We start from the raw sequence: 225,014 nt of genomic DNA, 5'->3' as shown, positions 1-225,014 counted from the left end.
CTGCTTGAAGCGATCGATATCGACAAGGCAGATCGATAGCGAACGGCCACGCGCGGCGGCGCGGTTGAACAGCGTCTTCAGATGATTGTCGAGATAACGGCGGTTCTGCAGGCCCGTGAGGCCGTCGGTGACGGCAAGCTCGATGGTTTCGCGCACACTGGAGCGCAGACGGTCGTTGTAGCGCTTGCGCTTGATCTGCGTCAGCGTGCGCGCCACCAGCTCGTTCGGATCGATAGGGCGAACGATATAGTCGTTCACACCGAGATCGAGCGCCCGCACGATCAGATCTTCATCGCCCAGATCAGTGACCAGTAGCAGCGGGATAAACCGGGTACGTTCCAGCGAGCGCAGCTGCGAGCAGAGGCGAAGCGGATCATATTCATCGGAATTGCCGTTGACGATGACCAGATCGATCGGATTCTCGGCGGCTTCGAACAAAGCTGCCTGCGGATCGGACATGGCGGTCACGTCACCGATCGGCTTCAACGCCTTGATGATGCGTTCCTGCGAGCTGGCGCGGCTATCGACCAGCAGGATCTGCCCCGCCTCCTCACGCCCCTCGCCCTTCAACATGTCTTCCATGCCGATCGTGCGCGCCGTTTCGGAGCGGATGCGCAATTCGTCGCTGAGCGTCTTCAGGCGCACGAGGCTTTTCACGCGCGAAATCAGCTGCAGGTCGTTGACCGGCTTGGTCAGAAAATCATCAGCCCCGGCCTTGAGGCCACGCACGCGGTCGGAAGGCTGGTCGAGTGCCGTCACCATGACCACAGGAATATGGGAGGTGCGCGGGTTTGCCTTCAGGCGCTCGCACACTTCAAAACCGCTCATGCCGGGCATCATGATGTCGAGCAGAATGAGATCGACATTGGTGCTGTCGACAATGGAAAGCGCCTTCGGGCCATCCTCGGCTGTCAAAACGTCGAAATATTCCGCCAGAAGCCGTGCTTCCAGCAACTTCACGTTTGCAGGGATATCGTCGACAACAAGGATGCGCGCCGTCATGGCCAGTTTTCCCGAACTTTAGGCGTCGCCCAGATAAGTCTTGATGGTTTCAATGAATTTTGGAACCGAGATAGGCTTCGATACATAGGCCTCGCAGCCGCCTTGTCGAATCCGTTCCTCATCACCCTTCATGGCAAAAGCCGTGACGGCAATGACCGGGATGACGTGCAGCTCGTCGTCTTCCTTCAGCCACTTGGTCACTTCCAGACCGGAGACTTCCGGCAACTGGATATCCATGAGAATGAGGTCCGGGCGATGTTTGCGGGCCAGATCAAGCGCTTCCATGCCATTGCGAGTCTGGATAGTCGCATAGCCGGAAGCCTCGATGAGGTCGCGAAAGAGCTTCATGTTCAGCTCATTGTCTTCGACGATCATGACCTGCTTGACCATTTATGAACGATCCTCATTGCGCACGGAAACTTGGCCGGGAACGGCCGGTTCCGGCCTTGTAACGACATCGCGAAGATATAAGTTCACCCCACGACCGATTCCAAAAACTCTTGTTCGTTTCAGTCTAGAGTAATTTGTTTGAAGAAAAGGTAACTTACGAGCATGCAAGGACCGCTTGAGCCGCGACAGAAAGACAAAGCGGCAGCCGTCGACCCGGAAGAAACCGCTGTCACCCTGCTGGGCTGGCTTGCGAGCGAGCCGGATATGATGAGCCGCTTCCTGGCGCTTTCCGGCATACAGGCGCCACAACTGCGTCAGGCGATCAACGATCCGGGCTTTCTCGCCGGCATGCTGGATTTCGTCATGGCGCATGAGCCATCGCTGATGGCCTTTTGCGAAACCACAAATACTAGACCGGAAAGCGTGGTCGCCGCTTGGCATCACTATTCCGGCCCGGTGATGGATTGAGACGGACGTGACATGACGACGGCGGCAGATAGCATTCTCGACATCACGCATGTTTGCGTCACCGACCGCCCGCTGGTGGTCTGCGATGTCGATGACGTCGTCCTGCATTTCACGGACCCGTTCGTCGATTTCCTGAGCGCCGAAGGCTACGAGTTTCTGCCGCGCTCCTTCAAGCTGACCGGAAACATCCTCGCCCGCGAGAGCGGTCTGGAGATCGATGCGGCCGAGGTGAAACGGCTGATCCACGCCTTCTTCGAGGCGCAGGAAACCTGGCAGCTGCCGTTCGAAGACGTTGCCCGGACGCTGGAGGCACTTTCCGCCGATGCCGACGTGGTGTTCCTGACCGCCATGCCGCCCTGTTATAGCGAACAGCGGCGCCGCCTTCTCGACAGGCTCGGCCTTGCTTTTCCGATGATCGCCAGCGAAGAACCCAAGGGGCCGATCATGCGGCGCCTGAATGCCGAGCGAATTCTGCCCACCACCTTCATAGACGACATGGCCTACAATCTGCATTCCGTGCGCGAGCATATGCCGGACAGCCTGCTCATTCAGTTGATGCCGGACACGCCACTGCGCCTGATGGCGCCGAAACCGCAGGACGATATCGTTCGCGCCCGCGACTGGCGGCATGCCGAAGAACTGATCCGAGGCCATTGGCAACCGCGCTGAAGCGCGCCTTGCTTGCCTCAAAAATCCGGTCTGGAAGTTGTGCATGCCCACGCCCTTCCTGCTTGAGAGTTGCGATCTTACGGCCTAATGTGAATTTGTTCAACATTTGTTCCGAAGATGGCAGCCGAGCACGATACCACAGAGAAACCCGGGTCATTTTGTAGAGACTGCCTGACGGAACAGCCGGAGGGCCGTACCCGCTGTCGTGCCTGCGGTAGTCCTCGCCTGTTGCGACACAAGGAACTCTATGGCCTGACGCTGGCCCATATCGATTGCGACGCCTTTTACGCCAGTATCGAAAAACGCGACGACCCCAGCCTTGCCGACAAGCCGGTGATTATCGGCGGCGGCAAGCGCGGCGTCGTATCCACCGCCTGTTACATTGCCCGTATCAGCGGCGTGCGCTCCGCCATGCCGATGTTCAAGGCGCTTGAAGCCTGCCCGGATGCAGTGGTGATCAGGCCCAATATGGAAAAATACGTGACCGTCGGCCGGCAGATGCGATCGATGATGCAGGACCTGACGCCGCTGGTGCAGCCGCTCTCCATCGATGAGGCCTTTCTCGAACTGGCCGGCACCGAACGGCTGCACCGCGACCCGCCGGCCCGCACGCTTGCCCGCTTCGCCAAACGGGTGGAAAGCGAACTTGGCATTTCCATTTCGGTCGGGCTTTCCTACTGCAAGTTTCTCGCCAAGGTCGCTTCCGACCTGCAGAAACCGCGCGGCTTTTCGGTGATCGGCAAGGCCGAGGCATTGAGTTTCCTGGCGCCCCGCCCCGTCACCACGATCTGGGGTGTCGGCAAGGCATTCAATGCCTCGCTGGAGGCCGACGGCATACGCACCATCGGGCAATTGCAGGCGATGGCGGAGGGTGACCTGATGCGCCGTTATGGCGTAATGGGGCAGCGGCTTTTTCGGCTGTCGCGCGGCATCGACGACCGTACCGTGCATCTCAACGAGGCAGCCAAAAGCGTTTCGGCGGAGACCACCTTTTTCGATGACATTTCCAGCCATGACCAACTGGTGCCGATCCTGCGCGAACTCTCGGAAAAGGTCTCTACCCGGCTGAAGAAACACGACATTGCCGGGCATACGGTTGTGCTGAAAATGAAGACGTCGGACTTCAAGAGCCGCACACGCAATCGCCGTCTGGAAGACCCGACCCAGCTGGCCGACCGGATCTTTCGCACCGGCCTGCAATTGTTGGAGCGGGAGACGGACGGCACAAAGTTTCGCCTGCTCGGCATCGGCGTGACCGACCTCGAAGGCTCCTCCCGCGCTGACCCGCCTGACCTCGTGGACCAGCAGGCAACCCGGCGGGCGCAGGCGGAAGCGGCCATCGACAAGCTGCGCGACAAATTTGGCAAGAGCGCGGTCGAGACCGGCTACACGTTCGGCGGAAAAGACCGCAAACGCTGAACCTGTCACGCTTGCCGTCACTGCAATGTGAGACATTCGTGTTGCGAAACGACAATTCTGCGCGCGCCGGTCAAACCTTTATTAAGCATGTGACGATAGACTGTGAGCCTGTATTGCGTATGAGGTTTCCATGTACCGGCTTGCGGCCTTCGGCCTTGCATTGATGTCCACCTGCGTCATGGCCGGCACTGCCGCCGCCGAAAACGCCCGGACCCTGCAGATCATCGTTTCCAAGGACAAGCAGTCACTGGCTGTCTATGATGGCGACACGGTGGTTTCGACCTCGAAGGTCTCCACCGGCAAGGAAGGCCATGACACGCCGACGGGGATCTTTTCGATCCTCGACAAGAAAAAATACCACGAGTCCAACATCTATTCGAATGCGCCGATGCCGTGGATGCAACGCCTGACATGGTCCGGCATCGCGCTGCACGAATCCAGCAGCGTGCCGAATTACCCGGCCTCGCATGGCTGCGTGCGCCTGCCGGCCGCCTTTGCGCAATCGCTATACGGCCAGACCGAGCGTGGCGTGCATGTGATCATTACCGATGCGCAGGTGACGCCCGTCATGCTGCATGACGCAAAACTGTTTGCGCCGAAAAAGCCGGTGCCCGCAAACCTTATGTCCGACGTGCCGTTGCGCGCCGACAATTTTTCCCGCACGACCAAGCAGCTGGAAGTGGCCATGAACATGGCGCCCGCCGCACCCGCTTTTGCCGCGCCGAAAAAGGCGCATGTAGAAACCCCGGAAGCCGCCCCGTTGCGTATCCTGATCACCCGCCGCGGCGAACGCGAGCAGGTGGCCGACGTGCAGGCCATGCTGAACGACCTTGGTTTCGATGCCGGTTCGCATGACGGTTTTGTCGGGCCGATGACCCGCTCTGCCGTCGAGGGTTTCAAGCGCTGGAAAGGCGTGGAGCAGAAGGGTTTTCTGACCGACGCGTTTCTGACGGCGCTCTATGAGACCAGCGGCAAGCCAAAAGCGCCGGTCGGGCAGCTGATGATCCGCCAGGGTTTCAAGCCGATCCTCTCGGTTCCGGTCGGCATCAAGGATCCGGAAACGGCGCTTGGCACACATCTCTTCACCGCCACTGCCTTCGACCGAGAAGAAGGCACCGCCGGCTGGCAGGCGCTGACGCTGCCGAACCGGCTGCCGGAAGCGATGATGAAGCGACTGGGCATCACCAATAGCGATGCCGCGTTCACCTCGACCGAAACGGCGGCACAGCAGGCGTTCGACCGCATCGAGATTTCCACCGAGTTGCGCGACCGGATCGAGACCATGCTGACCAGCGGAAGCTCGATCACCATCAACGATCAGGGCATCGGCCAGGACACCGGCGACGGCACCGACTTCATCACCATCACGCGTTCTTCACCGGAGCGGATCGAGGCGCAGACGGTATCGTCCAAGCCACGGACTGAAAAGCCGGCGCGAAAAGTGCGGGCCATTCCGTTGGGCGTGGGGCTTTACTAAGACCCACTTTTCCACATTCCCAATCATGCAGAGGGGTCGGCCAGCCGGCCCCTTTTTGCTTATACCAGTTCCACATCCAGCACGCCGGGTGCTGCCCTCAGTGCCGCTGCGACTTCCGGTGACAGGCGGTAGCGGTCGTTGAGCGAGACTTCGATCTCGCGGCGGCCATCATCCTTGATGACGACGAAGGAGACCTGGCCATCGCCACGGCCGTTCAGGTGCTTGGCGACGATCTTCATCGGGCTGGCATCGCGCACAAAGATGCGCAGCGCCTTCTGCATGCGCACCGATTGTTCTTCCAGCGACTGGACATTCTGGATGCGCAACCCGATGCCTTCCGGGCGCTCGTCCGCCTGCACGATGATGACCAGCGATTTTCCGGGCTCCAGCATGTCGCGATATTGCGCCAAGGCTTCGGAAAACAGGATGGCTTCGTAACCGCCCGATGAGTCGGAGAAGGTGACGATGCCCATCTTGTTGCCGGTGCGGGTTTTTCGCTCCTGGCGGCCGGTGACGGTGCCGGCAAGGCGTCCGGCGCTGGCGCCCTTTTTCACCGCAGCGGAGAAATCGGCAAAGGTCTGCACGCGCAGTTTCGCCAGTGTTTCCTTGTAGCTGTCGAGCGGGTGGGCAGACAGATAGAAGCCGAGGACCTGATATTCCTTCATCAGCTTTTCCGACGGCGTCCACGGATCGAAGACCGGCATGGTGATCTTTTCCGGTCCACCGCCGCTGCCGCCGCCAGATCCAAAAATATCGAACTGGCCGCTGGTCTTGTTTTCGGCGGCGCGCTGCGCGTAACCGATGATACGGTCCATGCCCGTCACCAGCGCCGCACGGTCGATGCCGAAACAATCGAAGGCACCGGCAAAGATCAGGCTTTCCAGCACACGCCGGTTGACCTGTTTCGGATCGATGCGCAGGCAGAAATCCTCGAGACTTTCGAACGGCTTGTCGCCGCGCACTTCAACGATGTGCTCAACCGCGCCTTCGCCGACGCCCTTGATGGCAGCGAGCGAATAATAAATGCGCATGTCGCCGGTTTCGAACATGCGGAACGAGGTCTGCACCGAGGGCGCCAGAACCTTGATGCCAAGACGTCCGGCGTCCTGACGGAAATCGTTGAGCTTTTCCGTATTGGCCATATCATAGGTCATCGACGCGGCGAGGAATTCGACCGGGTAATGCGCCTTCATATAGGCTGTCTGGTAGGACACGATGGCGTAGGCGGCGGCGTGTGACTTGTTGAAGCCGTAGTTGGCGAATTTCGCCAGAAGTTCAAAGATGTTCTTGGCCTGCGGCTTCGACACGCCGTTCTTGATGGCGCCATCGACAAAGCGTTCGCTCTGCTGGTCCATCTCCGCCTTGATCTTCTTACCCATGGCGCGGCGCAGAAGGTCTGCTTCGCCGAGCGAATATCCCGACAGGACCTGGGCGATCTGCATCACCTGCTCCTGGTAGACGATAACGCCCTGCGTTTCCTTGAGCAGATAATCGATCGACGGGTGGACTGACTCGATCTCTTCCTCACCATGCTTGCGGGCATTGTAGGTCGGAATGTTCTCCATCGGACCCGGACGATAGAGCGCCACGAGCGCGATAATGTCCTCGATACAGTCGGGTTTCATACCGAGCAGCGCCTTGCGCATGCCCGCACTTTCCACCTGGAACACGCCGACCGTTTCGCCGCGCGACAGCATTTCATAGGTCAGCGTGTCATCGAGCGGAATGGTGGCAAGATCGACATGAATGTCGCGCTTGCGGCAGAAATCCACCGCGGTTTTCAGAACGGTCAGCGTTTTCAGGCCAAGAAAGTCGAATTTGACGAGGCCGGCCTGTTCCACCCATTTCATGTTGAACTGGGTGACCGGCATGTCGGAGCGCGGATCGCGATACATCGGCACGAGTTTCGACAGTGGACGGTCGCCGATGACGATACCGGCGGCATGGGTCGAGGCGTGGCGGTAAAGGCCTTCGATCTTCTGGGCGATATCGAGCAGGCGTGCGACAACCGGTTCCTTGTCGATCTCTTCCTGAAATTTCGGCTCCTCCTCGATGGCCTTGGAGAGCGGTGTCGGATTGGCCGGATTGTTGGGCACCAGCTTGCAGATCTTGTCGACCTGACCATAGGGCATTTCGAGAACGCGGCCGACGTCGCGCAACGCCGCGCGGGCCTGCAGCGAACCGAAGGTGATGATCTGCGCCACCTGCTCACGCCCGTATTTGCGCTGCACATAACGGATCACCTCTTCGCGGCGATCCTGGCAGAAGTCGATATCGAAGTCGGGCATCGACACGCGGTCGGGATTGAGAAAACGTTCGAACAGCAGCGAAAAACGCAAAGGGTCGACGTCGGTAATAGTGAGCGCATAAGCGACCAGCGAGCCGGCACCCGAACCACGGCCGGGACCGACCGGAATGTTCTGATCCTTGGCCCATTTGATAAAGTCGGCAACGATGAGGAAGTAGCCGGGGAACTTCATCTTCTCGATGACGCTCAGCTCGAAATCCAGCCGCTCGTGATAATCCTTTTCTGTGTAACCGGCCGTCATGCCGAGCAGCTTGATGCGGTTTTCCAGTCCTTCTACGGCCTGGCGACGCAGTTCCGCCGCTTCCTTGCGCTCGTCCTCTTCCGGATGATCACTGACGCCGGTGAAGCGCGGCAGGATCGGGTTACGGGTTTTCAAAATATACGAGCAGCGTCGCGCGATCTCGACGGTATTGGCAAGCGCCTCGGGAATATCGGCAAACAGCTTTGCCATTTCCGCGCGGCTCTTGAGATAATGATCCGGCGTCAGGCGAAAGCGGGTGTCGTCGGAAACGATGGCACCATGGGCGACAGCCATCAGCGCATCATGGGCATCGTAATCATCCCGCGTGGGGAAAAAGGCCTCATTGGTGGCGACCATCGGGATTTCGTGGTCATAAGCAAGCGCGATCATCGATTTTTCGTGACGGCGATCGTAACGACCATGGCGCTGCAGCTCGATATAAAGCCGATCGCCAAAAATCTGTTTCAGCCGCAGCAATCGGGCAATCGCCTGCGGGCGGTGGCCTTCGTTGAGCGCCATATCGACCGGGCCGGTGCTGGCACCGGTCAGCGCGATCAGTCCCTCGGCGCCCATTTCCTCCAGCCAGGACTGGCGGATGTGGATGGCGCCGCCATCACCGCCGAGATAGGCGCGGCTGACGAGGTCAACGAGGTTCTCATACCCAGCTTGCGTGGCGGCAAGCAGCACGATGGCCGGCAGCTTCTGCAGACCGTTGCCGCGCTTTTCGTCGCCGGCATCCTCCATGTCGATCGACATCTGACAGCCGATGATCGGCTGCAAACCGTCACCCGACGCCTTCTGGGCGAATTCGAGCGCGACGAAGAGGTTGTTGGTATCGGTAATGGCAATGGCCGGCTGGCTGTCCGACACGGCCTTGCCCAGCACCTTTTTCAGCGGCAGCGCGCCTTCCAGCAGCGAATAGGCCGAATGGACGCGCAAGTGCACGAATTGCGGCGTGCTGGCGCCCTGCCCGTTCGTTGCCGCTGTCACGTTTGTCTGGTCTGCCATAGTCGCGCCGATACCCAATTCATGAATCGGTGCATTGTCCGGCTTAGGCGTGTGAGAGTCCAGTTTCTATTCCGGATCCTACCGTCTTTCACAGGCCTGACGTTCACTTTCGACGGTTTGGCCGTGTAAGGCCCCGGGCAGATCCCGAGGCGGTTTTCGATGGACGGCCACGCCTATTACGCCAGCTGTCCAAAAGGTCTGCTCACATGGCCATCATCAGCAATGACAGGCTGGCCAGAAAGGTCGCGATCGATGCGAATGCGGCAATATCACGAAGAAGGTCGGTCATTCGTTGTCTCCCGTGTTCGTTATGTTTCTATTTTGTTCTTATTTCGTACTCCGAGTCAATAAGAGAACAAACAGTGAATGAAGATTCTTTTCGATTGACGTTTTCCCACTGCTCTTTCGCCAATGCGAAGGCGTTGAGTCGTTTGAGGAATTCCAGGCCGAGCTTGCCTTCGGAATTTTTCGATTTTTCTCTTTTCCCGGCATCGTTCCAGGTCATTCACGGTTCAGCCATGCCAGATTGCCTCAACATATGCCCGGCGCGCCGTAACACCTGCTGTTCGCCTTGAACCCGCCACCGAAACACGGTTAGTCACGCCATCCGCCAACGAGAGCCAAACCATGACCGTTCCGCGCCAATGGCTTCTTGCCGCCGCTTCACTGCTTTTTGTTGCCGCCCCTGCTGCCGCAACGGAAGAACCATGCGAACGGCAGGAGTTTGATGGCGCCCGCTACATCGTCTGCTCCGTTAAGGCGAAAGACGCGCGGCTGAAACTGTTCTGGCAGAAGGCTGATGGTTCACCCCATCGCTGGTTCGGTACGCTGGCAGATGGCCTGAAAACGCAAGGCAAGGCGCTGGTGTTTGCCATGAATGCCGGCATGTATGGCACCGACTATGCGCCGATGGGGCTTTATATCGAGGACGGGAAAGAGCTGCGGCCGGCCGATCTGAAAAAGATGGCGGGGCCGCAATCGAAAATTCCGAATTTCTACAAGCAGCCGAACGGGATCTTCTATTTCGGCGCGGACGGTGCCGGCATCCTGACCACCGAGCGGTTTCTGAAGGCGCGGCCGCAGGCAGGGTTTGCCACACAATCCGGGCCGATGCTGGTGACGGACGACACGATGAACCCGATCTTCATCAACGGATCGAGCGACCGCACACGGCGCAGCGGCGTCGGCGTGTGTGATGGTGGCGACATGCGGTTCGTCATCAGCGAGGACGACGTCAACTTTTATGATTTTGCAAAACTGTTCCAGAAACATCTCGCCTGCCCGGATGCGCTGTTTCTCGATGGCGGACAGGGGGCGGGATTTTTCAACCCCGCCCTGAAGCGTGCCGACTGGTCATGGCATGGCGGTTACGGGCCGATGATCGGTCTTATCGAGTGATCAGGCCGGTTTCAGCGTGATCACCGTCAATTCCGACGGCACGCCGAGGCGCAGCGCAAAACCGATCCACAAGGCCGTGCCGTTATTGACGTAAAGCTGCATGCCATCGACATCGTAGAGGCCGGACACAAAACCGTTGTTGAAACGGGCAACCAGACGGTCGAAGCCGACGATCATGGCGCCATGGGTGTGGCCGGAGAGCTGCAGATCGGCACCGGCGGCGGCGGAAACACGGGCATTGCGCGGCTGGTGATCGAGCAGGATGACGGGAGCACCATCAGGAGCGCCGGCAAGGGCTTTAGTAACATCCGGGCCTTCGAGGTCGAAACGGGTGGCGTTGACATCGTTGACGCCGGCAATCGTCAGCTTTGCATCACCGCGCGAAAGCACGACATGGCCGTTGGAAATGGTTGTCAGGCCAAGCTGCTGATATTTCGCCATCCAGCCGTCATGGCCAAAATGATATTCGTGATTGCCGGGGATGGTGAAGACGCCGTCCTTTGCGCGCAGTTTGGCGAGCGGCGCGATATCCTTTTCGCGGGCCTGCAGCGTGCCGTCGATGAGATCGCCGGTCAGCACGATGAGATCGGCATTCTGGGCGTTGGCGAGCGCCACGGTCTGTTCCGCCCATGGGGCTTCGAACAGACGGCTGAGATGCAGATCGGTCAGCTGGATCATGCGATAGCCATCGAATTCCGGCGGCAGGTTTTTGATGCGGATTTCCATTTCCTTGACCGGCGGCACCCGGATGGCCTGGCTGACGGCGAAGGCTGCGGTGGAAAGCGCGATGACGCCGACGGCATAACGCAGGAAGGCCGGCACCCGGATAGAGCGGCGGCGGATGGCGGCGGTGACCAGCGAGATGAGATCGACGGCCAGCTGCAGGATGGCGAGAAAAAGGATGGAGCCGGCCAGCCAGTTGACGGCAATCATCATCACACGCGGCACTTCCGGCGAGAACATCGTGCCAAACACGAGCAGCGTGATCAGGCTGTGCTGGAAAACCACCATCAGGGTGATGGCGATCAGCGCCTTTAGCCATTTCGGCCAGGGCATGGGCCAGAGAAAACGCGTGACGACGTAAAGGCAGAGCAGAGCTTTGAACAGATGAAACACGGGGAATGGCACTCGCAGGGCGGGATCGGATGCCCTACTTCGGTGAGTTGCCTTGTGATCTCAAGGGGATGACGTGATTTTGATTGTGGGCGGGCTCATCCGGCCGCATTCAGCACACGCGACGAGCCTTCCCTCCGCGTTGATGGAGGGAAGGCCGGATGGCGGGCAAGGCCGTTGGCAGGCGCCCTGCCCGCCGTTACCCGATCAATGCGTGGCGCCGGAGCCGCCAGCTGCGACGATGACAAACGGCTTGCCTTCCACGTCGATGGTGCGGACTTCCTTCAGCGTCTTTCGGTCAATGATACGCACAGTCGAATTGCGTGGATCGGTGACGGCGATGTGATCGCCGGCAACGGCCAGACGCGGGCGCGGATCGCGCCAGTGACCATCCTTGCTATAGGGTTCGGTGACAGTTTCGGACAGTTTGATCTTTGCATCGATCGTGTCGATCAGGTGCAGTTTTCCGTCCTCGGTCAGCACATAGGCATTACGCGGTTCAGCCGGATCGAGCGCAAAATCGACGCGACGGGTGGGCAGATCAACGAGGCGATAGGGCATTTCGGTATCATCGGGATCGATCAGCGCCACCTTGTCCTCCCCGTAATTGCCGAGGAAGAACTGCATGGACGTGCCGCCCAGGAGGGTCGAAACCTTGCCCTTTGGCAGCTTGTCGCCATAGGCGATCAGGTCCAGCTTGGGGGCTTCGTCGCCATTCGGACGGACGACGAGCACACCTTCCGTGCAACCGAAGGCAACGAGACGGGCAGATGTGGCTTCACCATGCAGGTCCGAGCAGGTGGCGATATCCCCCACCTGCTTGCCGTTGCGATCGAGCACGCGCAGGCCGCGGCGCGGCGGCAACTCGCCTTCCTTCACCGTCACATCGGTCTTCGGCACCGAGGTGAGCAGGTAACTTCCCATCGGCACGGCGACGCCGTGATGGGCGAGCGTGGTTTCGAAACCGCGAATTGCGGGTTTGCCGTCAATCAGGGCGTCTTCGGACAGGAGGTCGAAACGGTTGTCGCGATCGTAGAAGACGGCAATGTCATCGCCATGGGTCACGACGTGGCCGGGCTTCTTGCCGGTGATCGTTGTCGCCAGCAATCTGGGATCGGAGAGTTCGATATCGCGGTGATCGCCGTGGTCGGAGAGAGCGACGCCGGTATCGATGGCCTGCACGAGATTTTCGTCGCCCTGGATGGCGAACAGGGTGCGGCCGCTTTCCGACAGCGACAGGGCATTAAATCCCTTGGTGTCGAAACGGCCAATCTCCTTGCCCGAGGCAAGATCGATGGCGCGCACGACCGGTAATGTGTGATCGGCAACAAAAAGCCGCCAGCTTTCCGCATGTTCTTCTTCGGCAAACGAACTCTGCGGCACGAGAAAAGTGGATGCAAGCGCGGAGGCGGCGAGCGCGAGGCCGTAACCGGTGCGGGACATGAGGTCTCCTGTAATAATGTAACGCATGTACCGTTATGAAGTTACGTTCGGGTTGTCCAGCCTGTTTTGCGCATCCACATCGCGAATGCGACATTCCTCGTGGGGGTGTGGAAAAGGTGCAGTGGAGCGCGACGCTAGCCCGATCAGTATGCGTGGGCCGAATTGTGACTGGTCATTCATCACCTATCCGCATGATCGGATTGGGTAAAACTACCCGAATGCCATACCGGATACGGTATCTGGATATGCCGCCCCATAAAAATCGACGGGATGGGCGAAAAAACGACAAAGTCTCCCTTGCCCGGAAGTCGTTTTGCGAAAGATCATGTCTCGACTGATTTGAAAAAGAACAATTTTAACGGGCATTAAAAAAAAGGGGGACAGGTGATGGGAGACACCTATTCGTTCAACAACAAACCGCAATATGGCTATTTTACCTGGGACATCGCCCGGGACGAAATCTGGGGCGACGCCACGTTTGCCGCCAATATCGGCATTGACGCCGAGACGGTAAACAATGGTTTTTCGGTGTTGCGCTACATGGAACTGGTGCATCCGGACGACCGCGAGCAGGTGGCAACGGCGACCCGAACGGCAGTGCTGACAGGCAATCCCTATATGGTCATCAACCGGATCTGCCGCGGCGACGATATCGTCACCATCCGCAATCGAGGCACGTGTTTTCGCTACCGCGACGGCCTGCCGAGCATGGCAACCGGCATGCTGGAAGTGCTGGCTGTGGAAAGGCTTCGCCCACCCGCCGCAAACGAACAGCCTTGTGAGGACAATCGGCGGGCATCGGCAGGCGGTGGCAACAGGGTCTGGGTCGAGTTTCTCGAGCCACAGAACTGAAATTTCATTTTCCGGAGGACACCTTCCGGTATGCTTCATCCAGCGCAGCCCGTCGGGCATTCGGCGGCAGAACACCAATCTGCAGCCGCTGTCCGGCTGACAATGGCAGATGCTCCAGCAGCCAGCGCGCCAAGGCGTCGTCGTTATCAGAGGCGCGCAGTTTCAGCGCCTCGTAGGATGCGATGCCGCCAAGACGTTTTGCCAGCGGACCGCCCTCCTCCAGATCGGTGACGAGCTTTTCACGCAAAACTGCCTGTTCGATGGTGACGGGCGTATCGGCTGTCGGGTTCAGAGGCGCGATGCGAACCAGCGGCAAGGCATCTGCCGGCACCGGTTTCGGGCGACGGCGGAAAAAGCCGGTCGTGCCGAGCGGTCCGCGTTTGCCGTTTTTCACCTGCCCTTCGATGGCGACGATCTTGACCGCTTGCCCGACACGAAAACCGTATTCCTGCGGTTCGTCCGGGGCGCCGCCGTAACTGCGGCAATCGACGACAACCGCCGGTGCGCCGGGTACGAGTTCAGCGGCAGCGATATAGGGCTGATCGAAGACGTCTGCATCGCCATCCTCATCGGCAACGACCGCAGTTCCGATCGGCGCTTCACCCTTCGTTTCGAACGTCTGGCCGGTCCATGCGACATTTTTCGAGACGAAGGCGGGATAGAGAGGCTGGTAATCGACGGCAGCGGGTGTACGCCCGGTTCCTGAAGACAGCCTGTCGGTGGCCACGAAATCGGTCAGGCATTCGAGGTCCGGCGGGCGGCGGGCCGGTTCGATGACACGGCCATCGCGGGGCTGAAACTGCACGACATAGTTGGGCAGCTTGTCGAAATCCTCGTCATGGGCGCCCGGTTCCTTGTCCCATTCGATCGCCGTGACGGTGACGGCGTAATCGCCATTCTCGACCTCGATCCAGTAATCCTCGTTATCCGATGTCTTGGCCATCTGTTCGAGGCCGGGCAATGCGTCCGAATTGTCGAGAAAAACGCGGCCGTGTCGCACGGTGTAGGCAAAGGTCCAACTTGGGCCGGCATATTTTTGCTCGCGTTCGGTGACGGCGCCATTGGTCAGCCGAACGGCAAAACCGCCATCGCTACCGGTGCACCAGGCGACCAGACGGCCGGCGGCACTCTCAGCCGGATAGATGAAGGGTTCGCTATACCAGGCGATCGGCCACTCGGCGGCATGTGCCAGATCGTCGGGATGGAAAATGACGATATGCGCGACATCGGTCGGCATCATCAGTTTTTTGGAAAATTCGGTCATGTCGTCCGCTGCAAGTCATTGGTCCCGCGCAGGGAAATAGGCAGTGGCGGACGAATGGGAAGTCTGGCTGAACGGATTGGGGGATTATACCCACAGGGTGGCGGCCCGGACATGCCGGGCCGTTGGCGTTTGCATTCAATACCTTACAGCGCGTTCCTGCGAATAACCTCGCTCAGCCAGTGATACGACGCTTTCGGAATACGCTGCAATGTCGGGTAATCGACGTAAACGAGGCCAAAGCGTTTGGAAAAACCCCTGCCCCATTCGAAATTGTCCATCAGCGACCAGGCGAAATACCCTCTCACATCGTGGCCCTCTTCCAGCGCGTCGAGCAGGACGTTGAGGTAGCCTTCAAAGTAGGCGATGCGGTCCTTGTCGATGACCTTGCGGTCGGGGCCGAGAGCGTCGGGATAGGACGCACCGTTTTCGGTGATGTAGATCGTGGGCTTGTTGTAACGCTCGCTGGTGTCGCGGATCTGTTCGAGAAACGCCTGCGGATCGACCACCCAGTTGACATCGGTGAGCGGGCCCATGCCGGTTGGCGGGGCGGTTTCGGCGATGCCGAACGTGGTGTTCTTGTTGGGGCCGACAAAGACCGGATTGTAATGGTTGAGGCCAAAGAAATCCATTTTCTGGCTGATATCGGCCATGTCGTCGCCGAGGATCAGTGGCTCCATTTCCTTGGCGATCGGCTCCGGATAGGTGCCGAGCCAGAGCGGATCGACCAGGGCGCGGCGCCACAGGCAATCGCCGAGAATACGGGCTTCCTCATGGGCGGCATCGTCATAATGCGGGCGCACCGGGCCGAGCGAGACGATGTTGCCGACCTGCGCATCCGGCGCTTCAGCGCGCACGGCTTTCACCGAATAACCATGGGCAAGGTTGAGCGTGTGGATGGCCTTGAGGCTGTCCTCGTAGGACTGTTTTCCCGGCGCGTGGCGGCCGACATTATAGGCCACCCACGGAATGACGTTGGGTTCGTTGATCGGCGCGAAACGTTTGACGCGGTCGCCAAAATGGCGGGCGATGGTGGCGGCGTAATCGGCAAAAATCTTCGGTGTTTCGCGGGAGCGCCAGCCGCCCTTTTCCTCCACCGCCACCGGCATGTCCCAGTGATGCAGGCAGATCCACGGCTCGATGCCTTCATGCAGCAGAAGGTCGATGACGCGATCGTAAAAATCCAGCCCGCGCTGGTTCACCTGACCCGAGCCTTCCGGGAAGATGCGCGGCCATGCGGTCGACAGGCGGTAGGCGCCGACGCCCAGCCCGCTCATCAGGCCGATATCCTCCGGGTAACGATGGTAATGATCGCAGGCGATGTCGGCGGTTTCGCCATTGGTGGTGCGGCCGGGCGTGTGGGCATAAACGTCCCAGACGCTCTGGCCGCGGCCATCCTTGTTGACGGCGCCTTCGGTCTGGAAGGCAGAGGCGGCGACGCCCCAGAGAAAGTCCTTGGGAAATGAACGCGTCATGACGGATGCTCGTTATCGATGAATGAGATTTTGGGCATGCCCCGCGAGAGGCGCGGGACATGCGGGATGTCAGGAAGTGGCGGCGGGATCAGTTGGCCGTGCTGACATTCCAGAAGAACGGCCAGGGCGACGGCTGAAAGTCCTTCAGCGTCTTCTTTTTCGAGCCGAGCGCGTTGAAATCGCCGACCTTGTAGACCGGGGCTTCCTCGTAAAAGGTCTTCTGGATTTCAGCCCAGAGAACTTTACGCTTTTCCTGATCCGGCTCGGCGATGAAGGGTTCGACGGCAGCGGTCTTGGCAGGCGTTGCCCACCAGCCGGGATAGCTGTCGGACATCCAGCCGTTGAGGATCGGCTCCGGCGGGAACGGGCCGTGGGTGATAAAAATGTCCCACAGCTTTGGATCGGCGCGGCGGGTGGTGAGTGTCGCCCAGTCGAACACACCGAGTTCCACCTTGAAGCCGGCGGCCTTCAGATATTCAGCTGCGACCTGCGCCATCTTGTAATGGAATTCGTACTGGCGGCTCGTCAGGATGCGGATCGGCTTTTCGCCGTCATATCCGGCTTCCTTGGCCATGGAGGCTGCGGTTTCGGGATCACCATTGCCGTAACGCTCGATGCCCTCCTGCGTGTGCCAGACATACCCTTCCGGATAAAGCGCGCCATTGACGGCAAAAAATTCCGGATTGCCGAAGGCGGCAAGCAGCATGTCTTCCGGGTTGAGCGCCGCCTGTATGGCGTGGCGCATTTCCTTTGTCGCCAGCACGCCTTCCTTGGTGTTCATGACGAAAACCGGTGCACCATAGGGTTTCAGCACCACCGGTTCCGAAGCATCCGAGGCTTTCAGGCGGTCGAATGTTTCAGGCGCCAGCGAGTCGGCATAATCGAACTGGCCGGAGATCGCGCCTTCGAGTCGTGTATTGGCATCCGGCACCGGCACGAAACGGATTTCATCGAGGATCGCCTTGCGGGCGCCGCCAAAACCGTTGGCCACTTCCGAACGCGGCTGATAGCCATCGAAACGGGTGAGCTGCAGATACTGGTCGGCCTTGCGCTCCTTCAGGAGATACGGGCCAGTGCCGATGAACTTTGTCAGCGGGTCTTCGGCAAGGTTCGCCTTCGGCATGATGACGGCGGCCGAATTGTTGAAAGCGAGCAACGACAGCAGCGGCGCATAAGGCTTGCTCAGCACGATCTGCACGGCATCGTCACCCTTGGCGGTGATCGAGGTGAAGTATGGCGCAATCTGTTTGCCGCGCGAGGCGATCTTCACCCAGCGCTCGACCGAGGCGACCACATCTGCGGATGTCATGGTCGAACCGTCGTGGAACTTGATGCCCTTGCGAAGGGTGATGTCATAGGTCTTGCCGTCGGCGGACACGGTCGGCATCGCTTCGGCGAGAAGCGGCACGACATTCCATTCGGCATCGAAGGTGAACAGCGTTTCAAAGATGTGCTGCGTGGTCATGCCGACAACGTCGGCCGTGGAGGCCATCGGGTCGAGCGTCGGCGGCTCGCCGATCGTGGCGACATTAACGACGCCGGCTGCAAAACTCTGATTTGGGATGGCGGATAAGAGCAGGAAAGGCGCTGCGAACAAGGCGTGTCTGAGCATGGAGTTCCCTTTTTCGATAAACCACAATTATGGAATATGCATTCTTATTATGGATATAGTGTCGGGCATGATTTTGTTTGTCAAACGCGAATTGCGCTTTTCGCAATCATGGAAGGTACGGCGGCGGAGCGAGATAACGTCGGCTTGAACGCCGGGAAGCGGTCCGGATGTCGGGTACGGTTGCGTAGGAAGCCGCATCGAATTATGCCTAATATATCAAATGACACAGCGGCAGCACGGCTTCCGGGAGACATGCACGATGACGGCCACGAGAATTCTCGAACAGACGCCCGCCATGACGCTGCAGCGGGAAGCCGACCGGCTGGCGGCGCTGCAGGAACTCGACCTGCTCGACAGTCCGCGCGACGAAGGTTTTGACCGCATCGTGCGGCTGATCCAGCAGATCTTTGATGTCGAGATCGGCATCGTTTCGCTGATCGATGCGCACCGGCAATGGTACAAGGCCTGCGATGGCCTTTCCTTCGGTGAAATTCCCCGCGATGCCAGTTTCTGCCGGTATGTGGTGGCAGCCGAGGAAGCGATCATCGTGCCGGACGCGACGCTCGACGAACGGTTTGCCGACCACCCTGCCGTGACCGGTGATCTGCATGTGCGTTTTTACGCCGGCATCCCGATGAAGACAAAAGCCGGCCATGTGATCGGCACACTTTGCGCGGTCGGCAAACGCCCGCGGGCTTTTGGCATTCGCGAAACCGGCATCATGCAGGAACTGGCGGGCGTGGTGATGGAACGCATCGAGCTTCTGCAGACCGCTTCCACCGACAGCCTGACCGAGGCGCTGACACGCCGCGCTTTCAAGACCGAGGCCGATCAGATGGTGACGCTGGCGCAGCGCCACGCGCATGCGCTGTCCTGCATCGTGCTCGATATCGACCATTTCAAATCGATCAACGACACCTATGGCCATGCGGCAGGCGACATTGTGCTGAAGGCGGTCTCGGCCACCTGCAAACATACGCTGCGGGCTACCGACCTGTTCGGCCGGTTCGGCGGCGAGGAGTTTGTCGTCGTGCTGCCCTATGTGGATATGGACGGCGCCATGGCGACGGCGGAACGGCTGCGCAAGGCACTCGAAGGCCTGACGGTCGATATCGGCGACAAGACGATTTCGGTGACGGCGAGCTTTGGTGTCGCTTCGCGCTCGCTGACCGGCAAGGATATCGAAACCCTGCTAGCACAGGCGGATGCCGCCATGTACCGCGCCAAGCAGGAAGGCCGCAACCAGTGCCGCTCATGGAGCGCATTGCAGAAAGATGCCGTCACGGGGGGCGAACGCAAGCGCGTGCTGCGCACCGGCTTCATCCTGTTCGACGATCGCAGAAACCTCGTCAACTGCTCGGTGAAATCGCTGGGATCGGACAGCGCCGGGCTTGTTGTTTCTGATGCCAGCGACTTGCCGGAAGAGTTTCTGCTACAGATCCCGGCTGACGGCATCGAGACCACCTGCCGGGTGATTGCCCATGACGGGCATAATCTGGAAGTGGTGTTTCAATAGGATGCATGATTATGCACGCCCGTCACAAATCGTGAAACATCACGACAATTGACCCACAACATCATGCACGTTAATGCATGATTATGAACACTTCACTTTCCATCTCCCGTCGCGACATCATCGAAGCCAGGCTTGCGCAGGGGCAGGAAATCGTCGCCTCTGCCGTGGCGATCGAATTCGATATTTCCGAGGATGCGGTGCGTCGTGATCTGCGCGCACTGGCAGCCGAGGGCAAATGCCGGCGGGTTTATGGTGGCGCCTTGCCGCTCGTCACGCCATCACGGCCGATTGCCGAGCGGATCGGCAAGGCATCGGAACGCAAGACTGCATTGGCGCGTGTCGCGGCTGGTATGGTGGCGGCAGGAGAATTGCTGTTTCTCGATTGCGGCAGCACCAATCTCGCCATGGCTGCGCTTTTGCCGGGCGATCAGAAACTGACGGTCGCGACCAATTCCATCGATATCGCCTCAGCCATCATGGCGCGTGGCGATATTCCGCTGATTTTGATCGGCGGTCTGGTCGATCCCGTCATCGGCGGTAGTGTCGATGCTTCCGCGATATCAAAGCTGGACGAGCTGAACATCGACCGCTGTTTTGTTGGCGCCTGTGCGGTGTCCGCCGAAACGGGCATGAGTGTGCAGGAACATGCAGACGCGATCTTCAAGCGTAAACTGATGACACGCAGCGCCATCAATATCGTGCTAGCGACATCGGAAAAATTTCGCGAACGCGCGCCGCACCGTATCGGAGCTTCCCAAAACATCGACTGGCTGATCGTCGAGGACGATCTGGCCGCTGACACACGACACGCGCTGGCTGACGCCGGTTATGCGCTGCTGGCACCCGGCCAGAGCGCAGCCTGATCCTTCTTGCAGGAAAGAAAAACTCGATGAACGCACAGGGACATATCATGCCGACCGCTGACCGCCCCGCGACCCGGCTTGCCACCCGCCTCTCCTTTCTGGTTGCCGGTTTCGGCATTGCCTGCTGGGCACCGCTGGTGCCGTTCGCCAAGGCGCGGCTGGGCGTCGATGACGGCGTGCTGGGCATGCTGCTGCTCTGCCTCGGGCTCGGCTCTGTGCTTGCCATGCTGGCGACCGGCGTGCTTTCGGCCAAATACGGCGCAAAGCCGATCATTCTCGCCAGCGGTTTTGGCATCGCCCTGACGCTGCCCCTCCTGACGCTTGCCGGTACACCGTTGACGCTGGGCATCGCGCTTGCCCTTTTCGGTGCTTCGCTCGGCACGCTGGACGTGGCGATGAACATCCATGCAATCGAGGTGGAAAAGGATGCGCCCAAACCGCTGATGTCAGGTTTTCACGCACAATACAGCATTGGTGGTTTTGCCGGTGCGATGATCGTGACGCTGCTGTTTTCCGCCAATGTCGGACCGCTTCTCACCACGCTGGTCTGCTCGGGCATGATGCTGGTGGCAATGGCCTTCACCTGGCCGCGCCTGCTGGCGACGGTGCAGGCAGAGGACGGGCCACTGTTCGTTATGCCGCGCGGCATTGTCGTGCTGCTGGCAGCGCTTGCCGCCATCACCTTTCTGGTCGAAGGCGCGGTGCTGGACTGGAGCGCGCTGCTGCTGACCTCCGAAGGCCGGGTCGAGGCGAGCCAGGGTGGTCTTGGCTACATGCTGTTTGCCATCGCCATGACGGTTGGCCGCCTGTGCGGCGATGCGATCACCGCCAGACTGGGTGACCGGCCGACGCTGTTCTGGGGCGGCATCGTGGCGATTGCCGGTTTTGCCGTGCTGCTCGCCGCTCCCGGCACCGTGCTGGCGATGAGCGGTTTTCTGCTGATCGGCCTTGGTGCATCGAATATCGTGCCCGTCCTGTTTCGCCGTGCCGGATCGCAGACGGTGATGCCATCAGGCCTTGCCGTCGCAGCGATTACCACGACCGGTTATGCCGGCGTGCTGGTCGGCCCGGCCGGCGTCGGTTTTGTCGCCAAACACACCGGCCTGCCGATCTCCTTCTGGCTGCTGGCAGGCCTTCTCCTCCTCGTGCCGCTCTGTGCCGGCATCGTGACCCGGAAGGCCAGCTGATGCGGATCGCCCATACGGCACTGTGGACGCGTGACATCGAAACGGCTGCCGATTTCTGGCGGCGTTATTTTGGCGCGACAATCGGCGAGGAATATCACAGCAAAAACCGACCGGGTTTTGTCTCGCGGTTCGTGACGCTGCCGGAGGGTGGCGGCCAGATCGAACTGATGACCGGGCCTTGGCTACCGGCCGACACCCATGCCGAGCGGATCGGTTGGGACCATATCGCCATCTCGCTCGGGTGCGGCGAGGCCGTGGACGCGTTGGCGGAAAAATGCCGGGCGGATGGCTGCCTGAAATCCGGCCCGCGCTGGACCGGCGACGGATTTTACGAAGCGGTGATCCTGATGCCGGACGGCACGCCTGTGGAGATTACGGCTTAAGAGAAAACTTCAGGAATCGAGGCGAAGCGTCTACATTCATTGTAATTTCGAAAACAATGGTGCTGCCGATTGGCGAGGCTTCAATCCGCAAGCACCGCTTTCGGCAACAGCGTAAAAAGCCTTGAGTAGCGGATGGTGAATGGCTCCCGCCTATTCAGCACCTTGCAACTCATTCAGCCGCGCGCTGATCTCGCACATCAGGCCAGTGCTGTTGTAGGCAAGGACCACGTCACCGGATCCGGTCAGGCCGGCGCTGATCAGTCGCGATCCAAAGCCGTTGCGCTCGGGTTTGACGACCACCGGCCCCTTTGTTTCCCGCCAGGTCATGCGCAGGGTTTCGTCGGAGCCTTTGCCCTCGACGCGCCATGTGAGGTCGACGCCGCCACCGCCGACAGACAGGGAGCCATGTTTGAGCGCATTGGTGGTCAGTTCGTGCAGAAGCAGCGCAACGTTCAGGGATGCTTTCGAGCCTATCCCGACATCCGGGCCATCGAGACGGATGCGCCCTGCCACGCCCGCGCCATTGACCGCTGCCGCCGCAACATCTCCGAGCAGCGCCGCCTTCCAGCTCGATTGCAGCAGGATGTCATGTGCAGAGCTGAGTGCCATCAAACGCTGTTGCAGCGTCTGAACCCGTCCAAGATCGCTCGATCCCCTCAAGGTGTGGGAGGCAATGGCCGTCACCATGGCGAACAGGTTCTTGACGCGATGACCGAGTTCTGCGGCCAGAAGCGTCTGCAGTTCCTGCGTCTCACGCAGCGCTGCGACACTCGCCTCAAGCTCCTTCTCGCGTTCGCGCAACGCCTCTTCGGCAATGGTGCGCTCCAGCAGGTCGGCGGCCTGGCGGGCAAGGATGTCCAGCAGGCGCAGGTCGCGGTCTGACGGCTGATGCGGCTCGCTCCAGTGGGTCGAGATCATGCCCAGCAGGGTTCCATCGCGCGACAGGAGCGGCGTCGTCTGGGCCGAGCGGATGCCGGCCCTGCGGAAGGCCAGCAAATCGGGCGTGCCGGCAATCTCTGTCCATGCTTCGAAATCGGCGATGATCGCACGGCGGCCGAATTTCAGCGCTTGCGTGCAACTGCTCAGGGCAGTCGGCAAGACCCACTGCCAGACCGCCTTGTCCTGCGGGGCCAGACCGCGCGACACCAGAAGGTGGAGACCATTTCCCGAACCGTCATCGGACTTGCGCAGAAGCTGCATCGTGCCGAACTGCGACCGGGTGATCGATATGGCGGCATCGACGATCTTGCCATAAAGCGCAGCGAGGTCCTGCTCTCCGATCAGATCCATGCTGATGGCGTGCAACAGCTCTATATCCGAGGCTTCATCCGTCGGCTTGCCGGCCTGCTGACCGCTGGAGACGATGCGAAGATTGGTCATTGAAGAGCCCCCGCTTATTGCTTGAGCCGCATAATCGACAATCGTCGCGATGGGTTCAAGATCACAAATGACCGGCCCTAACGCGCATGTCGCAAAACAGTTCCCGCGAAAATATCATTGGCGGAATTTCACGTGCCTCTAACGGGATTGGAGACGCAAAAGGCCCCGGCCGAAAAGATCGACCGGGACCTGTTTCTGATCGAACAAGGGGGATTATCGATCAGAATTCCGTCCAGTTGGACTGTGCTGCGGCCGCACCGCCGCCACCGAAGGCGCTGGCGACCTTGCGGCCCAGAGCCTTGACAGGCGAGACGACCGGCTGGCTTTGCGCTGTTGCCACTTTCAACTCGGGCCCGGCTGCGCCGTTGCCGAGATTGAACTGGCGGATCAGGCCGTTCAGGGCATCAGCTTCACGCGCAAGGCCATGGCTGGCGGCGGTGGATTCTTCCACCATGGCGGCGTTCTGCTGGGTGCCCTGATCGATGCTGTTGACGGCCTTGTTGATCTCCTGGATGCCGACCGACTGTTCGCGGGCCGCCTCGACGATGGCCGTGACGTTCTGGTTGATCTGGTTGACCTCGCCGACCATGGTTTCCAGCGACTTGCCGGTTTCGCCGACCAGTTCGACGCCGTTCTGCACATGCTCGTTGGAGGTGGTGATCAGCGCCTTGATTTCCTTGGCGGCCGTGGCGGAGCGCTGGGCAAGTTCGCGGACTTCCTGAGCGACGACCGCAAAACCCTTGCCGGCTTCCCCTGCCCGCGCCGCTTCCACACCGGCATTCAGCGCCAGAAGATTGGTCTGGAAGGCGATCTCGTCGATAACGCCGATGATGTTGGAGATTTCTCCGGACGAATGCTCGATCTGCTGCATGGCGATGACCGCATCGCGAACGATCTGGCCAGCCTTTTCGGCACCGATCCGGGTGCGGGAGACCAGCGTGCCGGCTTCTTCGGCGCGGATGGTGGAGTCCTTCATCGTCGTGGCGATCTCTTCAAGCGCTGCGGCGGTTTCCTCGACGGAAGCGGCCTGCTGTTCGGTGCGTTTGGCAAGGTCGTCAGCGGCAGAGCGGATCTCGTTGGCACCACCTTCGATAGCGTGGGCGTTCGACTTCACGGTCTGCAAGGCCTGCTGCAGCTTGGTCAGCGATTCGTTGAAGTTGAGACGCAGGCCATCGAGATGGGACACGAAAGGTCTTGAGATTCGATAGGCGACATCGCCGTCCGACAGACGCTTGAGACCTTCTGCCAACGCATCGACGGCGTGCTGGATATCACCGGCGTCACGCGCCTTTTGGGCGTCGCGTTCCTGCCGCTCGGTCTCGCTCATGTTGCGTTCCGCCTCGGCGGCGCGTTCGATGCCGACCTTGGCGATCGCGTTTTCCTTGAACACTTCGACGGCGTCCGCCATGTGGCCGATCTCGTCGGCCCGGCCGCGGCCGGGAACATCGACGGACGTGTCATTGCCGGCAAGACGGCGCATGGTTTCGGTCAACAGGGCGATGGGATTGGCGATGGAGCGGGCGACGAACCACATGCCGCCGATACCGGCTGCGGCGATCAACAGCGCCACCAGCATCTGCAGCTGCATGTCATTGCCGTTGCGGGCCGACAGGCTGCCGTCGAGCGCGATGCCTTCCGACATGGCGACATTGCGCGGCACATCGACCACGACCGACCATGGCGTGGTGGTGCGGCCGATGGTGATGGGGGCGAAGGCGGTAAAACTATCGGCATCCAGCGTGACTTCGCTTCTGGCTCCACGAATGATCGACAGCGCCGCATCACGGCTGGCATCACCCTGGGCATATTGGCGACCGATGGTTTCCGGGCTGGAGCTGGAAGCGACGATCAGGCCCTTGTAGCTGACGATCTCGACATTGGCCTTGCCGCCATAGATCGACGATTTCACCTGTTCGGCCAGTTTCTGCACGAAGGTCAGATCGAAATCAGCGCCGGCCACGCCCTTGAACTTTCCGTCGATGGTGATCGGCACCGACATGGTGGCCAGAAACACCTGCTTGCCCTGCACGACATAGGGAAGCGGATCGAGAATGCTTTCGCCGTTGCCCGACTGCGGGCCGATATACCAGCCGCCCTTCATGACACCGTTGGGGTGCAGATCGTGGCTGTCGAACTCGACCAGTTGCTGCAGGGCGATCTTGCCCGCGGCATCACGCGTCCAGTACGGCAGAAAACGGCCATTGGCATCGGAGGCGAACTGCTTGTTGTTGCGGAATTCGGCATCGCGGCCATCGAGGCCGTTCGGCTCCCAGGCGCTGTAGGTGCCGTTAAAGCGCGGATTGCCCTCCAGCACGTTGAGCAGCATGTCGTTCAGCTGCGCGCGGCGGTATTCGACCGGGGTCGCGGTTGGCCCCGAAGAGGCGGCGACTTCGAAAGCGCGGGCAAGGTTGCGGGCGGAATCCATGGCGCTATCAAGCGACGAACGGATCGTGCCGGCCTGCGTCGAGGCCAGCGTCGCCAGGCTTTCCTTGGTGTTCTGCACCAGAAGATCGTTGACCTTCTCGCCGACAAATACTTGCGTATTGCTGGCAGAAACCATGCTGTAGCCGACCAGTGAGCCGGTGGCAGCGATGACGCAGAAGCCCGAAAGCAGTGCGATTTTCATCTGTATGGAACGGAATTGCATGTGTTCCTCTTGGGATCTGGATGTCAGTCGATAGCGGCTGGCGTGGTTGGCGATGTCGAAATTTTTGGTGTCAGATGCCCTGCCCCAACCGCGTCATGCGGTTGTGGCTGCGGCGAACCCGGCCTCGAGGGCGGTCGGTGGAAACGATGCTTGGGAGGATCGTAAGAGGAGAAAGATCGGCGCGACGTGCTTCGCGCCGATCTTCCCGCGTCGGAGCGCGCCGTTACTGCAGCGTCTTAGGGGTCAGTGCAGTCAAAACGCGCTCCATTGATTCAGATCTATGAACCGCCAGCGCCCTTCATGAGGCCAGGTTCTTTACAGTCACATTTCATCCGCGACGCCCAAGAGCTAGAATTAAATGCTGAATAGAATATTAATCAAAAAATCATCGAAATGACAATCAATCGTATTTAATGTAAAAATGAAATTACTACTCGAATTATACTTTCTCAATCATCGATACGCATCACACTCACAGAACACCTACTCAGAGACGAAAATCGAAAACGGTGTGTCGCAGGTTTGAGACACTCTTACACGCAGGCTGAGCGGAACCTGATCACGGTACAATCGGCATGTCGCGCATCTACGCGCGCATCAGGGCGCGCAACGCGAATAAAAAAAATTGCGATTTGAAAAATAAATATGACAGTCACAGCACTGCTGACCGCCTCAGCGTGCCTGAGGCACATCGAGAGACCATCTTTCGTCATTTGAAACGCGATTCGTCGTCTGCCGCAGCGGTCAGAAATCGACGATCTTGCCGCCTTCCAGCGTCACGCGCCGGTCCATGCGGGCCGCGAGATCATGGTTATGGGTGGCGATCATGGCGGCAAGGCCAGACTGGCGCACCAGCGCCTGCAACGCATCGAACACGTAGGATGCGGTTTCCGGATCGAGATTGCCGGTCGGCTCGTCGGCCAGAAGCAGAAGCGGTGCGTTGGCGACGGCGCGGGCGATTGCCACGCGCTGCTGCTCGCCGCCCGACAGTTCGGCCGGGCGGTGTTCGGCGCGGTGGCCGATGCGCATGTAGTCAAGCAGCGCTGCGGCGCGTTCCTTGGCTTCCTTGTGCGGAAGGCCGGCGATCAGCTGCGGCATCATGATGTTTTCGAGCGCGGTGAATTCCGGCAGGAGATGGTGGAACTGGTAGACGAAACCGATATCGCCACGGCGGATGGCCGTGCGGCGATCGTCGGACAGGCCACCGCAGGCCTCGCCATCGATATGGATCTCACCCTCATCCGGGTGCTCGAGCAGGCCGGCAAGATGCAGAAGCGTCGATTTTCCGGTGCCCGAGGGGGCGACGAGCGCGACGATTTCGCCTGACTTCAGCGAAAAATCGGCGCCCTTGAGGATGGACAGCACGGTATCGCCCTGGCCGTAATGCCGGCCGACACCCGTGAGCTTCAGAATGGTTTTGGTTGCCATGGAGGTGTGCGTTCCTATTCGTAGCGCAGCGCCTGCACGGGATCGAGCCTTGAGGCCCGCCATGCCGGGAATATGGTTGCGATGAAGGACAGCGTCAGCGCCATGATGACCACGGTCGAGGTTTCACTGAATGTCATTTCGGCGGGCAGTTCGCTGAGGAAATAAAGTTCCGGATTGAACAGCACCGTGCCGGAGAGCCACGAGAAGAAGCTGCGGATCGATTCGATATTGAGACAGACGACAACGCCGAGAAGAACACCGGCCGCCGTGCCGACGAAACCGATGGCAGCACCGGTCATGAAGAAGATGCGCATGATGGCACCGGAACTGGCGCCCATGGTGCGCAGGATGGCGATGTCCGATCCCTTGTCCTTCACCAGCATGATCAGGCCGGAGATGATGTTGAGCGCGGCGACGAGCACGATCAGCGTCAGGATCATGAACATCACGTTGCGCTCCACCTGCAGGGCGGAGAAGAAAGTCTGGTTGCGCTGGCGCCAGTCGGTGAGAAAGATCTGGCGATCGCCGGCGGCCATTTCGATCAGTGGCCGCATGCCATCCACCGCATCCGGGTGTTCGATGAACAGCTCGATCGACTGGACGATGCCATCGGCATTAAAATAGGCCTGCGCTTCTTCAAGCGGCATGTAGACGATCGAGGCATCGTATTCCGACATGCCGATCTCGAACGTGCCGGAAATCGGATAGGATTTTACGCGCGGGCTGACGCCCATCGGTGTGACGTCGCCTTCCGGCGCGACAAGCGTGATGCGATCGCCGGCAGACAGACCGAGCGAGGACGCGAGGCGCGAACCGATCAGGACGCCATCGCCCGAGGCAAAACCGACCATATCGCCTGACTTGATGTTGCCGGAGACTTCCTTCAGCTTTTCAAGGTCTTCGGCGCGCACGCCGCGCACCAGAGCCCCGGAACCGCCGCCGGTATTGCCCTGCGCCAGCGTCTGGCCTTCGACCAGCGGCAGCGCCATGGTGACGCCGGGGACGGCTGCAAATTTGGTGGTTAGATCGGCATAATCATTGAGCGGGCGATCGACCGGCTGCACGATGATATGGCCATTGATGCCGAGGATGCGCGAGATCAGTTCGGTACGAAAGCCGTTCATGACGGCCATGACGATGATCAGCGTGGCAACGCCCAGCATGATGCCAACGAAGGAAAAACCGGCGATGACGGAGATGAAGGCTTCCTTGCGCCGCGAGCGCAGGTAACGCCAGGCGACCATGCGCTCGAACCCGGAGAACGGACCGGCCGAGGGTGCTCCCTGCCGCGTGCCATCACCTTCGCTCACGACCTTCGCCATGTGTTCTCCTCGGTCACCGCGCATGGGCGGTCAGTTTTGTCTGGCGTTCGGGCGACCTCACGAGAGATCGCCCGAACGGTATTCAGTGTCAGGCCTTGGCGGTCAGGCGGTTCAGCGCCGCTTCCACCGTCATGGTTTCGCGCGCACCCGTCTTACGGTCCTTGACCTCGACTTCGCCGGTCGCGGCAGAACGCGGACCAACAATCAGCTGCACCGGCACGCCAATCAGATCGGCGGTGGCGAACTTGGTGCCGGCGCGATCATCGGTGTCGTCGTAGAGCACGTCCGAACCGGCATTTGTGAGGCCGGTATAGAGGCTGTCGCAGACGCGGTCACACGCTTCGTCGCCGGCCTTCATGGTGATGACCATGGCATCGAACGGCGCGACCGAAGCCGGCCAGATGATTCCGTTCTCGTCATGCGAGGCTTCGATGATGGCGGGAACAAGGCGTGTCGGGCCGATGCCGTAGGATCCCATGTGGACAAGGTGTTCCTTGCCGTCCGGTCCCTGCACCTTGGCGCCCATCGGCTCGGAATATTTGGTGCCGAAATAGAAGATGTGGCCGACTTCGATACCGCGCGCCGAGAGACGATCGCCTTCCGGAACGGCGGCGAAAGCGGCTTCGTCGTGCATTTCCGAGGTGGCTGCGTAAACCGAGGTCCACTTGTCGAAGATCGCCTGCATGCCGGCAACATCGTCGAAATCGATATCGGCGGCCGGGATGTCGAAATTGGTGAAAGCGCGGTGCGAGAACACTTCAGATTCGCCGGTTTCGGCCAGGATGATGAATTCGTGGCTGTGATTGCCGCCGATCGGGCCGGTATCGGCGCGCATCGGAATGGCGCGCAGGCCGAGGCGATCAAACGTGCGCAGATAGGCCGCGAACATCTTGTTGTAGGAATGGATCGCGCCTTCCTTGGTGAGGTCGAAGGAATAGGCATCCTTCATCAGGAATTCGCGCGAACGCATGGTGCCGAAACGCGGACGCATCTCGTCACGGAATTTCAGCTGGATATGGTAGAGGTTGAGCGGCAGGTTCTTGTAGGACTTCACCGACGAACGGAAGATATCGGTGACCATTTCCTCGTTGGTCGGGCCATACAGCATCGCGCGGTCCTGACGGTCCGTGATGCGCAGCATCTCCTTGCCGTAGTCCTCGTAACGACCGCTTTCCTGCCATAGTTCGGACGACTGCAGGGTCGGCATCAGAAGCTCGATGGCGCCGGCGCGGTTCTGCTCTTCACGGACGATCTTGTTGACCTTGTCCATGACGCGCTTGCCGAGCGGCAGCCAGGAATAGATGCCCTGGCTCTGCTGGCGAACCATGCCCGACCGCAGCATCAGGCGGTGGGAGACGATTTCCGCTTCCTTGGGATTTTCCTTCAGAATGGGCAAAAAATAGCGGGACAGACGCATCGCGGTTTCCGATTTACGGGCCGGCTCCTCAAATGGAATCGACCGTTAGTGGCTGATATTGCGTGCGTTCATACCCGGTTCGGCCGCACATGAAAACCCGGTTGGGAGCCGGGTTGAAAACATGTGAGCGAATGCCCAAACCATCAACTTTTGCAACAATTGATACGTGCATCATTTCGAAGCAGCACCGCCAGAGGTAGGCAAAACGTGGTTTTTTGAGGGACAAGGGGTGCGACATTTTTGTTCACAGGATTTTTTTACCCGTGTGTAGCAAAAATGCAAAAAATTGGGGTGACAAGATGTCTCACGTGAGCTAGTTTCAGCTCACAAAACGGGCAAGGAGATTAAATTCTTGCCTATTTCGCGGTCAAAGTCTTGGGAGGATTTAGATCTTAGGCGCGCTTCGTTCGCAGCCCCGGCAACGGAAAGATCACGCGAAACTCAGAAAACAAGGCTTCATCGCCTTGTTTTTTTTTGCCTTTTAATCAGCATACGCATCTCCGACTGACCGGCTTATGCCTGCAAAAGGTTACGGGAAGATGACAGTTGGCAGCCGGAACTTTCTCCTTATCCGCGCGCCGCCCACTCCCGCGCCAGAACCGCATAGATATATTCGTCGCCCCATTCGCCCTTGAAGCGATCGTTTTCGACGAGATGCGCCTCACGACGCAGGCCGAGGCGCTCAACGATGCCGACCGAGCTTGAGTTGCGGCTATCGAGACGGGCAAAAATGCGGTGAAATCCAAAAATTTCGAAGCCTGCGGAGATCATGGCCGACACGGCTTCAGTGGCGTAACCCTTGCCGGCGTAATCGGGATGGAAAACGTAACCGACCTCGGCCTGAAGTGCGGCCTTGCTGGCGAGCTTCAGCATGACATCGCCAATCAAGGCGCCATCTTCCGCCCGGGTGACGGCAAGGCGAAAATCGTCGCCGTCGTTTTCGAATGGAGCATCCAGCAGTCTTGCGAACTTTTCCTCCAGCGCACTGCCGACTGACGGCGTGGCATAGAGATAGCGATAGACATCCTCGCGGCTACGATAGGCAGCGTAGGAGGCAAAATCATCGGGTGAAAATTTGCGAAGGATGAGACGTTGCGTGGTGATGGATGCAGGCAGGGTCAGGGCGTTCATTGTCATTCCGTATGCGTTTTGGTGCCACCCCAAGTTCATCCGAAATCCGGCAAAATCACCGGCAGCGAGCTAACGCTGATGCCGAAAAAATGGGAGACCACCATCCAGCCGCCGTGGATGATTGCGGCTATCAGGGTGGTAAGGACAACGACACGCAGGCCACGGAATTTCGCCGGGGCGCTGGCCACCGTGCCGAGCACCACTTCGCCCTCTTCCTGCTGGCTGCGCATGCCGATCGGCAGCACGATAAACAGGGTCAGCCACCAGATGACGAAATAGACCGCGAATGTGGACAGCAAGGGCATGCGTCATTCCTTGTGCGTTCAGCCATCTCAATGATGGCTGCCTCGACAGACTATACCGGCAATGGCGGCAAGCTCAATTGCAGCAATGTGTGAGAGGTGTGGCAGCATGATTCCGGCAAAGCAGCCAACCAGCTGATTTTATGGCACTATACCTGTTCCAGTTCGGTGAGCGTGCCGGAAAAATCCTTCGGGTGCAGGAAAAGAACCGGCTTGCCATGCGCACCGATTTTCGGTGCACCATCGCCGAGCACGCGCAGGCCAAGTGCCTCCGCCGTGTCGCGGGCGGCAAGGATATCGGGCACCTCGTAACAGATATGGTGCATGCCGCCCGCCGGGTTCTTTGCGAGGAAAGCCGTGATAGGTGAATTTTCGCCGAGTGGTTCGAGCAGTTCGACCTTGGTGTTTTCGAGGTCCACGAACACGACCGTCACGCCGTGTTCCGGCAGAGGCTGCGGATCGGAAACGGTGGCGCCGAGATTTTTGTAAGGCATCGCGGCGGCCGTCAGATTGGGCACGGCGATGGCGATGTGATTGATACGGCCGAGCATTCGACACCTCCCGAGCAGAGACTTACCCCTCACTTGCGATTTCCAACACTTAGCCTTCGGCTAAAATGTTGAAATCGTTTTCTCTCCCACAAGGGGAGAGATAGGGCCGCAGCATCCTTGCCTCTCCCCCTGCGGGAGAAGATACAAAATCATGGTCTTAGCCCATGGGCTAAGTCATAGTTTTGGTTGGTGAGGGGCAAAATCCTGCCCCTGCATGATCTCGTTACCGAACAACGCTGACCGTCGTGGCGGCCATCTGTGCGTCGGTTTCCTTGGTGATGGTCGCAACGAACACAATCGCCAACAGCGCCACGCAGATGACGGCGGCGCCCAGGAAATTTCCAGGTCTCATTAAAATGTCTCCGAATCGTCCCAGCCGATTGCAGAGCTAACACATGAAAATGGCGCGGAGCTTTCACGTCTCCACGCCATCAGATCACACAAACGTCAATTGGCGGCCAGGTGTGGCCGTTCGGACTCAGAGGCGGGTGACGAAGACCGTGACGATCGGCTTCTTGCCCCAACCGTTATTGGCGGCGGAACGGACAGCGCGACGCACGGATTCACGCAGCATGTCGAGATCCTTGCGGCGGGCGCGCGGAATGCTTTCGATGGCACCGAGAACCGAATCGTACAGCGTGTCTTCCATGCTCTCGCCCTCGTCATCGACTTCCGGCAGGCCGAACAGCACGATATCCGGGTCGGCCAGAAAATCGTAGCGGCTGTCGAGCAGCACGTTGACGGCGACATGGCCGACGAAGGACAGCTTGCGGCGATCGCCGATGCCGATTTCCTCGAAATCGCCGATCAGCTTGCCGTCCTTGTAGATACGACCGAACGGAACATCCGCGATGACTTCGGCCGGACCCGGTGCGAGACGCAGCACGTTGCCGTTGCGCACGCGCGGCACGGTCTTGATGCCGGCGCCAAGCGCCAGATCACGCTGCGCCGTCAGGTGGGCGGCTTCGCCATGGACCGGCACGAGGATTTCGGGACGGGTCCACTCGTACATCTTCAGCAGTTCGTTGCGGCGCGGATGGCCGGAGACATGAACGAGTGCCTGCGTGTCGGTAACGATGTTGACGCCCTGTTCGATCAGGCCGTTCATGATTTCGAGAATGGCTTTTTCGTTGCCGGGAATGGTGCGCGAGGAAAACACCACCGTATCGCCCGAGGCCAGCGCCACATTGCGCATCTCGTCACGCGACAGTTTTGCCAAAGCTGCACGCGGCTCGCCCTGGCTGCCGGTGAGGATGACCACGACCTTGTCGCGCGGGATGTAACCGAATTCGTCTTCGGCGATGAATGGCTTGATGTCGTCCATGATGCCGATATCGCGGGCGACGGAAACAACGCGCTTCAGCGACGAGCCGAGCAGCAGCACTTCGCGGCCGGCGGCCTGGGCTGCAAGCGCGATCGAGCGGATGCGGCCGACATTCGACGAGAAGGTGGTGACGGCGACGCGGCCCTCGGCCGCCTCGATGACCTTCTGCAGGCCACCCGAGACTTCTTCTTCTGAAGGCGAGACACCGTCGCGCATGGCGTTGGTCGAATCACACATGACGGCCAGAACGCCCTCGTCGCCGATGGCGCGAAAACGCTCTTCGTCGGTGAGTGGACCAAGCGACGGATTGTGGTCGATCTTCCAGTCACCCGTGTGGATGACATTGCCGAGCGGTGTGCGGATGACCAGCGACATCGGCTCGGGAATGGAATGGTTGACGCCGACGGCTTCCACTTCGAAAGGGCCGACCGTGATGCGGTCGCCGGCCTTGAAGATGGTGATCGGGATTTCGGCGCGGCTGCCTTCGTAAGCGCGCTTGGCATCGAGCATGCCGGCCGTGAACGGCGAGGCATAAACCGGCACGTTGAGGCCGGGCCAGATATCGTTCAGCGCGCCATAATGGTCTTCATGCGCGTGGGTGATGAAGATGCCCTTGAGGTTCTTCTTCTTGTCCGCAAGAAAACGCACATCGGGCAGGACGAGGTCCACGCCCGGCAGGTCGGGCCCCGGAAAGGTCACGCCGCAATCGACCATGATCCACTGGCGGGTTGCCTCGGGGCCATAACCGTAGAGCGCGAGGTTCATGCCGATCTCGCCTACGCCGCCCAGCGGCAAAAATACCAGTTCGTCCTTGGAGGCCATCTTGTCTCGTTTCTGATTCATGCAAAAAATACGTCGCCGGCGGCAATGGGCATAAGTTCGGTGCCCGTGTCCAGCATCAGCAAGCCTTTATCATCAATTCCGGCAAAGCGCCCGGAAATCGAACGATCCGGCAGATTGACCGTAATCTTCTCGCCGATACCGCAAGCGACAGAGCGCCATTGGGCCGTGACCTCGGCAATGCCGCGGCCTTCGTTCCATGATTCCAGAACCCAGGCCATCTCCTTGTAAAGATGCGCAAAAAGCTCTTCCGGAGAGGCGGTGCAGCCATAGTCTTCAAGCGATGTCACACCATATGGTGCACTATCGGGCTTGTGGCGGATATTGATACCGATGCCGATAACGAGAGCGCGTTTTCCGGTCGGCAACATCTCGGCTTCGAGCAATATGCCGCAGGTTTTCTTGCGTTCTATCAAAATGTCGTTCGGCCATTTGACCTCGACCGGCGGTGTGCCGGGCGGCATGACGGTAGCGATGGCGTTGCGCACGGCAAGCGCCACGGCCAAGGGAAGCGAGGCGGTGCGTTCGATCGGCGCGGGGTCGATCAACAGGAGCGTGGCGTAAAGATTGCCGGTCTCGGATGTCCAGGCACGCCCACGACGACCACGCCCGGCGTTTTGGCGCCGGGCGGTGATCCAGATCAGGCCCTGGTCGCCTGCCCTCGCAAGCGCGAGGGCATCTGTGTTTGTGGAGCCGACTTCATCCAGCGCCTGATGCCTGAAGGCTTCGAGCGGGAAGCGGCGTCTGTTTTCCGTCATCTTAGAAGAATGACTTTGCTGCCGCAGACGCTGCCGTGCCGACCGGGCCGCCGAAAAGCACATAAGCCGTGACGAACAGACCGGAGAAACCGAAGACCAGTTTCAGAATGCCCGAGGTGCGGGCAAACTCGCCGGTCGGCTGATCGAACCACATCAGCTTGACGACGCGCAGGTAATAATAGGCGCCGACAACCGAGGAAAGCACGCCGATAACGGCCAGCCCATAAAGCTGGGCTTCGATGGCTGCGAGGAAAACAAAGTACTTGGCGAAGAAGCCGGCGAGCGGCGGAATGCCGGCAAGCGAGAACATCAGCGCAGTCAGCACCAGCGCCATGAACGGACGCGTGGAGAACAGGCCGGCCAGATCGTCAACGGCTTCGACGGCAGTGCCATCGGTGCGGCGCATCGACATGATGCAGGCGAAAGTGCCGAGCGTCATGACCATGTAGATCAGCATGTAGAGCGCGACAGAGGAAACGCCGGTTTCAGACCCTGCGGCCAGACCCACGAGCGCATAACCCATGTGACCGATCGAGGAGTAAGCCATCAGGCGCTTGATGTTCTTCTGGCCGATGGCCGCGAACGAACCGAGCAGCATGGAGGCAATCGCGATGAAGACGATGACCTGACGCCAGTCGGCAACAACCGGGATGAAGGCATCCGAGACGATGCGCACCAGGATGGCCATAGCGGCGACCTTGGGGCCGGAGGCGAAGAAGGCGGTGACCGGGGTCGGTGCACCTTCGTAAACGTCCGGCGTCCACATGTGGAACGGCACGGCCGAGATCTTGAACGCCAGACCAGCAAGAACGAAGACCAGACCGAACACGAGACCAAGCGAACGGGTTTCCTGGCTCAGCACCTGGGCGATCTGTTCAAAGCCGGTATTGCCGGTGAAGCCGTAGACCAGCGACATGCCGTAAAGCAGCATGCCGGAGGAGAGCGCACCGAGAACAAAATATTTCAGGCCGGCTTCCGTGGAGCGGATGCTGTCACGGTTGAAGGCGGCGACGACGTATAGCGACAGCGACATCAGCTCGAGGCCGAGATAAAGCGCGATCAGGTCGTTGGCCGAAATCAGCAGCATCATGCCGAGCGTGGCGAGCAGGACGAGAACCGGGAATTCCGGCTTGTCGATCTGGTCCGACTTGGCATTGGCATAGGTCATCAGCAGCGCGACGATCGAGCCGAACAGCGCGGTCGCCTTCATGAAGCGGGCAAAACCGTCCATCATGAATGCGCCGTTATAGGCCTCGCCCTGCGGCGCGACGAAGATGATCATGATCAGAGCCACGATCATGACGGCGATGGTGAGGCCGGTTACCAGCGGCGACGAGCGGTCGCCACTGAAAACGCCGATCATCAGGAGCGCCAGCGCACCGATCGCCAGAAGCACTTCCGGCGACGAGATCTTCAGGCTGGCAAGGAGTAGTTCAGCGGTCATATCATTCCGTCCCGTCTCAGTGCGTTACTGCGAGCGCAAGTTTTTGCGCTGCCTGCAGGGCTGCCGAGTAATTGTTGACCAGCGCATCAATCGAAGCGGCAGTCGCATCGAATACAGGCGCCGGGTAGAAGCCGAAGAAGATGGTGAGCGCGATCAGCGGGTAGAGAAGGATCTTCTCACGCGTCGACAGGTCCAGCAACTGCTTGAGATTTTCCTTTTCCAGCGCACCGAACAGAACCCGGCGATAGAGCCACAGGGCGTAGCAGGCCGACAGGATCACGCCGGTTGCCGCAAACAGCGCCACCCAGGTGTTGACGCGGAAGACGCCGATGATGGTCAGGAATTCGCCGATGAAGCCCGACGTGCCCGGCAGGCCGACGTTTGCCATCGTGAAGATCATCATCGCCACGGCATACTTTGGCATGTTGTTGACGAGGCCACCGTAAGCGGAAATCTCGCGGGTGTGAAGGCGGTCATAAACGACGCCGACGCAGAGGAAGAGCGCGCCAGACACGATGCCGTGCGACAGCATCTGGAACACGGCACCCTGCACGCCCTGCGTATTGGCGGCGAAGATACCCATGGTCACGTAGCCCATGTGGGCAACCGACGAGTACGCGATCAGCTTCTTGATGTCGTCCTGCATCATCGCAACCAGCGAGGTGTAGATGATGGCAATGACAGACAGCGCAAACACCATCGGCGCAAAGTAGTCCGAAGCCAGCGGGAACATCTGCAGGAGGATACGGATCATGCCGTAACCGCCGAGCTTCAGCATGACGCCGGCCAGGATGACCGAACCTGCGGTCGGGGCCTGAACGTGCGCATCCGGAAGCCAGGTATGAACCGGCCACATCGGCATCTTGACGGCGAAGGCGGCAAAGCAGGCGAGGAAGAGCCATGTCTGCATGCCGGCCGGAAAACCGTGCTTCAGGAGTTCTACGATATCGGTGGTGCCGGCGTTCCAGTACATGGCCATGATGGCGAGCATCATCAGAACCGAGCCGAGCAGCGTGTAGAGGAAGAGCTTGTAGGATGCGTAAACGCGATCCTTGCCGCCCCAGACACCGATGATGATGAACATCGGGATCAGCGTCGCTTCGAAGAACACGTAGAAGAGCACGATATCGAGCGAGACGAACACGCCGGTCATCGCCACCTGCAGAAGCAGGAAGGAGATCATGTATTCCTTGATGCGCTTCTCGATCGATTCCCAGCTTGCCAGCACGCAGAAGGGCATGAGGAACGTGGTGAGAATGACGAACAGCATGGAAATGCCGTCGACGCCGAGATGGTAGGAAATGCCAGTGCCGAGCCACTCATGCTTTTCGACCATCTGGAAGCTGGCGCTCGAATTGTCGAAGCCGATCCAGATGAACAAGGACACGATGAAGGTGAAGACGGTGGTCGCCAGCGAAATGTAGAGCACATTGCGGCGGCCGTTCGCGCCCTCTTGTCCCGTAAGGAGCAGGAGCACCACGCCGACCAGCGGCAGGAAGGTGACCGTTGAAAGAATTGGCCAATCGGTCATCAGAAGGAACTCCCGAGCATCATCCAGGTGACGAGGGCGGCGATGCCGATCAGCATCGCGAACGCGTAGTGATAAAGGTAACCGGACTGCAGACGCACGACATTACGCGTAACGTCGACAACACGGGCGGCGATGCCGTTCGGGCCGTAGGCGTCGATGACGGCGACGTCACCCTTCTTCCACAGGAAGCGGCCGAGCGCCTTTGCCGAACGGACGAACAGGAAGTCGTAGAGTTCGTCAAAGTACCACTTGTTGAGCAGGAACTGGTAGAGGCCCTGCTGCGAGGCGGCCAGACGCTTCGGGGTTTCCGGCGACTTGATGTAGAAATACCAGGCGGTGACAAAACCGATGATCATGGCAAGGAACGGTGCCAGAGCGACGAGAGCCGGCACGTGGTGGAATTCGTGCAGCAGTTCGTTGTGCTCGGAGGTGAACAGGGCGCCCTTCCAGAACACGTCATATTCGTGGCCGTAGAAGAATTCCTTGAAGACCACGCCGGCCACAACCGCGCCGATGGCGAGGATGTAGAGCGGCACCAGCATGACCTGCGGGCTTTCATGCACGTGGTGCATGACCTCGTGGCTCGCACGCGGCTTGCCGAAGAAGGTGAGGAAGATCAGGCGCCACGAATAGAAGCTCGTGAACATCGCCGCGATCACCAGAAGCGTGAAGGCAAAGCCGGAGGCCGGCGAATGCGATGCGTAGGTCGCTTCGATGATGAAGTCCTTGGAGAAGAAGCCGGCAAAACCGACCGGCGTGAACGGAATGCCGACGCCGGTAATGGCAAGCGTGCCGATCAGCATCATCGCGAAGGTGACTTTGATATGCGGGCGCAGGCCGCCCATGTGACGCATGTCCTGTTCGCCATCGACGGCATGGATGACCGAGCCGGCGCAAAGGAACAGGAGCGCCTTGAAGAAGGCGTGCGTGAAGAGGTGGAAGACGGCCGCGCCATAAGCGCCGACGCCGAGCGCCACGAACATGTAACCGAGCTGCGAGCAGGTCGAGTATGCGATGACGCGCTTGATGTCGTTCTGCACGAGGCCGACGGTGGCCGCGAAGAAGGCGGTGATCGCACCGATGATGGTGACGACCAGCAGCGCATCCGGCGACAGTTCAAAGATGGGCGACATGCGGGCGACAAGGAAGACGCCGGCGGTGACCATGGTTGCTGCGTGAATGAGGGCCGAAACCGGGGTCGGGCCTTCCATGGCGTCCGGCAGCCAGGTGTGCAGCAGGAACTGCGCCGACTTACCCATCGCGCCCATGAAGAGCAGAAGGCAGGTGACGGTGATGGCCGTGCTCTTGGTCAGCTCCATGCCGAAGAAGTTGGCGACGATCGCGTTGGCGTCGGCGGCACCTTCATGCGGCATATAGGTGGCGGCAGCGGCAAAGATGGTTTCGAAGTTGATCGAACCGAACAGCACGAAAACGCCGCCGATGCCGAGGATGAAACCGAAGTCACCGACGCGGTTGACGATGAATGCCTTCATGGCGGCAGCCGATGCGGACGGCTTCTTGAACCAGAAGCCGATCAGCAGGTACGAAGCCAGACCCACGCCTTCCCAGCCGAAGAACATCTGCAGCAGGTTGTCGGCGGTGATGAGCATCAGCATCGCGAAGGTGAAGAGCGACAGGTACGCGAAGAAACGCGGACGATGCTCATCGTGATGCATGTAGCCGATGGAATAGAGATGAACGAGCGTCGACACGGTGTTGACGACGACGAACATAATCGCGCTCAGCGTGTCGATACGGAAGGTCCATTCGACATCGATGCTGCCGGACTGGATCCAGCGCATGACGACGGCCTTGACGACCTCACCCTCGGAATGACCGAGCGCGATATCGAAGAAGACGATCCACGACAGGATTGCCGCAACGATCATCAGGCCGGTGGTGACGTATTCCGATGCCTTGGCGCCGATCTGGCGGCCAAAGAGGCCGGCGATCAGGAAGCCGATCAGGGGAAGAAAGACGATTGCCTTGTAGATCATGACCCGATCAGCCCTTCATCATATTGACGTCTTCGACCGCGATGGAGCCGCGGTTGCGGTAGAAGACAACGAGAATTGCAAGACCGATCGCCGCTTCCGCTGCAGCAACCGTGAGAATGAAGAGCGCGAAGACCTGGCCGGCGATGTCGTTGAGGAACGACGAGAAGGCCACCATGTTGAGGTTTACCGACAGCAGGATCAGTTCGACCGACATCAGGATGATGATGACGTTCTTGCGGTTCAGGAAGATTCCGAACACGCCGATCGTGAAGAGAATGGCGCTGACCGTCAGGTAATGGGAAAGTCCGATTTCCATAATTTCAATCCTTGTCCCGCTCTCAGAGGCCCTGGCCCGACTTGACCTTGACGATCTCGACGCCGGTTTCCGGCGTGCGAGCAACCTGGCGGGCGATATTCTGCCGCTTGATGTTCTGGCGATGGCGCAGCGTCAACACGATCGCGCCGATCATGGCGACGAGAAGGATGAGGCCGGCCACTTCGAAGAAGTAGACGTAGTGGGTATAGAGCACGTCGCCGAGTGCGGCCGTGTTCTGGCGTTCGGCGATATCAGGCATAGGCATGGCGACCGATTTTGCCGCCTGCGGCGACAGCGTCGAGCCACCGACTACGAGGATCAGTTCGGCGGCGACCACGAGGCCGACCAGTGCACCGATCGGCGCGTATTGCAGCACACCCTGACGGAACTCGGCGAAATCGATGTCGAGCATCATGACGACGAAGAGGAAGAGAACCGCGACCGCGCCGATATAAACGACCAGAAGCAGCATCGCCAGGAACTCGGCTCCCGTCAGCAGGAAAAGACCCGCCGAGTTGAAGAACACGAGGATCAGGAACAGCACCGAGTGGACCGGGTTTCTGGCCGACACGACCATGACCGCCGACGCCACCGCGACAAAGGCGAAAAGATAAAAGAATATAGCGTGCAGACCCATGTTGGTGCCTTCTCGTCTTCCCCGGCAAGACCTTTGGGTAAAGGCCCCTCCCCGTCGGAACCTGGCGGCCGATGCCGTCCAGACGTTTTTTCATCATCGTTCCCGCCGCCTTGCGGCCGCGGGACATTTCAGTCCGTATCCTTCAAAGCCTTCAGGCCTTATCAGCGATAAGGCGCATCCAGCTGAAGGTTGCGGGCGATTTCACGTTCCCAGCGATCGCCATTGGCGAGCAGCTTGGCCTTGTCGAAATACAGTTCTTCACGCGTCTCGGTGGAGAACTCGAAGTTCGGGCCTTCAACGATGGCATCGACCGGGCATGCTTCCTGGCAGAAACCGCAATAAATGCACTTCACCATGTCGATGTCGTAACGCACCGTGCGGCGGGTGCCATCGTTGCGGCGCGGGCCGGCTTCGATGGTGATCGCCTGAGCAGGACAGATGGCTTCACACAGCTTGCAGGCGATGCAACGCTCTTCACCGTTGGGATAACGGCGCAGCGCATGTTCGCCACGGAAGCGCGGAGAGACCGGGCCCTTTTCGAACGGGTAGTTGATCGTCGCCTTCTGACGGAACCACAGATATTTGAACGTCAGCGCAAAAGCGGCGACGAATTCCTTCAGGAACAGCGAACCGACGGCTTGGGAAAGAGCGGCCATCTTTATTCTCCAATAGAACCGAGCGAGGGGTGAGCCATCATCAGCCAGCCCATCCCGTCAGCTTCAGTACGAATGCAACAATCACCAGCATGCCGAGCGAGAGCGGAAGGAAGACCTTCCAGCCGAGACGCATCAACTGGTCATAGCGGTAGCGCGGCACGATGGCCTTGGCCATGGCGAAGCCGAAGAAGACCATGCAGACCTTGATCAGGAACCAGATGATGCCCGGAACCCAGTTGATCAGCCAGAAGTCGAACGGCGGCAACCAGCCTCCGAGGAAGAGGATCGTGGTCAGCGCGCAGATGAGCATGATGGCAGCATATTCGCTGAGCATCAGCATCATGTACGGGGCAGACGAATACTCGACCATGTAACCGGCGACGAGTTCCGATTCCGCTTCCGGAAGGTCGAATGGCGGACGGTTGGTTTCAGCCAGACCCGAGATGAAGAAGATCACGAACATCGGGAACAGCGACAGCCAGTGCCAGTCGAGGAACGAGTTCGGCAGGCCGATCATCGTGCCGAGGCCGGTCTTCTGCGCGTAGACGATATCCTGCAGGTTCAGCGAACCGACGCAGAGCAGAACGGTGACGATGACGATACCGATCGAGACTTCGTAGGACACCATCTGCGCCGCCGAGCGGAGCGCGCCGAGGAACGGGTATTTCGAGTTCGACGCCCAGCCGGCCATGATGACGCCGTAGACTTCGAGCGAGGAGATCGCAAAAATGTAGAGGATGCCGACATTGATGTTGGCGACAGCCCAGCCATCGTTGAGCGGGATGACCGCCCAGGTGGCGAGCGCCAGAACCACCGAGACCAGCGGCGCAAGCAGGAAGACCACCTTGTTGGCGCCAGCCGGAATGATCGGCTCCTTCAGGATGAACTTGAGCAAGTCGGCAAACGACTGGAACAGGCCGAACGGACCAACGACGTTGGGGCCGCGACGCAGCTGAACGTTCGCCCAGACCTTACGGTCGGCGAGCAGGATGAAGGCGATGAAGACCAGCAGGCAGACCAGCGTCAGCAGGGAATGCCCCACCATGATGAGGGCCGGCCAGATATAGGTCGAGAAGATAGAATCCATTGTCCTGCCCTTACTCCGCTGCAACCTGGAAGTTGTTGCGGGCCAATGCCGAGCATTCTGCCATGACGGCGGAAGCGCGGGCGATTGGGTTCGTCAAATAGAAGTCCTTGACCGACGACACGAAGGCCGCCTTGTCGGCGCGACCGCCAGCCTGCGAAAGCTTGGCTACCTGTTCGCCGGTGCCGGCTGCCACTTCGTCGATTTCGGCGAAATGCGGGAATTCGGCATAAAGCTTGGCACGCAGCGCAGACAGGCTGTCGAACGGCAGCTTGTGGCCGAGAACGTCGGACAGCGCACGCAGGATCGCCCAGTCTTCGCGGGCTTCGCCCGGTGCGAAGCCCGCGCGGTTGCCCATCTGGACGCGGCCTTCGAGGTTGACCCAGGTGCCCGACTTTTCGGTATAGGTCGCGGCCGGCAGGATGACGTCGGCGGCATGTGCGCCGGCATCGCCGTGGCTGCCGATATAGACGGTAAACTTTGCGCCCTTGGTTGCGAAGGCGAGTTCGTCAGCGCCGAGAAGGAAAAGAACGTCCATCGACTTCAGCATTTCGGCTGCGTTGACGCCGTTCTTGCCCGGCACGAAGCCGAGATCGAGGCCGCCGACGCGCGAGGCTGCGGTGTGGAGAACGCCAAAACCGTTCCAGTCTTCGGTGATAGCACCAACTGATGCGGCGAGACGGGCAGCGAGCGCCAGAATGGCCTGACCGTCAGCGCGGGCAACGGCACCGGGGCCAACGATGATCATCGGGTTCTTGGCGGCGGTCAGCTTGTCGATGAAGGCGTTGCCGTTTTCGACGAGGTCGGTCAGCGTGTCCGGGCCGGCACCGAGATATTCGTAATCCCAACGCATTTCGCCGGCTTCGCCGATCAGGCCGATCGGGAAATTGCCGCGACGGAAACGCTTGCGGATGCGGGCGTTGAGGACGGCGGCTTCAAAGCGCGGGTTGGAACCCACGATCAACAAAGCGTCAGCCTTTTCAATGCCTTCGATCGTCGGGTTAAAAATATAGCTTGCGCGGCCGAGAGACGGGTCGAAGGCCGAACCGTCCTGGCGACAATCGATGTTTTCCGAACCGAGCGAGGAAATCAGCGCCTTCAGCGCGTACATTTCCTCAACCGAGGCGATGTCGCCGGCGATGGCGCCGATCTTGTTGGCGGCAGCGCCAGAGACCGCCGTCTTGATGGCGGCAAAGGCTTCACCCCAGGAGGCTGCCTGCAGGCGACCGTCGCGGCGCACGTAAGGACGGTCGAGACGCTGGGTCTTCAGGCCATCCCAGATGAAGCGGGTCTTGTCCGAAATCCACTCTTCGTTCACGGCTTCGTTGACACGCGGCATGATGCGCATGACTTCGCGGCCACGGGTATCGACGCGGATGGCCGAACCGACTGCATCCATCACGTCGATGGATTCGGTCTTGTTCAGCTCCCACGGACGGGCGGTGAAGGCGAACGGACGCGAGGTGAGCGCGCCGACCGGGCAGAGGTCAACAACGTTGCCCTGCAGCTCCGAGGTCATTGCCTGCTCGAGATAGGTGGTGATCTCGGCGTCTTCGCCACGGCCGATCAGGCCAAGCTCGGAAATGCCGCCGACTTCGGTGGTGAAGCGGACGCAGCGCGTGCAGTGAATGCAGCGGTTCATCACGGTCTTGACCAGCGGGCCGATATACTTGTCTTCGACGGCGCGCTTGTTTTCGGTATAGCGCGAACTGTCGATACCAAACGCCATGGCCTGGTCCTGCAGGTCGCATTCACCGCCCTGGTCGCAGATCGGGCAATCCAGCGGGTGGTTGATCAGCAGGAATTCCATCACGCCTTCGCGGGCCTTCTTGACCATCGGCGTGTTGGTGAAGACTTCCGGAAGCTCGCCGTTCGGGCCGCCGCGGATATCGCGCACGCCCATGGCGCAGGAGGCTGCCGGCTTCGGCGGGCCACCCTTTACCTCGACCAGACACATACGGCAGTTGCCGGCGACAGACAGACGTTCGTGGAAACAGAAACGCGGCACTTCGGCACCCGCCTCCTCGCATGCCTGCAGCAGCGTGAAGTGGTCCGGAACCTCGATTTCCTTGCCGTCAACCTTGAGCTTCGTCATCGTTACGTCCTGTTTTTCCGTCCGCCGGTCTTGCGGGCCGCAGCCTTAACCGGTGGCAATTCCTGTGCTGTACCCGACGTCAGAGCCTTGGCCTGGCCCACCCAGTCGTCGCGCGTCACGCGGCCATCAAGGCCAAGTTCCGCATCGACACGGGCAGCCTGCTCGGTGCTCCATCCGGCGATCTCGGAAAGGGTTTTGATGCCCAGACCGTTCAGCTTCGTCTCGATCTTGGGCCCGAGACCCGAGATCCGTTTCAAATCGTCTTGTGCCTCGGCCGGTGCAGCCTTGGCGGCTTTCGCCTTCGGCGCAGGCGCTGCCTTCGCTTCCGGCTTGTCCGCCTCGGTGGCTTCCGGCTCGCGGGCCATGTCTTCCAGCGTGCGGTGCAGCCGCTGGCTGGCTTCCATGGTGTTCTGCATCATGCCGAACATCGCGGTCGCGAACTGTGTCTGCAATTCGATGCCGATCTGCGTCATCGCCGCCATGGCGGCCGCCGGATTGGCCATCATCGGGTTCAGCGTTAGCGAAGCCGGATCGAAGCCGGGCCACGACGAGCCAAACGCCGGCTTTGCCGTCGGTGCCCCCTGCCCTTCATGCTTCTCCTCCGGCGACGTCATCACCTTACTCCGCAGCTTCCAGCACGGCGCCTTCCGACGTCGAGCGGTAGGTGTATTGATCGATGCGTGCTTCGATTTCCGGACGGAAATGGCGGATAAGGCCCTGAACCGGCCAGGCAGCAGCGTCGCCGAGCGCACAGATCGTATGCCCTTCGATCTGCTTGGTCACCTGGAACAGCATGTCGATTTCGCGCTTCTGGGCGTTGCCCTTGACCATGCGTTCGAGCACGCGCCACATCCAGCCGGTGCCTTCACGGCACGGCGTGCACTGGCCGCAGCTTTCGTGCTTGAAGAAGGCCGAGATGCGGGCAATCGCCCTGATCACGTCGGTGGACTTGTCCATGACGATGGCGCCGGCGGTGCCGAACGACGAACCGACGGCACGAAGGCCATCAAAGTCCATCTGGCAATCGATGATGTCCTTGGCCGGAACGATCGGGCAGGATGCGCCGCCGGGGATGACCGCCAGAAGGTTGTCCCAGCCGCCGCGGATACCGCCGGCATGCTTGTCCACCAGTTCGCGGAAGGTGATGCCCATTTCTTCTTCGACGGTGCACGGCTTGTTGACGTGACCGGAGATCATGAACAGCTTTGTACCGACATTGTTGGGACGGCCGAGCGACGAGAACCAGGTGGCGCCACGACGCAGGATGGTCGGGGCAACGGCGATCGATTCGACGTTGTTGACCGTGGTCGGGCAGCCGTAAAGGCCCATGTTGGCAGGGAACGGAGGCTTGAGGCGCGGCTGGCCCTTCTTGCCTTCAAGGCTTTCGAGCAGCGCCGTCTCTTCGCCGCAGATATAGGCACCGGCGCCGTGATGGACGTAGATGTCGAAATCCCAGCCGTTCTTGTTGTTCTTGCCGAGGAGGCCGGCGTCATAGCACTCGTCGATCGCGGCCTGCAGGGCTTCACGCTCGCGCATGTATTCGCCGCGAACATAGATGTAGGCGGTATGGGCACCCATGGCGCAACCGGCGATCACGCAGCCCTCGATCAGCGTATGCGGATCGTTGCGCATGATTTCGCGGTCCTTGCAGGTACCGGGCTCGGATTCGTCGGCGTTGACGACGAGGTAATGCGGACGGCCATCGGATTCCTTCGGCATGAAGGACCATTTCAGGCCAGTCGGGAAGCCGGCGCCACCACGACCACGAAGACCGGAGGCCTTCATCTCGTTGATGATCCAGTCACGACCGTTGTCGAGGATCTGCTTGGTGCCATCCCAGTGGCCACGGCTCATTGCGCCTTTCAGGGACTTGTCCTTGAGGCCGTAGATGTTCGTGAAGATACGATCCTGATCTTTAAGCATGATCACGCCTCCCCTTCAGGCTTGGCTTTGCGCGTGCGCTTTGGCTTGTCTTCACCGGCAACGGCGCCTTCGGCTGCCGGAGCACCTTCAGCCTTGCTACCACGCTTGGCAGCCGGCTTGGTCGAGGTCGTTGTCGTTGTCGACTCGCCCTTTTCGGCTTCCTTGGCGTTTGCAGCAGAGGCGGCCGGCGCAGTGACCGGCGTCTTCAGCGACTTGTCGGTTTCCGGCGCGGTATCCTTCGGATGACCGGCGTCGGCCGGCGGCACGGACACAGCCTCGGCGGCGGGTTCCGGCTTCGGATCGAGATTGGTGCGAACCGGCTTGATATCGTCGAGCAGCGTCAGCGCGCCGCCGATGGGTGCCGACAGGTGACGGCCGTTCTGCGGGCCGACAGGAACATCTGCGCCCTTGCCGGCTTCGAATTCGTCGATGATCTGTTCGAGGCGCTCCGGCGTCAGGTCCTCATAGGCATCCTTGAAGATGATGACCATGGGAGCGTTGACGCAGGCGCCCTGACACTCGACCTCTTCCCAGGACAGCGTGCCCTCGGCATTGGTATGGAAGGGATCGTGATGGATCTTGTGCTGACAGACCTTGATCAGCTCGTCGGAGCCGCGCAGCATGCAGGGCGTGGTGCCACAGACCTGGATATGGGCGCGGGTGCCGACCGGCTTAAGCTGGAACTGGGTGTAGAAGGTCGCCACTTCCAGCACGCGGATATACGGCATGGTCAGCTTTTCGGCGACATATTCGATCGTCGCCTTGGTAACCCAGCCGTCCTGTTCCTGCGCACGCATCAACAGCGGGATAACCGCCGACTGCTGGCGCCCCTCGGGATACTTGGCAATGGTCGCGGCTTCAAAAGCGGTGTTTTCCGCGTTGAAGGCGAAGGTTGCAGGCTGAAACTGGTCTTCGGCTAGTCGACGAACAGACATTCTACATCACGTCCTATTCAGAATATTGCAATCATGATCGGGAGGGAGCGCATCAGCGATCCACCTCCCCGAACACGATATCGAGCGAACCCAGGATTGCCGTGACGTCGGCCAGCTGGTGGCCTGTCGACAAGTAATCCATGGCCTGCAGATGCGCGAAACCGGGGGCGCGCAGCTTGCAGCGGTATGGCTTGTTGGAACCGTCGGCGACGAGGTAGACGCCGAACTCACCCTTCGGCGCTTCGACGGCGGCATAAACTTCGCCGGCCGGCACGTGGAAACCTTCGGTGTAAAGCTTGAAGTGGTGGATGAGCGCTTCCATCGAACGCTTCATCTCGCCGCGCTTGGGCGGAACCACCTTGCCGTCCGTTGCCGAGATCGGGCCGGTCTTGGCATCACCCAGCAGGCGGGCAACGCACTGCTTCATGATCTTTACCGATTCGCGCATCTCGGCCATGCGGACGAGGTAGCGGTCGAAACAGTCACCGTTCTTGCCGATCGGGATATCGAAATCGAGTTCGGCGTAACATTCGTAAGGCTGCGACTTGCGCAGGTCCCAGGCAGCGCCGGAGCCGCGAATCATCACACCCGACATGCTCCAGTTCCACGCCTCTTCCAGCGAGATCACGCCGATATCGACGTTACGCTGCTTGAAGATACGGTTGCCGGTGAGCAGGCCTTCGATATCGTCGAGAACCTTGATGAACGGGTCACACCACGCGCCGATATCTTCCACCAGCTGCTGCGGCAGGTCCTGATGGACGCCACCGGGGCGGAAATAGGCTGCGTGCATACGGGCGCCACAGGCGCGCTCGTAAAAGATCATCAGCTTTTCGCGCTCTTCGAACCCCCAGACCGGCGGGGTCATGGCGCCGACGTCCATGGCCTGGGTCGTGACGTTCATGATGTGCGAGAGGATACGGCCGATTTCCGAATAGAGAACACGGATCAGCTGGCCGCGGATCGGCACCTGCAGACCGAGCAGCTTTTCGATGGCCAGACAGTAGGCATGCTCCTGGTTCATCGGCGCGACATAGTCGAGACGATCCAGGTAAGGCAGCGCCTGCAGATAGGTCTTGGTTTCCATCAGCTTTTCGGTGCCGCGATGCAGCAGGCCGATATGCGGATCGACGCGTTCCACGATTTCGCCATCAAGCTCCAGCACAAGACGCAGAACGCCGTGCGCGGAAGGATGCTCCGGGCCAAAGTTGATCGTGAAATTGCGGACGTTATGTTCAGTCATTGTGCGCGCTCCACGCCGTCAGGCGAATGGCGAATTGCGAGCGGAGCCGGAAGGCCCCTACCCGTTTTTTACTGCTGTGCCTTCTCGTCACCCGGCAGCACGTAATCTGTGCCTTCCCATGGCGACGTGAAGTCGAAATTGCGGAACTCCTGGCGAAGCTCGACGGGTTCGTAGACGACGCGCTTGAGCTGGTCGTCGTAACGAACTTCCACGAAACCGGTGACCGGAAAATCCTTGCGCAGCGGATGGCCTTCGAAACCGTAATCGGTGACGAGGCGCCGCATGTCCGGGTGACCGGAGAACGGCACGCCATAAAGATCCCAGATCTCGCGCTCGAACCAGTCGGCGCCCTTGTAGACACCGGTGACCGAGGGAACCGAAACATCTTCGGCGACCGACAGCTTTACACGCAGGCGAACATTCCGCTTCGGCGACAGCAGGTGATAGACCACGTCGAAACGTTCGGGACGCTGCGGCCAGTCGACGCCGGACACATCGATGAAGCTGACGAAACCACCCTGCGGATCGTCACGCAGGAAGGTAAGGAGCTCGACGATATTGTCGCGGTCGGTCGTCAGGTTGAGTTCGCCGTAGGCGATCTCGGCTGCCGACACGAGGCTGCCGCGTGCTTCGCGGATATAGGTGGAGAGTTGTTCGAGAACTTCGCTCATGACTTATCCCCTCAACGCTCGATCGTGCCGGTGCGGCGGATCTTTTTCTGCAGCAGGAGCACGCCGTAAAGCAGTGCTTCTGCCGTGGGGGGACAGCCCGGCACGTATATGTCTACCGGGACGACACGGTCACAGCCGCGCACCACCGAATAGGAATAGTGATAATAGCCGCCACCATTGGCGCAGGAACCCATGGAGATGACGTAACGCGGCTCCGGCATCTGGTCGTAGACCTTGCGAAGCGCTGGCGCCATCTTGTTGGTCAGCGTGCCGGCAACGATCATCACGTCCGACTGGCGCGGCGAAGCGCGCGGAGCGACACCAAAACGCTCCATGTCGTAACGCGGGCCGGAAGCCTGCATCAGGCCCTCAACGGCGCAACAGGCCAGACCGAACTGCATCCACATCAGCGAGCCAGTGCGCGCCCAGGTGATCAGCTCGTCGGTCGAGGTGACGAGAAAGCCCTTGTCGGCAAGCTCGTTGTCGACATCCGTGAAGAACGGGTCATTGGCGCCGACAGGCTTGCCGGTCGCCGGATCGAGGATGCCCTTCGGCTGCTGCGCGACGAGCGTGTTGCCGGTCACTCCCATTCCAGAGCCCCCTTCTTCCATTCGTAGATAAAGCCGATGGTGAGCACACCAAGGAACACCATCATGGACCAGAAGCCGAACCAGCCCATTTCACCGAAGGACACAGCCCAGGGGAACAGAAAGGCGACTTCGAGATCGAAGATGATGAACAGGATCGACACCAGGTAAAACCGGATGTCGAACTTCATGCGTGCGTCATCGAAGGCATTGAAACCGCATTCGAATGCGGAAAGCTTTTCCGGATCGGGCGCCTTGTAGGCCACGGCGAAGGGCGCGATGAGCAGCGCCAGACCAATCACCACGGAAATGCCGATAAAGATCGCGATCGGGAGATAGGAACTGAGGAGTTCAGTCATTGTATTCCATCCCTGCCTGACCGGAAGCGAACGGCAAACGCCTAACACTTATGCACTGGTCAAGCGAACGTGCATTGCAACAAGGGCTGACTATCGTAGGATAGCCCCCGGCGCAAGAGGTTTAGCACCCAACCCCCACTCCAAAATGAAACGAAAGACGACGAAACGTCGCAGCATGCGCGGGAAAGCCTTGGAGCGCCGGAAAAACCTCTTCACAGCCAATTATGACAATGACCGGAAATTATTAACAGGAGCAAAAAACTCAAGGTTTCCGGGCATTTCTTGCGTTTTGCAAGGTGACGATATGCAAATCTTTGAATTCACTAAAAAAAATTTCATGCGACGATAGCGCGCAGCAGAAAGCGCCTAAAAATCAACTTCAGAGTCAGTGACAACATAACGAATGCAATCAACGGGTTAAGACCCCGATAGACGACAAAACACGCCCCATGGCCGCCCAAATATTGTGCAAACCATATCTCGGTACCGCATAGAACCCACCCCGCCCTCCCCGGCAGCGATCACGCAATTGCGAATACGGGGATACTGCAGCGCACCCGGCACGCAGGAATGATCGGCTATCGGAGAATCAGACAGACGCAGCCGCAGTGGATACGAGCAGCACGAAAACAAGAAGGGAGAAATCGAAGATTAGCAAATGCAACGAAGTGCATATCGAAAACCGACCAAGGCCTTGAGAAGAAAATGGCGCGAGTGACGGGGCTCGAACCCGCGACCTCCGGCGTGACAGGCCGGCACTCTAACCAACTGAGCTACACCCGCGCATATTTTCTTCGCCTTGCGGCAACTTCTGCATGAGGCAGAAGGTAGACTGAGGAAGAGATAGTGGCGCGAGTGACGGGGCTCGAACCCGCGACCTCCGGCGTGACAGGCCGGCACTCTAACCAACTGAGCTACACCCGCACTTATCTCGAAACGAAGCATCTTTTGGAGAAGCTTCCCTTCATCCGGCGGCCTCAACCGTTCGGATGAGCGCTCACTAAGAGGTTCGCGGACGGGTGTCAACAAGTTTTGACGACAAAAGAATGACGAAATGAACTTTCCCCAGCGAGACAAGGATTTCCCCATATCTGTCGCAAATTTTTCAAAAAAATGGAAAAAGGCTCTTGCGGATTTCCCCGGTTCCGCATATCTCACGGCCACCGACGCGGCGGACATGATCCGGTTGACGCGAAGGGCGATTAGCTCAGTTGGTAGAGCGCCTCGTTTACACCGAGGATGTCGGCGGTTCGAGTCCGTCATCGCCCACCATTCTTTCCCAATTATTCAAGTGACACTTTATAGCATTGAACGGCAATTCTTTTTGCCTGTCGACATGCTGTGAAACACGGTTTGTTTCTAGCTTGCGCTTCGGATAACCCGCTCCTAGGCTTCCAGCCTTTAGGGTGACGGGAATGTATCTTGAGGAAACGCTGATCCGAGCATCTGACCGATCAGCATGGTGGTCGGCTTGGCTCTCGCGATATATCTGTTCCGGCAGGAGGCTGCGCGCCCGCGACAGCACCGCTGGCTGGCCTTTCTGGCCATATATATTTTCACCGTCATATTCTTCATTGCCGCGGCGCGTGGTGTACAGGCCTACCTGAACTGGCGGGTCGATTCGTTTGACCTCAATGGTAACGGTATGATGGAGCCTACGGAGCCATTCGGCACGTATAGCTACCTGCCGTACCATATGATCGCCGACACCGGCAGGGCGATGGTTTTTATCACCGCGCCAATCCTTGCACCCTTCTTCGTGGTGTTCAGCTATGCCCTGTATCGGCTGCTGCGCTTCATGAGCGGCCTTGTTAAAAAACTTGGAGCCTGACAGCAAAAAAAGACCGGGCACGCTCCCGCGCACCCGCCCCCCCCTTCAGGTCCGTGAAGTCGATCAGTTGGTGACCTTGATGTTCACCGGCAGGAACAGCGTCTCGCCTGACGAATCATCCACACCATCGTTATCCGTCACCATGAAGGCCTTGCCGGACTTGTCGAAGGCAAAACCTTCCAGCTTGTCGACGACATAACCGTTGGTGGCGTTCTTCAGGTCCGGCAGGAAGTCGTGGACCTCTTCCTTGGTGACGACCGGCAACTCGCCGCCCAGCTTGGCGGGCTTCAGATCCTTCAGCGAGACGCGGTAGAGCTTCTTAAGCTTGGCGGCGTCGCCGATCAGGTTGTCGCGCTCGACGATATAGAGATGATCGCCGCGAGCGGTGATTTCCGAGAGACCGACCCAACCCTTTTCAGCCTTTTCGAGCGGATAACGGACGGCTGCCCATTCCTTCGATTTCGGCTTGTAGGTGAGAAGCTTGGTCTGGCCCTTCGGGTCATCCTTCCATTCGCGCTGCACGGCCATCCACAGGGTCAGGTCGTCGCCCTTGCCGGTGGTGGTGATGCCTTCCAGGCCAAAGCGGGTTTCGCCGGCCAGCAGTTCGGCCGGGAGACCGATCTCGGTCTTGATCTCGCCCTTGGCGTTGACGTTGTAGAGGCCGTGGCCGACCAGCTTGGAGCTATCCCCTTCCGATGCAAGCCAGAAGCCGCCCTTGCCATCCAGAGCGATGCCCTCGATGTCGAGTTTCTGGGCAGGCTGGCCGTTGCGGGTGATGCGCAGCACGTTGGTGATTTCGGCCGGCTTCTTCGTTGCGTCGATGGTGAAGATCGACGGCTGCATGGCATAGACCGAATCAGACACGGCGTAGAACGTGCCGTCCTTCTCCGCATCGCCGACGAGGCCCGACAGAGCGCCCCAGCCGACAACCTTGCCGTCGATGTCGTTGGACTTCAGCGTCGGATAGGCCTTTTCGCCTTCCGCCAGCTCATAAATCATCACATGCGAGCGGGCGCCGCCGTCTTCGCCGAGGTCGGCTTCGTTGGCGGAAGCAAGCAGGTTGCGGCCCGGAATGGCGACAGCGCCTTCAGGAGAGATGCCCGACGGCAGAAGCTGCACGAGTTCAGGCGTGGCGCCAGTGTCCTTGTAAACGGCGATCATCGAGCCGCGCTCGGACAGCACGAAGAAATACTGCTGGCCATTGAAGACGGCGGCTTCCATGCCTTCCGGCTCGATGCCCTTGTTCTTGGCACGCTTTTCCGGGAAATGGCCGAGGCGGGCGATTTCGTGCTCCAGCGTCATGCCGGCATCGAAAAGAACCTTGCCGGAACGGTCAAAGATGGTGAAGCCGCGCGAACCGCCCTTGTAGTCGCCTTCGTTGGCGATCACGAGACGATCGGTGCCGAGCCACTTGACGGCGTCAGGCTCGCGCGGGACGGCGGTTAGCTTGCCGGTGAAATTCAGCGAACCATCGGTCTTGGTGTCGACATTTTCCAGATCGACGGTGCCGGCAGTAAAGTGGCTGGTGACCTTGGCGGTCTTCGAATCGATGATGATGACGTGGTTGTTTTCCTGCAGCGTCAGGGCAATTTCGCCATTGGCGTTGATGTTGACGAATTCCGGCTCCGGATCTTCCGGCGCAACGGTGGCAAGGCCGGTGACGTTGACGCGCTTGATGCTATCGCAGGCCGGAACGCCGTTCTTCAGGGAGACGATCAGCAATTCGCCGGCCGGAAGCTGCGGCAGGGCGCCGTCATTCAATTCCTCGTCACGCTGGTTTTCGATGGCGATGGCGGCAAATGTACCATCCGGCGCAACAACGACCGAATCGGGCTGGCCGCCGAGATCGCAGGTCGATTCGAGTTTTTTCGACGCAATGTCGATGACACCGAGCTTGCCGGCAGGCTTGGTCAGGTCTTCGGTATTGTCGATGGTGATGAGAGCCTTCGGGCCCGCTGCGGCAACCGAGTTCGGCTCGCCGTCGATGGCGATCGAGCCACCGGCCTTCGGCGCCTTTGCGTCGGTGATGTCGATGAAACCGATCGTGCTGCCTGGCGCGTCGGAATAGATCAGCGTGTTGCCATCGGCAGTCGCGGTGATGATTTCCGACGACGTCGGCTTGTCCTCGCCCTTCGGCAGGTTCTGCGCGACCGGGAACGATGCGATACGGTTAAAAACCTGCTCGGCGCTGGCCGGCACGGCGACCGAAGCGAGCAGCGCGGCCGTAAGCGCGGCGCGGAATGAGATTGTCATGGGACCCCTCCAAGGATGACTGGAAACAGCCGCTTGTGGGTCAGTTGCATGACAGCGCGATGACGCGGGGGCCAGCCCATCGCATTTGCCGGGCTCTTCGCACAGAAAAGGCCCGACTTGCGCCGGGCCTCTCCTTCATTTCGCTGCTGTGCGCAAAGCGCAGCCACAAATTACTTGTTGTTGACGGCGTCCTTCAGGCCCTTACCGGCCGAGAACTTCGGCACGTTACGTGCCGGGATGTCAACTTCCGCACCCGTCGACGGGTTACGGCCCTTGGAGGCTTCGCGGTGCGAAACGGAGAAGCTGCCAAAACCGGCGAGACGGATGTCGCCGCCCTTCTGGAGTTCAGCCTGGACGGTGTCAAAAACAGCGTCGACAGCGGATGCGGCGTCGGTCTTCGACAGGCCAGCCTTTTCGGCAACGGCAGCAACCAATTCGGTCTTGTTCATGTTTCCACCCCTTTCAATGGTTTGAAACGTATCAAGTTCAGCTCCGGGGCGACAATGATTTTGAGCGTCCCCTGCGCACCCAAAAGCTCTGGAAACGCCTGAAAAACAAGGGGGGCGCTGCGACTTTTCACAAAAAAGGCCGGCAAAAAGCCGGCCTTTTCCTCAAAAAATGTAACACGTCGTGCAAAACCGGGAATAAATACCTAATGCGGCGGGAAAGCCCGGAAAATAAGGCTTTTCGGCGACATAAGTGATTCTGCCGGGTAAACATCCCGAAGGTCTGAAATGACCTGCGGGATGAGCATTTTAGTGGGCGATCGTGGTGCCCGATTCGTCCGCACCCTCGACGGTGGCGATCACGGGCGTCTCGATCGAGCCGTCCCATTCGATCGGCTCGGGTTGGCGAACCAGCGCGTGCTTGATCACTTCGCCCATGCGCGAGACCGGAATGATTTCCATGCCGTTCTTCACATTGTCCGGAATATCAGCCAGATCCTTGGCGTTTTCTTCCGGAATCAGCACCTTCTTGATGCCGCCACGAAGCGCTGCAAGCAGCTTTTCCTTCAGACCACCGATCGGCAGGACGCGACCACGCAGGGTGATTTCACCCGTCATCGCCACATCCTTGGACACCGGAATGCCGGTCATGATCGATACGATCGCGGTTGCCATGCCGACGCCGGCCGACGGGCCGTCCTTCGGAGTGGCACCTTCCGGCACGTGGACGTGAATGTCCGACTTGTCGAAGCGCGGCGGCTCGATGCCGAAATCGACGGCACGCGAACGGACATAGGATGCCGCTGCGGAAATCGATTCCTTCATGACGTCCTTGAGGTTGCCGGTCACGGTCATGCGACCCTTGCCCGGCATCATCACGCCTTCGATCGTCAGCAGTTCGCCGCCGACTTCCGTCCAGGCAAGACCGGTAACAACGCCGACCTGATCCTCACCTTCGGCTTCGCCATGGCGATAACGCGGAACACCGAGGTAATCCGAAATGTTGGCGGCCGTGACGGCAACCGATTTCGTCTTGCCCTTGATGATCTCGGTGACGGCCTTACGGGCGAGCTTCATCAACTCGCGCTCGAAGGAACGAACGCCGGCTTCACGGGTGTATTGCTGGCTGATGGCCATCAGGGCATCGTCCGAAACCGAGAATTCGTTCGGCTGCAGGGCATGTTCCTTGATCGCCTTCGGCAGAAGGTGACGCTTGGCGATCTCGCGCTTCTCATCTTCCGTGTAACCGGCGATGCGGATGATCTCCATGCGGTCCATCAACGGACCCGGAATGTTGAGCGTGTTCGCCGTGGTGATGAACATCACGTCGGACAGGTCGTATTCGACTTCCAGGTAGTGATCCATGAAGGTCGAGTTCTGGGCCGGATCGAGCACTTCGAGCAGAGCCGACGACGGATCGCCACGGAAATCCGAACCCATCTTGTCGATTTCATCGAGCAGGAAGAGCGGGTTGGACTTCTTAGCCTTCTTCATCGACTGGATGACCTTGCCGGGCATCGAGCCAATGTAGGTGCGGCGGTGACCGCGGATTTCGGCTTCGTCACGGACGCCGCCGAGCGCCATGCGCACATATTCGCGGCCGGTCGCCTTGGCGATCGACTGGGCAAGCGAGGTCTTGCCGACGCCCGGAGGGCCGACGAGGCACAGGATCGGGCCCTTGATCTTGGTGGCGCGCGCCTGCACCGCGAGGTACTCGACGATACGTTCCTTGACCTTTTCGAGACCGAAGTGATCCAGCTCGAGCAGCTTTTCGGCGGCATTGAGGTCGGTCTTGATCTTCGACTTCTTGCCCCACGGAATGGTCAGCAGCCAATCGAGATAGTTGCGCACGACGGTGGCTTCCGCCGACATCGGGCTCATCTGACGCAGCTTCTTCAGCTCGCCATCGGCCTTTTCACGGGCTTCCTTGGAGAGCTTGGTCTTGGCGATGCGCTCTTCCAGCTCGGCCATCTCGTCGCGGCCGTCTTCGCCGTCGCCGAGCTCCTTCTGGATCGCCTTCATCTGTTCGTTGAGGTAGTATTCGCGCTGGGTCTTTTCCATCTGGCGTTTTACACGCGAGCGGATTCGTTTCTCGACCTGCAGGACCGAGATCTCGCCTTCCATGAAGCCAAGAGCCTTTTCAAGGCGCGTCTTGATGCTCACCGTTTCCAGCATTTCCTGCTTTTCGGTGATCTTGATGGAGAGGTGCGAAGCAACCGTGTCGGCAAGCTTGGAATAATCCTCGATCTGGCTGGCGGCGCCAACCACTTCCGGGGAGATCTTCTTGTTCAGCTTGACATAGTTTTCGAACTCGGAAACCACGGAGCGCGACAGCGCCTCGACCTCGACCGCATCGTCCTGCGGTTCGGCCAGCGTTTCGGCATGGGCTTCGTAAAATTCTTCGCGATCTGTGTATTCGCTGATCTTGGCGCGGGCACGGCCCTCGACCAGAACCTTGACGGTGCCGTCGGGCAGCTTCAGCAGCTGCAGAACATTGGCCACGGTGCCGATCTTGTAGATCGCCGAGGATTCCGGATCGTCATCGCCGGCATTGATCTGGGTGGCAAGCATGATCTGCTTGTCGGAGCCCATGACTTCCTCAAGCGCACGGATGGATTTCTCACGTCCGACGAACAGGGGAACGATCATATGCGGGAAGACCACGATATCGCGCAGCGGCAGGACCGGATAGGTCGCAGGGCTCTGTGCGTCAGACGTCGTATTCGTCATGTCATTTCCTTTCTCGTCCCGTTTCCGGGAGCATGCCCGAGATAAACCCTCAAGCATTTTGGTCTTGCCCAAAGTGGTAACCTACTAGGCTTTTTTCAAGCCATCCAGACCGCGCATGACAAAACTGCGACAGTATTAGAACTGTGGCATGCATTGCTTACGTCAGACTGGAAAGTGTCTGGTCAGTTTTCCGAATGGTTCGCAGGCAGGGCCGGATGGCGGCGCGCCCATTCGTTCGATCGCGGCTCAAGGGCAAGCCTTGCCGGCGGTCTCGTTTCCGATCGCCTTCCCTACCCGAAACACGGGGGAGGAGAACAATCCACCGCGGCGCAAACTCCAGACAAAACGCGCGGCCTTCGGAAACAGTTCGGCGGAGAGGCATGACCTCTCCGCCGTATTCTTGGCGTCACGCCATCAGGCGGAAACGTTGGCCTTCTCGTCCTGACGATCGGCGTAGATGTAAAGCGGACGGGCATTGCCCTTCACCACATCATCCGAGATCACGACTTCACGAACGCCTTCCAGCGTCGGCAGTTCGAACATCGTGTCGAGCAGGATCTTTTCCATGATCGAACGAAGGCCGCGGGCGCCGGTCTTGCGGACGATGGCCCGCTTGGCGATTTCGCGAAGAGCGTCCTCGTGGAAGGTCAGTTCGACGTCTTCCATTTCGAACAGGCGCTGGTACTGCTTGACCAGAGCGTTCTTCGGCTCCGACAGGATCTGGATCAGCGCATCTTCATCGAGATCCTCGAGCGTTGCCAGAACCGGCAGACGACCGATGAATTCCGGGATGAGGCCGAACTTGACCAGATCTTCCGGCTCCAGTTCGCGCAGCACTTCGCCGACACGACGGTCGTCGGGTGCCTGAACACTTGCGCCAAAACCGATCGAGGTCTTTTCGCCACGGGCGGAAATGATCTTGTCGAGACCCGCAAAGGCACCGCCGCAGATGAACAGGATGTTCGTCGTGTCGACCTGCAGGAATTCCTGCTGCGGATGCTTGCGGCCGCCCTGCGGCGGAACCGAGGCAACCGTGCCTTCCATGATCTTCAGAAGCGCCTGCTGCACGCCTTCGCCCGATACATCGCGGGTGATCGACGGGTTGTCGGACTTGCGCGAGATCTTGTCGACTTCGTCGATATAGACGATGCCGCGCTGGGCGCGTTCAACGTTGTAATCGGCCGACTGAAGCAGCTTCAGGATGATGTTTTCAACGTCTTCACCGACGTAACCGGCTTCGGTCAGCGTCGTGGCATCCGCCATGGTGAAGGGAACATCGATGATGCGGGCGAGCGTCTGGGCAAGATAGGTCTTGCCGCAACCGGTCGGGCCGACGAGCATGATGTTCGACTTCGCCAGCTCGATCTCGTTGTTCTTCGAGGCGTGTGCGAGACGCTTGTAGTGGTTATGCACCGCCACAGACAGGATTTTCTTCGCCTGCTTCTGGCCGATGACGTATTCGTCGAGAACCTCGATGATGTCCTGGGGCGTGGGAACGCCTTCGCGGGACTTGTTCAGCGAGCTTTTGTTCTCTTCGCGAATGATGTCCATGCACAGTTCGACGCATTCATCGCAGATGAATACGGTCGGTCCTGCAATAAGCTTGCGGACCTCGTGCTGGCTCTTTCCGCAGAAGGAGCAGTACAGGGTATTCTTGGAGTCGCTGCCGTTGCCGCCGCTGACCTTGCTCATATCACTTTCCTTCCAGCACCGCCGCCCGAACCGTTTCAACACGCGGGCAGACACTTACATCGCCGGCCGGCTGGCCTCCTCATCAGAGGCCTAGCCCGCTTGAACCTTCAAGGGGTACTCTACCGAGCCGGACGACAGTCCTGGACCGGTGGCAACGAAACCCCTTCCAGACCGAATGCTATGTCATAACAATTCAACACAGCCTTAATATGGACTATTAGTTTGTTCCTGGCCAGATTAAAGCCCCTTTTTCGGTCACAACGGGGTGAGACCTGGCCAGGCATAAGACCGTTTACGCGGCCGGAGTAGCTTCGAGTTCCTGACGCGAGGTCAGGATCTTGTCGACGACGCCCCAGGCCTGCGCCTCTTCGGCGTCCATGAAGTGGTCACGATCGAGGGTCTTTTCAATCTCCTCGTAGGTGCGGCCGGTATGCTTCACGTAGACCTCGTTGAGGCGCTTCTTCATCTTCAATATGTCACGAGCATGACGCTCGATATCCGAAGCCTGCCCCTGGAAACCGCCTGAAGGCTGGTGAACCATGATGCGCGAGTTCGGCATGGCAAAGCGCATGCCCTTTTCGCCGGCGCACAGCAGCAGCGAACCCATGGAGGCCGCCTGACCGATGCACAGCGTCGAAACGGCAGGCTTGATGAACTGCATCGTGTCGTAGATCGACATGCCGGCGGTGACGACACCACCCGGCGAATTGATGTAGAGTGCGATTTCCTTCTTCGGGTTTTCAGCCTCGAGGAAAAGCAGCTGGGCGCAGACGAGCGACGCCATGTGATCTTCCACCGGGCCGGTGACGAAGATGATGCGTTCCTTGAGGAGACGCGAGTAGATGTCGTAGGAGCGCTCACCGCGGTTGGTCTGTTCCACGACCATCGGCACCAGAGCCATGGCGGTATCGACGGGATTTCTCATGTCAGTCCTTCACGTGTGGTCCTGGCCTGCGGCAGACCGGGAATCGGTGGAATAAGTCAACTCCCTACATAGAGTGTGGACATACCGCACTTCAAGTCGTGAAGGGCGGATATCCTTAACCGCGTGGGATATCCAGCCTCCGGTGCCGCGTTTTATCTTCCCTGAGAAGGCCGATAGACTTCCAGGGCGTCCGTGCCCACAGACATTCCGGCGAGAATGGTAAAGCGCTGGTGAACGACACCCGCCGTCATGTCGATTTGCGACAGGCCATTGTCAATGCCGACGTGTGGACCACATCCACTTGATATCGATGGAGGGGAAAACCATGCGCAAGGCAACAGCAATCGGCACCATTTTCGCCACGAGCCTGATCGGCACCGGGATGGCGAGCGTGGTATTCGCGCAGCAGGCTTCGGACACGATCGCGCCTGAGCGCGCAACCGGCACAACAGTCGCCAAACGTGTCGAGGCGAAAAATTTCATGGTCGCGGCCGCCAATCCGCTGGCGGCGGAAGCCGGCCGCGATGTCATCGCCAAGGGCGGCAATGCCATTGACGCCATGGTCGCGGTGCAGACCGTGCTCGGGCTGGTCGAGCCGCAGAGTTCCGGTCTCGGTGGCGGGGCATTTCTGGTCTATTACGATGCCGCCTCGAAAAAGCTGACGACCTTCGACGGGCGTGAAAAGGCGCCGATGCAGGCGACGCCAAAACTGTTTCTCGACGACAAGGGTCAGCCGCTGAAATTCATGGATGCCGTGGTGGGCGGTCGCTCCGTCGGTACGCCGGGAACGGTGCGTCTGCTGGAGGATGTTCACAAACGCTACGGAAAGGCTGAATGGGCCAGCCTGTTTTCGCCGGCGGAAAAGCTCGCGACGGACGGTTTTCAGGTCTCGCCGCGACTGGCCGGGCTGATTGCCTCGGACGGCGACCGCTTGAAAAAATACGAAGGGCCACGCGGCTATTTCTTCGATGCATCCGGCGCGCCATTGAAGGCAGGCCATGTGCTCAAAAACCCGGCCTATGCCGAAACGCTTTCCGCCATTGCAAAAGGTGGCGCGGACGCCTTCTACAAGGGGCCGATCGCCGAGGCCATCGTCAAGACCGTGCGGGAGGCGACCGACAATCCCGGCGTCCTGTCTTTGGCCGACTTCGAGAATTACGGCATCAATGAACGCGATCCTGTCTGCGTCACCTATCGTGCGCTCGATGTCTGCGGTATGGGACCGCCCTCCTCCGGCGGCGTGGCGATCGGCCAGATGCTGGGCATGATGGAGAATTTCGACATCAAGAGTTTTGGGCCGGACAATGTGCAGAGCTGGCGCATTCTTGGCGATGCGCAGCGCCTCGCCTTCGCCGACCGCGAGCGTTACCTCGCCGACACCGATTTCGTTCCGCTGCCGATCAAGGGGCTAATCGACAAGAATTATCTCGGCGAGCGCGCAAAACTGCTCGATGGCGACCCTGCCAATCCAAGGGCGCTGGCCAAGGACGCCGTGAAAGCCGGTGAGCCGGCATGGGACCATGCGCTGCTGTTTGGCCGCGATGCGGCGCTGGAAATGCCCTCCACCAGCCATTTCGTGATTGTCGATAAGGAAGGCAACGTGCTGTCGATGACGACGACCATCGAAGGCGGGTTTGGCTCACGGCTGATGACCAATGGTTTTCTGCTCAACAACGAACTGACCGATTTTTCCTTCAAGACACATGATAATGGCCTGCCGGTCGCTAACCGCGTCGAACCGGGCAAACGGCCACGTTCATCGATGGCCCCGACCATCGTGATGAAGGATGGCAAACCGCTCATCGCCATCGGGTCGCCGGGCGGCAGCCAGATCATCGGTTACGTGGCGCAGGCGCTTGTCGCCTATATCGACTGGGGCATGCCGGTGGAGCAGATCGTGGCGCAGCCGCATCTGATCAACCGCTTTGGAACCTACGATATCGAAGCCGGCACGACGGCGGAAAAGTTCGCCGAGCCGCTGAAGGCACTGGGATATGAGGTGAACGCCGGCGAGATGAATTCCGGCTTGCATGCGATCGAGATCACCGGCAACGGACTGGTCGGCAGCGCCGATCCGCGCCGCGAGGGCGTGGCTGTGGGGGAGTGATATCGGTGACCGAACCGGATTGCGTAGCGCCAAAAAAGTGCGCTACGCATTCGACATGAGCACCCTTCCAGATTTCCTCCGCATCGATCCGAAAACCCGCCGCGTTTCGCTTGATGGCCGCACCCCGGATTTTTACAGCGACCCCAACCGGGTTTATGCCGCCCTGCACGCTCACTGTCCGACTTTCTTCTGGGAAGAGCAGCGGCAATGGTTCTTTACCGGCTACGACCATGTGAACGCGCTTTTGCGCGACCGGCGTTTTGGACGGCAGATCCTGCATGTGGCGAGCCGCGAGGAACTGGGATTACCTGAACCGCAGGCGCATCTGAAAAACTTCGATCTGGCGGAACGGCATTCGCTGCTGGAAATCGAACCGCCGGAACACACGCGGCTGCGCACCATGGTCAACCGCGCTTTCGTGTCGCGCCATATCGAAAAGCTGCGGCCGGAAATTGCCGAACTGGCCGAGCGGCTGATCGACAGTTTTGAAACGAACGGGCGTGTCGAACTGCTTTCCGCCTTCGCCGACATCATTCCGGTGACGATGATCGCCCGGATGATCGGCATTCCCGACGAGATGGGGCCGCAGCTTTTGAAATGGAGCCATGCCTATGTCGGCATGTATATGTTCAAGCGCACGGAAGAAGACGAACATGCCGCCGACCGGGCAGCCAAGGAGTTTGCGGCTTACGTCAAAAGCCTGATCACCGAGCGCCGAAAGACGCCGCGCGAAGACCTGCTCAGCCACATGATCCACACCGAACACAAGGGCCAGCACCTCACCGACGACGAGCTGGTATCGACCACGATCGTGCTGCTCAATGCCGGGCATGAGGCGACCGTGCATCAGATCGGCAACTCGGTGCGGGTCATTCTCGAAAGCGGCCTTTCACCGGCGGACCTTTTCCGCGACGAGACGGTGACGGAACGCACGGTGGAAGAGACACTGCGCATCTGCGCGCCGGTACATATCTTTCAGCGCTGGGCGCTGGAGGATGTTGAAATCGACGGCGTATCGCTGAAACGCGGCGACAAGGTCAGCCTCATTCTCGCTGCCGCCAATGTCGATCCGGCAAAATTCAGCGAGCCGCTCACCTTCAAGCCCGACCGGCAGGAGGGCCAGAACCTCTCCTTCGGTGCCGGCATCCATTTCTGCATCGGCGCCCCGCTGGCGCGGCTGGAACTCAACATAGCACTGCCGATCCTGTTTCGTCGCTTGCCGGGATTGCGGCTGGCCGAAACGCCGACGGTGAAGGACGTCTATCACTTTCATGGACTGGAGCGGCTTGATCTCGCCTGGTGAAACCGATCATTCACCAGCCGCCACGCGAAAAACACATGGCTCGTTTGCATTCCGTTCAATTGCCCAAGCCAAACAATATCTTATAGTGCCGAGTTAAGGGAGGATGACGCAACAAGGTCACTCCCATGTCCCGCCGCAAAACCGCAATTCTGTTTCACCGCTCACTGCAAAACAGTCGTGTCGCGCAGGTGGTTTTGCTCGCGCTGATGTGGCTTTTCGGCGAAGCTGTCGCGCGGACGACAGGCATCCCCGTTCCCGGCGCGGTCATCGGGCTTTTCGGCATGCTGGCGCTGCTGGCCAGCGGCGTCATTCGCCTTTCCAGCATGCGCCGTGGTGCGCATGTGCTGCTTGCCGACATGCTGCTGTTTTTCGTGCCTGCCGTTCTGGCCGTTCTCGAACATGGCGAGTTCATCGGGCTGATCGGCCTGAAAATCCTCGCGGTCATTCTGGTCGGCACCATTACCGTGATGTGCATGACGGCGCTTGCCGTCGATGCCGGTTACCGGATGATGCTGGCCATGGAGCATCGCCGTGCCGGCGCTTGATGCGATCCTTACCACCATCTTCTGGTCGGCAGCGACCATCAGCCTGTATTTTCTCGCCAAACGCATCCACCGCCGTTTTCCCATCGCATGGCTTTCACCGTTGGCGACGACGCCGATTTTCCTGCTGGTCATCGCGCTCTGTCTGCACACCAGTTATCGCGAATATATCGGCGCCACGCACTGGCTGATGATCGTGCTCGGGCCGATCACGGTGGCATTCGCCATTCCGATCTACGACAAGCGGGCGATGATCCTGAAATTCTGGCCGGTTCTGCTGTTCGGCATCATCGTCGGCAGTTCGACCGCCATGCTGAGCGCATGGGCGGTCGCGAGCCTCTTGTCGATCGATGGCGCCTTGCGCCTGAGCCTTCTGCCGCGCTCGATCAGCACACCGTTCGCCATGGCAATTTCGGAAAATATCGGCGGCGTGCCGGATCTGACCGCCCTGTTCGTGGTGATGACCGGCGTGCTGGGGGCGGCTTTGGGCGAAACCTTGTTGAGGATTCTGCCGCTCAAATCCTCGCTGGCGCGTGGTGCCCTCTTTGGCATGGGTGCGCATGGTGCAGGCGTTGCCAAGGCCAACCAGATCGGCGCCGAGGAAGGCTCGGTCGCCGGACTTGTCATGGTGCTGGTCGGCCTCGTCAACGTGCTGGCGGCACCGTTGCTGGCGATCGTCCTGCGTTAGGCTGCAACGCCATAACGGGCGGCTGGCTTGTTCAGCGACAGATACGGACCAAGCGCGCCTCTTGCCGCGATATAGGCATCATAAAGTCCGGTATCTTCCAGCGAGGGAATGGTGATCACTTCACCTTTGTCGAAACCCGACAGCGCCGCATCGACCAGATCGCCGACCGCCATCACCTTGTCCTGATCGAGATTGTCGAAGGAATGGCCGACACGGTCAAAAATTTCCGTGCGAGTAAGGCCCGGCAGAACCGCCTGAATACGCACCGGCGTGTTGGCAAGTTCAGTGGCAAGGCCTTCGGTCAGCGCCAGCACAAAAGCTTTCGAGGCGCTGTAAGTGCCGTTGAAAATCTGCGGGGCAAGCGCCACGACTGACGCCGTGTTGATGATCGCGCCCTTGGCCCGCGCAACGAAAGCCCTTGCGGCGACGACGGCCAGGCGATTGGCGGCCAGCACGTTCAGATCGACCATGTGGTCGAGATAATCGAGATCGCCTGACAGCAACGGGCCAGCCGGGCCGATGCCGGCATTGTTGACGAACAGCGTGATCGAAACATCCTCCTGCAGCCGTTTTTCGACAACCGCGACATCCGCCCGCTCGGACAGGTCGGCGCGAAGAACCGTAGCAGCGATGCCGTATTGTGATGCGAGTTTTTCCGCCAGTTCGGCAAGCCGTCCGGCATCGCGGGCGACAAGAACGAGATCATGACCGCGCGCTGCAAGGCGATCGGCATAGGTTGCGCCGATGCCCGAAGAGGCACCGGTAACGAGAGCAGTTCCGAGTTTCGAGGTCATTGTCCATTCTCCTGGGTTCAATTTCGGGCAGCCAAATAATACCGTATCTGGATTTTACTGGCATATACCACTATATTTGGAGAAAGCCGCCCTGATTGCAAGATGGTCACCGGCAATTTTCCGCAGACGAGCAATGCCTCTTGCCGGTCGCAGCGAATGCGGCAATGAAGGATGCCATGGACAGACCTGAAGACAACATCTGGATGCATTGCAGCAGCAGCTCGGTGCGGCGGGCATCGCGGCAGCTGAGCCAGCTCTACGATGACATCATCGGCGGCATCGGGCTGCGCGGCACACAGTTTTCACTGCTGACCCAGATCCTCTACGGCAACGAACCGACCCAGAAGAGTTTGGCGGAGGCGATGGTGATGGATCTTTCGGCGCTCGGCCACACGCTGAAGCCGTTGATCCGCGATGGGCTGGTGGAGCTTGTGCCTGACGAAAAGGACAGGCGCGCCAAACGGGTTCGGCTCACCGACGTTGGGAGCGCCCTTCAGGCCGATCTCGTGGAAAAATGGCGGGAGGCGCAGAGCCGCTTCGATGCCGTTCTGGGCATCGAAAAATCCGAGGAATTGCGCCGGACGCTCGCCTTCATCTCTTCAGCGGAGTTCGCGCAGGCTTTCGAAAAGACAGGAAAAACCGGCGACTGAACGGGCGCCGGTTCAGAGCGGTTCATTGTTAAATGGAACCGCTCTAATTTCACATCCAGCTGCGACCGTCGCCGCCTTCGGCCTGGCAGCCATAGGGCGGAAGCACGTTGCCGAATGTGGCGTGCAGCTTGTCGCAACCCCATTTGCGGATCGGTGTGGGCATATGGCTGTTGAGGGTGATGCCGACTTCGTCATAAGGGCTGTCGGTGTTGCTGACATAGGTGTGCCAGCGGAAGCCGAAAAAACCTCCCATGGCGATGACGATGATCAGTAGCATTCTCAAGAAGCGCATTGCGGCGTCCATATTGTTTTCGATCGCCGTGGTGTAACCCGACGGCTCGGGCATCGACACCCCTCGCCTGAACTTTCCCCCGCTGGGTTTTTCAGAGCCTGATGACATAATCCTTGCGAGTCGTTTCAATCACTTGCCATGTTCCGTTGAAGCCGGGCCGCAGCACCATGCTGTCTCCGGCGCGCAGATGCACCGGCTCACCGCCTTCTTCGGTCACGACAGAATGACCGGCGAGAATGTGGAAGTATTCCCACTCGTCGTAAACGATCCGCCATTTGCCCGGCGTCGCCTCCCACACGCCCGCGTAAACCCCGCCCGGCGCTTCCTCGACATTCCATGTGCGAAAGACGGGATTGCCTTCGATCAGACGGTCAGGCGCGGGAGCGCCCTCCTCCGGTTCGACGACGGAGAGATCGAAGGTCGTGAATTTTTCGGATGCAGCCATGGTCATGTCTCCTCAAGTTCATGGGCAAGCTGGCGCGAAGCAATATCGGCGATGCGCAACAGGCGTTCGGCCGGCAGACCATTGCGGGCGCTGGCTGACAGGCCAGACAGCGTCGCCATAACATAATCCGTCACCATCTCGGCCTGTTCCGGCGCTTGGCAACTCACGCCCGCATGAACCGTGTCATGCGTCAGATCCAGCAGGCGCCGTGCCTGCCGACACGCTTCCGCATCGACACCGCCGCGCGCGCCCTCGATGACCATGCAGCCCGTACCATTGCCGGCGCCGTAATTGCGCGCCGCCTCGGCCAGCAGACGCGCAATCCCCTGCGCAAGCGGCACGTCGGCGGCGAACGGTCCTTCGAGATCGATGCCCTCCAGTTCCGCATACCGTTGCAGAACCTGCCCATAAAGCGCCGACTTGCTGCCGAAGGCCGCGTAAAAACTCGGCGGGTTGATGCCGATCGCGTCCGTCAGGTCGGCAACGTTCAAGGCATCATAGCCCTTTTCGCGAAACAGCGCCTGCGCCTTGGCAAGCGCGTCCTCCATATCGAAAGCACGCGGCCTTCCACGAGACTTTAATATTTTTGTAGTGCACATTACAAAATCCATTGACGGCATACGACCCACTAATTATGTAATGCCTACTACATTAATTCTCAACCCTCGGACGGAGCAATGCGATGACTGATTTTCAGGGTAAGACAGTGCTTGTAATCGGCGGCAGCCGCGGCATCGGTGCAGCCATCGTGCGGCGCTTTGCCGGCGACGGTGCTGATGTGACATTCACCTATGCGGGATCCAAGGATGCCGCCGAAACGCTGGCGGCGGAAATCGGCGCCAAGGCGGTGAAGTCGGATGCGGGCAACCGCAACGAAACGATATCCACCGTCAAGGCAGCAGGCCCGCTCGACGTGCTGGTGGTCAATGCGGGCACGCTGGTTCTGGGCGATCCGCTCGAAACCGATCCTGACGCCGTCGACCGGATGATCGACATCAACGTGCGCGCGCCCTATCACGCCGCCGTCGAAGCCGCCCGGCAGATGCCGGAGGGTGGCCGCATCATCATCATCGGCTCGGTCAATGGCGACCGCATGCCGTTTGCCGGCGGCGCGGCCTATGCGCTCACCAAATCCGCCGTGCAGGGTTTGGCGCGCGGCCTTGCGCGTGATTTTGGCCCGCGGAACGTCACCGTCAACGTCATCCAGCCCGGCCCGATCGATACCGACATGAACCCGGCCGATGGCCCGATGAAGGACACGATGCACGGTTTCATGGCGCTGAAGCGTCACGGCCGACCGGAAGAGATCGCAGGTCTTGCCGCTTATCTTGCCGGCCCGGAGGGTGGCTTCATCACCGGTGCCATGCACACGATCGATGGCGGCATGGGCGCCTGACATATCCTTCAACGCCACGCCGCCGGTCGTCTCCGGCGGCGTGAACAATACCCGAAAAACGCTTCTCACGGAAAATTTTGCGCCGAAGGGATGCAATTGCCGATCGGATCGCTATAGTCGCCGCCCATGGACACCCGATTGCGTGTGTCCGGTTCACCGCGTCGATAAGGTCGATGATGGTTGCGAACCGGACGTTCCCACTTCATGGTCGAGAGATCACCGCGCCCCGCCAAAAGCCGGGGTCGCTTCGTCACGTCATCATCGCAATCGCTGATCGTTTTTCGCTGTCTCGACCCTTGGCCCGGTCCTTAGACAGCGTTTTTTGTTTCCCTTTTCAACCACAGAAGGAACGGCCGCCCGAAAGGGCTGGCGTCATATCATCATGATATTTGAATGGATGTCCGATCCGGCCGCATGGGCCGGACTCGCCACCCTGATCGTGCTCGAAATCGTTCTCGGCATCGACAACCTCGTCTTCATCGCCATTCTGGCAGACAAGCTGCCGGAACATCAGCGCGAGAAAGCCCGCCTGATCGGCCTCAGCCTGGCGCTGGTCATGCGCCTTGCCCTGCTTGCCTCCGTCGCATGGATCGTCACACTGACGGCGCCGCTGTTTACCGTTCTCGGCATTGAGATTTCCGGCCGTGACCTGATCCTTCTGTTCGGTGGCGTGTTCCTTCTGTTCAAGGGAACGATGGAACTGCACGAGCGCCTCGAAGGCCATTCCGGCAACAAGGAAGGCAAGATCGAGCATGCCGTCTTCTGGCAGGTTCTGGTGCAGATCGTCGTGCTCGATGCCGTGTTCTCGCTCGATAGCGTCATCACCGCCGTCGGCATGGTTCAGCATCTGTCGGTCATGATGATCGCCGTCATCGTCGCCGTCGGTGTCATGCTTCTGTGCTCGAAGCCGCTGATGGCTTTTGTGTCGAAACATCCGACCGTGGTCATCCTTTGCCTCGGCTTCCTGATGATGATCGGTTTCTCGCTGATCGTCGAAGGCCTCGGTTTCCATATTCCGAAGGCGTATCTTTACGCCGCCATCGGCTTCTCGGTTCTCATCGAGGCCTTCAACCAGATCGCACGCCGTAACCGCGAGCGGGTTCTCACCACCGGCGACCTGCGCGAACGCACCGCCAATGCCGTGCTGTCACTGCTCGGCAGCCGCCGCAGCGAGGCCTCGCTCGGCGAAACCAATGATGTGATTGCCGAGCGTGCTTCGGAAGGCGAATTGTTCACGCCCGTCGAACACGAGATGATCGAAAGCGTGCTGACGCTGGCCGATCGTCCGGCAAAATCGGTCATGACCCACCGCCTCGACATCGACTGGCTGGATATCGAGGACAGCGACGAGGAACTGCGCCGCAAGGTTCTGGAATCGGGTCACTCCCGCTTCCCCATCGCCCGCGGCAGCCTCGACGAGTTTTTGGGCGTCGCTCTGGCCAAGGACCTGCTGCGCGATTTCATCGAGAATGGCAAAGTGGACTTCGACCGCTCGCTACGCCAGCCTCTGGTGGTGCATGAAAGCGTCAATGCGCTGCGCCTGCTCGAACAGTTGCGCCAGTCGCCGCTGCAGGTGGCGATCGTGCTCGATGAATACGGTTCGGTCGAAGGCATGGTGACGGCCACCGACCTGCTGGAAGCGATTGCCGGCGATTTTGCCGATGACGACGAGGAACAGCTGACCGTCGAGCGTGGCGAAGACGGCTCACTTCTGGTCGATGGCTGGATCGATATCCGCCATGTCTCGAAACTGCTGGAAAGCGATCTCGTCGATGATGCCGACCGCTATTCGACGCTGGCCGGCCTGATCCTCTGGCGCCTCGGCCACATGCCGCAACAGGGCGAGACGGTAACGTTCGGCGACCTCACCTATGAGGTGGTGGCGCTTGATGGCCGCAACATCGACAAGGTGCGCATCCGCACCACCGCATCAATTGCGGCCGAGCCGCTGGAGATGCGCGCGTAAAACGCGATCAAGCTCGTCGGCGAAAGCTTTCATCGCCGACGAGCGCCCTGCCCTTCAGCATCGTTTCAACGGTGGAGAGCATTTTTGCCGCCGTGCAGGGTTTTGCCAGGCAGCGGGCGGTCGGCGGAATATCCGTCAACTCGTCGCCGCAGCGGGCAGAAGAAACGATGACGCCGATATGCGGCGCGCATTCGCTGATCATGCGGGCCAGATCGACGCCAGACAGCGCGCCCGGCATATCGACATCGGTGACGACGAGATCGATATCCTCGTTGAGGCCGAGCTGGCCGATCGCCTCCAGCACGCTTGCTGCTTCCAGCACATCATAACCTGCATCTTCGAGAGCGTCGGCCACCGCAAATCGGATGAGCGCCTCGTCCTCGACCACCAATACCGTGTGACGGATCGTGTTCATGTCCGGTCTCCTCTTGTTCAAGGCCTGGCCTTGTTGAAGGTGACGTATGAACGCATGAGGATGGGAAATGATTACGGCACAGGCTGTGCCATTATGAAACATGGTTAATGCATTGCTAATGAATGCGTTAGGGTCTCACTAACGTTAAGGCCTCAATCCGCCCATTCGGGATCGCTGGTGAAGACGATGGTCAACCACCGGTCCGGGCCTTCGTCACCGATCGCATCGCCGATCTCGTCGCGGATCGCATCCCATTCCGACAGATGGCGGGCCGGCCATTCGGATGGCGCGATAAAGAACAGCTCGATCTGCTTGCCGCGGCCGACGCGCGCGACATAGGCGCGGTAGGAGAGAAAACCGTGGCGCTCGACGATGGCTTGCGCCACCGCATCGACATGGTTCTTCAGCTCGGGCGGCGTCACCAGCAGGATATCGGCCACCGCCTGGCGCACATTGGCGAGCGGCACCGGCGCGATGATCAGGCAGATGAGGGCAAGCGCGCCTGGATCGATATAGGGCGTCAACCAGGTATATTCGGTGCCTTCGATGGCGTGGCCGATACCGAATGCGATCAGCAGCGCCGAGGTCAGCGCTGCCGTCATGCCCCAGGCCTGCGCATCGAGCGCGATGAAGCCGGATTTCAGGCTGCGATTGGCACGCCGGCAGAACAGCCACATGACCAGCGACACCAGAACCGTGACCACGGTAAAGATCAAGGCCGGACCGAAATCGATCGGCCGGCCACCGGCCATCAGGCTGCCGACGGCGCTGATAAACGCGTAGATCGCGGCGCCCATCAGCAGGGTACCGTTGAGGCCGAGCACCATCGGTTCCAGATGCCAGAACCCGACGCTGAAACGGTCGATCAGCCTGCCCTTGGCGGTCGGCTGCGAGGAGGCGATGATGAGTTTCGACACCAGCAGCGCCAGCAGCGTCATGAACGCATCGGTGAGGGAATAAAAGCCGTCGAACACGATGGCAAACGAGCCGGACACGAGGCCGACAGTGATGCCGAATGCCGCAAGCGCGGCCGTGACGGCGATGGACAGCCGAAGGAGTGACTGCTCGCTCACGGGAATTCTCCATTGGAACCGGGGCGCACGCCCCTGTTCCTTCTCTGATTCTCTCTGGGTCAGCGCACCTTAGGCGGCCACCGACACAGCCAGCCGATAGCGGCTGGCTGTGTAGAAATGATTACATGAGCGGCCTCTATAGAAGCGTCAGTTGATTTTTGCCAGTGCCTGCCGGAGGTCGGCGATGATGTCGGCTGCATCCTCGATACCGATCGACAGGCGCACCACATCCGGCCCGGCGCCGGCCGCCGCCTGCTGTTCTTCCGAAAGCTGGCGATGCGTGGTGGAGGCCGGGTGGATGACCAGTGAACGTGTGTCGCCGATATTCGCCAGATGCGAAAACAGTTTCAGGTTTTCCACCAGCGTCTTGCCCGCCTCGTAACCACCCTTGAGGCCGAAGGTGAAGACGGAGCCTGCTCCCTTGGGCGAATAGCGTTTCTGCAATTCGTTGTTCGGATCGTCGGCGAGACCCGCATAACTGACCCAGCCGACCTTTTCCTCGCCCTTCAGCCACTGCGCGACTGCCGCCGCATTGTCGCTGTGTTTCTGCATCCTGAGCGGCAGGGTTTCGATGCCGGTGAGAATGAGAAAAGCGTTGAAGGGCGAGATGGCGGGACCAAGGTCGCGCAGGCCAAGAACACGGCAGGCGATCGCGAAGGCAAAGTTGCCAAACGCCTGATGCAGCACGATGCCGGCATATTCCGGCCGCGGTTCCGACAGCATCGGATACTTGCCGGATTGCGACCAGTCGAACGTGCCGCCATCGACGATGATACCACCCATGGAATTGCCGTGGCCGCCCAGAAATTTGGTCAGCGAGTGGATGACGATATCGGCGCCATGTTCGAGCGGGCGCACCAGATAGGGGCTGGCCATGGTGTTGTCGACGATCAGCGGCAGATCGTGGCGGCGGGCCACTTCGGCAATGGCGGCGATATCGACAAAGGTGCCGTTCGGGTTGGCAAGGCTTTCGATAAAAATGCCCTTGGTGCGGTCGTCAATCTGGGTCTCAAACGTCTGAGGATCAAACACATCGGCCCAGCGCACGTGCCAGTCAAAGTTCTTGAAGGCGTGGCCGAACTGGTTGATCGATCCGCCGTAAAGGCGTTTGGCGGCGATGAAATTGTCGCCCGGCTGCATGATCGTGTGAAAGACCAGCATCTGCGCGGCATGACCGGAGGCGACGGCCAGCGCCGCCGTGCCGCCTTCGAGTGCTGCGACACGTTCTTCCAGCACCGCCTGGGTAGGGTTCATGATGCGGGTGTAGATATTGCCGAATTGCTGGAGGCCGAACAGCGCGGCGGCGTGGTCGCTGTCCTGAAACACGAAGGAGGTGGTCTGATAGATGGGCGTGGCGCGGGCGCCGGTGGTCGGGTCGGGTGCCGCGCCGGCATGGACCGCAAGCGTCGAAAATCCGGGATCGCGTGTCGGCATATTTTTGTCCTCACCTGTTTAGGGCCTTTGCCCGCTTCGTCCCATTTCCGGCATAGTTTTACCAACCCGAGCGGGCGGCGATACACAGAAAATCTCGCCGTTTGATTGTGATCAAGGCATATATTTTCAACAGAACCAATCTCCTTGGAAAGAGAGGAGACATGGCCGTGACCGAGATCGCCAGACCGGATGCCGCCAACCCATATGAACCGGGTCTCGCAGGCCGGTTTCTGCGCTGGTGTGCCAAAGCCTACAATGCCGCATCGGAAGCGGAAGTCATCGCCACGATGGATGAGCGGATGATTTCCGAAATCGCCCGCGATTGCAGCATCTCTTCGCAGGATCTGGTGCGACTGGCGCGGGCGGGACCGGAGGCGGCGGATGAAATGCTGGCGATGATGCGCCATCTCGGCATCGATCCAGTGGAGGTTCTGTTGCAGCACCCGGTTCTGTTTCGCGACATGCAGCTGCGCTGCGCAAAGTGTTCCGCCAAATCGCGCTGTCGGCGCGACCTGAGCAATAGCAATGCGGGCAAACAATTTGGCCAGTATTGCGGCAATTCGGACGAACTGAATGCCATGCGCGCGCAGCCGGATCTGTTGCTGGACTAGGTGTCGGAGGAGACACACGAGGAGGACGAACCTGGCCGGGCATCTGCCCGGCCTCGCTGGCAGCCCTATTCCTCAACAATCTCCATGAAGCGGATTCGGTTGTTGAACGGATCAGTCACGGTCACCTCCAGTCGTCCGTCCACCTCTTCCAGCCCCGGCTTCATATAGCGGTATTTCTTGTCGATCAGCTCTTTCTGGAAGGCGCGGGCACCCTTCATGTAAACGACCGTCGTTCCGCCCGGCGTGGCATCGCCCGCATGTTCCGACAGATGCAGTTGCAGGCCGCCGCGCGACACCTGCGTATAAAGCGGGAAATCCTCGCCGTAACGATGCTCCCAGTCGACTGTGAAACCGAGGAAACCCAGATAAAATTCGTGAGCCTTGGCGACATCGAAGATACGCACGATCGGCACGGTTCGCTCGAAGGTGATGGGACTTTCCGCTGCCCTCGGCTCAAGTTGAGCGCTCAAAATATTCCAGTGCGCCAGCCCGAATTGTCGGGCGACGATTTCCAGAGCTTCGGAATGGGTAATAGAGACGTCGCGGGAGCCAAGTGTCTCCCGCAGAGTTTTGGCCATGGCCTTTGCATCGCGATGGTCGCGCATGATCCGTTCCTTCGTCAGACGGCGAAGTTTGTCGTCGGTGCCCGCATTGCCAACGCCTTCGCCTGACGGGAAACGTTCAGGTTCGGTGTCTGGGGGCGTTCGCCATGGTTTTTAAACCGCGGGCTGCAGGCCGCCTCCGGCCTTGGTGCCGAGATTAGCGCGAAGGCCGGAGGTGCGCCAGAGACAAAAGGTCAAAGGCCGAGACGCGGATATTCGATGGCCGGGCAGCGATCCATCACCACATCGATGCCAGCCGCTTCGGCTTTTGCCGCAGCCTTGTCGTGACGCACGGAAAGCTGGCCCCAGATGACCTTGGGCTTGGTGTCGAGGGCAATCGACTCGTCCACCACGCCATCGAGATATTCGGCGGCGCGAAAAACATCGACGAGATCGACCGGCTGCGGCACATCGGCAAGCGTCGCGTAAACGGTCTGGCCGAGGATCTGCTTGCCCGCCTGCCCCGGATTGACCGGAAACACCTGGTAGCCCTTGGACAAAAGGAAGGCCATGACGCGGTTGCTGGGACGGTCGGGATTAGGAGAAGCGCCAAGCAGAGCAATGGTTTTGGTGTTCTTGAGGATGCCGGAGATATAGGCGGGTTCATAAGAGTCGTGGTTCATGACGGGTCTCCACCGAATGTCTTTCCGAGTTATATGCGGTTGCGTCAGCGCCGAAACCAGCGGAATTCGTCAATCTTTTGTGTGGTTCTAAAATACCACATAAACAAGCCATTGTTTTTACTACAGTTATTTTCCAGGACGCAAAATCGCTTGTCTTGACGCTCTCCAGCCTCACGCTTATAAGCCGCAGCAGAAATGCGGACCCTTGAGGCCCGCTTTCTTTTTGGTGGCCGCAAGGCACCCAATCCAAGCAACAAGAAACGCCCATCCGACGGATTTATCTGCGGTTACGGGTTCAGAAGAAAGAGTAACACCATGTCGACCTTCGTTCAGAAGCCCGCAGAGGTGGAGAAGAAGTGGATCATCATCGACGCCGAAGGGCTCGTTGTCGGTCGCCTCGCCACCCTCGTTGCCATGCGCCTTCGCGGCAAGCATAAGGCCACTTTCACTCCGCACGTCGACGACGGTGACAATGTCATCATCATCAACGCGGAAAAGTGCGTCTTCACCGGCAAGAAGTATTCCGACAAGAAGTACTACTGGCACACCGGCCATCCGGGCGGTATCAAGGAGCGTACTGCACGCGCCATCATCGAAGGCCGCTTCCCGGAGCGCGTTCTCGAGAAGGCTATCGAGCGCATGATCCCGCGCGGCCCGCTCGGCCGTCGCCAGCTCAAGAACCTGCGCGTTTACGCCGGCTCGAACCATCCTCATGAAGCACAGCAGCCGGTCGCCTTCGACGTGGCTTCGCTGAACAGCAAGAACACAAGGAGCGCCTGATAATGGCCGATCTCTCCTCTTTGAAGGACCTCGCTTCGGCCGAAGGTCAGGCAGCTGCACCGGTTCACGTCCGCAAGGTCGATGCACAGGGCCGCTCCTACGCCACCGGCAAGCGCAAGAACGCCATCGCCCGCGTATGGGTGAAGGCTGGTTCTGGCAAGATCATCATCAACGGCCGTGACTTCACGACCTACTTCGCCCGTCCGGTTCTGCAGATGATCCTGCAGCAGCCGCTGGTCGCAGCAGCGCGTTCGGGTCAGTTCGACATCATCGCTACCGTTGCCGGTGGTGGTCTGTCCGGTCAGGCCGGTGCTGTTCGTCACGGCGTTTCCAAGGCTCTCACCTACTTCGAACCGGGCCTGCGCGCCGTTCTGAAGAAGGGTGGCTTCCTGACCCGCGACAGCCGCGTCGTCGAGCGTAAGAAGTACGGTAAGGCCAAGGCCCGCCGTTCGTTCCAGTTCTCGAAGCGTTAATCGTTTCAGGAATTACGGACTTTTGGAAAGGCGGAGCTTCGGCTCCGCCTTTTTTCGTTTCGGGACTTGTGCTGCTGACATCCGCATTGCACCTTGCCGGTCGATACCGGAGCTAGTCATGCCGTCCAAATCGATCGACAACGCATTCACAGCGAAATCCGTGCGTGGCGCCGCAACCGATCCCACTTATGCCGGGACGCTCTCCTTCATGCGTCGCCGCTACAGCAAGGATGTCGATGGCGCCGATGCGGTCGTGCTCGGCATTCCCTTCGATGCTGCCGTCTCCAACCGACCGGGCGCCCGTTTCGGGCCGCAGGCGATCCGCCGTGCCTCGGCGATTTTCGACAACGATCCGCAATATCCCTTTGCCCGCGATCTTTTCGAAGCGATGGCGGTGGTGGATTATGGTGACGTCCTGCTTGACTATGGCAACCATCAGAAAACGCCCGCCCTGATAGAAGAGGCCGCGGCGGGCATTATTGCCTCGGGCGCGTTTCTCCTGTCGCTCGGTGGAGATCACTTTGTCACTCTTCCGTTGCTGAAAGCTCATGCGGCCAAACATGGGCCATTGGCGCTCGTGCATTTCGATGCCCATCAGGACACCTGGGATGATGATGGCGAACGGATCGATCACGGTTCCTTCGTGGCGCGCGCCGTGCGCGAGGGCCTCATCGATGCAGAACATTCGATCCAGATCGGCATCCGCACCCATGCGCCGGAAGATTTCAGCATCAAGATCCTGCATGGCTATGAGGTCGAGGATCTGAGTGCCCAGCAGATAGCCGATACCATTCTTGCCCATGTCGGCGATCGGCCAACCTACCTCACCTTCGATATCGACTGCCTCGACCCGGCATTTGCGCCCGGCACCGGCACGCCGGTTGCCGGCGGGCCATCCAGCGCAAAAATCCTCTCGGTGCTGCGCAAACTCGGCGCGCTCGACATTCGTGGTGCCGACGTGGTGGAGGTGGCGCCGGCCTATGATCATGCCGATATCACCGCCATTGCCGGGGCAAGCGTTGCGATGTATATGCTCGGGCTGAAAGCGGAGCGTCTCGCTCGGCGTTGAATCTCTACATGAACCGGCTGGGCAACCACTTCCGGCCGCACCTTCAAGCCACTGACTTTTATGGGATAACGACCATGGCAGCAAAGATCTTCATCGATGGCGAACACGGCACCACGGGACTGCAGATTCGCACCCGCATGGCCGGCCGCCGCGACGTCGAGCTTCTGTCCATCCCGGAAGCAGAGCGCCGCAATGCCACGATGCGCGAGGATCTGCTCAATAGCGCCGATATCGCCATCCTCTGCCTGCCCGACGACGCTTCCAAGGAAGCCGTCGCGATGCTGGCCGGCAATAACAATGTCCGCATCATCGACACCTCGACCGCCTACCGCGTCGCGCCGGACTGGGCTTACGGTTTTGCAGAGCTGGACAAGGGCCAGGCGGAAAAAATCCGCTCTGCCCGCCACGTTTCCAATCCGGGCTGCTATCCGACCGGCGCGGTTTCGCTGCTGCGTCCGCTGCGCAATGCCGGTCTGCTGCCGGACGGTTATCCCGTCTCGGTCAATGCTGTTTCCGGTTATACCGGCGGTGGCAAGCAGCTGATCGGCCAGATGGAAGACGCTTCACGCGAGGATGCGGTATCGGCCAACAATTTCCTTTACGGCCTGACGCTCAAGCACAAGCATGTGCCGGAGATGAAAATCCATGGCCTGCTCGACCGCGCGCCCCTGTTCTCGCCATCCGTCGGCCGCTTCGCGCAGGGCATGATCGTGCAGGTGCCGCTATTCCTTGATGACCTCAAGGAGGGCGCAACGATCGAAGGCATCCACAAGGTGCTGGTCGATCATTATGCCGGCCAGGACATCGTATCGGTCGTGTCGCTGGAGGAAAGCGCCAAGCTGCCGCGCGTCGATGCGGAAGAACTGGTCAACACCGACAACATGAAGCTCTTCGTGTTCGGCACACCGGGCGGTGCTCACGTCAATCTGGTGGCGCTGCTCGACAATCTCGGCAAGGGCGCTTCCGGTGCCGCCGTGCAGAACATGGATCTGATGCTATCTGCTTGACGGCGGATATCAGCAACAATCAAAGGCCGTGGTGAACTCAGTTCGCCGCGGCCTTTTCCTTTTCGGCGGGATATTCCCCCACATAACCGCGCCAGTGCACCACGGCGTAACCGAGCACGATCAGCGCCCCGCCCTGATGCGCCAGCGCCAGATCGAGCGGCACCTGCCACAGCAGTGTCAGAATGCCGATCACAGCCTGTGCACAGACCAGCGCGAAGAGAATGATCGAGCGGGTGGCATAGATGCTGGACGGCGCCTTCGACAGCGTGATCAGCATGTGCACAAGCGTTGCGGCAAGGATCAGATAGGCGCCGCAGCGGTGGACGAATTGCACCGTCTTGTGGTTTTCGAACAGGTTGATCCACCATGGATCACGAATGAACAGGTCGGCCGGAATGTAGGCGCCGTCCATCAGCGGCCATGTGTTGTAGCTCAAGCCGGCATCGAGACCGGCAACCAGCGCGCCGAGATAGATCTGGAACAGCGCCAGAAAGGCGATACCGCCGGCTGCCCAGACGGAATAACGCGTCGGCGGCGCATCGCGGCGCTGCGGCGTCAGCCCGCGCATGATCCACATGCAGGCGGCAAAGATCAGACAGGCGATAACGAGATGAGTCGCCAGACGATATTGCGAAACGCTCACGAGCTTGGTGAGGCCGGATGACACCATCCACCAGCCGATAAAGCCCTGAAACCCGCCAAGCGCCAGCGTGCCGACCAGCGGCCAGCGGACCTGTTTTTCAATACGGCCCGTCAGCCAGAAAAAGGCGAGCGGCAACGCGAAGATCATGCCGATGGCGCGGGCGAGAAAACGGTGCGCCCATTCCCACCAGAAGATCGACTTGAAGTCCTCGACCGTCATATGGCTGTTGAGCTGCTCGTATTGCGGAATGCGCTGGTAGAGCTGGAACTCTTCTTCCCACTCGGCGGCATTGAGCGGCGGGATGACGCCGTGGATCGGCTTCCATTCGGTGATGGACAGGCCCGAATCTGTCAGCCGCGTGGCGCCACCGACAAGCACGAGACAGAAAAGCGTCAGGATGACAAAACCGAGCCAGAGGCGCACGGCCTTGCGGTTTTTCGCCAGCTTCGTCGTGTTGCCGGAAAAATCTGTTGCTGCCGAATTCATCACCGACATTCCAATCCGTCCCTGCTGAACATGTTTATGAGCGTCTTGCTGCGCGCTTTTGTCCGTTGCTTTGCCCGATGCCCCGGTGCAAAACAAGTCCTTGGGCTTTGCGGCATGCGGTCGCGGCTTGACGGGAGAGCTTGACGAAAAAATGCATCCGCGCCTCAGAAGCTTTATCGGCACCATCCTCATCATCATTCTGGTGATCGTGTATGCGCTGGCCGCCACCACGGTCGCCTCGCTGCTTCTCGCCACCTCGCCCTGGTGGGTGCATTTCCTGTATTTCCTGCTATCCGGCCTCTTGTGGATCCTGCCGGCCATGGTCGTCATCAAATGGATGGCCGGGCCAAGGCCACCGCGTGCCTGACGGTTGCCGACATTGACCCGGCCTTAACCACCCGGATCGGAATCCTCAGCCGGGCGGCGCGCATAAACAGATTGTTGCAACTGGCCCTGTATTTTGCACGCGAATGTGATGGCGGAGATGGGTGTGCAGCGGCCTCAAACCGATTTCGAAACGGTTCTCGACACGACCGCGCCTCCTGCCGGAGCGTATGTCGCCCCGCCGCCATTTCCGCTCGCAAACCTGCGCCTCGATCTGGTCGCCCGGATGGAAGACATCGAAGCCGATTGGCGGCGACTGGAAGCCCTGCCCCGCAATTCCCTCCACCAGGCCTATGACTGGTGCCATGCATGGCACATGGCACACCAAACCCCTCTCCTCCTCGTGCGTGGCCGGATTGATGGGCGGACAGTGCTGATCCTGCCGCTCGAAACGGTGCATGAGAGCGGCGGGCGTATCGCCCGTTTCCTCGGAGGACGGTTCAACAACATCAATAGCGGCCTGCTGGATGACGATTTTCGTTATCTCGATGGCGAAGCGGTGCAGGCGATTGCCGCCATGCTCAAGGCACTATTGAAAGGTCATGTCGATCTGCTGGCGCTTGAAACCATCCCGCTGATGTGGCGCGATGTCGCCCATCCACTGACCGGCCTGCATGCCATAGAGGACGCCAACCGGACGTTTCAGCTGCCCCTTCTTCCCAGCTTCGAAGAGACGCTGGCGCAGGTAAATGCCAAACGGCGGCGTAAAAAATTTCGCGTCCAACAGCGCCGGCTGCAGGAAAAAGGTGGTTACGAGCACGTGATCGCCAGAACGGCCGAGGAAAAGCATGCACTGCTCGAAACCTTTTTCGAACAGAAGGCAGCGCGTTTCCGGCTGCATGGCCTGCCGGACGTGTTTCAGGCACCGGAGAAGAAAGCCTTTTTTCGCAGCCTGATGAATGTTTCCGAGCGCGGCAGTGACACGCCGCTCGAATTGCATGCCATCCGCCTGAAGGGGGAACACGATGGAAAGATCGCCGCCATATCAGGCCTGTCGCGCAAGGGTGACCATGTGATCTGCCAGTTCGGCTCGATCGACGACACATTGGTGCCGGAGGCAAGTCCCGGCGAATTGCTGTTCTGGCTGATGATCGAGCGCGCCTGCCAGACAGGTGCTGCGCTGTTCGATTTCGGCGTCGGCGACCAGCCTTACAAACGCAGCTGGTGTACGGTGGAAACCATCACCCACGACCTGCTGCTGCCGATCAGTGTAAGAGGCTGGCTGATGATGCATCTGCTGGCGGCAAAAATTCGCGCCACGGGCGCCATCAAGCGCAACAAGGCGCTGTATGGCTGGCTGCAGGGATTGCGAGCGGGCAGGCAGGCGCCGCAACCGGCGCCCGCAGAAAACGATTGAGCCCTCAGGCCGCGCGGCTGCTACGACCAGAAGAACGGCCGCCATGCTCGCTGTCGCGGTCGGTCGGCGGCGTCAGCGACGTACCGGCCATGATCATCAGGTTGCTGTAGCCAGCGGTCTCGAAAACTTCCGCCGTGTCGGACAGACGCTTTTCATCGAAACCGGGTGCCGAAATGACGATGTCGGCATCCTTGCCGCGCGTCAGACGCGCCAGATTGGCAATGCCGGCCGGGCCGCATTCGACCAGCACCACATCATAGGCGCTGGCGAGCCCGTCGATAATCATGCCGAGCCGGTCGGCGCCGCGCATGGCGGTGGCACCGTCGGCAGTGCCGCGTGGCACGACATGCGCGTCGGACAGGCGGTCCGGATGGATCGTATCGGCAAAGGCAGCGCTGCCGGTCAGAAGATCGGTGATACCGGCCAAGGTCTTGCCGCTCGCCATCAGGCGCGTCGGGCAGGATGATCCGGTCATGTCGACCAGAACCACCGTGCGTCCGGCTTCCGCCAGTTCGCGCGCCAGCATGACGGTTGCGGTCGAGCCTTCGTCACCGCCCGGAGAGACGGCGACCGCCACCTGCACTTTTTTGCCGATGATATAGTCACGCACGGCCTCGATGCTGAAAGCGTCGTCCTGTGCCTTCACCACTTCGCTGGCGACAACCGCTTCGACTGGCGTCGCGGCGGGCTCCGCAACGACTGCGGTTTCGGCCACAGGCGCAACCACAACCGCTTCCGGCTTGGCGACAGGTTTGGGCGGCTCGATGACACGGGCGCGAGGCGCAACCTCAACCACCTCGGCTTCACTCGGACGCAGGGCACGCCCACCAAACAGCGCGATCAGCAGCACGACGATGGTGCTGACCACCAGCGTTGCCAATGCCACGACGATGGTGATCGGGATGATCTTTGGGAAATAGGGTTCGGCCGGTTCACCCGCTGTGGAAATCACACGGGCATCGGCCGGCGTCGAGCTGCGATCGATACGCGACGTCGCCTCGCGGTAACGGGCGAGATAGGTTTCGAGAAGCTGGCGCTGCGCCGTCGCTTCGCGCTCAAGCGCGCGCAAGCCCACTTCCTCTTCGCCGGCGCGGGCACTGTCCGCCTTCAGGCCATTCAACTGCTGCATCAGCTGTGTTTCGCGCAGACGCCCGACATTCGCTTCGCTTTCGATGCTGGCGAGGATCTTGCGGGTTTCGTTTTCGATCTGCTGGCGGATGCCGGAAAGCTGGGCGCGCAAGCCCTTCAGGCGCGGATGGCCTTCCATAAGCGATGTGGAGAGATCGGAGAGCTGGCCTTGCAGACTGGCTTCGGTTTCCTTCAGCCGCTGGATCATCGCAGAGCCGACGACATCGCTCAGTGAATCGGAGGGACGGCCGGCCTGAAGCGCGGCGCGCACATTTTCAGCGCGTGCCTCGGCATTGGCGCGCTCTCCTCTCACCCGCGCCAGTTCGGCGGAAATGTCGTTAAGCTGCTGGTTGGAAAGATTGCTGGTGTCGCTGGTGCGGAACAGGCCCGACGACGAGCGGTAATCGGCCACCTTCTTTTCCGCCTCGTTGACGCGCTTGGTCAGCGCGGCGATTTCCGGCTCCAGCCACTTGGCGGCTTCCGCATGGCTGTCGAGCTTGGCGCCGCTCTGCATGCTGAGATAGACCTCTGCCATGCGGTTCGGTACGGCGGCGGCGAGTTTCGCATCTTCCGAACTGAATTCGATGGCGATAACGCGCGACCCTTCGACCGGATAGACCTGCAGTTTTTCGCGGAATGCCTTCATCACCCGGTCTTCCGACGGCAAGTCGAGCGGGTTCTGCTTGAGCCCGAGCATGACCAGCGGGTTTGGCATGGAGGAATGCGCGTCCGGATCAAATTCCTTGCGCTCGGTCAGCTTCATTTCGCGCGCGACCTGCTTGATAAGGTCGGTCGATTGCAGGAGCTGCGCCTGGCTCTGGATGTTGAGAGCATCGAGCACCGGATCGTTGGCGCCGGCCGGATCAGGCAGACCGCTCAGCGACGGCGCGCGGTTTTCGATCAGCAGTCGGCTCTCCGCCTTGTAGGCAGGCGTCATCAGGCTGGAGCCCACGAAGGCCAGCACGCCTGCAAGCGCCGTCGCGGTGAGGATCGTCTTCTTGCGCTCCCAGACAGCCGAAAACAGCTGCCCGAGGTCGATATCCACGTCCTGATTGCTGTTTGCTGACATGCCACACTCCGTACTCAGGGACTGCCGATATTGGAAACCAGAGCCGCAACCTAAATGATCATGGTAACTCGACCGTTAATGCCGCACTCCACGAAGTTGTACCTTGAGAAAACATTCCGCTATACACGAATTTCCGCTCCTCTTTACCGGGCATTAACCCTAATGGACCGATAACGACCGCCATGGTTTTATTGCCGGAGCCCTGTCGCGAGATGTCTTTCGTCCGTTCACGATCAAAAATTGCATTGGCCGCAGCACTTGCCGCGACGACAATGCTTGGCGCCTGCAGCACGTATCAGCCGGCACCCAAAAGCTTTCAGGAAGCAACCATCCAGCCCTACCGGCTGGACAGCGGCGACCGCCTGCGCGTCAGCGTGTTCGAACAGACCGGTCTTTCCAATACCTATACGGTCGATCAGGCCGGCTATATCTCCTTCCCGCTGATCGGTCAGGTCGCAGCACGTGGCCAGACCATGGTCGCGCTTGAAGGTGCGATTGCCGCCAAACTCAAGCAGGGTTATCTGCGCGATCCCGATGTCACCATCGAGATGGACCGCTATCGCCCGGTCTTCGTGATGGGTGAAGTCGGCCGCCCCGGCCAGTATTCCTATGTGCCCGGCATGACTGCGCAGAACGCCATTGCCATTGCCGGCGGCTTCACGCCCCGCGGCAACCAGCGCGACATCGACGTGACCCGCAAGATCAACGGGCGCAGCATTACCGGCCGGACATCGATCTCAAGCGCCGTGCTTGCCGGCGACACGATCTATGTCCGCGAGCGTCTCTTCTGATCGCACATCATGACGCCTACGGAGCGCCCTCTCAGGATTATCCACTGCTTCAGGTCACCGGTCGGCGGCATCTTCCGACATGTCCGTGATCTGGTGGAGGAACATCGGGCAGCCGGCCACGAGGTTGGTATTCTCTGTGACAGTTCCACGGGTGGTGCTCACGAGGAGCGGCTGTTCGACACAATCAGGCCGCATCTCTCCCTCGGTCTTATACGCATCCCAATCCGGCGTTCGGTAGCACCGTCGGATCTGAATGCGCTTTATAAAAGCTACAAACACATCAAGAGTTTGCAGCCGGATGTCTTGCACGGTCATGGCGCCAAGGGTGGCGTTCTGGCACGGCTCATCGGCTCAGCCCTGCGGGTAAACAAGTATCGCGTAGCCCGCCTCTATTCGCCCCACGGGGGCAGTCTGCATTATGACCGGGCAAAATTGTCCGGTCGGGTGGTTCTGAAGCTCGAACGGTTTCAGGAGCGTTTTACCGACAGCCTCGTCTTCGTTTGTGAATTCGAGCGCCGCGCCTATGAAACCAAGGTTGGCCCGATCACGACACGGTCGCAGGTGATCTATAACGGCGTGCGCGACGGCGAATTCGGGCCGGTTACGCCGGCGGAAGACTACGCGGATTTCCTCTACATCGGCATGTTGCGTGACCTCAAAGGTCCCGACAAGTTCATCGATGCCTTCGGCCGCACAGAACGTGCTGTCGGGCGCCCCCTCTCGGCCGTGATGGTCGGCGATGGGCCGGATCGCGACCGTTATCACCGGATGATGGCCGAGCGCGGCCTTGGCCGCCGTATCCGCATGCTGGAGGCAATGCCGGCACGGCAGGCGTTTGCACTGGCGCGCAATGTCGTCGTGCCATCCCGCGCCGAGGCCATGCCCTATATCGTCATCGAGGCGCTGGCCGCCGAAAAACCGGTGATCGCCACCCGTGTCGGCGGCATTCCGGAAATTCTGGGGGCCGAAAGTGCCGCCCTTGCCATACCCGGCGATGCGGCGGACCTTGCACATGTGATGGTCGACGCGATGACCAACCCCACCTGGCGCGAAGACGTGATGCCGGCGCCAGACGCCTTCAGGGCGGTGTTTTCAGCCTCTGCAATGGCCGATCAGATGCTGTCGCTATACCGGGACCTGACCGCTCGCATCAGCAACATCTAAACGATTTCTTACCGAATGTTGTGATACATCCTCCGCCAGTGAGGACGAGATCGCACATGATGAGCAAGCTCGAAGGACAAGAGCAGTTCGATATCGAGGCATTGCGCCGCCGTGTTTCGGATGGCGTTGCCTCCACACCTGATCCGCACGAGCCGGTGGAACTCAACCCGCTCGCCCGTCAGGTTGCCGAACAGTTCCGCGACGAAAACTATTCCCCTTCCATGCTGATCGGCCAGTATCGTCTGGTCGAATTCCTGCTGATGCTGGCGGTCGGCCTGATGGCCGAACTCTTGTTCGGCCCGGCGGAACGGTCACTCGCCATTCGTTTTTCCGTCATCGGCGCCGGCGCGGCACTCGTCGTGCTGCTGTTGCAGCTTGCCGACGCCTATCAGATCCCCAGTATCCGCGCACCCGGCCGCACACGCATGCGCCTGCTTGGCAGCTGGGTCATCGGCGTGGCTATCAGCACCGGCATTCTCTTGGCCGCAGATGGCGCTCCGACGATCGTGGGCCTGATCGTGTGGCTGGTCGGCGGGGCTTGCGTCCTGCTGATAGAACGTTTCCTTACCGCTTTCGCCATCCGCAACTGGGCTCGCAACGGCATCATGGAACGCCGTGCCGTTATCGTCGGCGGCGGCCAGCCGGCCAAGGAGTTGGCGCGTGCGCTCGAGCGCCAGCCCGATAACGATATCCGCATCTGCGGCATCTTCGACGATCGCGGCAGCGACCGCTCGCCCGAAGTCGTCGCCGGTTATCCGAAACTCGGCACCTTCGCCGAACTGGTGGAATTTTCGCGTCTCGCCCGCATCGACATGCTGATCATCGCGCTGCCGCCGACGGCAGAAGATCGCATCCTGCAACTGATCCGCAAGCTCTGGGTGCTGCCGGTCGATATCCGCCTTGCCGCACATGCCAACCGCCTGCGTTTTCGCCCGCGCGCCTACAGCCATGTCGGCGCCGTGCCGATGTTCGACATTTTCGACAAGCCGATCCGCGACTGGGATTCGGTTGCCAAACGCGCCTTCGACATCTTCTTCTCGATGCTTGCCATCGTCTTCCTTTGGCCGGTCATGCTCGGCGTGGCACTGGCCGTGAAACTGACCTCTGCCGGCCCGATCCTGTTCGTGCAGAAGCGTCACGGCTTCAACAACGAGATCATCAACGTTCTGAAATTCCGCTCGATGTACACGCATCTGGGCGATCCGACCGCAAAGCTTGCGGTCACCAAGGGCGATCCGCGCGTGACGCCGGTCGGCCGGTTTATCCGCAAATCCTCGCTCGACGAGTTGCCGCAGTTCTTCAACGTGCTGCGCGGCGACCTTTCGCTGGTCGGCCCACGCCCGCATGCGGTTCAGGCCCAGACCGGCGACCGCAAATATGTGGATGTCGTCGAAAGCTATTTTGCCCGCCACCGCGTCAAGCCCGGCGTGACTGGCTGGGCTCAGATAAACGGCCTGCGCGGCGAAATCGACACCGATGAGAAGATCCGCGCCCGCATCACCTATGATCTCGACTATATCGAGAACTGGTCGCTGCTCTTCGATCTGAAGATCCTGTTCCTGACGCCGATCCGGCTTCTCAATACGGACAATGCCTATTGAGCGCGATCGTTGACAGCCCGGCACGCCCCTTTCGGCCGCAGCTTGCGGCTCTGCGGATCTGCGGCTCCATGCTGGTTGCCCTCGGGGTCTTCCTGTCAGGCTTCGTCATTTCCGAGCCCGCCCCTTATGAACTGGTCATGGCAGCGCAGATCGCGTTGTGGTTTCTGCTCGGCCTGAAAATCTCGCGCGCCAATGCGCCTCTTCTGGTCCTGCTTCTGCTGTTCAATGTCGGCGGCATGTTTTCGCTGACGGTGATGAAGGATATTTCGGGCGGGCCGATGTATGTCGCGGTGTCGCTCTTCCTGGCGTTAAGTTCCGTCTTTTATGCCGCGATTATCGAAGACGAGCATCGCCGGCTGGCGCTGATCTTCAAGGCATGGGTGGCAGCGGCGGTAATCACTTCCATGCTTGGTATTCTGGGTTATTTCCATGCCCTGCCCGGCTTCGAGGTTTTCACGCTTTACGACCGTGCCAAGGGGGCCTTTCAGGACCCGAACGTGTTTGGTCCCTATCTGGTGCCTCCTGCCCTCTATCTGATCTATCGCCTTTTGAGCGGCAAGCTGATTGAAGCACCGCTCGACATTGCCGGCCTGATGGTGCTTTCGCTGGGCGTGCTGCTTTCCTTCTCGCGTGCCGCCTGGGCGCTGTTTGCCTTCTCGGCCATCGCCCTCGTCGCCATCATGCTGCTGAAGGAGCGCACAGGCGCCTTTCGCCTGAAAATCCTGTCCCTGTCGATTGCCGCCATTCTGGTGATGACGCTCGGCATGGCCGCCGCCATGCAGTCGAAAAAGGTCTACAACCTGTTCGAGAGCCGCGCCAAGCTGGTTCAGGAATATGATGGCGCCCGCCTTGGCCGCTTCGAGCGCCACAAGATGGGTTTTCTAATGTCGATGGAGCGCCCGCTCGGCCTCGGGCCGATGATGCTCGGAAAAATGTTCGGCGAGGATGAACACAATATCTGGCTGAAATCGCTGACCACTTACGGCTGGCTTGGTTTCGTCTGCTACATCATCCTGATCTGGTGGACACTGATCATCGGTTTCCGCAATCTTCTGCGCGACCGGCCGTGGCAGCCCTATCTGATGATCGCCTGGGTGATGGTGGCCGGCCACGCCCTGATCGGCAACGTCATCGACATCGACCACTGGCGGCACGTTTATATCCTGTTCGGTATCGTCTGGGGCTGTGCGGCACTGGAAAGCCGCCACCAGCGGGCTGAACGCGAAAAGCGGGCTCGGCCACCGGCAAGCGGCTCGGCCGCACAGGCGGAACGCTCCCTGCTCGATTGCTGAACCGGGGCAAGCGCAAGCCTTGACTTCGCTGCGATCGTCTCCAGTTTCCCCTGATGCTGACAGTTTCCCAACTCCGCGCCGGGCGCGCCATGATCGGTCTGACGGTGGACGAGCTTGCCGCCCTCACCGGCCTTTCCGCCAGCGACATTTACGAAGCCGAAAAGGGTGAGACGTTCTCTGACGCCTTGCTCGCCAGCCGGCTGCAATCGGCACTCGAAAGCCGCGGCATCGTGTTTCTGGCCGCCGGCCAGGAAGATGCTTCGATTGGACCCGGCATCCGCCTGCGCAGTGGAACTGCCGACGAAGGTCTTCGTCCCGAGCGGCTGAATGCGACCAACGACGACTGACACTCGTCCCTCGCGTAAATCTTTCATCATGCTGGAACATTTTGGCACGACCGCCGTTGTCGCGGGCAAATTGTGTAACGCATGTCGCGCCATTTACCGCGTCAATGCCAAAGGAGTAATCGCATGTCCCGCAATAACGGCCTCTACCTCATCATCGGCGCACTCATCATCGCCGTGGTCGGGCTTGGCGCTTACGTCGTCAACGAAGAGAGCAAGCCGAAGGGCGTCGAACTCAGCATCGGACAGGACGGCGTGAAGGTCGAAGAAAACTGATCGCCTGGACGGCTGTCATCCGCATTTTACGAAAATGCTCTAAACTCCCCGGAACAAAATGCGCGGATCGTCGTTGACGCCGCGCATCACAATAAGAAATGCGGGAACTTCATGAGCACACATCTCTCCGGACAATCCATCGAAAGCAATACAGTCCGCAAGGTCTGGAACGTCAGTGAATTCGCCAAGCGCTATCGCCTTGACGACAGGGAAGAGAACCGTCTCGTACGGCTGCTTGGGCAATTTGCATCCGAGCAGGAGTTGCTGATGAACGCCACCCGCGCGCCGCTTTACCGCTGAACTATTTGCAATCGTGGCGATTTGCTCTTGCGTGCATCGTGGCGAGCATTTATGGAGGTCTTGCCTCGCAAGAGGCAGGTCGGGGCGTAGCGCAGCCCGGTAGCGCACTTGACTGGGGGTCAAGGGGTCGCAGGTTCAAATCCTGCCGTCCCGACCAATTAAACTCTTGATGTTCCCCAGCAAAATTTCAAATCTTTAAAATCCTCTTCGTGAACCGCGGAAGCAACTAACCGTTTTCAGTTGCTGATCCTGATCACAAAAAAACGGCCCGCTTTCGCGAGCCGTTTCTTTGATGATTCGAGTTCACCTCAGTAAGGCGAATAGCACCGCTGGCGCGGGCCGTTATAGGGCTGGAACGTGTTGTCATATGCCCGGTACGAGCGATAGCGGTTGGCACACCACTGTGTGTGCGAGCTTGCGCCCTGGTAATATCGCGGTGCCGGTGCATAACGCGGCTGCGAGTTGGCAATGGCGCCGCCGACGATCGCGCCAAGCGCAAGACCACCGATTATGGCACCCGCGTTGTTGCGGTGATGGCGGCGGTAATAGCGGTTACCGTAACGACGGTCGCGGTCCCAGCGGCGGTCGCGATCCCAGCCACGACCACGATCCCAGCCGCGGCCGCCATGGCGCCATTCACGCCGGTCACCCCAATACTGGACAGTCTGAACATCCGTCGTCTGCTGCTGCTGAACCTTAGGCGCAGATGCTACCGACGGGAAAGCCTGTGCAGGTGCGACACCCATAAATGCCGTTGCAACAGACAGGGCGATGATCGCGAGTTTTTTCATTTTCATCTTCCTCACCTAGCTATTTGATGAGGATATGGTCGCTTTTTGGCGATGAACCAGCGGTGAACGAACAAAAAAACGTGTTCACACCATCGGGAACTCCACGTGAACTCGAAAATAGACTTCCGTTTTTGTAAAATCCGTCAGCGGACCTGATCGAGCAGCCGCTTGCATTCGAGAAGGTCGAACAATGCTTCCTGAAGCAGCGCCCGGTCTTCCTTGCCGACGGAACTCTTGCCGACGGAGATTTCCGGCAGATCGTCGCCTCCCCCGCCGAAACCGAAGAAGCGACCGCTCGGCTTGGCCTTGGGGCGGCCGACAATCTGGTCTTCGTCGGGATTGGCGACCCGCGGTTCGGCGGCGGCCTTTTCGCCATTCGCCGCCATGATCGCTTCCATCGTGGCGAGATCGCCGGATGCGATGGCGGAGACGAACTTGTTGCCGTTTGTCTTCAGAAGCTTCTGCACGCCCTTGATCGTATAACCGTGATCATAGAGCAGGTGCCGGATGCCCTTCAGAAGATCGATATCGTCGGGACGGTAATAACGGCGCCCGCCGCCACGTTTCATCGGCTTGATCTGCGGAAAACGGGTTTCCCAGAAGCGCAGCACGTGCTGCGGCAGGTCGAGATCGTCTGCGACTTCGCTGATGGTGCGAAAGGCGTCAGGGCTCTTGTCCAAGGGGCTCGTCTCCGGCGGCATGCCGCATACACCAAAGGGGCAGCAGCAGTTTCACGATTCGTCACATAACAACGGTTCGGGCGCCCGGTTTCAAGCACCCGCTCACGTTTGCCACAGGAGATGCGGAAGGTCAGGCTGCCGGGTTGGCAGGCTTCTGCTTGTTCTTGCGCTGGGTGTGGGCTTTGAGAATACGCTGCTTGAGCACGTTCGAGGCCTTGAAGGTCATCACGCGGCGTGGCGAGATCGGCACTTCTTCACCCGTCTTCGGATTGCGGCCGATACGCTCGTTCTTGGCGCGAACCTGAAAAGTCGCGAAAGAAGACAGTTTTACCATCTCCCCGCGCACGATCGCGTTGCAGATTTCGTCGATGACGGTTTCGACAAGCTCAGCAGATTCCGTCCGAGAGAGCCCGACCTTGCGAAAAACCGACTCCGCCAAATCTGCTCGCGTCACTGTCTTACCGGCCATGACCCCCGCCCATCAGAAATTATTGTTATCAAAGCAGAAGGGAGCTTATGTTTCTTGGCGGCGGCGGTCAAGCGTCTGCTTCCATTCGCTTATCCGTCGCTTGGCTAAGGTATCTCCCGTTTCTTTTACGCATATGGGGCGCTGTCTGCAGATTACCAGCGGACGAGCAAGGCACCCCAGGTAAAGCCACCACCCATGGCTTCCAGCATGACCAGATCGCCCTGCTTGATACGGCCATCACCGGCGGCGACGGAGAGTGCAAGCGGGATGGAAGCGGCCGACGTATTGCCGTGCATATCGACCGTCACCACGACCTTTTCACCCGGAATGCCGAGTTTCTTGGCCGAACCATCGATGATGCGGCGGTTGGCCTGGTGCGGCACCAGCCAGTCCAGCGTTTCGGCCGTCGTGCCGGTGGCTTCGAAGGCAGCTTCGATGACGTCGGTGATCATGCCGACGGCGTATTTGAAGACTTCGCGGCCTTCCATGCGCAGATGACCGACGGTGCCTGTCGAGGACGGGCCGCCATCGACATAGAGCTTATCCTTGTGCGAGCCGTCAGAGCGCAGATGCGCGGTCAGCACGCCGCGATCGGAAATCGCGCCCTCGCCTTCCTGCGCTTCCAGAACCAGCGCGCCGGCGCCATCACCGAACAGCACGCAGGTGGTGCGGTCGTTCCAGTCGAGGATGCGGGAAAATGTTTCGGCGCCGATGACCAGCGCACGCTTGGCAAGGCCGGCGCGCAAATGCGCATCAGCCGTCGCCATGGCGTAGACGAAGCCCGTACAGACGGCCTGCACGTCGAAGGCATAGCCCTTGGTCATGCCGAGGCGGTGCTGGATGTTGACGGCAGTCGCCGGAAAGGTGTTGTCCGGCGTCGAGGTGGCGACGATGACGAGGTCGATATCGTCGGCCGTCAGGCCGGCGCGCTCGAGGGCGGCGCGGGCCGCTGCCTCGCCGAGCGAAGCGGTCGTTTCGCCTTCCCCGGCGAGATATCGCTGCCGGATGCCGGTGCGCTGAACGATCCACTCGTCCGACGTTTCGACCATGCCTTCCAATTCGGCATTGCTGACAACCCGTTTCGGAAGCGCTGCCCCGAAACCGCGTACCACTGAACGGATCATGCTTTCTGTCCTGTCCTCACGCAGCTTCTTCTGGGCCCTGATCGGGCTGATGCTTGGCGTGATATGTTTTCAAGTCCTGCGCGATCTTTTCGTTCAGGGCGTTTCTGACCATGTCGTAACCGACGTCGATCGCGGCGGCATAACCTTCCGCATCGGTGCCGCCATGGCTTTTGATGACGATGCCGTTCAGGCCGAGGAAGACGCCGCCATTGACCTTGCGCGGATCCATTTTTTCGCGAAGGCGATCGAAAGCGCCCTTGGCGAACAGATAACCGATCTTGGCCAGCAGCGTGCGCGACATGGCGGCGCGCAGCAGTTCGGCGATCTGGCGGGCAGTGCCCTCGGCAGTCTTGAGAGCGATATTGCCGGTAAAGCCTTCGGTTACGACGACGTCGACCGTGCCCTTGCCGATATCATTGCCCTCGACGAAACCGCGATAATCGATGGTGGTGAACCCAGCTTCGCGAATCAGGCGACCGGCTTCCTTGACATCTTCCTGGCCCTTGACCTCTTCGACGCCGACATTGAGCAAGCCGACGGTCGGGCGCTCGATCTCGAACAGGGCGCGCGCCATGGCGCCGCCCATGACGGCGAAATCGAGAAGCTGCTGGGCATCCGCACCAATGGTGGCGCCGATATCGAGCACGATGCTTTCGCCGCGAAGCGTCGGCCAGATGCCGGCGATGGCCGGGCGATCGACGCCATCGAGCATGCGCAGGCAGAGTTTCGCCATCGCCATCAAGGCGCCAGTATTGCCGGCCGAGATGGCGACATCCGCCTCACCCTGCTTCACGGCATCGATGGCGCGCCACATGCTGGAGACGTTGCGGCCGCGACGCAGAGCCGCTGACGGCTTTTCGTCCATGGCAACGGCGACATCGCAATGATGGAAGACCGATTTTTCGCGCAGTTTGGGATGCTGGGCGATAAGTGGCTCGCAGACATCCTTCTGGCCGTAAATCAGAAACATTGCCTCGGGATGACGCTCGAGCGCCTTGGCGACGCCCGGTATGACGACCGAAGGTCCGGCATCGCCACCCATGGCATCGATTGAGATTCTGATCACGCTTGGTTTTTTCCTTCTGTTTCGCCTCAGGCGAAATCGCGGCCAAAACAATAAATTTCGGCTCGCATATAACTCAATTATGTCGAAAGCGAAACGCTACTGCCCGTTTTTCCAGTCTTTCAGGGCAGCGAAGGGCGATGGGCGCTTGCTGACTTCTTCATCGCCCATTTCGATATGATCGGCAAATTCCGCACCCTGCTTGCGCGGATAGGGATCAATGGCCAGCGCCACGAACTCGCTGATGATGGGGCCAACGTCGAGCGTATCGCCGGCAAAGGTTTCCGGAAGGTCCGGACCATCGGGATCGAGCACCATTTCAGCCGTCGTGCCGGTGGCGACGCGGGCAAGCTTTGAGCCTTCCGGCACAAAAATCTGCTCAAATTCCTCTTCGATCCTGGTTTCGATCGGATCAAGCGTCACCACGCATTCCTGCGTCAGTCTGGCGCTCACCTTGCCCCTGACGCGGATACCGTCGCGCTTCCAGCGATTGATCTGCAATTCGGCCGAAAGCGCTTCGACCGAAACGACCTTCCACGCCTTGGCAAGTTCAACCAGCTCGCGATTATCGGCCTCGGCCTTGACCGAGATGGCATTGGTCGAGACGTGACCAACCTTGACGCCGTAGGAGAAAGGCGGCTTTTCTTCGTGAATATCGTTCTGCATCATGCCTCGCTTCCCGGCCTGCGCAACTGCGCATTTCCACGGGAAATATCTTGTTCATCCAGAGCCGCAAGATCGGCGTCTGCCTTGCCCATCCAGCGCGCCAGACCATCCATGGCCACAGGCGTCGGGGCGGGCGCGCCCTCTTGCGTTTCAGGGTATATATTCCGTCTCAGCGCTTCCGCCAATGCCGTCTCGTCTTTTGCGTCGAGCGCTGCGGCATAGGCTTCAAGACGACCATAAAACATGCCGGCCAGTTTTTTCATGCGTTTGGGCACGCCCTGGTCGCCGATCCCGAGTTCGCGAATGGAATGATCGATATCCTGAAAGAAGGCATCGACGATTTCCTGCGCGATTTCCTGCCCGCTGCGCGGCGATGTCCGGGTGCGACGAAAAAACAGGATCATCACGATCGACAGCATTTCGAACCGACCCATGACGGTGTCCGGCACGCCAAGATCGGTATAGAAATACGGATCGCGCGCGGCGGCGGTCAGCGTCGCATATTGCCGGTCGACAATTGCGCGGTTCTGGTTGTTTTTTCCGAACAGACCGAAAAACATGAGAAATCCCGTCAAACATCGCCAGCAAAAGCGCCCGTCCGGATGGCGGCCGTGTTGCATGCAAACGAAAGCTGGTTTACCGAAGCAGGCACGAATTGCAACGCCGTTCAGCGGAACGCGGCAAAGCGACACCCAAGTGGCCGTGGACGACCAAGGTTATGGTCCTGTTCGCGGAATAGCCACAATGCTGTGTGTAGCAGGGGAGCCGGTTTGCGGCGAGGTGGAAGACATGAGGACTGGTGTGAAGAAGCGCGTTTACGGGCCCGACATGAAACTGATGAACAAGACCGCAATCGCGCTCGTCATCGCAACGCTTGGCCTTTCCGGCTGCACCACGGGTATCGGCGATACGATCTATAGCGGTTATGTCGTCGACAAGCAGGCGCTCGATCTGATCCCCGTCGGCTCAAGCCGCGAACAGGTCATGCTCAGCATGGGCACGCCGTCGACCACGGCAACCTTCGACAACGAAGTCTTCTATTACATCTCTCAGGTTCGCCGCCGCAGCGCCGCCTTCATGAAGCCGCGCGTGGTCGACCAGACCGTTGTTGCCGTCTATTTCAACAAGGATGGCGTCGTTGATCGCCGCGCCAGCTATACGATGCAGGACGGCAAGGTGTTCGACACCATCTCGCGCACCACGCCGACAGGCGGCAAGGATCTGACCTTCCTGCAGCAGCTGCTGACCGGCGGTTCCGGACCGGGTGCAGCCGCAGCCGCTGCCCGCAACATATTCCAGCAGGCACAGCCGTAACCACGGCTTGAAGCTTCAAGGAAAAGCCCGCGAAACCATATGGTTCGCGGGCTTTTTTGTGTTTTCGATTCGCTGTTCAGTGGGCGAGGATTGCCAGCAGGAGAAGAGCGACGATGTTGGTGATCTTGATCGCCGGATTGACGGCCGGACCCGCTGTATCCTTATAAGGGTCACCGACCGTATCGCCAGTCACCGAAGCCTTGTGGGCATCGGAGCCTTTCAGGTGGCGCTGGCCGTCCTTGTCGACAAAACCATCCTCGAAGCTTTTCTTGGCGTTGTCCCAGGCGCCACCACCCGAGGTCATCGAGATCGCCACGAACAGGCCGTTGACGATGACGCCGAGCAGCGAGGCGCCGAGGGCGGCAAAGGCCGAAGCCTTGGAGCCGGAGATCAGAAGCACGCCGAAATACACGACAACGGGTGCGAGAACCGGCAGCAGCGACGGGATGATCATCTCGCGAATGGCGGCCCGCGTCAGAAGATCGACGGCACGGCTATAATCCGGCTTTTCCGTGCCCTGCATGATGCCCGGCTTTTCGCGGAACTGGCGACGGACTTCCTCGACGATCGAGCTCGCCGCTTTTCCCACCGCCGTCATGGCGATGCCGCCGAACAGGTAGGGAATGAGGCCGCCGAAGATGAGGCCGGCGACGACGTAAGGGTTGGACAGACTGAAGGAAATGTCGCCAATGCCCTCGAAATACGGATATTGCGACGGATTGGCGGCGAAGAACTGCAGGTCGTTGGAATAGGCGGCGAACAGGACGAGCGCGCCGAGACCGGCTGAGCCGATGGCATATCCCTTGGTGACAGCCTTGGTGGTGTTGCCGACCGCATCGAGCGCATCGGTTGCCTTGCGCACTTCCGGCGGCAGGCCAGACATTTCGGCGATGCCGCCGGCATTGTCGGTGACCGGGCCAAAGGCGTCGAGCGCAACGATCATGCCGGCAAGGCCGAGCATGGTGGTAACGGCGATGCCGGTACCGAACAGGCCGCCGAACTGGTAGGTGGCTATGATGCCACCGCAGATGACGATGGCCGGCAGTGCTGTCGATTCGAGCGACACGGCAAGCCCCTGAATAACGTTGGTGCCGTGACCGGTGACCGACGCCTGCGAGATGGAATTGACCGGGCGCTTGTTGGTGCCGGTATAATATTCGGTAATCACCACGATCAGTGCCGTGACGATCAGGCCGATAATGCCGCAGACGAACAGGTTGCCGCCGGTAATATCCTGACCGGCGACGGTGCCGATCGAACCCCAGCCGACGGTGACGGCAGTGGCGGCCGCAAGGCCTGCAATCGACAGCAGGCCGGTTGCGATCAGGCCCTTGTAAAGAGCGCCCATGATCGAGCCGTTGGGGCCGAGGCGCACGAAGAACGTGCCGACGATCGAGGTCAGGATGCAGACCGCGCAGATGGCCAGCGGATAAAGCATGGCGGCACCAAGCGTCGGCGTGCCGGTGAAGAAGATCGCAGCCAGAACCATGGTGGCGACGACGGTGACGGCATAGGTCTCGAACAGGTCGGCCGCCATGCCGGCGCAATCGCCGACATTGTCGCCGACGTTATCGGCGATGGTGGCCGGGTTGCGCGGATCGTCTTCCGGAATACCGGCTTCGACCTTGCCGACGAGATCGCCGCCGACATCCGCGCCCTTGGTGAAAATGCCGCCGCCGAGGCGGGCAAAGATGGAAATCAGCGACGCGCCGAAGCCGAGCGAAACGAGTGCATCGATGACGGTGCGCGAACCGGGTTCATGCCCGAGGCCCGCCGTCAGGATGGCAAAATAGATGGAGACGCCGAGAAGGGCGAGCCCCGCCACAAGCATGCCGGTGATGGCACCGGATTTGAAGGCGATGTCGAGGCCGGCGGCAAGGCTGACGGACGATGCCTGCGCGGTGCGGACGTTGGCGCGCACCGAGACATGCATGCCGATAAAGCCGGCAGCACCCGACAGCACGGCACCGATGACGAAGCCGAAAGCGGCAAGGCCGGTCAAAAGCAGCCAGACGGCAACGGTGACGACGGCGCCGACAATGCCGATGGTGATGTACTGGCGGGTGAGATAGGCCTGTGCGCCTTCGCGAATATAACCTGCGATTTCCTGCATGCGGGCATTGCCCTGATCTGCGGCGAGAACCGATCGTGTCGCCCAGACGGCGTAGACGATCGATAGAAATCCGCAGATGATTACCCCTGTAAGCACTGTCATTCGTTTTTCCTCTCCAAAAAACGCAACGCCAAATATGCATAGGTATGGCGGGCAGAAACGCCCGGTCGCTGCACCCTCCCCTCCCAAGGACGGCAAAGCAGCGCGACCGGGAGATTGCTGTGCGCGCGAAGGTGCGTCAAGCCCTCGTGCACAACCGTCCGGGAGCGGATGCGTCATGCGAGGTCGAGCAGGCTGTGATGTCGTTGATGATCGTCAGGCAGGCGCTGACTGCGATGCCGGGACAGTTCAGGCCGGCTGGCGGCGCTGTAGCCTCAGAAGGTTGAGAACCAGAAACAGGCAGGCGATTGCCACCGGCCAGATGGCGAGGTTCATGACCGACCAGCCAAAGGCGGTGAAAACCTTGCCGGAGGAAAACGAGGCAAGTGCCACGGCGGCGAACAGGACGATATCGTGAAACCCCTGCACCTTGTCGGCTTCCGACGGGCGATAACTGGAGGCGACGATGGCGGTCGAGCCGATAAAGCCGAAGTTCCAGCCCACGCCCAGCAGCACCAATGCGGCCCAGAAATTCCACAGCTCAACGCCCATATGGGCGACAACCGCACAGGCCATGAGGATGAAAAGCCCGGCGATGACCAGCTTTTCCGCACCGAAACGGGAGATCAGCATGCCGGTGAAAAAGCTTGGCGCGAACATGGCAAGCACATGCCACTGAATGCCGAGTGTGGCCATTTCGGTGGGGAAACCGCAGCCGATGACCATGGCGAGCGGTGCGCCGATCATCACGAAATTCATCAGCGAATAGGTGCCGATGCCACAAAGCATGCCGGTGAGGAAGCGCGGCGTGGCGACGATCTGCCGCAGCGGACGGGCCTGTTCGGCATGGCCTGACGGGGCTGTAGGCGCCGGAAGCTTCAGGAAAAACAGAATGCCGATCGACAGAATCGCCAGCGGCACGATGGCGAGAAAGGTGCCGGCGAAGGTGAAGGGCTCAAAGATATCCTTGGCCCAGATGGCCAGTTGCGGACCTATGACGGCGGAGACGACCCCTGCCCCGAGAATCCACGAGATCGCTTTGGCCTTAAAAAAGGACGGCGAAGCATCGGCAGCGGCAAAGCGGATTTTCTGGGTAAAGCCGCCGCAGGTGCCGATCAGCGTCAGCGCTGCGGCAAACAGCCAGAAATCGCCGCGCAACAGGGCAACGGTGGCAAGCGCGCCACCCATGGCACCGATGATAGCACCGAACATGAAGGCATGCTGCCGGCCGAGGCGGCGGGCGAGAATGGCGATCAGCACAGCGCCGAGCAGCGTACCGATATTGAAGCCGGTGACCGGCAGCGTCGCCAGCGACTTGTCGAGGCTCAACAGCTGATAACCGGCAAGCGAGCCGATCGAAATCGTCAGCGGCGCAATGGAGCCGAGAATGGCCTGTGTACCGGAGAGAATGAAAACGTTGCGTCTGGCGGTTTTCAGCTGGCCTTCGAGACCATGCGAACTACCGGTTGCCCCAGACGCATCCATCTTTTTCTTCCCCGTTACTTTCTGGTGTCGCCCCGGATCTGTTTTGCGAGACGATCGAGAACCGCGTTGACGATCTTGGGTTCTTCACCCTCGAAGAAGGCCTGAGCGATTTCGACATATTCCGTTACGATGACCGCGACTGGAACGTCCTTGCGTTCGATCAATTCGAACGTGCCGGCACGCAGCATGGCGCGCAGGGTCGAATCGAGACGCGACAGCGGCCAGTCTTCCTGAAGCGCGGAACGCAGCATCGGGTCGATCTTTTCCTGATCGCGGACGACGCCGGCGACGATGGAGCGGAACCACGAAGCATCGGCCTTCAGGTAGGTATCGCCGTCGAGTTCCTGGCCGAGGCGGTGCGCCTCGTATTCGGCGACGACTTCGAGCACGCCGGTGCCGCCGATATCCATCTGGTAAAGCGCCTGAACGGCGGCAAGACGGGCAGCGCCGCGCTGGTTTGCCGGCTTGACCGGCTGGTCGAGATCACGTGCCATCGTATCAGCCCGCCAGCTTTTCGCGCAGGGCGATCATGGTGAGTGCGGCGCGGGCGGCAAAACCACCCTTGTCCTTGTCCGAACGGCGCACGCGGGCCCAGGCCTGCTCATCGTTTTCAACGGTCATGATGCCGTTGCCGATGGCGAGCGATTCCGACACGGCCAGATCCATCAGCGCACGCGAGGATTCGTTGGCAACGATATCGAAATGGTAGGTCTCACCACGAATGACCATGCCGAGCGCGACAAAGCCGTCGTAGAACTTGCCGTCGTTTTCAGCTGCATCGAGCGCCATGGCAATCGCCGGCGGGATTTCGAGCGCACCGGGAACGGTGATCACATCATAGGTGGCGCCGGCAGCGGTGATGGCAGTGGTGGCGCCATCGAGCAGCGCATCGGCCATGTCGTCGTAAAAACGCGCCTCGACGATCAGAAGATGAGGGTTTTCCGTAGGCATTTGCGATGTCCTGATAATGAAGGCGACGCACGCGCGCCGCGAATTGGCCGGGTCAAACCATGTCACACGCTGATTGGCAAGCCTTTTTAGCCATGGCTGCCCCGTACTCTCTGCATGCTTGCGCTTTGGCAAGACGGTTGGCAAGCGCATTCGATGTGGCTTCGAACGGAGCGGCGTCCGCCCCTGGTGATAATTCTCCCCATCCTCTGGTTATGCCCGGAAAAAGGCATTAGCTTCCGGCTCCGACCTATGTTTCTCCGCAAATCCTGAGGCAACCCATGGCCGAACCTTCTCTTTTTGCCCGTTTTGTCGCTCTTGTCGGCCAATGCGCCGTGGCCATTCGCCATTCGGGCGATGGCTTGCGGCAGCCGGTCTACGGCACGACGCCGGCCATTCCGGTCGCCAAGCCGCAGGGCAAGATACCGACGCTGAAAATGCCGACCGCCAGGGGCTGGGAAGGCGACCACAAGCCGACGGCCGCCAAGGGGTTGAAGGTCAACGCGTTTGCGCGCGGTCTGGTGCATCCGCGCAATATGCATGTCCTGCCCAATGGCGATGTGCTGGTGGCGGAATCGATGGGCGAGCGGGGCACGCCACGCGGCCTGTTCGAACATGCGATGTCGGCGACAATGCAGCGGGCGGGCGCTGCCGGCGAAAGCGCCAACCGGGTGACGCTGCTGCGCGATGCCGATGGCGACGGCGTGGCCGAGCAAAGTTTTGCCTATATCGAGAACGTGCGGCAGCCTTTTGGCATCGCGCTGGTCGGCGAGACACTTTATGTCGGCGCCAGCGATGCGCTGCTGGCCTACCCTTACGAGGCGGGCGCCACAAAGATCACACAGGCCGGCAAAAAGCTGATGGATCTGGTGCCCGGCGGGCACTGGACGCGCAATCTGATCGTCAGCCAGGATGGGACCAAGCTTTACGTGGCCGTCGGATCACTGACAAATATCGCGGATGGCGGCATGGCGGTGGAAGAAAACCGCGCCTGCATTCACGAATACGATCTCGCAACAGGCCAATCGCGCATTTTTGCCGGTGGCCTGCGCAATCCCGTCGGCATGGCGTTTGAGCCCGAGAGCGGCATGCTCTGGACCGTCGTCAACGAGCGCGACGGGCTGGGTGACGAGACGCCGCCCGACTATCTGACATCGGTGCGTGACGGCGGCTTTTACGGCTGGCCCTTCTGTTACTGGGACCGGGTGGTGGACGACCGCGTGCCGCAGGACACCGCAAAGGTGGCCGCAGCGCTGCAGCCCGACTATGCGCTGGGCGGGCACACGGCGTCGCTGGGGCTTTGCTGGCTGCCGGAAGGAACATTGCCGGGCTTTCCGTCGGGCATGGCGATCGGCCAGCACGGCTCGTGGAACCGATCGAAACTTTCCGGCTACAAGCTGGCCTTCGTCGCCTTCGAAAACGGCAAGCCGGTCGGCCTGCCGCGCGACATTCTGAGCGATTTTCTCTCGCCCGACGAAAAATACTCCTATGGCCGCCCGGTCGGCGTGGCGCTGGCCGCCGATGGCGCGGTGCTGATGGCGGATGATGTCGGGGATGTGATCTGGCGCGTGACGGCAGCGTGAGGGAGGAAGGCAGTCATTTTACAAACTCCAGCCATCGATCCTGCGCAATCCATGGTCAAAACGCAGTTGTCGCAACCGTTATCGATTGCCCGCCATCCGTGAATGCGCAAGACTTGTCCTTCATCAACGCGGCACTAGAAACAAATGCGGTCGACTGACATTCTTCTAAAGCCCACAGTCGCACCGAATGACAACACCGAAGGAGATTTCCTGGATGAGTGCCAAACTTGGCCCGCATGTACAAATGGTCAAACTCGCTCGCGAGATGGCGCTGAGATACCAGAAGGACAAGAACCTCTCGCTGGAGCCGTTTTTGTCCCACTATCTGGACGAGGTCGATGTCAATATTGCTTCCGATACTTTCGACCATCTGGGCTTCATGGAAAGTATCCGCGATGAAATTCAGCCGGGGCCGCAGGTTGCTGCCGATGATCGCCGGACAGCGTTTTTACGGGCCGCTGCCGAGGCGCTCGATGCGCGGGCTGAACGGCATGAACTGGAAGGCTGAAACTTTGCCGGTCTATTCGCCGCTCATCTTTTCTTCCCAGTGGCGGCGGCAGAGCGAGACGTAACGGTCATTGCCGCCGACTTCCACCTGCGCGCCTTCTCGCACCACCTCGCCATCCGCACCGACGCGCACGACCATCGTCGCCTTGCGGCCACAATGGCAGATGGTGCGGACTTCGCGCAGCTCGTCGGCGATCGCCAGCAGTTCGTGCGAACCGGGAAAAAGCTTGCCCTGAAAATCGGTGCGCAGGCCATAGGCCATCACCGGAATGCCGATACGATCCGACACGCGGGCAAGCTGCCACACCTGCTCGGCCGACAGGAACTGCGCCTCATCGATGAAAACGCAAGTGATAGGCTCTTGGCCGTGCATCACCTCGATCTGGGCGTAAAGATCGTCGCTGGCGCGGAAAGGGATGGCTTCAGACGACAGGCCGATGCGCGACGCCACCTTGCCGGTTCCGGCGCGATCATCGAAGGCGGCGATGAAAATCACCGTGCGCATGCCGCGCTCCCGGTAATTGTAGGAGGCCTGCAAGAGCATGGTCGACTTGCCGGCATTCATCGTCGCGTAGTGGAAATAGAGCTTGGCCATGCCGGTGTTTTGGTCCGTACCGGCGACGGTTGAAAGATGGCCGGCGCAAAAACCACAGGAAATTGCAACCGGCCGGGGCTCCGCCCTCAGCCGTGGCTGGAATTGTTGGGCACCAGCGGCTGCTCGTCCTTCACCTTGGCGCGGTGGAAGATGAACAGGCCGGAAAGCACGATGATGGCGGCACCCACGAGTGTGTGTATCTCGGGAAACTCCCCAAAAAACGCCCAGCCGAATACGATAGCCCAGAGCAGCAGCGTATATTGCAGCGGTGCCAGAACCGAGGCCGGTGCCAGTTTCAGCGAGCGGGTGATCATCAGATGCGCCGAGCAGGACACCACGCCGAGCAGAAGCAGGGCGAGCAGCTGTTCCAGACTGAACGGAACCCAGGTGCCGATACAAAGAACAGCACCGGTGACGAGGCAGCCGAGTGTCTGCCAGGTGACGAGCGTGGTATCGGAGGTGGAGCGCAAAACGCGGCCGAGCACCATGGACAGCGCGAATGACAGGCTGCCGACCAGACCAAAAATGGACGGCCAGGACAGCATCGCTTCCGACGGGCGCAGCGCGACCAGAACACCGATAAAACCGATGGTAACGGCCAGCCAGCGGCGCCAGCCGATACGTTCACCCAGCAGGAAATGCGAGATTGCCGCCACATAGATCGGGCCGGCCATGTAGAAGGTCATGACATCGGCGAGCGGCAGATAGACCACTGCGGCATAAAACAGGCCGGTATCAGCCGTCGCCATGACGACGCGGGCAAGCTGCAGATGCGGCTTCTCAACCGTGACCAGGGAGGAGAGCGGACGGCGGGCGAGCATCGGGCCGAGCACGAAAAAGGCGCCGAACGAGCGCATCAGCAGGACCTGTCCCACGGAAAAGCTGGCAACCAGCCATTTGCCCATGGCGTCGTTCAAGGCGAACATGAGAATGCCGACGAGCATCAGGGAGATGCCGACCAGAACGGCGTTGCCGCCGACGGCCGAAGCCGCTGTTTTATTCATGACAGGAAGGCGCTCCAGGACGCCGGTTGCGACACGGTTTCAGGGCAAGGACGTTTTACGGTTTGCCGGCCGTTTCGACGCTTATTTTATCGGCGGCTGATACTCCGCTTGCGGGGCCGCCGCAAGGGGGATTAATGAGGCGAGAAGACGCAGTAAAGAGCCGATCGGTCCAGCAAGGTCAGCTATCTGTCATACTTGTGCAGTCATTATCGAATCCCCAGTTACCGGAAAACCCTCAGGAGATTTGATTGTCCGACTTCATCAGCTACCTCTTCGCCATCTTCGTCGTCACACCGTTGCAGGCGGAGTTGAGCGATCGGCTGCCAACGCCTGAGCTGATGGATGCGGCAAGGACTTGTATCACCAGCGAAGGCCCTCGCCTGTTGCAGATGGCGCAGGACAACTGGGGCTGGGCTGCGGCCAATGGCCTTGGCGTCGCTTTCGGCATGGTCGATCCGGTGACGCTGTTGTCCAACGAAGACGAAAACTGCCGCCTGGTGCGCGTGGCGCTGGAAAATAAAGATAGCGCCGACGCCTGATATTACCTTGATACCCTGCCCGTCCGGCAGGGTATTCTTCCCCTATTTGTCAATGTGCAAGAAATACGGCTTGCAGAACCGACATGTTCTCCTAGTTTCCCCGACCGTTATGCATTGTTTTGATCACGGGGTTGGGAAATGAGACTTTTTTGCCTTTCGCTGGCAGCAGCAGGTTTGATGGCGGGAGCCGCCAGTGCTGCCACCTGCGACACGAATTTCAAGGTCAGCGGCGTGCCGATGCTGTCGGCGATGAGCTACCGCACTTTCGAAGTGTTTCCGAAGGCGAAGGCGCCGGCCATGCTGCAGAAGCTGGCGCAGGCCGTATCCGCCGAAGGATTTGACGGCGTGAAGATCGATAAGGGCCTGTCCTCAATCAACGCCTTTCAGGAAACCACCGGTTCCGGCCGCATCCAGACGCTGCGGGTTGTTGCTCGCCAGCAGGGCGCCAATGTGCGCGTCGATGCCATTTTCGACATTCAGGCCGGTCAGGTAACCGACAAGAAAATCGTGCGCGAAGGCCTTTGCAACATTCTGGCCGGCGCCCACTAAGCTTCTGGCATTTCTTAAAAAATAAAAGGCCGGACGAGCGATCGTCCGGCCTTTTGCGTTATTCAAAATCGCTTGTGAAAAGTCCTTATCAAAATTCTTCCCAGGCATCGCCAGAGGGCGCGGCGGCGACAGCTGCCCTACCGCCGGAAACGCGACGCGCCAGATTGTTGACCATCTGGCGGGCGGGAGATGCGACCGGGCGCGAGGCATGCGATGCGGCCTGCGGTGTAGCGGCCGCACCGCTGCCGAGGTTGAACTGGCCGAGCAGATGCGTGAGTGCTGCGGCTTCGCTGGCGAGGCCGTGGCTGGCGGCGTTGGATTCCTCCACCATCGCGGCATTCTGCTGGGTGCTCTGGTCCATGGCATTGATGGAGGTGTTGATCTCCTGAATGCCGGTGGCCTGTTCGCGCGCGGCCTCGATGATGGCGCGCACCAGCGTGGAGATTTCCTTGACCTCGTCCTGAATGGCTTCCAGCGCTTCGCCGGTTTCACCAACCAGATCGACACCGGTGCGGACGTGGTTGCCCGACTTGCCGATCAGCACCTTGATCTCGCGGGCGGCAGTGGCAGAACGCTGGGCAAGCTCGCGAACTTCCTGGGCGACAACGGCAAATCCCTTGCCGGCTTCCCCTGCCCGTGCGGCCTCGACGCCGGCGTTCAGAGCCAGCAGGTTGGTCTGGAAGGCGATATCGTCGATGACGCCGATGATGCTGGAGATTTCACTGGAGGAGGTTTCGATTTCTTCCATGGCGGAAACCGCCTTGCGGACGACGTCACCGGAACGTTCGGCTTCGGTGCGGGCCTTCTCGACCAGCACGCCGGCTTCTTCAGCACGCTTGGCGCTATCGCGTACGGTGGTGGTGATTTCCTCAAGGGCTGCAGCTGTTTCTTCCAACGAGGCTGCCTGCTTTTCCGTGCGCTTGGCCAGATCGTCGGCGGCAGAGCGGATTTCGTCGGCACCCGAGGAGATGGCCGTGGCATTGCCGCCAACCGTCTTCAGTGTCGCCTGCAGTTTTTCCAGCGAGCCGTTGAAATTGCCGCGCAGCATGTCGAGGTGATCGACGAACGGCTGGTTGATGCGATAGGCGACATCGCCATCCGACAGACGCTGCAGCCCAAGCGCCAGCGCATCGACCGCAATTTTGGTGTCGGCGGCATCCTTGGCCTTGGCGGCGTCGCGGGCGCGGGTTTCCTGTTCCGACTGGCTGCGGCCGGCATCGGCTTCGCGGGTCAGGCGGGCGCTTTCAAGTGCCTGGCCACGGAAAATGGACACGGCCTTGGCCATCTGGCCAACGGCATCCTTCCGGCCTTCGCCCGGAATTTCAGCGGCGGTATCACCTTCGGACAGCGACACCATGCGGGCATTCAGACGATTGATCGGGCCGACGATGCTGACAGTGGCGATATAGAGGCCGAACAGGACAACGGCCACGATGGCGAGACCGAGAGAAACAAGACCGGTCGTGATGGTGGCGCCGGTTTCGCCATGCAGCTCGGCGGTGCCGGCATCGACTGCCTTCATCAATTCATCGTTGCCATTGGCAAACAGCGGCAGTGTCGCCATGACCTTGGCGCCTGCTTCACGCATGACGGTACGGGCCTGCACCGTCTGACCGGCCTGCGCGAGTTCGATAACGCGCTTTCCCATCTGGTCGAATTCATCCACCGCCTTCAACATGGCAGCGACTGCCGGACCGCGCGTCGGCACCAGTTCGGCCGTCTTGTTGACGCGTTCCTTCATCAGGACGAAGTCGCCCTGGTATTTCTTGACCGCAGCGGCGAATTCAGGCGAAGCCGGATCGTTGACCAGCATGAGGCCGAGCTGAAAGCCCATCTGCAGCAGACCACCGGTAGCGCGTGCGTTGAGCGTCGCGGCCATGCTCTCGTGGCTGATGAAATTCGTGTAACGCGTGTCTGCATCCCTGAACTGGGCACTGACATAGGCGAGGCCGGCGAAGGCGATAACGCCCATCAGGGCGATCAGCGCAACGATCTTGGTGCGGATCTTTGCATTATCGAGATATTGCAACATGGCGGGTTCCGAATGGCGCACAGACGACCACGCCCGGCCACGCAGGGAGCGGCCGATTTCAGGAAGATCTGTCGATGAAAATTGCTTGCATGGCAGCCGCTATCGCATACATCGCGACCCTAATCCCCTTACTGCCGACACTATAACTAGTCAGAGCGTGGTTTAAATTTGATTAAACGAAAATTCATAAGCATTAATTTTATCAATACATATAGTCACTTACGAGATATTTTCGGAATATCGCAATCTCTTGTAGAAATAACAGCAAAAATCCTGCCACCCAATGGTTGCAGGCGAATGTTCAATCGGAATAATACTCAGTTTCTGACGGGAGATGTAAAGCTTGACTGCGCGTAATCCCGCGATTTCGCGGCACCGGGCATGGATGGCAAGATATAGGTGGCGGCGACAGCCAAAAGCGCCACAGCCATGGACGTGGAAATCAGAACCAGCTTCATACTTGCCTCCTCCTTGGCGAAGTCACCCGTAACGACCGGCGACGCGATAAGTTCCGGAGGAGGCAGAAGCTGACGTTTAAGACTGCGGCTGAGGCTGCGGGAACTCCGCCAGACGGGCAGCGTAACGCGCCATGGTATCGACCTCGAAATTCACACGGTCGCCGGCCTTGCGCTCGCCCCAACTGGTGACGCCGAGCGTGTGGCGGATGAGGAGGATGTCGAAATCAGCGCCATTGACGGCATTCACCGTCAACGACGTGCCATCCAGCGCGACGGAACCCTTTGGAGCCACGAACCGAGCCAGATGCTCGGGCGCGCGCAGACGGATACGTACGGCTTCGCCTTCCGATTCGACCGAGAGAATTTCGGCGGTGCCATCGACATGGCCGGAGACAATATGGCCGCCGAGTTCGTCACCGATCTTGAGCGCGCGCTCCAGATTGACCTTCGTACCCTGGTTCCATGAGGCGATGGTGGTCAGGCGCAACGCCTCTTCCCATGCCTCGACCTCGAACCAGCGCTCGTTGCTGCCCTCGCCCGGAAGACCGGTGACGGTGAGGCAGACGCCCGCGTGAGAAATCGACGCGCCCATATCGATGGTCTTGGGATCATAGACGGTATCGATGCGCAGTTTCACACCTTCATCCATCGGTGTGACAGCGGAGACGGTGCCAACATCGGTAACGATACCAGTGAACATCAGGCGGACCTTTCGTATTCGAAGCGGCGATCGGCCCCGACCGGGGCGCTGCCGAGAGACATGAAGCTGGCCGGGATATCGGATGGCGTCAGCGGCGATTCAAGACCACCTTCACCGACGATCGTGTCGCTTACATAAAGGACGATGCGATCGACGAGATTTTCCGCGAGGAAGGCGCTGGCGACCGTGGCACCACCTTCGACGAGCAGCGTGGAGATACCGCGGGTGGCGAGGGTTTGCAAAAGGGATGTGAGAGTGGCGGCGTGCAGGTGGGTGATCGGTGCCATGCCATTGCCGTCGCCGACAAAGTCCCCCTCTGGCCTGCCGGCCATCTCCCCCACAAGGGGGGAGAAGACGTGCGGGGCCGTGCTGCCCGAATGGGGCATATCAGGCGCGACTGGGTTAAGCCCTCCCCCTTGTGGGGAGGGTTGGGAGGGGCCTTTGGCAGACTGATCGTGATCCTCGCATCGACATGATCGGGAGTGGTTGCCCAGCTCATCGACGGCACCTTCCGACAACAGGCCAGAGAGGGGTAACCCGCCCACAGCGGCCACGATCACCGGCACCACGTCCGCTGTCTGCGCCAACCGCGATGTCTGCGGAAACCGTCCGTCCCGATCAAGCACGATGCGGACCGGCGAGCGATCCTCCAGGCCCGGAATGCGCACCGTCAGTTCCGGATCGTCGGACAGTATCGTGCCGATGCCGACAAGGATGGCGTCGTTTTCGGCGCGCAGATGGTGAACCTCGGTACGTACCTCCGGGCCGGTAATGGAGATTTCCTCGCCGCGGCGACCGAGCATGCCATCGGCGGAAACAGCAAGCTTGAGAGTGACATAGGGCCGGCCGTTCGTCTGGCGCATGAGGTAACCGGCAAGCGCCCGCCTGCCCTCTTCCTCCAGCAATCCGGTTTCGACCGTAATTCCGGCATCGGAGAGTATTTTCAGCCCCTGCCCCGCGACGCGCGGATCGGGATCGGTGACGGCGACGACGACGCGGGCGACGCCGGCATCGACCAGCGCATTGGCGCAGGGCGGCGTGCGGCCCCAATGGGCGCAGGGTTCCAGCGTCACATAGGCGGTTGCCCCCCTCGCCTTCTCGCCCGCAACGGCGATGGCCTGGGTTTCGGCATGCGGCCGGCCACCGATTGCGGTAACCGCCGAGCCGACGATCGCGCCATCCCTGACGATGACGCAGCCGACGGAAGGGTTGGTTTCGGTGAGGCCGGTGTGCCTGCGCGACAACCGGATCGCTTCTTCCATGAAGCGGCGATCATCGGCCGATGTCGCTTCGGCCTCGCTGTTCGCGCCGGCCGTCACGATCAGGGATCCACGACGCTGTCGCGGCCGATCTTTGCGTTGATCTCGGCGATGACCTTTTCGAAATCCTCGGCATGCGAGAAATCGCGATAGACCGAGGCGTAACGCACGAAGGCCACGTCATCGAGGCTCTTGAGTGCTTCCAAGACCTGCAGGCCGATTTCTTCCGACGAGATTTCCGCTTCGCCGGAGCTTTCGAGACGCCGGACAATGCCGGACACGGCGCGTTCGATGCGGTCGGGATCGACCGGACGTTTGCGCAGTGCGATCTGGAACGACCGCACCAGCTTGTTGCGGTCGAACAGGGCCTTGCGGCCGGCTTTCTTGACGACCATCAGCTCGCGCAGCTGCACGCGTTCGAACGTTGTGAAACGTCCGCCGCAATCCGGGCAGATACGACGCCGGCGGATGGATGTTGCATCCTCCGCCGGGCGGCTATCCTTCACCTGCGTGTCTTCGGATCCGCAAAAGGGGCAGCGCATTCGCGATCAGTCCTCAAAATTACATGTACGGGTACATGGGGAAGCGTTCGGTCAGTTTCATGACCTTCTCGCGCACACCGGCTTCGACGGCAGCATTGCCCTCGTCGGAATTGGCGACCTTGAGGCCATCCAGAAGCTCGACGATGAGATTGCCGATCTCGCGGAACTCGGCTTCCTTGAAACCGCGCGTCGTGCCGGCCGGCGTGCCGAGGCGGACGCCGGAGGTGACGAAGGGCTTTTCAGGATCGAACGGGATGCCGTTCTTGTTGCAGGTGATGTAACCGCGACCGAGAGCAGCTTCGGCGCGCTTGCCGGTGGCGTTCTTCTTGCGCAGGTCGACCAGCATCAGGTGGTTGTCGGTGCCGCCCGAGACGATGTCGAGGCCGCCGGCCACCAGCGTTTCCGACAGTGCCTTGGCGTTCTTGACGATCTGGGCCGCGTAATCCTTGAAATCAGGCTGCAGCGCTTCACCGAAGGCAACGGCCTTGGCGGCGATGATGTGCATGAGCGGGCCGCCCTGCAGGCCGGGGAAAACGGCCGAATTGAACTTCTTTGCCAGATCCTCGTCATTGGTGAGGATCACGCCACCGCGCGGGCCACGCAGCGACTTGTGGGTCGTGGTGGTGGCAACGTGGCAATGCGGGAACGGCGACGGGTGCTGGCCACCGGCAACGAGACCGGCAATGTGCGCCATGTCGACCATCAGGTAGGCGCCGACCGAGTCTGCGATCTCGCGGAAACGCTTCCAGTCCCAGATACGGGAATAGGCGGTGCCGCCGGCAATGATCAGCTTGGGCTTGGTTTCTTCGGCCTTGCGGGCGACTTCATCCATGTCGAGCAGGTTGTCGCCTTCGCGCACGCCGTAGGAGACGACGTTGAACCATTTGCCGGACATGTTGACCGGCGAACCGTGGGTCAGGTGACCACCCGAGTTGAGGTCGAGGCCCATGAACGTGTCGCCCGGCTGCAGCAGCGCCAGGAACACGGCCTGGTTCATCTGCGAACCCGAGTTCGGCTGGACGTTGGCGAAGTTGACGCCGAACAGTTTCTTGGCACGCTCGATGGCGAGTTCTTCGGCGATATCGACGAACTGGCAGCCGCCGTAATAGCGCTTGCCCGGATAGCCCTCGGCATACTTGTTGGTCATGATCGAGCCCTGGGCTTCGAGCACGGCGCGCGAGACGATGTTTTCCGAGGCGATCAGCTCGATCTCATGACGCTGACGACCGAGCTCCTTGCCGATTGCGCCAAAGATTTCAGGATCGGTTTCGGCCAGCGGGCGGGAAAAGAAAACGTCGGTCGTCGACATATGCAAAGCTCCTCGAAGGGGTGGGCAAGCGATGTCAGGCGTATTAGCGGGCTGGCGACATCAGGGCAATACGGTGAACGACATTTGCAGGCCTGATGACGATTGGCGGTGCATATCTTTGCCGTCAGCCCTGCCGAAAATCAAAACGCCCTCCCGCAAAAACGGAAGGGCGCCTGACGATTGGCAAATATCGGCGACCGATTATTGCGGCAGCATATCGCTTTCGGTCAGCGCACCCTGGCGTTGCTCGACGCCGGTCGTGGTCTGCAAGGCCAGTTCCTGGCTGCCGTCCTGCTGATAGATATCGTCGCGGAACTGCACGACACGGTCCTTGGCTGACCATGCGGTGATGTAGACGATATAGACCGGCACTTCCTGCGCCAGCTTGATCGGCGTGTTCTGGCGTGTGGCGATGACGCGTTCCATTTCCTGACGCGACCAGCCGGGCGTGTCGCGCAGAAGCCAGGCATTGAGATCGCGGACGTTCTGGATACGCATGCAGCCCGAGGATTCGAAACGAATGAGCTTGTTGAACAGGCCCTGCTGGGGCGTGTCGTGCATGTATTCATTGTTCGGGTTGTGGAAGTTGATTTTGGTGGACGCCATGGCGTTGATCTTGCCCGGATCCTGGCGGAACATCAGGTTCGGCGCCTTTTCCGCATGCCAATCGACCGTTTCCGGTGCAACTTCCTGACCGCGACCGTCGAAGAGACGGATCTGGTTGCGGGTCAGATATGTCGGGTCCTTGCGCATCAGGGGCACGATATCCTTGACGATGATCGAGCGTGGTGCTGTCCAGTAAGGATTGAGGATGACCTCATAGACCTTGGAATTGATGACATGGGTCGGTCGGTCGATACGGCCGACAACGGCGGTGTTACGCAACGCCACGCGATCGTTTTCCACGGCTTCCACATAGGCGCCCGGAATGTTGACCATCATGTATCGGCTGCCGAGATCGCCCGACATCGACTGCAGGCGGATGAGGTTGGTTTCGAGCTGCGACAGACGCGTGCGGGCCGGAATATTCAGCGCCTTGACCGAGAATTCGCCAAGAACGCCGTCGGCAGGCAGGCCGTGACGCGACTGGAAGCGCTTGACCGCGCCATCGACATAGCTGTCGAATGCCGACGAGATACCGGCCTGACGCGACAGGTCGCCGGAAATCATCAGACGCTGGCGCAGCTGCTGCACGGCCGGATCATTGACGCCGAGACGCAGGGTCTGGCCGGAATTGACCTCAGGCCAGCCACCGTTCTGGACGATGCCCTGGTATTCCATGATGGCTGTCTGGATGTTGGTCGGTCCAGAGGGGCCGAGAACCGGGTTGTTCGTGCTGACGCTGGTGCTGGTGCTCGAACGGGCATCGAACTGGTCGTCCCAGCCGCCGCGGCGCGGCGCGTTGATCAGATCATCGATCGCCGATTGTGCAAGTGCTGGCGCCGCAAGGGCAGCAGCACCGGCCGAAACCGCCGTGCGCAACATGGTGCGGCGGGAAATCAGTTCAGATCCAATCTTCTTCGACATTTTCCTGTCCATCTCATCCGTAGGCATAAGGCAACACCCCTAAACGGATATGGTTAAAAATCGTTGCGTCCGCCGCAGCGGTTAGGCGCGGAAAACAAACGCAAGACGGGCTTTGTGTAGCTTGGCGGTCACATAGCAATATGGCCGATTCGTGTCAGCAAAACTTGCACTCACGCTGGCGTGTTGAGACGTGACCGGAAGGACACAGAAATGCTGCGGCGCAGCGTCAAAAGCTGGATGGCTTTCAGAGCTTCGGTCAATCAGCGGGAAAACATCGTCATGATGCGCCCGAACCAGCCTTTTCCACCGGCTTGCGGCGAAGGAAAGACATCGACCACCAGCCCGATCATTTTCCCAAGGGATACGAGCCTCTTTGCCTTCCGGCTGTCCGCAAGAGTGAAGACATAGTTGTCGCCGCCGCTATCGATCAGAAGGATCTGCAGTGCCAGTCTTTCGAGCTGACCCGACGCCTTGGCCAGCCAATCATCCGTGGCCGACATGACTCCGTCACCGCCAAGATCAACGCGATCCTCGGTATCGGGGCGTTCGGTCTTCAGAAGACGATTGATGCAAAATTCCACCTCGTCACCCTCAGTCTTCCAATCGACGACACATATGTGGTGGCTTCTGTAAAAATGGCTATCGCTGTCCATAAGCAGCGATAGCCACGTAAACTCGCGGCAATCGTCCAGCGTCATGTTGTCAAGGAGCCCATGCGTCCGCAGGTAATTTTGAGGATTGTAGGCGGCGAACATCAGGTGATCATCGATGAAAGCACGCGTCTCCTTGGTGCTGCCGCCCAAAACAGTGCAAAATTGCCCGAGACTGTTCCAGTCCAGTTCCTGACGGCTGACGTGTTGAAGCTTATGCTCTTCGGTGGCATCAGCCATATGATGGCGGGTGATATGCCGTTCGACGGCAAGAAAAGCAGTTTCCACCCTTTTTTGCATCGCAGGTTCCGTCACAGGCCGCCAATAGGACTGGATCTCCGCCAGGGTCGGCGGCCTTCCCTCGATCTCGATCCAGGGCGATTTTCGTGAACCGCGCTCGAAAAAACGCGCATCGACCATGCCGCCGACCAACACAAGCACATAGGTCACGTCGTCATCGTCCTCACCGCGGATTTCGATCGAACGCGCAACATAAAAGCCCTTGTAAGCTTCCACCTCCTTCTGCCGAATCGAGAAACTCGGTGTGCCGCTGACGCCGCTGGAACCGATGACGGACGCTGTCAGAAGACGTTCGATCCTGTCTGTGGTGACCACTTCGGATGGGAGGGGAGATAAAGGAAACCTGTCTTCGTAATACGGCATGTCGGGTAAAATCCGGGCTTATGAAATGCGGCAGGCGGTCGTCGCAGCTCTCAATCGTGCCAATGATCTATGGCCGCTCAGGCAGATGACAATGCAGATTTTTTCGCCTCATCCTCAACACCTGCGCAGAAAGCTCTTGCCATCAGTTCAGCTCGATTTCCGGCGGATACTGGCGGAAGCAGTCCTTGGCGATCACCTGAACCTGCGCCGGCCGCTCCAACATCATTTCGCTCAGGATATCCATCGTCTGCTGGATACGATCATCGGGAGCCAGCGCGTCGGTGGAAACCGCCGCCTCCTGCGGCCGGATGTCGGCCCGCGCCGCCGCCTTTTTCTCCTCCAGCTGCCGTTCCTTGAGGTCATCGTCGGCATAGGCATAAGCCATCACCGTGAACACGGCGACGCAGGTTTCAGCACCGGACGTGGGCAGATCCGCAGCAGGCGCCTGCCCTTTGGCCGGGAGCGTCGAAACGCCAAAGGCGCAGACGAGCGCCAATGCGGGTCCAAGCCAAAGCCAACGCTGTAAAATCGGTGAACGTGAAGTGGACGGCATGTTTGTCGCTATTCGTGTCTGGTTTGCGCCGCGATCCATCAGCGCAGTTCGCCGCCTGACAGATAGTTTCAGTCGGCGTCCACCACAATCGGCAAACACAACATGTCCACACCCGCGAGTGGCAACAATGAGATAATATGACTTATGCTTGCATTTGTCACAATTCTCACGGACAGTGCTTTTTGCGTCCGCTCTCTCGGGGAGGAGTTCGAGGGGGCAGATGAGGCATGACCATCAAAAGGGAGGGTGTTTCATGAAATTTTCGCGTCTTTTCATGCTTGCGACGGTTGCAACGGTGTTTTCCACCTTTGCCAGCGCGCAGGATTATCCGTCAAAAACGGTGACGATCATCGTACCATTCGCGGCCGGTGGTAATACCGATGCATTTGCGCGGCTGGTCGGAGAGCGGCTCGACCAGCGGCTGGGGCAACGTTTCATCGTTGAAAACAAGCCGGGAGCCGGTGGCAATATCGGGCTTGGCGAATTGGCGCGCGCCGAACCGGACGGTTATACGATCAGCATGGGCACGGTCAGTTCCAACGCCATCAACCAGACGCTTTTCAAGGAACTGCCCTATGACAAGGCGAAAGGTTTTGCGCCGATTTCGCTGATCGCCACCCTGCCGAACGTGCTGGTGGTGAACCCGAAGATCGAGGCAAAGACGGTGCCGGAACTGATCGCCTTCCTGAAGACCAAGCCCGGCGAGATCAGCTACGCCTCTTCCGGCATCGGCACGTCTATCCATCTGGCCGGCGAGCTTCTGTCTACCAAGGCGGGCGTGAAGATGAACCATGTTCCTTATAAAGCCAGCAATCAGGCGATCATGGATGTGGTGGCGGGCCATGTGGACATGATGTTCGACAACATTCCGACCGCCGCCCAACAGGTGAAGGCCGGCAATGTGCGAGCGCTGGCCGTGACCAGCCTCGAAAAAGCCGAGCTTCTGCCCGACGTGCCGACCATGGCGGACACCATTCCCGGTTTCGAGGCGACCTCCTGGCACGGCCTGTTCGCACCGGCAGACACGCCGCCGGAGATCGTGGAAAAGCTCAGCCGCGAAGTGCAGGCGATCATTGCCGATCCGCAGATGGTGGCCAAGATCAAGGGCATGGGTGCCACGCCGGTCGGCAATACATCCGCGGAGTTCAAGACCTTCATTGCCGGTGAAACGACGAAATGGGCCGAGGTCATCAAGGCCGCGAATGTTCCGTTGCAATAAACATCAATACCGGCCGGGCCAAAAACCCGGCCGGTTCCCGTCTTGACCACAGGCGCGCAATCGTTCGACATTGGCATCATGCAAATCAGAACCGCGACACCAGACGATGCGCCCGCGATGAGCGCCATGCTGCAATTGCTCGTTCAAGCGGGCAAACGCATCTCCCCTGCCCACGAGGCCTTTGTGCTGTCGCATTACATCGGGAACCCCGACGGCATTCGTTGTTCGTTGGCGGAGGACGATGATGGCTCGGTTCTCGGTTTTCAGTCGCTGGTTCTTGCGCGCGACGGCAACCGGTATGGCACGCCGATCGGCTGGGGGATTATCGGCACGCATGTCTCGCCACTTGCCGCGCGGCGCGGTGTGGGGCGACAATTGTTCGAGGTGACAGAGCTTGCAGCTGCCGCCGCTGGTCTGGAAAAGATCGAAGCGTTCATCGGCGAGAAAAATGCCGAGGGGCAGGCCTATTACGAAAAAATGGGCTTTGTGACCTACCGGCTGGCCGAGGGTGCGGTGTGCAAATGTTATGAGGTGGGGTGAGCGGCCGAGTCAGCGGGTACCACAAGGCAAAGCCTCCCATGACTTACCCTTTCGGACGGCTATCATTTATGGGCACGCAGGATGCAGCATAGACCCTTCTCCCCGCAGGCGGGGAGAAGGGATATGACGTACCGCCCTTAAGCCGCAATATGCGACAACCTTGTCCTCAAGAGTGAGATTTACCTGGCCCCAGCGCTCTGCCACATGCAAAGCCCCCGCCTCACTTCACACTGGCAACGATCGCGTCGAAAAACGCCATCGGGTCGATCGCTTCCTTGTCGGTCGGCTTTGGTTCGGCCGCCGTTTGGGCGATCACCACGTTATGGGCCGGATTGATGTAGACATATTGCCCCTGGATGCCGACGGCGCTGAAAGCTGCATCCTTCTTGGCGGCGTCGGTCCAGCCGGTCCACCACATGTAACCATATTCCAGCGCCTCGCCGCCTTTCAGCGTTTTCGGCGTGCTCGCCTCCTTCACCCAGCCATTCGGCAACACAACTTTTCCGCCGGCCTTGCCGTCTTCCAGCAGGAACTGGCCGAACCGGGCGAAATCGCGCAGCGTGGCGCTGAGGCCGCTGCCGCCGATTTCTATGCCATCGGGCGATTCCAGCCACCATTTGGCATCGGCTTCCATGCCGTAGGGCGTCCAGATCTTTTCCGAAAGGTAATCGGCCAGCGGCTTCTTGATGGCGCCGTGCAGGATTTCGGCCAAAACCTGGGTTTCACCGGTGCTGTAATTGTTGACCGTGCCAGGATCAGCCGCACGCGGCAGTTTTGCCATCACATCCATGGCGCCACCGGCCTTCTGGGCGATCTGCGCCTTCAACAGGGCGCGGCGGTCGGATGCGGGATCGGTGTATTTCTCGTTCCACTTGACGCCGGAGGACATCATCAACACATCGCGGACACTGACGCCGTCATAGGCGGTGCCCTTCAGCCGTGGTACGTAAGCGACGACATTGTCGTCGAGGCTCTTGATCAGCCCGTCCTTGACGGCGGCTCCGACCAGCGTCGAGGAAATCGACTTGGCGACCGACATCGACATCCACCGCGTCTTTTGCGTATTGCCGCGCTGATAGGTTTCATAGACGACCTTGCCATCCTTCAGCACGATCAGGCCTGTGACCTGATTGAGGGCAAGATAATCGAAAAGGTCGTAAGTTTCGCCATCCACTTCGGCGCTGACCTTGCCGAGTGGCTTGTCCGACTTGGAGAGTTCCGATGGCTTGCCGCCGGCCTTGACGGTGCGGGTCGGAAACAGTCGGTCGATATTGCGGAAGGTGCTGACGGCAAGATCGGGCGTCAGTGCGCCGTCATAGACCTGCTCCACCGTACCGATCGACTCGTCGGCATGCGGATAGGCTTCTTCGGCCGCAGCATTGTGTGGACCGGCGAACAGCGCGGCGGCAGCGAAAGCCGGAGCGATGCGGACGGTATCAAGCAGGATGCGGCGAAGAGAGATGTTTGGAGCAGGCATTCGGTTCCTCCCAGAGTGCGCTTTCGGCTCTTGTGCCGGCCCCGATGCACGTTGGCAAAAGCCGCATGAACGGGCTTTTCGGCGGGCGGCATGGATGTTGATATAGCCGCCGGTTCCGCCATATCAACGGCGGCGGATGCCGCTTTTGGACGAGGACGCGAGGGAGGATGAGGATGCCGGGATATTTGCGGATGGCTATGGCGCTTGCCGCCGTCTGGCTGATGGGCACGGTATCCGTGCAGGCACAGCAGATGCGCCAGGAGGATGTCATCCTCTCGGTATCGGGCAATACCATCCGTTGGGCCGCGGTCTACAAGCTTTTACCGGAACCGGCCGATGATCCCTATTTCCATGTGCGGGTGTTCGAGCGCAGCAAAGGCTGGGAGCCGTGGCGCTATACGCAACTGGCCTTCCACATGGCGGTGACACGCCAGGCGCTCGACAACAGCCGAACAGACCAAAAGGCAAAAACATACAATTACAAGGATGTGGAGATTCTGGGGGCTTATCGCCGCTGGCTGGACGACGCGTCAGCGCGTGAAGCGGTGCCTGTCTGCCGGACGGATATTCTCGACTGCATCCGCCGGCTCAAGCGTTAAGCCCGTCAGCGACCGGCAATGGCGTAATTCGCATCTGCCACCATTTGCGGGCGATTGTCGGGCACGTTCTGGGCGGCAAAAACCAGCGCTACCAGAAAAGCCAGCCTCCATGCGATGCCGCGTAACAGACCTTCCGAAGCGTTCATGACCATTCTCTCCTGAAAAAGCATGACGCCATTGTCCGCCAGCCGCGACTTTGCACAATGCGGAAGATACAAGGAGAGGCTTCGGATAATCCGAAGGGTCTGAAACCGGACCATCAGACGGGAGGAAAACCATGCGCTTCGACCTGACGGATCTGCGGCTGTTTCTGCATGTGGTCGAGGCGGAAAGTATCACGCAAGGCGCCGAGCGGGCCGGCATGGCGCTGGCTTCGGCCAGCGCGCGCATCCGCGGCATGGAAGAGACGAGCGGCACTCTGCTGCTCGACCGTGGTCCACGCGGCGTGCGCGCCACACCGCCCGGCGAGGCGCTTGCCCACCATGCCCGCATCGTGCTCGGCCAGATGGAACAGATGCGTGGCGATCTGCAGCTTTATGCGCGCGGCCTGCGCGGGCATATCCGCGTGTGGTCCGGCCGCGCCGCCATGGCGCACCTGCCCGGTGCGCTGCGTTGTTTTCTGGTCGATTATCCGGCGATCGACATCGATCTCGAAGAGAGGCAGAGCGTCGATGTGGTGGCAGCCGTGGCCGGTGGGCTGGCGGATCTCGGCATTGCGGCCGACACGACCGACACAGGATCGCTGGAAACGAGGCCTTTCGAGGTGGACAGGCTTGTGCTGATCGCGCCGCACGGCCACAGGCTGTGCAGGCGGCAATCCGTGGCGCTGCGCGAGGTTCTGGACGAACCATTCGTCGGCCTGCCCGCCGACAGCGCATTGCAGGGGCATCTGGCCACGCATGCGGCGCGTGAAGGAAAACCATTCAAGCTGCGCATCCGCCTCGACAGTTTCGAGGACATCTGTTCGATGACCGGCAGCGGCGTGGGACTGGCGATCGTGCCGGAGATCTATGCGCAGAAATACCGCGAGGAAAGCGGGCTTGAGATTATCGCACTATCGGACCCATGGGCTTTGCGACACCTGCTGATCTGCGCCCGCAGCTTTGCCGCGCTTCCGGTGCATGCCCGCAAACTGGTCGATTATCTGACAGGTTCTGTCGCGAAATGAGTCATTTCCCGACTTGATAAAAGATCAATTTTTATATTCGTTCATAAACCTAAATTATTGCGGCGACTGTATTTCTGCCGGCTGATTGTAGATGAATATGGACCGAGCACTTCTATGCCGTTTGCAAATAGCGAAAACTCCAGGAACTTCTTTGCGTTTCTGGACCTCTATTACGAACACTCCAGAATATGCGGCGACGACCAGGTAATCGACTGGCTGGAAAAGCGTGGCAGCGATCCGGATTTCTGGCATGAGACGGCGCTCACCTGGCACTGGGAAGCCGGGGTGGATATTCTGCACTGGATCATTCGGCAGCCGACCTGCGAAATGGCAACCGCCTCATGGATCCTGATTGAAGCGCTGTCCGAGGGCGATCTTTACCCGACTGCCGCCGATTACGTTGCTTCCGATCTCGCGTTTTTCGACATGTGCCGGGATATCACGGAGCGCTGGCGCGCCGGTTTCTATACATCGAACCGCCTCGGCTTCACCAAGCAGCAGGCCATCAATTTCGACCAGAGCGTCGCGGCCTTCAACCGCCAGCGCCTGCTCATCGGCAATCCATCCCTTTGGCAATTGCCGCGCGCCGCCTTCGGCCCGTTCAAGGGCGCTCAAGCCATATCCGCGAAGGATGCCGTGTTCGAGCGCGGACAGTTGCGCATGACCATGCAGCATTTTTCCGAAACGCATAAGGGCGCGTTGAAACTGCCGAAATAAGACGGCGCGCGCGCCGCAAAGCTCACATGCAAATGCCGCCCGTCATTGCTGACGGGCGGCATTTTCGTGTTTGACAGGGTGTGATCAGGCCCGGTGCGGCGCCCTCAGACGCAGGGCGAAGGCCCGGCATCGGTGGCGAGATAGGGTTTCAACTCTTCAGGTGCGTCATTCTGAAAGTCGGCCCTGGAGATCAGCGACACCTCGGAGAAGGCGCGCAACTGTTCGCCGAGGATGGGCGGCACGATCTGCGCCGGCAGCCGGGCAGTTTTGGCGATGGCAAGCTCGGTCCCGGCCGGATCGGACGTCGCCATGTCAGGCAGCAAATCGACAGCGCCTCTGCGGATACGAACGAAATCCTCGAGACGCGCCACGATGCGGTCCTTGTAGGGTGTCTCACACAGCCGACCTTTGAACACCTGCATGGAACAGACGAGAAAACGCGCCGCCGTTTGCGGGTGCAGCGGCACTTCACCGTGTTTGGCAGCATAATGTGCGGCATTGCCATTGAGGCGCGTCAGGCAGCTTTCATACAGTTCGCGGTCCATCGCATCGGGTCCTTGCGAGGTCATGGTCATCTTGACCATCATTGCCATCGGACCCGCCAACAGGCCGTCCGGCGCATTCGGTCCGTAGGAACGGTCGAACATTTCCGGTTCGTAAGCAAAGATCCGGATGTTTGGCCCTTCCGATCTGGCCGGAGCAAACGCCCTGACCACATCGCCCGCGAAGAAACAGACACCAGTAAAAACCGCTACCGCGACACCGAGCGCCAAACGCACATCGCCGCGCGAGAGGCGCCAGTCCCCCGAGGCATCCTGGCGCATGGCGCGATAATCATCGATCGGTCGATCCAGTTCGGATACGCCCTTCTTGCCGAATTTCATTGGCACCCCTGCCCTTGCGAAAATTTCCGCTACGAACAGAATACCCCGCAGCCTGCTGAGCAAACCACAAATTCAATTAGAAAATTGACAGAATAAACGGCGCAATTTTTATTATTCTCAAAACAATTCATCGGCACTTTTGAGCCGTTGCTTCCACACAAGATGAAATATCATCTCTTCGCCACGCCATCCCGTTTTCTTTCTGCCTCGACATGAGAGATATGAAGCGTTCCCGCTCAGGATGGATCAGCCCGCAATCTGCGGCCGATATAGCTGGGCCCCACCTTTTTCGGCAGCGGAAAGAAGGCGTCGATCGCGCGTCCACAAGCTTGCGTGAGGGGTAAACAGAACTGAACCAAGAATGTGAGAATCCGTATAACCGATGCCCATGCTGAACAGAGCTAAACGGTCAATCATCGTCAGAACGTCGCCATGTGTAACAACGATCGCCTTCCGCTGAGCGGCCAGCAAAGCAAGTACATTCTTGCGATCATGCAGACTGCCGAGCGCCAGTTCGCCGATAATTGCCGGATGGATGAGCAACCGGTCATCCTTCAGAATATTGTTCAATTCCGGCTCTCCATGCCGGAAATGGTCGATCCAGATCGACGTGTCGACGAGGATCACCTTGTGTCAGCAACCCGTTGACGGGGCGCCGCCTCCGCGTCCGGCATCGTGCCGCCAAGACTTGCAAGCTTCTTGCCGGTTTCGACACGCACCAGCGTTTCGAGCGCCTGACGAACCAAAGCCGATTTCTCTTGCGTGCCCGTTAGCAGCCGCGCCTCTTCGATAAGCGTATCGTCAATGTCGATTGTCTGGCGCATCCAGCCTCTCCACCGTTTCACGGTGAAAATATCACCATCACGCCGTCAAATCCATGTCTGTCAGGCGTGCGGGCTGCACGCGAAAAACCGGAGGCGCAGGGGCGCATCCGGTATTGATCGCATCTGGAGGTGTTTTGTTTTTGTTGCCGGTGGCCGGCCCGTGGATGGGCCTGGCCGCGCAGAGAGTTGTCGCGATGGCGACCGATTACATGCGGTAGGCGATCGAGTCGTTCCAGAAACGGTCGAGGCGCTGCAGCAGCTTGTTCATCTGCGAAAATTCGCCTTCGCCGATGCCGCCGACCTTTTCGATCGAGCCGATGTGGCGATCATAAAGCTTGGCAACCGTTTCAGCGATTTCCTGGCCTTCCTTGGTCAGGCTGATGCGAACCGAGCGACGGTCGATGCGCGAACGCTGGTGGTTGATGAAACCGAGGTCTACCAGCTTCTTGACGTTGTAGGAAACGTTCGAGCCGAGGTAATAACCACGCGAGCGCAGCTCGCCGGCGGTCAGTTCGGAATTGCCGATGTTGAACAGCAGGAGTGCCTGGACGGCGTTGACATCGTCGCGACCCTGACGGTCGAACTCGTCCTTGATGACATCGAGAAGGCGGCGGTGAAGACGCTCGACCAGATGCAGGGATTCCATGTAAAGACCACGGATAGAGTCTTCATGCGGATTGGCGACTGCCGCAGCCTGCGGCTTGATTTTTGCGTTCAACATTTCTTGCCTCACTGTTTTGTTTGGCGGTGTGTTTGTTTGTTCCCGCCTTGTGAGAGACACTATCGAATGCGCATAAAATTCGACTTAAAACACACGGCTAACAGCCGGTAAACGCACATTTCCCCATTGTGGCGCGGGTGGGGCAGAAGCCGCGTTAAGCAAATCAGCCCTATGTTTTTCAATGGCTTATCGGAAAATTTCGATCCAATTTTAACGAAAATTGCTTGGGAAAGCTGGTTAATCAGTCGTTACCCGCTCGGCATTTTTGCGGGTTTCGAGGTAAATCGCGACACGAAAGAGCACATAAAGGGCGATCACCAGCGCATGCATGAGGCTGATGAGAAGGCCATGTCCAAAGATTTCCGGCCAGACTTGATACATCAGCAACTGGGTGCCGGCCGCCAGCGCCCAGAGAACCGGCCCCCAGGACACGGCAAGCCACAGGCCAAGCGACGCGACCGGGAAAAGCATGGCCAAAGTGGAGGCCGCCGCACGCCATGGAAAGCTCAACAGATCGAACCGGCCGCGCCCGCCAAAACTGTAGCCGGTGATCATACCCCAGTATTGCAAGCCGAACCAGAAACAGGACACGGCGACAAGCCGCAGGAAAGCGACGTAAAGCAGTTGCGTCAGCGAACGTTTCGGGCGGCTCAGAGAATCAGGTTCCATGCTGCGGACGATAGCCGCGGTTCCCGCGGATCGCCAGAGCCCTGCGATCGCTGCCTATGTCGTGAGTGCATACAAGATGCGGTGTCAGATCAATTCGCAAAACGCAGGTCGCATGATATGGGATCGGCAACATATCAAGAAGAGTAAGAGGCATATCATGTCCGACAAGACACATCTGGTGGACGAAATCACCGGACACCGCCGCATGCGGCGCAACCGCAAGGCCGACTGGACACGTCGGATGGTTCAGGAGAACCGCGTGACGGTGGACGACCTGATCTGGCCGATCTTCATCGTTCCGGGTACCAATATCGTCGATCCGATCAAGGCCATGCCCGGCGTCTTTCGCCTGAGCGTCGACAAGGCAGTGGAAGCGGTGAAAGAGGCAGCAGATCTCGGCATCCCCGCCGTTGCCCCCTTCCCCGATATCGAAATGGACCTGCGCGATGCGACCGGCTCCGGCATTCTCGACCCGAACAACCTGATCAACCGCTTTACCAGCGCGGTCAAAAAGTCGGTTCCCAATATCGGCGTGATCAGCGATGTGGCGCTCGACCCCTTTACCAGCCACGGCCATGACGGCATTTTGCGCGATGGCGTGATCCTCAACGACGAAACGGTCGATCAGGTGGTGAAGGCGGCGATCCTGCAGGCCGATGCCGGCTCCGACATCATCTCGCCGTCGGAAATGATGGACGGCCGTATCGGCGCCATCCGTCGCGGGCTGGATGCGGCAGGCCATCAGGATGTCGGCATCATGTCCTATGCGGCGAAATTCTCCTCCGGCTTTTATGGCCCCTATCGCGAGGCGATCAATACCGGTGGCCTGCTGAAGGGCGACAAGAATTCCTATTACGTCTCGCCCGCCAATGGCACCGAAGCACTGCGTGATGCGGCGCTGGATGTCGAGGAAGGCGCCGACATGCTGATGGTCAAGCCCGGCCTGCCCTATCTCGATATCTGTTGGCGCGTGAAGGAAGCGTTCGGGCTTCCGACCTATGCCTATCAGGTGTCCGGCGAATATTCGCAGATCAAGGCCGCTGCCATGCAGGGCTGGATCGAGGAGGAACGGGTGATGATGGAAACGCTTCTCTGTTTCAAGCGCGCCGGCTGCGATGGTATCCTGACCTATTTTGCCGTGGACGTGGCAAAAAAGCTCGCCAAGGGTTGAGCGCGCGCTCCCATATATACAAAGAGCCTCTGACCGGCGGACTTGTGCCGCCGGTTTTCTCCACCATATCTGTTATGGTAAAATCCCGTATCGGGAAAAGGAGAAGACAAGACCATGAGCCTCGATCCCAACACTGCCGTCGTCGCACCTGAAGACTGGCGCGCCTATAGCGGCGTGCTGATGCGGCGCTCATTCGCCTTCATCCTCGATTATCTGATCGTGCTGCTGTTGTGCATTCCAGCCGCCATCATCGTGTTTTTCCTCGGCGTGCTGACGCTGGGGCTCGGTTTCATGCTTTACCCTGCCCTGTTCGTCATCGTGGCGCTGCTTTATTTCGGCATGACGCTCGGCGGCCCGGCCCAGGCCTCCCCCGGCATGCGCGCCGCCGGCATCACCATGTTGCGGCTCGATGGCCGTCGCATGGATTTCATGACCGCCATGGTGCACACGGTGCTGTTCTGGCTGATCAACTCGTTCCTGACGCCGCTGATCCTGCTGGCCGGCCTGTTCACCGACCGCTCGCGGCTGGTGCATGACTTTCTGCTCGGCACGGTGATTGCACGCACAAGCTGAGCCTTAAACAGGCCTGAATTAAAACTTTTGATGACCTGTCATGCGGGCAGCACTGCCCGCATGTTGACGTTTTGCGAACTTAGGTCATGCTAATGGTATTCGTTGCAACGCACACTTGTCAGAACCAGGGCTTCGACCAGGGATGAACTCGCAGATTTCGCCATCACCGCAGTTCTATCTGACGGCTCCGGCAGCGTGTCCCTACCTTCCGGGTGAATTCGAGCGCAAGGTGTTTACCCACCTCGTCGGCCCACGCGCGGCCGAGATGAACGACCTTCTGACCCAGGGCGGTTTCCGCCGTTCGCAGAACATCGCCTACCGCCCGGCCTGCGAGGCCTGCCGCGCCTGTGTTTCGGTACGCATTCTCGTCGACCAGTTCGAGCCGAGCCGGACTATGCGCCGTGTGTTGTCCGCCAATAGCGATATCACCGCAGAGATTTATCCGGCCCAGCCCTCCACCGAACAGTTTTCGCTGTTCCGCACCTATCTCGACAGCCGCCATCAGCGCGGCGGCATGTCCGACATGTCGGCGCTCGATTATGCGATCATGGTGGAAGACACGCATGTGAACACCCGCGTGATCGAATACCGTCGGCGCGTGGAGGGTGCGGGCATCGGCGCCGCCAAGGGCGAGCTTGTCGGTGTGGCACTGACCGACATGATGAGCGACGGGCTTTCGATGGTCTATTCGTTCTTCAATCCAGAACTGGAAAAGCGTTCCTTCGGGACCTTCATGATCCTCGACCACATCAACCGCACCCGCACGCTCGGCCTGCCGCATGTCTATCTCGGCTATTGGGTGAAGGGCTCAGCGAAGATGGGCTACAAGACGCGGTATCAGCCACAGGAACACCTGACGGCACGAGGCTGGGAATTGTATTCGGAGGATGAGGGGTAAGCCCCCTCAAAATCGGTGAGGATTAACGCATCGTCATTCCCAAGGAGGCGATTGAGCCTTTTGGGTGGAAGGCCGATCAGCCGGCTCGAATTGCATGCGGAAGTATCATGGCGTTTTGACAAGGCTGGCGGATAGTTGATGCTGCTTGAGGCAGCGCCGGTGCAACACCATCTTCTCCCCATCGGGGAGAAGTGCCGGAGCGATAGCGAGGCGATGAGGGGGCTGCTCAGCCGGTCGCCTAACGATCCCCCTCATCCGACCCTTCGGGCCACCTTCTCCCCGATGGGGAGAAGACAGTGAGGAGAACGCGGAGGCCTCACATAACGGTGTCAATCACCCAGCAAACTTACCACTGCGCGGAAAGCCCTTTGGCACCGTACGACCGGCCGTGGCGCGGTCGGCCTGCCATTCGACAAGCTCGTCCTTCGTCTTGCTAAACTGCCGGCCGGCACTGTCTTCCCAGGTGAGGCCCGCCTCAATGGCAAAACATTTGACGTCGGAAATGCCGCCGTCCTTGTAGCGCTGCAGGCGCACGCCCTTGCCGCGGGTCATTTCCGGCAGCTGCGCCAGCGGGAAGACCAGCATCTTGCGGTTTTCGCCGACGACGGCGACGTGATCGCCCGAAACGGGGATGACCAGCTTTGTCTCGTCAGGCATGCCGACATTCATGATCTGCTTGCCCTTGCGGGTGTTGGCGATCATTTCGCTTTCGGCGACGACAAAACCGTTGCCGGCCGTCGATGCGAGAATGTGTTTGCGCGAGGAGTCGTAAACGAAGGCCGTCAGAACGTCCTGATCGTTTTCCATGTCGACCATGATGCGGATCGGCTCGCCATGGCCGCGACCGCCCGGCAGCTTGTCGGCGCCGAGCGTATAGACCTTGCCGCCGGTAGTGATCAAAAGCAGCTTGTCGGTGGTCTGCGCCGGGAAGGCCAGTTTCGGCCCGTCGCCTTCCTTGAAGGTCAGCGTCGACGTATCGGCGATATGGCCCTTGAGAGCGCGGATCCAGCCCTTCTGGGAGATGACGATGGTGACCGGTTCTTTTTCGATCATCGCCTGCTGGATGGCTTCAATATCGGCTTCTGGCGCGTCGGCAAACTGCGTCAGGCGGGCGAACGGCTTGCCCTTGCCCTTGGCAAAGTCCTTGCGGACCTTCTGGATCTCGGTCTCCACGACCTTCCACTGCTGTTCGTCGGAGCCAAGCAGCGCCTCGATGCCGGCCTTTTCCACGGTAAGCTCATCGAATTCCTTGCGGATTTCGAACTCTTCCAGCTTGCGCAAGGAGCGCAGACGCATGTTGAGGATGGCTTCAGCCTGGATGTCGGTGAGCCCGAAGCGGGCGATCATCACCTGTTTCGGCTCATCCTCCTCGCGGATGATGCGGATTACCTCGTCGATATTGAGGTAGGCGACCAGGAAACCGCCGAGCAGTTCCAGACGACGGTCGATCGCGGCCAGACGGAAGTTGGAGCGACGGATCAGGACGTCCTTGCGGTGCGCCAGCCATTCCGTCAGCACCTCGTTGAGCGCCATGACCCTGGGCACCTTGCCCATGGACAGCACGTTCATGTTGAGCGGGAACCGGTTTTCCAGATCCGTCAGCTTGAACAGCGATTCCATCAGAAGCGTCGCATCGACGGTGCGGTTTTTCGGCACCAGCACGACGCGGACGTCCTCGGCCGATTCGTCACGCACGTCTTCCAGAAGCGGAAGCTTGCGGGCGATCAGCAGTTCGGCGATCTTTTCGATCAGGCGCGATTTCTGCACCTGATAGGGGATTTCGGTGACGATGATCTGGTAGCCGCCACGGCCGAGATCTTCCATCTCCCACTTGGCGCGCACGCGAAAACCGCCGCGGCCGGTCTTGTAGGCCTCGATGATCGATTCACGGCTGTCGATGATGACGCCGCCGGTCGGCATGTCCGGACCGGGGATGAATTCGACCAGCTTTTCGACCGTCGCATCCGGATGTTTGATCAGGTGCAGCGCGGCGTCGCAAAGTTCGTGGGCGTTGTGCGGCGGAATGGAGGTTGCCATGCCGACGGCGATACCGGAGGAACCGTTGGCCAGCAGGTTCGGGAAGGCACCGGGCATGACGACCGGTTCGCTGTCTTCCTCGTTATAGGTCGGGCGGAAATCGACGCTGTCCTGATCGATGCCTTCCAGAAGCAGCGCCGCCACCTCGGTCATGCGCGCTTCGGTGTAACGATAGGCGGCAGCACCATCGCCGTCGATATTGCCGAAGTTGCCCTGGCCATCGACGATCGGGTAACGCTGCGAAAAATCCTGCGCGAGACGCACCAGCGCATCATAGACCGACTGGTCGCCATGCGGGTGGAACTTACCGATGACGTCACCGACGATACGGGCGCATTTCTTGAAGGCCGAATTTGGCCGGATGCCCATTTCGCTCATCGCGTGGATGATGCGGCGATGCACTGGTTTCAAGCCGTCGCGAACGTCCGGCAATGCGCGGTGCATGATGGTCGATAGCGCATAAGCGAGGTAGCGCTCTTCCAGCGCCGCCTTCAGATCGACCGGCAGAATGTGGTCGTCGCCATCTTCTGGCGGCGGTGTCAGACTTTTTCCCATGCCGCTTGACTAGCGGAAAGCCCGATTCCCGGCAACAAAGCCAGAGAATCAGACTGTGGAGAACCTTGGGCTTCGATCACCTCATATCCGACCCTGCCACAAAAACGTCCAGATAGACTTCACAGAGAGAAATCGACGCTTTATTGGCGCGTTCCACAAATGCCATAGAATTTTCAGGCAGATACCTGCCTCTCGAGGAGATTATCCATGCGTTACACGACTTCGGCCAAGTTGTTTGCGGCCGGCACTGCCCTGTTTGCTTTTACCTCGCCGGCACTGGCGCTGGATGGCAATGATCTCGTCAACAAACTCAACGCCGCGCTCAACGCACAGAACGGAATGGGCATCGTTGCCGGATCGATCACCGTCGATGGATCGGACGTGACGCTCGCCGACAGCCGCTTCGAACTCGGCAACGGCCAGGGCAACCTGCCGCTGGGTACCATCGAGCTTGAAGGCGTCGAAGAAGATACCGGCGCCTATACGATCGAAACCGTCACCTTCGATGACATCGACATCACCAAGGAAAACTTCGTGGTGACGGCCTCGGACCTTTCCATTTCCAACATGCGCATCCCCGCCGACAACAAAGGCGATACGACCGATGCCGTGCTGTCCTACGAAGAAGCCGCCGCCGGCCCGTTCGAGGTCAAGATGGACGGCAAGAGCATTGTATCGGTCGGCTCTTCGAAGATGAGCACGGAAGTGGCCAGCGACAAGAAGTCGATGAAGTTCGATGTGCAGGTTGCCGATATCGAAGCTGATCTCAGCACGATCCAGGATCCGCAGGCTCGACAGACTGTTGCCGATCTCGGCATCACTGATATCGACGGCAACATGAGCATGACCGGCAGCTGGGACGTGGTTCCGGGCACGCTGGCGCTTGAGGAATACGCCTTCGACTTTGCCAATATCGGCCGCCTGAACATGGCCTTCAGCCTGTCAGGCTATACGCTCGATTTCATGCGCGCGGTGAACGAGACGGCGAAGAAGGTGGAAGCCAATGCCAATAACGAGCAGGCACAGCAGGCCGCAGGCCTTGCCATGCTGGGCCTGATCCAGCAGCTCAGCTTCAACAGCGCCGAAATCCGCTTCGATGATGCCGGTATCACCACCAAGGCGCTCGACGTTGCCGCCAAGCAGCAGGGCACGACCGGCGACCAGCTGGCGCAGATGATCAAGGCCATGGCGCCGATGATGCTGGCTCAATACAACATGCCGGAACTGCAGAAGGCTCTGACGGAGGCGCTCAACGCCTATCTCGACAAGCCGGGCAGCTTTACGATCAGTGCCAAGCCGGAAAAATCCGTTCCGGTTCCGACGATCATGGGTGCCGCCATGGCTGCACCGAACACGATCCCGCAGGTTCTCGGCGTCAAGGTGACCGCGAACGACTAAACTTCTGGCTCAAACCAGTTGGAGAAGCCCGGCAAGCGACTGTCGGGCTTTTGCGTTTCAGTGGGTGGGTGATGCGAGCGAGGCATGATCCTTGTCGTGCAGGGCAAAGCGATCGATCATGCCGGCACTCGCCTCGTTGGCACCGACGACCGCGACCGCGACGCCGCGATGGCGGAATTTGAGGACGACCTGATCAAGTGCGCCGACGGCAGAGATGTCCCAAAGATGGGCGCGGGTGACATCGATGACGACACGTTCGGGCGTTTCGGTGAAATCGAAGCCGCCGACAAGGGCCTGCGACGAGGCGAAGAAGATCTGGCCTTCGACGCGGTAGGTGCGCTGCCTGCCGTCCTCGGAAAGCTCGGAAGACACGCGGAACATGCGCGCCACCTTGCCGGCAAAAAACACGCCCGATAGCAGCACGCCGACGATGACGCCCTTCGACAGATCATGCGTGGCGAACACGGTGGCGACCGTGGCCAGCATGACGATGGACGATGTGCCGGGATTGCGTTTGAGATCGACGATCGATTTCCATGAAAACGTGTTGATCGACACCATGATCATCACCGCCACCAAGGCTGCGACCGGCACGACGCGCAGGATATCGTCGAGGACCAGCAGCAGGACGAGCAGGAAGGCGCCCGCCACGAAGGTGGAGAGACGGCCACGACCGCCCGACGAAACGTTGATGACCGACTGGCCGATCATGGCGCAGCCGCCCATTCCGCCGAACAGGGCGGAAACGATGTTGGCCGTGCCCTGTCCCAGGCATTCACGGCTCTTGCTGCTTGTCGTATCCGTCATGTCATCGACGATCTGCGCGGTCAGCAGCGACTCCAGCAGGCCGACGGCGGCGAGCGCCAGCGAATAGGGAAAGATGATTTTCAGTGTTTCGAAAGTGAGCGGCACCTGCGGCCAGGTGAAACCCGGCAATGCCGTCGGCATGGCACCGAGATCGGCGACGGTGCGGACCTCGATGCCGAAGGCAAGCGCGCCGATGGTGACGACAACAATGGCGACCAGCGGCGACGGCACGGCCTTGGTCACATAGGGAAAGAGATAGATGATGGCGAGGCCGATAGCGATCAGCGCGTAGGTGATGTGCGGCACATTGGTGAGCTGCGGCAGCTGCGCCATGAAGATCAGCACCGCCAGCGCATTGACGAAACCGGTCATCACCGATTTCGAGACGAAGCGCATCAAACGACCGAGCTTCAACAGGCCGGCAATGATCTGGAGGATGCCCATCAGGATGGTTGCGGCGAACAGGTACTGGATGCCGTGATCGCGCACCAGCGGCGCCATCAACACGGCGGTGGCGGCGGTGGCAGCCGAGATCATCGCCGGACGACCGCCGCAAATGGCGGTGACGCAGGCGATCAGCACCGAGGCGAAAAGGCCGACGGCGGGATCGACACCGGCGATGACCGAAAAGCCGACGGCTTCGGGGATCAACGCAAGCGCGACGACGACACCGGAGAGGATGTCGCCACGAATGTTGGAAAACCATTCACGGCGGTAGGCAGACAATGAAAACATGGGTTTGGATTTTTCGCAAAAGGGAGCGCATCCGCCGGGAAGAAATCCTGGTGTGACTACTGTCTTGGATAAGGCTGAATGCTTTGCGTTGTCCGGCGGATCGGCGGCCGGAAGAGCCACCCGGGAGTTTCACCCGAGTCCTTGTGGTGAGCGAGCTATAACGGTGAACCGGGCAAATGCCAAGTGCGGGATGTGGCCCTTGAGGCGGAAGGGTTTGCGGATAAGGTGTGGTGGGGATTTCGGAGGGGGATGGGGTGATGGATGAGGATGCGCAGCGGAAACTGGTGAATAACGAGCGGTTGAAGCTGCTTGCGACGTTTGTGAATGGGATAGGCGTTGCGACATTCGCGGTGGGTGGATTGGCACCGATGATTTCAGGCTTTTACGCGGAAGCCGGGATAACCGTTTCTGTCCTACTCACGAGCACAGTTTGTATTCTTGGCGCTTTCGCCTTACATTATGCGGCGAGCCGGTTTCTCAGGAGGTTGGTACCATGACGTTTTTGCAAATAGCTTCGATGCTACTGATGCCTGTTTCTGGCCTACTTTTCGCGGGAGTCGCGCTTTATATCGTCAACCGCAAATTCGGGCCTGGCTACAAGGACTGATCACCGCTTACGCAGGCCAAATGACCGATATCGACTTCTTGCTGCTTCCACTACCAACAGTTAGCAAAGCAATTTTCTGCCTTTTCGTCTTCTATTGGCTATACCGCAAATTCGGTTGAACGCCGAATTGCGGCAAGACGGCCGGAACCGCTGACGCGATCCCGGCCCTACTTTCAATTTAATCTGCTCTCAGCAAATTATTCCAGAACCTGGATGACCGTATGCGTCTGCGGATCAACGATCACGCGGCGTTCGTTGACGATCGTGTAGCCGTAATCGCTATAACCTTCGACAGGACGAACCTCGACGCTTTCCGGCAGAACGCGGCCGACGAGTACGTCACCTTCGTAAGGCACCGATTCAACCGGTTGCTGCTCCATCACATAGGTGCGGACTTCGCCGGGCAGGACACGGGTAGTCGACTGGGTGACGACAGGATCGGTCGGCTCCTGCTGGATGATCACGGTGCTCTGTGCATAGGCCGAAGCCGAAAGAGCGAGAAATGCTGCGGTAGCAGCCATGGTAAACTTGCGCATATTGCTTCTCCCTTGAGCGAATTGCTGCGGTAGAAACACCCTTGCGCCAATATGGTTCCGCTTTTCTGCCTGCCCCATTTGGACAGATATCAAGGCAAAGACGCCACAATACAAAAGAGCCGCCCGGTTTACTTGCGGGCGGCTCCGGTTATTTCATGCGCTGCTTTTATGCCGCGCGGCTGCCGCGAAACTCTCGGGCCTCGACTTCCGTCAGCTTGAACATGCCGACCAGATCGCGCAGGCGCTGGGCCTCGTTCATCAGCAGTGCGCTGGCCGCATTGTTTTCTTCCACCATCGCGGCGTTGTGCTGGGTATTCTGGTCGAGAAGATTGACGGCGGTATTGATCTCGCCAAGACCGACCGACTGTTCGCGGGCGGACAGCGCGATCGCTTCCACTTCGATATTGATGGCCTCGACACGACTGCCGATGCCGGTCAGGGCCTCGCCGGTCTCGCGAACCGAACTTACGCCGTCCTTCACTTCGACGCCCGACACGCGGATCAGTTCCTTGATCTCGCGCGCCGCATCGGCAGAACGACCGGCGAGTGCCCGTACTTCCTGCGCGACGACGGCGAAACCACGACCGGCCTCGCCTGCCCGTGCGGCCTCGACGCCGGCATTGAGTGCCAGAAGGTTGGTCTGGAACGCGATCTCGTCGATGACGCCGATAATGCCGGCAATGCGTGAGGACGACGCCTCGATGCGGCCCATGGCTTCCAGCGCTTCGGTGACGAGAACCCGTGTCTTGCCGGCCGAGACGTTGGCTTCACCGGCAATGCGATTGGCATCTTGCGAGCGCTTTGACGAATTTCGGACATTTGCGGTGATCTGTTCCAGCGCCGACGCTGTTTCTTCCAGCGAGGCGGCCTGCTGTTCGGTACGGCTGGAGAGATCGTTGGCGCTGCCGGCGATTTCGCGGCTGCCGCCGTCGATCGCATGGGCAGCATGGGCGATAGACGCCATGACTTCGCCGAGACGGGCGACGGTCTGGTTGAGATCACGACGCAGGTTTTCGAAATCCGGCGCAAAAGGTTCGGTCAGTTCGAAGGCGAGATCACCGGCGGCGAGGCGGCGCAGGCCTTCTGCCAGACCTTCGGTGGCCTGCATCAGGCGTGCACGCGCTTCGGCCTCGGCCTGTTGTTGCAGGCGAAGACGCTCGCCCTCGGCATTGGCGCGGGCGTCGGCCGCTTCTTCTTCCAGACGCCGGTTGGCGATCGCGGCTTCGCGAAAGGTGTCGAGTGCGCCGGCCATGGCGCCAAACTCGTTGCGACAGTTGAGCGAGGGGATCACCAGCGCGGTTTCGCCGCCGGCAAGCCTGCGCATGGCGGCCGTCATGGCAACGACCGGTCGGGTGATCGAACGGCCGATCAGCCAGACACCGAGGCCGAGAAGGATAACGGCAGCACCGATGAGGCCGGCGGCGATCATCAGATTGCGCGCGGCAACACGGGCATTTTCGGCAAGTGTCGCATCCCGCTTGGCTTCATAAGCAGAGCTGACAGCCTGAACCTGCGGTTCCAGCGCCTGATAGGCAGCCGATACACTCTTCTGGCTCTGCGCTTCCTTCAGGCTGGCCTCGGCATAGAACCGGAAGGCCGAGCGGTAGACTTCCAAAGCATCCATGACGCGACTGCGCTGCGCGCCGGGGCGAAAGGCTTCCTTGATCAGCGCCGTAAACGTTTCGGCCTCCGCCGCATGTTTTTCCAGATAGGATGGCGTGCCGCGCAGGATGAAATCCTTCTCATGACGACGCAGCATCAGCATGCTGGCACGGATGCGAGCATCCTCGACGGTTTCCAGACGCTGCTCGATGGAATGAACGGCGGAGCGCATGGCGCCTTCAAGGCCGCTATTCTGGTCGAGGCCGAGTTCTTGATTGTCCTTCACCAGCGTTGCAAAAGTCGCCTCATAGGCGGTCAGGCCGGTGTCCAGTTGGTCGAGCTGTCCGGCAAGCTCCCGACTTGCCGCCGAACGCAGGCCTCCGAGAAAGCCGCGAACATCAACCGTGGCGGCTGTAAACTTGTCGGCTGCGGCCATATCCTTGTGCAGCAGGAAATATTGCTCCCACAGCAAACTGTCGCGCACGCTGTCCGACATTTTTGCCACCTCGGCCTGACGCTGCGAAAGCGCCTCGGCAGCGGACCGGTAACCGGCTTCGATCTGGCGCTGGCCGAGAAAGATCGCGGCAATGGCGGTGATGCCGGCAAGGGCCAGAACGGCCAGAAGCATCACACGATGGGAAATCCGGAGATTGGAGAAAAAGGCCAAAGCTGACACCCCGTGCAATTGAATGTGCCAGTGTAGTGACAGTCAGGTTTTAATGAAGCTTCAAAACCGAGGTGAAATTACAATGACAGTTTTATGACAGTGGATAACGGGGATTGTCGATACACAAACGGCGACCCGAAGGCCGCCGTCGCAATACTTGATATTCCGTCGGATTTACTGACGAATGTCAGTCTTTCTTGACCGGCGGGATCGGACGGATCGCCAGTTCGCGCAGCTGGGCTGGCTGGGCTTCCGAAGGAGCACCCATGAGCAGATCCTGCGCCTGCTGGTTCATCGGGAACAGCGTGATTTCGCGCAGGTTCTTGGCACCGGTCAGAAGCATGACGACGCGGTCGACGCCGGCTGCCATGCCGCCGTGCGGAGGTGCGCCGTACTGGAAGGCGCGGTAGAGGCCGCCGAAGCGGTCTTCCACGTCCTGCTGAGACAAGCCGACCATTTCAAAAGCCTTGACCATGACTTCCGGCAGCTGGTTACGGATCGAGCCCGAGGCGATTTCGAAACCGTTGCAGACCATGTCGTACTGGTAGGCCTTGATCGTCAACGGATCCTGGTTTTCCAGTGCGTCGAGACCGCCCTGCGGCATCGAGAACGGGTTGTGGGCGAAGTCGATCTTCTTGTCTTCCTCGTTGTATTCGAAGAACGGGAAGTCGACGATCCAGCACAGCGCGAACTGGTCCTTGTTGGACAGACCCAGTTCGTCGGCAGCGCGGTTACGGGCTTCGCCTGCGAACTTGTAGAATTTTTCCGGTTCGCCGGCGACAAAGAAGCAGGCATCGCCCGCTTCGAGGCCAAGCTGGGTGCGGACGGCTTCGGTACGCTCTTCGCCGATGTTCTTGGCGAGCGGGCCGGAACCGGCGATCTTGCCGTCCTCTTCCTTCCAGAAGATATAGCCGAGACCCGGCTGACCCTGGCCCTGCGCCCAGGCGTTCATGCGGTCGCAGAATGCGCGGCTACCGCCGGTCTTGGCCGGGATCGCCCAGATTTCGACCTTCGGGTTGGACGCGATCATGCCGGCGAACACCTTGAAGCCGGAACCGGCGAAATGTTCGGTAACGGCTTCCATCTCGATCGGGTTACGCAGGTCCGGCTTGTCGGAACCGTATTTGCGGATCGCGACGTCATACGGGATGCGCGGGAATTCCTGGGTGACCGGCTTGCCGTCGGCGAACTCTTCAAAAATGCCGCGCATGACCGGTTCCATCGTCTCCCAGACTTCTTCCTGGGTGACGAAGCTCATTTCGAGGTCGAGCTGGTAGAATTCGCCCGGCAGGCGGTCGGCGCGCGGGTCTTCATCGCGGAAGCACGGCGCGATCTGGAAATAGCGGTCGAAACCGGCCACCATCATCAGCTGCTTGTACTGCTGCGGCGCCTGCGGCAGCGCGAAGAACTTGCCGGGATGAATACGCGACGGGACGAGGAAGTCGCGCGCGCCTTCCGGCGAGGAAGCGGTCAGGATCGGCGTCGAATATTCGGTGAAGCCACCGGCCGTCATTTCGCGGCGCATGGCGGCGATGATCTGGGTGCGCTTGACGATGTTCTTGTGCAGCGTTTCGCGGCGCAGATCGAGGAAGCGGTACTTCAGGCGCACGTCTTCCGGATATTCCGGCTCGCCGAACACCGGCAGCGGAAGTTCCTTGGCAGCCGAGAGAACCTCGATTTCCTTGGCGTAAAGTTCGATTTCGCCGGTCGCCATGGTCTTGTTGACGGTGTCTTCCGAACGCGCCTTGACCACGCCATCGATGCGGATGACCCATTCGCCACGGACGATTTCGGCAGACTTGAAGGCCGGGCTATCCGGGTCACAGACGACCTGGGTCATGCCGTAATGGTCGCGCAGGTCGACGAACAGCACGCCGCCATGGTCGCGGACACGATGAACCCAGCCGGAAATGCGGACATTGGAGCCGACATCCGACTTGCGGAGGGCTGCGCAGGTATGGCTACGGTAACGATGCATGTCTTTTATCCTGGACTGATGCTTTTAACGGCCTTTTCAGGGCGCACGAAGCAGCCCGGCCGAAATCATGGAAAATCGGCGCGAAAAGCGCATGGGCAGTCCGATTTGTCAAGGGTTGCGGCCGCAGGGCGGTGCCGTAACGCAGCGGTTGTTGCCGCCGCTACGATCGACCGGGCAGGAACGATAGGCCCTCACCCGGCCGGTATTTGCAATTCTACCAGAGAACGTGCTCGACCGGCTGCACCGGTTTTGACGCCCCTGTCCTGCCCAGCAACTGCTCCAGATCGATCTGGATGGTACGCGTAATCGAGGTCAGCGGCACGTCGTGGGCGCGGTTGGCAAACGGGTTCTGCAGGTCGGCGCCAATGCGGTCCATGGCCAGCAGCATGAAACCGACGGCGGTGGAGGCGAGCGGCGTGAAGATGGTGAGGCTGTCGACCAGACCGATCGGCAGAAGGATGCAGAAGAAATGCACGAACAGCGTCGGGTAATAGCCGTATTCGCGCGGCAGCGGCGTGTTCTTGATCCGCTCCATGCCACCTTGGGCATTGCTCATGTCGACCAGAATACGCTCGATCTGGACACGACGGAAGCTGTCGATCCAGCCGTTCTTTTCCGCTTCCGCCAGCATGGCGCCTGTGCCGTTGAGAATGGCATTGGGGATGTTGGAAAAATTCTGCAATTTTTCGCATTCGTCATCTGGTAGAAAATCGGCGATTTCTTCGCCGACAGGCTGTCCGCGCAAATGACAGCGCAGCGCCTGGACATAAGCAATCTGACGCAGGACAAGATCGTGACGCAAGCGCTGGCTTTCCGGCCTGTCGTCGATCAGATGCATGACCTCACGGCCATAGGAGCGTGAGGCATTGACCATGGCGCCCCAGAGCGTGCGCCCTTCCCACCAACGGTTATAGGCATTGTTGTTGCGAAAGCCGAGAAACAGGGCGAGTGCCGAACCCAGAAGGCTCATGGGCAGGACCGGCAGGTTGAGCCACGGATGCGGCAGATAGACATAAGCCAGCGTGACGGCGATATCCCATACGAACAGCAGCGCAAGCGGCCAGCCGATGTAACCGAGCATACGATGCAGACGGGCGGATTGGGGCAAGACCATGAAACGCTTCCTCATTCACCGACATTACATTCGAATGTTCGAACATAGTGTGCAATGCAGCAAGAACGAGGTGCGATGCAATATTCCGATTAAATTCGGTGTTATATGCAGAGTGCGCTTACCGCGTTCATCCAGGCACAGATGACCGTCGAAACCGCAGGTTTCGTCTGTTTATAGTGAGTTCGTGACGCCTTATGGCAGTTTCACATCACATCGGCACCGCTTGTGGTTGACATAAGCGGTTGAAAGGGAAAGGAAGGTTGATCCTTTATTTCCCCGCCTGACGAAGACCATGATCGAAACCACTGCTGCCCTTGAAGAAGCCTGCATCCAGCTGGCAAAGTCGGAATTCATCACCATCGACACGGAGTTCCTGCGGGAAACGACGTTCTGGCCGGAACTGTGCCTCATCCAGATGGCAAGCCCGGATCTGGAGGTGATCGTCGATCCGCTGGCCAAGGGCATCGACCTGAAACCGTTCTTCGTGCTGATGGCCGACACCTCGGTGGTGAAGGTGTTTCATGCCGCGCGTCAGGATATCGAGATCATCCACCATCTCGGCAATCTCATTCCGCAGCCGATCTTCGATACGCAGGTGGCCGCCATGGTTTGCGGTTTCGGCGACAGCATTTCCTATGACCAGCTGGTCAACCGCATCAAGGGCGTGCAGATCGACAAGTCGTCGCGCTTCACCGACTGGAGCCGCCGTCCGCTGACCGAAAAGCAGCTGGATTATGCCGCTGCCGACGTCACACATTTGCGCGATGTCTACCTGTCGCTGAAAGAGCAGCTGGAACGTGAAGGCCGCGCGCTTTGGGTGAGCGAGGAAATGGCGGTGCTGGAAAGCGCCTCCACCTATGACATGCATCCGGACGATGCCTGGCTGCGCCTGAAATCGCGCCTGCGCAAGCCGACGGAACTGGCCATCCTGAAATTCGTGGCCGCCTGGCGTGAACGCGAAGCCCGCAGCCGCAATGTGCCGCGCTCGCGCGTTCTGAAGGATGACGGTATTTTCGAAGTTGCCCAGCAGCAGCCGAAAGACACCGAGGCGCTCGGCCGTCTGCGCACCATTCCAAAAGGCTGGGAGCGCTCTTCTTCGGGTGCGGCGATCATCGAAGCCGTCAATGCAGCCCTTGCACTGCCCAAGACCGACATGCCGCATGCGCCCAAACACGTGCATGTGCCGGAAGGCACTGCCGCTGCCGTGGAGCTGCTCAAGGTTCTCCTGAAACTGGTATCCGACCGTCAGGGCGTGGCCGCAAAGATCATCGCCAATAGCGACGATCTCGAAAAGATCGCGGCCGAGGGCGAGAATGCCGAAGTCGGCGCGCTTTCAGGCTGGCGTCGCGATCTGTTCGGCGATGTGGCGCTGAAACTGATCAATGGCGGCGTGGCCCTGCGCTTCGTCAACAAGAAGGTCGAGGCGGTCGAGCTTTAAGGCCGCCTAAATAACCCATGGATTGATGACCGATACACCCGCCGCCACGAACGGTGCGGTGTCGCGCGTAGCGACGGTGAAGTGGTGTGCCTGCGCGATTGCGGCGATCTGGCCGTCGGCGATGTGAACGGTTTTTCCGTGAACGCTCGCATATGCGACTATTCGGCCATAAATTCGCGCCGCGCGCTCGTCGAAAGAAAGGATGCGCCCGGCAAGATACCGCTGCAAAATCTGCTGCATCCCTTGCCGGAGAGCGCTCTTCCGGTGCCCTTCGGGAAGTCGTTCGATACCAAACATGATTTCGCCGAGGCTAATGGCCGTGGCATAGAGCGATCGCCTTTGCTGACGGTCGATCCATGCCTGAACCTGATGATGCGCATCGGTCTTGGCGACTTCTGAGATCACATTGGTATCGAGAATGATCATTCAAACGATGGACCTCTCGCCGGAGTTTGATCGCGCGAAAAATCAATATCCGCCAATTCCGGAAATTTTTCGCCCAACCGCCGGAGAGCGGTGCCAAGGCCAACCTCAGGCTCGTCATCCTCGGCCTCAGCCGTTTTACCGAGTATCTCCTGCAAGATCCGCTGAGCCTCCTCCTCCACCGTCGTACCGTTGTCGACCGCGCGCGCCTCGAGCTCGCGCGTGGCTTCTTCAGACAGATTTCTGATCGTGATGGCATTCATTGTCACACCTCCGATCCGTGAATGGCCGAGACGTAAATCATAAGCCCCGGCCAAAATCTTTGCAATCCAAGGCTTTTGAGGGGGATTACTGCCCTATGGGTGCATCCTGGCACCCTTGGTGATCTTGTCGACCACCTTCTTGTCCGCCCTCAGCGCGATACCGACCAGCTTTGCGCCCTCGGGGCCGAACTGTGCAAACACTTCGCGGTTGGCGGCATCGTGGCCGGTCGAGAACATTTCCTCGATATAGGCGGACGTCGTCACCTCATGGTCGAGCGCACGCTTGTGGATGCTGCGCAAAGTCTCCTGATCGGTGGCAAGCACCACCACCGGCTGGATGCTCATCGGATTGTAGACATGGCCGGCAGCATCCCGGTATGGTTCGCCGATGATCGCCGGCGACTGGGCGACGATGCCGCTTGTCAGAAAGGCGGTGACGTTGAGCTTCTGCCAGGTGGCGAGGTCATCGCGGATAACGATCGCGATCTTGGTGTCGAACATGCGGGAAAACTCCGTTCAGGGTATCGAAAGAACCGAACACCTAGCGCCGGTCGCTGCAGGTGGTCTTGAACGTTCGTGCAAGCCCCGTTTTGCCGACGGCCTGCGCATCGCCATGCCGTCGCGCGGTGTCGAGCGCATCGAGGCGCGCTTTCACGGCAACGGCTTTTCGCCGCACCGGCACGACACCTATGCCCTCGGCCTCACCCTGCATGGAGTGCAGACCTTTCGCTATCGCGGCGTCGAGCGGTTCAGCAATCCCGGCAATGTCATCGTGCTGCATCCCGACGAGCTCCATGACGGTGCGGCCGGCACCGAGGACGGGCTGATCTACCGGATGATCTATCTGCCGCCGGAGCTGATCGGCGCCGTCGATGGCCATCGAACCGCCCTGCCCTTCGTCGCCGATCCCATCGTGGCGGATGCGGGCCTCTGGCAGGCGCTGGCCGACATTCTCGCCGATCTGGACGAGGAACCCGGCGATCTCGCCATGGACGATGTGGTGATGCGGGTGGCCGCCGGCCTTTGCCGACAGGCGGGAGCGCCGCGCAAGGTGATCAAAACGTCGGCGCAATCAGCAGTGCTGCGCGCCCGCAATTTCATCGAAAGCCAGTGCGGCGAGCTGGTGCGCTCCGAGACGCTGGAGGCGGAAACCGGGCTCGACCGCTACGAACTGGCGCGACAATTCCGCCGGCTGCTCGGCACCAGTCCGCACCGCTATCTCATCATGCGGCGGCTGGAACGGGCGAAACGAGCGATGGCAGCGGGTGACGGACTGGCGAGTGCGGCAGCCGATGCCGGCTTTGCCGATCAGGCGCATTTCACCCGCCATTTCCGCAAAACGTTCGGCATGACGCCGGGACGCTGGCTGGCATTACGCAATGATGCGCCGTAACGGCCGCATTCAATCAATATCTGCGCAAGCCCTTTAAAAGTTTTCGAAAATCCTGCCATCAAACCTTCATCGAACTGTCAGATGACGATCACTTGCGCGTCATGTGCGATGCGTAATCCGATCCTGTGTCCGAGACTTAACCCCCACAGGTGATCCCATGACCCGACTTCTTCTCAGCACAGTCGCGCTTGCAGCGCTGTTTGCCGGAACCGCTTTTGCAGACGACAAGGAATTTCCGGCAAAGCTCGCCGGCCAGGCCATCCTGCCCGCCAACACGGTGACGGCGGCTCCTTCGGATGCACCCGAATTTCTGAAGACCTCCGGCAAATTTACGGCGCCGGGCAAGCGTACGGAAAAACTCGGCACCGTTGATGGCAAGGACGGCGCCCGCGTAACAGACGTCAAGCTGCCATTCGATGGCCAGCCGATCCAGGGTTTTTCGGGCATCAAGACGATGGCTGACGGCACGTTCTGGACGCTGTCGGATAACGGCTTTGGCTCCAAGGCGAATTCGTCGGACGCCATGCTGTTCCTGCATCAGGTGAAATTCGACTGGGCGACCAACAAGGTCGAAGTGGTCAAGAATATCTTTCTGTCCGACCCGAACCGCATCGCCCCCTTCCCGATCGTCATGGAAGGTTCCGACAAGCGTTACCTGACGGGTGCCGACTTCGACATCGAATCGATACAGCCGGTGGCTGACGGGTTTTGGCTCGGCGAAGAATTCGGTCCTTACCTGATCAAGGTCGATGCGCTCGGCCAGCTGACCGATGTCGTGCCGACCATGGTGGACGGCAAGCCGGTCAAGTCTCCCGACAACCCGACGCTCGCCATGCCGGCCAACCCGACTGCAAAGATGCCGGTGTTCAATTTGAAGCGCTCCGGCGGTTATGAAGGCATGGCCATGTCGAAAGATGGCGCCAAGCTTTACGGTCTGCTGGAAGGCCCGCTGTTCCTCGAAGACGGCAAGGTGGAGCAGGCCGATGGCCGCACCGCATTGCGCGTCATCGAATTCGATATCGCTTCGAAAAACTGGACGGGCCGCTCCTGGCTTTATCCGCTGGCCGAAAAGGGCGTGGCGATCGGCGATTTCAACATGATCGACGACACGACCGCCCTCGTCATCGAGCGCGACAACGGCGCCGGCATCAAGGACAAGGTCTGCGCCGATCCGAAACAGCCGAAGCCGGATTGTTTCGATGCCCCGGCCGAGCTGAAGCGCGTCTACAAGATCGAGATGAGCGACGCCAATGTCGGCAAAGCGGTGCGCAAAATCGGTTATATCGACCTGATGAATATCAAGGATCCGGACAACAAGAAAAAGGCCGGCTCCAGGGATGGCGTCTATGACATGCCGTTCGTGACGATCGAGAATGTCGACGTGGTCGATGCCACCCATATCGTCATCGGCAATGACAACAACCTGCCCTTCTCCGCCGGTCGGGCTGTCGACAAGGCAGACAACAACGAATTCAGCCTGCTGGAAGTCGGCGAGTTTTTGTCGGCGAAGTAAGTCGAAGACATCGTGACCTGGAACGCCCGGTGAAAGCCGGGCGTTTCTGTTTGCGGCCCAGAAAATAATTCGTGCGGCATTGTCGGGCCGGCGGTTTATCCTTCGTCCTTGGGCGGAAGCAATGGTTCAACACAGGAGGATCAGACCATGCCAAGCACGATCAAGCTGCACCACGTTCTCGCCGCCAAGCCGGAAAAGGTTTACCGCGCCTTTGTCGAGGCAGACGCACTGACCAAATGGTTTCCACCCAACGGCTTTACCTGCACCGTGCATCATCTGGATGCCAAGGTCGGCGGCACGTTTCGCATGTCGTTCCGCAATTTTACCACGGGTGAAATCCATGCCTTCGGCGGCGAGTTCCTTGAACTCGTACCCGGTGAGCGGTTGCGCTACACCGACAGCTTTGAAGACCCCAACATGCCGGGCGTGATGGAGGTGACGGTGACGCTGAAAGACGTGTCCTGCGGAACGGAAATGCATATCACCCAGGCCGGCGTGCCGGACTTCATTCCCGCCGAATCCTGCTATCTCGGATGGCAGGAATGCCTGGCGAACCTGCATCGGCTGGTGGAGCCCAATATCGAGCAATAGGCCACAGCCTGCGCCTCCGGGATACTTCTGAAAAGCGGCCTGTGTCTGCAATATCTGCAAACGCAGGCACCCAGCCTCGGGCCACATACCGGAGCGATTTTTCCTCAATGGCACTGAGGTCGATGTGGACGTGGTTGACGCCCTTGACCAGCTACCCCACTTCTAAAAGCTCAGGTTCAGAGATCAACAGTTTGGACGGGCGGGCCACTTACGCGGCCACTCCCAAAAAACTCCGCTGAAAAAGAGGAAAGAACATCATGGCCCTCAAGGATATTCTGCCAAGCCGTATCGGCTTCGGCTCGGCACCGCTCGGCAACATGTTCCGCGACATTCCCGACGACGAGGCGCTGGCCACTGTCGAAGCCGCCTGGAACGATGGCATCCGCTATTACGACAACGCCCCCTTTTATGGTGCAGGCCTTGCCGAAATCCGCATGGGTGAAGCGCTCTCCGGCAAGCCGCGCGACCAGTATGTGATTTCCACCAAGGTCGGACGCGTGATCCTCGACGAGATCGAGGATGTCAGCGCCCGCGATCAGGGCGAAAAGGGTGGCGTGTTCAGCCACGGCCTGCCCAACAAGGTGGTCAACGACTACAGCCACGACGCGACGCTGCGCTCCATCGAGGACAGTTTGAAGCGTCTGAAGACCGATCATATCGAGATCGCCTTCGTGCACGATCTGGCACAGGACTTCTGGGGCGATCGCTGGCTCGAAAAATTCGAGGAAGCCCGCAACGGTGCCTTCAAGGCGCTGGACCGGCTGCGCGACGAAGGGGTGATCAAGGCCTGGGGTCTTGGCGTCAACCGCGTCGAGCCGATCGAACTGGTGCTGGAACTGGACGAACCGAAACCGGACGCCTTTCTGCTGGCCGGCCGTTACACGCTGCTCGACCATGACAAGGCGTTGCAGCGGGTGATGCCGATCGTCGCCGAGCGTGGCCTCGGCGTCGTGGTTGGTGGGCCTTACAGTTCGGGTGCGCTCGTCGGCGGGCCGAATTTCGAATATGCACCGATCAAGCCGGAGATGAAGGCAAAGATCGCCAGCATCAAGGCGATCGCCGACCGTCACGGCGTCAGCATGAAGGCGGCGGGGCTGCAGTTTTCGCTGGCCACCCCGGCGGTCGCGGCCGTCATTCCGGGAGCAAGCCAGCCCTCGCGCATTGCCGAGGACAGTGCCGCCTTCAACGAAAAGGTCCCGGCCGATTTCTGGCAGGAATTGCGCGCCGAAGGTCTGGTCAATCCGCAGGCGCCGCTGCCGGCCTGACATGCGGCGGGCATCCGGGCCGCATCTCGGAAGCGTGGCCCGGACAGATGCCGATAAATCATCGGCGTTGTGCTCAGATCGCGGTCGGCTGGAACATGTAACCGCGTTCGGCATCCGTGTCGAAACGCCCCAGATTTCGCACGCATTGTGGAGCCTCACCCGAAACACCGGCCGATATGACCAAGCCACCGGGTCCGGCTTGCGAAACGGAGACGGTCTTAACCGGCATGATATTGCCGGCGAGGTTGAGCCGATAATGCCCGAAACGGTCGCTCAGGCGCAGATCACCATCACCGAGCTCACAGACATCGATGCGTGACGCACCGCCGGTGTCGGTGGAAAGCTCGCTGACACGCTTGCTGCCATCCGCCATGACGACAGTCAGGACACGACGATATTCGGCAAGATAGGGATGGATGACATATCGTTCGAGCGTGATGGAAAGCGCGCCGACCTTAGCCTCGGTCCTGTCCGCCAGCGGGTAATCGCCGCGACTGATACGCCAGCCATCATAGAGAACAGAACCGGCAATCAGCAGGATCGGAATCGCGGCGACAGACAGCAGGGACACAAGCAGTATTCTTTTCGCGCCAAACCTCATCGACCTGTCCAATCCCCGTCTCAATGCCATCATCCCCTTGCCGATCGGCGCCATGCCGGGGTCGCCTATCCAACCCATGTCAGAAGCGATGCGGCAAACATGCGGCGTCACACCCTGCAGGTCAATCCGCGTCAGACGGAACGACGCTGGCCTGCCAATGTCCTTGGCAAAGGCGCAGCAAAGCGGATAGGCTCCAGAACGGGCATCAGCGCTGCGACGTTGTTCAGGCGGCTCAGCATCGGATCATGGCCCGTCATGCGCGTCACGTGATCGGAAATGCTGACGCGGTGACCTTTCCATTTTTCCACGAAACCATGGAAATTGCCGGCATCCGCCTGCGGGGTAAGCCCCCTCCAGTTCCAGAAAGCGGCAAGAATGGCGGGCTGGAAACGCGGCTCAGCCGCCAGTTCCGGCCGGTTGACGAGATCGAGGCCGCAACGCTGGCCCACTTCCCAATATTCATCACGACCGATAATCTGCGGCCCGCCGCGTCCGATGAAACGCGAGCCGTCGTTCGTACCGCGACCATTGCCCATGCAGTCGCCGTAAATGTCGTCGATCGCCTTTTTCTGCCAGCCGTATCCCATCCCGTAAGCCTTGCGGACGGCAGCGGCATCGGGGAAACGACCAGGCCAAGATCTGGCCACGCCGTCTGCTGAATAATAGATATCTTCGGTGAGGTTTTTCAGGCTGAAGCCATCGCACTCATGCTTGACGTTGGCCAAGGCATAGGCAAGCCGCGTGCGGCTCAATGTTATGCCGGCGGCAGCCAGCAGCGGCGCTCCGTCGAGAAAGGCTTGAATGATCGCATTCGGGGCTCGCGGGAAAATCGCGCGCCAGTCTGCCCCCCGCAGCACCAGCACCATTTCAGTTGGATCCTTGCAAAAACAAATGTGACATTATCACATATTGTCATTGCGCGCGAGTTTAATCGCTTAACCCCTGCCCCCTGCGAAGAGGGCAGAGCCATGTTCTATTCGTAGCGGAAAGCCAGACGCTTGCCGGTCAGTTTGGCAAGCTGTTGCAGGCGACCGTCCAGCCGCTCACCGGCAAAGTTGCGGTAAGCGTGCGGCACCACGAATTCGAGGTCGATATCCGACCTGTCGGAGGGGCGGAAGCTGAGATGATTGACAAGGCCCGGCATGGAGGCCGAGAACAGGTAGACCACCCGAAGCAGGCCGCCCAGCAGCTTTGCCAGTTCCAGCAGGCGTGGCGTGCCGATCGCCGCCAGCGCGCCGGTGGCACCGTTGTCGCTCAGGCCTTCGAAACGGTAATAGTTGGCAAGCGCGATATAGGCGCGGCCGGCATGGGTGATGCCGGTGAAGGACGAATGCGCGATGATGTTGAGCGCCTGCAGGCCGCGGTAATCCGGATGCGCACGCCAGCTGATATCTGCCAGCAGGCAGGCGGCGCGGCGGTAACGGCTCTCCTCGTCGCTTTCATCAATGCCGAACACCGGCACCATGCGGCCGGTCCATTCGGCAAGCTCACGCGCGTGTTCGGGCGAACGGGCACGCAGGATGGCAAGCTGGTCGGCTGCGACGAGCAGAGGATCGGATGCCTGCTCTTCCGGCGACAGTTTTGAATAGAGATACCCTTCGCGCACCCCTTGGGCAGACACGATGATGCTCGAGGGCTTCATGATATCGAGCACTTCCTGCATGGCGACGGCGCCAAAGGGCAGAAGAGCGCGACGATTTTTGGAAACCGACTGCCATGCCGGGCTCTTTGCGGCACTGCCGTCGACGATTTCCTTCAGGAAGGCCTGCATTTCGGCCAGCGATAGTTCGTAGCCCTGCATCATGTGCAGCGGATAACCGCGCATTTCCATGTGCAGTTTGGCGACGTTGCGCCATGTACCGCCGACCGCATAGAAGGTGCGCCCCTCGCCCTTCGCCAGAAGCTTTGCCGACTTGACCTGGCTGCGTGCGAAGGCGCGTGCCTTGGCGATCGAACCGCCGGAATATTCCGACAGGCGCAGGCCGCCGAGCGGCAGGGTGATGCCCTTGCCGAGTTCGTGGTCGTGGATATCGATCAGTTCCAGCGAGCCGCCACCGAGATCGCCGGCAATGCCGTCGGCATGGTGGAAACCGCTGGTAACGCCGAGCGCCGAATAATAGGCCTCTTCCTCGCCGGACAGGACCTGCGGCTTCTGGCCGAGGATCTCCTCGACATTGCGGATGAATTCAGGCCCGTTGGAGGCTTCGCGGGCAGCGGCGGTGGCAAGGACGTAAATCTCCTTTGCCCCGGCCTGCACCGACAGCGCCTTGAAGCGGCGCAGTGCGGCAAGCGCGCGATCGACCGCTTCGCTATCCATGCGGCCACTCGAACCCAGCCCCTTGCCGAGGCCACACAGCACCTTTTCGTTGAAAAGGGTGGTTGGGGCGCGGGAAAGGCCTTCGTAAATGACGACGCGAACGGAATTCGAGCCGATGTCGATAACGGAAACAGGAGCGCTACCTTGAACGCGCCCCTGAGCTTCTGTTCGTACCATGCGAGCCTATAATTTGGGCCTTATTTCTTTCGTCCGGACATGACGCCCGCGATCAGTTTCGGCGCACTCGACTTCAGGGCTTCCCCACGTCCAGAAAGAGACGGGTTGGTCATGAAATACTGCTGGGCGTTGAAAGGTTCCTCTCCATGACGAACCTCCATCCGCCGCGATGTGCCGTCGGGCAATATCTCGTAGCTCTGCTGGTTGTCAATGAGATTGCCCAGCATGATCTGTGAAAGAACCTGTTCATGCACGGTGGGATTGAGCAGCGGCACCAGCGTTTCGACACGACGGTCGAGGTTGCGCGGCATCATGTCGGCCGAGCCGATGTAGACGAGTGCCTTTTCCGAAGGCAGGCCAAAGCCATTTCCGAAGCAGAAGATGCGGCTGTGCTCGAGGAAGCGGCCGACGATCGATTTCACCCGGATATTGTCGGACAGGCCCTTCACCTGCGGGCGCAGGCAGCAGATGCCGCGGATGACCAGATCGACATCGACACCGGCATGGCCGGCGCGGTAAAGCGCATCGATGATCTCCGGATCGACCAGCGAGTTCATCTTCATCCAGATGGCGGCCGGGCGGCCTTCCTTGGCGTGAACGATCTCTTCCTCGATGTGACGCAGGATGCGCGGACGCAGCGTATAGGGCGAAACGGCCAGCTTCATGCTCTCGGTCGGTTCACCGTAGCCGGTGATGAAGTTGAAGATGTTGGCCATGTCGTGGCCGATCTTCGGATTGCAGGTGAAGAAGGACAGGTCGGTGTAGATCTTCGCCGTGACCGGGTGGTAGTTGCCGGTGCCGAGGTGGCAATAGGTGCGCAGCTTGCCGTCTTCACGGCGCACGACCATCGACATCTTGGCATGCGTCTTCAATTCGATGAAGCCGAACACGACCTGCACACCGGCGCGCTCAAGGTCACGCGCCCAGCGGATGTTCGCCTCTTCGTCGAAACGCGCCTTCAGCTCCACCAGAGCGGTGACCGACTTGCCGGCTTCGGCGGCATCGATCAGGGCTCGGACGATGGGGCTGTCGTTGGAGGTTCTGTAGAGGGTTTGCTTGATGGCGAGGACGTCGGGGTCGCGGGCCGCCTGCAGAAGGAACTGCACCACCACATCGAAACTTTCGTACGGATGATGGACCACCATGTCCTTTTCGCGGATGGCGGCGAGGCAGTCTCCGGCGTGTTCGCGGACGCGTTCGGGAAATCGCGCATTGTAGGGCAGAAATCGCAGGTCATCGCGCGGCGCCTTGGCGATCTCGGAAATGGTGTTGAGGGCGAGCAGGCCCGGCAGAACGGCGACGCGGTTTTCCGGTACGCCGAGCTCCTGCACCACGAACTGGCGCAGAGAGGCCGGCATTTCCGAATCCGTCTCGATGCGGATGACCTTGCCGCGACGGCGGCGTTTCAGCGCCGTTTCGAAAAAGCGCACCAGATCTTCGGCTTCTTCCTCGACTTCCAGATCGCTGTCACGGATGAGGCGGAACGTGCCGGCGCCCTTGACCTCGTAGCCGGGGAAAAGACGGTCGGTAAACATGCTCACCACGTCTTCAAGCGTGATGTAGCGCACCGTCGTGCCGGCATCGGGCAGACGGATGAAACGATCGAGCGTGGTGGGCAGACGCAGCAGACCCGTCATCGGCTCCTTGCCGTGCTTGCTGTCCAGCTGCAGGCCCATGGTGAAGCCGAGGTTCGGAATGAACGGGAACGGATGTGCCGGATCGATGGCGAGAGGCGTGAGGACCGGGAACAGATCCTCCTCGAAATCGGTGGCAAGCCACGTCCGGTCCTCTTCCGACAGGGCTGCCGGACGCACAATCAGGATATCTTCCCTGGCAAGATATTGCTGCAGGACGGCAAGCGAGGCCTGCTGTTCCATCTGCAGATTGTCGATTTCCTTGAGGATTTCTTCCAGCTGTTCGGCAGGCGTCTTGCCGTCGGGGCTGCGCACCAGAATGTTCTGGCGCACCTGACCTTCGAGGCCGGCGACACGAACCATGAAAAATTCATCGAGGTTGGCAGCCGAAATCGACAGGAAGCGGATGCGCTCCAGCAGCGGATGATCGGTGTTCAACGTCTCTTCGAGGACGCGGCGGTTGAACTGCAGCCAGGAAAATTCACGGTTGATGAAGCGTTCGGGGCTGGCCATCAGCTCCTCGAAGCTCGGGCTCGCCTCTACTTCACTGGCTTCATGCGTATCGGCGATCTGGTCCATGCCCCGTCCCTCATATGTTATGCCTTGCGGCCGTATAACGTTTTGACGACGGAACTGTGACAGTCAACCGTCCCCGTCGTCGCTGGCACCGTCTTCGCCGAAGGTTTCCAGCACCTCCGCAGCAAGGCTGCGACTGATGCGGGTACCGCGGGCAAGCGCCAGCCGATCGATCTGATCCACCACCTGCTGTGCTGCGGCCAGCGACCGTTCCATCCTCGCCACGATATACGCGACAATCTTGTCATCGATATTAAGCTGGCGATCCGCAAACAATTTGACGATCACCTGCGCCAGCAGTTCCTCATCCGGCTCGCCGATCTCGACGATCGTTGCAGCTTTCAGGCGTGAGCGCAGATCCGGCAGGGTGACATTCCAGGCCGACGGCCATGTCCGCGAGGTCATCAGCAGGCTGGAGCCGTTTTCCCGCACGCTGTTGATGACGTGAAAGAGCTCGGTGTCGTCAAAACCGCGACGATCGACATCCTCGAACAGGACCGGGCCACCGGCCGCCACCAGATTGGCATTCTCCCCGGGGACCGGATGAATGTCGCTGGCGCCGCTTTTCTGCCGCCAGATGCTGGCGAGATGCGTCTTGCCGGAACCGGCAGGGCCGGCAAGCACGATCACCGGCGATGGCCATGCGGGCCAGCTATCGACAATGGCAACGGCTGCGCTGACCGGGCCGGAGACCAGCAGGTCATCGCGGCCCGTTGCCGGATCGTGGGAAAAGGATAGCGCCAGCTGCTCGCTGCGCTTTGGCGTCTGCCGGTCGTTTTCGGTCATTCTGGTTTCTGGACGGTAATCTGGGCGGTGCCAGCATGATCCACCGCGTGGGATTTGTCTTCCTCCCACGGCAGCGTTTCGGAACGCCCGTAATAAATATCGCTGTCAAGGTATCGCGACAGCACGAAGCGGACAAGCACCCCGACCATGGCGGCGGCCGGAACGGCGACCAGAAGCCCAACGAAGCCGAACATGGCGCCAAAGGCGAACAGCGCAAACATCAGCCAGACTGGATGCAGGCCGACGCTGGAGCCGACCAGCTTTGGCTGGAGAATATTGCCCTCGATGAACTGGCCGAGGAAGAACACGCCCGCCGTGGCGATGATCCAGGTATATTCCGGCCAGAACTGTACGAGCGCCACACCGACCGACAGGACAAGGCCGATCAGCGAGCCGATATAGGGGATGAACGAGATCATGCCGGCGACGAAACCGATCAGCAGGCCGAAGTTGAGGCCGACCGCCGACAGGCCAGCGGCGTAAAAGATGCCTAGGATGAGGCAGAGCGAGCCCTGGCCGCGGATGAAGCCCGCAACCGAGCGATCCATCTCACGCGCCAGCTGGCGCACCACCTGCACCTGATCGCGCGGGATCCAGCTGTCGACCTTGTTGACCATACGGTCCCAGTCGAGCAGCAGGTAGAAGGCAACGACCGGGGTGACGATCAGAAGCGAGACGACATCGATGATCGCCTTGCCGGAATTCCACACCTGCGCGAACAGGGTGCCGATGAAACCAGCGCCCTGGCTCAGGACTTCGGAAAAGTTCTGCTTGACCGTTTCGATCTGGCTGGTGACCCAGCCGGGAAGGAACGAGGTTTCGGGACTGGAGAGGATCTGCTGCAGCTGGGTGATATAACCCGGCATGGCGGCGGCGAACTGGCTGAACTGGTTGACGATGACGGGGATGACCAGCATCAGCGACAGCGCAAAGATCAGCACGAAACTGACAAGGATCAGTACCGAGGCCATCATGCGGCTCAAGCCACGACGTTCCAGCCAGTCGGCGACCGGATCGAGGAAATAGGCGAGCGCCATGCCGGCCACGAAGGGAAGCAGGATCGAGCGGAAGAACCACAGGAACACCACGAACATGACGAACACGCCGAGCCAGAAATAGATATGGCGCCGGAGGGTGGTGCCGCTGATATGATAGGCCATAAGGTGTCCTCTCGGCTTTGTTCGATGCCTTGGGATATGAAGGTGCCGCTCCCCAAGGTCAAGCTTGTGCACCCGTATGAGGCCACAGCTGTGGATCACGCCCATGAAATGCCTGTGAACGGACTGTAAAACCCTGCGGAAAAGCGTGCGGTGCTTGCATCCTGCGGCCCATCGTGCAATTGCGGGCCTAATTGTTTATGCATGCCCCTGACCGGGTTTCGCTTTGCTATCCGTGAGCGTTTCCGGCAGACATGCGATGGTTTCAGTGGAGAACATGCGATGAGCGAGGCGGGCAAGAACGGTCTCACCTATAGCGATGCGGGCGTCGATATCGATGCGGGCAATCTGATGGTGGAAAAGATCAAGCCGGCAGTGCGCTCGACGCGCCGTCCCGGCGCTGACGGCGAGATCGGCGGCTTCGGCGGCCTGTTCGACCTCAAGGCCGCAGGTTTCAACGACCCGATCCTGGTGGCCGCCAATGACGGCGTCGGCACCAAGCTGAAGATCGCCATCGACGCCAACCGCCACGACACCGTCGGCATCGACCTCGTCGCCATGTGCGTCAACGACCTCGTGGTGCAGGGCGCCGAGCCGCTGCTCTTCCTCGATTATTACGCCACCGGCAAACTCGACCCGGAACAGGGTGCGGCGATCGTTCTCGGTATTGCCGAAGGCTGCCGTCAGGCAGGCTGCGCGCTGATCGGCGGCGAGACCGCCGAAATGCCGGGCATGTATTCCGAAGGCGATTACGACCTCGCGGGCTTTGCCGTCGGTGCCGCCGAACGTGGCAAGCTGCTGCCGGCCGGCGATCTGGCCGAAGGCGACGTCATTCTCGGCCTCACCTCTTCCGGCGTTCATTCCAACGGCTTTTCGCTGGTGCGCAAGATCGTTTCTCTCTCCGGCCTCGGCTGGGATGCCCCTGCCCCGTTCGCGGACGGCAAGACGCTCGGCGAAGCGCTGCTGACACCGACCCGCATCTATGTGAAACCGCTTCTGGCCGCGATCCGCAGCACCGGCGCCCTGAAGGCGCTTGCCCACATCACCGGCGGAGGTTTCCCGGACAATATTCCGCGCGTCCTGCCCGACCATCTGGCCGCCGAAATCGAACTTTCCAACATTCCGGTTCCGCCGGTCTTCTCGTGGCTGGCCAAGACGGGTGGCGTTGCGCCGAACGAAATGCTGCGCACCTTCAACTGCGGCGTCGGCATGATCGTCGTCGTTGCGGCTGAAAACGCAAAGACCGTGACCGAGGCGCTGGCCGCTGAAGGCGAAACCGTCGTGCAGCTCGGTCGCATCATCGCCCGAGAAGAAGGCGGTGCCGGCACCGTCTACAAGGGCACGCTTAGCCTATGACATCGGCTGTAACGGTTTCGGGTCGCAAACGCGTCGTCGTGTTCATCTCCGGCGGTGGCTCCAACATGGTGTCGCTGGCCGATGCCTGCGCGAGTGAAGGTTTTCCGGCCGAGATCGTTGCCGTCATCTCAGACAAGCCGGATGCCGGCGGCCTCGCCAAGGCCGCCGCTCGCGGCATCATGACCCGCGTGTTCGAACGCAAGGCCTATGGCAGCAAAATCGAACATGAAACGGCAATCCTTGAAGCGCTCGAGGTGATCAAGCCGGATATCATCTGCCTTGCCGGTTACATGCGGCTGATCTCGGGTGATTTCATTTCCCGTTACGAAGGCCGGATCATCAACATCCACCCTTCGCTTCTGCCGCTGTTCGCCGGTCTGCACACCCACCAGCGCGCCATCGATGCCGGCATGAAGATCGCCGGCTGCACGGTGCATTTCGTCACCGAAGGCATGGACGAAGGCCCGATCGTGGCGCAGGCGGCGGTGCCGGTTCTGTCCGGTGACACATCTGATACATTGGCCGCACGCGTGCTGACCGTGGAGCACAAGCTCTATCCGCTGACGCTTAAGGCGCTGGCCGAAGAGCGCGTGAAGATGGAAGGCGGCAAGGCCGTTTCTGTCGCGAGCACGGACGTTTCCCGCGCGGACCAGCGGATCGTTTCCGCCGGTCTCTGAGCCGCGATTGACGGTTTTTCGTGCCGGTTCTATCCTATGGCATCAGGTGGAGCAGAGCGATGACGATCACGGTCAATGTCGGCGATGCCGATCTCAATGAATTGCTGGCAAAGGTGGAAGCCGGCGAGGACGTGGTCCTCGTCCGCGATGGCGTGCCGGTGGCGCAGGTAACGAGCCTAGCGCAACCGGCTTTCGATCCGGAGGCGCGACGAAAAGCTATTGAGGAAATCAAGGCTTTTCGGGCAAACATGCCGCGCGTGACGCAAGAAGAGATCGCGGAATGGAAGGCAATCGGCCGCAAATGATGGCCGGTTTCGTCATAGATGCCTCAGTCGTTTGCACTTGGGTATTGCCGGACGAAGCTTCTCCAACGACAGATGCACTTCTTGAGCGAATAGAACTGACGGGCGCCACTGCGCCCGATTTGCTGTGGCATGAAGTGCGCAACGTGCTGATGATGGCACGGCGGCGAAACCGCATAACATTCAATGCCGTTACGGCTGGGATGATAAAAGTTCGCAACCGTCCGGTGTACACGCGTGTTATAGAAGGCGACGAACCAATTCACCCTCGCCGAACACCACGGTCTCACAGCCTATGACTCCGCCTATCTCGCGCTGGCCATAGACCTACACTTGCCGCTTGCCACGCTCGACAAACAACTGCGGGCGGCAGCGGCACGGGAAGGTGTGATTCTGCTGGCCTGATGGTATAGCCTTACCCCGAGTTGCTCACGCTACTCAGACGCCCTTGCCTCAGCCAAGATTGCCGGACGAGAGCGCAGCACGGTTGATCATCGCCCATTGCAGCGCGACGATGGTCTTGGCATCGGTAATCTCGCCGGTGCTGATCATACGATAGGCCTCGTCAAGGCCAAGCGTGACGACCTCGATATCCTCGCCTTCACCGGCAAGCCCACCGCCCTGCCCGAGCTTGTGAGTGGCATCGATGCTGGCGGCAAACAGCGACAGCTTTTCCGTCAGTGCACCGGGCGTCGGGTACATCTCGCAAATATGATGCACTTCATCGATCTTGAAGCCGGTTTCCTCCATTGCCTCGCGAACAACCGCCTCGGCAGGATTTTCACCCTCATCGATCAGTCCGGCCGGCAATTCCAGCATGAAGGCAGCATCGCCATTGACGAAGGCGCCGGCACGAAACTGGCGCACCAGAACGACCGTGTCGTCCTTCGCATCATGAAGCAGAATGGCGGCGGCACTACCATGATCATGGACTTCGCGATGAACGGTCACGAGGCTGCCATCCCGCATGTGCTGTTCAAACGTCAGTTTTTCCAGACTTACAAAGCCCTTGTAGAGCGTTTCGCGGCCAATCAGGCGCACGCGTTCGGTTTCGGAAGCGTCGATGTCGATCATGTCCGTTCCTGTGATTCCATTTGGGCATGATGATGCAGGATCAGCCCTTGCGGAGCCAGACCCGATTGTCGTGAAATGCGGCACCGCCATAGGGCGCAACGGCATCGGCGCCGGTCAGCACATTGATGCCCTCGCCATCGAGATGCGCCGAATTCGGCCACAGCCCCTCAGCCACCAGCACACCCGCCCGCGCACCCGCAACGATGCGGGCATGCAGCCGGATATCGCCACGGCAGTTTCCGATGTGCACGATATCGCCGTCAGCGATGCCGAGGCGTTCGGCGTCGGATGGCTCGATCATCACGTCGGGCCGCCCCTCCTTCTGCACAGAGCCCTTTGTCTCTGTGAAAGAGGAGTTGAGAAAGCTTCGCGCAGGCGACGTGGCGAGGCGGAAAGGGTGCTCCTCGTCCGGTGCCTCGATCAGCTCGACATGATCCGGGAAGATCGGAAGATTGGCGACGGGCCCGAGCGGCCCGACATTTTCCGGCGGCATGTCCGGTGAAGGACCGTTTGCCCAGTCGGGGCTGAAGCGGAATTTGCCGTCATCGTAGCCGAAGCCGTTGAGATAATGCGCGGTTTCGAAATCCGGCTGGGCGTCGATCCATTTGTCGCGCGCCAGATCGTCGTAACCCGGCCAGCCGCTGTCGGAGAGAATGCGGTCGATATGGCTGCGCTCATCCTCACCGAAACCGGGACAGTGGTCGATGCCAAGGCGTTTGGCCAGTTCCTCGATGACGAAGAGGTTGGTGCGCACGCTCGGAGGCGGCTCGACGAGTTTGGGGCCGAGCAGAATGTGCATGTGGCCGCCGCCACGATAGAGATCGTCATGTTCGACGAACATGGTGGCCGGCAGGACGATGTCGGCGACCTTCGCCGTATCGGTCATGAAATGCTCGTGCACCGCCACGAACAGATCATCGCGCATAAAACCGTCGCGGACGAGGCGTTGTTCGGGCGCAACATTCATCGGGTTGGTGTTCTGGATCAGCAGCGCATCGACCGGGCCGCGATGCCGCAGCGCCTCGGCATCGCCGGTCAGGACGCGGCCGATCTGCGACTGGTCGAGCATGCGGATATCGGGATCGACGAAAGCCGTGCCCATCAGGTGCGATTTGTCGAGATGATAGATGGCGCCATTGTTGTGAAAGGCGCCGCCGCCCTCGTATTGCCAGGAGCCGAGCACCGTGGCGATGGAAAGTGCCGCATGCATGGCGGCGGTGCCGTTGCGCTGGCGGGCAAAACCGTAACCGAGCCGGAAGAAGGTCTTTTTGGTCGTGCCGATCAGCCGGGCAAAAGCCTCGATCTCTTCGACCGACAGACCTGCGATGGCGGATGCCCATTCCGGCGTGCGGGTTTTCAAATGCGCTTCGAGACCGGCAGGATCGTCGGCAAACTTTTCCATATAGGCGCGGTCGGCATGACCATCGCGAAAGGCGATGTGCATGACGGCGCAGGCGAGCGCCGCATCAGTGCCGGGGCGCACGGTCAGCGCCATGTCGGCCTGTTTCATGGTCGGGTTGTCGTAAATGTCGACGACGACGATTTTTGCGCCGCGTTCCTTGCGGGCTTTTATCGCATGGGTCATGACGTTGACCTGCGTGGAGACGACGTTCGAGCCCCAGATCACCACGCAATCGGCCTTGCCGATCTCGCGCGGATCTGGGCCGCGCAGGTCGCCGGTGCCCATCACATAACCGGTCCAGGCCATGTTGGTGCAGATCGTGCCGAAAAAGCCCGAATACTTTTTGGCATGGCGCAGACGTTCAATCGAGTCGCGCTGCACCTGCCCCATCGTGCCGGCATAAAAATACGGCCAGACTGCTTCCGAGCCGTGGCGCGCCTCGGCCTTGACGAAAGCGTCGGCAATCTCGTCGAGCGCCGCCTCCCACGAGATCTCTTGCCAGTTGCCATCGCCCTTGGCCCCTGCCCGTCGCTGCGGCACCATCAGGCGGCCGGGATGGTAAAGCCGCTCGGCATAACGCGCGACCTTGGCGCAGATGACGCCGGCCGTATAACTGTTGTCGGCCGAGCCGCGTACCCGTCCGATCTTTCCGTCAGCAGTGATATCGATATCGAGCGCGCAGGCGGAGGGACAGTCGTGCGGACAGACCGTGTGCGCCACGGAATTGTGGCCGGGCAGGTGTCGAGTGGAGATGGGCGTCGCAATGTTCATCGGATTTCTATATGGCATGGGCAGGCACGCAAAAAGCAAGATTTGCGGCTCATCAGTTTTATTCATCCGGAGCAGCCATGAACTACCGCCACATCTACCATGCCGGCAATTTTGCCGATGTTCTCAAGCATGCGGTGCTGGCGCAGCTGGTCATCTATATGCAGAAGAAGGACAAGGCCTTTCGCGTGCTCGATACGCATGCGGGTATCGGCCTGTACGACCTGTCTTCGGAAGAAGCGCAAAAGACCGGCGAATGGCGCGACGGTATCGGCAAGGTGATGGCGGCGGAATTTTCGCCGCAGGTCGCTGCGGTGCTGAAGCCTTATCTGGATGCCGTGCGCGAGCTGAACCCCGATTTCGACAAAAACGGGACGCTCAAACTCTATCCCGGCTCGCCAAAACTTTCACGCATGCTGTTTCGTCCGCAGGACAGGCTGGCGGCGATGGAACTGCATCCCGACGACTTCAACCGCCTTTCGCGCCTGTTCGAAGGTGATTTCCAGACCCGCGTCACCGAACTCGACGGCTGGCTGGCGCTCGGCGCGCATCTGCCGCCGAAGGAAAAACGCGGTGTCGTGCTGGTCGATCCGCCCTTCGAGATCGAAGGCGAATACGAGCGCCTCGCCAAGGGACTGGCCACCGCGTACCGGCGTTTTCCGGGCGGCACCTATTGCCTGTGGTATCCGTTGAAAAAGGGCGCGCCGATCAAGGCGTTTCACGAACAGTTGCAGGCACTCAACATTCCAAAAATGCTGTGCGCCGAACTGACGGTGATCAGCGACCGTGGAGCGACCGGGCTGAATGGTTCAGGCGTCATCGTCGTCAACCCGCCCTTCACGCTGAAGGACGAGCTGCATCTGGTGCTTCCAGCGCTGAAGGAGGCCATGGCGAAGGATCGTTATGCCTCGCAACGCGCCTTCTGGCTGCGCGGCGAAGAGGTTATCGAACGCGACGAAGACTGACGAAAAGGCGCCCCTGGAGGCGCCTTTTCTCTGTTCAGCTCTCGTGCTGTTCGCCACGCCGCAAGTCCGGCGGGTTGTTGGCCTTGAACTGTGATCGTTCGAAGATCAGGATCACCACCAGTGCCATGATGAACGGGATGATCAGGTAGAACAGCCGGAAGACCAGCAGGGCAGCAATGACATCCGCCTGGTTCATGTCCGGCAGGCCCATAAGGAACACCAGTTCCAGCACGCCCAGGCCACCCGGCGCATGCGAAAGCAGTGCTGCCGAGAACGAGATCAGAAAAATTCCAAGCACGATCATGAAGCCGGGATTGCCGGCTTCCGGCAGCGCGAAATAGATGATGCCGGCAGCACCGATCAGCTCGATGGGAGCGATCAGCAATTGCGGAAGAACCACCTTCGGGGCCGGATAGAAGATGTTGATCGAGCCGAGCTTCAGCGGCTTCAGCTTCATGAAGCTTGCCACGACATAAAGACCGATCAGCGCCAGGATGAGAACACCCGTCGCAGCCGACGCCTCGACCGGCACCAGATCACCAAAACGTTCGATCAGCTCCGGTTCATAGACCAGAACCAGACCGGCCAGAAGCAGCGTGCCGAGGATGAATGTGAAGGAGCAGACGGCAATCAGCACGCCGATCTCCGAAGGGGTCATGCCACGCGTCGAATAGGCCCGGTAACGCACGACGGCACCCGAAACCACCGAGGCGCCGACATTGTGCGACAGGGCGTAGGTGGTGAAGGAGCAGATGGTGATGAACCACCAGTCGATTTTCCTGCCGAGATGCATCAGCGCGATGCGGTCATAGCCTGCCAGCGCCGCATAGGCGACCAGCGTGCACAATGCCGCCAGAAACCAGTCCATCATGGGGATGGCGATAAAACTGTCCCACAGATCGTCGAGAGACAGGCCGCGCAATTCCTTGTAGAGAAGCCATGCCGAAAGCGCTATCGTCAGCGCACCCACGGTCGGCCATAGGTATTTCTTGAATGTCATTAAGCCGTTTCGCTCTTCACTCCTCACCACGGCCACAACGTGCAGCCGCCCGCGAAGCAGCAGCTTAGCCGCCAAGTTCCTAACCATTCAACCTTTCCCACGCATTGATGTTCCAGAGACCGGGATTTTTCGACCATGACGAGGAAATTTTTCGCTGCCATCCGGATCGCAGCCACAGCAATGCTGGCATTTTCATCTGTTTTGACGCTGGCGACAGACGTTTCGTCACAGGAGCGCAATCGCCCGCGCGGGCAAGCAGGCGTGTTTGATTTCTATGTCCTGTCGCTTTCGTGGTCGCCAACCTTCTGCGACACGCAAAGAGGCGGACGTAACGCGCAACAATGCGGTGGGGACAAGGATTTCGGCTTCATCGTGCACGGGCTGTGGCCGCAATACGACCGCGGATATCCGGAATTCTGCACCACCGGCGAAGCTGGCCGCGTGCCGAACCAGCTGGGCGAACCGCTGTTCGATATCATGCCGTCGATGGGGCTGATCGGCCACCAGTGGCGCAAGCATGGCGCCTGCAGCGGGCTTTCGCAGCGTGATTATCTGACCGCGATCCGCACCGCGTATGATCGCGTAAAAATGCCCGCCGGGCTCGCCGATCCGGCAAAGGCCCAGACGACCTCTGCCAAGGCAATCGAAGAAGCGTTCATTGCGGCCAATCCCGGCATGCAGCCGCAGGGCGTCGCCGTCACCTGCGAGCGGGACAAGCTGGAAGAGGTTCGTATCTGCATGACCAAGGATTTCGGTTTCCGCACCTGCCCGGAAGTCGATCGGCGCAGTTGCTCTCTATCCCGCGTCAGCGTGCCGCCGGCACAATAATTTTCTGATCTCCAACATGGTATTCTCGCAATGAAAATCCTTTATTCGCCCGCCTCTCCCTATTCGGCGAAATGCCGCATGGCCGCCCGTTATCTCAGCCTCGACGTTGAAGAAGTGAAGACGGAAACCGGGCCGGAACCGTCTGAACTGATCGACAACAATCCGCTTGGAAAAATTCCGACGCTGCTCACGGCCGATGGCCGCGCCGTGTATGACAGCGTCGCCATCATGTCCTATCTCGACCGCCTGTCCGGCAATCGGCTTTATCCGAAAAAGCACGAGAAGCGCACCGATGCGGAAGTGCTGGAAGCGCTGTGCGACGGCATCACCGATTGCCTGCTCGCCATCGTCTATGAGCGCCGTTTTCGCCCGGAAGACAAGATCCACCAGCCGTGGATCGACAAGCAGTGGAGCAAGGTCACGCGTGGCCTCGATCATCTGGAAAAGAACCTGCCGAAGACCGGCAAAAAACTGAACGGCGGCCATTTTTCGCTGGCGGCGCTGCTCGGTTATCTCGACCTGCGCTTTGCCAGCCAGTGGGAAGAGGATCGCCCGTTTCTCGCGGCATGGCGCGAAACCTTCGCCAAGCGTTTTGGCGATTACAACGAGATGAAGTCGAACGGCTGAGCCGGCCTGCTCTTCACTGAAGACCTCTATACGACCTTAGGATGAGGGCGGGCTGCAAAAGCTTGCTCTCATCCCCTCCTCCGCTACTATCGCGTGAGCGGCGGGAGGCCGCGATGGAGGAAATTTCATGACACACTCTGCGTTCACGCGGCGGACAGCGCTTGCGCTTGCCGGTACAACACTGGCTCTGATGTCGCTCGGTTCGACCGCACAGGCTAAAGACTTTCCAAACAACACCATAACGCTGGTGGTCCCCTTTGCCGCGGGTGGCTCCACCGATGTGGTCGGCCGCGTGGTTGCGCAGAAGATGGGCGAGATCCTCGGCCAGCAGGTGGTGGTCGAAAACGTGGCGGGCGCCGGCGGCAATCTCGGTGCCGACCGCGTGGCGCGCGCCGAACCGGATGGTTACACGATCCTGATGGGCACCGTCGCAACACATGCCCTCAACCCGCTGATCCTGAAAACAAAACCATACGATCCGGAAAAGGATTTTGCGCCTGTTTCGCTACTGGTCGTGGTGCCGAACGTGCTGGTGGTCAATCCGGAACTACCGGTCAATTCGGTGCAGGAACTGATCGATCTCCTGAAGAAGGAGCCGGACAAATATTCCTACGCTTCATCCGGCAACGGCACGCCGCTGCATCTGTCAGGCGAACTGTTCAAGTCGATGACCGGCACCACCATGCAGCACGTTCCCTACAAGGGTGCCGGGCCGGCCTTGAACGACCTGATCGGCAACCAGATCTCGATCATGTTCGATAACCTGCCCTCCTCCTCCGGCCACATCAAGGGCAAGACACTGAAGGCGCTGGGTGTCACCACCAAGGAACGTGCGCCGTCCTTCCCCGACGTAGCCACGGTCGCCGAAACCGTGCCGGGTTACGAGACCTATACGTGGAATGCGCTCTTCGCACCGGCAGGCACGCCGCCGGAAGCCGTCGCCAAACTCAACGAGGCGGCCAATGCGGCGTTGAAGGACCCGAAAGTGGCGGAGCGCATGAAGGAATTCAGCGCCACCATCGTCGGTTCGACGCCGGAAGAGCTCGGCAAGCATGTGACAGCGGAACTGGCCAAATGGGGACCGGTGGTCAAGAACGCCAATATCCAGATGGATTGAGCCACGGCAAAACGCTCCTTCGTCATCCTCGGCCTTGTGCCGAGGATCCGACCACGGTGCCACAAATTCACCGCGGCAGATGCTCGGGACAGGCCCGAGCATGACGATCGCATTTGTTGAATTCGAACATGCAAAAGGCCGGGAGCTTTCGCTCCCGGCCTCTCAAAATCAATCCGAAGGATCGGATCAGAACTTCATGCCGATACCGACCTTGACGCTGTTGTCGTCAAAACCACGCGAGTAGGTGGTGCCGCCGACGTTGAAGTCTTTCTTCTGGTAATCGGTGTAGCGGTATTCGACGCGAGCGGTGATGTTGTCGGTCACCATCGTTTCGACACCGGCGCCAACCGTGTAGCCGACTGCGGTCTTGTCGTCAGAACCGGCAGCGTTGGATACCTTGTTGTTGGCAGCAGCAACACCGGCCGTACCGTAAACGAGAACCGGGCTGAGGTCGTAACCGACGCGGCCGCGAACGGAACCGTTCCAGCCTTCCTTCATGTCGACGCCGTTACCGGCGTAACCCTTCTGGTCAGCCATGCCGACGTCAGCTTCGACGCCGTAGACGACCTGGCCGCTCTGCCAGTTGTAACCGGTGTAGAGCGAACCGCCGAAACCGTCGGCCTTGCTGTCGGCGTCGCCGCCGCTTGCCTTGCCGGCGAAATCGTAGTTGCCGGTGGCGCCGAGGTAGTAACCCGACCAGTTAGCAGCCGGAGCCGGCTGGTCCATGGCAACCGGTGCTTCCGGGATCTGCTCGACAGCGTCAGCAGCCTGGGCAGCCGAAACTGCGATGAGGCTTACGCCGGAAACGATGATGGAAGCGATAATGGTACGCATACTTAATCTCCTTGTACTCGGGTCAGTGAACGTTGCGGAGCCCGTGTGGTTCCAAAACATTTTTCGTTCGTCGCCCGTTGGAGATGAAATTGAAGGTCAATTGCGGAGATGAAAGAGCCGAAATGTGAATTGTTTGTGGCGGCGAGGCGGCTGAAGTTTGATGTTGCTTCATCGCAACACGCACTTTGTTAACCTTACCTAAAAGTTTAAATAAGTATATTATTTTTAATCTTCAACATTACATTGCCATCTCGCAATAGAACATTGGTGCAGCGACTGCAAGCATCATTTCGATACGTCTTCCGCTTGACCCCCTCAATGTTTATATGGAGCATAAAGGCCGGATCAGCAGCAAAAAGCGTAGATTTACCCGTGAAATTTCCCAGAACCGTACTTGTGACCGGAGCAGCCCGAAGGATTGGAGCTGCGATATGCAGCGATCTGGCGGCAAACGGATTTGCCGTTGCCATTCATGCCAATGAGGCAATTGACGAGGCTGAATCGCTGGCTGCCCGATTGCGGCAGGACGGCGCAAAGGCGATTTCAATCCAGGCCGATCTTCTCGACCCTGCAGAATCAGAAAATCTCGTGCCCCGAGTCGCGGCCGAACTCGGGCCGCTTGGCCTTCTGGTCAACAATGCCTCGATCTTTCGCGAGGACAGCGCGGAAACATTCGACGCCGAAGCCTTCGAGCAGCATTTTGCCATCCATGTGAAGGCACCTTCGATCCTCTCGGCCGCCTTCCTTGCTCAATTGCCCGACAACACATCCGGCCTGATCGTCAACATCATCGACCAGCGCGTATGGGCACTGACGCCGCGTTTCTATTCCTACACGCTGTCGAAATCGGCTCTGTGGACGGCGACGCAGACGCTCGCGCAGGCCTATGGTCCACGCGTTCGGGTCAATGCGATCGGCCCCGGCCCCAGCTTCAAAAGCCCGAGACAGACAGACGAGGACTTTCAGACCCAACTCTCCGCCCTTATATTAAAGCAGGGTCCGGCACCGGAGGAATTCGGGCGGACGATTCGCTTTCTGTTCAATACGCCTTCGATCACCGGCCAGATGGTCGCGCTCGACGGCGGCCAGCATCTGGCGTGGCAAACGCCGGATGTGGCGGAGATCAATGAATGACTTCTGCAAAACTGCCCGACGGCGGTGTGCTCTATGACGAGACCGACGAAGACGAGGACGATTCCGTGCTGGACTCCCCAGCCCCGGACGGTGATGTCGCACGCCTGACGACGGCGATCGACTGGAACGAAGCCGTCAAGCACGATACCGGCCTCAAGGGCGCCGACCTGATTGCCGAATTCGTCAAACACCTGCCGAATGCGCCGGGCGTCTACCGCATGTTCAACGAGGCCGGCGACGTGATGTATGTCGGCAAGGCGCGCAGCCTGAAGAAGCGTGTCGGCAATTATGCGCAGGGGCGGCTGCATTCCAACCGCCTGACCCGCATGGTGCGCGAAACCACCCATATGGAATTCGTCACGACGCGGACGGAAACCGAGGCGCTGCTGCTCGAAGCCAACCTGATCAAGCGCCTGCGCCCACGCTTCAACGTGCTTTTGCGCGACGACAAGTCGTTTCCCTATATTCTCATCAGCGGCGACCACCGCGCCCCTGCCCTATTGAAACATCGCGGTGCGCGGGCGCGAAAAGGCCAGTATTTCGGTCCGTTCGCATCGGCGAGCGCGGTCGGCCGCACGATCAATTCGCTGCAGCGGGCGTTTCTGCTGCGCACCTGCACCGACAGCGTTTTCGAGACACGCACGCGGCCCTGTCTGCTCTACCAAATCAAACGCTGTTCCGGCCCCTGCACGCATGAGGTCAGCGATGCGGGGTATGCCGAACTGGTGAAAGAGGCATCGGACTTCCTCTCCGGCCAGAGCCAGAACGTCAAAACCGTCATCGCCCAACAGATGGCTGAGGCTTCGGACGATCTCGACTTCGAGCGCGCTGCGATCTATCGCGACCGTCTGGCGGCGCTTTCCCACGTCCAGAGCCATCAGGGCATCAACCCGGCCGGCGTCGAGGAAGCGGATATTTTTGCCATCTACCATGAGGCAGGACTGACCTGCATTCAGGTGTTTTTCTTCCGCACCGGCCAGAACTGGGGCAACCGCGCCTATTTCCCGAAGGCCGACCCGCAGATGCCGGGCTCGGAAGTGCTCAACGCCTTCCTCGCGCAGTTCTACGACGACAAGCCGGTTCCGAAGCAGATCCTGCTTTCCGAAACGGTCGAGGAACAGGAATTGCTGGCGCTCGCGTTTTCGGAAAAGGTCGGGCACAAGGTGTCTATCAACGTGCCGCAACGTGGCGAAAAACGCGATCTCGTCGATCACGTCGCTGCCAACGCGCGCGAGGCGCATGGGCGAAAACTGGCGGAAACCTCGTCGCAGACACGTCTGCTGGCCGGTCTCGCCGAAACCTTCAAGCTGCCTTACGTGCCGAGCCGCATCGAGATCTACGACAACTCCCACATCATGGGCACCAATGCCGTCGGTGGCATGGTCGTTGCGGGACCGGAAGGTTTTGTCAAAGGCCAGTACCGAAAGTTCAACATCAAATCGACCGACATTACCCCCGGCGACGACTTTGGCATGATGAAGGAAGTGATGACGCGGCGGTTTTCGCGCCTCATCAAGGAAGAAGGCATTCCCAACCGCAGCATTTCGGCGCCGACAAATGCGGAAACACCGGCCGAAACGACCAGTGACGACATCAACGATGCCGCCTTCCCGGCATGGCCCGACGTGATCCTGATCGACGGTGGCCAGGGCCAGATGACGGCGGTGCGTGCCATTCTCGATGAACTCGGCATCCGCGACGTCGTCACCGCCATCGGCGTCGCCAAGGGCGTCGACCGCGATGCCGGCCGCGAACGGTTCTTTGCCGATGGCAAAAGCGATTTCTCGCTGCCGCCGCGTGATCCGGTTCTCTATTTCGTCCAGCGCATGCGCGACGAGGCGCACCGTTTTGCCATCGGTTCGCACCGGGCACGGCGCAAGAAGGAAATGATCAAGAACCCGCTGGACGAGATTTCCGGCATCGGCCCGGGCCGCAAGCGCAAGCTTCTGCAGCACTTTGGCACGGCCAAGGCGGTTTCACGCGCGGGATTGAATGATCTGATGGCGGTCGAGGGGATTTCGGAGGCGGTGGCCAAGCAGGTCTATAACCATTTCCATGAGAACCGGTCGAACTGACGCAATCGCCTGTAAAAAAGCCGCGAAAGCCTGTTGACGCTGGCGGTTGAAAACCTCAACTAGGGGCAAACCCCAGAGACAGGTCGAAAATGGCATCGCGCGCATACAGCATTCCCAATCTTCTGACCTATGCGCGCATTATCGCCGTGCCGCTGATCGTTCTTTGCTTCTTCGTCGAGGGCAAGCTTGAAAGTTCGGATTTCGCCCGTTGGGCCGGCTTCTGGATCTTTGTCGTTGCCTCGATCACCGATTATCTCGACGGTTATCTCGCCCGTATCTGGAACCAGACGTCCAATATCGGCCGTATGCTTGACCCGATTGCCGACAAGCTGCTGGTGGCGGCCGTGCTTTTGCTGCTTGCCGCCGACCAGACGATTGCCGGCTGGTCACTCTGGGCGGCGATCACCATCCTGTGCCGCGAAATCCTCGTTTCCGGCCTGCGGGAATATCTGGCAGCGTTGAAAGTGGCTGTACCGGTGACCCAGATCGCCAAATGGAAAACGACGATCCAGATGGTATCGATCGCCTTCCTTCTGGCCGGCCCCGCCGGCGAAGCCTATCTGCCATATACGACCGAGATCGGCATCACGCTTCTTTGGATCGCTGCGATTTTGACCTTCTACACCGGCTACGACTATTTCCGCGCCGGCCTGAAACATATCGTGGAAGAATGATGGTCAAGATCGTCTATTTCGCCTGGGTGCGCGAACGCATCGACAAGCCGGAAGAAGAGATCGAGCTTCCGGCAAGCGTGGTGACGGCCGGCGATCTGCTGGCGTACCTGAAGACACTGGGCGATGGTTACGAAGCGGCGCTGGAATACCCAGACGTCATCCGTGTTGCCGTCAATCAGGAACATGTCGAGCATGACGAACCGATTGCCGGCGCGCATGAAATCGGCATCTTTCCACCGATGACGGGTGGGTGAGAAGCGACGGCTTCAGCCGGCAAAACGCTCCAGTGGAGCGTTTTGAGCTTCGAACGCCCTGAGCCAAAGCGAAGGGCCGGGATACGGTGCGGCATATTCTGCCCCAAGCACGCCGACCCAACTCCACGGAGACGACCGATGACACGCCCTACCCCCACAATCCGCGTCCAGTCCGACGACTTCGACCTGCAATCCGAAATCGACGTGCTGACCGATGGCCGCACCGATATCGGCGCCATCGTCTCCTTCGTCGGCCTGTGCCGTGGAGAGCAGAACACGCTGTCGGCGCTTGAGCTGGAACATTATCCGGGCATGGCGGAAGCCGAGATGCAGCGTATCGCCGGACTTGCGATCGAGCGCTTCGACCTCATGGGCCTGACCGCCGTACACCGTTACGGCAAGATCGCGCCGGGGGAAAACATCGTGCTCGTCATCGCCGCCTCGCCGCATCGGCAGGCCGCCTTCGACGGCGCGAATTTCGTCATGGATTTCCTGAAAACATCGGCGCCGTTCTGGAAAAAGGAACATGGCGTCGACGGCCAGCCCCGCGACTGGGTGGCGGCAAAAGATGCCGATGACAGTGCGCGGGACAAGTGGAGCTGAGCAGGCTTATTTCTGGCCGCTATCGGCCGGCTGAAACTCGGTTTCGATGATGACGGTCACGTCTTCACCGATCGACTTGATGCTCGGGGCCAGCCCCCATTCGCTGCGCTTCAGCGTGGCGACGGCGGAAAATCCGATCTTGGGCTTTTTCGTACCCGGCTGCTCGGCCATCGAGCCGTTGAAGGTCACGTCGAGCGTCGTTTTACGGGTCTGCCCGCGAAATGTGAGATCGCCGATCACTTCGCCACGGTTATCGCCGGTGATGGTGACGGATGTCGATACGAAGCTGATTGGCTGAGCATTCAGGAACCGCTCGGTCTTGCCGATTTCCTCGTCGAAATTTTCCTTTTCCGGGAACGGATATTCGGTGCGCACCGATAGCGGATCGATGGTTGCCGTGACCTTGGAGGCACTGGGGTTTTCGGCGTTCCATTCCAGATCCGCCGTCATGCGCGTGAAACGGGCGGTATAGTTGGAAAGGCGAAGACGCTTTACCTTCCAGAAGACGCTCGAATGGGCGGGGTCGGACACGTAATGGCCAGACGGTGCAGGTGCCGGGTTTTCAGCCGCAAATGCGGGCGAGGACAGAAGAGCGGCGAGTGCGAGAAGGCGGAAATATTTCAAGACGGCAGATCCTGTAATGGGCGCGTTTGGATGGCCTCTGTTTCATGCTGCGATGCAGCAAGACCATAACCGCATGTGCCGCACGGCAGACAAGAAAACAAGCGGCCGGATGCCGGCAACCGTACGCAACGGCGTTTCCATCCCAGTCCCGAAACACAAAAAAAGCCGGCGCTTGCGCACCGGCTTTTCCATCAGTTCAAAACGTCAATCCGGCAATCAGCCGACGATTTCGGTTTCAGCGAACCAGTAGGCGATTTCCTGCGCAGCGGTTTCCGGAGCGTCCGAACCGTGAACCGAGTTTTCACCGATCGACAGGGCGAACTGCTTGCGGATCGTGCCTTCGTCAGCGTTGGCCGGGTTGGTCGCGCCCATGATTTCGCGGTTCTTCAGGATGGCGCCTTCGCCTTCCAGAACCTGAACGATGGTCGGGCCAGACGTCATGCCTTCAACCAGTTCGCCAAAGAACGGGCGTTCCTTGTGAACAGCGTAAAAGCCTTCGGCTTCGCGGGTCGACATCCATACGCGCTTGGAGGCGATGATGCGCAGGCCGTTGTCTTCGAATACCTTGGTGATGGCGCCGGTCAGGTTGCGCTTCGTTGCGTCCGGCTTGATCATCGAGAAGGTGCGTTCAATCGCCATGTCTCTATCCTTTGTTTTGCGGAAAAGTGGGCGGTGTTTACCCGCCCCAAGCGCCGGAAACAAGGGGGTTCGCGTCATTGTTCATCTGGCGGGCGCCAAATTCATGCGGCTGTCACACGCCGGCCCAGCTCTTGATGAAGGTCAAGGCAGCGCTCGAACCAGTCTCGAACAGGATCGTCGCTGTTGAAAACATCGGCTCCGGTGGTAATGCGCAGCCATTGCAGTGCGCCGAACAGGATGTAATCGGCAAACAGCGGGCCTCCGCCGCCGAGGAAAGGCTGATAGCTCAGCATCTGCCGCAACGGCTCGAGCTTTGGCGCGAAGGCGGCGATGGCGGCTTCACGGCCGGTGCGCATCTCTTCCAGCGTGCGACCGAGAAATGTTTCGCGCGTGCGCCGGAAATAGCGCTGGTCTTCGTCCTCCAGCATGTCGTGAATATCGGACACGGCAATCGCGGTGACCGCCGGATGGATGGTCGATTGCGAAAAACGTTCGACGAAGCGCGACAGTGCCTTACCGCCCTCGCCGCCGAACAGGCTGGGGCGATCGGGATACGCCTCTTCCAGATAAAGGGCGATATCGAAACTGTCTGCCACCAGCACCTCACCATCACGCAGGATCGGCACCGTTTTGGAAAAGCCGTTTTCCAATGCCGGAATGGCGGTGAAAGGTGTCGGTCTTTCTACGAAATCCAGTCCTTTGTGGGACAGCGCCATCAGCACTTTCCACGAATGTGGCGAAAACGGCCGGCCCTCGTCCTTGCCGCGCAACGTGTAGAGAATGCGGGTCATGCTGGTTCCCTCTTTTGGTCTGCGGGCATGGAAGCGCAGTCGAAGGCCAAAATCCAATCAGGATTATTCATGGCAGGCATTCGTACATGTATGCCGGTGGAATTTACCGCGGCCCGTCCATGCCCTGTTAACCCTCGATCGAACTGGCGGACGCTTTTTCAGCAGATGTTAAAACTCGTGCATTTTAATGGCGCCTACACGCAAAAGGACACAGGGACCGAGAGACAGGCATGTCGGCAGAGGCAGCAAAGACAGCACCGAAGAACAGGGTTTTGCTGGCGGTGAGCCAGCAGATGGCCCGGCTGGACGTGGCCGGCCTGCCGCGCAATTACGAACTGTTTCACGAGGCGATCACCGGTGGCGACGCCGCTCTGACACGTGAAGTGATGGCGCTCAATCCGTCTCCGACGCAGATGCTGCTTGACGAGATCGGCCTTCGCCACCGCCTGCCCTCCTTCATGGGCCTCTCCGCCAATGTGACCCGCAAACACGATATCGAGCTGATCGCCGGACTGTCGGAAAAGGTCGCGCGCGGCGTCTCGCAGAAACAGACGTTTGCACGCGCGCTGGAATCCGTGGCGCGCAGCCTGCGCAGCGATGGAACCGGCAATGTGTCCGACGTGCTGTCCGAGATCGAATACCTGACCAACTCGATCAGCGAGGCGATGACCGCCGAAACCGAACTGACTTCCGCCCTGAAGACCAGCGCCGAGAAGCTGGCGGCCAGCGAAAGGGCAACGTCCTCGGCCCGCGAAGCGAGCTTGCGTGACAGGCTGACGTCCCTGCCGAACCACATTGCCCTCTCCGAAAGGCTGGAAGGGCTTTATTCGGCAACTGCGGAAGGCCGGCGCACCGCGCTTTTCCTCGTCTCTCTCAACCGTCTGTTCGATGCCACACAGGTGCCGAACGACACGGTGGGCAATCGTGTCCTCAAAAAATCAGCCTCGATCTTCCGCAACACCATCAAGAAGAACGATTTTGTCGCCCGCATCGGCCCGCGCGAATTCGCCTTCCTGTTCGACAATGTAGGCCAGGAAAATGTCGGCGCAATTGCCGACCGTCTGAACAATTCGATCATCAACGGGCTGCAGCTCATTCCAGAGGAAAACCGTCCGGCGACACTGCCGATGGAACTGTCGATCGGCGTTGCGCTGACCGACGACGCCCATTCGCCGCAGGAATTGCGCAGCCGCGCCGCCGTTGCATTGGACAGCGCGCTGTCAAATCCGCGCCAGCCGGTGGTGATCGGTGGCGGCAAGGCCGTGGCACGCACGGCACGGGCTTAAAATCACTTTGTCCTGAAGGCTTGGACATGACGTCTTGTCAGGGCCGACGGTTTGCGCCAAAACCGCCGCCATGATCACGATTACCGACCTTTCCGCCCGCATTGCCGGCCGCCTTCTCCTCGACCATGCCAGCGTCACGCTTCCGGCAGGCTCCAAGGCGGGCCTTGTCGGCCGTAACGGCGCCGGCAAATCGACGCTTTTCAAGATCATCACCGGCGACATGGCTTCGGAAAGCGGATCGGTATCGATCCCCAAAAATGCCCGTATCGGTCAGGTGGCGCAGGAAGCGCCGGGCACCGAGGACTCGCTGATCACGATCGTTATGGCCGCCGACAAGGAGCGCACCGCGCTTCTGGCTGAGGCCGAAACCGCGACCGACCCGAACCGCATTGCCGAAATTCAGATGCGGCTTGTCGATATCGACGCCCATTCGGCGGAAGCGCGCGCCGGCAGCATTTTGGCCGGCCTCGGCTTTAATGCCGAAGCGCAGCTGCGGCCCGCCTCGTCGTTTTCCGGTGGCTGGCGCATGCGCGTGGCGCTGGCCGCAGTTCTCTTCGCCGAGCCGGATCTGCTGCTGCTCGACGAACCGACCAACTATCTCGACCTTGAAGGCACGATGTGGCTGGAGGATTACGTGCGGCGTTATCCGCACACGGTCATCGTGATTTCCCACGATCGCGATATGCTCAACAATGCCGTCAATTCGATCGTGCATCTCGACCAGCAGAAGCTCACCTTCTATCGCGGCGGTTACGACCAGTTCGAGCGCCAGAAGGCCGAGAACGACGAATTGCAGATGAAGGCGAAGGCAAAAAGCGACGCCGCCAGAAAGCATATCCAGAGTTATATCGATCGTTTCCGCTACAAGGCCTCCAAGGCCAAGCAGGCGCAGAGCCGCATCAAGGCGTTGGAGCGCATGGGCACGGTATCGGCCGTGGTCGAAGATCACGTACAGCCGATCACCTTTCCGGAGCCGGAAAAGCAGCCGGCCTCGCCGATCGTCGCCATTTCCAAGGGTGGCGTCGGGTATACGCCCGGCCAGCCGATCCTGAAAAATATCACCCTGCGCATCGATGCCGACGATCGTATCGCGCTGCTCGGTTCCAACGGCAACGGCAAGTCCACCTTCGCCAAGCTGATTTCCGGCCGTCTGAAGATCGATGGCGGCGAGATGAAGCTGGCGCCGTCGCTGTCGATCGGATTTTTCGCGCAGCACCAGCTGGATGATCTGATCCCCAACGAATCCCCCGTCGACCACGTGCGCCGGCTGATGCCGGATGCGCCGGAAGCAAAGGTGCGCGCCCGCGTAGCGCAGATGGGTCTCGCTACGGAAAAGATGGCCACCGCCGCCAAGGACCTGTCCGGTGGTGAAAAAGCCCGCCTGCTGATGGGCCTGGCCGCCTTCCATGCGCCGAACCTGCTCATCCTTGACGAACCGACCAACCATCTCGACATCGACAGCCGCCGGGCGCTGATCGAGGCGCTGAACGATTATGACGGCGCCGTCATCCTGATCTCCCATGATCGCCACCTGATCGAGGCGACCGTCGATCGGCTGTGGCTGGTCAACGAAGGTACGGTCAAACCCTTCGAGGGCGATCTGGAAGAATATCGCGACCTGATCATCGCCGCCGGCCGCAAGAAGGACGACAAGGCGCAAGTCGCAGACGAGCAGGTGAACAAGGCAGACCAGCGCAAGGCGAATGCCGAAAAGCGCGCCTCGCTTGCGCCGCTCAAGAAAAAGATCAACGAAACCGAGGCCTTGACCGCCAAGCTTGAGAAGCTGATTGCAGCGCTTGATAAAGAGCTTGCGGATCCGGCGCTTTACGAGAAAGCACCCGCCAAGGCGGCAGCCAAGGCCAAGGAACGTGGTGAAGCGGCGGCAAAACTTTCCCATGCGGAAGAGCAATGGCTGATGCTTTCCTCGGAATATGAAGAGGGCATGGCGGGTTAAGGCATCGGTGCGTCTTATGACGTATTACAGGTTGCCCTGCCCCATCCCCATGCCTAGGTAAAGGCCTCAACACTGAGGAGGCCTTTCATGGATCTGTATCTCGAAAACGACAACGACCCGAAGACGCTGGCCTTCGTTGCCGAGCGCAACGCACAGTTCGACGAAACATTCAGGACGCCCGAGTTCGAGAAGGATCGTGATGCGCTGAAAGCGATGATCGAGCGCGAAGACCGGTTGATCGTGCCGACACGGCGCGGCCAATGGCTGTTCGACTTTCACCGTTCGAAGGACAATCCACTTGGCCTATGGCGACGCCTGCCGGTCGGTCAGGAGCCGAAGCCGGAAGCAGCATGGGAAACCGTGCTCGATTTCGATGCCTTCTGTGCCAAGGAAGGCAAACGCTGGATCTATTCGGGCGCCGTCACCTCCCCGTATGAGCCGACCCGTGTTCTGCTGATCCTGTCCGATGGCGGTTCGGATCAGGTGCGGCTGCTGGAGTTTGACACAGATACCAAGGCCTTCGTCGAAGGTGGTTTCGACACACCGGCAACGCGCGCCCACGCCAGTTGGATCGCGCCTGATGAGATCGCCTATTTCGGCTCGATCGACGAAAATTCAGCCACCCGTTCCGGCTGGCCTCGCATTGCACGCAGGTTGAAGCGTGGCGTCGAGCCGAAGGACGCGCCAATCCTGTTCGAAGCCGGCAAGGATGACATTACCGGCATGGTCGGCTTCATCGATCCGTTGCTCTGGGGTGGAAAGGCTGACGAGCGCGCGATCGAAATCTATTCGCGCATTCTCGATATCGGCAGGATCGGTATCGAGGTGCGCGATGCGGACGGCAACCTGCGCCCGCTGGACCTGCCAACAGAAATAGATATCGACCTCAACCACAGCCATGCCATCTGGCGGGCAAAGACAGACGAGCGTTATCCGACCGGCAGCCTGATCCTGCAGGAATTCTCACCTTTCGGTCCTGAACCGCTCGGCAAGGCCCGCGTGCTGTTTTCGCCGCAGGACGGGCAGTCAGTTTCGCAGTTCTCGGTTTTGAAAAGCTGGGCGGTGTTCGTGGTCAGCGACCGCATGCTGCCAAAACTTTATCTGGTCGATCTGACGAAACCGGATGCCGAGCCTAAGGAACTGGTTTTGCCGGAAGGCCTGCAGAGCATCGGTTACCGGTTGCTCGATGCCGACCTCACCCTTGGCGAGGAAATCCTCACCGTCATCGGCCAGGGGTTTCTCCTGCCCTCCACCGCCTATCGGCTGGACCTGACCGATCACGCCGCCGAGCCAGAACTTGTGCCGATCGGCGCCTCCCCCGCCTTTTTCGATGCCGAGGGCATGCAGTCGGAGCTTCTGGAAGCAATTTCGGAAGACGGCACCAGAGTGCCCTATCACATCGTGCTGCCGAAGAACTGGACCAAGGGCGAGTTGCCCATCCTGATGTATGCCTATGGCGGCTTCGAAGTGTCGCTGTCGCCGGTCTATTCCGGCGCCTATGGCCTGTGGCTTTCCGGAGGCGGCGGTTTCGTGCAGGCCTATATTCGCGGTGGCGGCGAGCTTGGGCCCGACTGGCACAAGGTCGCCAAAGGCAAGGGCCGCCACAAGGCATTCGAGGATTTTGTCGCCGTGGCGCGTGATCTGGTGAAACGCGGATATTCGAAACCCTCACGCATCGCCTGCAACGGCGGCAGCAATGGTGGTCTGCTGACCTCGGTGATGCTGACCCGCTATCCGCAAGATTTTGGTGCGGTGTGGACCTCGGTGCCGGTGATCGACATGTCGCGTTTCCATCTCTTCCCATCCGGCAAGGCGTGGATGGACGAATACGGCAATCCGGACGTGGCCGAAGATCTGGAGGCGATGCTGACCTATTCGCCGCTGCATCAGGTAAAGCCGGCGGGCGCAGTCAGCTATCCGCCGGTCTATATCGAAAGCTCGACCAATGACGACCGTGTCCACCCTTCACACGCCCGGCGTTTCGCCAGCCGATTGATCGATGAAGGACATGCTCCCTTCTTCCGCGAGTTCGGCTCGGGCGGGCACGGCGGCGCCGGTGACAGCACGGAAATGGCGACGCGACAGTCGCTCGGCCACAGCTTTTTGCGCGGCACGATCATGAAGGGCTGACTTGCCTGCAGTTGTTCGCCTCGTGGAGATACACTATCCTGAAAGTCCATCTCCACGAGGTGCTGCCATGGCCCTTCACATCACTGATCCCGAACTCGACGCGCTGGCCGAACACGCGCAGAGAATTTTGAAGGCGCCGACCAAGACGGATGCCATCCGGCAGGCGCTGGAGCGCGTGGTGGATGAGGAGGTGGCTGCGGACGCGATACCGAAGGACACCCCACAGGAAAAATCTCCGGAAGAGAGGCTGAAGGCCCTGCAGGATCGCGTAAAGGCGCTGGGCACACCCAATCCCGATTTCGACGACAAGGCTTTTCTCGACGAGATGTGGGAAATCTGATGGTCGTCGATACGTCCGCGATTATCGAAACGCTGATCGCAGGACCTGAGGCAGGCAAAATCGCCGCTCAGTTGGAGAACGCGACGCCGCCTCGCGTGACGCTGCCGACGGTCATCTACGAAGCGACGGTCGTGCTGGCCAGCAAGCGCAATATCGCAGTGGTGGACGCGGAACAGATCATCCGGGATTTCCTGAACGATTTCGACATCTCGATCGTTCCGATCACGGACAGGATCGCATCCCTCGCCATCGACGCTTTTGCCCGTTACGGCAAGGGCCGACATCCGGCAAAACTCAATTTCGGCGATTGTTTCTCCTATGCCGGAGCCAGGGCAGCCGGTCTTCCACTGCTTTATGTCGGCAATGATTTTTCGTTGACGGATTTGGCCAAAGATTGATCTCAACCTCAGGCATGCGCTCCGTAACCACCCGTTAACCATGTTCGACGAAAGATGACGACACACTGATTCCCGTGTCATCCGTCATCGAGAAGTCTTCATGCCCGTTCGCGTCCTGTGTGCCGCCGCTGCTTTCGCCTGCCTTCTTTCATCCTGCGCCGGCAAGCCGCCGTCGGAGGGTGGATCGCTGAAGAGCGCCTTTGCCGCCGGCAACGCAACCGGGCCGCTGCAGACCAAGGATGATGCCAAATCGCCCGTGGCGCTAACGCCCGCCGCCTGGGGACGGATGAGCAATCCGCGTGGCCTTGCCGGTCGCGACCTGACGGTGACCTCGCTTTCCGACATCAAGCTGCGCGACAAGGAAGTCGTGCTGACTTTCGATGATGGTCCGGTGCCGAAAAAGACCGAGCGCATTCTCGCGACGCTGGATGATTTCCATGTCAAGGCGACCTTCCTGATGGTCGGCGAGATGGCGAAAGCCTATCCGAAAATCGCCCGGCAAGTGGTGGATGCGGGCCATACGATCGGCAGCCACACGTTCCGCCATGCCGATCTGCGCAAGCTTGCCGTCGATGAGGCGATTGCCGAGATCAACCGCGGCCGCGATGCCGTGAGGGCCGCTACCCGCACCGACGCCAATTTCTTCCGCTTCCCCTATCTCTCCGACAGCGGCACGTTGCGCCACTGGGTTGCCCAGAACCGGATGGTCGTGCTCGACGTGCAGATCGATTCGAAAGACTATTTTGGCGTCTCGCCAGCCGCTGTCGCGACCCGCACGATGGCTGACCTGCGCCGCCACGGCCGTGGCATCATCCTGATGCATGACATCCACAACCGCACCGCTTCGATGCTGCCCGCATTGCTGACGCAGTTGAAAGCCGAGGGTTATAAGGTCGTTTCGTTGCGTTACGGTGGGCAACGCGGCCCGCTTCTTTCGGCTGCAGCCGCACAGGACGCAGCCTTCAACCGATCGTAAGAAGCGGTCAGGTCAGGCCTTCTTGACCCAGCGGCCTTCCTGCTGCTGCCAATAGGTGAGCGCATGGCCCTCACCTTTCAGCTGCTTCCACTGGGCGCGGGCGCCCTCCAGCTGTTCGCTGTCATAACCGTCGAACATGAAGACGACGCGTTCGTATGCATCGAGCGCCGGCGGCTCGGCGCCATCGACCACGAAGCGCACGGTGGCGCCATTGGCATTGCCGCTTTCGGCGGTGATCAGCACCGGCTGAGCCTCCGCCATCTCGGCCGCATCGGTGCCATGCGGCAGAAAACTGTCATCGCGAAAGGTCCATAAGTGCGCGTCGAGAAAATCCCGACGCGCCTCGGCTCTGGTCTGCACCACCACTTTCCAGCCGCGCTCGACACTCTTTTCCAGAAGCGACGGCAGCGCCTCTTCCAGCTTCGAATCGGTCAGGTGGTAGAACAGCACATCGGTCATGAGATCAGGCTTCGAAGTTTGTACGGACGAGCTGGTCTAGCAGACGCACGCCGTAACCCGAACCCCAGGACTGGTTGATCTCGTTCGACGGTGAACCCATGGCGGTGCCGGCGATATCGAGATGCGCCCAGGGCGTGTCACCGACGTAACGTGCCAGGAACTGGGCAGCGGTGATCGAACCGGCATGGCGGCCGCCGCTGTTCTTCATGTCGGCAAAACGCGAGTCGATGATCTTGTCGTAATCCTTCGACAGCGGCATGCGCCACAGCTTTTCCTGGCTCTCTTCGCCGGCGGCCAGAAGCTGGCCCGCGAGCTCGTCATTGTTGGAAAACAGGCCGGCATGCAGGTTGCCGAGCGCCACCAGGATCGCACCGGTCAGCGTCGCCAGATTGATCATGAAGCGCGGCTTGTAGGTTTCCTTGCAATACCAGAGCGCATCACACAGAACGAGACGACCTTCGGCATCGGTATTGATGATCTCGATCGTCTGGCCGGACATCGAGGTGACGATATCACCCGGACGCTGAGCATTGCCGTCCGGCATGTTTTCAACGAGACCGATAATGCCGATGGCGTTGACCTTGGCCTTGCGCGCGGCGAGCGTGTGCATCAGGCCGGTCACCGCGGCAGCGCCACCCATATCGCCCTTCATGTCTTCCATGCTGGCGCCCGGCTTGATGGAAATGCCGCCGGTATCGAAGGTGACGCCCTTGCCGACGAAGGCAACCGGCTGTTCCTTGGACTTTCCGCCCTTCCAGTGCATGACGGCGATGCGCGGCGGCTTGACCGAGCCTTGTGCGACGCCGAGAAGCGCGCCCATGCCGAGCTTCTTCATTTCCTTCTCGGTGAGGATGTCCACCTCGACGCCGAGCTTTTCCAGTTCCTTTGCCTTTGCGGCAAATTCCACAGGACCGAGCACGTTGGGCGGCAGGTTGACGAGTTCGCGGGCAAGGTTGACGCCATCGGCAACCGCCTGCGCGGCGACGAAGGCAGCCTTGGCGGCGGCAGGATCGGCAGTGACGATCGTCACGTTCACCGTCTTGACGGCCTTATCGTCCTCTTCGCCCTTCTTTTTCGTCTTGTAGCTGTCAAAACTGTAGGCGCGCAGCAGCATGCCGAGCGCCACGTTCGCAGCCTTCTCGCCATCCACAGCAATGCCCGGCGCATCCACATAGATTGCAACCTTCGAAGCCGTCTTCACCGAGGCCGCAGCAATGCCACCGACACGCAGCCAGTCATACGCGACCAGCCCTGCCGGCTTGCCAAGACCCAGCACTGCAATTCTGTCAAAAGGCGACCCATGCGGTGCAACGATGTCGAGAATGCTCGAATTCTTGCCGCTGAATTCGGCAACGCTTGCGGCTTTTGCATAGATGCCGGCCGGATCGGCATCGGAAGCGCCGGCTGGCGGCTGATCGCCCGCAAGTTTCAGAAGGATGGCGACACCGCCATCGGCGCGGGCCGTTTTAGCAAACGATATCTGGAATTTAGCGGGCATGTCTTCTCCGGTAGGTAATCTTCAAACAGGCAATTCGATAGGCGACCTTGCGGTCTCGAAAAGGCGTGATCATGGCCTTTTTGGCAGGTGATGCAAGAGCGCCGATTGTGTCGTTAACATAACCAATCACGACAGCGCCGTCTCAATCTTGTCATCAACCCCTACTAGCAGTTAGGATCTATACAAGCGACCACATAGCAACGACCGGGGGCACATGGAGCAAGCACCAGCGAAGAGACCGGCATTTGCCTTTTCCGCTCCAGCAAAGGTCAATAGCTCGTGGATGACCGGCGCAAAAGGCTGGTTCCTTATTCTTTCGACGCTCTGGTTCTGCCTGTTGGCCCTGTTTCACGCATTTCCGCAGATCGACGTCGAGATAGCCAAGGCTTTTTTCGACCCCTCCAGTTGCATCGCCGCCAACAAGACTGCCGACATATGCAGCTTCTTTCCGCTTGCGAACGATTCGGGCCTTCAGGGCGTGCGGCGCGTGTTTTTTTACATGCCTGCCTTCTTTGCCGTCGTTCTGATCATCGTGCTGGTCCGCAATCTGCAGCATCATGGCGCAACCTACTGCGTAGACACCACCAGACGATGCTGGATTGCGCTGATCGCGCTGATCTCCGGCCCCTACATTCTCGTCAATCTCATCCTCAAATCTATTTCCGGCCGGCCACGGCCTTATGAAACCGATATGTTCGGCGGTCAGCGACTGTTTTCCGCCGCGGGCTCTTTCGATGGCTCCTGTTACACCAACTGCTCCTTCGTTTCCGGCGAAGCTGCAGGTGCGGGTTGGGTCGCATGCCTGATCTTTATGTTGCCGGCGCGCTACAGAGCAGTTGTTGCCCCTCCTCTGCTTGCCATCACGCTGGCTTCACCAGCGTTGCGCGTTTCATTCGGAGGGCATTATTTCTCCGATGCGCTGCTTGGCTTCCTGTTGTCGGCCGTCGTCTATGCCGGTGTCACGGCGTATTTCGAAATGACACAGAACGAAAAAAAACGTATTCATTCGACAGCTTTGTGAACAAATGGTTGTCGCCATCGGCGCTCTAATCTCGTAGAGCTTGGCGACGCTGACAGGCGTATCGAGTCATCATCAGGTCGGCATGAAGCTTATCGAGTCCTATATATTGCAGCGTACGTTCCAAATGTTTCTGGCCACGCTGCTGCCAATCCTGGCGATCATCTGGACCATCCAGGTGCTGGGACGAATCAACCTCGTGACCGATACCGGCCAGTCGATGGGTTCGTTTGCGACGCTCGCATCGTTCATCCTGCCGACCATCATTCCTGTTGTCATGCCCTTCGCCCTCGTGATCGGCATCACCCAGACGCTCAATGCGATGAACAACGATTCGGAACTTGCGGTTATCGATGCCGCCGGTTCGCCGCGCACCGTGCTTTACAAACCGGTGCTGCTGCTTGCAGCCCTCGCTGCCCTGTTTTCGTTTGTCGTCACAAATTTCGTTGAGCCGCCGGCCCGCGTCAAAGCCCGCGAAATGGTCGCCGAAGCCTATGCCGATCTCTTGGGCTCGGTAATTGAAGAAAAGACCTTCCGCAGCATCGAGAAGGACCTTTACGTTCAGATCTCGGAGCGCCATTCCGGCCGCATCCTGATGGGTCTGTTCCTTGTCGATTACCGCGACCCGAATTTCGAAATGATCTATTATGCGCGCGAAGGCTCGATCGACGATGCCGGAACGACGCTGACCATGCGCAACGGTGAGGTTCACCGCAAGACGCCGGACGGCCGTGTATCGGTGATCAAGTTCCTGTCCTACGCCTTCGACCTGTCCTCCATGGCCGAATCGACCGGACGTGCGCCCGTCTACGCCGCCGACCGCAGTCTCGAATTCCTGCTGAAGCCGGATCCGACGGACAAATATTACATGGATATGCCCGGCAGCTTCCATGCCGAACTGCACCGTCGCTTTTCCGACTGGATCTATCCGATTTCCTACGCGCTGATTGCGCTGGTTATCGTTGGCGGTGCACGCTCGCATCGTCGCGCCAGAATGCACCCGATGGTGCTGGCGCTGATCATTGCCTTCACCATGCGCTGGCTCGGCTTCTCCTTGACGAACATGGCGAAGAATACGAACGCCAACATGTGGATGGTCTATGCGCCGCCTGTCCTGCCTGGTCTTTTTGCCACCTACCTTCTTGTGAGCCGCCGACAGCTGAAGCTGCCCAATTCCTGGAACGATGCAATCGGCAAGCTTTACGGCAAGCTTCAGCAACGCGTTGTCGCTATTCGCTCCAAGACGGGAGGCGCATGATGCTGTTCTCCACGCTCGGCCGTTATTTCTTCAAGCGTTACCTCATCACCGCGATGTGGTTCTTCCTTGGCGTTTCGGCGATCATCTTCCTTGCCGACTTCAGCGAGACCAACCGCCGCATGTCGGCACTCGCCAGCTATACGCTGTATGGCGCGCTCGGCATCACCGCCATGCGTGTGCCGTCCATCCTGCAGCAGACGATCCCGACCCTGTCGCTGTTCATCGGCATGACGACGCTGATCGCGCTCAATCGCCGCTCCGAACTGGTGGTGACGCGCGCAGCAGGCCTCTCGGTCTGGCAATTTGCCATGCCGTTCGTTGCCGGCGCCTTTCTGCTCGGCGTGTTTACGATCGGCGTCATCAGCCCCCTCTCCGCCTGGGGCCTGAAACAGTCGACCTCGCTCGAATCGACCTGGCGCGAAACCAGCGGCCAGGCACGCGCCTCCAACTTCCTGCCGTGGATCCGCCAGATCAGCGACGGCGAAGACACCGTCATTGGCGCCAAAAGCTTCCAGCAAGATACGCTGACTATGGTCGATGTCGTGTTGTTCCATTTCGACAAGGACGCTCGTGTCATCCTGAGACAGGACGCAGCGACGGCCAAATTGGAAGATGGTTACTGGCTTCTTAACAACGTGCTGGAAACGCGATCCGACGTGCCGCCTGCCCGTGTCGAGACCGCACAGGTTCGTACCAATATCAAACAGGAATTTCTTCAAGAGAGCCTTGAGAAGCCCGAAAACGTTGCTTTCTTTGATCTTTCCGAAAAGATCGAAGTCGCCCGCTCATTCGGTATTTCGACCAAAGGTCTCGAAACGCAATTTCACTCCCTGCTTTCATTGCCACTTCTTCTGGTAGCAATGACACTGATTGCCGCTACCGTTTCACTGAAATTTAGCCGTATGGCGCAGTCGCGCTCGGTGATTCTCGGTGGCATAGTTTGCGGCTTCGTGCTTTATGTCGTCACGGTACTCGTGAAGGCATTCGGTAGCAGCGGGGTGGTTCCTCCTTTCGTCGCTGTCTGGATCCCGGTGATCGTGGCCATGGCGTTGGGGGCAACAATTCTGCTTCATCAGGAGGATGGCTAGTGGCGGTAACAGACCGCGGGAATATCAGACGGCTTTGCACGGCCCTGCTGACAGGCGTCGCCGTGTGCGCAATCGCTATTGCTCCCCCGACTATTTCATATGCACAGACCCCTGCCCCAGAGGTCGCCGACGGCGCAAAAATGCTGCTGCGGTCGAACGAGCTTACCTATAACAAGGACGCTCAGAAGGTCACCGCCACCGGCGGCGTGCAGATTTATTACAACCGCTATCGCATGGTCGCGCAGCGGGTCGAATACGATCAGGCTACCGGCCGCGTCATGGCCAATGGCGACATCGAACTGATCGATCCGGACGGCAACCGCGTTTATGCCGAACAGCTGGATGTGACCGACGATTTCGGTCAGGGTTTCATCAACTCGCTGCGGGTGGAAACGCCCGACAATACACGCATGGCCGGCGAAAGCGCCGAACGCCTGCCGGGCGAACTGATGGTGCTGCACAACGGCGTCTATACCGCTTGTCTTCCCTGCGTCGCCAAGCCCGGCAAGGCACCGCTGTGGCAGGTCAAGGCGCAGCGCGTCATCCAGAACGGCGAGAAGAAGACGATCCGGCTCGAAAACGCCCGTTTCGAACTTTTCGGCATGCCGATCGGCTACCTGCCCTTCATCGAAGTCCCGGACCATACGGTCGAGCGCAAGTCGGGCTTTCTGTTCCCGCGCATGAGCATGGACGACAAGTTGGGTTTTGGCCTGACTGTTCCGTACTATCATGTGTTCTCGCCGAGCATGGATGCGACCCTCAGCCCGACCTATTATTCCAGTCAGGGATTGCTGGTTCAGGGTGAAGTGCGCAATCGCTTCGAGACCGGTTCGCACATCCTGCGATTCGGCTGGATCGACCAGAAGGACTCCGGCGGCTTCGACGCAAATACCGCCGACAGCAATAACGACCAACGTCTGATGGTCGCCAGCAAGGGCGAGTTCCAGATCAATCCGCGCTGGACCTTTGGCTGGAAGGCCATGCTCCAGAGCGACAACAACTTTTCCAACACCTATGATCTGAACGGCGTCAACGACGACGTCTACACGAATGAAGTCTATCTGCGCGGCCTTGGCGAGCGCAACTACTTCGACCTGAGCGCCTATTATTTCGACATTCAGGATCTGGCCGACAATTCCGATACCGAGCGCAAGCAGGCGATCGTCTATCCGTCCATGGACTACCGCTATATCGCGCCTGAGCCAGTGGCCGGCGGCGAACTTTCGGTCAACATGAACCTGACCAATATTTCGCGCCGCAAGGACGATTTCTACCTCGAACCCGGCTCCAACGTGCCGCGTTTTCGTGGTCTGGAAGGCAGCTACAGCCGCCTGACCACCGAAGTGGAATGGAAACGCACCTACAATATGGAAAATGGCCTGCTCATCACGCCGCTGGCCGCGTTACGTGGTGACATCGGTCGCCATACGGCGTCTTCGCCGACCTATTATGACGCCGCCAATCCGGGCGGGATCGCCTACAACGGCAATTTCGACGATTCCAGCTCGGCGTCTCGCTACATGGCGACGCTCGGCCTCGAAGCCCGCTATCCGATCCTGATGACGACGGCCAATAGCAGCCATGTGCTCGAGCCGATCGCCCAGCTATTCGTTCGCAATAACGAGCAGAAGGCCGGCGGTCTGCCGAACGAAGACGCGCAGAGCATGGTCTATGACGCCAGCAACCTGTTCGAACGCGACAAGTTCTCCGGCTACGACCGTATCGAAGGCGGCACGCGTGCCAATGTCGGCGTGCGTTATACCGGTTCGTTCGACAACGGCATCGGCCTGCGCGGCATCTTCGGTCAGTCCTATCATCTGGCCGGTGAAAATTCCTATGCCAGCGCCGACCTTGTGAGCGCCGGTGCCTATTCCGGCCTCGAAAGCGACACGTCTGACTATGTCGCCATGGCTGCCGTCGACCTGCCGCAGGGCCTGACCGTTGCTGCCCAGGGCCGCTTCGACAACAACAATTTCGACCTGCAGCGCACCGATGCTTCGGTCAGCTATTCGCAGCCGCGCTTTTCGGCGAGCATGATCTACACCCAGATCGAGCCGCAGCCGGATTACGGCGCAACCAAGTCAGGTGAATACCTCCAGTCAGCCGCCAGCGTTCGTGTCAACGAGAACTGGTCGATTGCCGGTACGGCGACCTGGGATCTGAAGGATGAGGAAGTCATCCGTCGTGCACTGGGCTTCACCTATGCCGACGAATGCACGATCTTCACGGTTGCCTATAACGACGAGCCCAACAGCACGACGGCAAGTGACTGGGCGATCACCGCGCGCCTGACCTTCAGGACGCTGGGTGACATCGAAATCGGCTCGACGGATCTCGACGATACCAATTGATTGATCAAACACACGATCGTGCGGCGGAGCGTCATTGTTTCGCCGCATGCGTTGTACAATCGGGTGGCTGTTGTGATATGGGGTCGCAGACGGGCCGGTGGCCCGCGTTAGCGTGAAAGGGATGGCATGATGGTCGCTGGTCGAGCTTTGCGGACAACGATGACGGCATTTGCGGTTTTGGCGGCTTCCGTCGTCATACAGCCGGCAATGACGACCGTGCAGGCAGCAAGCGAAGTTGCGGCCGTCGTCAACAAGGTGCCGATCACCTCCAATGACGTTGCGCGCCGCGCTGCCTTCCTTCGGCTCCAGCGCGCCAAGGGCGACCTGAAAAAGATGGCGCGCGAACAGCTGGTGGACGAAGTCCTGAAGCGTGAAGAGGTCGCGCGTGTCAAGATGTCTGTCAGCACCGACGATGTGGACAAGTCGTTCGCGCGTTTTGCCGCCAGCAACAAGATGTCGCCGCAGCAGATGGGACAGGTTCTCAATCAGGCTGGCGTCGGCGTAGACCATTTCAAGGCGTTTATCGCCGTGCAGATGAGCTGGCCACGCGTCGTCAATGCCCGTTTTTCCGGCGGCAGAAGCGGTCGCATGTCCAACGAAGAACTCGTCAAGCGCATGGCCGAAGGCGGCCAGAAGCCGGTGACGACCGAATATTTCCTGCAGCAGGTCATTTTCGTGGTGCCGGAAGCCAAGCGCAAGTCGATCCTCAACAAGCGCATGGCGGAAGCGAAGGCTTCGCGCTCGAAATTCCCCGGCTGCGAGGAAGCAAAGACCTTCGCCGCTTCCATGCTCGACGTTTCTGTGAAGCCGCTCGGCCGCATCATGCTGCCGGAACTGCCGGCCGACTGGAAGCCTTTGGTTGAGAAGGCCTCCGGTGGCACGACAGAGCCACGTATCACCGAAAAGGGCGTCGAGTTCCTGGCGATCTGCAACCAGCGTCAGGTATCCGACGATGTGGCTGCCGAAGTGGTGTTCCGTGCCGAAGATCTCGGCAAGGCGGAAAAGACGGGTGAAGACCCGAACGACAAGAAATATGTCGACGAACTGCGCAAGCAGGCGCAGATCTCATACCCCTGAAGGCAGGCCAAGACAGCATGACACAGATCGATCGCCCTCTCGCACTGACACAGGGCGATCCCGCCGGTATCGGCCCTGACCTGGCGCTTGCCGTCTGGTCAGTACGCAACCAGCATGGCCTGCACCCCTTTCTCTACATTGGCGATCCCGCTGTTCTTGCCGCCCGCGCGCGCATCATCGGCTTCGACGTGCCGATCCGCGAGACGGATGCGGCCTCTGCTTCCGGCATCTTTCAGGATGCGCTGCCCGTGCTGCCGATAGGTGTCGGCTTCGATGTTGCCGCCGGTCAGCCGCATGTGGCGACAGCCGCCTCGACGATCGCCGCCATCGAGACCGCCGTCAAATTCAGCCTTTCCGGTGAGACCGCAGCCGTGGTGACCAATCCGATCGCCAAATCGGTTCTCTATGAGTCCGGCTTCAAATTTCCCGGACATACCGAGTTTCTGGCCGAGCTCGCACGTCGTGCCACAGGACGTGAGGTTCTGCCGGTAATGATGCTCGCCGGGCCAAAACTGCGGGCCATCCCGGTGACGATCCACATCCCGGTGAAGGACATTCCCGCAGCTCTCACCCACGATCTGATCGTCGAGACCTGCCGCGTGGCCCATGCCGACCTCAGGAAACGTTTTGGCATCGCCAGCCCGCGCCTGGCCGTCGCCGGCCTCAACCCGCATGCGGGCGAGGATGGCACGATGGGTGTAGAGGACCGCGACATCATCGCGCCCGCCATCGCCGGCCTGCGGGGCGAAGGCATCAACGCCTTTGGCCCCCTGCCGGCCGATACGATGTTCCATGACGAGGCGCGCGGCCGTTACGACGTGGCGATCTGCATGTATCACGATCAGGCGCTGATCCCGGCCAAGGCGCTCGGCTTCGACGATTCGGTCAATGTCACGCTCGGCCTGCCCTTCATCCGCACCTCGCCGGACCACGGCACCGCCTTCGGACTGGCCGGCAAGGGCATTGCCCGCGAGACCAGCCTGATCGCCGCATTGAAACTTGCCAGCGAACTGGCGCAGCATTCCGGAAACGCATCCTGATGGCCACACTCGACGGCCTGCCCCCCCTTCGCGACGTCATCCAGCGTTTTGAACTGAACGCCAAGAAGGCGCTCGGCCAGAATTTTCTGTTCGACCTGAACCTGACCCAGAAGATCGCCCGCTCGGCCGGTTCTCTGGAAGGTGTCACCGTGTTCGAGGTTGGCCCCGGCCCCGGTGGCCTGACACGTGCCATTCTCGCGCTCGGCGCAAAAAAGGTAATCGCCATCGAGCGCGACAGCCGCTGCCTGCCGGCGCTTGCCGAAATCGAGAGCTATTATCCCGGTCGCCTCGAAGTGATCGAGGGCGATGCGCTGAAGACCGATTTTGCCGCGCTGGCGGCGGAGAAATCCGAGGGCGGACCGGTCAAGATCATCGCCAACCTGCCCTATAATGTCGGCACGCAATTGCTGGTGAACTGGCTGGTGCCGAACGAATGGCCGCCCTTCTGGCAGTCGCTGACACTGATGTTCCAGAAGGAAGTTGGCCAGCGCATCGTGGCGCAGGAAAACGACAACCATTACGGCCGCCTCGGGGTGCTGGCAGGATGGCGTGCGGATTCCGAACTGGTGTTCGACGTGCCGGCCTCAGCCTTCTCACCACCGCCGAAGGTGACGTCGACGGTGGTGCATCTCACCCCGAAGGCGCAGCCCCTGCCCTGCGATCTCGCCAGGCTGGAGCGCGTCACGCTTGCGGCCTTCGGTCAGCGTCGAAAAATGCTGCGACAGAGCGTCAAATCGCTGGGCGGAGAAACACTGCTCGCCAAGGCCGGCATCGACCCGCAGCGGCGAGCCGAGACGCTGTCGGTGGAAGAATTCGTGACGCTGGCGAACTGCCTGTAAGGCAACCCTCGCCGAACCGCGCCTTGCAAAAACTGCGGATTTCAGAAAAAATTCCGCCCGCATGTCACATCGGCAAAAAGCCGCTCGTCATGGTGTCGTAACCCAACAGAAGGATACGCACTCATGCCCGCCAAACTCGATGTCTTTGCCGCCGCCCCCGCTTTGATGAAGAAGTGGATGGCCGTGTCGCTCGATGCCGCCGCCAGCCTTGAGCCGACGCTCATCGAACTCGTGAAAATCCGCTCCTCCCAGATCAATGCCTGCGCCAACTGCATCAACATGCACACGGTGGAAGCCCGCGCCAAGGGCGAGACCGAACAGCGCATCTACCTGCTTTCCGCATGGCGCGAGGCTCCCTGCTATTCCGGTCGCGAACGGGCCGCGCTAGGCTGGACGGAAGCGCTGACGCGTCTTTCGCAAGGTCACAGCCATGCCGAAGCCTATACGGCACTTGCCGAGCAGTTCACGCAGGAGGAACAGGTGAAACTGACCCTGATGATCAATGTCATCAATGGCTGGAACCGGCTGGCCGTCGGGTTCGACCTGTGGATCGAACCGGCGGCACAGGCAGCCTGATGGAAACCTTCGGCCACAACCAGGCCCTGGATGACGCGGCAGCGAGTTTCGACCCGCTGCGGCCAAAGCTGGTCCGCGTAGCCTACCGCATGCTCGGTTCGGTGGCCGATGCTGAGGACATGGTTCAGGAGGCCTTCATCCGCTGGATGAGGGCCGATCGCGCCTCCGTGCTCGAGCCGGAAGCGTTTCTGCGCCGCACGGTAACGCGGCTCTGCCTCGACCAGCTGAAATCCGCACGGCATCAGCGCGAGACCTATATCGGGCCGTGGCTGCCCGATCCCATCATGCAGGATGAGGAAGAACCGGAGGACGTGAGCCTGCCGCTGATGCTGGCACTGGAACGCCTCTCCCCGCTGGAGCGCGCCGCCTTCCTGCTGCATGACGTTTTCGGGTTGGCCTTCGAGGAAGTGGCCACCACAATCGAGCGCGATACGGCGGCCTGCCGTCAACTGGCAGCGCGCGCCAGAACCCATGTCAGGGAAACGCGAAGCCGCTTTCAGGTGGACAAGGTGCGCGGCCTGGAGCTGGCGCAAGCCTTCTTCACCGCCTCACGCACCGGCGACATGAAAACGCTTGGTGCGATGCTGGCGGCGGATGTCAGCCTTCATTCGGATGGCGGCGGCAAGCGTTATGCGGCACTGAGGCCTGTATTCGGCTTCGAGGATGTCTTCACGCTTCACCGCAACCTTTCGGCCCTGTTCGAAAAACACGGTTCGACCCTCATCCGCACCGGTCTTATCAACGGCCTGCCGGGCTTTGTCACCCGAGAGGCTGATGGCGAGCTACAGACGACGGCGCTCGACATCAGTGACGGCAAGATCACCGCGATCTATGTGATGCGCAACCCGGACAAGCTGCGGCATCTGAATTGAAAAAAAGACCCGAAACCGCATCCGGTCTCGGGTCTTTTCAATCCGTCGGGAGATGTTGCTATCTGCGCCTCAGAGCGCCGGCTCTTCCGTCAGCAGATTGCCGACAAAATCGAACAGGCCGTGGCGGCGGTCGCGACGGACGCGTTCGGCGTTGACGATGCAGTTGACGTTGCGGAATGCCTCGTCGAGATCGTCGTTGACGATGACGTAATCGTATTCGCGCCAGTGCTCGATCTCCGAACGGGAGTTCAGCAGGCGCGTGCGGATAACCTCTTCACTGTCTTCGGCGCGGCGATGCAGGCGCGACTGCAGCTCGGTCATGGTCGGCGGCAGCACGAAGATGGAAACCACGTCGGCGGACATCTTTTCCTGCAGCTGGCGGGCACCCTGCCAGTCGATGTCGAACAGCATGTCGCGGCCTTCGGACATCGCCGTTTCCACCGGCTCGCGTGGCGTGCCGTAGAAATTGCCGTGCACTTCCGCCCATTCCAGCAGGCTGTCGCTATCGCGCAGGCGCTCGAATTCACGCACGCTGATGAAGTGGTAGTGCTTTCCGGCGATCTCGCTGGGGCGACGCTGGCGCGTCGTCACGCTGACGGAGATTTCCAGGCTCGGATCGGATTCCAGCAGGTTACGGGCGATGGTGGATTTGCCTGCGCCCGAGGGCGAGGACAGAACCAGCATCAGGCCACGTCGGGCGATCTTGGCAGGGTTGTTCACTTTAGCGCTCGAAGGGGCCGGGCTCATCTATCACTCCAGATTCTGAACCTGTTCGCGGAACTGGTCGATCACGACCTTCAACTCGATGCCGGCGGCCGTCACGGCTGCCGAATTCGATTTCGAACAGATGGTATTCGATTCCCGGTTAAATTCCTGTGCAAGGAAATCCAGGCGACGGCCCACGGGACCGCCTTTTGTCAGCAATTCGGTGGCGGCAACGACATGCGCAGCCAGCCTGTCGATCTCTTCGCGCAGATCGGCCCTGGTGGCAAGGATGGCAGCTTCCGCATACAGCCTTTCGCGGTCGAGCGAGGATGCGCCGTCCATCAACGCCGCCACCTGAAGGGCAAGCTTGCGGGCAATCTCGTCCGGGCTGCGGGATGGATCTGCTTCCACGGTCTTCGTCAGGGCCGCGATGGTGTGGACATGATCCTGCAGCACGGCACCGAGCGATGCGCCCTCGCTGACGCGCATCTCGGTCAGCGCATTGAGCGCGACGTCGAGGCCGGCCATGATTTCGCGGTCGAGCGCTTGCGTCGCGTCAGCTCCCTCTTCCGCCTCGCGGATATCGACGAGGCCGCGGATCGACATCAGCGTGTCGAGCCGCAGTGGCGACGGATCGACCAGATCGCCGAGTTCGGCGCGCAGGCCCAGAATTGCGTTAAGCGCATCGCGGTTCAGCACCGCCTCCACCTTCGCCTCGGCGACGGTAATCGACAGGTTGGCCTGGATATTGCCACGGCTGAAACGAGCCGGCACGGCAGCCCGCACCGGCACTTCCAGACGCTCGAAACCCGACGGAAGACGCAGGCGCAAATCCAGCCCCTTGCCGTTTACCGAGCGCAGTTCCCAGGCCCAGCGGGTGCGACCGCTGGTGCCTTCACTGCGTGCGAAACCCGTCATCGACTGGAGGCTCATGCCGCTTTCTGCCTTTCCTGAAACGCCATCCTGCTGGCGTTAATTGCTTCTCGGCGCTCTTTCGGCGTCGGCGCCATCGGGCTGGCCATCGACGATTTCGTCGGAAGGCGTGCTGTTGGAGCGCTGTGCCTGGACCTGTCGCCAGCGACGGACATTGGCGTTGTGATCGTCCAGCGTCTGAGCAAACACATGACCGCCGGTGCCATCGGCAACGAAATACAGATCCTTGGTGCGCCACGGATTGGCGACAGCCTCAAGAGCAGCACGGCCCGGATTGGCGATCGGCGTCGGCGGCAGGCCCTTGATGTGGTAGGTATTGTAGGGCGTTTCCTTGTCGATATCCGAACGGTAGATCGGACGATCGGCCGGACGGCCGGCACCACCGAACAGGCCATAAAGAATGGTCGGGTCGGATTGCAGGCGCATGCCGCGGTTGAGGCGGTTGATGAACACCGAGGCGACATGGGCGCGCTCGTCATCCTTGCCGGTTTCCTTTTCGACGATCGAGGCGAGCGTCACGAATTCCTGCTTGGTCTTGACCGGCAGGTCGGTGTCGCGTTTTTCCCAGACCTGGTCGATCAGGCGTTCCTGGGCGGCGCGCATCTGCGCCATGATTTCGTTACGCTTGGTGCCGCGTGAAAACTTGTAGGTATCCGGGCGCAACGAACCTTCCGGCGGCTGTTCCTGCGGAAGCTCGCCTTCGAGGATCGGATCCTCCAGCAGACGCTTCATCATCTGCTGCACGGTCAGGCCTTCCGGCATCGACACGGAATAAAGAATGGACTTGCCGGATTCCAGCAGTTCCATGACTTCCTTCATCGAGGCGCCGGCCTTGATCTCGTATTCACCGGCCTTCAGTGTCTTGCCGCCTTCCAGATAGGTGGGCGTGACATAACGAAAGATGCGGGCGTCAGAAATGATGCTGTTGCGCTCGAGGCTGTCGGCAATCGCCGACACGCCTGCGCCATCACGCACGATGAAATGCGTGTTGGTTTGCAGCGGACCCGGATCGGAATAGGTGGTCATGACATAATAGAAGCCGCCGGCACCAACGATGCAGGCCGCGACCGCCATGGTCATGACGAAGTTGAGGAAGATCACCAGCTGGCTGCGCGCCTTCTTCGATCGCTTCGGCGGATCGGGCACGCGTTCAGGCTTCAGCGCCTCGTTGGGCGACTTCGGAATGATCGGGCCGTTTCCAGTGCCATACGCTCCGCGACCGGAGGGCATTTCGCTGCTATGGTTGGTGTCGCTCACCGGCACTCCCTTCTGAGTTCAGAAACATTGCCGGTGTGACCCGGCAATGCGGCAAAAACAGGTTCAGAAGGCAAGCCCAGAGCAAGGACCCGCCTCGTTAACAGCCTTGTTATCAGGCCTCGTAGCGCTTCAATACCAGCGACGCATTGGTGCCGCCGAAACCGAAGGAGTTGGACAGCGCCACGTTGATATCACGCTTGCGCGCCTTGTGCGGCACCAGATCGATCTTCGTCTCGACATCGGGATTGTCGAGGTTGAGCGTCGGCGGCGCGATGTTGTCGCGGATCGCCAGCGCCGAAAAGATCGCCTCGATCGCACCGGCGGCACCGAGAAGATGGCCGGTTGCCGACTTGGTGGATGACATGGAAATCTTCGACGCACTGTCGCCGACCAGACGCTCGACGGCGCCGAGTTCGATCGTGTCGGCCATGGTCGAGGTGCCGTGGGCGTTGATGTAGTCGATATCGGACGCGCCAAGACCGGCGCGCTTCAGCGCCATGGTCATGCAGCGGAAAGCGCCGTCGCCATCTTCCGAAGGCGCAGTGATGTGGAAAGCATCACCCGACATGCCGTAACCGACAACTTCGGCATAGATCTTTGCACCACGCGCCTTGGCGTGTTCAAGTTCTTCCAGAACAACGATGCCGGCGCCCTCACCCATGACGAAACCGTCACGGTCGCGGTCATACGGGCGCGAGGCGCGCTGCGGATCGTCGTTATATTCGGTCGACAGCGCCTTGCAGGCGGCAAAGCCGGCCAGCGAGATGCGGCAGATCGGGGATTCGGCACCACCGGCAACCATCACCTCGGCATCGCCGAAGGCAATCATGCGGGCAGCATCGCCGATCGCATGTGCGCCGGTCGAGCAGGCCGTGACGACAGCATGGTTGGGGCCGCGCAGCTTGTGCTTGATCGAAACCTGTCCGGAGACGAGGTTGATCAGGCGTCCCGGAATGAAGAATGGTGAGATGCGGCGCGGGCCCTTGTCGCGCAGCGTATAGCCGGCTTCGACAATGCCTTCGAGACCGCCGATACCCGAGCCGATCAGAACGCCGGTGGCGATCTGGTCTTCGTCGGTCTGCGGGTGCCAGCCGGCATCAGCGAGCGCCATGTCGGCGGCTGCAACGCCATAAACGATAAATGGATCGACCTTGCGCTGATCCTTGGGTTCCATCCAGTCGTCGGCATTGTAGGTGCCGTTGGAACCGTCACCGACCGGAATGCGGCAGGCGATCTTTGCGGGCAGGTCTTCGACTTCGAATTCTGTAACGAGGCGTGCCCCGTTCTGACCGTTCAAAATGGCGGACCAGCTAACTTCTGTTCCGCAACCAAGAGGAGATACCATGCCGGTACCGGTGATAACGACACGCCTCATGCCAGCGCCCCACCCTATTCATTTTTCTAGTCGATAATACTGAAACGGCCCGAACATGCCGGGCCGCCATGGGAGATAGCCGTTACCGGCTTCTCCCGAATATAACGTTATCGGATCAGGCCTGGGCCTTCTCGATGAACTTCACAGCGTCGCCGACGGTGAGGATCGAGTCAGCAGCGTCGTCCGGGATTTCAACGCCGAACTCTTCTTCGAAAGCCATGACCAGTTCGACGGTGTCGAGCGAGTCCGCGCCCAGATCGTCGATGAAGCTTGCGCCTTCGACAACCTTGTCGGCATCAACGCCGAGATGATCAATAACAATTTTCTTTACGCGTTCTGCGATATCGCTCATGTCGGTTTCCTCGACCTTTATCTTATCGGAGCCATCAAGGCATCCGCACCCTGTTGAAACCCGAGGCCGCCGCCGGATAGGACAGCGCCGAGGGCAAACCCGCTTTCCCGCTTGAGGCTTCACCGGACGCGATTAAAGTTCCGCGTGGCCGCCTTCAATACGGGACGACTGATCACAGTCAATGGCCCGCTTAACACGGTTTCCGCCCGCCGCAAAGCCAGAATCTCAACGGGATGTTACCCGTATACAGGCAATTGCAGCATTGGACGGACGCCGCCCGCGAACCGATTAGATCATTGCCATGCCACCGTTGACGTGCAGCGTCTGGCCGGTGACGTAACCTGCCTCGTTGGAAGCGAGGTAAAGAACGGCAGCAGCGATGTCCGATCCTGCGCCCATGCGCTTCATCGGGATGGCGCCCATGATGGCGTCCTTCTGCTTGTCGTTCAGCTTGCCGGTCATGGCGCTTTCGATGAAGCCCGGAGCCACGCAGTTGACCGTGACGTTGCGCGTGGCGATTTCCTGCGCCAGCGACTTGGAAAAGCCGATCATGCCGGCCTTGGAAGCGCAATAATTTGCCTGACCCGGATTGCCGGTGACACCGACGATCGAGGTGATGTTGATGATACGGCCATGGCGGCGGCGCATCATCGGATGCGTCAGTTCGCGCGTCAGGCGGAAGACGGAGGTAAGGTTCACTTCCAGAACCGCATCCCAGTCCTCGTCGGACATGCGCACGAACAGGCCATCCTTGGTGATGCCGGCATTGTTGACGAGGATATCGACGCCGCCGAGAACCTCTTCAGCCTTTTCGCCGAGCGCCTTGACTTCAGCGCGGTCGGAAAGGTTGGCAGGAAAGATGTGGACGCGCTCGCCGAGATCGGCAGCCAGGGCTTCCAGCTTTTCGACGCGGGTGCCGTGCAGGCCGACGATGGCGCCCTGTGCATGCAGCATGCGGGCGATTTCTTCACCGAGGCCACCGGTCGCGCCGGTCACGAGGGCCTTGCGGCCGGTCAGATCAAACATTGTTCGTTCCTCTTTTGAGAGCGAATAGAGAATGGCGAATAGCGAGTAGAAAGCGGCATCAGCGAGGCGAAAAACCATTCGCTATTCGCTACTCCCTACTAGCTCGCAATATCAGCCGAGAATGGCGGCGATGGCCGCGTCGATATCGGCCGGTGCATTCACGGCAACGCCGGAAATATTCTTGTCGATGCGGCGGGCAAGGCCGGTGAGCACTTTTCCCGAACCGACTTCATACAGTGTGGTGATGCCGTTGGCGCCGAACCACTCGACCGTCTCACGCCAGCGCACCTGACCGGTGACCTGGGTAACGAGCAGGTTGGCGATCTCGTCGGCATCGTAGACCGGGGCGGCGCGCACATTGGCGATGACCGGGACGACCGGGTTGTGCTTTTCCACCTTGTCGAGCGCGTGGCGCATGGCGATTGCCGCCGGCGCCATCAGGTCGCTGTGGAAGGGTGCGGAGACCGGAAGCATGATGGCGCGCTTAGCGCCCTTTTCTGTTGCCAGAGCCGCCGCCTTTTCGACGGCTGCCTTGGAACCGGAAATGACCAGCTGGCCACCGCCATTATCGTTGGCGATCTGGCAGATTCCGATTTCACGGGCGGCAACGCAGATGGCTTCGACATCACCATGCTCGAGGCCGATGATCGCCGCCATGGCGCCTTCGCCGACAGGAACTGCCGACTGCATGGCATCGCCACGGATGCGTAGAAGACGGGCAGTATCGGCCAGCGAGAAAGTGCCGGCGGCACAGAGTGCGGAATATTCGCCGAGCGAGTGGCCGGCGACAAAAGCGACATGGCTCTTCAGATCGAGGCCACGCGCTTCGAGAACGCGAAGAGCCGCGATCGAAACCGCCATCAGCGCGGGCTGCGCATTGGCGGTCAGCGTCAGCGTGTCTTCCGGGCCATTCCACATGATCTCGGACAGCTTCTGGCCAAGCGCGTCATCGACTTCCTGGAAAACCGCGCGGGCTTCCGGAAAGGCGTCGGCAAGATCCTTGCCCATGCCGACGGCCTGGCTGCCCTGGCCGGGAAATGTGAATGCGATGCTCGCAGAGGTGCTCATTGGGGTCGTTTCCTTTCCCTGAATTTGCCTCTCCATTCACATTCCGGCCTTGCAAGTCAAGGGTTTCGGGGTTTTCACAACCCGTTACCCCCTGTTAACCGCCCGAAACGAGACCGATAACCTCATTGACGCACAGCACCACGAACAGCAGCGCGGATGCACCGAGCAGGCCGTTAGACAGCCAGCCGTTGCGCCATTCTTTTGGCACGCGGGAGGAATTCAGCAGCCAGATGAGGGTGATGGCGAGGAACGGCATGAAGAAGGCACCGAGCGCGCCATAGATGATGACGAGCGTGAACGGGCGACCGAACCACAAAAGCGCCATCGGCGGAATGGTGAGCCAGAACAGGTAGAACTTGAAGGCCGGCGTCTTTTCCAGACCTTCACGCGAACCGCTCTCGCCGCCACGCACTGTGCGGACGAAATCGGCAAACAGCAGCGACACGCCGTGCCAGACGCCGAGAATGGAGGAGATGGTGGTGGCGAAGAAGCCGAACAGGAATGCCTTGGCCACGAACGGACCGAAACGATCCTGCAGAACCTTGTCGAGATCGAGCAGACCGCGATCGCCGGTCGAAAGAGCGATCTGCGCGGTATAGAGCAGTTCGGCACCGACGATCAGCATGGCGACGACAAAAATGCCGGTCATGATATAGGCGACGCGGTTGTCGAGGCGCATGACGCCCATCCAGGCCGGCGTGCGCCAGCCCTTGGCATTCACCCAGTAACCGTAGGAGGCCATGGTGATGGTGCCGCCGACGCCGCCGATCAGGCCGAGCGTATAGATTGCCGAGCCTTCCGGAATGGTGGGAATGAGGCCTGTCAGAGCCGCACCGACATCCGGCACGACGAGAATGGCGATACCGACGACGATGATGAACATGATGGCGATGAAGAGCTTCATCACATTCTCGAAGACTTCATAGCGGTTGAAGGCCACGAAGGCCGCGCAGACGAGGCCGGACATCATCGCCCAGGCCCAAAGCGGCAGGAATGGGAAAAGGGCTGCAAGCGGCAGCGCCGTCGCGCTCATGGCGGTTGCGCCATACACAAAGCCCCAGATCATGATGTAGATGCCAAAATACCAGCTCGTCCATTTGCCGAGCGACTTCCAGCCGTCCAGCATGGTGGAGCCGGTGGCGAGGTGATAGCGCGCCGAGCCTTCGGCGAGCGCAATCTTGACGATACAGCCGATCACCGCGGCCCATAACAATGCGTAGCCGAAACGCGAGCCGGCAATCAGCGTGGCAACCAGATCGCCTGCACCGACGCCGGTGACGGCGACCACGATGCCCGGGCCGATGAGTTTCCAGCGCCCGGTCTTTGGTGGATCACCCGCATCCGGGAAACCGCGTTCGTCAAATTGCACACCGTTATCGGCCATGCATTCCTCCGCAAATTTATTCTACACACGCTCGGTTTTCAGAGCCGAGACGCGCCACTTTGGGATGAATTAGAACTTTTTCTGCATTTTCGACCCCGGCGACATAAAGTTTTCGCGATCTCGCCGCGAAACGGCTGCATTCTTCCCTTGCGTGACCGCAAATCCCGCTTAAGTTCGAGCCCTTCAAAGACGGGACGATTTTTCCATGAAATTCAACAAACTCGGCCGGACGGACATTTCCGTTTCGGAAATCTGCCTCGGCACCATGACCTGGGGTACGCAGAACACGGAAGCGGAAGCCCATGAGCAGATGGATTACGCCGTCTCTAAGGGCGTCAACTTTTTCGACACCGCCGAACTTTATCCGACCACGCCGGTCAGCGGCGACACCTATGGCCGCACCGAAGAACATATCGGCACATGGCTGAAAAACCGCGGCAAGCGCGACGATATCGTTCTCGCCACCAAGATCGCCGGCGGCGGTCGCCCGCATATCCGTGACGGTCGCCCGATCAAGCCGGAGACCATTCGCGAAGCGGTCGACGCCAGCCTGCGCCGTTTGCAGACCGATTATATCGATCTCTACCAGATCCACTGGCCGAACCGCCCGCATTACCATTTTCGCGGCGCATGGGATTTCAATGCCTTCGAGCAGGACCGCGAACAGTCGGTGACCGGCATCACTCAGAAGCTGGAAACGCTGGATGAACTGGTGAAGGCCGGAAAGATCCGCACGATCGGCCTTTCCAACGAAACCGCGTGGGGCACGATGCAATATCTGCGTCAGTCGGAAGAAAAAGATTTTCCGCGCGTCGTCTCGATCCAGAACGAGTACAACCTGCTGTACCGCACCTTCGATCTCGACATGGCGGAAGTGTCGCGTCACGGCGATGTCGGTCTGCTGGCCTACTCGCCGCTGGCCGCCGGCCTTCTCTCCGGCAAATATCTGGCCGGCGCCCGCCCGACGGGTTCACGCGCGACGATCAACGAAAATCTTGGCGGACGCCTGCAGCCGCATCAGGAACCGGCCGTCGCGGCCTATGTCGAGATCGCCAGAAAACATGGCCTCGATCCGGCACAGATGGCGCTGGCCTTCTGCCTGACGCGCCCGTTCATGGCCTCGGTCATCATCGGCGCGACCACGATGGATCAGCTGAAGTCCGATATCGGCGCTGCCGACATCACGCTGTCGGACGCGGTGCTGGCTGATATCGCCAAAGCTCATCGGCAGTATCCGGCGCCGATCTGAGGCGGGACACACAGTTTTGTCTATTGGCGGCACGCGGGCGACTGCGTGCCGTTTTGCGTTCAAACACCCCGACGACGCCGTCGCAGTTTCCGCCACCCGATAAAAAACAGTATGATAAATCCGAGAGACAGAAGCGGCGCCACAAGGAACGCCGCGGCATAGCCGCAGCTGCCTTCGAAACAGCTTCCAAGCATGCCGGCCTGTGCGGCAAGCGATGCCACGAGCAAGGCCAGAAAGCAGCAGATCAGAATACCGCAAAACGCAATGACAAGACGGATAAGAGTTTTCATCGGTGGCGATGTAGCAAGGTAGCGGAACGGATCGCAAGCGCGGATACATTCACTGATTCGCCCCCCGCTCCACTTAAGGAATCACTAATTTTCGTCACGGTCTGTGGATGACCACCCCGATCTGTCTCGTCATGAGCCACAAACGGCGCCTGTGGTCTGTCCGGTAATATTCCGTTTACGAACGGAGCACGCGTTTTGTGCACCGCACTTTCCGCTCGTCCAAGCCGGCGCTAGCTTTTCCGTCAATCAGTCACAAACCAGCTGCCGATGGCCGCATTCGTTGCGTCCAATACCCTTTTGTTTGCAATCTGCAGCCCGAACCGCGGAAGAGAAAAACATGACGATCAACGCCATCAGTTCCCTCCAGCGCGCTCTTTATACCGGTAATGATGCGGCCCTGCTCGTCACCCCGGCCATGGGCTCGTCGGCCACGACCATGCCCAGCCAGTCACTAATCCCCGAAAGCCAGCTGGAGGCCGGTTTTCAAAACGACACCCGCAATCCCGGCCAGTCGCCGCTTGCCAAGATCGTCGAAATTCTCGATCTGATGCGCCCCTTGAAAAAGGACAGCATCGAAGATGTGGCGCAGAACCCGGTGCATGATGATAGCGTAAAGGCGGTTTCCGCCTTTCTCGATGGCCTTGAGGAGAATGAGATTTTCTCGCAACCGGTTGCATCTCGCCCGTCCGACCTGCAGCGCCTTTACCGGCAGTTCTGACGGACTTCCTCAGACGCGGGCCGTCTGTTCACACCTCATTTACCGATTTCGAAGCCCGCGATAGCTCGACAGCCGATGCAAGCATAGGATGCCGATAACAGGTCCGGCATGACGATGGACCCGGCCCCGCCGCAGGCGCAATGACGACGCCGGCGACAATCCCGACCGGATGAACCATGGTCAGCATCAACGCGTTTTACCGCAGTTCCAATGCCGGACAGTATGTCAGCCAGCTGTTCAGCAACAGCCGCGTCTCATCTCCAGCCCCCACCTGGAACAGTGGCCGTTCCGTCAGCACCTATGAACCGGGCGAAAGCGCAACGGAAAAGGCGATTTCCCGCATCATAGAGATCCTGACACTGGGCGGCACCGAAAGCGATGATCAGGCCAGCGTCTCCGAGAGCTTTGGTTACATCACCCAAGCGCGCGGCACCAAAGGTGACGACACGCTGACATTTGCCGGACGCGGTGTCTCCAACGTGGAGGCTGGAACCGGGAACGACAGCATCATCGTCAAGACAGCGACCACATCCCTGATCGATGGTGGCGATGGCGATGACCAGATCAAGCTGGCAGCCCGTTTCCTCAATGACATCACCGGCGGCATGGGCGACGACAAGATCGAGATTTCCGCCACGACGGCTCTGTCCGTCGATGGGGGCGACGGCAATGACACGCTGAAGGTCGCGGCCGATACCGTGCTTGGCCTGACCGGCGGTGACGGAGACGACAGTATTCTAGTCGAAGGCACACGCCTCTCCGCATCTGGCGGCACTGGCAACGATACCGTCACCTTCAACATCAGGCGCGGCGGCTCTGCCGAATACCTGTTCGCAAGGGGAGACGGCACGGATACGATCGCCAGCAACGGTGCACTGACCATCGTGCTGACCGGCTACACTTCCGCCCAACTCTCCGTCATGACCAGCAACAACAGGATGGTTGTCACGTTTGATGGCTCAGATGACAAACTGACGCTCGACTTCACGGGGGGAGCCCTTGAGGCTGCCCAGCCGACTTTCGGTTTTTCCACGGAAAATGGCGCTCTGGCACTTTGGGTAAGATAAACGGATAACAGACGAGAACCGGCGCAAGGCGCAACAACCCGCCAGCAGTCCACTCACCTTTTGCGTGCCAGCCCTTGCTATCCCGCCAGAAATCCGTATAAGCCGCCGTGTTCGACACATCCGGTCTTCTGGCTGGTGGCTGTACGGAGGGCGGGTTCCAGATCAGGAACCGCACGGACCGAAGGGTCCAAGCCTCCCGTGTCTCCGCTCTCGACCGTCTCGAAACAACAACTTTTCTTGCCGGGCTTTTGCCCCCAGGAGCAGTCGTTGAGGCTTAGCCGCCGAGGTCCGGATGAACTAAAACGCAAGAAAAGGCAAAGTTACATGGCTCTTTACGAACACGTATTCCTTGCCCGACAGGATATGTCCGCACAGCAGGTCGACGCCCTCGTAGAACAGTACAAGGGTGTCCTCGAAGCTAACGGCGGCAAGGTCGGGCGCGTAGAAAACTGGGGCTTGAAGTCCCTGACCTACCGCATGAAGAAGAACCGCAAGGCTCATTACGCTCTGATGGACATCGATGCTCCGGCTGCTGCCGTGCACGAAATGGAACGTCAGATGCGCATCAACGAAGACGTTCTTCGCTACATGACGATCGCCGTCGAGAAGCACGAAGAAGGTCCGTCTGCCATGATGCAGAAGCGCGACCGTGACGACCGTCCGCGTCGTGACGGCGACGACCGTGGCCCGCGCCGCGAGTTCGGCGATCGCCCGCCGCGTCGCGATGGCGACTTCCAGCGCGCGCCGCGTCCGGCTCGTGAAGCTTAATCGGCTAGAAGGGATCATACACAATGGCTGAAACTTCTCCGGCTCGCCGCCCGTTCCATCGTCGTCGCAAGACCTGCCCGTTCTCGGGTGCAAACGCGCCGAAGATCGACTACAAGGACGTTCGTCTGCTGCAGCGCTACATTTCTGAGCGCGGCAAGATCGTTCCTTCGCGTATCACCGCAGTTTCCCAGAAGAAGCAGCGCGAACTGGCCCAGGCCATCAAGCGCGCTCGTTTCCTCGGCCTGCTGCCGTACGTTGTTGCTTAATTGAACTACCGACCCTCTGGTCCCAAACCAGAGGGTCGTTTCCCTTCCGCGTTGGGCGCGGATCGGATCGAACTGCCGGCCAAAAAGGCCAAAAACCCATGTTGGGGATTTCAAGGCTACAAGCCCTCCCCTAACTGCTCGATACGCAGGACAGCGACACAGTGAACGCACAGACGAAAAACGTATTGCCGACCGGCATTCTCGCCGGCATCGCCGCGACCCTGCTGGTGCTGGGTGCGAATGCGCAGCCGTCGTTTGCGTTTGCCCTTTATGCATCCTCCGCACTTCCCGTCCTGATCGCCGGTCTTGGCTGGGGCAATCTTGCCGCCATCATCGCGATCGTGACCTCGGGCCTGCTCGGCTCCGTACTGGCTTCTCCTTACTTTGCGCTGGCCATCGGCATCTTCACGCTGATCCCGGCCGGCTGGCTGTCGCATCTGGCCAATCTGGCGCGCCCCGCTTCCGAACTCGGCGGCCCGGACAACCTGATGGCATGGTATCCGCTGTCGGATATCCTCATGCACCTTTGCGGCCTGGTAACGGTCGCCATGATCATCCTCGGCGTGATGATCGGCTACGGCCCGGAACTGACCAATTCGCTGGTCGATGCCATGAGCGCCGCGCTGAACGACCCGAATTCCGAATTTGCCGGCGACGCTCAGGCGCTGGCACAGATGCAGCAGAGCCTTGCCCAGACCAAGTCGATCATCGTTCTGATGCTGCCGATGGTTCAGGGCGCCGTCTGGGTGATGATGCTGTTCGCCGCCTTCTATTTCGCGGTGCGCATCGTTTCCCGTTCCGGCCGCGCGCTGCGTCCGCGTGAAGACATGCCCTCGGCACTGCGCATGAACCGCCACGCCATCTTCGCCTTCCTCGCCGGCATCCTGATGATGTTTGCCGGTGGCGTGCCGGCGATGATCGGCGCCACGATCTGCGGCGCTTTCGGCGCCGGCTTTCTGATGGCCGGTTTTGCGTCGCTGCATTTCCGCAGCCTCGGCAAGGACTGGCGCATTCCGGCGCTGACCCTTTGCTACCTCTCCTCGATGATGATGCTGCCGGCCTTTGCCGTGCTCATCCTCGGGCTTTTCGATACCCGCCGCACGATCGCACTGACACCGGTGCGGGCTGCGGATGGCAAACAGACACCTACCGATATCAACGAACAGAACTGACACCTGAAAGGATTAAGACAATGGACGTCATTCTTCTTGAACGCATCGCCAAGCTCGGCCAGATGGGCGAGACCGTAAAGGTCAAGGACGGCTTTGCCCGTAACTACCTGCTGCCGCTCGGCAAGGCGCTGCGCGCCAACGAAGGCAACAAGAAGCGCTTCGAAGCCGAACGCGCAACCCTTGAAGCCCGTAACCTCGAGCGCAAGGGCGAAGCCCAGGCCGTTGCCGACACGCTCGCCGGCAAGATCTTCCTCGTCGTCCGTTCGGCCGGCGAAACCGGTCAGCTCTACGGTTCTGTTGCTGCCCGCGACATCATCGAAGTCCTGGCTGCTGAAGGCTACAACATCGGCCGCAACCAGGTTGACCTGAACACCCCGATCAAGGCCATTGGCCTGCACAAGGTTGTTCTGCACCTCCACGCTGAAGTCGAAATCGAAATCGAACTCAACGTTGCCCGTTCGGCCGAAGAAGCCGAGCGCCAGTCCAAGGGCGAAAGCCTCACCTCGGCCGACGCCATCTACGGCGTTGACGAAGATGCCCTGCGTCCGGAAGATTTCTTCGATCCGGAAGCCGACCAGGACGGCGACGACGAGTAATCGTCTTTTCGCAGAGTTTTCTGCAGACAGCGCCCGGGCTTCACCGCCCGGGCGTTTTTTTGTGCCATTTTCGTGTAGACTCAACATTTACGGCAGCCGAGTCGCATCCGCCGCACAGTCAACCGGATTTGCCACTTTGCTGCGTTTTTTCTTGAGGCTGTGAACTGCTGTGGGAAAGCTGTTTCCTGCCGCTGAGCCGTTTCGAAACGGGCGCGCAGCTCTTAAAAGATAATCTTAAGCAGTGCTGACCACTGAACGCCAAGACGGATAAAAAGACCGATGAACGAAGTCCCGCGCAAACTCGCCAATGCCCAGCCCGCGGAGCCGCATTACCGCGAAGCTCCGAACAATATCGAGGCGGAACAGGCCCTGCTCGGCGCGATCCTCGTCAACAACGACGCCTATTACCGCGTCTCGGATTTTCTCAAACCCCCGCATCTGCACGAACCGCTGCATCGCAAGATCTTCGAGGTTGCCGGCGACATCATCCGCATGGGCAAGACCGCGACGCCGGTAACGCTGAAAAACTTCCTGCCCGCCGACCAGAAGGTCGGCGACATGACGGTGGCGCAATATCTCGCCCGTCTTGCCGCCGAAGCCGTATCGATCATCAACGCCGAAGACTATGGCCGCGCCATCTATGACCTCGCGCTGCGCCGCGCGCTGATCACCATCGGCGAGGACATGGTCAACATCGCTTATGACGCGCCGCTCGACATGCCGCCGCAGGCGCAGATCGAAGACACCGAGCGTCGTCTGTTCGAGCTTGCAGAGACAGGTCGTTACGACGGCGGTTTCCAGTCGTTCAACGACGCGGTGGCACTCGCCATCGACATGGCCGGTCAGGCCTATGAGCGTGACGGCCACCTTTCGGGCATTTCCACCGGCATCATGTCGCTCGACGGCAAGATGGGCGGCCTGCAGCGTTCCGACTTGATCGTGCTGGCCGGACGTCCGGGCATGGGTAAGACGTCGCTTGCCACCAACATCGCCTACAATATCGCTGCGTCCTATGAACCGGAAGTGCAGCCGGATGGCTCCTTCAAGGCCAAGAACGGCGGCGTCGTCGGTTTCTATTCGCTGGAAATGTCGTCCGAACAGCTGGCCACCCGTATCATTTCCGAGCAGACCGAAGTGTCGTCTTCAAAAATCCGTCGTGGTGACATTACCGAGGCCGATTTCGAAAAGCTGGTCGCCTGCTCCCAGATGATGCAGAAGGTTCCGCTGTTCATCGACCAGACCGGTGGTATCTCGATCGCCCAGCTGTCGGCCCGCGCCCGACGCCTGAAGCGTCAGCGCGGCCTTGATTGCCTGGTGGTCGACTATATCCAGCTGATGACCGGCTCCGGCAAATCCGGTGAAAACCGCGTGCAGGAAATCACCCAGATCACCACCGGCCTGAAATCGCTCGGCAAGGAACTGAACGTGCCGATCATCGCGCTGTCGCAGCTGTCGCGTGGGGTGGAAAGCCGTGAAGACAAACGTCCACAGCTCTCCGACCTTCGCGAATCCGGCTCGATCGAGCAGGACGCCGACGTCGTGCTCTTCGTGTTCCGTGAGGAATATTATGTGAAGAACATGGAACCGCGCGACATTTCCGATCCAAAATATCCAGAATGGGAAACCCTGATGGACAAGGTCAAGGGCACGGCCGACGTGATCATCGCCAAGCAGCGTCACGGACCGACCGGCACGGTAAAGCTCGCCTTCCAGTCGGAATTCACCCGCTTTACGGATCTGGCCGAGCCGAGCTTTACGCAATACGAGGAGCCGTGATCCAGCGGATCATTCAGGCCTCCTTTGACAACCCGCCTTCATGTTGGCATTCTCGCCAACATGAAGGCGGAACTGCTTTATCGATCCAAAAGCATTTTGTCCGATGGCGCCATTGTCGAAATGGTGATCTGGAAGGTTCCGCGCCCCGTTATCGGTAGCCTGCACGCTTATAAATACAGCCTCTTCTATGGATATGACGGCTTCGTGTGATCGGTTACGACAACGAGAGAGGCAAAGGCGATCACAAGCATTTCGATCAAGACGAAATGCCTTACGCCTTTTCTACGGTTCACCAGATGTTGGCGGATTTCCTTGCTGACATTCGTGCAATGAGGAAAACGGAGCGATGACGACAGCCAAAATCCGTATTCAGCGAGATGATGATGCGACGCTGACAGCAGCGGCGGACGGTTTTGCTGCCGCTTGGAAAACCGGCCAGCAACAGGATCATACCTTCAGCTTTTCATCACCGGAGCAGCTTTTCACCGTGCTGACACCGAAGCGCTGGACGTTGATCGAAACACTCCAACGGCTTGGCCCCAGCACCTACCGGGCACTTTCTTCAGAGCTGGGGCGCGATGTGAAACGCGTTCACGAAGATACCGTCACGTTGATCGAATGGGGCTTCGTTGTGGTCAACGGTGACGGTCGCATTCATGTGCCTTATGATCTCATCAATGCGGATTTCGATCTGCGCAGCGTCGCCTGATGCCATCAGATCCATCTCTGTACCATAATCCCACCAAGCGACTTTCCTCCCAGCCGCTAAGCCTATAGGGTCGCCGCACAATCGACCTATCGCATGAGTGCCTCCCCATGACCGAGATCACCGACCTCCCCGAAAATGAAGAGTTCGACAGCGAAAACGTCTATGACGCGTTCGACGTGGCGCCGGTGCGCCTTACCGTCGATCTCGGTGCGCTCGCTGATAACTGGCGTGACATGGCGCGCCGTTCCGGCAATGCCCGCACCGCAGCCGTCGTCAAGGCGGATGCTTACGGCCTCGGTCTGGAAGACTGTGGCACCGCGCTTTACGAGGCTGGTGCACGTGATTTCTTTGTGGCCGTGCCGCAGGAAGGCGCAACGCTGCGCACCTATGCGCCGGATGCCCGTATCTATGTGCTCTCAGGTATCTGGCCGGGTCAGGAAGACGTGTTTTTCGACCATGACCTGGTGCCGGTTCTGGCTTCGGAAGACCAGCTTGCCTTCTGGATGTCGGTCATTGCCGATCGCGACGATCACCCCTGCGCGCTGCAGATCGATACCGGCTTCAACCGTCTCGGCCTGCCGCTTGAAGATGCGCTGGCGCTTGTCGAAGACGTGTCGCGTCCGGCCAGCTTTTCGCCGGTGCTTGTGATGTCGCACCTGCATAGCGGCGACAATCCGTCCTCGCCGATGAGCCGCGTGCAGCTTGAGGCTTTCCAACAGGTTGCCGAGGCTTTCGAAGGCATCGAGGCAAGCCTTTCCGCCTCTGCCGGCATTTTCCTCGGTTCCGAATATCATTTTGATCTCACCCGCCCCGGCATTGCCGTCTACGGCGGTGAAGCGGTCAATGGCATGCAGCCGCTCAAGCCCGTCGCCAAGGCAGAAGCCCGCATCATCCAGATCCGCGAAGCCGCCGCCGGCTCGACCGTCAGCTACGGCGCCACGCACCAGCTGTCGCGCAACAGCCGCCTTGCCGTGGTGTCCGCCGGTTATGCCGATGGATATCTGCGCTCGCTCTCCGGCTCCGGCGTGCCGCTGCGCGCCGGCGGAACGCCCGGCGCCTTCGGTTTTGTCGGCAATACCCGCGTGCCGGTTATCGGTCGCGTCACCATGGACATGACGATCTTCGACATCACCGACGTGCCGGAAGGCGATGTCCGTGTCGGCGATTATGTCGAACTGTTCGGCCCCAACGTGCCGCTTGACGATACCGCCCGCGCCGGCGGGACGATCGGCTACGAACTGCTGACCAGCCTCGGACTGCGCCACGAGCGCCGCTATATCGACGCCAACGACTGATCTCTTTTTCACCTCTTGGAAGCCAATCGGGACCGTGCTAGAAGAGAACAAAAGGAGATCGAAATGACCGAGATCCATCTCAGTGATAAGCAGAAGGCGTTCATCGAAGAGCAGGTGAATGCTGGCAGGTTCAAGAATGCTGACGAGGTGATCGCAGCCGCGCTCGAAACCTTGAGGCAAGCGGACGAAAACCTTCGCAAGCTGATCCAGGAAGGGTTGGATGATATGGATGCCGGGCGGGTTCATCGTTACGAGGACGAGGACGAGTTCATGGCGGATATCAAGCGCCTTTCCGCCTCTCGCCAGCTGAAAACGGGGACAGGCTATTAGAACGAGGGTCGCAGTCTGGACAACAAAGGCCCGCGCCGATGTGGTCGAAGATCACGACCATATTGCGTTTTACAATCCTGTGGCCGCTACGGCTTTCGCCCGCGAAATCTTTGCTAAGATGCGATCAGCCGCCAGTCTTGGCCTGACAGGCGTAGATCGCTCTGAATATGGAGAGGGCCTTCGTAGCTTGGCATTCCGCGAGCGCATCATCTTCTTCCACATCTCGGAAACGGAACTGACGGTTGTTCGTGTACTGCACGGCCATCAAGATATTTCGTCCGCAGACTTTATGAATATCAGAGACTGACGCTTCCCCATGGTAAAACCCAAAACCCAATTCGTGTGCCAGAACTGCGGCACGGTGCATAATCGCTGGGCCGGCAAGTGCGAAGGCTGCGGCGAGTGGAATACCATCGTCGAGGAAGATCCGATGGGGGGCATCGGCTCCGGCCCCGGTAAGGTGCCGAAAAAGGGCCGCGCCGTCACGCTCACCACGCTGTCTGGCGAGACCGAGGAAGCTCCGCGCGTCCAGACCGGCATTTCCGAACTCGACCGCGCCACCGGCGGCGGTTTCGTGCGCGGCTCGGTCGTGCTGGTCGGCGGCGATCCGGGCATCGGCAAATCCACGCTTCTGATGCAGGCCGCCGCCGCCCTCTCCCGTCGCAAGCAGCGCATCATCTATGTCTCGGGCGAAGAGGCGGTGGCACAGGTGCGTTTGCGCGCCCAGCGTCTGGGTGCCGCCGATACCGACGTGCTGCTCGCTGCCGAAACCAATGTGGAAGATATTCTCGCCACGATTTCCGAGGGCAAGCGTCCAGACCTCGTCATTATCGATTCCATCCAGACGCTGTGGAGCGATACGGCCGATAGTGCGCCGGGCACCGTCACACAGGTGCGCACCGGCGTGCAGGCGATGATCCGGTTTGCCAAGCAGACCGGTGCTGCCATGGTTCTCGTCGGCCATGTCACCAAGGAAGGCCAGATCGCCGGCCCGCGCGTGGTCGAGCACATGGTCGATGCCGTTCTCTATTTCGAAGGCGACCGCGGCCACCATTACCGCGTGCTGCGAACAGTGAAGAACCGCTTTGGCCCGACCGACGAGATAGGCGTCTTCGAAATGTCGGACAAGGGACTGCGTGAAGTCACCAACCCGTCCGAACTGTTTCTGGGGGAACGCAATGCCAAATCGCCCGGCGCTGCCGTTTTTGCCGGCATGGAAGGCACGCGCCCGGTTCTCGTCGAGGTGCAGGCGCTGGTGGCGCCGACCTCGCTCGGCACGCCGCGTCGTGCCGTGGTCGGCTGGGACTCATCCCGCCTCGCCATGATCCTCGCCGTGCTCGAAGCCCATTGCGGCGTGCGGCTCGGCCAGCACGATGTCTATCTCAACGTTGCCGGCGGTTACCGCATTTCCGAACCGGCGGCCGATCTTGCCATCGCTTCGGCGCTGGTCTCCTCGCTTGCCAGCGCCCCCCTGCCCGCAGATTGCGTCTTCTTCGGCGAAATCAGCCTGTCGGGCGCCGTGCGCCCGGTATCGCAGACGGCGCAACGCCTGAAGGAGGCCGAAAAGCTCGGTTTCGCCGGCGCCATGCTGCCCGCCACCTCGGCCGAACTGCCCAAGGCCGGCAATGCCCGCTGGACCAAGATCGAGGATCTGCCTGATCTCGTCTCGCGTATTGCCGGATCTGCAAAGAAATTGGGGAAACAGAGCGATGAGGATTGATCTTCCGTAAGCGAGACGACTGATGTAAGAGGGCAGCCAAAGGACGTCAGTGTCTTTTCGGCACACGTCATGACGGGCGACCAGATCGCCTTTCGCGTTCCGGCCCCGTCGCCGGTTAAGTTCTGGAGTAGGTAGTTTATGCCCATCACGATTTTCGACGGTATCGTCATCGGCGTCACGCTGTTTTCGGCCGTGCTTGCCATGGTCCGCGGCTTTTCGCGCGAAGTGCTGTCGATTGCCAGCTGGGTCGGCTCGGTTGCCGCCGCCTATTATCTTTACCCGCTGATCCTGCCCTATGCGAAGAACTATACGGCCGATGACCGTATCGCGCTTGCCGCCTCCGTCGGCATCGTCTTTCTGATCGCGCTGATCATCATCACCTTCATCACCACCAAGATCGCCGATTTCATCATCGACAGCCGCATCGGTGCGCTGGACCGCACGCTCGGCTTTCTGTTCGGCGCGGCGCGCGGCGTGCTTCTTCTGGTTGTCGCACTCGCCTTCTGGAACTGGCTGGTCGGCTCGCAGGCACAGCCGGACTGGGTGAAGAATGCCAAGTCGAAGCCGTTCATGGATTCGCTGGTTGTGCGCCTCGTGGCAGCGCTGCCGGAGAATGTCGAGGCCAAGGCCCGTGCCCGCCTGAGCGGTGAGCCTGAACAGGGTGAGACCGGTCAGGAACAGGCGCCGTCCGACGAAGCGCCGTCAACAAATAATTGACGATATGTTGCGCTTGATACGCAGCAAACCGTCACCATTTGTGCTATCAAGCACCTGAACAGAGCAAGGCCGGACAGCGGGAAAGAGATTTGACCGCCCGGCCTATTCGTTTTTCCTATACGAAAGTAAAGGCCAGCAGAGATGAGTCAGCCGGTTCCGCAAGGCATTATCGATGATTTGGATGGCGACACGCTGCATGAAGAATGCGGCGTGTTCGGCATTCTGGGGCACCCGGACGCGGCGACGCTGACGGCACTCGGCCTGCACGCGCTGCAGCACCGTGGCCAGGAAGCAGCCGGTATCGTCACGTTCGACGGCCTGCGTTTCCATTCGGAACGCCGCATGGGCCTCGTGGGCGACCATTATACGGACCCGGCAACGCTGGCAAAACTGCCCGGCGACATCTCGATCGGCCACGTGCGTTACTCCACCACCGGCGAAGTGGCGCTGCGCAACGTGCAGCCGCTGTTTGCAGAACTGGAAGTCGGCGGCATCGCCATTGCCCATAACGGCAATTTCACCAACGGCCTGACGCTGCGTCGCCAGCTGATCGCCGGTGGCGCCATCTGTCAGTCGACCTCGGATACCGAAGTCGTCCTGCACCTCATCGCCCGTTCGCGTTACTCCTCCACTGCCGACCGCTTCATCGATGCGGTTCGCCAGATGGAAGGTGGCTATTCGATGCTGGCCATGACCCGCACCAAGCTGATCGCCGCCCGCGACCCCACCGGCATTCGTCCACTGGTGATGGGCGAACTCGATGGCAAGCCGGTGTTCTGCTCGGAAACCTGCGCGCTCGATATCATCGGTGCAAAATACGTGCGTGACGTCGAAAACGGCGAAGTCATCATCTGCGAAACGCAGCCGGATGGAACGGTGTCCATCGACGCCCGCAAGGCCGGCAATGGCCAGCCGGAACGCCTCTGCTTGTTCGAATACGTCTATTTCGCCCGTCCCGACTCGGTCGTCGGTGGTCGTTCGGTTTATGTTGCCCGCAAGAACATGGGCATCAATCTTGCCAAGGAAGCCCCGGTCGAAGCCGACGTTGTCGTGCCGGTACCGGATGGCGGCACGCCGGCAGCGCTGGGTTATGCGCAGGAAAGCGGTATTCCGTTCGAATACGGCATCATCCGTAACCACTATGTCGGCCGCACCTTTATCGAGCCGACGCAGCAGATCCGTGCGCTCGGCGTCAAACTGAAGCATTCCGCCAACCGCGCGATGATCGCCGGCAAGCGCGTCGTGCTGGTTGACGACTCGGTCGTGCGCGGCACCACCTCGCTGAAGATCGTACAGATGATCCGCGATGCCGGCGCCAAGGAAGTGCATCTGCGCGTCGCCAGCCCGATGATCTATTACCCGGACTTCTACGGCATCGACACGCCGGATCGCGATAAGCTTCTCGCCAACCAGTATGAAGACCTGGAAGCGATGTGCAAATATATCGGCTGCGATAGCCTGCAGTTCCTGTCGATCAACGGCCTGTACCGCGCCGTTGGCGGCGAGGACCGCAACGATGCGCGTCCGCAGTTCACCGATCATTATTTCACCGGCGACTACCCGACCCGCCTTCTCGACAAGGATGGCGAGGCTGTCGGCCGCAAGGTCTCGCTGCTGGCCAGCAACGGCTGAGCCTGAGAAAACAGTTTGAGAGGGGGCGTCCGTCGCAAGGTGGGCGCCCCTTTCATTTCTGCACGCGGTGGATAACTCCTGAGGACAATCCGCCGCACCCGTATCGGCGGCGATGTTGATTGGCATCAAAAGCCGGCACCGCAATGTTGGGCATGCTCTCCCCTGCAACGGAGACCATGTGCCGTGTCACTCTTTATGCCAGTTTTCAGCCGCCCAGCCGGCAACAGTGTTCATGCGCGCGCCTGCGTACCCTCGCGTCGTCATGGCGATGGCCGGGTGACGGAGCCGCGTTATCCGGGCTGCGCGCAGGGTCTTGCGCATACAGGGCGGCTGTGACAATCACGATATCCGAGAGGTCGCGCGGCATGCCCGCGAAACAATGCCTCTGGGATAGCGAGCCTGAAAAAGGCCGCAGCATTAGGGGGCCAAGATATGACGATCGACCTGAAGGACAGGATTGCGCTGGTGACCGGCGCTTCGCGCGGCATCGGTTATTTCACCGCACTGGAACTGGCCAAGGCCGGCGCACATGTGATCGCCTGCGCCCGCACGGTCGGCGGACTGGAAGAACTCGATGACGCCATCAAGGCGGTCGGCGGCTCGGCCACGCTGGTCCCCTTCGACATCACCGACATGGCGGCGATCGACAAGCTCGGCGCCTCTATTTTCGAACGTTGGGGCAAGCTCGACATTCTGGTCGCCAATGCCGGCATTCTCGGTGTGATTTCGCCGATCGCCCATGTCGAGGCCAAGGTTTTCGAACGTGTGATGAACACCAACGTCACCTCGATGTGGCGGCTGATCCGCTCGCTGGAACCGCTGCTGGTCAAATCCGATGCTGGCCGCGCGCTGCTCCTCTCCTCCGGTGTCGCCACCAATCCGCGCGCCTTCTGGGGCGCCTATGCAATGTCGAAAGCCGCCGTCGAAACCATGGGCCGTATCTGGGCCGAGGAAATGGCGCATACCAACCTGAAGATCAATCTCGTCAACCCCGGCGCCACCCGCACAGCAATGCGCGCGCAGGCCGTGCCCGGCGAAGACCCGGAAACACTGCCGCATCCCTCCGAGATCGCGGAGAAGATACTGCCGCTGACCTCGCCGGAATTGATGGAGAGCGGAAAGCTGTTCGTGGTGCGGGAAAACCGGTTCGTGGAGTATCGGTTGCCGGAATGAAGGCAGTGGCCGAAAAACTCGTCTGGACGGATGCGGATTTTGCGGACATGGGGTGGCACGACGCGCAACTCTACTCGATAAGCTTTCCTGACGATAATCATCAAATCCGGCTGGATATCGACTATATTTTCAACTGGCATTGGCAAAATAATCACTGCCTGGGTTGGGACGTCGCACCTTGCGATATCATTTTCCAAAGTGTCAGCGATTTGCGCATCGATATCGACATGCGCAACAATTTTCCACTTTGCATCAACGATATACGTCGCAGCAACAAGCGTGCGACAGGAACTTTCACCAGTTGGGACTATGCGGTCGAACTCGATCTTGGCGTCATAAAATTCGTGGCAACCGGTTACACCCAAACACTCAGACAGCAGCCTATATTTTCAAATAGCCAAAGTCTGACGCACCGGTAGGCCCTCGAAAAGGCCTTGACGATACACGTACCTCCCCTTGACCAAACCCCGCCCCCGCGCCATAACCGACGCCATGAAAACGACGATTTCCATTTGTGGGAACATTATCCGCTAGCGTTCGCGCTGGTCCGGCCGTTTTCGTCTCTCGAAAAGCCTTGAAGACAAACGCTCCGGTCCGGTACCGGCCGCGGCATGCGCTTTGAGCACCTTGGGAGAATTTTTCGATGAGCGCCACGCTCAAGCTATACAATACCTTGATCCGCGAGAAATCGGCCTTCCAGCCGATCGATGCCGACAACGTGCGCGTTTATGTCTGCGGCCCGACGGTTTATGATTTCGCCCATATCGGCAATGCCCGCCCGGTCATCGTCTTCGATGTTCTGTTCCGGCTGCTGCGGCATGTCTATGGCGACACCCATGTCACCTATGCCCGCAACATCACCGACGTCGACGACAAGATCAACGCACGTGCCCTGCGCGACTTTCCGCACTTGGCCCTCAACGACGCCATCCATGCGGTGACCGAAAAGACGGCTAAGCAGTTCCACGAGGATGTTGCCGCTCTCGGCTGCCTTGAGCCGACTGTCGAGCCGCGCGCCACCGACAATATCGAGCAGATGATCGCCATCATCGAAAAGCTGATCGGCAATGGTCACGCCTATGTGGCCGAGGGCGAAGTGCTGTTCGATACCAAATCGATGAGCGATTACGGCCAGCTTTCCAAACGCCCGCTCGACGAGCAGCAGGCCGGCATCCGCATCACCGTCGATGCCCACAAGAAAAACCCCGGCGATTTCGTGCTTTGGAAGCTTTCCTCCGACAACGAACCCGGCTGGGAAAGCCCGTGGGGTCGCGGCCGTCCGGGCTGGCATATCGAATGCTCGGCCATGAGCAGCCGCTATCTCGGCGAGGTATTCGACATCCATGGCGGCGGGCTGGACCTGATCTTCCCGCACCACGAAAACGAGATCGCCCAGTCACGCTGCGCGCATGGCACCGAGGTCATGGCGAACGTCTGGATGCATAACGGCTTCGTTCAGGTCGAAGGCCGCAAGATGTCGAAATCAGACGGCAACTTTGTCACCATCCACCAGTTGCTGTCCACCGACGATTTTGGCGGCAAGCAGTGGCCGGGCGACGTGCTGCGGCTGGCCATGCTGATGACCCATTACCGCGAGCCGATCGATTTTTCGATCAAGCGGCTGGAGGAAGCCGAGCGCCTGATCGCCAAATGGCCGGCGGCCGATGTTTCCAATGCAGACCCCTGCCCGGTCGTCATCGATGCGCTGTCCGACGACCTCAATACGGTGGCCGCCGTGCAGCGCCTGCATGCGCTGGCGCAGGAAGCCAATGTGGATGCGACGCTTCTGCCGATGTTCGCGGCGAGTGCAGCACTTCTCGGCGTACTGCCGAAAAAGACAGAGGTGGACGAGGCGCTTGCCGGTGCCGTTGATGCGGTTGTCGCCATGCGGCTGGAAATGCTGAAGGCGAAGAACTTTGCCGAGGCTGACCGGATCCGCGACGAGTTGTCGGCCAAGGGCATCCAGCTGAAGGACGGCAAGGATGCGGCAACCGGAGAACGGGTGACGACCTGGGAGGTCAAGCGGTAGGCTTGCAGCCCAGGGGCGAGCCGCCCTATGCTGCAACCGAGACAGCGAGGAGGAAGGCATGGGTGCTGAACGTCACGTAAAATTCTTCCGCAATGGCGGCGCCCAAGCGGTCGTCATCCCGGCCGAATTCGAAATGGCCGGCGAGGAGGCCGTCATGCGCAAGGAGGGCGACCGGCTGGTGATCGAGCCGGTCACCGAGCCCAAGGGAAGCCTGATTGCGTGGTTGCGTTCGCAGCCGCCGTGGGAAGGTGATTTCCCTGAACTGGACATCGATGAGCCGCCGCCGCGCGATGTCGATCTATGAGCCGGTTCGTTCGCATGCTCGATACGAACATTCTTTCGGACGCGATCCGCAACCCCTTCGGTGCGGTTGCCGAGGCGATAGACAGCGCGGTCAACGATAGCCTTTGTGTCAGCGCCATCGTGGCATCGGAGTTGCGTTTTGGTGCGGCACGACGGGGATCGGATCGGCTCACCCATCTTGTCGAAAATTCCTTGGCGCGCATCGCCATCCTTGGCTACGACGATCGGGCCTCGCATCATTTCGCTGACATCCGTAGCGCGCTCGAAAAACGCGGCACGCCAATCGGCACCACCGACCTCTTCATCGCCGCCCACGCCCGTTCACTGGACCTCACCCTCGTCACCAACAATGTCCGCGAGTTTACCCGCGTCGATGGTTTGAAGATCGAGAATTGGCTGGAGGGATCCGCGTCATGACCATGCTCCACACCGGCGGCTGCCAATGCGGTGCCGTTCGATACCGGGCGGAAGGCGAGATCGGTTTTCCGCATGTCTGCCATTGCCGCATGTGCCAGAAGGCGGCGGGCAATTACTTCATGCCCCTTGGCGGCGTGATGCATGACAATTTCACCCTCACGCGTGGCGAGCCCACATGGTTCCAGTCTTCCGACACGGCGCGCCGCGGCTTTTGCGGCCGTTGCGGCACGCCATTGTTTTACGATGGAGGTAGCGATCATATCAGCATCACTCTCGGTTCGCTGGATGAACCGGAAAGCGTGAAACCGGCGCTGCAGACCAATCTCGCGCGAAAAATGCCGTGGTTCGGTGATCTGCATAGTCTCGATCACGACGGCAGTTTCGACATGTCACCGGAAGATGAAGCGGCGATTGACGCCAGCAGCCGGCAGCACCCCGATCGCGACACCGACCTCTGGCCGATGGAGAAAGGTAATTGACCTATCACGTCCATACCGGTGGCTGCCAATGCGGGGCGCTGCGTTTCCGCATCGACGGCAAGCCCAGCCAGTCCTCCATCTGTCACTGCCGCATGTGCCAGAAGGCGTTTGGCGCCTATTATGCGCCGCTGGTGTCCACCCGTGGTGCCACCTTCGTCTGGACACGCGGTGCGCCAAAATATTTCCAGTCGTCCAACCACGTGCAGCGCGGTTTTTGCGACAATTGCGGCACGCCGCTGACCTATGAGGCGATGGGCGGCATTGCCGTTTCCGCCGGTGCGCTGGATGATCCCTCCAGCCTGCCGCCCTCGATGCAATATGGCCTGGAAGGCAAGCTTCCCTTCGTCGAACACCTGCACGCCCTGCCCGGCCACCGCACGGAAGACGACATCGCCGACGCGCCGTTTCTGGCCGATCTCGTTTCCAACCAGCATCCCGATCACGACACAGAAGACTGGCAGCCAATCCCGGCCCGATCCGCCCCTGCAGCGGATGCCGGCAAGAAGGAGGACGATGCATGACTGAAACAACAGGAACAGACGCCGTGAAAACGGGCGGATGCCAATGCGGCGGCGTGCGCTTCAAAATCCACGGCGCTCTCGGCCGCGCCTCGATCTGCCATTGCCGCATGTGCCAAAAAGCCTTTGGCGGCTTTTTCGGACCGCTGGTTTCCGCGCCTGAAGGCGGCGTCGAATGGACCCGTGGCGAGCCAAAATATTTTCAGTCGTCCGTCAATATCGACCGGGGTTTTTGCGAAAACTGCGGCACGCCCTTGACCTATCGCACGCCGTCCAGCCTCGAGATTGCCATTGGCGCCTTCGACGAGCGCGACGATCTCGCACCGACCGTGCAGGTCAATCACGCTTTTCGCCTGCCCTGGGTGGAAACGATCTTTGAGGCGCCCATACACGGCGATGCCGGATATTACGCCCGTCAGGAGCAGATCATCTCCTTCCAACACCCCGACCACGACACCGAAAACTGGCCCGAAAGGGGACTGCACCTGTGACCGAAGTATTGCGCACGTTTTATCCCGAGATCGAACCTTATGAGAGCGGCCATCTCGATGTCGGCGATGGCCATGTGATCTATTGGGAACGCGTCGGCACCAAAGGCGCCAAGCCGGTCGTGTTCCTGCATGGTGGCCCCGGCGGCGGCTGCACGCCGGCACAACGCCGTCTGTTCGACCCGGCGCTTTACGACATCCTCCTGTTCGACCAGCGCGGTTGCGGCCGCTCGACACCGCATGCCGGCCTCGACGCCAACACGACATGGCATCTCGTTGCCGATATCGAGCGGCTGCGGCAACTGGCGGGCGTCGACAAGTGGCAGGTTTTTGGCGGCTCCTGGGGCTCGACGCTGGCGCTGGCCTATGCCGAAACCCATCCAGAGCGGGTGAGCGAGCTTGTTCTGCGCGGCATCTATACGCTGACCAAGGCGGAAATGGACTGGTATTACCAGTTCGGCGTCTCGGAAATGTTTCCCGACAAATGGGAGGCTTTTATCGCGCCCATTCCGGAAAACGAACGCCATGAAATGTTGGCCGCCTATCACCGCCGGCTGACCGGCACGGACAAGGCCGAGCAACTGACAGCCGCCAAGGCCTGGAGCACATGGGAAGGCTCGACCATCACGCTTCTGCCCGACGCAGCGCTGACGGCCGGCTTCGGCGAGGATTTTTTTGCCATCGCATTTGCGCGGCTGGAAACGCATTATTTCATGCATGCCGGCTGGCTTGAGGAAGGTCAGCTGTTGCGCGATGCCACCAAGCTTAAAGGCATTCCGGGCGCCATCGTGCATGGCCGCTACGACATGCCCTGCTCGCTGAAATATGCCTGGCAGTTGTCGAAGGTGTGGACCGATGCGGATTTCCACATTGTCGAGGGCGCAGGCCATGCGGTTTCGGAACCGGGCATTACCGACCAGTTGATCCGCGCGACCGACCGGTTCGCGGGGAAGGATTGAAGCGCATCCCGTAACCTTGTGGCAGCCCCTCATCCGGCTGCCGCCACCTTCTCCCCGTCAAACGGGGAGAAGGGATACGCCGCACCATGTCCGTCCCTCGCAACAAGGCACATGGGGCACGTCCCCTCTCCCCGCACGCGGGGAGAGGGTTAGGGTGGGGGGCAACCTTTGCCCCAAATGCCAATACATCTGCTCTGGGAGGAGCAACAATGACCCGCGCCCCGATCACCAGCGACCGCATCCACCTGTTCGACACCACCCTGCGTGACGGCCAGCAGACGCCCGGCGTCGATTTTTCCGTCGAGGACAAGATCGCGATTTCCGCCATGCTGGATGAATTCGGTTTCGATTACGTCGAAGGCGGATATCCCGGCGCCAACCCGACCGACACCGCCTTCTTTACAGAGAAGCGCACAACCAAGGCCAAATTCGTCGCCTTCGGCATGACCAAGCGCGCCGGCATTTCCGCCTCCAACGATCCCGGCCTCGCCACCCTGTTGCAGGCCAAGAGCGATGCCATCTGTTTCGTCGCCAAAAGCTGGGATTATCATGTCGCGGTGGCGCTCGGCTGTACCAACGAAGAGAATCTCTCCTCCATCCGCGACAGCGTCGAAGCCGCCAATGTGGTGGGCAAGGAACCGCTGGTCGATTGCGAGCATTTTTTCGACGGCTACAAGGCCAACCCGGACTATGCGCTGGCCTGCGCCCGCACCGCCTACGATGCCGGCGCACGCTGGATCGTGCTCTGCGATACCAATGGCGGCACGCAGCCGAACGAGGTGCGCGACATCGTTGCCGCCGTCATCGCGTCGGGCATTCCGGGCGCCTCGCTCGGCATCCATGCCCATGACGATACCGGTCAGGCCGTCGCCAATTCGCTGGCCGCCGTCGAGGCCGGCTGTCGCCAAGTACAGGGCACGCTGAACGGTATCGGCGAGCGTTGCGGCAATGCCAACCTGATCACCCTGATCGCCACGCTCTGTCTCAAGGAGGCCTATGCCTCCCGCTTTGAAACCGCCATCGACCCGGAGCGCCTGTCCGGCCTGACGCATCTGTCGCACTCCTTCGACGAGCTTCTGAACCGCTCACCCAATCATCAGGCGCCTTATGTCGGCGCCTCGGCCTTTGCCACCAAGGCCGGCATCCATGCATCGGCGCTTTTGAAAGATCCACGCACCTACGAACACGTGCCGCCGGAAAGTGTGGGCAATTTCCGCAAGGTCATGGTGTCGGATCAGGGCGGAAAATCGAACTTTCTCAATGCGCTGAAGCGGCGCGGCATCACGGTCGCCAAAGACGATGCAAAGCTCGACCAGCTGATCTCGATCGTCAAGGAACGCGAGGCATCGGGTTATGCCTATGAAGGCGCAGACGCCAGTTTCGAGCTTCTGGCGCGGCGCACGCTCGGCACCATTCCGGAGTTCTTTGCCGTCGATGGTTTTCGCGTGATGGTCGAGCGCCGCTTCGACAGTTTTGGGCGGGTAAAAACCGTGTCCGAAGCGGTGGTGAAACTCGTCATCGACGGCGAACCGCATATGTCGGTGGCGGAAGGCGACGGCCCGGTCAACGCGCTCGACCTTGCACTACGAAAAGACTTTGGCAAATACCAGAACGAGATCGACGACCTCGTGCTTGCCGATTTCAAGGTGCGCATCCTCAACGGTGGCACCGAGGCGATCACCCGCGTGCTGATCGAATCCACCGATGGCAGCGGCGTACGCTGGTGGACGGTCGGCGTCTCGGAAAACATCATCGACGCCTCGTTCCAGGCGCTGATGGATTCGGTGATCTACAAGCTGATGAAGAACCGCGAACTGGCGGGGAGGATCGCGGCGGAGTGATCTGGTCAGCAATTGATGTCTCGGACAACGATGACTTTTCTCTTGTCAAAAGTTTGTCAGATATGACAACATGAAGCATGAGGGAGATCGCGTGGATCAAGGCGGCGCTGAAGGACTTCGGGAGATTTCCCGAAGACGTTCAGGATCGCATCAAAGATGCTCTCACAATCGCCAGCATGGGTCAGAAGGCAGACATAGCAAAACCGATGAAAGGCTTGGGTTCAGGCGTCTTCGAAATTGCCCTGCCTTATCGCAGCGACGCCTACCGTACGATTTATGCCGTACAACTTGGCGACGCGATCTGGGTGGTACATGCTTTTCAAAAGAAATCGACCGCGGGCATAGCAACCCCTCACAAAGAGGTGGAACTGACCAAGGCCCGGCTGAAACGACTAGAGGAGATGCTGCGATGACCGATGACGATTTCGAAATCGTTCGAGGCAGCGGCAATATTTATGCCGATCTGGGTGACCCCGATGCCGACACGAAACTGATGAAGGCGCAGCTTGCTTCGGAAATCATTGCAACGCTTGACCGGCGAAAGCTGACAGTGCGGGAGGGTGAGAAGCTTACCGGTGTCACTGCTGCCGATCTTTCGCGCATACGCAACGCCGATCTTGGCCGGTTCACCATAGACCGACTGGTGCGCGTTTTGAACGCCCTCGACCGGCGCGTCACGCTCAAGGTCGGCAAGACGCTGCGATCGGGCCGCACGGCGGCGGCCTGATGCCCCTCACCGCCCCCGCGACGCCTTCAGCATGCCGTAGGAATACACCGCCAGTGCCGACCAGATGAAGACGAAGGCCACAAGTTTTACCGTGCTGAGCGGTTCCTTGAAGGCAAAGATGGCGATCAGGAAAATCAGCGTGGGGGCGATATACTGCATGATGCCGATGGTCGACAGGCGCAAGAGCTTGGCACCGTTGGCATAGATCATCAACGGTCCGGCGGTGATCGGGCCGGCCAGCATCAGGATGAACGTGTCATAGCTGGTGCCGTTGAAGAGATGGCCCTGCCCCGTCCATTCGAGATAGATGATGTAGGGCAGGAACGGGATGCTGATCAGCAGCACTTCCAGAAAGAAGCCCTGGTTGGGGCCGATCGGCAGTGTCTTACGAAACAGCGCATAACAGCCCCAGGTGAAGGCAAGCCCGAGCGAGACCCATGGCAGGCCGCCGGCTCCGACGGTCAGGATCACCACACCGACGCCGGCAAGGCAGATGGCGGCGAGCTGCGTACGGCTCAGTTTTTCACGCAGCACCACGGCCGCCAGAAAGAAACTGAAAAGCGGATTGATGAAATAACCGAGAGCGCCTTCCAGCGCATGCCCGGCGGCGATCGCCCAGACATAAATGCCCCAGTTGACGGTGATGAAGGCGGCGGTGACACAGGCCATGCCCAGCATGCTCGGCGTGCGGATCGCTACCTTGAGTTCGTCGGTACGCTTGAGAATGAGCAGGACGGCGCCCGCCACCGGCACGGACCAGATCGCCCGGTGCGCCAGCACTTCCAGCGGCGGCAGATGTGACACGGCCTTGAGATAGAAGGGCAGAAAACCCCACATCAGATAAGCTGTCAGCGCAAAGGCAAAACCGCGCGGCGTGTCTTCGTTCTTGGCCTGCGGAGCGATGCTCTCGGTTGCCATCAGCTGATCCTCCCTGCTGGATGAGCGGCTTCTAGACCTCAATTGAGCAACCTGCCAATTCATTCGGTTGAAGCTTACATTCAGCACGGTCATGGATGCAGGCGTTTACGCCTCGTCGAAAGACAGACCCCAGCCTTCCTCGCCGTACCATTCTTCACCGGTGGGCGGCGTGCGCCAGCGAAAACTGCGCACGCGCGACAGGCCGCGGTTCTTGAAAGCCTCGGCAAGAGCGGCGTGACGCCCTTCCGGTGCCGGCTCCTGCCCTTCGGCCCAGATGAAGGACACCGGCGCCAGAAAACGGGCGCCAAAACCGCGTGGCCGCCGGTCGATCATCAGGAATGCGGCCCAACGGCTGAACGACCGGCTCGCATCGACCACAGGGACGCCGAACGGAAACAGCAGCCTGCCGCCAGTGGCAAGATTGTCGATCCACGGCGCCGGCGGATGATCGAGTGCGAAATTGGCGTAGATCACATCCGCCTCGTCACCGGTCGACACCCATTGCAGCGCATCGCCGTGAATGACCACGGCATTCTCATAGCCGGCAAGCGCCTTATCCGCCCGCTCGACAAGTGCTCCGTCATATTCCACACCGATGACCTTGCCGGACGGCCCGACGAGTTCGGCGATGATCGCCGTGTAATAACCGGTGCCGGCGCCCAGATGCACCACGGTCTCACCCTCGCGGATGCCGAGACGGTGCAGGGCATTGGCGTGAAGGGACGGCATGCCGTTGTTGACGTAGCGATCGGCATTCAGGCTGACCAGCATGTCCTGATAGAGAATGACAGGATCACTCGAAGCCAGTTCCTTGTATTGGTTGAAATCGCTGAACAGCCATGGCGGCAAACCGACGAAATTTTCGCGCCGGACGGTGGCAAAGGCCTTTTCCAGCCGAGCATCCTGAGACACCCCGGCCTTGGCGAGGATCTGGCGGGCATAAATTTCTCGGTGAACGGCATCATCCTGATTGCTCATGCGGCACCTCCACCCATGTCTGGTTGTTACAACTGAGCGCAACAGCCCGACAAAATCAATGGGATATCATCGAAATGCATTGGCAGATGATGTTTGCCAAAGATAGAGAGGATGAGTGCCTCAACCCATCGGATACATTCCATGCCCAGCCCTGCAGCCACGCCCATCGCCGCTGAACCGACGGGAGCGGCGCTCGTTTCGTCTGCCGTATCGGCGAAGGACGGTCGCAAGGGATTTGTCCTGGCACTCATCGTCTATCTGATGTGGGGTTTCATGCCCTTCTACATGAAGGCGCTGGCGCATATCTCGCCATTGGAATTTCTGGCGCATCGGGTTGTCTGGTCGGTGCCGATTGCCGGCGTCGTTCTTCTCTGTCTGGGCCGCACGCGTGATGTGGTGGAGGCGCTGCGCTCGCCAAAAACGCTGATGATGGCGAGCATTACCGCCGTGCTGATCTCCATCAATGCCGGCACCTATATCTGGGCCGTCAGCAATAACCGTGCGCTGGAAGGCGCACTCGGCTATTTCATCAATCCGCTGTTCAGCATCCTGCTCGGCGCCTTCTTTCTGAAGGAGAAGCTGGCACCGGCGCAGATGCTTGCGGTCGTACTGGCGGCGATCGCGGTTGCCATCCTGACATGGGATGCCGGCAGCCTGCCGCTGGTGGCGCTGACCCTGACGCTCAGCTGGGGGCTTTACGGCTTCTTTCGCAAGACGCTGCCGATCGGCCCCAATCAGGGTTTCTTTCTGGAAGCGCTGCTTCTGTCCATCCCGGCCCTGCCCTATCTGATCTATCTCGAAAGCACCGGTCAGGGGCATTTCCTGCAGACGGGCGCAAGCAATACCCTGCTTCTGATCGGCACCGGCTTCATCACTGCCATTCCGCTGATGACCTTTGCCACCGGCGCCAAGCTGCTGCGCCTTTCGACCATCGGCATCATGCAATACATCACGCCGACCATCGTGTTCCTGATCGCGGTCTTTGCCTTCGGCGAGCCGCTGAGCGGTACAAAGCTGATTGCCTTCCTGTTCATCTGGTCGGCGTTGATCGTCTACACACTTGCCATGCTGCGCCCGCTGGGCCAGCGCTGAACCGAGGATATTTCATGCAGATCAACGATATTCCCTTCGGCACCACCGACTGGTCGCAGATCGATCCGACCGAACACAAGGGCGATACCGGCCATTCCACCTGGCGCACCTGCCATTTCGGCCCGATCCGGGTGCGCATGGTGGAGCATTCGCCGGGTTATCTCGCCGATCACTGGTGCGAGAAAGGCCACATCCTCTTGTGCCTCGAAGGCGAAATGACCACCGAACTCGCCGATGGCCGCGTGTTCGTGCTCAAACCCGGCATGAGCTATCAGGTGGCCGACAATGCCGAACCCCACCGCACCTCGACCGAGATCGGCGCCAAGCTTTTCATCGTTGATTGAGGTATTGATCTCAAAGCTTTGAGATCACATCCTTTTTCCCATCGGACGTGCCCTTTTCCTCAGCGCGTTCGAGAATGGCGGGCACGATCTGCTCGACATCGGAAATGACGAGCGGCTGCACCAGATGGGCACGGTGGATAAAACCCTGGTCGCGCATGTGGCTGACGAGATCGAGCATCGGTTTCCAGAAACCGCCGATATCGGCAAACACCATCGGCTTTTCATGACGGCCGAGCTGCGCCCAGGTCATGATCTCGACGATCTCCTCCAGCGTGCCGATGCCGCCCGGCAAGGTCACGAACGCATCCGAGCGCTCGAACATCTTGTGTTTGCGCTCATGCATGTCCTTGGTGACGATCAGTTCGTCCAATTGTCCGAGCGAATGGCGGGTTGCCTCCATATCGACAAGAAATTCGGGAATTATTCCCGTCACCTGGCCACCGTTGGACAAGACACCCGCTGCAACCGCCCCCATGATGCCCTTGGTGCCGCCACCATAAACGAGGCGCAGACCATGGGCCGCAATGGATTTTCCGAGCGCGCGGCCTGCTGCAAGATAGGCAGGATCACGACCGGGCTGGGAACCGCAATAGACGCAGATGGACTGGATGGGCACGCTTTTCTCCGTTTGGCATTCCGTATTCACGCGTTCGCGACGCACAAACGTCAAAAGTGACCGGAAAGAACTGTAAGAGCAAGGCTGAAATCCTTGAAAAGCTTGTGAAGGTTGCATGAACCGGCTATTTCCCTAGTGTGCGGCGGACGTTCCGTCGGGAGAGAACTGATGTTGAAAAATCCTGCCGGCTTGCTGGCTCTCGGTGTTCTTGCCATTGCCACCATCGTAATGGTGTTCTTCGTCATGCCCCGCATTTCCGCCGACAAGCAACCGCTTGGCGCAGCGATTAACGAGGCAGGCAAACAGGTCGAGCAGGCAGTTGCCGA

226 protein-coding genes, 4 tRNA genes and 1 other annotated feature (2 of these 231 running past the window's edge) are annotated in these 225,014 nt (G+C 59.9%); of the genes, 113 read left to right on the top strand and 117 right to left on the bottom strand.

Going from position 1 to position 225,014, the window contains the following annotated elements; all coding sequences use genetic code 11:
- Positions 1–1,002, bottom strand: partial view of a PleD family two-component system response regulator gene (locus EDF70_RS10305; protein WP_132273240.1) — the 5' portion only. The gene continues 366 nt to the left of window position 1, outside the view; 1,002 of the gene's 1,368 nt are visible here — the first part of the coding sequence; the start codon lies at positions 1,000–1,002; the stop codon falls past the left edge of the window.
- An 18-nt stretch (positions 1,003–1,020) separates the two neighbouring features.
- The gene (locus EDF70_RS10300) at positions 1,021–1,392 is read right to left on the bottom strand and encodes a response regulator (RefSeq protein ID WP_132273239.1); all 372 of its coding nucleotides are present in this window, start codon (positions 1,390–1,392) and stop codon (positions 1,021–1,023) included.
- 162 nt (positions 1,393–1,554) lie between these two features.
- Here EDF70_RS10300 and EDF70_RS10295 point away from each other — a divergent pair, with 162 nt between their 5' ends.
- From EDF70_RS10295 to EDF70_RS10280, 4 genes are all read left to right on the top strand, one after another.
- A complete protein-coding gene (locus tag EDF70_RS10295) occupies positions 1,555–1,860 on the top strand; it encodes a DUF3572 domain-containing protein (protein WP_132273238.1) in 306 nt (101 codons plus the stop codon).
- Positions 1,861–1,872: 12 nt separating this feature from the next.
- Positions 1,873–2,529, top strand: coding sequence for a hypothetical protein (locus EDF70_RS10290; protein WP_132273237.1), 657 nt, complete (start codon positions 1,873–1,875; stop codon positions 2,527–2,529).
- Positions 2,530–2,646: 117 nt separating this feature from the next.
- On the top strand, positions 2,647–3,948 hold the full coding sequence (locus EDF70_RS10285) for a DNA polymerase IV (RefSeq protein ID WP_132273236.1): 1,302 nt from the start codon (positions 2,647–2,649) through the stop codon (positions 3,946–3,948).
- A 130-nt stretch (positions 3,949–4,078) separates the two neighbouring features.
- Positions 4,079–5,425 carry a L,D-transpeptidase family protein gene (locus EDF70_RS10280; protein ID WP_132273235.1) on the top strand — a complete coding sequence of 449 codons (1,347 nt, stop codon included), beginning with the start codon at positions 4,079–4,081 and terminating at the stop codon, positions 5,423–5,425.
- A gap of 59 nt (positions 5,426–5,484) precedes the next feature.
- Here EDF70_RS10280 and dnaE read toward each other — a convergent pair whose 3' ends face one another.
- Together dnaE and EDF70_RS10270 are read right to left on the bottom strand one after the other, a co-directional pair.
- The gene (gene dnaE / locus EDF70_RS10275) at positions 5,485–8,982 is read right to left on the bottom strand and encodes a DNA polymerase III subunit alpha (protein ID WP_132273234.1); all 3,498 of its coding nucleotides are present in this window, start codon (positions 8,980–8,982) and stop codon (positions 5,485–5,487) included.
- 316 nt (positions 8,983–9,298) lie between these two features.
- On the bottom strand, positions 9,299–9,487 hold the full coding sequence (locus EDF70_RS10270) for a hypothetical protein (protein ID WP_132273233.1): 189 nt from the start codon (positions 9,485–9,487) through the stop codon (positions 9,299–9,301).
- A 122-nt stretch (positions 9,488–9,609) separates the two neighbouring features.
- Here EDF70_RS10270 and EDF70_RS10265 point away from each other — a divergent pair, with 122 nt between their 5' ends.
- Positions 9,610–10,380, top strand: coding sequence for a phosphodiester glycosidase family protein (locus EDF70_RS10265; RefSeq protein ID WP_132273232.1), 771 nt, complete (start codon positions 9,610–9,612; stop codon positions 10,378–10,380).
- Here the strand turns inward: EDF70_RS10265 and EDF70_RS10260 are convergent, their stop codons facing one another.
- Both EDF70_RS10260 and EDF70_RS10255 read right to left on the bottom strand, forming a co-directional pair.
- Positions 10,381–11,496, bottom strand: coding sequence for a metallophosphoesterase (locus EDF70_RS10260; RefSeq protein ID WP_132273231.1), 1,116 nt, complete (start codon positions 11,494–11,496; stop codon positions 10,381–10,383).
- Between the two features lie 204 nt (positions 11,497–11,700).
- Entirely contained in the window at positions 11,701–12,936 is a 1,236-nt protein-coding gene (locus EDF70_RS10255; RefSeq protein ID WP_132273230.1) for a metallochaperone AztD, read from the bottom strand.
- A 387-nt stretch (positions 12,937–13,323) separates the two neighbouring features.
- Here EDF70_RS10255 and EDF70_RS10250 point away from each other — a divergent pair, with 387 nt between their 5' ends.
- On the top strand, positions 13,324–13,788 hold the full coding sequence (locus tag EDF70_RS10250) for a PAS domain-containing protein (protein ID WP_132273229.1): 465 nt from the start codon (positions 13,324–13,326) through the stop codon (positions 13,786–13,788).
- Positions 13,789–13,792: 4 nt separating this feature from the next.
- Here EDF70_RS10250 and EDF70_RS10245 read toward each other — a convergent pair whose 3' ends face one another.
- The 3 genes from EDF70_RS10245 to EDF70_RS10235 all read right to left on the bottom strand — a co-directional run bounded on the left by EDF70_RS10245 (position 13,793) and on the right by EDF70_RS10235 (position 18,136).
- Positions 13,793–15,052: a hypothetical protein gene (locus EDF70_RS10245; protein WP_132273228.1), complete on the bottom strand. Its 1,260-nt coding sequence runs from the start codon at positions 15,050–15,052 to the stop codon at positions 13,793–13,795.
- A gap of 143 nt (positions 15,053–15,195) precedes the next feature.
- A complete protein-coding gene (locus tag EDF70_RS10240) occupies positions 15,196–16,524 on the bottom strand; it encodes a GH1 family beta-glucosidase (RefSeq protein WP_132273227.1) in 1,329 nt (442 codons plus the stop codon).
- Between the two features lie 88 nt (positions 16,525–16,612).
- Positions 16,613–18,136 (bottom strand): ABC transporter substrate-binding protein, encoded by a 1,524-nt coding sequence (locus tag EDF70_RS10235; protein ID WP_132273226.1) that lies wholly within the window; start codon positions 18,134–18,136, stop codon positions 16,613–16,615.
- A gap of 259 nt (positions 18,137–18,395) precedes the next feature.
- Here EDF70_RS10235 and EDF70_RS10230 point away from each other — a divergent pair, with 259 nt between their 5' ends.
- The 4 genes from EDF70_RS10230 (at position 18,396) to EDF70_RS10215 (ending at position 22,085) form a co-directional block, all read left to right on the top strand.
- Positions 18,396–19,652 (top strand): sensor domain-containing diguanylate cyclase, encoded by a 1,257-nt coding sequence (locus EDF70_RS10230; RefSeq protein ID WP_132273225.1) that lies wholly within the window; start codon positions 18,396–18,398, stop codon positions 19,650–19,652.
- 83 nt (positions 19,653–19,735) lie between these two features.
- The gene (locus EDF70_RS10225; protein WP_132273224.1) at positions 19,736–20,515 is read left to right on the top strand and encodes a DeoR/GlpR family DNA-binding transcription regulator; all 780 of its coding nucleotides are present in this window, start codon (positions 19,736–19,738) and stop codon (positions 20,513–20,515) included.
- A gap of 26 nt (positions 20,516–20,541) precedes the next feature.
- The gene (locus tag EDF70_RS10220; protein ID WP_348639717.1) at positions 20,542–21,702 is read left to right on the top strand and encodes an MFS transporter; all 1,161 of its coding nucleotides are present in this window, start codon (positions 20,542–20,544) and stop codon (positions 21,700–21,702) included.
- Positions 21,702–22,085: a VOC family protein gene (locus EDF70_RS10215; RefSeq protein ID WP_132273223.1), complete on the top strand. Its 384-nt coding sequence runs from the start codon at positions 21,702–21,704 to the stop codon at positions 22,083–22,085. The genes EDF70_RS10220 and EDF70_RS10215 overlap by 1 nt, the downstream gene beginning before the upstream one ends.
- 150 nt (positions 22,086–22,235) lie before the next feature.
- Here the strand turns inward: EDF70_RS10215 and EDF70_RS10210 are convergent, their stop codons facing one another.
- The 28 genes from EDF70_RS10210 to EDF70_RS10080 all read right to left on the bottom strand — a co-directional run bounded on the left by EDF70_RS10210 (position 22,236) and on the right by EDF70_RS10080 (position 51,587).
- Positions 22,236–23,465 (bottom strand): HWE histidine kinase domain-containing protein, encoded by a 1,230-nt coding sequence (locus EDF70_RS10210; RefSeq protein ID WP_132273222.1) that lies wholly within the window; start codon positions 23,463–23,465, stop codon positions 22,236–22,238.
- 220 nt (positions 23,466–23,685) lie between these two features.
- Positions 23,686–26,112 carry a methyl-accepting chemotaxis protein gene (locus EDF70_RS10205; protein ID WP_132273221.1) on the bottom strand — a complete coding sequence of 809 codons (2,427 nt, stop codon included), beginning with the start codon at positions 26,110–26,112 and terminating at the stop codon, positions 23,686–23,688.
- Between the two features lie 744 nt (positions 26,113–26,856).
- Positions 26,857–27,540: an ABC transporter ATP-binding protein gene (locus EDF70_RS10200; RefSeq protein WP_132273220.1), complete on the bottom strand. Its 684-nt coding sequence runs from the start codon at positions 27,538–27,540 to the stop codon at positions 26,857–26,859.
- A gap of 14 nt (positions 27,541–27,554) precedes the next feature.
- Positions 27,555–28,862: a lipoprotein-releasing ABC transporter permease subunit gene (locus EDF70_RS10195; protein ID WP_132273219.1), complete on the bottom strand. Its 1,308-nt coding sequence runs from the start codon at positions 28,860–28,862 to the stop codon at positions 27,555–27,557.
- Positions 28,863–28,950: 88 nt separating this feature from the next.
- The gene (proS, locus tag EDF70_RS10190) at positions 28,951–30,279 is read right to left on the bottom strand and encodes a proline--tRNA ligase (RefSeq protein WP_132273218.1); all 1,329 of its coding nucleotides are present in this window, start codon (positions 30,277–30,279) and stop codon (positions 28,951–28,953) included.
- Positions 30,280–30,846: 567 nt separating this feature from the next.
- On the bottom strand, positions 30,847–31,410 hold the full coding sequence (locus tag EDF70_RS10185) for a GNAT family protein (protein WP_132273217.1): 564 nt from the start codon (positions 31,408–31,410) through the stop codon (positions 30,847–30,849).
- Positions 31,411–31,445: 35 nt separating this feature from the next.
- A complete protein-coding gene (locus EDF70_RS10180) occupies positions 31,446–31,715 on the bottom strand; it encodes a DUF1467 family protein (protein ID WP_132273216.1) in 270 nt (89 codons plus the stop codon).
- Between the two features lie 146 nt (positions 31,716–31,861).
- Positions 31,862–32,263 carry a methylmalonyl-CoA epimerase gene (gene mce / locus EDF70_RS10175; protein WP_132273215.1) on the bottom strand — a complete coding sequence of 134 codons (402 nt, stop codon included), beginning with the start codon at positions 32,261–32,263 and terminating at the stop codon, positions 31,862–31,864.
- Positions 32,264–32,486: 223 nt separating this feature from the next.
- On the bottom strand, positions 32,487–32,615 hold the full coding sequence (locus EDF70_RS30635; RefSeq protein ID WP_281033573.1) for a hypothetical protein: 129 nt from the start codon (positions 32,613–32,615) through the stop codon (positions 32,487–32,489).
- A gap of 126 nt (positions 32,616–32,741) precedes the next feature.
- Entirely contained in the window at positions 32,742–34,409 is a 1,668-nt protein-coding gene (locus EDF70_RS10170; RefSeq protein ID WP_132273737.1) for a ribonuclease J, read from the bottom strand.
- Between the two features lie 17 nt (positions 34,410–34,426).
- Positions 34,427–35,185 (bottom strand): biotin--[acetyl-CoA-carboxylase] ligase, encoded by a 759-nt coding sequence (locus tag EDF70_RS10165; protein ID WP_132273214.1) that lies wholly within the window; start codon positions 35,183–35,185, stop codon positions 34,427–34,429.
- A gap of 1 nt (position 35,186) precedes the next feature.
- Positions 35,187–36,629, bottom strand: a complete 1,443-nt coding sequence (nuoN, locus tag EDF70_RS10160; RefSeq protein WP_132273213.1) for an NADH-quinone oxidoreductase subunit NuoN — start codon at positions 36,627–36,629, stop codon at positions 35,187–35,189.
- Positions 36,630–36,645: 16 nt separating this feature from the next.
- Positions 36,646–38,160 carry an NADH-quinone oxidoreductase subunit M gene (locus EDF70_RS10155; RefSeq protein ID WP_132273212.1) on the bottom strand — a complete coding sequence of 505 codons (1,515 nt, stop codon included), beginning with the start codon at positions 38,158–38,160 and terminating at the stop codon, positions 36,646–36,648.
- Positions 38,160–40,157, bottom strand: coding sequence for an NADH-quinone oxidoreductase subunit L (nuoL, locus tag EDF70_RS10150; RefSeq protein ID WP_132273211.1), 1,998 nt, complete (start codon positions 40,155–40,157; stop codon positions 38,160–38,162). Before nuoL ends, EDF70_RS10155 begins: the two co-directional genes overlap by 1 nt.
- 7 nt (positions 40,158–40,164) lie before the next feature.
- The gene (gene nuoK / locus EDF70_RS10145) at positions 40,165–40,473 is read right to left on the bottom strand and encodes an NADH-quinone oxidoreductase subunit NuoK (protein WP_132273210.1); all 309 of its coding nucleotides are present in this window, start codon (positions 40,471–40,473) and stop codon (positions 40,165–40,167) included.
- Positions 40,474–40,495: 22 nt separating this feature from the next.
- Positions 40,496–41,110: an NADH-quinone oxidoreductase subunit J gene (locus EDF70_RS10140; RefSeq protein WP_132273209.1), complete on the bottom strand. Its 615-nt coding sequence runs from the start codon at positions 41,108–41,110 to the stop codon at positions 40,496–40,498.
- A 161-nt stretch (positions 41,111–41,271) separates the two neighbouring features.
- Positions 41,272–41,766, bottom strand: coding sequence for an NADH-quinone oxidoreductase subunit NuoI (gene nuoI / locus EDF70_RS10135; protein WP_132273208.1), 495 nt, complete (start codon positions 41,764–41,766; stop codon positions 41,272–41,274).
- A gap of 40 nt (positions 41,767–41,806) precedes the next feature.
- On the bottom strand, positions 41,807–42,853 hold the full coding sequence (nuoH, locus tag EDF70_RS10130) for an NADH-quinone oxidoreductase subunit NuoH (protein ID WP_132273207.1): 1,047 nt from the start codon (positions 42,851–42,853) through the stop codon (positions 41,807–41,809).
- Positions 42,854–42,863: 10 nt separating this feature from the next.
- Positions 42,864–44,945 (bottom strand): NADH-quinone oxidoreductase subunit NuoG, encoded by a 2,082-nt coding sequence (gene nuoG / locus EDF70_RS10125; RefSeq protein ID WP_132273206.1) that lies wholly within the window; start codon positions 44,943–44,945, stop codon positions 42,864–42,866.
- 2 nt (positions 44,946–44,947) lie between these two features.
- Positions 44,948–45,559: a 5' DNA nuclease gene (locus EDF70_RS10120; protein ID WP_132273205.1), complete on the bottom strand. Its 612-nt coding sequence runs from the start codon at positions 45,557–45,559 to the stop codon at positions 44,948–44,950.
- 4 nt (positions 45,560–45,563) lie between these two features.
- Positions 45,564–46,868, bottom strand: a complete 1,305-nt coding sequence (gene nuoF / locus EDF70_RS10115) for an NADH-quinone oxidoreductase subunit NuoF (RefSeq protein WP_132273204.1) — start codon at positions 46,866–46,868, stop codon at positions 45,564–45,566.
- 2 nt (positions 46,869–46,870) lie between these two features.
- Entirely contained in the window at positions 46,871–47,803 is a 933-nt protein-coding gene (gene nuoE / locus EDF70_RS10110) for an NADH-quinone oxidoreductase subunit NuoE (RefSeq protein WP_132273203.1), read from the bottom strand.
- Positions 47,804–47,855: 52 nt separating this feature from the next.
- Positions 47,856–49,046: an NADH-quinone oxidoreductase subunit D gene (locus EDF70_RS10105; protein WP_132273202.1), complete on the bottom strand. Its 1,191-nt coding sequence runs from the start codon at positions 49,044–49,046 to the stop codon at positions 47,856–47,858.
- A gap of 68 nt (positions 49,047–49,114) precedes the next feature.
- Complete coding sequence (locus EDF70_RS10100) at positions 49,115–49,717, bottom strand: NADH-quinone oxidoreductase subunit C (RefSeq protein WP_132273201.1); 603 nt, start codon at positions 49,715–49,717, stop codon at positions 49,115–49,117.
- 11 nt (positions 49,718–49,728) lie between these two features.
- Positions 49,729–50,328: an NADH-quinone oxidoreductase subunit B gene (locus tag EDF70_RS10095; RefSeq protein WP_132273200.1), complete on the bottom strand. Its 600-nt coding sequence runs from the start codon at positions 50,326–50,328 to the stop codon at positions 49,729–49,731.
- Complete coding sequence (locus EDF70_RS10090) at positions 50,298–50,663, bottom strand: NADH-quinone oxidoreductase subunit A (protein WP_132273199.1); 366 nt, start codon at positions 50,661–50,663, stop codon at positions 50,298–50,300. The genes EDF70_RS10095 and EDF70_RS10090 overlap by 31 nt, the downstream gene beginning before the upstream one ends.
- Before the next feature lie 706 nt (positions 50,664–51,369).
- A tRNA-Asp gene (locus tag EDF70_RS10085) sits at positions 51,370–51,446 on the bottom strand.
- 64 nt (positions 51,447–51,510) lie between these two features.
- Positions 51,511–51,587 (bottom strand) — tRNA-Asp (locus EDF70_RS10080).
- A 272-nt stretch (positions 51,588–51,859) separates the two neighbouring features.
- On the opposite strand from EDF70_RS10080, the gene EDF70_RS10075 reads away from it, so the two are divergent.
- Positions 51,860–51,935 (top strand) — tRNA-Val (locus tag EDF70_RS10075).
- A gap of 187 nt (positions 51,936–52,122) precedes the next feature.
- Positions 52,123–52,494 (top strand): hypothetical protein, encoded by a 372-nt coding sequence (locus EDF70_RS10070; protein WP_165931984.1) that lies wholly within the window; start codon positions 52,123–52,125, stop codon positions 52,492–52,494.
- 63 nt (positions 52,495–52,557) lie between these two features.
- Here EDF70_RS10070 and EDF70_RS10065 read toward each other — a convergent pair whose 3' ends face one another.
- From EDF70_RS10065 to clpP, 5 genes are all read right to left on the bottom strand, one after another.
- Positions 52,558–54,747, bottom strand: coding sequence for an esterase-like activity of phytase family protein (locus tag EDF70_RS10065; RefSeq protein WP_132273197.1), 2,190 nt, complete (start codon positions 54,745–54,747; stop codon positions 52,558–52,560).
- 170 nt (positions 54,748–54,917) lie between these two features.
- A complete protein-coding gene (hupB, locus tag EDF70_RS10060) occupies positions 54,918–55,196 on the bottom strand; it encodes a DNA-binding protein HupB (protein ID WP_132273196.1) in 279 nt (92 codons plus the stop codon).
- Between the two features lie 306 nt (positions 55,197–55,502).
- The gene (gene lon, locus EDF70_RS10055; protein ID WP_132273195.1) at positions 55,503–57,923 is read right to left on the bottom strand and encodes an endopeptidase La; all 2,421 of its coding nucleotides are present in this window, start codon (positions 57,921–57,923) and stop codon (positions 55,503–55,505) included.
- A gap of 414 nt (positions 57,924–58,337) precedes the next feature.
- Positions 58,338–59,615 (bottom strand): ATP-dependent Clp protease ATP-binding subunit ClpX, encoded by a 1,278-nt coding sequence (gene clpX, locus EDF70_RS10050; RefSeq protein ID WP_132273194.1) that lies wholly within the window; start codon positions 59,613–59,615, stop codon positions 58,338–58,340.
- A gap of 292 nt (positions 59,616–59,907) precedes the next feature.
- Complete coding sequence (clpP, locus tag EDF70_RS10045; RefSeq protein WP_132273193.1) at positions 59,908–60,540, bottom strand: ATP-dependent Clp endopeptidase proteolytic subunit ClpP; 633 nt, start codon at positions 60,538–60,540, stop codon at positions 59,908–59,910.
- Between the two features lie 382 nt (positions 60,541–60,922).
- Here clpP and ggt point away from each other — a divergent pair, with 382 nt between their 5' ends.
- From ggt to EDF70_RS10025, 4 genes are all read left to right on the top strand, one after another.
- Entirely contained in the window at positions 60,923–62,647 is a 1,725-nt protein-coding gene (ggt, locus tag EDF70_RS10040) for a gamma-glutamyltransferase (RefSeq protein WP_132273735.1), read from the top strand.
- Between the two features lie 55 nt (positions 62,648–62,702).
- Entirely contained in the window at positions 62,703–63,950 is a 1,248-nt protein-coding gene (locus EDF70_RS10035) for a cytochrome P450 (protein ID WP_132273192.1), read from the top strand.
- Positions 63,951–64,075: 125 nt separating this feature from the next.
- On the top strand, positions 64,076–64,495 hold the full coding sequence (locus tag EDF70_RS10030) for a CidA/LrgA family protein (protein ID WP_132273191.1): 420 nt from the start codon (positions 64,076–64,078) through the stop codon (positions 64,493–64,495).
- Positions 64,482–65,180, top strand: a complete 699-nt coding sequence (locus tag EDF70_RS10025; protein WP_132273190.1) for an LrgB family protein — start codon at positions 64,482–64,484, stop codon at positions 65,178–65,180. The genes EDF70_RS10030 and EDF70_RS10025 overlap by 14 nt, the downstream gene beginning before the upstream one ends.
- Here EDF70_RS10025 and EDF70_RS10020 read toward each other — a convergent pair.
- The gene (locus tag EDF70_RS10020; RefSeq protein ID WP_132273189.1) at positions 65,177–65,974 is read right to left on the bottom strand and encodes an SDR family NAD(P)-dependent oxidoreductase; all 798 of its coding nucleotides are present in this window, start codon (positions 65,972–65,974) and stop codon (positions 65,177–65,179) included. The two genes, EDF70_RS10025 and EDF70_RS10020, sit on opposite strands and share 4 nt — an antisense overlap.
- A 176-nt stretch (positions 65,975–66,150) precedes the next feature.
- Between EDF70_RS10020 and EDF70_RS10015 the strand changes: the two genes are divergently transcribed.
- Positions 66,151–66,624 (top strand): MarR family winged helix-turn-helix transcriptional regulator, encoded by a 474-nt coding sequence (locus EDF70_RS10015; RefSeq protein ID WP_245519111.1) that lies wholly within the window; start codon positions 66,151–66,153, stop codon positions 66,622–66,624.
- Positions 66,625–66,673: 49 nt separating this feature from the next.
- Here the strand turns inward: EDF70_RS10015 and EDF70_RS10010 are convergent, their stop codons facing one another.
- The 3 genes from EDF70_RS10010 to EDF70_RS10000 are packed head-to-tail and all read right to left on the bottom strand — an operon-like array spanning position 66,674 to position 67,909.
- Positions 66,674–66,970: a hypothetical protein gene (locus EDF70_RS10010; protein ID WP_245519110.1), complete on the bottom strand. Its 297-nt coding sequence runs from the start codon at positions 66,968–66,970 to the stop codon at positions 66,674–66,676.
- 37 nt (positions 66,971–67,007) lie between these two features.
- Positions 67,008–67,361, bottom strand: a complete 354-nt coding sequence (locus EDF70_RS10005; protein WP_132273188.1) for a cupin domain-containing protein — start codon at positions 67,359–67,361, stop codon at positions 67,008–67,010.
- A 2-nt stretch (positions 67,362–67,363) separates the two neighbouring features.
- Positions 67,364–67,909 carry a TetR/AcrR family transcriptional regulator gene (locus EDF70_RS10000; protein ID WP_245519109.1) on the bottom strand — a complete coding sequence of 182 codons (546 nt, stop codon included), beginning with the start codon at positions 67,907–67,909 and terminating at the stop codon, positions 67,364–67,366.
- 134 nt (positions 67,910–68,043) lie between these two features.
- Here EDF70_RS10000 and bdcA point away from each other — a divergent pair, with 134 nt between their 5' ends.
- Positions 68,044–68,757: an SDR family oxidoreductase gene (bdcA, locus tag EDF70_RS09995; protein ID WP_132273186.1), complete on the top strand. Its 714-nt coding sequence runs from the start codon at positions 68,044–68,046 to the stop codon at positions 68,755–68,757.
- A 382-nt stretch (positions 68,758–69,139) separates the two neighbouring features.
- Positions 69,140–70,723: a TerC family protein gene (locus EDF70_RS09990; RefSeq protein WP_132273185.1), complete on the top strand. Its 1,584-nt coding sequence runs from the start codon at positions 69,140–69,142 to the stop codon at positions 70,721–70,723.
- Between the two features lie 7 nt (positions 70,724–70,730).
- Here EDF70_RS09990 and EDF70_RS09985 read toward each other — a convergent pair whose 3' ends face one another.
- From EDF70_RS09985 to EDF70_RS09975, 3 genes are all read right to left on the bottom strand, one after another.
- On the bottom strand, positions 70,731–71,138 hold the full coding sequence (locus EDF70_RS09985) for a response regulator (protein WP_132273184.1): 408 nt from the start codon (positions 71,136–71,138) through the stop codon (positions 70,731–70,733).
- Between the two features lie 152 nt (positions 71,139–71,290).
- The gene (locus EDF70_RS09980; protein ID WP_132273183.1) at positions 71,291–72,211 is read right to left on the bottom strand and encodes a cation transporter; all 921 of its coding nucleotides are present in this window, start codon (positions 72,209–72,211) and stop codon (positions 71,291–71,293) included.
- A gap of 147 nt (positions 72,212–72,358) precedes the next feature.
- Entirely contained in the window at positions 72,359–73,645 is a 1,287-nt protein-coding gene (locus EDF70_RS09975; protein ID WP_132273182.1) for an O-acetylhomoserine aminocarboxypropyltransferase, read from the bottom strand.
- 161 nt (positions 73,646–73,806) lie between these two features.
- Between EDF70_RS09975 and EDF70_RS09970 the strand changes: the two genes are divergently transcribed.
- Positions 73,807–74,256 (top strand): DUF6455 family protein, encoded by a 450-nt coding sequence (locus EDF70_RS09970; protein WP_245519108.1) that lies wholly within the window; start codon positions 73,807–73,809, stop codon positions 74,254–74,256.
- Positions 74,257–74,321: 65 nt separating this feature from the next.
- Here EDF70_RS09970 and EDF70_RS09965 read toward each other — a convergent pair whose 3' ends face one another.
- Together EDF70_RS09965 and EDF70_RS09960 are read right to left on the bottom strand one after the other, a co-directional pair.
- Positions 74,322–74,861: a glyoxalase superfamily protein gene (locus EDF70_RS09965; protein ID WP_132273181.1), complete on the bottom strand. Its 540-nt coding sequence runs from the start codon at positions 74,859–74,861 to the stop codon at positions 74,322–74,324.
- Between the two features lie 191 nt (positions 74,862–75,052).
- On the bottom strand, positions 75,053–75,481 hold the full coding sequence (locus tag EDF70_RS09960; protein ID WP_132273180.1) for a CoA-binding protein: 429 nt from the start codon (positions 75,479–75,481) through the stop codon (positions 75,053–75,055).
- A gap of 315 nt (positions 75,482–75,796) precedes the next feature.
- On the opposite strand from EDF70_RS09960, the gene rplM reads away from it, so the two are divergent.
- The 4 genes from rplM (at position 75,797) to argC (ending at position 78,810) form a co-directional block, all read left to right on the top strand.
- A complete protein-coding gene (rplM, locus tag EDF70_RS09955) occupies positions 75,797–76,261 on the top strand; it encodes a 50S ribosomal protein L13 (RefSeq protein WP_132273179.1) in 465 nt (154 codons plus the stop codon).
- A 2-nt stretch (positions 76,262–76,263) separates the two neighbouring features.
- Positions 76,264–76,734: a 30S ribosomal protein S9 gene (gene rpsI, locus EDF70_RS09950; RefSeq protein ID WP_132273178.1), complete on the top strand. Its 471-nt coding sequence runs from the start codon at positions 76,264–76,266 to the stop codon at positions 76,732–76,734.
- 118 nt (positions 76,735–76,852) lie between these two features.
- On the top strand, positions 76,853–77,803 hold the full coding sequence (gene speB / locus EDF70_RS09945; protein WP_132273177.1) for an agmatinase: 951 nt from the start codon (positions 76,853–76,855) through the stop codon (positions 77,801–77,803).
- Positions 77,804–77,877: 74 nt separating this feature from the next.
- The gene (gene argC, locus EDF70_RS09940) at positions 77,878–78,810 is read left to right on the top strand and encodes an N-acetyl-gamma-glutamyl-phosphate reductase (RefSeq protein ID WP_132273176.1); all 933 of its coding nucleotides are present in this window, start codon (positions 77,878–77,880) and stop codon (positions 78,808–78,810) included.
- A 37-nt stretch (positions 78,811–78,847) separates the two neighbouring features.
- Here argC and EDF70_RS09935 read toward each other — a convergent pair whose 3' ends face one another.
- Positions 78,848–79,948 (bottom strand): COX15/CtaA family protein, encoded by a 1,101-nt coding sequence (locus EDF70_RS09935; RefSeq protein WP_132273175.1) that lies wholly within the window; start codon positions 79,946–79,948, stop codon positions 78,848–78,850.
- Between the two features lie 142 nt (positions 79,949–80,090).
- Here EDF70_RS09935 and EDF70_RS09930 point away from each other — a divergent pair, with 142 nt between their 5' ends.
- A complete protein-coding gene (locus EDF70_RS09930) occupies positions 80,091–80,306 on the top strand; it encodes a DUF2842 domain-containing protein (protein ID WP_132273174.1) in 216 nt (71 codons plus the stop codon).
- Between the two features lie 123 nt (positions 80,307–80,429).
- The gene (locus tag EDF70_RS09925; RefSeq protein ID WP_245519107.1) at positions 80,430–81,680 is read left to right on the top strand and encodes a GNAT family N-acetyltransferase; all 1,251 of its coding nucleotides are present in this window, start codon (positions 80,430–80,432) and stop codon (positions 81,678–81,680) included.
- Between the two features lie 4 nt (positions 81,681–81,684).
- On the opposite strand, the gene EDF70_RS09920 is transcribed toward EDF70_RS09925, so the two are convergent.
- The gene (locus tag EDF70_RS09920) at positions 81,685–83,877 is read right to left on the bottom strand and encodes an exopolysaccharide transport family protein (RefSeq protein WP_132273173.1); all 2,193 of its coding nucleotides are present in this window, start codon (positions 83,875–83,877) and stop codon (positions 81,685–81,687) included.
- 212 nt (positions 83,878–84,089) lie between these two features.
- Here EDF70_RS09920 and EDF70_RS09915 point away from each other — a divergent pair, with 212 nt between their 5' ends.
- The 8 genes from EDF70_RS09915 (at position 84,090) to EDF70_RS09885 (ending at position 89,802) form a co-directional block, all read left to right on the top strand.
- The gene (locus tag EDF70_RS09915) at positions 84,090–84,668 is read left to right on the top strand and encodes a polysaccharide biosynthesis/export family protein (RefSeq protein ID WP_132273172.1); all 579 of its coding nucleotides are present in this window, start codon (positions 84,090–84,092) and stop codon (positions 84,666–84,668) included.
- Between the two features lie 9 nt (positions 84,669–84,677).
- Positions 84,678–85,832: a glycosyltransferase family 4 protein gene (locus EDF70_RS09910; RefSeq protein ID WP_132273171.1), complete on the top strand. Its 1,155-nt coding sequence runs from the start codon at positions 84,678–84,680 to the stop codon at positions 85,830–85,832.
- Positions 85,833–85,891: 59 nt separating this feature from the next.
- Positions 85,892–87,433, top strand: coding sequence for an undecaprenyl-phosphate glucose phosphotransferase (locus EDF70_RS09905; protein ID WP_132273725.1), 1,542 nt, complete (start codon positions 85,892–85,894; stop codon positions 87,431–87,433).
- Complete coding sequence (locus EDF70_RS09900) at positions 87,430–88,725, top strand: O-antigen ligase family protein (protein WP_132273170.1); 1,296 nt, start codon at positions 87,430–87,432, stop codon at positions 88,723–88,725. The genes EDF70_RS09905 and EDF70_RS09900 overlap by 4 nt, the downstream gene beginning before the upstream one ends.
- A gap of 53 nt (positions 88,726–88,778) precedes the next feature.
- On the top strand, positions 88,779–89,072 hold the full coding sequence (locus tag EDF70_RS09895) for a DNA-binding protein (RefSeq protein ID WP_132273169.1): 294 nt from the start codon (positions 88,779–88,781) through the stop codon (positions 89,070–89,072).
- Positions 89,073–89,195: 123 nt separating this feature from the next.
- Positions 89,196–89,345, top strand: coding sequence for a hypothetical protein (locus EDF70_RS29975; RefSeq protein WP_165931982.1), 150 nt, complete (start codon positions 89,196–89,198; stop codon positions 89,343–89,345).
- A 111-nt stretch (positions 89,346–89,456) separates the two neighbouring features.
- Entirely contained in the window at positions 89,457–89,645 is a 189-nt protein-coding gene (locus EDF70_RS09890; RefSeq protein WP_132273168.1) for a hypothetical protein, read from the top strand.
- An 80-nt stretch (positions 89,646–89,725) separates the two neighbouring features.
- Positions 89,726–89,802 (top strand) — tRNA-Pro (locus EDF70_RS09885).
- A gap of 151 nt (positions 89,803–89,953) precedes the next feature.
- Here EDF70_RS09885 and EDF70_RS09880 read toward each other — a convergent pair.
- The 7 genes from EDF70_RS09880 to EDF70_RS09850 all read right to left on the bottom strand — a co-directional run bounded on the left by EDF70_RS09880 (position 89,954) and on the right by EDF70_RS09850 (position 94,998).
- Complete coding sequence (locus tag EDF70_RS09880) at positions 89,954–90,436, bottom strand: BA14K family protein (RefSeq protein WP_132273167.1); 483 nt, start codon at positions 90,434–90,436, stop codon at positions 89,954–89,956.
- Positions 90,437–90,579: 143 nt separating this feature from the next.
- Positions 90,580–91,116 (bottom strand): MerR family transcriptional regulator, encoded by a 537-nt coding sequence (locus tag EDF70_RS09875; protein ID WP_132273166.1) that lies wholly within the window; start codon positions 91,114–91,116, stop codon positions 90,580–90,582.
- Positions 91,117–91,246: 130 nt separating this feature from the next.
- The gene (locus tag EDF70_RS09870; RefSeq protein ID WP_112728403.1) at positions 91,247–91,585 is read right to left on the bottom strand and encodes an integration host factor subunit alpha; all 339 of its coding nucleotides are present in this window, start codon (positions 91,583–91,585) and stop codon (positions 91,247–91,249) included.
- Positions 91,586–91,737: 152 nt separating this feature from the next.
- Complete coding sequence (locus EDF70_RS09865) at positions 91,738–92,709, bottom strand: beta-ketoacyl-ACP synthase III (protein ID WP_132273165.1); 972 nt, start codon at positions 92,707–92,709, stop codon at positions 91,738–91,740.
- Positions 92,710–92,725: 16 nt separating this feature from the next.
- Positions 92,726–93,775, bottom strand: coding sequence for a phosphate acyltransferase PlsX (gene plsX, locus EDF70_RS09860; RefSeq protein WP_132273164.1), 1,050 nt, complete (start codon positions 93,773–93,775; stop codon positions 92,726–92,728).
- 96 nt (positions 93,776–93,871) lie between these two features.
- On the bottom strand, positions 93,872–94,438 hold the full coding sequence (locus tag EDF70_RS09855; protein WP_132273723.1) for a DUF177 domain-containing protein: 567 nt from the start codon (positions 94,436–94,438) through the stop codon (positions 93,872–93,874).
- Positions 94,438–94,998, bottom strand: a complete 561-nt coding sequence (locus EDF70_RS09850) for a ubiquinol-cytochrome C chaperone family protein (protein ID WP_132273163.1) — start codon at positions 94,996–94,998, stop codon at positions 94,438–94,440. The genes EDF70_RS09855 and EDF70_RS09850 overlap by 1 nt, the downstream gene beginning before the upstream one ends.
- Positions 94,999–95,227: 229 nt before the next feature.
- On the opposite strand from EDF70_RS09850, the gene EDF70_RS09845 reads away from it, so the two are divergent.
- Complete coding sequence (locus tag EDF70_RS09845) at positions 95,228–95,752, top strand: outer membrane protein assembly factor BamE (RefSeq protein ID WP_132273162.1); 525 nt, start codon at positions 95,228–95,230, stop codon at positions 95,750–95,752.
- Positions 95,753–95,828: 76 nt separating this feature from the next.
- Here the strand turns inward: EDF70_RS09845 and EDF70_RS09840 are convergent, their stop codons facing one another.
- From EDF70_RS09840 to ribH, 4 genes are all read right to left on the bottom strand, one after another.
- Positions 95,829–97,967, bottom strand: a complete 2,139-nt coding sequence (locus EDF70_RS09840) for a sodium-translocating pyrophosphatase (RefSeq protein WP_132273161.1) — start codon at positions 97,965–97,967, stop codon at positions 95,829–95,831.
- A gap of 246 nt (positions 97,968–98,213) precedes the next feature.
- Complete coding sequence (locus EDF70_RS09835) at positions 98,214–99,449, bottom strand: MFS transporter (protein WP_132273160.1); 1,236 nt, start codon at positions 99,447–99,449, stop codon at positions 98,214–98,216.
- Between the two features lie 14 nt (positions 99,450–99,463).
- Positions 99,464–99,943, bottom strand: coding sequence for a transcription antitermination factor NusB (gene nusB, locus EDF70_RS09830; RefSeq protein ID WP_132273159.1), 480 nt, complete (start codon positions 99,941–99,943; stop codon positions 99,464–99,466).
- 4 nt (positions 99,944–99,947) lie between these two features.
- Positions 99,948–100,400, bottom strand: coding sequence for a 6,7-dimethyl-8-ribityllumazine synthase (gene ribH / locus EDF70_RS09825; protein WP_132273158.1), 453 nt, complete (start codon positions 100,398–100,400; stop codon positions 99,948–99,950).
- Between the two features lie 278 nt (positions 100,401–100,678).
- Between ribH and EDF70_RS09820 the strand changes: the two genes are divergently transcribed.
- Both EDF70_RS09820 and EDF70_RS09815 read left to right on the top strand, forming a co-directional pair.
- A complete protein-coding gene (locus EDF70_RS09820; protein ID WP_132273157.1) occupies positions 100,679–101,980 on the top strand; it encodes a sorbosone dehydrogenase family protein in 1,302 nt (433 codons plus the stop codon).
- A 214-nt stretch (positions 101,981–102,194) separates the two neighbouring features.
- A complete protein-coding gene (locus EDF70_RS09815; RefSeq protein WP_132273156.1) occupies positions 102,195–102,488 on the top strand; it encodes a hypothetical protein in 294 nt (97 codons plus the stop codon).
- 12 nt (positions 102,489–102,500) lie between these two features.
- Here the strand turns inward: EDF70_RS09815 and EDF70_RS09810 are convergent, their stop codons facing one another.
- Entirely contained in the window at positions 102,501–103,082 is a 582-nt protein-coding gene (locus EDF70_RS09810; protein WP_132273155.1) for a thymidine kinase, read from the bottom strand.
- 86 nt (positions 103,083–103,168) lie between these two features.
- Positions 103,169–104,086: a DMT family transporter gene (locus EDF70_RS09805; RefSeq protein WP_132273154.1), complete on the bottom strand. Its 918-nt coding sequence runs from the start codon at positions 104,084–104,086 to the stop codon at positions 103,169–103,171.
- Between the two features lie 248 nt (positions 104,087–104,334).
- On the opposite strand from EDF70_RS09805, the gene EDF70_RS09800 reads away from it, so the two are divergent.
- Positions 104,335–104,625, top strand: a complete 291-nt coding sequence (locus tag EDF70_RS09800; RefSeq protein WP_132273153.1) for a hypothetical protein — start codon at positions 104,335–104,337, stop codon at positions 104,623–104,625.
- Positions 104,626–104,763: 138 nt separating this feature from the next.
- A complete protein-coding gene (locus EDF70_RS09795; RefSeq protein WP_132273152.1) occupies positions 104,764–105,174 on the top strand; it encodes a hypothetical protein in 411 nt (136 codons plus the stop codon).
- Between the two features lie 88 nt (positions 105,175–105,262).
- Here EDF70_RS09795 and EDF70_RS09790 read toward each other — a convergent pair whose 3' ends face one another.
- From EDF70_RS09790 to EDF70_RS09755, 9 genes are all read right to left on the bottom strand, one after another.
- Positions 105,263–107,206, bottom strand: a complete 1,944-nt coding sequence (locus EDF70_RS09790) for a methyl-accepting chemotaxis protein (RefSeq protein ID WP_281033568.1) — start codon at positions 107,204–107,206, stop codon at positions 105,263–105,265.
- A gap of 317 nt (positions 107,207–107,523) precedes the next feature.
- The gene (locus EDF70_RS29970) at positions 107,524–107,664 is read right to left on the bottom strand and encodes a hypothetical protein (RefSeq protein WP_165931980.1); all 141 of its coding nucleotides are present in this window, start codon (positions 107,662–107,664) and stop codon (positions 107,524–107,526) included.
- A 76-nt stretch (positions 107,665–107,740) separates the two neighbouring features.
- The gene (locus EDF70_RS09785) at positions 107,741–108,364 is read right to left on the bottom strand and encodes a riboflavin synthase (protein ID WP_132273151.1); all 624 of its coding nucleotides are present in this window, start codon (positions 108,362–108,364) and stop codon (positions 107,741–107,743) included.
- Positions 108,364–109,683, bottom strand: a complete 1,320-nt coding sequence (gene ribD, locus EDF70_RS09780; RefSeq protein ID WP_281033567.1) for a bifunctional diaminohydroxyphosphoribosylaminopyrimidine deaminase/5-amino-6-(5-phosphoribosylamino)uracil reductase RibD — start codon at positions 109,681–109,683, stop codon at positions 108,364–108,366. The genes EDF70_RS09785 and ribD overlap by 1 nt, the downstream gene beginning before the upstream one ends.
- Before the next feature lie 2 nt (positions 109,684–109,685).
- On the bottom strand, positions 109,686–110,165 hold the full coding sequence (nrdR, locus tag EDF70_RS09775) for a transcriptional regulator NrdR (protein ID WP_132273150.1): 480 nt from the start codon (positions 110,163–110,165) through the stop codon (positions 109,686–109,688).
- A 19-nt stretch (positions 110,166–110,184) separates the two neighbouring features.
- A complete protein-coding gene (glyA, locus tag EDF70_RS09770; RefSeq protein ID WP_281033566.1) occupies positions 110,185–111,480 on the bottom strand; it encodes a serine hydroxymethyltransferase in 1,296 nt (431 codons plus the stop codon).
- Between the two features lie 195 nt (positions 111,481–111,675).
- On the bottom strand, positions 111,676–113,001 hold the full coding sequence (locus EDF70_RS09765; protein ID WP_132273148.1) for a L,D-transpeptidase family protein: 1,326 nt from the start codon (positions 112,999–113,001) through the stop codon (positions 111,676–111,678).
- Between the two features lie 260 nt (positions 113,002–113,261).
- Positions 113,262–114,071: a hypothetical protein gene (locus EDF70_RS09760; RefSeq protein WP_132273147.1), complete on the bottom strand. Its 810-nt coding sequence runs from the start codon at positions 114,069–114,071 to the stop codon at positions 113,262–113,264.
- 385 nt (positions 114,072–114,456) lie between these two features.
- Complete coding sequence (locus EDF70_RS09755; protein ID WP_132273146.1) at positions 114,457–114,810, bottom strand: hypothetical protein; 354 nt, start codon at positions 114,808–114,810, stop codon at positions 114,457–114,459.
- A 310-nt stretch (positions 114,811–115,120) separates the two neighbouring features.
- Here EDF70_RS09755 and EDF70_RS09750 point away from each other — a divergent pair, with 310 nt between their 5' ends.
- Together EDF70_RS09750 and EDF70_RS09745 are read left to right on the top strand one after the other, a co-directional pair.
- On the top strand, positions 115,121–116,086 hold the full coding sequence (locus tag EDF70_RS09750; RefSeq protein ID WP_132273145.1) for a tripartite tricarboxylate transporter substrate binding protein: 966 nt from the start codon (positions 115,121–115,123) through the stop codon (positions 116,084–116,086).
- 42 nt (positions 116,087–116,128) lie between these two features.
- Positions 116,129–116,626, top strand: a complete 498-nt coding sequence (locus tag EDF70_RS09745) for a GNAT family N-acetyltransferase (RefSeq protein WP_348639716.1) — start codon at positions 116,129–116,131, stop codon at positions 116,624–116,626.
- A 220-nt stretch (positions 116,627–116,846) separates the two neighbouring features.
- Here EDF70_RS09745 and EDF70_RS09740 read toward each other — a convergent pair whose 3' ends face one another.
- On the bottom strand, positions 116,847–118,103 hold the full coding sequence (locus EDF70_RS09740; protein ID WP_132273144.1) for a serine hydrolase: 1,257 nt from the start codon (positions 118,101–118,103) through the stop codon (positions 116,847–116,849).
- A gap of 191 nt (positions 118,104–118,294) precedes the next feature.
- Here EDF70_RS09740 and EDF70_RS09735 point away from each other — a divergent pair, with 191 nt between their 5' ends.
- On the top strand, positions 118,295–118,702 hold the full coding sequence (locus EDF70_RS09735) for a DUF5086 family protein (protein ID WP_245519106.1): 408 nt from the start codon (positions 118,295–118,297) through the stop codon (positions 118,700–118,702).
- Positions 118,703–118,707: 5 nt separating this feature from the next.
- Here EDF70_RS09735 and EDF70_RS29965 read toward each other — a convergent pair whose 3' ends face one another.
- Positions 118,708–118,848: a hypothetical protein gene (locus EDF70_RS29965; protein WP_165931979.1), complete on the bottom strand. Its 141-nt coding sequence runs from the start codon at positions 118,846–118,848 to the stop codon at positions 118,708–118,710.
- Between the two features lie 131 nt (positions 118,849–118,979).
- On the opposite strand from EDF70_RS29965, the gene EDF70_RS09730 reads away from it, so the two are divergent.
- Together EDF70_RS09730 and EDF70_RS09725 are read left to right on the top strand one after the other, a co-directional pair.
- Positions 118,980–119,870 (top strand): LysR family transcriptional regulator, encoded by an 891-nt coding sequence (locus EDF70_RS09730; RefSeq protein WP_132273142.1) that lies wholly within the window; start codon positions 118,980–118,982, stop codon positions 119,868–119,870.
- Between the two features lie 114 nt (positions 119,871–119,984).
- Positions 119,985–120,587: a DUF4274 domain-containing protein gene (locus EDF70_RS09725; RefSeq protein ID WP_132273141.1), complete on the top strand. Its 603-nt coding sequence runs from the start codon at positions 119,985–119,987 to the stop codon at positions 120,585–120,587.
- A gap of 104 nt (positions 120,588–120,691) precedes the next feature.
- Here the strand turns inward: EDF70_RS09725 and EDF70_RS09720 are convergent, their stop codons facing one another.
- The 5 genes from EDF70_RS09720 to EDF70_RS09700 form a co-directional block, all read right to left on the bottom strand.
- Positions 120,692–121,471, bottom strand: a complete 780-nt coding sequence (locus tag EDF70_RS09720; protein WP_132273140.1) for a hypothetical protein — start codon at positions 121,469–121,471, stop codon at positions 120,692–120,694.
- A 246-nt stretch (positions 121,472–121,717) separates the two neighbouring features.
- Positions 121,718–122,098, bottom strand: a complete 381-nt coding sequence (locus tag EDF70_RS09715; protein WP_132273139.1) for a PIN domain-containing protein — start codon at positions 122,096–122,098, stop codon at positions 121,718–121,720.
- Entirely contained in the window at positions 122,095–122,295 is a 201-nt protein-coding gene (locus EDF70_RS09710; protein ID WP_132273138.1) for a type II toxin-antitoxin system VapB family antitoxin, read from the bottom strand. The genes EDF70_RS09715 and EDF70_RS09710 overlap by 4 nt, the downstream gene beginning before the upstream one ends.
- 205 nt (positions 122,296–122,500) lie before the next feature.
- On the bottom strand, positions 122,501–123,013 hold the full coding sequence (locus EDF70_RS09705; protein ID WP_207908245.1) for a MarR family winged helix-turn-helix transcriptional regulator: 513 nt from the start codon (positions 123,011–123,013) through the stop codon (positions 122,501–122,503).
- A gap of 240 nt (positions 123,014–123,253) precedes the next feature.
- The gene (locus tag EDF70_RS09700; protein WP_132273136.1) at positions 123,254–123,685 is read right to left on the bottom strand and encodes a DUF6163 family protein; all 432 of its coding nucleotides are present in this window, start codon (positions 123,683–123,685) and stop codon (positions 123,254–123,256) included.
- A 157-nt stretch (positions 123,686–123,842) separates the two neighbouring features.
- Between EDF70_RS09700 and hemB the strand changes: the two genes are divergently transcribed.
- From hemB to EDF70_RS09685, 3 genes are all read left to right on the top strand, one after another.
- On the top strand, positions 123,843–124,856 hold the full coding sequence (gene hemB / locus EDF70_RS09695) for a porphobilinogen synthase (RefSeq protein WP_132273135.1): 1,014 nt from the start codon (positions 123,843–123,845) through the stop codon (positions 124,854–124,856).
- Positions 124,857–124,970: 114 nt separating this feature from the next.
- On the top strand, positions 124,971–125,429 hold the full coding sequence (locus tag EDF70_RS09690) for an RDD family protein (protein ID WP_132273134.1): 459 nt from the start codon (positions 124,971–124,973) through the stop codon (positions 125,427–125,429).
- A gap of 142 nt (positions 125,430–125,571) precedes the next feature.
- Entirely contained in the window at positions 125,572–126,327 is a 756-nt protein-coding gene (locus EDF70_RS09685; protein ID WP_132273133.1) for an arginyltransferase, read from the top strand.
- A 333-nt stretch (positions 126,328–126,660) separates the two neighbouring features.
- Here the strand turns inward: EDF70_RS09685 and parC are convergent, their stop codons facing one another.
- Positions 126,661–128,919 carry a DNA topoisomerase IV subunit A gene (parC, locus tag EDF70_RS09680; RefSeq protein WP_132273132.1) on the bottom strand — a complete coding sequence of 753 codons (2,259 nt, stop codon included), beginning with the start codon at positions 128,917–128,919 and terminating at the stop codon, positions 126,661–126,663.
- Positions 128,920–129,126: 207 nt separating this feature from the next.
- Between parC and EDF70_RS09675 the strand changes: the two genes are divergently transcribed.
- A complete protein-coding gene (locus EDF70_RS09675; protein WP_132273131.1) occupies positions 129,127–130,317 on the top strand; it encodes a hypothetical protein in 1,191 nt (396 codons plus the stop codon).
- Between the two features lie 57 nt (positions 130,318–130,374).
- Here EDF70_RS09675 and EDF70_RS09670 read toward each other — a convergent pair whose 3' ends face one another.
- On the bottom strand, positions 130,375–131,859 hold the full coding sequence (locus EDF70_RS09670) for a SulP family inorganic anion transporter (protein WP_132273130.1): 1,485 nt from the start codon (positions 131,857–131,859) through the stop codon (positions 130,375–130,377).
- Between the two features lie 86 nt (positions 131,860–131,945).
- Positions 131,946–132,003, bottom strand: a sequence feature (sul1 is cis-regulatory element that is thought to sense ions involved in sulfur or methionine metabolism; They are found in Alphaproteobacteria).
- A 113-nt stretch (positions 132,004–132,116) separates the two neighbouring features.
- Here EDF70_RS09670 and EDF70_RS09665 point away from each other — a divergent pair.
- Positions 132,117–132,356, top strand: coding sequence for an amino acid transporter (locus EDF70_RS09665; RefSeq protein WP_132273129.1), 240 nt, complete (start codon positions 132,117–132,119; stop codon positions 132,354–132,356).
- 307 nt (positions 132,357–132,663) lie between these two features.
- Here the strand turns inward: EDF70_RS09665 and EDF70_RS09660 are convergent, their stop codons facing one another.
- The 4 genes from EDF70_RS09660 to EDF70_RS09645 form a co-directional block, all read right to left on the bottom strand.
- Complete coding sequence (locus tag EDF70_RS09660; protein ID WP_132273128.1) at positions 132,664–133,002, bottom strand: DUF1236 domain-containing protein; 339 nt, start codon at positions 133,000–133,002, stop codon at positions 132,664–132,666.
- Positions 133,003–133,168: 166 nt separating this feature from the next.
- A complete protein-coding gene (locus tag EDF70_RS09655) occupies positions 133,169–135,232 on the bottom strand; it encodes a HAMP domain-containing methyl-accepting chemotaxis protein (RefSeq protein ID WP_132273715.1) in 2,064 nt (687 codons plus the stop codon).
- Positions 135,233–135,458: 226 nt separating this feature from the next.
- Entirely contained in the window at positions 135,459–137,249 is a 1,791-nt protein-coding gene (aspS, locus tag EDF70_RS09650) for an aspartate--tRNA ligase (RefSeq protein WP_132273127.1), read from the bottom strand.
- A 214-nt stretch (positions 137,250–137,463) separates the two neighbouring features.
- Positions 137,464–138,363 carry a bestrophin family ion channel gene (locus EDF70_RS09645; RefSeq protein WP_132273126.1) on the bottom strand — a complete coding sequence of 300 codons (900 nt, stop codon included), beginning with the start codon at positions 138,361–138,363 and terminating at the stop codon, positions 137,464–137,466.
- Positions 138,364–138,655: 292 nt separating this feature from the next.
- Between EDF70_RS09645 and rnd the strand changes: the two genes are divergently transcribed.
- Positions 138,656–139,801, top strand: a complete 1,146-nt coding sequence (gene rnd / locus EDF70_RS09640) for a ribonuclease D (protein ID WP_132273125.1) — start codon at positions 138,656–138,658, stop codon at positions 139,799–139,801.
- A gap of 6 nt (positions 139,802–139,807) precedes the next feature.
- Here the strand turns inward: rnd and EDF70_RS09635 are convergent, their stop codons facing one another.
- The 3 genes from EDF70_RS09635 to EDF70_RS09625 form a co-directional block, all read right to left on the bottom strand.
- Positions 139,808–140,227, bottom strand: a complete 420-nt coding sequence (locus EDF70_RS09635) for a type II toxin-antitoxin system VapC family toxin (protein WP_132273124.1) — start codon at positions 140,225–140,227, stop codon at positions 139,808–139,810.
- The gene (locus EDF70_RS09630; protein WP_132273123.1) at positions 140,224–140,487 is read right to left on the bottom strand and encodes a hypothetical protein; all 264 of its coding nucleotides are present in this window, start codon (positions 140,485–140,487) and stop codon (positions 140,224–140,226) included. The genes EDF70_RS09635 and EDF70_RS09630 overlap by 4 nt, the downstream gene beginning before the upstream one ends.
- Positions 140,488–140,580: 93 nt before the next feature.
- Positions 140,581–140,988 (bottom strand): DUF2000 family protein, encoded by a 408-nt coding sequence (locus EDF70_RS09625; RefSeq protein WP_132273122.1) that lies wholly within the window; start codon positions 140,986–140,988, stop codon positions 140,581–140,583.
- Between EDF70_RS09625 and EDF70_RS09620 the strand changes: the two genes are divergently transcribed.
- The 4 genes from EDF70_RS09620 to EDF70_RS09605 all read left to right on the top strand — a co-directional run bounded on the left by EDF70_RS09620 (position 140,987) and on the right by EDF70_RS09605 (position 145,249).
- Entirely contained in the window at positions 140,987–141,880 is an 894-nt protein-coding gene (locus EDF70_RS09620) for an AraC family transcriptional regulator (protein ID WP_132273121.1), read from the top strand. The two genes, EDF70_RS09625 and EDF70_RS09620, sit on opposite strands and share 2 nt — an antisense overlap.
- Positions 141,881–142,037: 157 nt before the next feature.
- Entirely contained in the window at positions 142,038–143,393 is a 1,356-nt protein-coding gene (locus tag EDF70_RS09615; protein WP_132273120.1) for an esterase-like activity of phytase family protein, read from the top strand.
- 147 nt (positions 143,394–143,540) lie between these two features.
- Positions 143,541–143,984 carry an SRPBCC family protein gene (locus tag EDF70_RS09610; RefSeq protein ID WP_132273119.1) on the top strand — a complete coding sequence of 148 codons (444 nt, stop codon included), beginning with the start codon at positions 143,541–143,543 and terminating at the stop codon, positions 143,982–143,984.
- Between the two features lie 257 nt (positions 143,985–144,241).
- A complete protein-coding gene (locus tag EDF70_RS09605; protein WP_132273118.1) occupies positions 144,242–145,249 on the top strand; it encodes an aldo/keto reductase in 1,008 nt (335 codons plus the stop codon).
- 73 nt (positions 145,250–145,322) lie between these two features.
- Here EDF70_RS09605 and EDF70_RS09600 read toward each other — a convergent pair whose 3' ends face one another.
- From EDF70_RS09600 to EDF70_RS09575, 6 genes are all read right to left on the bottom strand, one after another.
- Complete coding sequence (locus tag EDF70_RS09600) at positions 145,323–145,820, bottom strand: hypothetical protein (RefSeq protein WP_132273117.1); 498 nt, start codon at positions 145,818–145,820, stop codon at positions 145,323–145,325.
- Between the two features lie 161 nt (positions 145,821–145,981).
- Positions 145,982–146,716 carry a glycoside hydrolase family 19 protein gene (locus EDF70_RS09595; RefSeq protein ID WP_132273116.1) on the bottom strand — a complete coding sequence of 245 codons (735 nt, stop codon included), beginning with the start codon at positions 146,714–146,716 and terminating at the stop codon, positions 145,982–145,984.
- A 107-nt stretch (positions 146,717–146,823) separates the two neighbouring features.
- On the bottom strand, positions 146,824–148,344 hold the full coding sequence (ppx, locus tag EDF70_RS09590; protein ID WP_132273115.1) for an exopolyphosphatase: 1,521 nt from the start codon (positions 148,342–148,344) through the stop codon (positions 146,824–146,826).
- Between the two features lie 20 nt (positions 148,345–148,364).
- Positions 148,365–150,557, bottom strand: a complete 2,193-nt coding sequence (locus EDF70_RS09585) for an RNA degradosome polyphosphate kinase (protein WP_132273114.1) — start codon at positions 150,555–150,557, stop codon at positions 148,365–148,367.
- 63 nt (positions 150,558–150,620) lie between these two features.
- Positions 150,621–151,340: a DnaA regulatory inactivator HdaA gene (gene hdaA / locus EDF70_RS09580; protein ID WP_132273113.1), complete on the bottom strand. Its 720-nt coding sequence runs from the start codon at positions 151,338–151,340 to the stop codon at positions 150,621–150,623.
- A complete protein-coding gene (locus EDF70_RS09575; protein WP_132273112.1) occupies positions 151,337–152,500 on the bottom strand; it encodes an AI-2E family transporter in 1,164 nt (387 codons plus the stop codon). The genes hdaA and EDF70_RS09575 overlap by 4 nt, the downstream gene beginning before the upstream one ends.
- A gap of 279 nt (positions 152,501–152,779) precedes the next feature.
- Here EDF70_RS09575 and purM point away from each other — a divergent pair, with 279 nt between their 5' ends.
- The 3 genes from purM to EDF70_RS09560 are packed head-to-tail and all read left to right on the top strand — an operon-like array spanning position 152,780 to position 154,835.
- The gene (gene purM, locus EDF70_RS09570; RefSeq protein ID WP_132273111.1) at positions 152,780–153,853 is read left to right on the top strand and encodes a phosphoribosylformylglycinamidine cyclo-ligase; all 1,074 of its coding nucleotides are present in this window, start codon (positions 152,780–152,782) and stop codon (positions 153,851–153,853) included.
- Positions 153,850–154,530 carry a phosphoribosylglycinamide formyltransferase gene (gene purN / locus EDF70_RS09565; protein WP_132273110.1) on the top strand — a complete coding sequence of 227 codons (681 nt, stop codon included), beginning with the start codon at positions 153,850–153,852 and terminating at the stop codon, positions 154,528–154,530. Before purM ends, purN begins: the two co-directional genes overlap by 4 nt.
- A gap of 59 nt (positions 154,531–154,589) precedes the next feature.
- Positions 154,590–154,835, top strand: coding sequence for a type II toxin-antitoxin system prevent-host-death family antitoxin (locus EDF70_RS09560; protein ID WP_132273109.1), 246 nt, complete (start codon positions 154,590–154,592; stop codon positions 154,833–154,835).
- 450 nt (positions 154,836–155,285) lie between these two features.
- Here EDF70_RS09560 and EDF70_RS09550 read toward each other — a convergent pair whose 3' ends face one another.
- Both EDF70_RS09550 and EDF70_RS09545 read right to left on the bottom strand, forming a co-directional pair.
- Positions 155,286–155,906, bottom strand: a complete 621-nt coding sequence (locus EDF70_RS09550) for an NUDIX domain-containing protein (RefSeq protein WP_132273108.1) — start codon at positions 155,904–155,906, stop codon at positions 155,286–155,288.
- A gap of 40 nt (positions 155,907–155,946) precedes the next feature.
- Positions 155,947–158,079 (bottom strand): molybdopterin oxidoreductase family protein, encoded by a 2,133-nt coding sequence (locus EDF70_RS09545; RefSeq protein ID WP_132273107.1) that lies wholly within the window; start codon positions 158,077–158,079, stop codon positions 155,947–155,949.
- A gap of 77 nt (positions 158,080–158,156) precedes the next feature.
- On the opposite strand from EDF70_RS09545, the gene EDF70_RS09540 reads away from it, so the two are divergent.
- Entirely contained in the window at positions 158,157–159,041 is an 885-nt protein-coding gene (locus EDF70_RS09540; protein ID WP_132273106.1) for a 23S rRNA (adenine(2030)-N(6))-methyltransferase RlmJ, read from the top strand.
- A gap of 34 nt (positions 159,042–159,075) precedes the next feature.
- On the opposite strand, the gene EDF70_RS09535 is transcribed toward EDF70_RS09540, so the two are convergent.
- Positions 159,076–160,041, bottom strand: a complete 966-nt coding sequence (locus tag EDF70_RS09535) for a lysylphosphatidylglycerol synthase domain-containing protein (RefSeq protein WP_132273105.1) — start codon at positions 160,039–160,041, stop codon at positions 159,076–159,078.
- 135 nt (positions 160,042–160,176) lie between these two features.
- On the opposite strand from EDF70_RS09535, the gene EDF70_RS09530 reads away from it, so the two are divergent.
- From EDF70_RS09530 to EDF70_RS09520, 3 genes are all read left to right on the top strand, one after another.
- On the top strand, positions 160,177–160,869 hold the full coding sequence (locus EDF70_RS09530) for a ribonuclease (protein ID WP_132273104.1): 693 nt from the start codon (positions 160,177–160,179) through the stop codon (positions 160,867–160,869).
- Positions 160,870–160,899: 30 nt separating this feature from the next.
- Positions 160,900–161,496 carry a glutathione S-transferase gene (locus tag EDF70_RS09525; RefSeq protein WP_132273103.1) on the top strand — a complete coding sequence of 199 codons (597 nt, stop codon included), beginning with the start codon at positions 160,900–160,902 and terminating at the stop codon, positions 161,494–161,496.
- Between the two features lie 127 nt (positions 161,497–161,623).
- Positions 161,624–162,613, top strand: coding sequence for a tripartite tricarboxylate transporter substrate binding protein (locus EDF70_RS09520; RefSeq protein WP_132273102.1), 990 nt, complete (start codon positions 161,624–161,626; stop codon positions 162,611–162,613).
- 186 nt (positions 162,614–162,799) lie between these two features.
- On the opposite strand, the gene EDF70_RS09515 is transcribed toward EDF70_RS09520, so the two are convergent.
- On the bottom strand, positions 162,800–163,447 hold the full coding sequence (locus EDF70_RS09515) for an outer membrane protein (protein WP_132273101.1): 648 nt from the start codon (positions 163,445–163,447) through the stop codon (positions 162,800–162,802).
- A gap of 372 nt (positions 163,448–163,819) precedes the next feature.
- On the opposite strand from EDF70_RS09515, the gene EDF70_RS09510 reads away from it, so the two are divergent.
- The 5 genes from EDF70_RS09510 (at position 163,820) to EDF70_RS09490 (ending at position 168,187) form a co-directional block, all read left to right on the top strand.
- Positions 163,820–164,581 (top strand): SDR family oxidoreductase, encoded by a 762-nt coding sequence (locus EDF70_RS09510; protein WP_245519105.1) that lies wholly within the window; start codon positions 163,820–163,822, stop codon positions 164,579–164,581.
- Complete coding sequence (gene uvrC / locus EDF70_RS09505) at positions 164,578–166,656, top strand: excinuclease ABC subunit UvrC (RefSeq protein ID WP_132273099.1); 2,079 nt, start codon at positions 164,578–164,580, stop codon at positions 166,654–166,656. Before EDF70_RS09510 ends, uvrC begins: the two co-directional genes overlap by 4 nt.
- 89 nt (positions 166,657–166,745) lie before the next feature.
- Positions 166,746–167,330 carry a CDP-diacylglycerol--glycerol-3-phosphate 3-phosphatidyltransferase gene (gene pgsA, locus EDF70_RS09500; RefSeq protein WP_132273098.1) on the top strand — a complete coding sequence of 195 codons (585 nt, stop codon included), beginning with the start codon at positions 166,746–166,748 and terminating at the stop codon, positions 167,328–167,330.
- The gene (gene moaD, locus EDF70_RS09495) at positions 167,330–167,584 is read left to right on the top strand and encodes a molybdopterin converting factor subunit 1 (RefSeq protein WP_132273097.1); all 255 of its coding nucleotides are present in this window, start codon (positions 167,330–167,332) and stop codon (positions 167,582–167,584) included. The genes pgsA and moaD overlap by 1 nt, the downstream gene beginning before the upstream one ends.
- 138 nt (positions 167,585–167,722) lie before the next feature.
- Positions 167,723–168,187 (top strand): molybdenum cofactor biosynthesis protein MoaE, encoded by a 465-nt coding sequence (locus EDF70_RS09490; protein ID WP_132273096.1) that lies wholly within the window; start codon positions 167,723–167,725, stop codon positions 168,185–168,187.
- A gap of 6 nt (positions 168,188–168,193) precedes the next feature.
- Here the strand turns inward: EDF70_RS09490 and EDF70_RS09485 are convergent, their stop codons facing one another.
- From EDF70_RS09485 to EDF70_RS09475, 3 genes are all read right to left on the bottom strand, one after another.
- Positions 168,194–168,811, bottom strand: coding sequence for a YceI family protein (locus tag EDF70_RS09485; protein ID WP_165931977.1), 618 nt, complete (start codon positions 168,809–168,811; stop codon positions 168,194–168,196).
- A 216-nt stretch (positions 168,812–169,027) separates the two neighbouring features.
- Complete coding sequence (gene ndk / locus EDF70_RS09480; protein ID WP_112728489.1) at positions 169,028–169,450, bottom strand: nucleoside-diphosphate kinase; 423 nt, start codon at positions 169,448–169,450, stop codon at positions 169,028–169,030.
- A 101-nt stretch (positions 169,451–169,551) separates the two neighbouring features.
- Complete coding sequence (locus EDF70_RS09475; RefSeq protein WP_132273094.1) at positions 169,552–170,241, bottom strand: glutathione S-transferase family protein; 690 nt, start codon at positions 170,239–170,241, stop codon at positions 169,552–169,554.
- A gap of 230 nt (positions 170,242–170,471) precedes the next feature.
- On the opposite strand from EDF70_RS09475, the gene EDF70_RS09470 reads away from it, so the two are divergent.
- From EDF70_RS09470 to EDF70_RS09445, 6 genes are all read left to right on the top strand, one after another.
- On the top strand, positions 170,472–171,527 hold the full coding sequence (locus EDF70_RS09470; RefSeq protein ID WP_132273093.1) for a GGDEF domain-containing protein: 1,056 nt from the start codon (positions 170,472–170,474) through the stop codon (positions 171,525–171,527).
- Positions 171,528–171,597: 70 nt separating this feature from the next.
- Positions 171,598–173,481, top strand: coding sequence for a ribosomal protection-like ABC-F family protein (gene abc-f / locus EDF70_RS09465; protein ID WP_132273092.1), 1,884 nt, complete (start codon positions 171,598–171,600; stop codon positions 173,479–173,481).
- 87 nt (positions 173,482–173,568) lie between these two features.
- Entirely contained in the window at positions 173,569–175,611 is a 2,043-nt protein-coding gene (locus tag EDF70_RS09460) for a prolyl oligopeptidase family serine peptidase (RefSeq protein ID WP_132273091.1), read from the top strand.
- Between the two features lie 67 nt (positions 175,612–175,678).
- Positions 175,679–175,951 (top strand): type II toxin-antitoxin system VapB family antitoxin, encoded by a 273-nt coding sequence (locus EDF70_RS09455; RefSeq protein WP_132273090.1) that lies wholly within the window; start codon positions 175,679–175,681, stop codon positions 175,949–175,951.
- Positions 175,951–176,349 carry a type II toxin-antitoxin system VapC family toxin gene (locus tag EDF70_RS09450; protein ID WP_132273089.1) on the top strand — a complete coding sequence of 133 codons (399 nt, stop codon included), beginning with the start codon at positions 175,951–175,953 and terminating at the stop codon, positions 176,347–176,349. The genes EDF70_RS09455 and EDF70_RS09450 overlap by 1 nt, the downstream gene beginning before the upstream one ends.
- Before the next feature lie 100 nt (positions 176,350–176,449).
- On the top strand, positions 176,450–177,325 hold the full coding sequence (locus EDF70_RS09445; protein WP_132273088.1) for a polysaccharide deacetylase family protein: 876 nt from the start codon (positions 176,450–176,452) through the stop codon (positions 177,323–177,325).
- A 12-nt stretch (positions 177,326–177,337) separates the two neighbouring features.
- On the opposite strand, the gene EDF70_RS09440 is transcribed toward EDF70_RS09445, so the two are convergent.
- Both EDF70_RS09440 and EDF70_RS09435 read right to left on the bottom strand, forming a co-directional pair.
- Positions 177,338–177,784, bottom strand: coding sequence for a DNA polymerase III subunit chi (locus EDF70_RS09440; RefSeq protein WP_132273087.1), 447 nt, complete (start codon positions 177,782–177,784; stop codon positions 177,338–177,340).
- 4 nt (positions 177,785–177,788) lie between these two features.
- The gene (locus tag EDF70_RS09435) at positions 177,789–179,282 is read right to left on the bottom strand and encodes a leucyl aminopeptidase (RefSeq protein ID WP_132273086.1); all 1,494 of its coding nucleotides are present in this window, start codon (positions 179,280–179,282) and stop codon (positions 177,789–177,791) included.
- Between the two features lie 283 nt (positions 179,283–179,565).
- Here EDF70_RS09435 and EDF70_RS09430 point away from each other — a divergent pair, with 283 nt between their 5' ends.
- From EDF70_RS09430 to EDF70_RS09390, 9 genes are all read left to right on the top strand, one after another.
- Positions 179,566–180,303 (top strand): phosphatase PAP2 family protein, encoded by a 738-nt coding sequence (locus tag EDF70_RS09430; protein ID WP_165931976.1) that lies wholly within the window; start codon positions 179,566–179,568, stop codon positions 180,301–180,303.
- Positions 180,304–180,385: 82 nt separating this feature from the next.
- Positions 180,386–181,558 (top strand): LptF/LptG family permease, encoded by a 1,173-nt coding sequence (locus EDF70_RS09425; protein WP_132273084.1) that lies wholly within the window; start codon positions 180,386–180,388, stop codon positions 181,556–181,558.
- A complete protein-coding gene (gene lptG / locus EDF70_RS09420) occupies positions 181,558–182,646 on the top strand; it encodes an LPS export ABC transporter permease LptG (RefSeq protein WP_132273713.1) in 1,089 nt (362 codons plus the stop codon). The genes EDF70_RS09425 and lptG overlap by 1 nt, the downstream gene beginning before the upstream one ends.
- Positions 182,646–184,997 carry an LPS-assembly protein LptD gene (locus EDF70_RS09415; protein WP_132273083.1) on the top strand — a complete coding sequence of 784 codons (2,352 nt, stop codon included), beginning with the start codon at positions 182,646–182,648 and terminating at the stop codon, positions 184,995–184,997. The genes lptG and EDF70_RS09415 overlap by 1 nt, the downstream gene beginning before the upstream one ends.
- A gap of 126 nt (positions 184,998–185,123) precedes the next feature.
- The gene (locus EDF70_RS09410) at positions 185,124–186,074 is read left to right on the top strand and encodes a peptidylprolyl isomerase (RefSeq protein WP_132273082.1); all 951 of its coding nucleotides are present in this window, start codon (positions 185,124–185,126) and stop codon (positions 186,072–186,074) included.
- A gap of 17 nt (positions 186,075–186,091) precedes the next feature.
- Positions 186,092–187,114, top strand: coding sequence for a 4-hydroxythreonine-4-phosphate dehydrogenase PdxA (gene pdxA / locus EDF70_RS09405; RefSeq protein WP_132273081.1), 1,023 nt, complete (start codon positions 186,092–186,094; stop codon positions 187,112–187,114).
- Positions 187,114–187,953 (top strand): 16S rRNA (adenine(1518)-N(6)/adenine(1519)-N(6))-dimethyltransferase RsmA, encoded by an 840-nt coding sequence (gene rsmA, locus EDF70_RS09400; protein ID WP_132273080.1) that lies wholly within the window; start codon positions 187,114–187,116, stop codon positions 187,951–187,953. Before pdxA ends, rsmA begins: the two co-directional genes overlap by 1 nt.
- A gap of 123 nt (positions 187,954–188,076) precedes the next feature.
- Positions 188,077–188,529, top strand: a complete 453-nt coding sequence (locus EDF70_RS30315; protein ID WP_132273079.1) for a carboxymuconolactone decarboxylase family protein — start codon at positions 188,077–188,079, stop codon at positions 188,527–188,529.
- The gene (locus EDF70_RS09390) at positions 188,529–189,401 is read left to right on the top strand and encodes a sigma-70 family RNA polymerase sigma factor (RefSeq protein WP_132273078.1); all 873 of its coding nucleotides are present in this window, start codon (positions 188,529–188,531) and stop codon (positions 189,399–189,401) included. Before EDF70_RS30315 ends, EDF70_RS09390 begins: the two co-directional genes overlap by 1 nt.
- A 69-nt stretch (positions 189,402–189,470) precedes the next feature.
- On the opposite strand, the gene gmk is transcribed toward EDF70_RS09390, so the two are convergent.
- The 8 genes from gmk to EDF70_RS09350 all read right to left on the bottom strand — a co-directional run bounded on the left by gmk (position 189,471) and on the right by EDF70_RS09350 (position 197,501).
- Positions 189,471–190,148 (bottom strand): guanylate kinase, encoded by a 678-nt coding sequence (gene gmk, locus EDF70_RS09385; protein ID WP_132273077.1) that lies wholly within the window; start codon positions 190,146–190,148, stop codon positions 189,471–189,473.
- 3 nt (positions 190,149–190,151) lie between these two features.
- The gene (locus tag EDF70_RS09380; RefSeq protein ID WP_132273076.1) at positions 190,152–191,039 is read right to left on the bottom strand and encodes a YicC/YloC family endoribonuclease; all 888 of its coding nucleotides are present in this window, start codon (positions 191,037–191,039) and stop codon (positions 190,152–190,154) included.
- Positions 191,040–191,078: 39 nt separating this feature from the next.
- Entirely contained in the window at positions 191,079–192,269 is a 1,191-nt protein-coding gene (mltG, locus tag EDF70_RS09375; protein ID WP_132273711.1) for an endolytic transglycosylase MltG, read from the bottom strand.
- 139 nt (positions 192,270–192,408) lie between these two features.
- Positions 192,409–193,671 carry a beta-ketoacyl-ACP synthase II gene (fabF, locus tag EDF70_RS09370; RefSeq protein ID WP_132273075.1) on the bottom strand — a complete coding sequence of 421 codons (1,263 nt, stop codon included), beginning with the start codon at positions 193,669–193,671 and terminating at the stop codon, positions 192,409–192,411.
- 115 nt (positions 193,672–193,786) lie between these two features.
- Entirely contained in the window at positions 193,787–194,023 is a 237-nt protein-coding gene (locus EDF70_RS09365; protein ID WP_003502080.1) for an acyl carrier protein, read from the bottom strand.
- Between the two features lie 288 nt (positions 194,024–194,311).
- Positions 194,312–195,049: a 3-oxoacyl-[acyl-carrier-protein] reductase gene (gene fabG, locus EDF70_RS09360; protein WP_132273074.1), complete on the bottom strand. Its 738-nt coding sequence runs from the start codon at positions 195,047–195,049 to the stop codon at positions 194,312–194,314.
- Positions 195,050–195,160: 111 nt separating this feature from the next.
- Positions 195,161–196,117: an ACP S-malonyltransferase gene (fabD, locus tag EDF70_RS09355; protein WP_132273073.1), complete on the bottom strand. Its 957-nt coding sequence runs from the start codon at positions 196,115–196,117 to the stop codon at positions 195,161–195,163.
- 94 nt (positions 196,118–196,211) lie between these two features.
- On the bottom strand, positions 196,212–197,501 hold the full coding sequence (locus EDF70_RS09350) for an Nramp family divalent metal transporter (protein ID WP_132273072.1): 1,290 nt from the start codon (positions 197,499–197,501) through the stop codon (positions 196,212–196,214).
- Positions 197,502–197,706: 205 nt separating this feature from the next.
- On the opposite strand from EDF70_RS09350, the gene EDF70_RS09345 reads away from it, so the two are divergent.
- From EDF70_RS09345 to EDF70_RS09210, 29 genes are all read left to right on the top strand, one after another.
- Complete coding sequence (locus EDF70_RS09345; protein ID WP_132273071.1) at positions 197,707–198,750, top strand: aldo/keto reductase; 1,044 nt, start codon at positions 197,707–197,709, stop codon at positions 198,748–198,750.
- Positions 198,751–199,377: 627 nt separating this feature from the next.
- On the top strand, positions 199,378–199,758 hold the full coding sequence (locus tag EDF70_RS09340; protein ID WP_132273070.1) for a hypothetical protein: 381 nt from the start codon (positions 199,378–199,380) through the stop codon (positions 199,756–199,758).
- Positions 199,759–199,934: 176 nt separating this feature from the next.
- Positions 199,935–200,825: an RTX toxin gene (locus EDF70_RS09335; RefSeq protein WP_132273069.1), complete on the top strand. Its 891-nt coding sequence runs from the start codon at positions 199,935–199,937 to the stop codon at positions 200,823–200,825.
- A 324-nt stretch (positions 200,826–201,149) separates the two neighbouring features.
- Positions 201,150–201,593: a 30S ribosomal protein S6 gene (gene rpsF, locus EDF70_RS09330; protein WP_112728512.1), complete on the top strand. Its 444-nt coding sequence runs from the start codon at positions 201,150–201,152 to the stop codon at positions 201,591–201,593.
- 23 nt (positions 201,594–201,616) lie between these two features.
- Complete coding sequence (gene rpsR, locus EDF70_RS09325) at positions 201,617–201,859, top strand: 30S ribosomal protein S18 (RefSeq protein ID WP_132273068.1); 243 nt, start codon at positions 201,617–201,619, stop codon at positions 201,857–201,859.
- A gap of 161 nt (positions 201,860–202,020) precedes the next feature.
- Positions 202,021–203,031 carry a DUF2232 domain-containing protein gene (locus EDF70_RS09320; RefSeq protein WP_132273067.1) on the top strand — a complete coding sequence of 337 codons (1,011 nt, stop codon included), beginning with the start codon at positions 202,021–202,023 and terminating at the stop codon, positions 203,029–203,031.
- A gap of 20 nt (positions 203,032–203,051) precedes the next feature.
- The gene (gene rplI / locus EDF70_RS09315) at positions 203,052–203,627 is read left to right on the top strand and encodes a 50S ribosomal protein L9 (protein ID WP_132273066.1); all 576 of its coding nucleotides are present in this window, start codon (positions 203,052–203,054) and stop codon (positions 203,625–203,627) included.
- A gap of 279 nt (positions 203,628–203,906) precedes the next feature.
- Positions 203,907–205,403, top strand: a complete 1,497-nt coding sequence (locus EDF70_RS09310) for a replicative DNA helicase (protein WP_132273065.1) — start codon at positions 203,907–203,909, stop codon at positions 205,401–205,403.
- Positions 205,404–205,427: 24 nt separating this feature from the next.
- Positions 205,428–205,613, top strand: coding sequence for a hypothetical protein (locus EDF70_RS30695; protein ID WP_348639715.1), 186 nt, complete (start codon positions 205,428–205,430; stop codon positions 205,611–205,613).
- The gene (locus EDF70_RS30690; protein WP_348639714.1) at positions 205,610–205,753 is read left to right on the top strand and encodes a DUF6516 family protein; all 144 of its coding nucleotides are present in this window, start codon (positions 205,610–205,612) and stop codon (positions 205,751–205,753) included. The genes EDF70_RS30695 and EDF70_RS30690 overlap by 4 nt, the downstream gene beginning before the upstream one ends.
- Positions 205,750–206,112, top strand: a complete 363-nt coding sequence (locus tag EDF70_RS09300; protein WP_132273064.1) for a transcriptional regulator — start codon at positions 205,750–205,752, stop codon at positions 206,110–206,112. The genes EDF70_RS30690 and EDF70_RS09300 overlap by 4 nt, the downstream gene beginning before the upstream one ends.
- 107 nt (positions 206,113–206,219) lie before the next feature.
- Complete coding sequence (gene alr / locus EDF70_RS09295) at positions 206,220–207,407, top strand: alanine racemase (RefSeq protein WP_132273063.1); 1,188 nt, start codon at positions 206,220–206,222, stop codon at positions 207,405–207,407.
- 63 nt (positions 207,408–207,470) lie between these two features.
- Positions 207,471–207,737, top strand: coding sequence for a type II toxin-antitoxin system ParD family antitoxin (locus tag EDF70_RS09290; RefSeq protein ID WP_132273062.1), 267 nt, complete (start codon positions 207,471–207,473; stop codon positions 207,735–207,737).
- Entirely contained in the window at positions 207,733–208,044 is a 312-nt protein-coding gene (locus tag EDF70_RS09285) for a type II toxin-antitoxin system RelE/ParE family toxin (RefSeq protein ID WP_132273061.1), read from the top strand. The genes EDF70_RS09290 and EDF70_RS09285 overlap by 5 nt, the downstream gene beginning before the upstream one ends.
- Before the next feature lie 9 nt (positions 208,045–208,053).
- Positions 208,054–209,457 carry a DNA repair protein RadA gene (radA, locus tag EDF70_RS09280; protein WP_132273060.1) on the top strand — a complete coding sequence of 468 codons (1,404 nt, stop codon included), beginning with the start codon at positions 208,054–208,056 and terminating at the stop codon, positions 209,455–209,457.
- A 138-nt stretch (positions 209,458–209,595) separates the two neighbouring features.
- Positions 209,596–210,174, top strand: a complete 579-nt coding sequence (locus EDF70_RS09275) for a CvpA family protein (RefSeq protein ID WP_132273059.1) — start codon at positions 209,596–209,598, stop codon at positions 210,172–210,174.
- Positions 210,175–210,315: 141 nt separating this feature from the next.
- Positions 210,316–211,806 carry an amidophosphoribosyltransferase gene (gene purF, locus EDF70_RS09270; protein WP_132273058.1) on the top strand — a complete coding sequence of 497 codons (1,491 nt, stop codon included), beginning with the start codon at positions 210,316–210,318 and terminating at the stop codon, positions 211,804–211,806.
- Between the two features lie 432 nt (positions 211,807–212,238).
- Positions 212,239–212,979, top strand: coding sequence for an SDR family NAD(P)-dependent oxidoreductase (locus tag EDF70_RS09265; protein ID WP_132273057.1), 741 nt, complete (start codon positions 212,239–212,241; stop codon positions 212,977–212,979).
- A 5-nt stretch (positions 212,980–212,984) separates the two neighbouring features.
- Positions 212,985–213,398: a hypothetical protein gene (locus tag EDF70_RS09260; protein ID WP_132273056.1), complete on the top strand. Its 414-nt coding sequence runs from the start codon at positions 212,985–212,987 to the stop codon at positions 213,396–213,398.
- 224 nt (positions 213,399–213,622) lie between these two features.
- Positions 213,623–215,008 carry a cysteine--tRNA ligase gene (gene cysS, locus EDF70_RS09255; RefSeq protein WP_132273055.1) on the top strand — a complete coding sequence of 462 codons (1,386 nt, stop codon included), beginning with the start codon at positions 213,623–213,625 and terminating at the stop codon, positions 215,006–215,008.
- A 58-nt stretch (positions 215,009–215,066) separates the two neighbouring features.
- On the top strand, positions 215,067–215,312 hold the full coding sequence (locus tag EDF70_RS09250; RefSeq protein WP_132273054.1) for an AbrB/MazE/SpoVT family DNA-binding domain-containing protein: 246 nt from the start codon (positions 215,067–215,069) through the stop codon (positions 215,310–215,312).
- Complete coding sequence (locus tag EDF70_RS09245; RefSeq protein ID WP_132273053.1) at positions 215,309–215,728, top strand: type II toxin-antitoxin system VapC family toxin; 420 nt, start codon at positions 215,309–215,311, stop codon at positions 215,726–215,728. The genes EDF70_RS09250 and EDF70_RS09245 overlap by 4 nt, the downstream gene beginning before the upstream one ends.
- Positions 215,725–216,207 (top strand): GFA family protein, encoded by a 483-nt coding sequence (locus tag EDF70_RS09240; protein ID WP_132273052.1) that lies wholly within the window; start codon positions 215,725–215,727, stop codon positions 216,205–216,207. The genes EDF70_RS09245 and EDF70_RS09240 overlap by 4 nt, the downstream gene beginning before the upstream one ends.
- Positions 216,204–216,728, top strand: coding sequence for a GFA family protein (locus tag EDF70_RS09235; protein WP_132273051.1), 525 nt, complete (start codon positions 216,204–216,206; stop codon positions 216,726–216,728). The genes EDF70_RS09240 and EDF70_RS09235 overlap by 4 nt, the downstream gene beginning before the upstream one ends.
- Entirely contained in the window at positions 216,725–217,216 is a 492-nt protein-coding gene (locus EDF70_RS09230; protein ID WP_132273050.1) for a GFA family protein, read from the top strand. Before EDF70_RS09235 ends, EDF70_RS09230 begins: the two co-directional genes overlap by 4 nt.
- Entirely contained in the window at positions 217,213–218,172 is a 960-nt protein-coding gene (gene pip / locus EDF70_RS09225; RefSeq protein WP_132273049.1) for a prolyl aminopeptidase, read from the top strand. The genes EDF70_RS09230 and pip overlap by 4 nt, the downstream gene beginning before the upstream one ends.
- Positions 218,173–218,396: 224 nt before the next feature.
- Positions 218,397–220,013 (top strand): citramalate synthase, encoded by a 1,617-nt coding sequence (gene cimA / locus EDF70_RS09220; RefSeq protein ID WP_132273709.1) that lies wholly within the window; start codon positions 218,397–218,399, stop codon positions 220,011–220,013.
- Positions 220,014–220,090: 77 nt separating this feature from the next.
- Positions 220,091–220,426, top strand: coding sequence for a type II toxin-antitoxin system RelE/ParE family toxin (locus tag EDF70_RS09215; RefSeq protein WP_132273048.1), 336 nt, complete (start codon positions 220,091–220,093; stop codon positions 220,424–220,426).
- Positions 220,423–220,740 carry a helix-turn-helix transcriptional regulator gene (locus EDF70_RS09210; protein ID WP_132273047.1) on the top strand — a complete coding sequence of 106 codons (318 nt, stop codon included), beginning with the start codon at positions 220,423–220,425 and terminating at the stop codon, positions 220,738–220,740. The genes EDF70_RS09215 and EDF70_RS09210 overlap by 4 nt, the downstream gene beginning before the upstream one ends.
- A 6-nt stretch (positions 220,741–220,746) precedes the next feature.
- Here the strand turns inward: EDF70_RS09210 and rarD (EDF70_RS09205) are convergent, their stop codons facing one another.
- Together rarD (EDF70_RS09205) and EDF70_RS09200 are read right to left on the bottom strand one after the other, a co-directional pair.
- Complete coding sequence (rarD, locus tag EDF70_RS09205) at positions 220,747–221,658, bottom strand: EamA family transporter RarD (protein ID WP_132273046.1); 912 nt, start codon at positions 221,656–221,658, stop codon at positions 220,747–220,749.
- A gap of 105 nt (positions 221,659–221,763) precedes the next feature.
- A complete protein-coding gene (locus EDF70_RS09200) occupies positions 221,764–222,636 on the bottom strand; it encodes a methyltransferase domain-containing protein (protein ID WP_132273045.1) in 873 nt (290 codons plus the stop codon).
- A 141-nt stretch (positions 222,637–222,777) separates the two neighbouring features.
- On the opposite strand from EDF70_RS09200, the gene rarD (EDF70_RS09195) reads away from it, so the two are divergent.
- Together rarD (EDF70_RS09195) and EDF70_RS09190 are read left to right on the top strand one after the other, a co-directional pair.
- The gene (gene rarD, locus EDF70_RS09195; RefSeq protein WP_132273044.1) at positions 222,778–223,728 is read left to right on the top strand and encodes an EamA family transporter RarD; all 951 of its coding nucleotides are present in this window, start codon (positions 222,778–222,780) and stop codon (positions 223,726–223,728) included.
- 14 nt (positions 223,729–223,742) lie between these two features.
- Entirely contained in the window at positions 223,743–224,072 is a 330-nt protein-coding gene (locus EDF70_RS09190; protein ID WP_132273043.1) for a DHCW motif cupin fold protein, read from the top strand.
- 10 nt (positions 224,073–224,082) lie between these two features.
- Here EDF70_RS09190 and EDF70_RS09185 read toward each other — a convergent pair whose 3' ends face one another.
- Positions 224,083–224,718 (bottom strand): TIGR00730 family Rossman fold protein, encoded by a 636-nt coding sequence (locus tag EDF70_RS09185; protein ID WP_245519104.1) that lies wholly within the window; start codon positions 224,716–224,718, stop codon positions 224,083–224,085.
- A 138-nt stretch (positions 224,719–224,856) separates the two neighbouring features.
- Here EDF70_RS09185 and EDF70_RS09180 point away from each other — a divergent pair, with 138 nt between their 5' ends.
- A protein-coding gene (locus EDF70_RS09180) for an Ig-like domain-containing protein (protein ID WP_132273041.1) crosses the window boundary here: on the top strand, positions 224,857–225,014 show its beginning. Its footprint extends 1,591 nt past the window's final position; the window shows 158 of its 1,749 coding nt (coding positions 1–158); the start codon lies at positions 224,857–224,859; its stop codon lies beyond the right edge, outside the window.

Origin of the sequence: Neorhizobium sp. JUb45, from assembly GCF_004343585.1 — a bacterium.
Classification (GTDB): domain Bacteria; phylum Pseudomonadota; class Alphaproteobacteria; order Rhizobiales; family Rhizobiaceae; genus Neorhizobium.
Note: the sequence above shows the minus strand (reverse complement) of the source record. Positions and strands in the feature narration are given on the sequence as shown.

Excerpts from the sequence above, each read along its gene's own strand:
- EDF70_RS09685 (WP_132273133.1), top strand. The coding sequence starts at position 125,572 with ATGAACTCGCAGATTTCGCCATCACCGCAGTTCTATCTGACGGCTCCG.
- EDF70_RS10280 (WP_132273235.1), top strand. The coding sequence starts at position 4,079 with ATGTACCGGCTTGCGGCCTTCGGCCTTGCATTGATGTCCACCTGCGTC.
- EDF70_RS09535 (WP_132273105.1), bottom strand. The coding sequence starts at position 160,041 with ATGACATTCAAGAAATACCTATGGCCGACCGTGGGTGCGCTGACGATA.
- EDF70_RS10235 (WP_132273226.1), bottom strand. The coding sequence starts at position 18,136 with ATGCTCAGACACGCCTTGTTCGCAGCGCCTTTCCTGCTCTTATCCGCC.
- EDF70_RS10300 (WP_132273239.1), bottom strand. The coding sequence starts at position 1,392 with ATGGTCAAGCAGGTCATGATCGTCGAAGACAATGAGCTGAACATGAAG.
- EDF70_RS09540 (WP_132273106.1), top strand. The coding sequence starts at position 158,157 with ATGAACTACCGCCACATCTACCATGCCGGCAATTTTGCCGATGTTCTC.
- EDF70_RS09765 (WP_132273148.1), bottom strand. The coding sequence starts at position 113,001 with ATGTCGAAGAAGATTGGATCTGAACTGATTTCCCGCCGCACCATGTTG.
- EDF70_RS10170 (WP_132273737.1), bottom strand. The coding sequence starts at position 34,409 with ATGGCCTCCAAGGACGAACTGGTATTTTTGCCGCTGGGCGGCGTAGGC.
- EDF70_RS10120 (WP_132273205.1), bottom strand. The coding sequence starts at position 45,559 with ATGACGTCGCCGGAGGAGAAGCATGAAGGGCAGGGGGCACCGACGGCA.
- EDF70_RS09455 (WP_132273090.1), top strand. The coding sequence starts at position 175,679 with ATGGCCCTTCACATCACTGATCCCGAACTCGACGCGCTGGCCGAACAC.
- EDF70_RS09560 (WP_132273109.1), top strand. The coding sequence starts at position 154,590 with ATGACGATCACGGTCAATGTCGGCGATGCCGATCTCAATGAATTGCTG.
- EDF70_RS09435 (WP_132273086.1), bottom strand. The coding sequence starts at position 179,282 with ATGCCCGCTAAATTCCAGATATCGTTTGCTAAAACGGCCCGCGCCGAT.
- EDF70_RS09350 (WP_132273072.1), bottom strand. The coding sequence starts at position 197,501 with ATGGCCGATAACGGTGTGCAATTTGACGAACGCGGTTTCCCGGATGCG.
- nuoL (WP_132273211.1), bottom strand. The coding sequence starts at position 40,157 with ATGATCTACAAGGCAATCGTCTTTCTTCCCCTGATCGGCTTCCTGATC.
- lptG (WP_132273713.1), top strand. The coding sequence starts at position 181,558 with ATGCTGTTCTCCACGCTCGGCCGTTATTTCTTCAAGCGTTACCTCATC.
- EDF70_RS09630 (WP_132273123.1), bottom strand. The coding sequence starts at position 140,487 with ATGAATGCCATCACGATCAGAAATCTGTCTGAAGAAGCCACGCGCGAG.
- speB (WP_132273177.1), top strand. The coding sequence starts at position 76,853 with ATGCCGTCCAAATCGATCGACAACGCATTCACAGCGAAATCCGTGCGT.
- EDF70_RS09930 (WP_132273174.1), top strand. The coding sequence starts at position 80,091 with ATGCATCCGCGCCTCAGAAGCTTTATCGGCACCATCCTCATCATCATT.
- EDF70_RS09710 (WP_132273138.1), bottom strand. The coding sequence starts at position 122,295 with ATGCGCCAGACAATCGACATTGACGATACGCTTATCGAAGAGGCGCGG.
- EDF70_RS09290 (WP_132273062.1), top strand. The coding sequence starts at position 207,471 with ATGACCGAGATCCATCTCAGTGATAAGCAGAAGGCGTTCATCGAAGAG.
- EDF70_RS09665 (WP_132273129.1), top strand. The coding sequence starts at position 132,117 with ATGGATGAGGATGCGCAGCGGAAACTGGTGAATAACGAGCGGTTGAAG.
- pgsA (WP_132273098.1), top strand. The coding sequence starts at position 166,746 with ATGGCATCGCGCGCATACAGCATTCCCAATCTTCTGACCTATGCGCGC.
- EDF70_RS09440 (WP_132273087.1), bottom strand. The coding sequence starts at position 177,784 with ATGACCGATGTGCTGTTCTACCACCTGACCGATTCGAAGCTGGAAGAG.
- EDF70_RS09380 (WP_132273076.1), bottom strand. The coding sequence starts at position 191,039 with ATGAGCCTCCAGTCGATGACGGGTTTCGCACGCAGTGAAGGCACCAGC.
- EDF70_RS09425 (WP_132273084.1), top strand. The coding sequence starts at position 180,386 with ATGAAGCTTATCGAGTCCTATATATTGCAGCGTACGTTCCAAATGTTT.
- EDF70_RS09960 (WP_132273180.1), bottom strand. The coding sequence starts at position 75,481 with ATGAACCACGACTCTTATGAACCCGCCTATATCTCCGGCATCCTCAAG.
- mce (WP_132273215.1), bottom strand. The coding sequence starts at position 32,263 with ATGCTCGGCCGTATCAATCACATCGCCATCGCCGTGCCCAATCTGACG.
- EDF70_RS09965 (WP_132273181.1), bottom strand. The coding sequence starts at position 74,861 with ATGCGCGACCATCGCGATGCAAAGGCCATGGCCAAAACTCTGCGGGAG.
- EDF70_RS09750 (WP_132273145.1), top strand. The coding sequence starts at position 115,121 with ATGAAATTTTCGCGTCTTTTCATGCTTGCGACGGTTGCAACGGTGTTT.
- EDF70_RS09855 (WP_132273723.1), bottom strand. The coding sequence starts at position 94,438 with ATGCAGAACGATATTCACGAAGAAAAGCCGCCTTTCTCCTACGGCGTC.
- EDF70_RS09265 (WP_132273057.1), top strand. The coding sequence starts at position 212,239 with ATGACGATCGACCTGAAGGACAGGATTGCGCTGGTGACCGGCGCTTCG.
- hemB (WP_132273135.1), top strand. The coding sequence starts at position 123,843 with ATGTCCGACAAGACACATCTGGTGGACGAAATCACCGGACACCGCCGC.
- pdxA (WP_132273081.1), top strand. The coding sequence starts at position 186,092 with ATGACACAGATCGATCGCCCTCTCGCACTGACACAGGGCGATCCCGCC.
- EDF70_RS10065 (WP_132273197.1), bottom strand. The coding sequence starts at position 54,747 with ATGACAATCTCATTCCGCGCCGCGCTTACGGCCGCGCTGCTCGCTTCG.
- EDF70_RS09430 (WP_165931976.1), top strand. The coding sequence starts at position 179,566 with ATGACCGGCGCAAAAGGCTGGTTCCTTATTCTTTCGACGCTCTGGTTC.
- EDF70_RS09525 (WP_132273103.1), top strand. The coding sequence starts at position 160,900 with ATGAAAATCCTTTATTCGCCCGCCTCTCCCTATTCGGCGAAATGCCGC.
- EDF70_RS09845 (WP_132273162.1), top strand. The coding sequence starts at position 95,228 with ATGAGGACTGGTGTGAAGAAGCGCGTTTACGGGCCCGACATGAAACTG.
- EDF70_RS09335 (WP_132273069.1), top strand. The coding sequence starts at position 199,935 with ATGGTCAGCATCAACGCGTTTTACCGCAGTTCCAATGCCGGACAGTAT.
- EDF70_RS10165 (WP_132273214.1), bottom strand. The coding sequence starts at position 35,185 with ATGACGGAAAACAGACGCCGCTTCCCGCTCGAAGCCTTCAGGCATCAG.
- mltG (WP_132273711.1), bottom strand. The coding sequence starts at position 192,269 with ATGCCCTCCGGTCGCGGAGCGTATGGCACTGGAAACGGCCCGATCATT.
- EDF70_RS10245 (WP_132273228.1), bottom strand. The coding sequence starts at position 15,052 with ATGACCGAATTTTCCAAAAAACTGATGATGCCGACCGATGTCGCGCAT.
- EDF70_RS09890 (WP_132273168.1), top strand. The coding sequence starts at position 89,457 with ATGAGCACACATCTCTCCGGACAATCCATCGAAAGCAATACAGTCCGC.
- EDF70_RS10020 (WP_132273189.1), bottom strand. The coding sequence starts at position 65,974 with ATGACCTCGAAACTCGGAACTGCTCTCGTTACCGGTGCCTCTTCGGGC.
- EDF70_RS30315 (WP_132273079.1), top strand. The coding sequence starts at position 188,077 with ATGCCCGCCAAACTCGATGTCTTTGCCGCCGCCCCCGCTTTGATGAAG.
- EDF70_RS09300 (WP_132273064.1), top strand. The coding sequence starts at position 205,750 with ATGACGACAGCCAAAATCCGTATTCAGCGAGATGATGATGCGACGCTG.
- lon (WP_132273195.1), bottom strand. The coding sequence starts at position 57,923 with ATGACGAATACGACGTCTGACGCACAGAGCCCTGCGACCTATCCGGTC.
- EDF70_RS10000 (WP_245519109.1), bottom strand. The coding sequence starts at position 67,909 with ATGGAGGACGCGCTTGCCAAGGCGCAGGCGCTGTTTCGCGAAAAGGGC.
- EDF70_RS09365 (WP_003502080.1), bottom strand. The coding sequence starts at position 194,023 with ATGAGCGATATCGCAGAACGCGTAAAGAAAATTGTTATTGATCATCTC.
- EDF70_RS09585 (WP_132273114.1), bottom strand. The coding sequence starts at position 150,557 with ATGGACCAGATCGCCGATACGCATGAAGCCAGTGAAGTAGAGGCGAGC.
- ggt (WP_132273735.1), top strand. The coding sequence starts at position 60,923 with ATGGCGAGCGTGGTATTCGCGCAGCAGGCTTCGGACACGATCGCGCCT.
- EDF70_RS09545 (WP_132273107.1), bottom strand. The coding sequence starts at position 158,079 with ATGAACATTGCGACGCCCATCTCCACTCGACACCTGCCCGGCCACAAT.
- abc-f (WP_132273092.1), top strand. The coding sequence starts at position 171,598 with ATGATCACGATTACCGACCTTTCCGCCCGCATTGCCGGCCGCCTTCTC.
- nuoK (WP_132273210.1), bottom strand. The coding sequence starts at position 40,473 with ATGGAAATCGGACTTTCCCATTACCTGACGGTCAGCGCCATTCTCTTC.
- EDF70_RS10220 (WP_348639717.1), top strand. The coding sequence starts at position 20,542 with ATGAACGCACAGGGACATATCATGCCGACCGCTGACCGCCCCGCGACC.
- EDF70_RS09605 (WP_132273118.1), top strand. The coding sequence starts at position 144,242 with ATGGCCCTCAAGGATATTCTGCCAAGCCGTATCGGCTTCGGCTCGGCA.
- nuoG (WP_132273206.1), bottom strand. The coding sequence starts at position 44,945 with ATGACGAAGCTCAAGGTTGACGGCAAGGAAATCGAGGTTCCGGACCAC.
- EDF70_RS09760 (WP_132273147.1), bottom strand. The coding sequence starts at position 114,071 with ATGGTCGATGCGCGTTTTTTCGAGCGCGGTTCACGAAAATCGCCCTGG.
- EDF70_RS09935 (WP_132273175.1), bottom strand. The coding sequence starts at position 79,948 with ATGTCGGTGATGAATTCGGCAGCAACAGATTTTTCCGGCAACACGACG.
- EDF70_RS10215 (WP_132273223.1), top strand. The coding sequence starts at position 21,702 with ATGCGGATCGCCCATACGGCACTGTGGACGCGTGACATCGAAACGGCT.
- EDF70_RS10295 (WP_132273238.1), top strand. The coding sequence starts at position 1,555 with ATGCAAGGACCGCTTGAGCCGCGACAGAAAGACAAAGCGGCAGCCGTC.
- EDF70_RS09725 (WP_132273141.1), top strand. The coding sequence starts at position 119,985 with ATGCCGTTTGCAAATAGCGAAAACTCCAGGAACTTCTTTGCGTTTCTG.
- EDF70_RS09720 (WP_132273140.1), bottom strand. The coding sequence starts at position 121,471 with ATGAAATTCGGCAAGAAGGGCGTATCCGAACTGGATCGACCGATCGAT.
- EDF70_RS09870 (WP_112728403.1), bottom strand. The coding sequence starts at position 91,585 with ATGGCCGGTAAGACAGTGACGCGAGCAGATTTGGCGGAGTCGGTTTTT.
- EDF70_RS09515 (WP_132273101.1), bottom strand. The coding sequence starts at position 163,447 with ATGCGTACCATTATCGCTTCCATCATCGTTTCCGGCGTAAGCCTCATC.
- EDF70_RS09880 (WP_132273167.1), bottom strand. The coding sequence starts at position 90,436 with ATGAAAAAACTCGCGATCATCGCCCTGTCTGTTGCAACGGCATTTATG.
- EDF70_RS09245 (WP_132273053.1), top strand. The coding sequence starts at position 215,309 with ATGAGCCGGTTCGTTCGCATGCTCGATACGAACATTCTTTCGGACGCG.
- EDF70_RS09550 (WP_132273108.1), bottom strand. The coding sequence starts at position 155,906 with ATGATCGACATCGACGCTTCCGAAACCGAACGCGTGCGCCTGATTGGC.
- EDF70_RS09475 (WP_132273094.1), bottom strand. The coding sequence starts at position 170,241 with ATGACCCGCATTCTCTACACGTTGCGCGGCAAGGACGAGGGCCGGCCG.
- EDF70_RS09250 (WP_132273054.1), top strand. The coding sequence starts at position 215,067 with ATGGGTGCTGAACGTCACGTAAAATTCTTCCGCAATGGCGGCGCCCAA.
- nrdR (WP_132273150.1), bottom strand. The coding sequence starts at position 110,165 with ATGCGCTGCCCCTTTTGCGGATCCGAAGACACGCAGGTGAAGGATAGC.
- purF (WP_132273058.1), top strand. The coding sequence starts at position 210,316 with ATGAGTCAGCCGGTTCCGCAAGGCATTATCGATGATTTGGATGGCGAC.
- parC (WP_132273132.1), bottom strand. The coding sequence starts at position 128,919 with ATGGGAAAAAGTCTGACACCGCCGCCAGAAGATGGCGACGACCACATT.
- EDF70_RS29965 (WP_165931979.1), bottom strand. The coding sequence starts at position 118,848 with ATGAACGCTTCGGAAGGTCTGTTACGCGGCATCGCATGGAGGCTGGCT.
- EDF70_RS09345 (WP_132273071.1), top strand. The coding sequence starts at position 197,707 with ATGAAATTCAACAAACTCGGCCGGACGGACATTTCCGTTTCGGAAATC.
- EDF70_RS09520 (WP_132273102.1), top strand. The coding sequence starts at position 161,624 with ATGACACACTCTGCGTTCACGCGGCGGACAGCGCTTGCGCTTGCCGGT.
- purM (WP_132273111.1), top strand. The coding sequence starts at position 152,780 with ATGAGCGAGGCGGGCAAGAACGGTCTCACCTATAGCGATGCGGGCGTC.
- EDF70_RS10270 (WP_132273233.1), bottom strand. The coding sequence starts at position 9,487 with ATGACCTGGAACGATGCCGGGAAAAGAGAAAAATCGAAAAATTCCGAA.
- nuoE (WP_132273203.1), bottom strand. The coding sequence starts at position 47,803 with ATGTCTGTTCGTCGACTAGCCGAAGACCAGTTTCAGCCTGCAACCTTC.
- nuoH (WP_132273207.1), bottom strand. The coding sequence starts at position 42,853 with ATGGATTCTATCTTCTCGACCTATATCTGGCCGGCCCTCATCATGGTG.
- fabG (WP_132273074.1), bottom strand. The coding sequence starts at position 195,049 with ATGTTTGATCTGACCGGCCGCAAGGCCCTCGTGACCGGCGCGACCGGT.
- EDF70_RS09410 (WP_132273082.1), top strand. The coding sequence starts at position 185,124 with ATGATGGTCGCTGGTCGAGCTTTGCGGACAACGATGACGGCATTTGCG.
- EDF70_RS10140 (WP_132273209.1), bottom strand. The coding sequence starts at position 41,110 with ATGGGTCTGCACGCTATATTCTTTTATCTTTTCGCCTTTGTCGCGGTG.
- EDF70_RS10030 (WP_132273191.1), top strand. The coding sequence starts at position 64,076 with ATGTCCCGCCGCAAAACCGCAATTCTGTTTCACCGCTCACTGCAAAAC.
- EDF70_RS09215 (WP_132273048.1), top strand. The coding sequence starts at position 220,091 with ATGAGGGAGATCGCGTGGATCAAGGCGGCGCTGAAGGACTTCGGGAGA.
- EDF70_RS09670 (WP_132273130.1), bottom strand. The coding sequence starts at position 131,859 with ATGTTTTCATTGTCTGCCTACCGCCGTGAATGGTTTTCCAACATTCGT.
- EDF70_RS09835 (WP_132273160.1), bottom strand. The coding sequence starts at position 99,449 with ATGGATGCGTCTGGGGCAACCGGTAGTTCGCATGGTCTCGAAGGCCAG.
- EDF70_RS09865 (WP_132273165.1), bottom strand. The coding sequence starts at position 92,709 with ATGATCCGTTCAGTGGTACGCGGTTTCGGGGCAGCGCTTCCGAAACGG.
- EDF70_RS09840 (WP_132273161.1), bottom strand. The coding sequence starts at position 97,967 with ATGACAGTGCTTACAGGGGTAATCATCTGCGGATTTCTATCGATCGTC.
- radA (WP_132273060.1), top strand. The coding sequence starts at position 208,054 with ATGGTAAAACCCAAAACCCAATTCGTGTGCCAGAACTGCGGCACGGTG.
- EDF70_RS29970 (WP_165931980.1), bottom strand. The coding sequence starts at position 107,664 with ATGAAGCTGGTTCTGATTTCCACGTCCATGGCTGTGGCGCTTTTGGCT.
- aspS (WP_132273127.1), bottom strand. The coding sequence starts at position 137,249 with ATGCATCGTTACCGTAGCCATACCTGCGCAGCCCTCCGCAAGTCGGAT.
- EDF70_RS09615 (WP_132273120.1), top strand. The coding sequence starts at position 142,038 with ATGACCCGACTTCTTCTCAGCACAGTCGCGCTTGCAGCGCTGTTTGCC.
- EDF70_RS09275 (WP_132273059.1), top strand. The coding sequence starts at position 209,596 with ATGCCCATCACGATTTTCGACGGTATCGTCATCGGCGTCACGCTGTTT.
- EDF70_RS09985 (WP_132273184.1), bottom strand. The coding sequence starts at position 71,138 with ATGAACACGATCCGTCACACGGTATTGGTGGTCGAGGACGAGGCGCTC.
- bdcA (WP_132273186.1), top strand. The coding sequence starts at position 68,044 with ATGACTGATTTTCAGGGTAAGACAGTGCTTGTAATCGGCGGCAGCCGC.
- EDF70_RS09910 (WP_132273171.1), top strand. The coding sequence starts at position 84,678 with ATGACGCCTACGGAGCGCCCTCTCAGGATTATCCACTGCTTCAGGTCA.
- EDF70_RS09210 (WP_132273047.1), top strand. The coding sequence starts at position 220,423 with ATGACCGATGACGATTTCGAAATCGTTCGAGGCAGCGGCAATATTTAT.
- ribH (WP_132273158.1), bottom strand. The coding sequence starts at position 100,400 with ATGCCTACGGAAAACCCTCATCTTCTGATCGTCGAGGCGCGTTTTTAC.
- rnd (WP_132273125.1), top strand. The coding sequence starts at position 138,656 with ATGATCGAAACCACTGCTGCCCTTGAAGAAGCCTGCATCCAGCTGGCA.
- EDF70_RS10205 (WP_132273221.1), bottom strand. The coding sequence starts at position 26,112 with ATGCAATTCCGTTCCATACAGATGAAAATCGCACTGCTTTCGGGCTTC.
- EDF70_RS09490 (WP_132273096.1), top strand. The coding sequence starts at position 167,723 with ATGACACGCCCTACCCCCACAATCCGCGTCCAGTCCGACGACTTCGAC.
- hdaA (WP_132273113.1), bottom strand. The coding sequence starts at position 151,340 with ATGACCGAAAACGACCGGCAGACGCCAAAGCGCAGCGAGCAGCTGGCG.
- clpP (WP_132273193.1), bottom strand. The coding sequence starts at position 60,540 with ATGAGAAATCCCGTCGATACCGCCATGGCTCTGGTGCCGATGGTCGTG.
- EDF70_RS09625 (WP_132273122.1), bottom strand. The coding sequence starts at position 140,988 with ATGTTCGACACCAAGATCGCGATCGTTATCCGCGATGACCTCGCCACC.
- EDF70_RS10230 (WP_132273225.1), top strand. The coding sequence starts at position 18,396 with ATGACGGCCACGAGAATTCTCGAACAGACGCCCGCCATGACGCTGCAG.
- EDF70_RS09530 (WP_132273104.1), top strand. The coding sequence starts at position 160,177 with ATGACGAGGAAATTTTTCGCTGCCATCCGGATCGCAGCCACAGCAATG.
- EDF70_RS10285 (WP_132273236.1), top strand. The coding sequence starts at position 2,647 with ATGGCAGCCGAGCACGATACCACAGAGAAACCCGGGTCATTTTGTAGA.
- ppx (WP_132273115.1), bottom strand. The coding sequence starts at position 148,344 with ATGGTACGAACAGAAGCTCAGGGGCGCGTTCAAGGTAGCGCTCCTGTT.
- EDF70_RS09635 (WP_132273124.1), bottom strand. The coding sequence starts at position 140,227 with ATGATCATTCTCGATACCAATGTGATCTCAGAAGTCGCCAAGACCGAT.
- EDF70_RS09655 (WP_132273715.1), bottom strand. The coding sequence starts at position 135,232 with ATGCTTCTGGCCGTTCTGGCCCTTGCCGGCATCACCGCCATTGCCGCG.
- rpsF (WP_112728512.1), top strand. The coding sequence starts at position 201,150 with ATGGCTCTTTACGAACACGTATTCCTTGCCCGACAGGATATGTCCGCA.
- EDF70_RS10200 (WP_132273220.1), bottom strand. The coding sequence starts at position 27,540 with ATGGCAACCAAAACCATTCTGAAGCTCACGGGTGTCGGCCGGCATTAC.
- nuoI (WP_132273208.1), bottom strand. The coding sequence starts at position 41,766 with ATGGCCGCTCTTTCCCAAGCCGTCGGTTCGCTGTTCCTGAAGGAATTC.
- dnaE (WP_132273234.1), bottom strand. The coding sequence starts at position 8,982 with ATGGCAGACCAGACAAACGTGACAGCGGCAACGAACGGGCAGGGCGCC.
- EDF70_RS09975 (WP_132273182.1), bottom strand. The coding sequence starts at position 73,645 with ATGCCGACACGCGATCCCGGATTTTCGACGCTTGCGGTCCATGCCGGC.
- EDF70_RS09915 (WP_132273172.1), top strand. The coding sequence starts at position 84,090 with ATGTCTTTCGTCCGTTCACGATCAAAAATTGCATTGGCCGCAGCACTT.
- argC (WP_132273176.1), top strand. The coding sequence starts at position 77,878 with ATGGCAGCAAAGATCTTCATCGATGGCGAACACGGCACCACGGGACTG.
- EDF70_RS10240 (WP_132273227.1), bottom strand. The coding sequence starts at position 16,524 with ATGACGCGTTCATTTCCCAAGGACTTTCTCTGGGGCGTCGCCGCCTCT.
- EDF70_RS10155 (WP_132273212.1), bottom strand. The coding sequence starts at position 38,160 with ATGACCGATTGGCCAATTCTTTCAACGGTCACCTTCCTGCCGCTGGTC.
- proS (WP_132273218.1), bottom strand. The coding sequence starts at position 30,279 with ATGCGTCTGTCCCGCTATTTTTTGCCCATTCTGAAGGAAAATCCCAAG.
- EDF70_RS10005 (WP_132273188.1), bottom strand. The coding sequence starts at position 67,361 with ATGGCTGCATCCGAAAAATTCACGACCTTCGATCTCTCCGTCGTCGAA.
- EDF70_RS09645 (WP_132273126.1), bottom strand. The coding sequence starts at position 138,363 with ATGGTCTTGCCCCAATCCGCCCGTCTGCATCGTATGCTCGGTTACATC.
- EDF70_RS09240 (WP_132273052.1), top strand. The coding sequence starts at position 215,725 with ATGACCATGCTCCACACCGGCGGCTGCCAATGCGGTGCCGTTCGATAC.
- cysS (WP_132273055.1), top strand. The coding sequence starts at position 213,623 with ATGAGCGCCACGCTCAAGCTATACAATACCTTGATCCGCGAGAAATCG.
- EDF70_RS09990 (WP_132273185.1), top strand. The coding sequence starts at position 69,140 with ATGATATTTGAATGGATGTCCGATCCGGCCGCATGGGCCGGACTCGCC.
- purN (WP_132273110.1), top strand. The coding sequence starts at position 153,850 with ATGACATCGGCTGTAACGGTTTCGGGTCGCAAACGCGTCGTCGTGTTC.
- EDF70_RS09740 (WP_132273144.1), bottom strand. The coding sequence starts at position 118,103 with ATGCCTGCTCCAAACATCTCTCTTCGCCGCATCCTGCTTGATACCGTC.
- EDF70_RS09190 (WP_132273043.1), top strand. The coding sequence starts at position 223,743 with ATGCAGATCAACGATATTCCCTTCGGCACCACCGACTGGTCGCAGATC.
- rsmA (WP_132273080.1), top strand. The coding sequence starts at position 187,114 with ATGGCCACACTCGACGGCCTGCCCCCCCTTCGCGACGTCATCCAGCGT.
- fabF (WP_132273075.1), bottom strand. The coding sequence starts at position 193,671 with ATGAGGCGTGTCGTTATCACCGGTACCGGCATGGTATCTCCTCTTGGT.
- EDF70_RS29975 (WP_165931982.1), top strand. The coding sequence starts at position 89,196 with ATGTCCCGCAATAACGGCCTCTACCTCATCATCGGCGCACTCATCATC.
- EDF70_RS10035 (WP_132273192.1), top strand. The coding sequence starts at position 62,703 with ATGAGCACCCTTCCAGATTTCCTCCGCATCGATCCGAAAACCCGCCGC.
- EDF70_RS10195 (WP_132273219.1), bottom strand. The coding sequence starts at position 28,862 with ATGGCGAAGGTCGTGAGCGAAGGTGATGGCACGCGGCAGGGAGCACCC.
- EDF70_RS09690 (WP_132273134.1), top strand. The coding sequence starts at position 124,971 with ATGAGCCTCGATCCCAACACTGCCGTCGTCGCACCTGAAGACTGGCGC.
- rpsR (WP_132273068.1), top strand. The coding sequence starts at position 201,617 with ATGGCTGAAACTTCTCCGGCTCGCCGCCCGTTCCATCGTCGTCGCAAG.
- fabD (WP_132273073.1), bottom strand. The coding sequence starts at position 196,117 with ATGAGCACCTCTGCGAGCATCGCATTCACATTTCCCGGCCAGGGCAGC.
- EDF70_RS10210 (WP_132273222.1), bottom strand. The coding sequence starts at position 23,465 with ATGACCAATCTTCGCATCGTCTCCAGCGGTCAGCAGGCCGGCAAGCCG.
- EDF70_RS10090 (WP_132273199.1), bottom strand. The coding sequence starts at position 50,663 with ATGACTGAACTCCTCAGTTCCTATCTCCCGATCGCGATCTTTATCGGC.
- EDF70_RS09970 (WP_245519108.1), top strand. The coding sequence starts at position 73,807 with ATGGCCGTGACCGAGATCGCCAGACCGGATGCCGCCAACCCATATGAA.
- EDF70_RS10225 (WP_132273224.1), top strand. The coding sequence starts at position 19,736 with ATGAACACTTCACTTTCCATCTCCCGTCGCGACATCATCGAAGCCAGG.
- EDF70_RS10010 (WP_245519110.1), bottom strand. The coding sequence starts at position 66,970 with ATGCCCGAGCCGTCGGGTTACACCACGGCGATCGAAAACAATATGGAC.
- EDF70_RS30635 (WP_281033573.1), bottom strand. The coding sequence starts at position 32,615 with ATGAGACCTGGAAATTTCCTGGGCGCCGCCGTCATCTGCGTGGCGCTG.
- EDF70_RS09920 (WP_132273173.1), bottom strand. The coding sequence starts at position 83,877 with ATGTCAGCAAACAGCAATCAGGACGTGGATATCGACCTCGGGCAGCTG.
- EDF70_RS09610 (WP_132273119.1), top strand. The coding sequence starts at position 143,541 with ATGCCAAGCACGATCAAGCTGCACCACGTTCTCGCCGCCAAGCCGGAA.
- hupB (WP_132273196.1), bottom strand. The coding sequence starts at position 55,196 with ATGAACAAGACCGAATTGGTTGCTGCCGTTGCCGAAAAGGCTGGCCTG.
- EDF70_RS09905 (WP_132273725.1), top strand. The coding sequence starts at position 85,892 with ATGAGCAAGCTCGAAGGACAAGAGCAGTTCGATATCGAGGCATTGCGC.
- EDF70_RS09620 (WP_132273121.1), top strand. The coding sequence starts at position 140,987 with ATGCGGGAAAACTCCGTTCAGGGTATCGAAAGAACCGAACACCTAGCG.
- clpX (WP_132273194.1), bottom strand. The coding sequence starts at position 59,615 with ATGAGCAAGGTCAGCGGCGGCAACGGCAGCGACTCCAAGAATACCCTG.
- EDF70_RS09790 (WP_281033568.1), bottom strand. The coding sequence starts at position 107,206 with ATGTTGCAATATCTCGATAATGCAAAGATCCGCACCAAGATCGTTGCG.
- EDF70_RS10015 (WP_245519111.1), top strand. The coding sequence starts at position 66,151 with ATGGACAGACCTGAAGACAACATCTGGATGCATTGCAGCAGCAGCTCG.
- nusB (WP_132273159.1), bottom strand. The coding sequence starts at position 99,943 with ATGGCACGTGATCTCGACCAGCCGGTCAAGCCGGCAAACCAGCGCGGC.
- EDF70_RS10070 (WP_165931984.1), top strand. The coding sequence starts at position 52,123 with ATGGTGGTCGGCTTGGCTCTCGCGATATATCTGTTCCGGCAGGAGGCT.
- uvrC (WP_132273099.1), top strand. The coding sequence starts at position 164,578 with ATGACTTCTGCAAAACTGCCCGACGGCGGTGTGCTCTATGACGAGACC.
- EDF70_RS09810 (WP_132273155.1), bottom strand. The coding sequence starts at position 103,082 with ATGGCCAAGCTCTATTTCCACTACGCGACGATGAATGCCGGCAAGTCG.
- EDF70_RS09445 (WP_132273088.1), top strand. The coding sequence starts at position 176,450 with ATGCCCGTTCGCGTCCTGTGTGCCGCCGCTGCTTTCGCCTGCCTTCTT.
- EDF70_RS09390 (WP_132273078.1), top strand. The coding sequence starts at position 188,529 with ATGGAAACCTTCGGCCACAACCAGGCCCTGGATGACGCGGCAGCGAGT.
- EDF70_RS10105 (WP_132273202.1), bottom strand. The coding sequence starts at position 49,046 with ATGACTGAACATAACGTCCGCAATTTCACGATCAACTTTGGCCCGGAG.
- EDF70_RS09820 (WP_132273157.1), top strand. The coding sequence starts at position 100,679 with ATGGCCGAACCTTCTCTTTTTGCCCGTTTTGTCGCTCTTGTCGGCCAA.
- EDF70_RS09575 (WP_132273112.1), bottom strand. The coding sequence starts at position 152,500 with ATGGCCTATCATATCAGCGGCACCACCCTCCGGCGCCATATCTATTTC.
- EDF70_RS10255 (WP_132273230.1), bottom strand. The coding sequence starts at position 12,936 with ATGTCCCGCACCGGTTACGGCCTCGCGCTCGCCGCCTCCGCGCTTGCA.
- EDF70_RS09200 (WP_132273045.1), bottom strand. The coding sequence starts at position 222,636 with ATGAGCAATCAGGATGATGCCGTTCACCGAGAAATTTATGCCCGCCAG.
- EDF70_RS09735 (WP_245519106.1), top strand. The coding sequence starts at position 118,295 with ATGGCTATGGCGCTTGCCGCCGTCTGGCTGATGGGCACGGTATCCGTG.
- EDF70_RS09470 (WP_132273093.1), top strand. The coding sequence starts at position 170,472 with ATGTCGGCAGAGGCAGCAAAGACAGCACCGAAGAACAGGGTTTTGCTG.
- rarD (WP_132273044.1), top strand. The coding sequence starts at position 222,778 with ATGCCCAGCCCTGCAGCCACGCCCATCGCCGCTGAACCGACGGGAGCG.
- EDF70_RS10265 (WP_132273232.1), top strand. The coding sequence starts at position 9,610 with ATGACCGTTCCGCGCCAATGGCTTCTTGCCGCCGCTTCACTGCTTTTT.
- nuoF (WP_132273204.1), bottom strand. The coding sequence starts at position 46,868 with ATGCTTAAAGATCAGGATCGTATCTTCACGAACATCTACGGCCTCAAG.
- EDF70_RS09230 (WP_132273050.1), top strand. The coding sequence starts at position 216,725 with ATGACTGAAACAACAGGAACAGACGCCGTGAAAACGGGCGGATGCCAA.
- EDF70_RS09785 (WP_132273151.1), bottom strand. The coding sequence starts at position 108,364 with ATGTTCACTGGTATCGTTACCGATGTTGGCACCGTCTCCGCTGTCACA.
- EDF70_RS10095 (WP_132273200.1), bottom strand. The coding sequence starts at position 50,328 with ATGGAAGAAGGGGGCTCTGGAATGGGAGTGACCGGCAACACGCTCGTC.
- rarD (WP_132273046.1), bottom strand. The coding sequence starts at position 221,658 with ATGGCAACCGAGAGCATCGCTCCGCAGGCCAAGAACGAAGACACGCCG.
- rplI (WP_132273066.1), top strand. The coding sequence starts at position 203,052 with ATGGACGTCATTCTTCTTGAACGCATCGCCAAGCTCGGCCAGATGGGC.
- EDF70_RS09660 (WP_132273128.1), bottom strand. The coding sequence starts at position 133,002 with ATGCGCAAGTTTACCATGGCTGCTACCGCAGCATTTCTCGCTCTTTCG.
- EDF70_RS10180 (WP_132273216.1), bottom strand. The coding sequence starts at position 31,715 with ATGCCCTTGCTGTCCACATTCGCGGTCTATTTCGTCATCTGGTGGCTG.
- EDF70_RS09850 (WP_132273163.1), bottom strand. The coding sequence starts at position 94,998 with ATGTTTTTCGGTCTGTTCGGAAAAAACAACCAGAACCGCGCAATTGTC.
- EDF70_RS09460 (WP_132273091.1), top strand. The coding sequence starts at position 173,569 with ATGGATCTGTATCTCGAAAACGACAACGACCCGAAGACGCTGGCCTTC.
- nuoN (WP_132273213.1), bottom strand. The coding sequence starts at position 36,629 with ATGACCGCTGAACTACTCCTTGCCAGCCTGAAGATCTCGTCGCCGGAA.
- EDF70_RS09805 (WP_132273154.1), bottom strand. The coding sequence starts at position 104,086 with ATGAATAAAACAGCGGCTTCGGCCGTCGGCGGCAACGCCGTTCTGGTC.
- EDF70_RS09675 (WP_132273131.1), top strand. The coding sequence starts at position 129,127 with ATGCGTTACACGACTTCGGCCAAGTTGTTTGCGGCCGGCACTGCCCTG.
- EDF70_RS10100 (WP_132273201.1), bottom strand. The coding sequence starts at position 49,717 with ATGAGCGAAGTTCTCGAACAACTCTCCACCTATATCCGCGAAGCACGC.
- rplM (WP_132273179.1), top strand. The coding sequence starts at position 75,797 with ATGTCGACCTTCGTTCAGAAGCCCGCAGAGGTGGAGAAGAAGTGGATC.
- EDF70_RS10185 (WP_132273217.1), bottom strand. The coding sequence starts at position 31,410 with ATGAACGCCCTGACCCTGCCTGCATCCATCACCACGCAACGTCTCATC.
- gmk (WP_132273077.1), bottom strand. The coding sequence starts at position 190,148 with ATGAGCCCGGCCCCTTCGAGCGCTAAAGTGAACAACCCTGCCAAGATC.
- EDF70_RS09595 (WP_132273116.1), bottom strand. The coding sequence starts at position 146,716 with ATGGTGCTGGTGCTGCGGGGGGCAGACTGGCGCGCGATTTTCCCGCGA.
- ndk (WP_112728489.1), bottom strand. The coding sequence starts at position 169,450 with ATGGCGATTGAACGCACCTTCTCGATGATCAAGCCGGACGCAACGAAG.
- EDF70_RS09310 (WP_132273065.1), top strand. The coding sequence starts at position 203,907 with ATGAACGAAGTCCCGCGCAAACTCGCCAATGCCCAGCCCGCGGAGCCG.
- EDF70_RS09340 (WP_132273070.1), top strand. The coding sequence starts at position 199,378 with ATGACGATCAACGCCATCAGTTCCCTCCAGCGCGCTCTTTATACCGGT.
- EDF70_RS09730 (WP_132273142.1), top strand. The coding sequence starts at position 118,980 with ATGCGCTTCGACCTGACGGATCTGCGGCTGTTTCTGCATGTGGTCGAG.
- EDF70_RS09700 (WP_132273136.1), bottom strand. The coding sequence starts at position 123,685 with ATGGAACCTGATTCTCTGAGCCGCCCGAAACGTTCGCTGACGCAACTG.
- rpsI (WP_132273178.1), top strand. The coding sequence starts at position 76,264 with ATGGCCGATCTCTCCTCTTTGAAGGACCTCGCTTCGGCCGAAGGTCAG.
- EDF70_RS10290 (WP_132273237.1), top strand. The coding sequence starts at position 1,873 with ATGACGACGGCGGCAGATAGCATTCTCGACATCACGCATGTTTGCGTC.
- EDF70_RS09795 (WP_132273152.1), top strand. The coding sequence starts at position 104,764 with ATGAGACTTTTTTGCCTTTCGCTGGCAGCAGCAGGTTTGATGGCGGGA.
- moaD (WP_132273097.1), top strand. The coding sequence starts at position 167,330 with ATGGTCAAGATCGTCTATTTCGCCTGGGTGCGCGAACGCATCGACAAG.
- EDF70_RS09815 (WP_132273156.1), top strand. The coding sequence starts at position 102,195 with ATGAGTGCCAAACTTGGCCCGCATGTACAAATGGTCAAACTCGCTCGC.
- alr (WP_132273063.1), top strand. The coding sequence starts at position 206,220 with ATGACCGAGATCACCGACCTCCCCGAAAATGAAGAGTTCGACAGCGAA.
- EDF70_RS09450 (WP_132273089.1), top strand. The coding sequence starts at position 175,951 with ATGGTCGTCGATACGTCCGCGATTATCGAAACGCTGATCGCAGGACCT.
- EDF70_RS09895 (WP_132273169.1), top strand. The coding sequence starts at position 88,779 with ATGCTGACAGTTTCCCAACTCCGCGCCGGGCGCGCCATGATCGGTCTG.
- EDF70_RS10250 (WP_132273229.1), top strand. The coding sequence starts at position 13,324 with ATGGGAGACACCTATTCGTTCAACAACAAACCGCAATATGGCTATTTT.